The following is a 169903-nucleotide window of genomic DNA, read 5'->3' as shown; positions in this document are numbered from 1 at the left end:
CCCCGCTCAAAACATGCGAGGGAAGGTTGGAACATGGGTCAATTCTCAATGGAAATATCAGGCCACACCGGGTCAGTTCTCAGTGGCAATCAACACCGAGGCGTCACTTTTTGAGGAAATGGCATGGCATTACCACCCAGAATCCTTGATCTCCGCTCACTTTCTGTTCTCAAGAACTTACCGAACGTAGCACAAAAGCACTCAACAGAACTGAGGGTGTTCGGAGGAGCCGTAGCCCGGATTTGGATGTTGGAAACATGTCGAACTGAGCGCCAACTGTCAGGTTTTTCTTATGATCTGTTTGATATCACTCCGTTTAACAGCGATGTAGATATTTGGCATCTTGCTGACAAGGATAGATCCTTCGAGATTAAGAAAAACATTCTCGAGTCTGTGCCATTTGCGCCTTGGTGTCGCTGGGCTCTGCAATCAAAAGAAGAGGGTTTGACAACGCAACAAAACCGCGCGACTTCAACTCAAGTCCCACTTCGAATGTTGTATCTTTCAACTAGCCAAAGAACTACAATTTCGGACGAGGCGTATCGTGATATTTCGGACAGAAAGGTCACGTTTGAGCGCAATCCCGAATTTCGGAAGGGCGCACTTGCAAAGAGCATTAAAGATGTTGAGTTTTTTGGCCTACTACTTGCCCTAAACGTGCTCGTGGACATGAAGGAGATACTTGGGACCTCCGAGTTGCGAAATAAGTCAGAAGCATTGAGTTGGCTCAAGGAAGAACGAACCCGAGCAGATATTCGCTTGGCCGCGCAGCACCCAATCCTGAAGCTGCGCTTTTGGTCAATGCTATCAAGTCTGCTAGCTAAAGGTGCTCCTGAAACTGAGGAGTTCGTTGACTTAATTCTAAGTCAAGTTCGTGCGGTCGACCCGGATCACCCATTTTTGATTCAGAATGATGTCGGATCACGTCACTCTACGTGCCTCTCATCTAAGCCTATAGATTACTGGAAGTTTCGGGTGCCGGAGCTATCGCCAGCAGTCAGGGTTGGGCAAGACGCACAGATTGTGGCTAACAGAATCCTCAAAAAGTTTCCTGTGTTCCGAGAGTCGAAGTTTGACCCAGCATTTCGAGTGGTTGGCGCTGTTGAGCGACTAAGAATCGATACGGTTAAGTCGACCAACGAAAACACGGGCCTGGAATTGGACCCTGCGTATGCCAGTTGGAGCCTCGATGAGTTTATTCAAATCTCTTGGGACCCAGGGCCGCAATTTCAAGATGACCTAGATCCAAGAAGCCTCACTGCAGCGATTTTTCCGTATGATCAGGAACTATCAGAAACGGTCGGGCAAACTGCGGCGGTGGGAGGGAGTTTTACAAACGGGCGCAGATGGATCCGGTTCGATACGGACCATCTTCTCCAAAGATTTAAGAGCTCCGGAGAACTCTTCATCGATATCGTAATTCTCCAATCCTTGAAAGCGGCAGTGTAGCAATGGCCTATGGAATGGAAGAGGTTCAAAGGCACCCTCACTCACGTCAAGCTGTAGTCGTTTTGCATGGCATTCGACAAACACGCGATGACATTCGCGACCCTTTTGCGCTAGAGATCGCTCGCCTTTCTCCAGATACGAACGTCTTTGTGTTTGGGTATGATCACACTCAGCACTTGCACAATAATGGGCTGGACTTGGCAAACGTCTTGAATCAGGGCTCGGCCAACTTTGACCCCAGTGCTTTTGATGAAATCAACCTCGTTGGTTACAGCATGGGTGGCTTGATAGCGCGGCTTGCGGCCTCCGACCGCTTCAATGCAAAGCTTAGGACCGTGATTACCATAGCCACTCCCAACAAAGGAGCTTTGGGCTTCGCGCACGTAGGAGCGCAAGGATACGCAATTCTCAAAACATTCCACGTGATATCACCGCTGTCACCAAGATCTGCAGGCATTCGGGACCTGACGATTGCCTCAGAGATCATGTACAACCGTCGGAAATACATCAGAAGTCAACTTCAGCAGAACAGCATGGCCGACAATCCGGTTGAAAATATCCGTTACGCCAGCGTGCCTGCACTGTTTTATCATCGAAACAGAGATCCCGGTCAACTTGGTCCATCAGCAGTTCTTACTATCTTACAGCAGACGTTCAGGCTGGCGAATCTGGTCGGAAAAGCGATGGACAATATGAACAAGCCTCACGATGGTATTGTGACTGAGGACTCTTGTGATGTAACCCGCGAGGATGCTGACTCAATTTCAGAGCTTCAGCTTGCTCCGAACGCCTCAAATGGATGTCCGGCGAGAATGCATGTTTTCCACGAAGACCATCTTGAGCAAGATCATTCTTCCATTGTGCAGCAGCAAGGATTTCAATACACCGCAAAGCTAGTGAAGACCCTGCTAGAAACGCAAAATTGGTCTGATCTCTCTGGCGCCAATTATGCTCTAGCAGAAGGAATTACACCCAAATTTCCTCATTAATATCTGCCCACTCCCGCCATTCACTCTGACCGCAGCCAACGATCGCTTCTTGCCCTGCATGAACCTCCGCACGCTGCGCAACGAACGGAAGCTTTAAGGATCGGGCCAAGAGCCACTGACCGACCGAAATGGGCGCGCTAAGCTGTCGTTCCCAGATGCCGCGCCTGGAAAATTCCGGGCGCATATATGCGGTTGGGGGTGCGTTCAGGATGCTTTGCCCCGCACGCTTTAGGCTTCCGCCTCTTCACGCAAGCCGGGGGCAGGAGCCGAACTTTGATTCAAGTTCAAACATGACAGAATCCCCATCTTCATCGTGATCTGATCCGACAAAGCCACAAGTATCTGATTTAATTTGACTTTCAAATAAAATTTGAATTTTCCGAGAAATCGCTTGACTCGGGGGTGCACGAGAAATGGCGATTTCGTGCATTCTTATGCTTCATTGGCAGAAGATCAAGTTGGCTGGGGTGGCTGGATTCGAACCAGCGCATGCCGATACCAAAAACCGGTGCCTTACCGCTTGGCTACACCCCAGCATGTCCGCACTGTCGAAGACCGGCGGAACGACAAGCCTCTTAGCAAAGCTCCGACCGGGCGACAACGCCTAAATCGGACTGGCCTTCGATATTCTTTTCGAGCCGCTCAGGCGGGTTCGGCTGGCCGCGACCTTGCAATTTTCCTGATCGATGTCAGATAGGAACGGCTGAAGGCGCCGTCTTCGCTGCCCGCGGATTTCGCGGCCAGGAGGCATTCTCCAGCCACGAGGAAATGCCAAAAGGCAAATTGGCAGGCTTTTCCGCGTTTCGAAAAAATGCGGTCCCGCTCAAGAGAGGTGAACATGCGCGAGCCCGAATTTGAAGATGGGACAGATCCCGCCTATGGCCGCACGGTCCGAATTGCGGACGGCGTTTTCCGGCTGACGGCGAAAAACCCCTCGCCCTTCACCTTCCATGGCACGAACGGCTATCTGATCGGCCAAACCTCGCTGACCATCATCGACCCCGGTCCCGATATCGAAGGCCATTTCGATATCTGGATAAAGGCAATTGCGGGACGCAAGATCGACCGCATCGCACTCACCCACACACATCTCGACCATACGCCGATGGCCCATCGGCTGAGGGCAGCAACCGGTGCGCCCATCCTCGCTTTCTCACCCCACCGCGCCGCACGACCGCTTCACGAAGGCGAGGAGAACGCTTTTTCGGAAAGCTCCGACACGGCGTTGGTGCCGGATATTACCGTTGCCGATGGCGAACGCTTTGAAGCCGACGGCTTCGTGCTTCAGGCCGTCCACACGCCGGGCCATACCGCCAATCATCTCTCCTTCGCGCTGGAAGGCACGCCGTACCTTTTTTCCGGAGACCATGTGATGGGCTGGTCGACCACCATCGTCGCGCCGCCGGACGGCGCGATGGGCGACTATATGGCCTCGCTCGAAAAGCTGCTTGCCAGGCCGGAGAGTATCTATCTGCCGGGGCATGGCGGCCCGGTCAACGCGGCACACGGCTTTATCCGCGGCATCCGCTCGCACCGGCTGATGCGCGAAAGGGCGATCCTGGAGCGTCTTGCGGCCGGCGACGAGACGATTGCCGAAATGGTGAGGGTGATCTACCGCACCACAAATCCCGCCCTGCATGGTGCAGCCGCACTCTCCGTGCTCGCGCATCTCGAGGCGCTGGTCGAGCGCGGCAGCGTTTCGACGGAAGGACCGCCGCTGCTTGCCGGCCGCTACCGGCTTGCTTCCTAGCGCATCGTGCTTTCCGAAAATCGAATCCGATTTTCGGGCCGATGCGTTAAGCCTTGCCCGTTTCCTCCGCCTGCCGGATGGTTGCCTGGGCGGCGGCAAGCCGCGCCGTCGGCACGCGGAAGGGCGAACAGGATACATAGTCGAGCGCCAGCCCCTCGCAGAAGCGGATCGACACCGGGTCGCCCCCATGCTCGCCGCAAATGCCGACCTGAAGGTTTGGCTTGGTCTGCCGGCCGCGCTCGGTGGCAAGCCGCATCAATTCGCCCACGCCGTCGAAATCGAGCGAAATGAACGGATCGCGCTCGATGATGCCCTTCTTCTGGTAGGTGCCGAGAAAGCCCGGCGCATCGTCGCGCGAAAGGCCGAAGGTCGTCTGCGTCAGGTCATTGGTGCCGAGCGAGAAGAAGGCGGCCGTCTCCGCGATCTCGTGCGCTCTCAAGGCTGCGCGCGGCAACTCCACCATGGTGCCGACCAGATAGGAGATCTCCATGCCGCTTTCTTCCATGACGGCATGGGCAACCGCATCGATCCGCCCCTTCACATATTCGAGCTCGGCGCGCAGGGAAACAAGCGGCACCATGATCTCCGGCACCACAGGCTCCCCGGTCGCGCGAGCGGCGGCAATCGCGGCCTCGAAGATCGCGCGGGCCTGCATCTCGGCAATCTCCGGATAGGAAATCGCCAACCGGCAGCCGCGATGGCCGAGCATGGGGTTGAACTCATAAAGCGCATCGAGCCGGTGGCGGAGCGCATCGGTTTCCATGCCCAGCGCCTCGGCGACATCCTCCACCTCGCCGGCCGTCTTGGGCAGGAACTCGTGCAATGGCGGGTCGAGCAGGCGGATCGTCACCGGCAGGCCGTGCATGATGGCGAAAAGCTCCTCGAAATCGGCCCGCTGCATGGGCAGAAGCTGGTCGAGCGCCTGCCGCCTGCCCTCTTCCGTCTCAGCCAGGATCATCCGCCGCATCATGCGGATGCGGCCGCCCTCGAAGAACATGTGCTCCGTGCGGCAAAGCCCGATGCCCTCCGCGCCGAATTCGCGCGCGGCACGGGCATCGCCTGGCGTATCGGCATTGGTCCTCACCTTCATGCGCCGCACATCATCGGCCCATTCCATCAACCGCTGGAAATCGCCGGACAGGGCCGGTTTCTGCGTCGGCGCGGCGCCCTTCATCACCCGACCCGTGGCGCCGTCGATCGTCACCGTGTCGCCCGGATGCAGCATCGTCCCGTTCAGGCCGTGGAGGATGTTGGCGAAGCGGTCGACACGCATATTGCCCGCGCCCGTCACGCAGGGCACGCCCATGCCGCGCGCCACCACCGCCGCATGGCTGGTCATGCCGCCGCGCGTCGTCAGAACGCCGATCGCCGCCGTCATGCCGTGGATATCCTCCGGGCTCGTCTCGGTGCGCACGAGAATGACCTTGCGCCCCTCCGCATGGGCGGAGATCGCCTCCTCTGCGGTAAAAACGATCTCGCCGGTGACGGCGCCGGGCGAGGCCGGCAGGCCGGAACCGATCTGGGTGCCCTTGTAGCCCGGCTTGATGGTCGGATGCAGCATCTGGTCGAGCGTTGCCGGGTCGACGCGAATGATCGCCTCCTCCCGGGTGATCAGCCCCTCGTCGGCCATGTCCATGGCGATCTTCATCGCAGCACCGGCGGCCCGCTTGCCGGAACGCGTCTGCAGCATGTAGAGCCTGCCACGTTCGATGGTGAATTCCATGTCCTGCATGTCGCCATAGTGCCGCTCGAGGCGGGCGGAAACGGTATCGAGTTCCCTGAAAGCATCGGGCATCAGCTTTTCCAGAGAGGGTTTCTCGCCGCCGGAGGCAATCCGTCCCGGTTCCGTCACGCTTTGAGGCGTGCGAATGCCGGCGACGACATCCTCGCCTTGAGCATTGACCAGGAACTCGCCGTAAAGCGCCTTTTCGCCGGTCGAGGGATTGCGGGTGAAAGCGACGCCCGTTGCCGAATCATTGCCGAGATTGCCGAACACCATGGCCTGGATATTGACCGCCGTGCCCCATTCGAACGGGATGTTGTGCAGCGCGCGATAGGTCGTTGCCCTGGCGCTGGTCCAGCTGGAAAAAACCGCCGAGATCGCGCCCCAGAGCTGCTCATAGGGATCCTGCGGAAAGGCCTCGCCAAGTTCCTCTTCCAGCAGTTCCTTGTAGCTTGCGACAATGTCCTCAAGCTGGCCGGCCGTCAGCTGGGTTTCATAGGCGTGACCCAATTCCGAAAGCCGCTCCTCCAGCAGTTCCTCGAAGAATTCCTGATCGAGCCCGAGCGCGACATCGGAATACATCTGGATGAAGCGACGATAGCTGTCCCAGGCAAAGCGCGCATCGCCCGTGTCTTCGGCCAGAAGCTGCACCGTCTCGTCATTGAGCCCGAGATTGAGAACCGTATCCATCATGCCGGGCATGGAAACCCGCGAACCCGAGCGCACGGACAACAGCAGCGGATGCTTGCTGCGACCGAAGAGCTTGCCGGTTGCCTGTTCGACCTTCTTCAGGCCCTCGGCCACCTCGTCCTTCAGGCCGTCCGGAAAGGTCTTGCCATGTTCGTAAAAATAGAGACAGACATCGGAGACGACTGTCAGGCCGGGCGGCACGGGGAGCCCCATGCGCGCCATCTCGGCAAGGCTTGCGCCCTTGCCGCCCAGTCGATCCCGGTCAATCTCGTGTTCTTCCGCCTCGTTGAAACCGAAACCGTAAACCCAGTTCGCCATTCGTCCGCCCGGTTGCCGGGCGCGATGCCCGTCTTCACTGTTCTTTCGCCGGACGTTAGAGCATCGCAACCGAAATGAGAATTGGACAAAAGAGAAAAATCCCGAAGGCGGACGCCGGCCTGCCGGCCGTCAGGCTTCCTCGACCAGTCTCTCGGCCGTCCTCAGGTCGACGGAAACCAGTTGCGAGACCCCCTGTTCGGCCATTGTCACCCCGAACAACCGGTCCATGCGGGCCATGGTGATCGGGTTGTGGGTGATCACGACGAAGCGGGTCTCGGTGGTCGCGGCCATTTCGTCGAGCAGATTGCAGTAGCGCTCGACATTGTGGTCGTCGAGCGGCGCATCGACCTCGTCTAGCACGCAGATCGGCGCGGGATTGGTGAGGAACACGGCAAAGATCAGCGCCATCGCCGTCAGCGCCTGCTCGCCACCCGAGAGAAGGGTCATCGTCTGCGGCTTCTTGCCCGGCGGACGGGCGAGGATTTCAAGCCCTGCCTCCAGCGGATCATCCGATTCGATCAGCTGCAGTTCCGCCATTCCGCCGCCGAAGAGGTGGACGAAGAGGCGCTGGAACTGGTCATTGACCTCGTCAAAGGCGGCAAGCAGGCGCTCGCGACCCTCGCGATTGAGGTTCTGGATGGCGCCGCGCAGCTTGCGGATGGCATCGAGAATATCGTCGCGCTCGCGCACCAGTTCTTCCAGCTTGCCGGAAAGCTCCGCCTGCTCCTCCTCGGCGCGCAGATTGACCGCGCCAAGCCGTTCGCGCTCGACCTTGAGCCGCTCCAGGGCGCGTTCCACGGCGATCGGGTCCGGCAGGTCGGCATCGGGCGCCAGGCCCGTCAGGCGAAAGGCTTCGTGGGGGGCGACTTCAAGCACCTCCCGGATGCGCGCTTCCGATGCCTCGCGTCGTTCACGCGCCGAGACCAGACGCTCTTCGGCGCGGCCGCGCTTTTCGCGGGCCTCGGCTAGATCGGCGATCGCCTTGGCGGCATGGCGGTCAGCCTCGCGCTGGGCTTCCTCGGCTTCGGCGAGGCGATCTGCGGCTGATTTTCGCGCCTCTTCGGCCGCCTCGAGCTCGCGGATCAACTGACGGCGCTTGTCTTCGAGTTCTTCCGGCGCTTCTTCCAGTTCCTCCAGTTCGTCGCGGGCCTCGTCCTCGCGTGCCCTCAGCGTCGCGATCTGGGCCTCCGCGCCCTTTGCCCGGTTTTGCCAGCTTGCCCGCTCCTGACCAATGGCAACGATACGGCGCTTGCGGGCGTCGTTCTCGCGCATCAGGCCGTCATGGCGGGCGCGCGCTTCGGCAAGCTCGCCGCGCAGCCGGGCGACTTCCGCCCCCTGTGCGGCAAGACGTTGCTCCAGAGCTGAAAAATCAGGCGCTTCGGCAAGCTGCGCCTCCGCCTCTTCCGCGCGCGCTGCAACATCCTCAAGCTGGGCGGCAAGCTGGCTGCGGGTCTCGGCCACCACATCGCGGCGGCGCACCAGTTCGCCCGATGCCCGCTCGGCTTCGGCGAGCGCGGACCGCGCATCTGCCACCATGCGTCCGGCAAGACGGAGCTTCTCGCGCGCGCCGGCAAGATGGGCCTCGGCTGAGCGCACGGTCTCACCGGCCTGCTGCTGGCGCTGCTCGGCGTCTTCAAGCCGGACCTCCGCCTCACGGCGCTCGTCCTCAAGCGCTGCGAGCCGGTTCTTCTGGGAAAGGCGGAGCGCCGCAGCGCTCGGCGCGTCCGCACCCTTCACATGCCCGTCCCAGCGGAACACGGCGCCGGCGCGGGTGACCAGTTCCTGTCCCGGCGAGAGCGCTGCCATCATCGCCTCGCCCTCGCCCTCTTCCACCAGGCCGACCTGCCGGAGACGCCGCATGATTTCAGCCGGCGCCTGGACCAGTTCGCTGATCGGCCGGCAGCCGGAAGGGAGCGGCGGATCGCCGGCGCCATCGCCATTGCCATGCCAATGAGCCGGAGCCTCGGCCTCCAGAGGCGTTTCCAGGTCATCGCCGAGCACCGCGCCAAGCGCCGTCTCATAGCCTTGCTCGATGCTCAAAAGGTCGGCAAGCGGGGTGAAGTCGCCGGCGGCAGCGCTTGCGGAGAGCATTTGCGCAATCGTGCGGGCCTCGGTCTCGATTTCGGAGAGTTTCGCCTTTGCCGCCTCCACGGGCTGGCGGGTCAGCGCCTCGTTGCGGCGCGCTTCGGCAAGGGCTTCCTCCGCCGCTTCCTCGCCGCCATAGGCCTCCTCTTCGGCAATCTCCGCAGCCTCCAGCGCCTCGCGCTTTTCCGATGGGTCCGGCAGGGCCGCAATCCGGGCAGAGATGCCGTCGAGCTCGCTGTCGGCCTCGCTCACCTGTTTTTCCAGCCGCGCCCGCCTGCCGGCAAGGTCGGCGATCGCGCGCTCGAGTTGGGCGCGCGTCGCCGCAGCCTCGGCCCGCTCGGCCGTCAGCGCGGCAAAGACGCTTTCGCTGTCAGCAAGGCTTGCCGCCGCCTCGTCCATGGTCTCGCGCGCCGCCGCAACGTCCTCGCCGGAAAAGTCGAGCAGTTCGGTCAACTCGGCTTCTTCGGCGGCGAGACGTTCCAGGATCGCGCTGTTGTCTTCGATCATCGCCTCTTCGCGGCGGATATCTTCGGCGAGCTGCAGCAGGCGGCGGGAAAGCTCGTCGCGGCGACGCATCATCCGCGCGGCATCGTCATCAAGCTGGCGACGGGCGATCTGCAGGCGCTGCAACGTCGCCGCCGCCTTGACCTCGGCATCGCGCAATTCCGGCGTCTTCAGGCCCGCCACGGCCTGGGTCTTGGCCGCTTCCATCTGCTGGTTGGCGCGCTCGGCGACGACGGAGGTCAACTGGTTGAGCGCGCTCGTCGCCTCGGCCTCAGTATTTTTCGCCTCCACCCAGCGCAGATGCAGAAGAATGGCGTCGTGAGCGCGGATATCGGCGGAGAGCGACTTGTAGCGCGTCGCCTGCCGCGTCTGCCGTTTCAGGCTCTCGATCTGGCTTGAAAGCTGCGCGGTGACATCCTCCAGCCGTTCCAGATTGGTCTCGGCGGCGCGCAGCCTGAGTTCAGCCTCGTGGCGGCGCGAATAGAGCCCGGAAATCCCGGCTGCCTCTTCCAGCAATTGCCGGCGGGCCTGGGGCTTTGCCTGGATCAACTCGCCGATCCGCCCCTGCCCGACCATGGAGGGCGAACGCGCGCCGGTGGAAGCATCGGCGAAGAGGAGTTGCACGTCCTTGGCGCGCGCCTCCTTGCCGTTGATGCGGTAGAGCGACCCCTGCTCGCGAGTGATGCGCCGTGAGACCTGGATCTCGTCGCTGTCATTGAAGGCTGCGGGCGCGGTCCGGTCGGCATTGTCGATATGCAGGCCGACTTCCGCCGAGTTGCGGGCCGGACGGCTGCCAGAGCCGGAAAAGATCACGTCGTCCATGCCCGAGGCGCGCATGTTCTTGTAGGAATTTTCGCCCATTACCCAGCGCAGGGCCTCGACAAGGTTGGACTTGCCGCAGCCATTCGGCCCGACCACGCCCGTCAGCCCCGGCGCAATGACGAAATCGCTCGCCTCGACAAAGGACTTGAAACCGACAAGACGCAGGCGCTCGAATTTCATGCGGACCAACCATTGCGGACGGTCCGCCGGCCATGAACACGCGGAGCGCCGCGCATCGGCATAGCCGACCCGCCAACCACTTGCCGATCTCCCCCCTTGAGGGGGAGATGCCCGGCAGGGCAGAGGGGGGTAAAGCAAGAGCCGCAGTCGCCGATCGCCTGGGGAGAGTGCACCCCCCTCTGTCGCTTTCGCGACATCTCCCCCTCAAGGGGGGAGATTGATTGCGTTCTGCAGCAAGCCCGGGGCTCTGAACGCAACCGTCCAGACACAAAAAAGCGCGCGCCTTCGCAGGCGCGCGCCAATAACTCAGCGAACGGTATTTCAGAGCATGCTGTCGATAAGGGCCGACATAGTGTCAACCGACATGTCCCCCGAATATTTCTTGCCGTTGATCAGGAAGGTCGGCGTCGCGTTGATGCCGAATTCTTCCGCCCCGCGCTCTCTTACAGAATTTATCTCATCGAGCAGCTTCTGGTCCGTCAAGCAGGCCTGGAAGCTTTCCTGTGTAAAACCGGCCAGTTTCGCCATTTGCAGCATCGCAGCGCTGCCATCCTCGGCGGTGGCCCAGGTTCTCAGCTGAGAGAACATCATGTCCATGAAGGGCACGTATTTGTCGTTGGGGGCGCATCGGGCCAGCATGAAGGCGGCCATGGCGCGCGGATCGAAGGGAAATTCGCGGAAGATGTAATAGACCTTGCCGGTGTCGATGTAGTTTTCCTTGATCGCCGGGAAGGTGTTTTCCTGGTAGTTGGCGCAGTGCGGGCAGGTCATCGACAGATATTCGATGATCTTGACCGGCGCGTCCTCCTCGCCCAGAGCGATTTCCGGAAGCGGTCCGGGTTCCAGCGCCTTCTCCATGTCGACATTGCCCTGGGATTCAGGCAGTTTGGCGCTCTGCGCGAATGCGGAAGGAGCAAAGGACAGCCCCGCCGCCGCGCTGCCGGCAGCAACGCCGCGCAACAGGGTGCGCTTGGTGATCTCGAATTCAGCCATTTTGGTTACTCTCGTCTGGTTTCCCGTTTCATCTTCACTAGCGACCGGCGACAGGTTGTACAAGCCGGCAGCGCCTCCTTCAAACAGATGTGACCGTCGCGTGTAGCATCAAGCCCGCCCGCGATCTCTTGTCCGTTCCTTTCTGCGTTTCTCGCTCATCACGCCCGCGCCAAGCCGCATGATTGCGGCCTTAAGCTTTTCCGACTCGATGCCCTGAAGGCGCGCCTCGAGGTCTTTTTCCTCGGCGGGAGAGAGCTCCGGCGGCCTTCGGCGCCGCCCGCCCGGCGGCTGCACCGGCTTTTGCACCACCTTGATGCGGTCGATCGCCGAAAAGCCGAAAAAGCCGTTGACCCGGTGAATGAGCTCGCCCTGGGCATGGGTCAGAAACAGAACGCGCGCGCCCTCGCAGGCAACCGTCAGGCAACCGGGCCTGAAACCGCCATCCTCGCTCTCGGAGGCGCGCTGCGGCCAGGTGATCTTTTCCGGCCGCGAGAATTCGGCATAGGCCTCGCCGGCAATCTCCTCCCAGGCGCTTAAGAGAGCGGTGGAAATCCCGGCGCGGCGCGCAAGGATCGGATCGATGAGGCTGTTGGCCACATCGGCAATCTGGCTGGCGTTTCTCGGACGGGACGGGCGCATGGTTTCCAGACCTTCGCAAGACCGGCCGCTTCATGCGGCGGAAGGTGCACCGACCATAGAGAATTTGTCCGGCCATGAACAGGGAGCATCAAAAAGCCGCGGGCTATTTTTGCCCCGGAACTTGCCCGGCATCGACCTTCCGCGATAAGCCGTGAGAAGACCGCATGCATGTTGATGTCAGGACCCATGGATCATTTCGCCCGCAAGCTTCTTGCCTGGTACGACCGCCACCACCGGGATCTTCCCTGGCGCGTCGGCCCCGCCGACAAGGCTGCAGGCGTCGTCCCGGATCCCTACCATGTCTGGCTTTCCGAGATCATGCTGCAGCAGACAACGGTGCAGGCGGTGAAGCCCTATTTTGACAAGTTCCTTGCCCGCTGGCCGCGCGTGGACGACCTTGCCGCAGCCGATACGGACGCCGTCATGGCCGCATGGGCGGGACTTGGCTATTACGCCCGCGCCCGCAATCTGAAGAAATGCGCCGAAGTGCTGGCAGGCGATCATGGCGGGCGCTTCCCCGATACGTTCGACGGCCTGAAGGCGTTGCCCGGCATTGGCGATTATACGGCGGCGGCCATCGCGGCCATCGCCTTTGACCGGCCGGAAGCCGTGGTCGACGGCAATGTGGAACGTGTGGTGACGCGGCTTTTCGCCATCGAGACGCCCCTGCCCTCGGCCAAACCGGAAATCCGCGTCCGCACGAAGGAGATGACGCCGCAAGAACGTCCCGGCGATTTCGCCCAGGCGATGATGGATCTCGGCGCGACGCTCTGCACGCCGAAGCGGCCGGCCTGCGTGCTCTGTCCGCTGAACGCCGACTGCACTGCGCTTGCCGATGACGACCCGCAGCGTTTTCCCTTGAAGATGCCGAAGGCGGCGCGGCCCGTACGCCGCGGCGCGGCCTTCGTCGCCGAGACGGCCGATCGCAAGATCCTGCTTAGAACCCGCACGGAGAAGGGCCTCCTTGGCGGCATGGCGGAAGTGCCGACAACCGGCTGGACCGCCAGGGCCGACGGCGAGACCGGAACGGATGCCGCCCCCTTTGCCGCCGACTGGACGGCAAAGGGCGAGGTCGTCCACGTCTTTACCCATTTCGAACTCAGGCTTGCCGTCTTTCACGCCGAACGTGCAGAAGGCCCGGTATCGGGAGGACGCTGGACGAAAATCGCAGCCCTTGGTGAAGAAGCACTGCCCAGTGTAATGAAAAAGGCAATCACGCAGGCTATACCCGATGCATTCAAGGCCAGCAGGGAGAGACCATGACCACTGAAATCCGCCATATCGTTTACGACATCGGCCATGTGCTGGTGCATTACGACCCGCTCGTGCCGTTTTCGCGCATCATCCCGGACGCCGAAAAGCGCGCCCGCTTCTTTGCCGAGGTCTGCACCGATGCGTGGAACCACGAGCAGGATCGCGGCCGCCCCTGGCCCGAAGCCGAGGCCGAGGCAATTTCACGCCACCCGGAAGAAGCCGAGAATATCCGCGCCTTCCGCGCCCATTGGGACGAAATGATTCCTTACGCTTACGAGGATTCCGTCGCGCTCTACCAGGCGCTGATCGCGGCAGGCCATGACGTGACGCTTCTGACCAATTTCGCGCCCGATACGTTCCGCATCTGCCGCACGCGCTATCCCTTTCTGGAAGAAGGACGTGGCATCACGGTTTCCGGCGAAGTCGGCATGGTCAAGCCCGACCGCGACATCTTCGACCGCCATGTCGAGACGTTCGGCCTTGCGCCGGAAGCCACGCTGTTCATCGATGACAAGGCCGTCAATGTGGAAGGGGCGAAGGCCGCCGGCTGGCAGGCGGTGCGCTTTACCGGCGCGGACGCCCTGAAGGCCGATCTCGCCAGTTTCGGCATTACCGTCTGAAGCCGCCGAAAACGCAACCGGGCCCGGCGGATGCCAGGCCCGGAAATTTGCCGCGTGTCGTTCGGAGGTCGCCAACCGCTACGCCGCTGCAGGGAACACTTCAACCCATAAACGAAATTGGTAAACAATCTCTATATATGGTTGACAAAGTCCTAATGTAGGATTTCGCGAATTCAGGTGCTGGCCATGGCGGCGCGGATACGCCCGCGCAGCCGGTCGATCGGGTAGCGCTCTCCGCCTTCCTCATAATGCCAGAACGTCCAGCCATTGCAGGCTTCGGCCCCCTGGATCCGCGCGCCGAGCCTATGGATCGAGCCGCTGTCGGCACCGCTTGCCAGCGTGCCGTCGGCCCGCACATGGGCGGCAAGGTCGCCCTTGGGCGAGGTCAGCCTGTCTCCGGCCGACAGTAGCCCGCTTTCGATCAGCGAGAGAAAAGCCACGCGCGGCAGTGATTTCTTGCTCGGCGTCGGCGCCAGCATATCATCCGGGAGCGGTTCGACTTCCGCGATGCGCGCGCTCGCCGCGTCGATATAATCCTGCTCGCGTTCGACGCCGACGAAATGGCGGCCAAGGCGCTTGGCAACCGCCGCCGTGGTGCCGGAGCCGAGGAAGGGATCGAGCACGACATCGCCGGGTTTGGTCGAAGACAGGATGATGCGCGACAGAAGCGCCTCGGGCTTTTGCGTCGGATGCACCTTCTTGCCGTCCTCGCCCTTCAGCCGCTCGCCGCCGGAGCAGATCGGAAACAGCCAGTCGGAGCGCATCTGCACATCGTCATTGGCCGCCTTCATGGCGTCGTAGTTGAAGGTGTAGCCGCGCGCATCGGCATCCGGACTCGCCCAGATCATCGTCTCGTGCGCGTTCTGGAACCGCCTGCCCTTGAAGTTCGGCATCGGATTGGTCTTGCGCCAGACGATGTCGTTGAGGATCCAGAATCCGAGATCCTGCATCTTCGCGCCGACGCGGAAAATATTGTGATAGGAGCCGATGACCCAGATCGTGCCGCTTGGTTTCAGCACGCGGCGGCAGGCGAGCAACCAGGCCGTGGTGAAGGCGTCATAGGCCTCGAAGGAGGCGAACCGGTCCCATTCATCATCGACGGCATCGACCTTCGACTGATCCGGCCGGTGGAGAACGCCGCCAAGCTGGAGATTATAGGGCGGATCGGCGAAGATCGCGTCGACCGAATGGTCCGGAAGCGCTTCGAGTGCCGCAACGCAATCGCCCTTGATGATGGTGTCAATCCATTCGGCGCGCTGAGGCGACGCCGCCTTCGTCTTAAGGGCAGAGACCGGAACCATGTGTTACTCGCTTTAACAGGTACTCAACTACTGGTGACTGACAGGATTCTCGCCTGTTTTGGTTACCAAAGCGTTGAGGAAGACTGACAAAGCGAACTTGGCGGAGATCTTCAGCCCCGGCTGAACGCGCCGGCGCGGGCATACCACTCCTCTGCCTCGCCCGGGTCGTAGGGCACGCAGAGCCCGTGTTCATACATGAAAGCGAGTTCGCCAAGCGCGTTCCGGTCGTTCTGATCGGCGGCGGCCTTCAGCCAGCGCACGGCCTCGTCGCAATCCTTCGTCACGCCCCTGCCGCTTCGATAGAACATGCCTGTCATGAATTGGGCTTCCCCGAGGCCCGCTTTCGCTGCTCTCTCGTACCAGCGAAATGCCTTTCTGAGGTCCCTGTCCGTACCCATCCCCTTTTCGTAGAGATAGCCGAAGTTGAGCTGGGCGATCGCCAGGTCCTTGTAGGCGGCGCGCTCGAGCCATTGGAAAGCCTTGTCGTCGTTCTGCTCGACATGGATGCCGTTCATGAAATAGATGCCGACATTGAATTCCGCCGGCGCCATGCCCTGTTGCGCGGCAAGGTGAAACTGGCTGAAGGCCTCCCCGTCATCCTGCTCGACGCCCCAGCCCTGCTGGTAGAGGACGCCGAGATTGTACTGGGCATCCTTTTGCCCGCGCGCGGCAGCGCGCTGGAGATAGCGGGCCGCCATCTCATAGTCGATCGGAACGCCATCTCCGCGCATGTAGAGCGAGCCGAGGTTTGCCTGGGCTTCCAGGAAATTGTTGTCGGCTGATTTTCTGAACCAGACGGCAGCCTCCGCCGGATTGCGTTCTCGTCCGACGCCGGTCAGATACTGGACGCCGAGATTGTTCTGCGCCGCGCTATTGCCCATGAAGGCTGAGAACATCAGCTTGAAATCGCTGTACCAGCCGCGCGAAATGGCACGGCGCGCCTTTTTGTCCAGGTCGACGGCGAAGCCGGTATCGCTGATCGCGGCATCGCCGTCTTCGCTCGCGCGAGACCCGCCGTCACAGGCGGCGACCATCATGGCCAGCATCAAAGCCAGAACCGGCAACAAAGCTCTCTTCAACACATCCCCTCGGCCGCAAGGCCGCCCCGGTAGCCTACACAATCACGCGATCAGGCTAAATGCCGCACGTCAGAGATGCAACAAGGAGAGCCGGGCAAAGTGTCGCGCGCGGGCACTTCAATCGGCCGCCTCGTTCTCCCAATAGGCATTGGCAACGCCCGGCCATTTGACCATGCCGGCGACGAGCGTGTCGATTTCGGCGTGAATGACGGCGGTGCGCACAAGGGTGGCGCCGATCTCGACCAGTCCATCCTCGCGCTCCTCGATCTCGATATCGCGCACCGGATAATGGGCACGGTCGAGTTCCTCGAAGAGCCGGCGGCGCACGGCGGAGATCCTGTCCTCGCTGGTGACGACCCGCACGACGAACATGGCCTCGCCGGCGTTCGGGTTGAGCGGCAGGCGGTTGATGCGGTCGGCGACCGGGTGAAGCAGGGTGTTGGCGGCAAGCACCACGATGGTGACGAGCACCGCCTCGGCCAGCATGTCGGAGCCCGCGCAGGCGCCGGCGGCGGCCGAACACCAGAGCGTGGCGGCCGTGTTGAGGCCGCGCACATTATGACCTTCCTTCATGATCACGCCGGCACCGAGAAAGCCGATGCCGGAAACCACATAGGAAATGACGCGAACCGCCTCCACGTCGCCAGCCACCCGCTGGCCGAGATCGACAAAGGCGGCCGCTCCGATGGCGACCAGCGCATTGGTGCGCACGCCGGCGCTGCGCTGGCGATACTGCCGTTCCGCGCCGATCGCCGTGCCGCAGATGAAGCCGACGATCAGGCTGAGCGCGCTGTCGAGGATTGGAAAGAGCTGGAACGTATTGAGAAAATTCATGCCATGCCATTCTTGCTGCTGTCTTCTGCCCGCTGCACGCGCGGATTACCGGCCTTTCGCACTCTCCCGGCTCAGCCAGAGCAGCACAAGGCCCAGGACCGGCAGCAGAATATCGCTCCACAACATGACACCGGCATTACCCGGCGCGAAATTGTGTTCCTTGACGATCCCGATCACATGGCCGACCGCTGCCCCCAGCAGGAAGCAGGCCGGTCCGATGACGCCGGCAATCCGCAGACCGCGATTGCCGCCAAAGGCGAGGAAGCCGATAACCGCGAAACCAAGGCTCGCATAGCCCACTTCCGCCTGGAACGGACTGTCCGCCCAACCGATGAAGGACGCGGCCATCTTCCCGAAAAAGACATGCATGACGAAATTGTAGAAGAAGGAAACGCCGATCGAGAAAAACAGGAACCAGGCGAAGACCGCCTCGACAAGGTCGTCCCGACCGCGCGGTCTTCTCTTTCGCCCGTAACCGATCGCGGCCGCGATCAGCCCGATGACAAAGAAGGTCAGAGTGAAATTGGAAAGCACAAACCCGATCAGCGCAGCCATAGGCCCCTCCCCGCTTGATTTCAAAACGGGCAGGCGCGACCGCATCCGCGCCAGCCGATCCGGCTCCCGTAAACGTTATCTTACTTTGAATTGACGAGCCGGTAAACGGCGTGACGCCAGTGGTGGAATCGCCTCCGGGCCGGTCGCAAACAGTCCGTGAGGCGTCCTCCACAGCAGACCGGCTCCGGGTCAGGCTACCCCGGCAAGCGCTACAGCATCTGCGCCCGCCGCATAGCGCAGCCGGTCCGAGGTATCGTTGACTGCCTGCCAGACGGTTTCGGCCACATCGCTTTCCTTCGTCGTCAGCGTTTGCTGTCCGTAGGCCGCGAAAACCTGTCCGGCAAAGCCGGCATAGGCTTCGGGGACCAGGTCCATGACAGAGATATCGGTGTTCGCGGCAAAGCGCGTGGTCGGCCCGAGACCCGGCTCCACCAGTCTGACCCTCAGGCCGACAGCCGCAAGCTCATGGGCAAGCGAGCCCGAAAAGCCCTCGATCGCCTGCTTGCTCGCCGTATAGGGCGCGACGAGCGGCATCGGCGCAAGCGTTGCCGATGAGGTCACATTGACGATCACGCCCGCTCCGCGCTCGCGCATCTGCGGAATGACCGCCTGGGTCATGGCCATGACGCCAAACGTATTGGTCTCGAATATCCTGCGGACATGGGCCATCGGCGTCGCCTCGAAGGCACCGGCGGACCCGACACCGGCGTTATTGACCAGGACGTCAAGCGGGCCGGCAGCCTCGACAGCGGCTGCAATGCTTGCCGGATCGGTCACGTCGAGCGGCAGGACGCGCAGACGATCCGAGCGGGGAAAGAGGTCATGATCGGGCTTGCGCATCGTGGCGACAACGTTCCAGCCCTGGGCGTGAAAGAAACGGGCGGTCTCGAGACCGTAGCCCGACGACGTGCCGGTAATCAGAACGGTTTTCATTTCTGTCTCCTGTGTTTTGTGTTGACAGGAGCGTTGTACCGTTCAAAATCAGGACTATCTTCAATCAATAGTCCTATTTTAATTTGTTATAGTCCAAAATGGCAGACCCGCTTGTTCAGATCATCCGACTTCTCCGTCCCCGCGCAGTGTTCTCCAAGGGCATCAGCGGTGCGGGCGCCTGGGCTGTCCGCTATTCGGCCTTCGGGCAGCCGGGCTTCTGCGCGGTGACGGAAGGTCGCTGTCGGCTGGCGGTTGACGGCGAAGAGCCGGTTACCCTTGAGGAAGGCGATTTCGTTCTGCTGCCGGCCACGCCCGCCTTTTCCATGTCGGGCTTCGAGCCGGCCACGCCGGTCCGCATTGATCCGAAAGCCGCGCCGACGCCCGATCGGGAGGTCCGTTTCGGCCGGCAGGACGGGCCGGTCGATGTCAGGCAGTTCGGCGGCTGGTTCACCTTCGGCTCTCCCGACGCCGAACTTCTCGTCTCGCTCCTGCCCGGCATGATCCATATCCGCGGCGTCGGGCGGCTAAGCGCGATCGTGCGGCTTGTCGGCGAAGAGGCGGCCCGCGAGGATATCGGCCGCGATCTCATTCTTGAGCGCTATGTCGAAATACTGCTGATCGAGGCGCTGCGGGCGGCGCCTGTGACCAGGGACCGGCCTGGCCTGTTGCGCGGCCTTGCCGACCAGCGGATCGCGGCCGCGCTTCGCGCCATGCATGCCGATTTCGAGCGGAACTGGACCGTGCCGGCGCTTGCCCGCGCGGCCGGGCTGTCGCGCTCCGCCTTTTTCGACCGCTTTGCAAGATTGGTCGGCATGCGGCCGATGGAATATCTTCTGTCCTGGCGCATGGCCGTGGCCAAGGATCTGCTGCGCGGCGAAGACCTGTCGCTTGACGAGGTCGCCGGCAGGGTCGGCTATAGCTCCGCCAGCACATTCAGCACCGCCTTCAGCCGTCATGTGGGCCTGCCGCCCGGTCGCTATATGCGCGGAAAACCGGAGTTGGCGGGCTCCTATCAATAGCCGCCTAGCTCCAGAAATCCGGAACTGTCTCGGAGAGCCTTGGCCCGAGGCGCAGCGGAGCGACCTTCTCCGCAAGCCCTGTTGTATCGGAAATCTCGACGCCGACGCCGCAGATGGTTGCCGGGCCGGTTGCTGCCTCGAAGCGGGACTTGTTCATCTTGGAGACGAAGCGGGAGAGCGGTTCTTCCTTGTCCATGCCGAGCGAGGAATCATAGTCGCCGCACATGCCAGCATCCGACATATAGGCCGTTCCGCCGTTCAGGATCTGGCAGTCGGCGGTCGGCACATGGGTGTGAGTGCCGACGACAAGGCTGGCGCGGCCGTCGACGAAATGGCCGAAGGCCTGCTTCTCGCTGGTGGCTTCCGCGTGGAAATCGAAGACGATGGCATCCACCTGGTCCTTCAACTGGCAGGCTTCCAGAATGTCCTCGCCCGCCTTGAAGGGATCGTCGAGTTCGGGATGCATGAACACGCGACCCATGATGTTGGCGACCAGCACGCGTGCGCCGTTTCGGGCATAGTGAATGCTCGATCCCCTGCCCGGCGTGCCGGCCGGATAGTTGGCAGGCCGCAGGAACTGCTCATGCCGGTCGGCGAAGATGATCGCGTCCTTCTGGTCCCACACATGATTGCCGGTGGTCACCACATCGGCGCCGGCATTGATGGTTTCCTGAAAGATGGTCTCGGTGATGCCGAAACCGCCGGCGGCATTCTCGCCGTTGACGATGACGAAATCGAGCTTCAGATCGCTGATCAGGCCCGGCAGGCGATCCCATACCGCCTTGCGGCCCGTCTTGCCGACCATGTCCCCGAGAAAAAGCAAACGCATGAAAAATCCAATCTGTCCCTGACGGCGCATGCCGGAACCCTCCAGGCGCCGGCCTTCGTGAACACAGGCTCTAACGCCCTGCCGCCGTCATGCAAATGGTTTTTGTCGAAAACAGGTTGGAAAGCCTGCTTCAGTCCCCGTTTTCGGTCCGCCCGAAACCGCTTTCGGTGATGATCGCGTCGAGCGGGACGTCGTGAGGTTCGGCTGGAACGGACGGCACTTCCTGCAGGTCGAAGGCGATGCCGACGAGAAACGGCTTTCTGCCGCGCGCGGCAAGGCGCGCGATCGCCCGGTCGTAATGGCCCGCGCCATAGCCGATGCGGTTGCCGGCCTCGTCAAAGACCGAAAGCGGCATGAGCAGGATATCGGGATCGACTTCGCCAGCGTCCTCGCCTGGCGCGCGCGTGCCGAAGCCGCCGGCGACGAGCTCCTCGCCCGACCGGAAGGCGCGGAAGACGATGGTCTCGCGGTCGATCACGGCGGGCAGCGCGAGCTCAGCCCCCGCCTTTTCCAGCAGGGCCATCAGCAGGCCGACATCGGCCTCCGAGCGGATGGGGTGATAGCCGGCGACACATTTTCCGGGAATTTCGGCGGCAAGCGCCTCGGCGCCGTGCGTGGCGATCGCCAGGCTTTTCGCACGGCGCTCATCGCCCGTCAGCGCATCCCGGCGTCTGAGGCTGCGGTTGCGCATGTCCGGCTTGCTGTCTGGCACGTCGTTCACACGCATGTCCTGCCCGCGTCATAAAGAAGTGGCCGGTCCACGGCGACCGATGGAATCGGTTGGATCCTGGGCGCCTACAGAAGTAGGTGGGCGCCATATAACCAAGCCCACGAGCGAGGTCAGGGACAGCTCCCTTAGGATCGAGTAAGGCCCCGGGGATTCGTTGATTCCTGTCGAGAAGCGCAGACCGTAATTCCTATATAAGGCTCTGGCCTTCCGCCTGCCAGAGGGAAAACAAGTCGCGGATATGATTTTTCCCTGGTCGCCCGAAGCGCCTTCGGATCTGCGGAAAACCAGCTATTTGTCGGCGCCCGAAACCTTCCTGGAAAGCGTCGAAAGCCGCCCGGCGAGGTTTTCCAGGACGGCCGCCACCTCATCGTCATGGGCGGCCCGAGCGCTGTCGGCATCACCCGCCTTGGCGCGAAGATCGTTGAGCTCGGCGGCATTGGCATCGACGAGCGTCTGCAGGTCGTGCAGTTCGTCCATGATCATGATGCCCGCCATCACCGTCAGCCGCAGGTCGCCGATCTCGCCGAACTGGCCGCGCAGATTGCCGATATAGGAATCGAAACGGGCGGCAAGGTCGACCAGGTGGTCCTCCTGCCCAGCCTCGCAGGCCATCCTATAGGCCTTGCCATCAATATTGACGGTGACTTGCGCCATCTCTTCCTCTTGTCTGGCCTATCTCTCGTGGTCGAGAACCGAGCGGATCGTCTCCATGGCCGTGACCAGCCTGCGGGAAACCTCGCGGTTGACTTCTTCCAGCCGGTTCGCCCGAAACTGCGCCTGGTCCAGCTCGCGCGCAAGGCCCGCGCGGTCCTCGTGCACGATCCGCACCTCGTTTTCGAGGTCTTCCCGGTTCTGAAGCTTGTCCGTGCGGGCATCGACGGCGTCTTCCAGGCCGGAAAGCGCCTTTTCCAGCGCTTCAAGCGCGTTTTGCAGCCGACCCGTTTCCGCCACCATTGCCTTTCCTCTAAAAAAGAGAGACGCGCATAGCATGAACCACTCTGACGACCGCCACCCTAGGGTGAAAATCCGGCCTTTCGAATCGCCAAGATGCCCGAAATTTCATCGTGATCTTAGGGAGAGTTAACAGCCGAGGTCAACTGAGGCCCATGATTGTCAAGTGGAAACTTGATGCAACGCCGACCACCCGCGCGACCCGGCACGCTTGAGGGCAAAGATGACGGATTTGTGAGCGCGTGACACGCCGACGAATTGTCATAAAGCAATGAAAAGCGGAGAAACTTCGCGTATCAATCGATTTAGAAGCACGATAACCGCTTAAATGAGGCAGGTCATGCACCATATTGCAGCGAGGCTGGTTAAGCTGTGGCAGGCCAATTTGAAATGGTGTAGTGTCCTCGCGTTTTCGGACCCGAAGTCCAGCGGGGCGCTTTCGGATTTGCCGCCTTGATTGGTTCGGGTAACACTGTAATTTAACCGGCAGCACTGCCGACCGGCCGGATGGCCGGACTCCCAACGTAATCCTTCAGAATCAAGAAAAGCGAAGAACACATGACTTCTCTTGAAAAACATAACCGGATGGCCAACGCGATCCGTTTCCTCTCCATGGACGCCGTGCAGAAGGCCAATTCGGGACATCCCGGCTTGCCGATGGGCGCGGCCGATGTCGCGACGGTGCTGTTCACCAAGTTCATGCGGTTCGATCCCAAGAACCCGAACTGGCCGAACCGCGACCGCTTCGTGCTGTCTGCGGGCCATGGCTCCATGCTGCTCTATTCGCTGCTCTATCTCCTCGGCTACGAGGACATGACGCTCGAAGACCTGAAGAACTTCCGCCAGCTCGGTTCCAAGACCGCCGGCCACCCGGAATACGGCCATGCTTCCGGCATCGAGACGACCACCGGTCCGCTCGGCCAGGGCATTGCCAATGCCGTCGGCATGGCAATCGCGGAACGCAAGCTTGCCGACGAGTTCGGCGAAGGGCTGATGGACCACTACACCTATGCGCTGTGTGGTGACGGCTGCCTGATGGAAGGCATCAGCCAGGAAGCGATCACGCTTGCCGGCCACCTGAAGCTTTCCAAGCTGATCCTCTTCTGGGACAACAACTCGATCACCATCGACGGCGCCGTGTCGCTCGCCGATTCGACCGACCAGCATGCCCGCTTCCGCGCGGCCAACTGGCACACGATCGACATTGACGGCCACAATCCGGACGAGGTTGCCGCGGCAATCGAGGAAGCGCAGAAGTCCGACAAGCCGACCATGATCGCCTGCAAGACGACCATCGGTTACGGCGCGCCGAAAAAGGCCGGCACCAACAAGGCCCACGGCTCCCCGCTCGGCGACGAGGAAATCGCCGAAACGCGCAAGGCGCTCGGCTGGGAATACGCTCCCTTCGAACTGCCGGAAGACATTCTCGATGCATGGCGCGTCGCCGGCCTGCGCTCGACCAAGTCGCGCGTGGAATGGGAACAGCGTCTCGACGGCACCAAGGCCGAGATCAAGGCCGAGTTCAACCGCCGCTTTGCCGGTGAACTGCCTGGTTCCTTCGACCGCACGGTGCAGAAGTACAAGCAGAAGCTAGCCGACGAGAAGCCGACGCTTGCCTCGCGCAAGTCTTCGCAGAATGCGCTTGAAGTCATCAACGGCGCGATCCCGGAAACGCTCGGCGGCTCTGCCGACCTGACCGGCTCGAACAACACCAACACCAGCCAGACGCCGTCGATCACGCCTGACGACTTCTCCGGTCGCTTCATCCACTGGGGCATCCGCGAACACGCCATGGCAGCAGCCATGAACGGCATCGCGCTGCATGGCGGTCTGATCCCCTACTCCGGCGGTTTCCTGATCTTCTCGGACTATTGCCGTACCTCGGTGCGCCTCGCCGCGCTGATGGGCATCCGCGTCATCCATGTCTGGACGCATGATTCGATCGGCGTCGGCGAAGACGGCCCGACGCATGAGCCGGTCGAACAGATGGCGTCGCTCAGGGCAATCCCGAACCTCCTGATGTTCCGCCCGGCGGACGCCATGGAAACGGCCGAATGCTGGCAACTCGCGCTGGAAAGCCAGCACGCGCCGTCCGGCATCGCGCTCACCCGCCAGAACCTGCCGGCCGTTCGCCTCGACTATTCGGAAAAGAACCTCTGCGCCACGGGCGCCTATGATCTGATCCCGGCCAATGAGGCCGAAGTGACGATCTTCGCCTCCGGTTCGGAAGTCGGTCTCGCCGTCGAAGCCCAGAAGGTTCTTGACGGCAAGGGCATTGCCACCCGCGTCGTTTCCGTGCCCTGCATGGAACTGTTCTTCGAACAGCCGGAAGACTACCAGAAGGCCATCATCGGCAATTCGCCGATCAAGGTCGGAGTCGAAGCCGCGATCCGCATGGGCTGGGACGCCTTCATCGGCACCGACGGCATCTTCATCGGCATGGACGGCTACGGCGCATCCGGCAAGGGCTCCGACCTGTTCAAGCACTTCGGCATCACCGCCGAGGCGATTGTCGAGGCGGTCGAAAAGAAGCGCGCATAAGCGACTTCAAAGGATTGAATTGCACAGCCCGGCCCAAACCGGGCTGTGCCTTGCCGAAAATGACGTCATCCTGCCTGTTTAAGGCTGATTTTCCGGCAAAAAACGCTTATATCGGGGCAGCCGGCTTGCCGGCGCGCGATGGCCGTTTTCGTTCCGGCGGTCTCATGAGAGAACGCCCGCCCCTCGGGGCGCGCCATCCGGCGGCTTTGAGCTTTGTAAAATATATCTACTCGCGAATAGGGAGTCCCTACCATGACAGTTAAAGTTGCCATCAACGGCTTCGGCCGCATCGGCCGCAACGTTCTGCGCGCCATCGTCGAATCGGGCCGCAAGGACATCGAAGTCGTCGCCATCAACGATCTGGGCCCGGTTGAAACCAACGCCCACCTGCTGAAATACGATTCGGTTCACGGCCGCTTCCCGCATGACGTTACCGTCGACGGCGACACGATCGACGCCGGTCTCGGCCCGATGCGCGTCACCGCGATCCGCGACCCGAAGGAACTGCCCTGGAGCGACGTCGACATCGCGCTCGAATGCACCGGCATTTTCACCGCCAAGGAAAAGGCCGAGATGCTGCTGGCATCCGGCGCCAAACGCGTCCTGGTTTCCGCTCCCTCCAAGGGCGCCGACAAGACCATCGTCTACGGCGTGAACCACAACACGCTGACCAAGGACGACCTGATCGTCTCCAACGGCTCGTGCACCACCAACTGCCTGGCGCCGGTCGCCTATGTGCTTAACAAGGCCTTCGGCATCGAGCGCGGCTACATGACCACGATCCACTCCTACACGGGTGACCAGCCGACGCTCGACACCATGCACAAGGACCTCTACCGCGCCCGCGCGGCAGCGCTCTCCATGATCCCGACCTCCACCGGCGCCGCCAAGGCTGTCGGCCTCGTCCTGCCGGAACTCGCCGGCAAGCTCGACGGTTCGGCCATCCGCGTGCCGACCCCGAATGTCTCGGTCGTCGACCTGAAGTTCGTGCCGGCCAAGGACGTTACCGCCGAAGAGGTCAATGCCGCGATCAAGGAAGCCGCCGAAGGCGAACTGAAGGGCATCCTCGAATACAACGACGAGCCGCTCGTCTCGCGCGACTTCAACCACGACCCGGCCTCCTCGATCTTCGCTGCCCAGCAGACCAAGGTTCTGGAAGGCAAGCTCGTGCGCGTGCTCTCCTGGTACGACAATGAATGGGGCTTCTCCAACCGCATGGCCGACAACGCCGTCGTCATGGGCAAGCTTCTCTAGAGCGTTTCCGCCCGTTCGCGAAATGCTCCGGAGACCGACAATACGCGCCGAGGGAAAGTTAGCCTCGGCGCCTCAAGCCGGCCCGGACAACAAAAAGGCCCGCCGATCCGTTCGGCGGGCCTTTTTTATGTCGACGGCTTCCCCCGCCGTTTTCCGAGAACAGCCTCGGGCCGTTGCAAGAATGTGGCCGAAACGCCGAGACCCGGCAGGCTTGTTTCGCTCAGGCGGCAGCTTTTGCGAGGCTCTCGCGCAGCTTGCCGAACATCGCCACAGATTTCAGCCGCGCCTCCACCGAATGAACCGGCACGGAGATGATGACCTCGTCGGCCTTGGTGTCGGCGATGAAGCCTTGCATCTTCGCCTTCGCCTTTTCCGGCCCGCCGACGACGGCGAACTGGAAGGTGTGCTCGATCGAGAATTTCTCCATTTCGGTCCAGAGACCATCCATGCTTTTCACCGGACGCGGGGTCTTGCCGCGGGCGTTGCGGCGCAGCGCCACGAAGCTCTGGAGCGCGGAGGTGAAGTGGTAGTCGGCCTCTTCATCCGTGTCGGCCATCGCCCCCATCACGCCGACGATCACGTATGGTTTGTCGAGCTGGGCCGAGGGCTTGAAGTTGGAGCGGTAGATATGGAGCGCGTCGAACAGCATGTCGGGCGCGAAATGCGAGGCGAAGGCGTAAGGCAGGCCAAGGGCCGCCGCCAGATGCGCACTGTAGGTCGAGGAGCCAAGAATATAGAGTGGCACCTTGGCGCCAGCCCCCGGATTGGCGATCAGCCGCTGGCCTTCTTGCGGGTCGTCCATCAGCTGTTGCAGCTCGACAATGTCATTGGGAAATGTCTGGGCGCCGGCCTCCAGATTGCGTCGCAGCGCGCGGGCGGTGTTCATGTCCGTGCCCGGCGCGCGGCCAAGCCCGAGATCGATTCGGCCGGGATAGAGCGCTTCCAGCGTGCCGAACTGTTCGGCGATGACCAGCGGCGAATGATTGGGCAGCATGATGCCGCCGGAGCCGACGCGCAGCGTTTCGGTTGCCCGCGCAGCTTCCGAAATGACCAGAGAGGTCGCAGCACTTGCAATGCCGGTCATGCCGTGGTGCTCGGCGAGCCAGAAACGGGTGAAGCCGGAAGCCTCGGCCTGCCGGGCCATTTGCCGCGTGGCATCGAGCGCTTCCGAAACCGTGCCGCCTTCAACGACGGGGCAGAGGTCGAGTATGGAAAATGCAGTCATCGGACAATCCTGTTCCGGAGAATGAGCGTTGTTCCACACTTAGGAATTAATCATCTGATTTGCAAAGGGCGGCTGACGGAACGGTTCTGCAATGGAAAAAACGGGAAGGGCGTTTGCAGAAAGGTCAGGCATTCTGGCACGCGGCCTTCGGTTTGTTGACAAACCTATCCATCCTACCGACGTCATCCTCGGCCTTGTGCCGAGGATCTAACCACTTCACCGCATGAGCGGAGCATCTGCTTGGCAACTGGCTCACTTCACCCCTGTTTTCATTCGAAACGCTTGTCGCAGCGACGCGTGTTTAGATGCTCGGGACAGGCCCGAGCATGACGAATGAGGGAATGGTAGCCTTTGCCAAGAAAAAAAAGGCCGGGCGCATTTGCACCCGGCCTTCCTTGTCTGCTTGCCTTTTGTGCGCGTCTTCAGACGCCGGAGCGGCCGTCCATGCCGATATAGGCGATGCGCAGCATGTTGGTGGCGCCGGGGGTGCCGAGCGGCACGCCGGCGGAGATGATGATCCGGTCGCCGGGCTTGCCGATGCCTTCGTCAACCACGATGCGGCAGGCGCCGTCGACCATGGTGTCGAGATCGGTCGGCTCGTCGGCGACGACGCAGTGCAGGCCCCAGACAACCGACAGGCGGCGCGCGGTCTTGACCACCGGCGACAGCGCGATGATCGGCACGTTCGGCCGCTCGCGCGCGGCGCGCAGGCCGGTCGTGCCCGACGCCGTGTAGCAGACCATGGCCGTCAGCTTCAGCGTCTCGGCAATCTCGCGCGAGGCGAGCGAAATGGCATCGGCGCCGGTCGCTTCCGGCTGCGGACGCTGGGCGTAGAGGATCTGCGGGTAAAGCTGCTCGCGCTCGATGGTGCGGGCGACGGAGGCCATGGTGGACACGGCTTCGACCGGATACTGGCCGGCAGCCGACTCAGCCGACAGCATGACGGCATCAGCGCCTTCGAAGACGGCGGTTGCGACGTCGGAAACTTCGGCACGGGTCGGGACCGGTGACTCGATCATCGATTCCAGCATCTGCGTTGCAACGACAACCGGCTTGCCGGCGGAGCGGCAAAGACGGATGAGCTTCTTCTGCAGGCCGGGGACGGTTTCAAGCGGCATTTCCACGCCGAGGTCGCCACGCGCCACCATCAGCGCGTCGCTCATCTCGATGATTTCCTCGATCCGCTCGATAGCCTGCGGCTTTTCGATCTTCGACATCAGGCCGACCTGGCCACGGGCGATCTTGCGCACCTCGGCAAGGTCGTCGGGGCGCTGGACGAAGGAAAGCGCAACCCAGTCGGCGTCGCCGGTTTCCAGAACGGCGTCGAGGTCGGCGCGGTCCTTGTCGGTCAGGGCGCCGACGCCCAGAAGCGTATCGGGAAGGGATACGCCCTTGCGGTCGGAGATCGTTGTGCCGGCGATGACCGTGCACTCGATGCTCTTGCCGTCACATTTTTCGGCGCGAAGCTGCAGCTTGCCGTCATCGATCAGCAGGCGATGACCGGGCTGAACCGATTGCAGGATTTCCGGATGCGGCAGGAAAACGCGCTTTTCGTTGCCGGGCTCATCCTTATCGTCGAGCGTGAAAGTCTGGCCGATCTCGAGTTCGACCTTGCCGTCAAGAAACTTGCCGACGCGAAGTTTGGGACCCTGGAGGTCGCAGAGAATGCCGATAGGACGGCCGATGCGGGCCTCGACATTGCGAATGCGCTTGATCAGCGTGCGCATCAGGTCATGGCTGGCATGGCTCATATTGATGCGGAAGAGGTCTGCTCCGGCTTCGTGGAGTTTCTGGATCTGCTCTTCTTCAGACGAGGCGGGGCCAAGCGTGGCGAGGATTTTGACTTTTCTGTTACGTCTCATCAGTTTTGACTTTCTTGGGTGCTGGGCTTGGCGGAAAGCTGAACGGTCCAGCTCTCCTCCCGCCCTGTGTCATATTCGCTAAATCCCATCTGCTGATAACCGCGCGTGAAACAGTCCTGGACTCCGGTAATCTCGAATTCCTCTTCGGCAACACACATATTGGTATAGCCGGTCCACCGTCCGCTTCCGGACGCGTCCTCGGCGTAGAGATAGTAATAGCGCGATTGCAAGGGGCCGGGCACGACGGTTGCGCAGGTAGTGGCCGGGAGTTGCCACCAACCTTCGGAAACCCATCCTTCTTCCCCGCGATAGCCCACTGCAACGCCCACAAGATTGGCAGTATCGTTGCAGACCCTGAATTCGGCATGGGCCTGGTCGCTCGGCCAGAGCGTCGCCAGGAAAAGTCCGCCGAAAAAGAGGCCAAGGAGGGGCAGGTGCCGCTTCATGCTCTTGGGTGCATGGAGCGCGGCGCCGAAGTTGAAATGATTCGGTTTCAGTCGCATGTGCCAGATCTCGTTTTGCGTCACCGTGCGGAAGGCGCATTCAATCGATTTGCAGCCCTTATCATAAAGCCCCGCCGCAGGCGAGGCAAATGGCGCGGTTGCGGCTTGCCGAATATGCCGACTCTATGCCATCACCCGCATTATTGTTAATTCTGCAGCGGATATCCATGCCGAAGATCAACGCTTATGAGAGAATAGAGGGAAAATATGACACGGGTTTAGTGCTTCTGGCTGATCATGCCATGGCATCCGTGCCCTGCGATTATGGCGATCTCGGCCTCGAGCCCAGCGTTTTCAGCCGCCACGTGGCCTATGACATCGGCGTGGAGGCGCTGACGCGAGCGCTTTCGGCGCGGCTTTCGGCCCCGGCGGTCCTGTCGACCTTTTCGCGACTTCTGATCGATCCCAATCGCGGCGAGGACGATCCGACGCTGATCATGAAGATTTCCGACGGGGCAATCATTCCCGCCAATCACCCGCTGAGCCGGCAAGAGCGGGAAAAGCGGCTTGCCCTCTACCACCGCCCCTATCATGAAGCCGTCGACCGGGAAATCGGTAATGCCGAAAAGGCTTGCGGCCGACCGCCGCTGGTCATTTCCCTCCACTCCTTCACCCCGTTCTGGAAGGCGACCGCGCGCCCCTGGCATGCCGGCATCCTGTGGGATGGCGATCCGCGCGCCGTCCGGCCTCTTCTGGCCGCGCTCGGCGCAATTGACGGTATCGTCGTCGGCGACAACGAGCCCTATGACGGCGCCCTGAAGGGCGATACGATGAACCGGCACTGCATGGCGAAGGGCATCGCCCACGCGCTGGTCGAAATCCGTCAGGACCTGATCGCCGACAATCAAGGAATTCAATTGTGGACCGACCGCCTCGTTCCCATCCTCGACGCCCTCGCGAAAGACGAGACGCTGCATGCACGGCGCCATTTTCCCTCGCGCACGCGATAACCAGCAAAGGGAGGCCTCAATGACCCGGCTGAACGAAGAACAGCAACGCGATCTCGAGGCGGCGACCTTTCGCCGGCTCGTTTCCCACCTCAAAGAACGTTCCGACGTGCAGAACATCGACCTGATGAACCTGGCCGGCTTCTGCCGCAATTGCCTGTCCAACTGGTACCAGGAGGCAGCGGAGAACAAGGATATCGCGCTTTCGAAGGAAGAGGCGCGCGAAATCATTTACGGCATGCCCTATGAAGAGTGGAAGGCGCTTCACCAGCGAGAGGCGAGCGCGGAACAGAAGGCGGCGTTCGAAAACAACAGACCGCGGGAATGAGCGGCCGGTGCGAAGAACGAACTTGACCTGACCCGCCGTTTTCGGCAGGCAGGAGCCCACGCATTTTTCAGCGGTACAAGGAGTTGACCATGGCCGACGACGCACACGGCATTGCGCGCGATCAGCTGCGCTCGATCATCGAACGCATCGAACGTCTCGAAGAAGAAAAGAAGACGATCGCCGACGATATCAAGGATGTTTACGCCGAGGCCAAGGGCACGGGCTTCGACACCAAGGCGCTGCGCAAGATCATCGCACTGCGCAAGAAGGACGAGCAGGAACGCATGGAAGAAGAGGCCGTGCTCGACACCTACATGATCGCGCTCGGCATGATTCGCGCCCCTGAGGACGAATAGTCCGCTGATGAAACGGCGGCCGTACTGCTGACGGCCGCCTTTGCGTCTCAGAACCCGTCGAGCACGAGCTTGAGGCCCGCGAGAAAGGCCATGGCGTACATGAAGGGGTAGAACACCTCCATGCGCATGCGCTTGACCACCATGGCCCCGGCGATGGTGGCGATGACGGCGAAGGGCAGAAGGCTCGCCGATGCCGCAAGGTTCGGCGCGCCAAGCTCGCCGAGCGCATAATAGGGGCCGAGCTTGATCACGTTGACGATGGCGAAAAAGCGGACGCTGGCGCCGGTATAGGATTTCGGATCAAGCTTCAGCGGAAGCGTGTAGATCTGGTAAGGCGGCCCGCCCGAATGCGAGATGAAGCTGGTATAGCCGGCAATGGCGCCCCAGAATGTGGCGGCGACCGGTCTCTGGCCTTTCGCCGGCTTTTCGATCTTCTCGCCCGGCTTCCAGCGGTCGTAGAAATATTTGCCAGCGAAAACGACCGTGGCGATACCAACGAGCATTCGGGTCAACTCGAAAGGAACGGCCGAGAAAGTGTACCAGCCAAGCGCCGTCCCGATGAGCGCGCCGGGCAGCAGGGCTTTCAGGGTGGGCCAGTGGCCATATTGCCGCCATGTCCACAGCGCGACCGCGTCCATGACGATCAGGATCGGCAGCATGATGGCCGCCGCCGTCGCCGGTTCGACGACGAATGTCAGAATCGGAACGCCGAGAAGCGCAAGCGCGCCGCCCATTCCGCCTTTCGTAAGGCCGACAAGAAGAACGGCGGGGATCGCAGCCGCGTAAAAAATCGGATCGGGGAGCATGAAATCAAAGCACCTGTTGAAACTCCGCTCTAACGGATTTATCCGGAAATAGCGAGAGGGGCGAACCGCCTCCGCCGCGCGGGAAGGGATTAAGGAACATGGATACGGAACAGGATCGTTGCCGGCTGGTGCTGATCGCACCGGAAATCGCCGACATGAAGAAGCAGGAGAAAGCCATCGCCGATGCGCTGCGCGGCGGCGATGTCGCCTCGGTCATTCTCCCGCAATATGGCGAGGCGGTGGAAGCCTTCCAGAAGCGCGCCGAGCTGATCGTGCCGATGATCCAGAATTACGAGGCCGCCGCCATCATCGCCGGCGACACGCGCGTGGCCGGTAGGGCGAAAGCGGACGGCATTCATGTCGAGGGCGGAACCGGGGTCCTTGCCGACGCCATGGACCGTTTTTCCCCGCGCATGATCGTCGGCGGCGGCGGGCCAAAAGACAGGCATCAGGCACTCGAACTCGGCGAGCTTAACCCGGACTACGTCTTCTTCGGCAAGCTGGACGGCGACACTCATGCCCAGACCCATCCGAAGAACCTCGAACTCGGCGAATGGTGGGCCTCCATGGTCGAGATCCCCTGCATCGTCATGGCCGGAAGCGAGCCGGCAAGCGTGATCGAGGCCGCGCTCACCTGGGCGGAATTTGTTGCAGTGGGCAAGGCCGTCTTCGCAGCGCCGGGAGGCCCTGCCGGCATGGTTGCCCAGATCAATGCCGCGCTCGACGAAAAAGCGCCACGGTTTGATTATTGAAGAGGTCATGACCGTCCGTACCGCTCTCGCCGCCATTCTTCTTGCTCTCGCGCTCCCGGGAACTTCGCTTGCGATCTCAGCGCGTGAGTTTGCGACCGATGCAGGGCTGGTCGCCGGGGCAGCCGGCAATCCCCGGCTCGGCGGAACGCTTCTGCCGCCCGGCCTGGAGACAGAGGGCCCGGCGGACGCCTACACGTTCCAATTCGCCCAGTTGACGCCGGCAATGGAAGATGAGACACCCGCACCGCAGCAGCAGCCCTATGACGGTCCGGTGGACGAGGCCTATGGGGCCTATCAGCGCGGAATGTTCGACGCGGCCTACGAGGCCGCGATGGCACGCGCCGGGCGCGGCGATCCGAGGGCCGAAACCCTGATCGCCGAACTCGTCGAGCGCAAGCTGATCGCCCAAGGGCGGGCCGGCGAACCCGGCGCCTGGTACCGGATGGCGGCCGACAGCGAAGCGCCCTTCGCCGTCAACCGCTACGGGATGTATCTGCTCAGCTCGGATGACGAGGCCGAGCGCGAGAGCGGGCGGGAGCTTGTCAGCCAGGCGGCCGAGGCCGGGGATCCCCTCGCCGCCTTCAATCATGCCACGCTCCTCGTGCAGGAAAACCCGGGAGCAGAAGGACTGGAACTTGCCTTGCCGTGGTTTGAGCAGGCCGCCCAGGCGGATGTCGCCGACGCGCAATACGCGCTGTCGCAGATCTACCGGGCGCTCGAAGATCTGCCGGAGGAAAAACGCGATCTCTGGCGCTACTGGCTGCGCCGCGCGGCCAATGGAGAACATGACACCGCGCAGCTCGAGCTTGCTCTGGACCTGATCAACGGGACCGATATGCCGCGCGACATTCCCGAGGGTGTGGAATGGATGCATCGCGCGGCTCTCAACGGCAACCCCGCTGCGGCCAGCAGGCTTGCCTATCTTTTTCTCCACGGGATCGGCACAATCGAAGATCGGCAATCTGCCGCCGTTTTCTACCTGAGCGCGCGCCGAGTCGGTCTTGAAAGCGAGGAGATGGAAAAGCTGTTGCAGTCGCTCTCGCCGGAAAGCCTTGCCTGGGCGACGCTCAGATCGCGTGCGATCGCACGGCGTTACTGACTATTCGACCATCTGGCAATGCATTTTGTTTTTTATGTTATTTTCGGTCGTTAACGTGTACGTTATGGCCAATTGTTGAAACAAATATCGCGTGTCCCGTTCCGATAGCGGGTTCATTGGGGGAATGACTGCTTGCTGCAGCTTAGTTTTGTCGGACAGATGATTGGCAGCCTTGGATTGGGTGCCTTGATCGTAATGGGCTACGGCATGGTTCTGCGCCATTTCCGGGGGAAATGGTATGAAGATTATGCTAGCGCTGTCGTTCTCGCCTGCGGCGCGTTGGCCGCCATGACCAACCCGATCGTCCTCGAAACCGGTTATATATTTGACGCACGCGCCGTGTTCATCGCGCTCGCCGGTCCATTTGCGGGCCCCGGCGGCGCAGTTCTTGTGGCCGCCTGCACGGCCTTGCCGCGGATCATGATCGGCGGTGACGGCATGATGGCCGGTGTTGCGGGGATCATCATCGCGGCTGCCGCCGGGATCATATTCACCTGGATCGTCCCGCAAAAGCGCACGCCGGGAAGCTTTCTGCTGCTCGGCTGCCTCGCGGCGCTGATGGTGCTCTCGCTGTTCTTGCTGGAATTCCACACCGCGCTTGCGCTCATGGAAAGCATCGGCTTCACCCTTACCCTTGTGAACATCCTCGGCATCGTTCTCCTCGGGTCGGCGCTTGAGGCGACCAAACGCAGCGCGGATTATCTGCGCGACGTGGAGTTCAATGCCGAACGCGACCCTCTGACGGGGCTCTATAACCGGCGCGCGCTCGAGCAGTTCGAACACAGTCTCGGCCAGTCGGTCGCGCCCGACAAACGGTTCGGCTGCGTGGTGCTGTTTGACATCGACCGGTTCAAGTCGGTCAATGACCGTTATGGACACGCGCGCGGCGATGAGGTTCTGCAAAGGATCGCCAATACGGTCACCAGCCGGATGCGGCGCTCGGATCTCGTCGTGCGCTATGGCGGAGAAGAGATTGCCGTAGTGCTGCTGTCGACATCGGTCGATGACGCCTTCCGCATTGCCGAGCATATTCGCTCGCTCGTCGAGAAACTGGTCTTTTCCCACCAGCGAGAGAGCTTCTCGGTTACCATCAGCGCTGGCATTGCCGCCTTCACCGTTGGGGAAACGCAGCTTGAGGAGGCGTTCGATTATGCAGACCGGGCCCTCTACCAGGCCAAAAATGCCGGCCGAAACCGCACGGAAATTCTCAACGTGCCTGTCACCCATGAGGTTCCGGTGCGTGCAAATGCCTGACAGGCCTTGAATTCCACACCGTTCTGTGATCATGAACCCGCCAACAGCCTGTTTGCCGGCAACAGGCGGTCCCGCGCCGGCGCAATAACCGAGGATTTCTCGTCATGGCCCGTTCAGCCCTTCTCAATGTCATGGTTCAGGCCGCGCTCAAGGCGGGACGGTCGCTGACCCGCGATTTCGGCGAGGTGCAGAACCTGCAGGTCTCCATCAAGGGGCCTGCCGATTTCGTGTCCCAGGCCGATGTGAAAGCGGAAAAGATCGTCCGGACTGAACTGATGCGCGCGCGCCCCACCTATGGTTTCCTGGGCGAGGAAGGCGGAGAGGAAGCCGGAACCGACGGCCAGCACCGCTGGATCGTGGATCCGCTCGACGGTACCACCAATTTTCTGCACGGCATTCCCCAATTCGCCGTTTCGATCGCGCTCGAGCGCTCCGGCGAAGTGGTCGCCGGGGTGATCTTCAACCCGATCCTCGACGAGCTTTATGTCGCCGAAAAGGGCGGCGGCGCATTCTGCAACGACCGGCGCATCCGTGTTTCGGCGCGGCGCAACCTTGCCGATGCGGTGATCGGTTGCGGCGTTCCCCATCTCGGACGCGGCCAGCATGGCAAGTTCCTTGTCGAGCTTCGCCATGTCATGGGCGAAGTTGCCGGCATCCGCCGTCTGGGCGCCGCCTCGCTTGACCTTGCCTATGTGGCGGCCGGCCGGCTGGACGGCTACTGGGAAGAAAGCCTTTCGGCCTGGGATATGGCCGCGGGCCTCATCCTCGTACGTGAAGCGGGCGGCTTCGTTTCGGATACCAAGGGCGGGCAGCAATGCCTCGAGACCGGCAGCGTCGTTGCGGGCAACGAGATGATCCGGATCGCGCTCTTCGACCAGCTCCAGCGCCGCCTGGAGAAATAGCGCCTGCCGCTTCCGGTGGACCGACCACCGGTTTTGCGTGTATCGCTCTTCAAATCGCCCGCATTTTCGAATAGAGCTTTGATACCGGCCCGAAGGCACGCTTCGGGTCCGTTCGGCCGTGCAGCAAAATTCGGCCGGTGCCAGCGATGAGCGGAGGACAGCACGAAATGTCGGATTTCGAACTCGAACAGGACGATCGGCGCCAGCCCCAGCCTCGCGGCTATGCCCAAAAGATGTCGAGTCCGATGACCTTCGTCTGGACCATGCTCATCTTCCTGATTCTGGTCGGCTTTCTTGTCGCGATCCTCTACCGTCAGGCGCATACCTACTTCATGACCAATCCGGGACTGAACGGCCTGATCCTGGGCGTTCTCCTGATCGGCGTGCTGATGGTGTTCTCGCAGGTGCTGGCGCTGCGCCGGGAGGTGACCTGGCTCAATTCATTCCGCGCTGCGGGAAGCGCCGACCGAGTCGGGCGCGATCCGAAGCTTCTGGCGCCGATGCGCGCGCTGATCGGCAGCCGCCAGACCATGGCGCTTTCGACTTCGTCGCTGCGCTCCATCCTCGATTCCATCGCCACCCGGCTTGACGAACAGCGCGATACGTCTCGCTACCTCGTCGGCCTGCTGGTTTTCCTCGGCCTGCTCGGGACCTTCTGGGGTCTCTTGAACACGATCGGCTCGATCGGCGACATCATCCGCAGCCTCGACCCCAATTCGGGCGACAGCGCCGATGTACTCGACGCTTTGAAGGAAGGGCTGTCCGGACCGCTCTCGGGCATGGGCACGGCTTTCTCCTCCTCGCTGCTCGGTCTTTCCGGATCGCTGGTTCTCGGCTTCCTCGACCTGCAGGCGGGCCGCGCGCAAAACCGTTTCTACATGGAGCTTGAGAACTGGCTGTCGACGATGACCGACGTCACGTCGGACCTTGCGCCTGCGCTCGAGGGCGTTGCCAGCGGCTCCTCCGAACAGTTCGAGATCCTGGCCGAGGAGTTGCGCCGGATCGCGGAAGCGAACGGCGCGGGCGCGAGCTCCGTTCCCGCCATGGCCCAGCTTGCCGAAGGCATTCAGGGCGTCGTGAAGAACATGCGCAATGAACAGCAGATGCTGCGCGACTGGATCGAGGCGCAGCATGAGGAATCCCAGGAGATGCGGCGTACGCTGCAGCGCCTTACCGACAAGCTTGGGGAACGGTAGCCATGGCGCTCGCCCGCAACCGTCGATCCAACCGCAACGTCGACTACTGGCCCGGTTTCGTCGACGCGCTGTCGACTCTGCTTCTGGCGATCATGTTCCTTTTGACCGTGTTCGTGATCGGCCAGTTTATCCTGACGCGCGAAATCTCCGGCAAGGACGAGGTGCTGAACCGGCTGAACAGCCAGATCGCCGAACTGACGCAGCTTCTGGCGCTGGAGAAAAGCAACAATCAGGATGCTAGCGATGCGATCGCCTCACTGCAGGCTTCGCTCGCCTCGGCCCAGGCCGAGCGGTCGCGCTTGCAGTCGCTTCTCGATGAAGGCGCCGGCGTCAGCGATGCCGCCGATGCCCGCATCTCCTCGCTTTCGCAGGATCTCGAGGCCGAACGTCAGTTGACGGCGAAGGCGCAAAGCCAGTTGGCGCTTCTCAACCAGCAGATTTCTGCCCTTCGCGCCCAGCTTGCCGCCGTCGAGGAGGCGCTGGAGATTTCCGAGGCCAAGGACGAGGCCTCGCAGGCGCGCATTGCCGACCTTGGCCGACGCCTGAACACGGCGCTTGCCCAGAAGGTGCAGGAGCTCAACCGCTATCGCTCGGACTTCTTCGGCAGACTGAGACAGATCCTGTCGGACCGCGAAAATATCCGCGTCGTCGGCGACCGTTTCGTGTTCCAGTCGGAGGTTTTGTTTCCCTCCGGCTCCGATGAGCTGAATGATGACGGCCGTGCCGAGCTGTCCAAGCTGGCGACGGCGCTTCTCGAGATTGCGCCAGAAATTCCGGAGGACATCAATTGGGTGCTGCGCGTCGATGGCCATACGGATGACGTACCGATCCGGCCCGGCGGTCAGTTTGCCGATAACTGGGAGCTTTCGACCGCGCGCGCGAATTCGGTGGTTCGCTACCTGATATCGCAGGGCGTGCCGGCGACGCGCCTCGTGGCGGCGGGCTTTGCCGAATACCAGCCCATCGCGCCGGGCGAAACGCCGGAAGCACGCGCCCAGAACCGCCGCATCGAGTTCAAGCTGACCGAGCGCTGAGGGCGCTCGCCCTTCGGCCTCAGCCGCGCCGGGCTTGCCTTCCGGCGCGCTCTTTCCTATTCTGTGCGCTCCGCAAGGGTGGTACGGCGCAAGTCGCCCAACCGCCGCGCTCCTTGTGAGCGCTGTTCTTCCTGACAAGCGGACGAGGGTTCCTCCAGGAAGCATCCCAAGACGAACAGATGCTTGTTCAGGAGTGAGAAATGACCTTCGTCCTGCCCGCACGGGCTGCGCGCTGGCGGCCCGACAGTCGCCTTGTCGCGATCTTTCTGATGATCGGCGGCGTTGCCGCCTTCACCTTTGTCGACACGTTGACAAAGATACTGACGAGCCGGCACGAGCCGGTCATGCTGGTGTTCGTGCAATCGGGCCTGGCGGCGGCGATGGTGCTGCCGATCGCGGCATCGAAAGGCAGGGCGGGCTTCACCATCAAATCGCCGCGCCTGCTGCTGATCCGCTCGGCTCTCGGCGTTCTGGTCAGCTTCCTGATCTTCACCTCGCTTTCGCTGCTGCCTTTTACCGTCGCCTCGTCGCTGTTCCAGCTCGAGACCTTTTTCGTCATCCCGCTGGCGATCGTGCTGTTGAAGGAAAAGGCGGACTGGCGTCGCTGGCTCGCTGTAGCGCTCGGCCTTTCCGGCGCCTTCCTGATCCTGCGGCCCGGAAGCGAAGCGTTTCAGCTTGCCGGCCTTGTGGCGATCGGAGCGGCGATTGCGCTTGCGGCGAAGAACATCGTCCTCAAGATGCTGGCGATGAACGAGGCCTTCCTGCCGGCGCTTTTCTGGATGTATGCGCTGATGGCGGCGATCGCGGCCATCCCGGCGCTGTTTTTCTGGTCGCCGATCGGGCTCGGCGATCTGGGTCTGCTGCTCCTGTCGGCAACGCTGGTCAATGCCAGCAATTATTGCATGCTGAGGGCCTTTTCCATGGCTGATGCGGTGGTGCTGACGCCCGCCCTGCACATGGCGTTGCCGCTCGCGGTGATGATGGGGCTGGTCGTCTTCGGCGAATGGCCGCAGCCGATCGTCTGGGCCGGCATCGCGCTGATCTTCGCCGCCACCTTCATGCCAACCGGGCGCAAGCCCCAGGGATGAGGCAGCTCAGGCACCCTCATCCGTGTTGAACTGCAGCCGCGCCAGACGGGCATAAAGCCCGTTTCTGGCGACCAGTTCCTCATGCGTGCCCTCCTCGACGATCCGGCCCTCATCCATCACCAGAATGCGGTCGGCGGAAAGCACGGTCGCGAGCCGATGGGCGATCACCAGTGTGGTGCGGCCCTTCATCAGCCCGCCGAGCGCCTGCTGCACCAGCGTCTCGCTTTCCGCGTCAAGCGCGGAGGTCGCCTCGTCCAGCAATAGCACCGGCGCGTCGCGCAGCACGGCGCGGGCAATGGCGATGCGCTGGCGCTGGCCGCCGGACAGGGTGATGCCGCGTTCGCCTGCCATGGTGTCGTAGCCGTCCTCAAGCCTTTCGATGAAACCGTCGGCCTGGGCAGCAATGGCGGCGGCACGGACCTCTTCGCGCGTCGCTTCCGGTTTGCCGAGCGCGATATTGTCGTGAATGCTGGCGGCGAAGATCGCGACATCCTGCGGCACGAGCGCATAACGCACGCGAACGGCCTCAGGATCGGCTTGGCGCAGATCAACGCCATCAAGCCTGATTGCACCCTTGTCGGGGTCGTAAAACCGGAGCAGAAGCGAAAAGAGCGTGCTTTTGCCCGCGCCCGATGGGCCAACCACCGCAACCGTCTCGCCGGCGGCAACGGTCAGCGAAAGCCCGTTCAGCGCGCCGGCCTTGGCGCCACCGGTCGGGTAACGGAACGAGACGTCGTCCACGTCAAGCGCCCCGCGCGAGGGCAGGGGCAAGGCAACGGGATTGGCCGGCGCCTTGATGGCGGAAGGTTCCATGAGAAGCTCGCTCAGGCGCTCGGCCGCGCCGGCGGCCAGCGACAGTTCGCCCCAGACTTCCGAAAGCTGGCCGAGCGCGCCGGCGGCGAGCACGGAGTAAAGCAGGAACTGGCCTAGCGTTCCGCCGCTCATCGAACCCGACAGCACGGACTGCGCGCCGAACCAGAGAATCGCCGTGATCGAGCAGAACACCATGGAGATCGCCACAGCCGTCAGTCCGGCGCGCGCCTTCAACGCCGCGCGCACGGCGGAGAAGGCATTCTCCACGCCGCGGCCATAGCGTTCGGCGGCCATGGCTTCCGCAGTGAAGGCCTGAAGCGTGCGGGTCGCGCCGATCGCCTCGCTGGAATAGGCGGTGGCATCGGCAAGCTGGTCCTGGGCGGCGCGCGAGCGGGTGCGCACATTGCGTCCTGCGGCGATCAGCGGCAGGACCACCAGCGGGATCGCCACGATCACCAGCACGGAGAGGCGCGGCGAGGTGTAGATCATCATCGCCAGCGCGCCGAGCCCCATGATCAGGTTGCGCAGCGCGATCGAGGCGCTCGCGCCGAAGGCGGACTTGATCTGCACCGTGTCGGCCGTCAGCCGGGAGACGATCTCGCCCGACTGGTTGATGTCGAAGAAGGCGGGAGACAGCCGGATGACATGGGCGAAGACATCGCGTCTCAGATCGGTGACGACGCGCTCGCCGAGGATCATCACGAAGAAATAGCGAAGCGCGCTGGAAACGCCGAGCGCCAGCGCCATCAGGCCGAGCACCAGGAAATAATTGTTGATGAGCTGTGCGTCATCGGCCGAAAAGCCATGGTCGATCACCCGGCGCACGGCAACGGGCAGGGCAAGGGTAACGAGCGATGCCGTGAAGAGGAACACCAGCGCGCCGGCAACGAGGCCGCGATAGGCGGCAATATAGGGCAGGATCGCTGCCAGCGGGCGAAGCTCCTTGGCCCTGCCGCCGCTCGTCTTGGCATTACTGCTCACGGGAATTTCCTTCACTCTTGGCACGACCCGATATTGCGTCAGGCGGCTCTTGTTATTCGGCCCACGTTCCTGTATAGCGACCGCAACCTCATCGACAGCCGTGGGCTTTATTAAGGTCGCACGGCTTTGTTTATTCAATAGGCCCGGCGGGCGCAATGGCAGCCGGCCTGGTAACGAACTTGCAGGAACGAGAGTTATGAAGGCTGATATTCATCCCGACTATCACATGATCAAGGTCGTCATGACGGACGGCACGGAATACGAGACCCGCTCCACCTGGGGCAAGGAAGGCGATGTCCTGAACCTCGACATCGACCCGACCTCGCACCCGGCATGGACCGGTGGTTCGCAGCAGCTGCTCGATCGCGGCGGCCGCGTCTCCAAGTTCAACAAGCGCTTCGGCGGCCTCGGCATCTGATCTTTTGGTCAGTGCGAACCTTTCGAAAACCCGGCCCTTGTGCCGGGTTTTGTTTTTCCGTTGACCTGATGAATGCCCCTTGCCGAGGAACCCTTCATGACGGGATATGCAGGGATAATACTCGAAACCCACCCGGGGTGAGGCCAGTTGATGGCGGGGTCTCCAGACGCGTAAAAGCCGCCAAGCTTCTCCCGGCGGCCTTTCTTCGATCTCTTTTTCGAAAACTCAGGCCGAAAGCTTGGCCATGACCTCATCATCGACCTCGAAATTCGAATAGACGTTCTGCACGTCATCATCGTCTTCCAGGTTCTCGATCAGGCGCATCAGCGATGTTGCGCGCTCCTCGTCCACCGGGATGGTGTTCTGCGGCTTCCAGATGGCCTTAACGCTGTCGGCTTCGCCAAGCGTTTCCTGAAGCGCGGAAGAGACCTCGTTGATGTCCTCGAAGGCGCAGTAGATCGTGTGACCGTCCTCGTCGGACACGACGTCCTCCGCGCCGGCCTCGATCGCGGCTTCCATGATGGCGTCCGCGTCGCCGGCTTCGCTCTTGTAGACGATCTCGCCGACGTGATCGAAGGAGAAGGCGACCGAGCCGGTTTCGCCGAGCGCGCCGCCGGCCTTGGTGAAGATCGAGCGGACATTGGAGGCCGTGCGGTTGCGGTTATCCGAAAGCGCCTCGACGATGACAGCGACGCCGCCCGGACCATAGCCCTCATAGCGCACTTCGTCATAATTTTCCGCGTCGCCGCCGGCAGCCTTCTTGACCGCGCGTTCGATATTGTCCTTGGGCATGGACTGCGCCTTGGCGTTCTGGATCGCCAGACGCAAACGCGGGTTCATGTCCGGGTCCGGCGTGCCCATCTTGGCGGCGACGGTAATCTCGCGCGCCAGCTTGGAGAACATTTTCGAACGCACCGCATCCTGCCGGCCCTTGCGATGCATGATGTTTTTGAACTGTGAATGGCCCGCCATGAGCTCCGCCCTGTCTTTATCTTTTAAACGATAGAATGGGCGCCTTATAAGGGCGCAGGGCTTCTGGTTCAAGCCCAGGCGCGCTTGCGGGACAAAGAGAGGCGCGGTTGGGCAGAACCTACCACACGCCGTCCAGAAGGATGATCTTCGGCGGGCTCGACAACGTCCTGAGCGAGACCGTCAGCGAACGGCTGTCGGAGTAGACCACCTCGAAGCCATCGCCCATCATCTCGGCGAAACTCCTGACGCGCGGGCCGGTGCGGTGCATGGGCAGAACGATCGAGGAATAAAGCCGCTCGATGACGTTGCGCATGCTCTCGGCCCCCAGCGTCAACCCGCCGTCCACGGGCACCATGACCACATCAAGCCGGCCGATTTCCATGATATGGCTGTCGGTCAGTTCATGATGCAAATGGCCAAGGTGCCCGATGCACAGGCCCGCCACCTCGAAGATGAAGATGGAATTGCCGTCTTCCTCGAAACTGCCCCAGGCGCGGATATCGGTGGTGACATTGCGAATATAGGTATCGCCGACGACAAGGTCGTGGTCGGCCGCCTCGCCAGGCACGTCGCCCCAGCCGTGGAGCACCATGCCGATGCCGGGATCGGGGCTCAGCGTGAAATGGCTCTCATGCGCCTTGTTCATCGTCGCCACGTCCGGCGGCCCGCCTGGCAACAGAAAACCTGAATAGTCGGTCGCGATCCGCACACCTTGCGGCGTCTCGATCAGATATGTGGAATGGCCGATGAAGGTGATCGTCACCTCCGGCGCCTCATAGGCAACAGGCATGAAGCTTGCGAATTTCACATCCGGCAGGCGTTCGGCAATCGCCTGGCACTGGCTGACCGGCGGGCGCGATTGCGCGGCCGCGCTCGCTGCCGCGAGCATCAGGACTGCAGGAACGAGCATCGCAAGTTGACGAAGCATTGCCATTCCCCCTTGTTTTGAGGATGGCGACAGTGTGCGGGAGAACCAGAGAAAGGTCCACGTAAGCCCCGCGCAATGGTGTTCACACATTCGTGAAAGCCTCTGCGGCAGGGCGGTCGGCACAAAGGGCCGGCGCGTCTTGCTTTATCGCAAGCCCTCCCCCATCTCGATTGCCGAGGGCAAGACAATCGGAGATCGAGAAAACATGCGTGACAAGGTGCTGGCTTTGACGACGTCCCGTAACTGGGAAGCCTTTATTCTGACGGTCATCATCATCAACGCGATCACGCTGGGTTTCGAGACCTCCGATACGGTGATGCAGAGCTTCGCCGGGCCGGTGCTGCGCTTTTTCGACCGCCTCGTGCTGATTATCTTCGTCGTTGAAATCGCTCTGCGCCTTTATGCCCAGCGCCTGCGTTTCTTCCGCGATCCGTGGAGCCTGTTCGATTTCACCATCGTGGTCATCAGCCTCCTGCCCGCAAGCGGTCCCCTCCAGGTGCTGCGCGCGCTCAGGATCCTGCGTGCGCTGCGGCTACTGTCGATGATCCCGTCACTGAGGCGCGTGATCGGCGGGCTCGTGGCCGCCCTTCCCGGCATGGGCTCGATCATCGTGCTGATGGCGCTGGTCTTCTACATCTTCGCCGTGATCGCCACCAAGCTTTACGGCGAGGCCTTCCCCGAATGGTTCGGATCGCTCGGCGCCACGATCTATTCGCTGTTCCAGATCATGACGCTGGAAAGCTGGTCGATGGGCATCGTCCGCCCGGTCATGGACGTCTATCCCAATGCCTGGCTGTTCTTCGTGCCCTTCATCCTTTCGACCGCATTCACCGTGCTCAACCTCTTCATCGGCATCATCGTCTCGGCCATGCAGAAGGAGCACGAGCAGGAACTGCTCGAGGAAAACCGCCAGGCGCGGGAGCCGGAAATGCAGATGATCCTGTCGGAGCTGAAGGCATTGCGACAGGAGGTGGCGGCGCTGAGACAGACGCCGAAGACAAGGCAAAGCTGAACTGCCCGCATGGAACGCGCACCGCGAAACTCGATAGGTGGCTCAGTTTAACAAGGTCTTCCCCACTCTCCGCCGTCATGCTCGGGCCTGTCCCGAGCATCCAAGCACGCCTCTACTCGACAAGCGTCTCCGAAAAAACGTTTCAAATACAATCCAATGCGAAACGCCAACACCGCGCTGGCGGAACCGTGGTTAGATCCTCGCGTCAAGCCCGAGGATGACGTCCGCTAAAGAGGATAGGCTTGTCAGAACCTGCGCCGGCCTGACGGCCAGCGCTAGACCGTCGCGATGCCTAAATTCTTGCCGGTGAGCTTGGAAAGCTGCTGCATGCGGCCCTCGACGCGTTCGCCGATGAAATCGGCATATTGGACCGGCACCACCAGTTCGAGGTCGACGTCACTGTCCTTGCCGGGCAGGAAGTCGAGCGCGCCGACAATCCCCGGCATCGAGGCCGAGAACAGGTAGGCGACGCGCAACAGGCCGCCGAGCAGCTTGGCGCGTTCGATCAGTTCCGGCGTGGCGATGGAACCAAGACCATTGGTATGGTCGTCGTCGCGCAGGCCCTCGAAGCGGTAGTAGTTCGCAAGCGCGATGAAGGCGCGGCCGGGATGGGTGATGCCCGTCAGCGAGGAATGCGCGATCACGTTCAGCGATTGCGGTCCGCGAAAATCGGGATGGGCGCGCCAGCTGATATCGGCCAGAAGACAGGCGGCCTGCCGGTAGCGCGCCTCCTCAGGCGTTTCCTCCACGCCGAAGCGGCGCAGCATCAGACCGGTCCAGGCGGCAATCTCGGTTGCGTGCTTGGGCGAACGGGCGCGCAACAGCGCCAACTGCCGGGCCGCGACCAGAAGCGGGTCCTGCTGCTGGTCGTCAACGCTCAGCTGTGAATAGAGCAGGCCCTCGCGTACCCCTTGCGCGGAAAAACAGATCGATTTCGGCTCCATGATGCTCAGCACCTCGCGCATGGCGATGGCGCCGAAGGGCAAGAGCATGCGGCGGTTCTTGGAGACGGCCTGCCAGGCCGGGTCCTTCTGTTCCTCGTCCTCGCCGATCCGGTCGAGGAAGCTCATCATTTCCTCATAGCCGATCTCGTAGCCCTGCATCATGGTCAGCGGATAGCCGGTCATCTCCATGTGCAGGCGGGCGATGTTACGCCAGGTGCCGCCAACGGCGTAAAAGGTGCGGCCGCGTCCCTTTTCGAGGAAGCCCACCTTCTTCACCTGCTTCTTGGCAAAATTGCGCGCCTTGGTCAGCGAACCTTCGGAGAGTTCGGACAGACGGATGCCGCCGAGCGGCAGGGTGATGCCGTCGCCATAGGTCTTGTCCTTGATGTCGATGAGTTCGAGCGAACCGCCGCCAAGGTCGCCGGCAATGCCATCGGGCTGATAGAAGCCGCTGATGATGCCGTAGGCAGAATAAAGCGCCTCTTCGCGCCCCGTCAGCACGCGGATTTCCTGGCCGAGGATTTCTTCCGCGGCGGCGATGAAGGCCGGGCCGTTCTCGGCCTCGCGGGCCGCCGCCGTCGCCAGCACATGCATGGTGACGGAGCGGGCCTGAACGGCAAGGGCCTTGAAACGCTTGAGCGCGCGGAGCGCGCGCTCGACCCCTTCCTCGTTCATCTTGCCGGTTGCGGCGATGCCGCGCCCGAGGCCGCAGAGAACCTTCTCGTTGAAGAGCACCGTCGGCGCACGCGACAGGCCCTCATAGATGACGATGCGAACCGAGTTTGACCCGATATCGACCACGGAGACAGGGTTGATGCCCGGAAGGCGCCCCTGTGCTTCTGATTCGACCATAAATTACCGGCTTATTTATTGTGGCCGGACAACAGCCCGGCGATGAGCTTCGGCGCACTCGACTTCAGGGCTTCACCACGGCCGGAAAGGCTCGGATTGGTCATGAAGTACTCCTGCGCGTTGAACGGTTCCTCGCCCTCGCGCGGTTCCACACGGCGCGAGGTTCCGTCGGGCAGTATCTCGTAGCTCTGCTGGTTGTCAATGATATTGCCCAGCATGATCTGCGAAAGCACCTGCTCATGCACAGTCGGATTGGTCAGCGGCACGATGGTTTCCACGCGGCGGTCGAGATTGCGCGGCATCAGATCGGCCGAACCGACATAGACATGGGCGTTCTCCGACGGCAGGCCGTGGCCATTGCCGAAGCAGTAGATGCGGGAATGCTCGAGGAAGCGGCCGACGATCGACTTGACCCGGATATTCTCCGACAATCCCGGCACCTGCGGACGCAGGCAGCAGATGCCGCGCACCACGAGATCGATCTGCACACCCTCGCCGCTGGCGCGGTAGAGTGCATCGATGATCTTCGGGTCGACCAGCGAGTTCATCTTCATCCAGATTGCGCCCGGCAGACCGTTCCTGACGTGCTCGATCTCCTCCTCGATATGCTGGAGGATGCGCGGGCGCATGGTCTTCGGTGAAACGGCGAGCTTCATGTTCTGCTCGAGCTCGCCATAGCCGGTGATGAAGTTGAAGACCTCCGCCACGTCATGGGCAATCTTCGGATTACAGGTGAAGTAGGACAGGTCGGTATAGATCTTGGCGGTGATCGGGTGGTAGTTGCCGGTGCCCATATGGCAATAGGTTCTGAGATTGCCATCCTCGCGGCGCACCACCATGGAAAGCTTCGCGTGGGTCTTCAGCTCGATGAAGCCGAAGACGACCTGGACGCCGGCGCGCTCAAGGTCGCGCGCCCAGCGGATATTGGCCTCCTCGTCGAAGCGCGCCTTCAGCTCCACAAGTGCGGTCACCGACTTGCCGGCCTCGGCCGCATCGATCAGCGCGCGCACGATCGGGCTGTCGTTCGAGGTGCGGTAAAGCGTCTGCTTGATGGCGAGAACGTTCGGGTCGCGCGCCGCCTGGATCAGGAACTGGACGACGACATCGAAGGATTCGTAAGGGTGGTGAACGACGAAATCCTTCTCGCGGATGGCGGCGAAACTGTCGCCGACATGTTCGCGCACGCGCTCGGGGAAGCGCGGGTTGAAGGACTTGAACAGAAGGTCGGGACGCGGCGCCTTGGTTATCTCCGACAGCGTGTTGAGCGCCAGAAGACCCGGCAGAACGGCAACGCGATCTTCCGGAACGCCGAGCTCATGGATGACGAAATGGCGCAGCGATGCGGGCATTTCCGAGTCGGTCTCGATGCGGATCACCGAACCGCGACGGCGTTGCTTCAGCGCCGTCTCGAAATAGCGCACGAGGTCTTCCGCCTCTTCCTCGAGCTCGATATCGCTGTCGCGGATGACGCGGAAGGTGCCGTGACCCTGCACTTCGTAACCGGGATAAAGCCGGTGAATGAACATGCCGATCACATCTTCCAGCGTGATGTAGCGGATCGCGCCGTCAATATCCGGCATGCGCACGAAACGGTTCATCGACGGCGGCAGGCGCAAAAGCGCGTTCATCGGCTCGCGCCCGTGGCGGCTGACAAGCTGCAGACCCATGGAAAAGCCGAGATTGGGGATGAAGGGGAAGGGATGGGCCGGATCGATGGACAAGGGCGTCAGGACCGGGAAGATGCCCTGCTCGAATTCATTGGTCAGCCAGGCGCGATCCTCGTCCGTCAGCACGGTCGGCCTGATGATCATGACGCCTTCATTGACCATATATTGCTGCAGCACGGCAAGGGCCGCCTGCTGCTCCATCTGCAGGTTGTCGATTTCGCGCAGGATATCGGAAAGCTGCTCGGCCGGCGTCTTGCCGTCGGCAGAGAGCATGGTCACGCCCTGCCGCACCTGACCCTCGAGGCCCGCGACACGCACCATGAAGAATTCGTCGAGATTGGCCGCCGAAATCGACAGGAAGCGTACGCGCTCCAGCAGCGGATGGGCCGGATTGAGCGTTTCCTCCAGAACCCTTCGGTTGAACTGAAGCCAGGAAAACTCACGGTTGATGAACCGCTCCGGGCTCCGGCTCAGGTCCTCGGCACCGTTGAGATCGCTTGCACCATCCATATGCGACGACAGATTTTCCATGATTTCAGCTCTTCCCTCTCATAGGCCTGGACACGATTTGCGGCGCACCGCATCGGCGAGCCCGCTCTTCCTGCCGGACTATCCGAATTTGGCAACGAAACTGTGACAGGCGGCCAGAGTTGCGCAGTTTACAGGCGCTTGCAAGCACGCGCTCGTGTTTTTCGCGGGTGCAATGACGAGCCGTTTACACTGTTGCATTTTCGCGCCGAGCAAGAACCTCGGCGGCCAGTGCGCGCGTAATCCGCCGCCCGCGCGAAAGCGCGAGCCGGTCGATCTCATCGACGATCTGGCAGGCGCTGTCCAGCGAGCGCTCCATGCGCGAGACAAGGTAGGACACGACGCGATGATCCACCTCTAGTTGCCGGTCGGCGAACAGCTTGAAGATGACCTGCTCGAGAAGCTGATCGTCCGGCGCGCCGATTTCGACCACCGTCGCCGCCTGCAGCCGCGAGCGCAGATCGGCAAGCGTAACGGGCCAGAGGCCGGGCAGGTCACGCGCGGTGATCAGCAGGCTGCCGCCGTTCTGGCGCACCGTGTTGATCAGGTGGAAGAGCGCGGTCTCATCGAGTCCCGCGCGGTCGGCGTCCTCGAACAGGAAGGCGCCCTGACGATAGGGCACGGGCCGGCCGTTGCGCAGATTGTCGGTCACGTCCCGCGCCTGGCTCACGCCTTTCCAGATGGCCGCGAGGTGGCTCTTTCCGGAGCCCGGCGGGCCGACCAGCACGACCACCGGCGCGCGCCAGTCCGGCCAGCGATCGACGAGATCGACGGCGGGCGCGATCGAGGCGGAGACGAGAAGGTGCTCCCGGTCCGCGACGGGGTCATGGCCAAGGGCAAGCGGCAGCTGCACGGTTTCGGTCTTCCTGGCCACGGCTCAGCTTTCTTCTTCCTTCACCGGCGTCGGTTCGTCGCTATGGTGCTCGATCCCGTCCCAGTAGAGATCGCTCGTGAGATAGCGGTCGATGGCAAAGCGCACCAGAACGCCGACGGCGGCGGCAACCGGCACGGCGACGAGCAGGCCGACGAAGCCGAACAGCACGCTGAAGGCAAACAGGGCAAACATCAGCCAGACCGGATGAAGCCGCACGCTGCCGCCGACAAGCTTCGGCTGCAGGACATTGCCTTCGAGAAACTGGCCGAACAGATAGATACCGAAGACCAGCGCGATCATCCAGAAATCGGGCCAGAACTGAAACATCGCCACGCCCATGGACAGGACGAGGCCGGAGGTGGAACCAAGATAAGGGATGAAGCTGACGAAACCGGCAAACAGCCCGATCAACGCGCCGAAATTCAGTCCCGCCAGGCTGAGCGCCACGGCGTAATAGACGCCGAGGATCAGGCAGAGCGAGCCCTGCCCGCGCACGAAACCGGAGATCACAGCGTTGATCTCGCGCGCCAGATAGCGCACGTCGTCAACCTGGCCGCGCGGGATCCACTGGTCGACCTTGGCGATCATCCGGTCCCAGTCGAGCAGCAGGTAGAAGGCGATCACCGGCGCCAGCACCACGAAGGAGACGACGTTGACCACCGCCATCGACGAGCTCCAGATGCTGCCGAACAGCGTGCCGGCGATGGAGGCGCCGCTTGAGAGCATCTTCCCGACATTCTCGCTGAGATCGGTCAGCTGGCCATTCGCCCAGTCCACCAGCTTGCTCAACTGCGTCGTCTGCACATAGTGCTCCAGCGCCGCAATATATTTCGGGAACTGCTGGACCACATCGGAGGCCTGCACGACGAGTAGCGGGATGATGAGCAGAAGAACGGCGATCACGACGATCAGGAAGGTCAGCATAATCGTGGTTGTCGCCCACAGCCGGTTGAAACCAAGCTTTTCAAGTCGGTCGGCGATCGGATCGAGGAAATAGGCAAGCGCCATGCCGGCCACGAACGGCAGCAGAATGCTGCGGAACACATAAAGAAAGAGCGCCACGAAGGCTGCGAACAACAGCCAGAAAATCACTTGTCTTCTGAGGCCTGCGCCGCTGATGCGTCTCGTCATTCACCACACTCCGTCGCAGGCAATGCTCGCTTCCTGAGAAAGCGAACGCCGGTCCTGTTGATCAAACCTCGTCCGGCCGCCCCCTGTCTCGGACAATTCGGGGATAACCGGCGCGCTTTGTTTGTTGGGCATTGCGCCCGCAGCGTCAAGGCCGAAGAATAGGGGGAAACAATCCCCTCCCCGATATCCACTGACGCAAATCGCCCGGAGAAGCTTGCTTTCGGGCTTCAACAACTGGCTTTATTGTCGATATCCCAAAGGGCGCCCGGCCTTGCCGCTTGCATCGGGCAACGACCCGTGCAATGCCCTCGTTTCGAATTGGCATGAGGACTGGCCCCATGAGCGACCCCCGTAAGACGAGCGAAACCCGCAAGAACGGACTGACCTATTCCGATGCCGGCGTCGATATCGATGCAGGCAATCTTCTGGTCGAGAAGATCAAACCTGCCGTTAAATCGACGCGCCGGCCCGGAGCCGACAGCGAGATCGGCGGCTTCGGCGGGTTGTTCGACCTGAAGGCCGCCGGTTTTTCCGATCCGGTCCTGGTTGCCGCCAATGACGGCGTCGGCACCAAGCTGAAGATCGCCATCGAGGCGGGCAAGCATGATACGGTCGGCATCGATCTGGTCGCCATGTGCGTCAACGATCTGGTGGTCCAGGGCGCGGAGCCACTGTTCTTCCTCGATTACTTTGCCACCGGCGCGCTCGACCCGGAAGAGGGCGCGACCATCGTCGAGGGGATCGCCGAGGGCTGCCGCCAGGCCGGCTGCGCGCTGATCGGCGGCGAGACGGCGGAAATGCCGGGCATGTATGCCAAGGGCGACTATGACCTCGCGGGTTTCGCCGTGGGCGCGGCCGAACGCGGCGCGCTTCTGCCGGCGGCAAATCTGGAGGAGGGCGATGTGATCTTCGGCCTTGCCTCCTCCGGCGTGCATTCCAACGGTTTTTCGCTGGTTCGCCGCGTTGCCGAGATGAACGGGCTCGGCTGGCAGGCTCCCGCCCCCTTCGCCCCGGGCAAGACGCTCGGCGAGGCTCTGCTTGAGCCGACCCGCATCTATGTGAAGCCGCTTCTTGCCGCCATCCGCGAGACTGGTGCGGTGAAGGCGCTGGCCCATATCACCGGCGGCGGCTTCCCGGAAAATATACCGCGCGTCCTGCCGAAGACCTTGTCGGCCGAGATCGACCTCGAGGCGATTACCGTGCCGTCCGTCTTCTCCTGGCTGGCGCGCGCCGGCGGCGTCGCGCCTGCGGAAATGATGCGCACCTTCAACTGCGGCGTCGGCATGATCGGCGTGTGCAAGCCGGAAGACCTTGACGCAGTGCTCGAAGTTCTGGCGCGCGAGGGCGAGACGGCCTTCGCGCTCGGCCGCATCATTGCCCGCGGCGAAGACATGGCCGGCACGGTCTACAAGGGCATGATCAACCTATGACGAAGAAGCGCGTCGCCGTTTTCATCTCCGGAAGCGGCTCGAACATGGTGCGGCTCGCCGAGGCGGCGCAAGCGGATGACTATCCGGCCGAAATCGTCGCCGTGATCTCCGACAAGCCCGATGCGAAAGGGCTGGACAAGGCCCGCGCGCTCGGCATTCCGGCCTATGCGCTTGCCCGCAAGGATTATGACGGCAAGGCCGCGCATGAGCGGGCCATGCTGGATCTGCTCGCAGACATAGAGCCGGATTTCATCTGCCTTGCCGGTTTCATGCGGTTGCTCTCCGCCGATTTCATTCGCGCCTATGAAGGGCGGATCATCAATATCCACCCCTCGCTGCTGCCGCTTTTTCCGGGCCTCAATACCCACCAGCGCGCCATCGACGCCGGCATGCGGCTTGCAGGCTGCACGGTTCATTTCGTCACCGAAGGCATGGATGAGGGTCCGATCATCGGACAGGCCGCCGTGCCGATTCTGCCCGGCGATGATGCGGAAAGCCTCGCCGCGCGCATCCTGACTGTCGAGCACCGGCTCTATCCGACCGCGCTCAGCCGATTGGCGGCAGGAGATGTGCTGATGGAAGCCGGCGAAGCCGTGTTTTCCGGTGATGCCGGTTTTGGCCGAGACCAGACGATCGTTGCGGGCTAGCAGGCCCTCTCATAGCCCCTGAATGAACGGATTGGTGCGCCGCTCCTCGCCGATGCGCCCGCCCGGCCCGTGGCCGCAGATGAAGCCGACATCGTCACCGAGCGGCAGAAGCTTGGTGCGGATCGAATTCAGCAATGTCTGGTGATCGCCGCCCGGCAGGTCGGTGCGGCCGATCGAACCGTGAAACAGCACATCGCCGACATGGGCGAATTTCTGGCGGCGGTTGAAGAAGATCACATGGCCCGGCGAATGGCCGGGCGTATGGAACACCTCGAATTCATGCTCGCCGAAGCTTAGCGTCTCGCCCTCCGTAAGGAACCGGTCGGGATAGGCGTTGCGGACCATGCCGGTCATGCCGAAGCGCTCCGCGCTCTGTTCGATCGTCTCTAGGATCGGCTTGTCGTCTTCGTGCGGGCCGATGATTTCGAGCCCGAGCTGCTCCTTCATCTCCATCGCGCCGCCAGCGTGGTCGAGATGGCCGTGCGTCAGCCAGATCGCCTGCAGCTTGATGCCGTTTTCCTCGATCGTCTGGATGATGACTTCGGCGTCCCCGCCCGGATCGACCAGGACACCTTCCCGACTTTCCAGGTCGAACATCACGGTGCAGTTCTGCTGCAAGGGTGTGACGGGAATGATCCCGGCCTGAAGCTGTGCCATGGTGTGAAAATGTCTCCCGTTTTTCCGATCCGCCGCTGCGGCTTCCATTTCGTGGTGAACCGCACTAAACCTAATGCAACACCTATGTCAGACTTGATTTGATTGCAAAACCCCCAAGCCTGACGGGACATGCGAAACGGCGAAAGGATGCAAGGCTTTCGTGCCCAAGAGTGAAGCGATGAGAAGCGACAATCTGGCCGATCCGGTCCGCGATGACGGTCAGGCGGAATTCGAGATCGTCGAGCTGCTGTTTTTTGCCTACCGCGATTTCATTTCCGATCCGGATGCAATCCTGCAAGACATCGGCTTTGGCCGCGCCCACCACCGCGTGGTCCATTTCGTCGGCAGCCGCCCCGGCATGAGCGTCGCCGACTTGCTCGATACGCTGGGCATTACCAAGCAGAGCCTCGCTCGGGTGCTCAAGCAACTGATCGACGCGGGCTATGTGCGCCAGACCACCGGACCCGAAGATCGCCGCCAGCGTCGCCTGTTTCTTTCGCAAAAGGGAGAGGACCTGCGCCAGCAGCTTCTTGCCCCACAGTTGGAACGCATTGCGAAGGCTTTCAGCGGCCTCGGGGAGAGCGAGCGGGCGGCCGTGAAAGACTTCCTGTCGCGGATGTGCAATGACGACCCGACCGCGTTTTGCGGCGCCCTGCTCTCAGCCAATGACGGAAAAGAGCCATGACCAGGGAAATCGCAGACGACGCGCCTCACCTTCTGATCGTCGACGACGACACCCGCATCCGTACGCTTCTGAAGCGCTATCTCGGCGAACAGGGCTACCGGGTCTCGACCGCCGGCGACGCTGGCGAAGCGCGCCGCAAGCTCGAGGGCCTCGATTTCGACCTTCTTGTTCTGGACGTGATGATGCCCGGCGAAGACGGCGTGTCGCTGACCCGAGATCTGAGCCAGCTTCGGCCGATCCCGGTCCTGCTTCTGACCGCCAAGGCCGAGGCCGACGCCCGGATCGAAGGGTTGGAGGCCGGCGCGGACGACTATCTCGCCAAGCCGTTCGAGCCGCGCGAACTTCTGCTCAGAATCAGCAACATCCTGCGCCGGTCCCAGGGGCCGAAGACGCCGGCGATCGAGCAGATCATGTTCGGTCCCTACACGTTTTCGCTTGCCCGCCGCGAGTTGAAGATGGGCGCAACGCCGATCCGCCTCACCGAGCGGGAACAGGACATCATGTCGATGCTGGCGGAAAAGGCGGGCGAGACCGTTGCGCGCTACGACCTCGTCAGTTCCGATGCCGAGATCAACGAACGAACGATCGACGTGCAGATCAACCGGCTGAGGCGCAAGATCGAGAGCGATCCGGCCAATCCGCGCTACCTGCAGACGGTGCGCGGCATCGGCTATCGGCTGAACCGGGACTAGCTGGCCTTGAGACACCTCGGACAAAGTCTGACGGATATTTGCGAGACTGTCGCCGACGGTCTGCGCAGGGCCTTTCGCACCGTTGTCAGGCTTCCCGGTCTGCGTCACCTTTACTACGCCTACAAGACGGTGGCCCGATGGACGCATCACCGGCTGCCGCGCGGCCTGTTCGCCCGCTCGCTGTTGATCATCATCATTCCGATGCTGCTGCTGCAGGCCGTCGTCGCCACGGTCTTCATGGAGCGTCACTGGCAGATGGTCACCCATCGCCTCGCCGATGCGGTGACCGGCGATATCGCCGCCATCATCGACCTTATCGAAACGACCGATACCGATTATCAGGACGAGATCATCTCGATTGCAGCCCGCGATATGGGCCTCCGGGTTGCGATCGAGCCTGGCGGCAAGCTGCCCCCGCCCCTGCCCAAGCCTTTCTTCGGGCTTCTGGACCAGGTCTTGGCCGAGCTGATTTCGGCCAAGATCGGCCGCCCCTTCTGGATCGATACGCTTGGCGACTCGCGCTTCGTCGAGATCCGCATCAAGCTCGATGATGGCATTTTGCGGATCTTCGCCCGCCGCTCGATGACCTATGCGTCGAACACGCATATCTTCATCCTGTGGATGGTCGGCACTTCGCTGGTGCTGATCGGCATTGCCACGCTTTTCCTGCGCGGGCAGATCCGCCCGATCCTCAGACTGACACAGGCAGCCGAGGATTTCGGCAAGGGCAACCGCTCGTCGCGCCCCTTCACCCCGCGCGGGGCGATCGAAATCCGCCGCGCCGGTCTCGCCTTCATCCTGATGCGCGAACGCATCGAGCGCCAGATCGAGCAGCGCACCACCATGCTGAATGGCGTCAGCCACGATCTGCGCACCATTCTGACGCGGTTCAAGCTGCAACTCGCCCTGATCGGCGACAGTCCCGAGGTCGAAGCGCTCAATCAGGATATCGAAGAGATGCAGAAGATGCTGGAGGGCTATATCGATTTTGCCCGCGGCGACGCCGAGGAGATCACCGGAACGGCAAGCCTTTCGGCACTGTTCAGGCGCCAGCAGGAGGATTTCGAGCTTTCCGGCAAATCACTGCATTATGTCATCGTCGGCGATGATGCGGTGACGGTGCGGCCCAATGCCTTCGCACGGCTCGTCGCCAACCTGGCTTCAAACGCCAAGCGCCACGCAAACCGGCTCGAAATCACCGCCGAGCACGGCGATAAATGGCTGACGATCTCCTTTGACGATGACGGGCCGGGCATTGCTCCGGACATGCGCGAGGAAGTGTTCAAGCCGTTCCTGAGGCTCGACAATGCCCGCAACCTCGATTCTTCCGGTACAGGTCTTGGCCTTGCCATTGCCCGCGACATCGCGCGCGGACATGGCGGCAATGTGGTGTTGTCGGAAAGCCCGCTTGGCGGGCTCAGGGCAACCATCCACATTCCATGCTGACTTGTTCAGTGAAGCTTCGCGCCGTTTTCGACCGGCTTGTCGATTGACGCAAGAATGACATCGCCATTTTCGTCGGCCATGCCGAGCGTCAGCACTTCCGAGCGGAAGGGGCCGATCTGGCGCGGCGGGAAGTTGACAACCGCCATCACCTGCCGACCGACAAGGGTTTCGGGGGTATAATGCACGGTGATCTGAGCAGAGGACTTTTTCACGCCGATATCAGGGCCGAAATCGATCTTCAGCTTGTAGGCCGGCTTGCGGGCCTGCGGAAAGGTCTCCGCCTCGATGATGGTGCCGGCGCGGATGTCGACCTTCAGGAAATCGTCAAAGGTGATCTCGTCCGTCATTCAGCCCGCCAGTTCGCGCGATCGTTTGCAGGCGGCCTCAAGCGCCCGGTCGAAGACCGGCTGAAGACCGTCCTCGGCCATCAGGTGCTCAAGCGCTGCCGCCGTCGTGCCGCCGGGCGACGTGACATTCTTGCGCAGCGTTCCGGCATCATCCTTCGAGCCGTCCATCAGCGCGCCCGCGCCGATCACCGTGCCGCGCGCAAGCCGCATGGCAAGATCCTCGTCAAGCCCGAGCTTGCGACCGGCTTCCGCCATGCATTCCACCAGATAGAAGGCATAGGCCGGCCCGCTGCCGGAGATCGCGGTGACGGCGTCGATGTCGGCTTCCTTCTCGACCCATTCGACCTGGCCGACAGCCGAAAGAAGCATATCCGCCTCTTCGCGCGCCGGTTCGCTGACAAGGCCGTTGGCGAAGGCGCCGATGACGCCGCGGCCAACCATGGAAGGCGTGTTGGGAATCGTGCGGATCATCGCCAGCTTGCCGAGCCGCTCCTCGAAATAGGAAAGCGTCTTTCCGGCGGCGACGGAGATGACCAGCGTGTCCTCGTCAATCACCGGCGCCAGCGTGTCGAGCACGGCATACATGACCTGCGGCTTGACGGCGAGAACCAGTATTTTGGCCTTGATATTGTCCGGGGGCGCCACATGATGGCGGATACCGCTGCGGTCCAGAAGGCTCTTGATGCTGTTGGAAGGGTTTGGATCGATCACGGTGATCGCCTCGCGGCGAACCCCGCCTGCGACCCAGCCCGAAAGCATCGCGCCGCCCATATTGCCGGCTCCCACGAGAACCAGCCCCTCGATTTCGCTGAGGTCTGCCATATCAGGCCTCTCCAACCGTTTCGAACAACACTGCCTTCATCGCGTCTTCCGCCGACATGCCGGACCAGACGACGAACTGAAAGGCCTGAAAATAGTTCTCGCACGCATCGAGCCCGTTGGAAAGCGTGCCCTCGACCTGCTGATTAGTCGGCTCTGCGCCGCCTGCCAGAAGCAGCGAGTGACGGAAAACCACTACATTCTCGTGAGGCCAAAAGTCGAAATGCCCCATCAGGACCTGGGAATTGACGCGCGACAGCAGGCGCACAAGCTCGGTCGTCCGGTGGTCAGGCACGCGCAGGTCGAAGGCACAGGCAAGGTGCAGCGCCTCGTGCTGGCTCATCCACGAGAAGGAGACGTGATAGTCAGCCCAACGGCCGCCGACCGTCATCGCGATCTCGTCCTCGCCGGAACGCTCGAAACTCCAGTCATTCGTGGAAGCCACGAACTCGATCATGTCGACCGGATTGTTCAGACGTTCAATTTCCAAAAGACCAAGACCCATAAACCACCTTTTCCGTTCACCCGTCGCCGGCTCCGGCCAATCGCCTGACCAGCCTCCCCGCGACGCACGTGCCGGGCTCCATTTCGAATCATCTATTAAAATCAGTGTATAACGCGCATTCTCCAACACCAGCCCCCCGCAAGCTGCTTTCCCGTCATCTGTCATTTTCGCGTTAGCAAAATGATTCAGGGCCAAGACCTAAATGATTCAGTGAATTGCCTTTTTTAACCATGTCCACAGGCAGGATTTTTTTTGGGGGAAGTCTTGGAAAGACTGCCGGCACAACGGTTCCGGACCCTTTTGCGCCGGGCCCGGGTGACAGCGCGGCCTCGATCAACAAAAAAGCAGGCCTCGATGAGACCTGCTCTTGATGTTTCTCTGGGGGGCCGGCGATGCGGACGGGTGGGTTATTCCCCGGCCTTCTCGCCCAGCTTCGCCTCAAGCGCGTCGATGCGGGCGCGCAACTCGTCGTTTTCATCGCGAGCCTTGATCGCCATGTCGCGCACGGCATCGAATTCCTCGCGCTGAACGACGTCCATGCTGTTCAGCCAGCGCTCGACCTGCGCTTTCACGGCCGTTTCGAGGTCCTTGCCGGCGCTTTGAACCGAGCCCGCGGCATCGGTCATCAGCTTGGCGAGATCATCGAGGATACGCGTGGTGCCGGATGTCATGTCGGTTTCTCCTTGGAAATGCCGGGACGCACTTTTCTGGGTGCCTGCCCTTCAGGTAATGGGCCCGCCTTGAAGGCGCAAGCCCGCTCGTAACGAATGTGCATGCACCCGAACCCGCGGCAGCTTGACCGGACCGCATTATGCCGCCATCTTCCCGCCGACCATAGAGGAATTCACGCCTTGCTTCCAGACAATATCAAGCTTGCCGCCATACCCTTTCCCGCCATCGATCCGGTCGCGGTCAAACTGGGTCCCTTGCAAGTCCACTGGTACGGGCTCGCCTATGTCGCGGGTATTCTACTCGGCTGGCTCTATGCCCGTTGGCTGTTGAGGAGGGAAGCGCTCTGGCCGGGCGGCAAGCAGCCGATGACGCTGACGCGGCTCGACGACTTCATCACCTGGTCGGTGCTCGGCATCATCATCGGCGGCAGGCTCGGCTATGCCCTGTTCTATGCTCCCGGATTTTTCCTTTCCCATCCGCTGACGATCGTCAAGGTCTGGGACGGCGGCATGTCGTTCCATGGCGGACTGATCGGGATGATCACGGTGATGATCCTCTTCTCCCGCAAGCACGGCATCAGGACCTGGTCGCTGCTCGACCTGATCGCCACGGTCACGCCGGTGGGCCTGTTCTTCGGGCGGATCGCCAATTTCATCAATGCCGAACTCTGGGGAAGGGCAAGCGACGTGCCCTGGGCCGTGGTCTTTCCCGGCGCCGGCCCGCTTCCGCGCCATCCGAGCCAGCTCTATGAGGCCGGGCTGGAAGGCCTTGTGACGCTTGTCATCCTGCTTGTCGCGACCCAGGTCTTCCGCACGCTGAAACGCCCGGGCCTGACGGCCAGCCTTTTCATCTGCTTTTACGCCTTGTCGCGCATCTTTGTCGAATTCTTCCGCGAGCCGGATCCGCAGCTCGGCTATCTCTTCGGCGGCTGGCTGACCATGGGCATGGTGCTGTCGACGCCGATGCTGCTCATCGGGCTCTGGGGCATCTGGTATTCCGGCCGCATGGCAAGGCGCAACGGCACGGAAAGGCCGTCGTGACCACCCCGCTTGGCGAAAAGATCCGGGCGATGATCGAGACCGGCGGACCAATGCCGGTCAGCACCTATTTCAACCTGTGCCTGGCCGATCCCGAACATGGTTACTACATCACCCGCGACCCGCTGGGCCGCGCCGGCGACTTCACCACGGCGCCGGAAATTTCCCAGCTTTTCGGCGAGCTCATCGGCATCTTCCTGGTGCAGGCCTGGCAACGCCACGGCGCGCCGGAGAAAACGGTGCTGATCGAGGGCGGACCGGGGCGCGGAACAATGATGGCGGACATCCTGAATGTCGTCTCCAAGGTTGCGCCGGACTTCTATTCGGGGCTTTCCGTCGTCCTCATGGAGACGAGCCCTGCCCTGCGCGCCCATCAGGCCGAGACGCTCGAGCGGCACCGCGACAAGACCGGCTGGGTCGACGACCTTGCCGAGGCGCCGGAAGGCTTCACCCTGTTCGTCGCCAATGAGCTTTTCGATGCCATCGCCACGCGCCAGTTCGTCAAGGCGAAATCAGGTCTGTTCGAGCGCGTGGCCACGCTCGACGATGACGGCGCGCTTTGCTTCGGCATCTCCCCGGCGAAGCTCGATCCGGGCTCGCTTCCCGCAGGCTGGCAGGCCCAACCCGATGGTGCTATCTTCGAGACCGCGCCGGCGCGCGAAGCGCTGATGGCGCGGCTCGCCGATCGGTTGAAGGTAACCGGCGGCAGCGCGCTGATCATCGATTACGGCCACCTCGAAAGCGGTTTCGGCGACACGCTGCAGGCAATCCGCAACCACGCCTTCGACCCGCCGCTTGCCCATCCGGGCGAGGCGGACCTGACGAGCCATGTGGATTTCGCCGCCCTTGCCGCAGTCGCCCTTCAGGAAGGGCTTCATGTCCACAAGATGATGATGCAGGGCGCGTTTCTGGCCGGGCTCGGGCTCGGGCCGCGCGCCTCCGCCCTCGGCCGTGGCAAGGATCTCGCCACCCAGCAGCAGATCGTCGCAGCCGCCCGCCGGCTCGCTGGCGAAGGGGAGAGCGAAATGGGCAACCTTTTCAAGGTATTGTGCGTTTCTCACCAGGCCTTGCCGCTCATTCCCTTTGACGGCGAGGATTGACAAATACGCTTCGCGCGCACCACCATCCGCCAAAACGCGAGACAGGATAACCCCATGCCCCAGCCCGGCCAGAGAGCCGAGATCGACGCCGCCCTTGCCCCGGTCCAAAGCCCGCTGCTTTCCGCGCGGCTTGCCGGAACGGGATTGCGTCACGGTTTCTTCGCGCGCCGGGGCGGCGTATCCTCCGGCATTTACGAGAGCCTCAATTGCGGTGCAGGCTCCGACGACCGGGCCGAAGACGTTGCGGAAAACCGCGCGCGCGTCTCCGGCTGGTTCGGCCAAGACGCCACCCGTCTCGTCAATCTCCATCAGTGCCATTCGGCCGAGGCGATTGCCGTGGAGGCTCCGTTTTCCGGCGAACGGCCGCGCGCCGACGCGCTGGTGACGAGAACGCCGGGCCTCGTCCTCGGCGTGCTGACCGCCGATTGCGGCCCGGTTCTGTTTGCAGACCCCGCGACCGGCGTCATCGCTGCCGCCCATGCGGGCTGGCGCGGCGCGCTCGGCGGCGTTCTCGAGGCAACCCTTGCGGTGATGATGAAGCTTGGCGCACGCCGCGAGACGATCAGCGCATGCCTTGGTCCGTGCATCGGAAGGCGCGCCTATGAAGTCGGACCGGAATTCGTCGCCCGCTTCACCGAGGAAGACAAAGCTTTTTCCCGCTTCTTTTCGCCTTCCGGAAAGGAAGGCCACGCCCTGTTCGATCTCGCCGGCTTCATTGGCCTCCGGCTTGACCGTGCCGGTATCGCGCACGACATCATGGGCCAATGCACCTATGAGAAAGAGCAGGACTTCTTTTCCTATCGCCGATCAACGCATCGCGGCGAGCCGGATTACGGCCGCCAGATCTCGGCGATCTCGATAGCGGCTTCATGAGCCCGAAACGTCAATCGCGTGCCCAGCACGCCCGGGGAGACAGATATGGCGCTGATCTTTGACAACGAGGAATATGCCGACAGGCTGACACGGCTGAAGAGCGCGATGGCCGCCAAGAAGCTCGATGCCGTTCTTCTGTTCGCGCAGGAGAGCATGTACTGGCTGACGGGGTACGACACGTTCGGTTTCGTCTTCTTCCAGTGCCTGGCGGTGACGGCCGACGGCAAGATGACGCTACTGACCCGCTCGGCCGATGTTCGCCAGGCGCGCCAGACATCCAATATCTCCGACATCCGCATCTGGGTCGATCGCGGCCAGACGGATCCGAGCCGCGACCTGAAGGAGATGCTGGCCGATCTCGATCTGCTCGGCTGCCGCATCGGCGTCGAATACGATACCCACGGCATGACCGGGCGCTCCGCCCATTTGCTTGACCAGCAACTGTCAAGCTTCTGCCAGCTTGAAGATGCCTCCTACCTCGTCTCCAATCTGCGGCTGATCAAGAGCCCGGCCGAGATCACCTTCATCGAGAAGGCCGCAACGCTGTGCGACGATGCCTTTGACGCGGCCCTGCCGCTGGTCAAGCCCGGCGCCGACGAAGCCGAAATCCTTGCCGCCATGCAGGGCGCGGTGCTTGCCGGCGGCGGCGACTATCCGGCCAACAATTTCGTCATCGGCTCGGGCGAGAGCGCCCTCCTCTGCCGCGCCAAATCGGGCCGGCGCAAGCTCTCGGAGAACGACCAGCTGACGCTCGAATGGGCGGGCGTATCGGGACAGTATCACGTCGCGGCAATGCGCACGCTGGTGATCGGCGAGCCAAGCGACCGCCACCACGCGCTGTTCGGCGCGGCAAAAGCGACGCTCGAGGCAATCGAGCAATTGCTGAGGCCGGGCCACAGTTTCGGCGATGTCTTCGACAAGCACGCGGAGATCATGGATGCCCGCGGCCTGTCGCGCCATCGGCTGAATGCCTGCGGTTATTCGCTGGGCGCGCGGTTCGCGCCGTCCTGGATGGAGCACCAGATGTTCCATGCCGGAAACCCCAACCCGATCCTGCCGTCCATGTCGCTGTTCGTGCACATCATCATCATGGATTCAGACAGCGGAACGGCAATGACGCTCGGCCGGACCTACCTGACCGGCGAGGGCGACCCCAGGCCGCTTTCCAGACTCAGCCTCGACCTTTACACAAAATAAAGCATGATCGCCGCGAGCGTTTGACAAGACCGCGCCCTCTCCCGAAAATCACAAGCATTTTCAACGGAAAGGGCGTGGTCAGATGATGCGGATGGCAAGCATTTTCATTGCTGCGGGCTTGCTTGCCGCCTGTTCCGCCAGCGACGTGATGACGGTTTCGTCAACGCCGCCCGCTCCTGTCAACGCGCCAGCCTATCAGACCACGCAGGCCCCGCCGCCGGTCGCCGCCGCGCCGCAGGGAAACGTCGCCCGCCAGAACCTCGCCGCCCCGGCAGCGCCATCCTACGGCGGCCAGACGACAGCGTCCGCCGCCGCCACCACGCTTGACGCCACGCCCGGACGAGGCCGCGCGCCCTCCACCTTCGGCCAGCAGGCAGAACAGCTTGGCCAGACGCCGACGGCCGCCGCTCAACCCCCAACCACGGCAACTCCCCGACAGGCCGCAGCACCGCCGGCAAAGACAGCCGCCGCGCAGCCGTCAGCCGCGCAACAGCTCCCGGCGCAACAGGCCGCAACCACTCAGCAGATCGCCGCAGCACCGCCTGCAAACCAGCCGCAGGCAGCCGCCGCCTACCAGTCGGTGCGCTTCCTGCCGATCATCGGCGCGCCGTCCGACAAGCTCGAGCCGCTCTCAGCACGGCTCGGCGACAGCGTACGCGCGGCCGGTCTCACCATCGTGCCGATGGGGCAGACGACAGCCGATCTCGCCCTCAAGGGCTATTTTTCCGTCGTGGACGATGATGGGCGCGTCTCCGTCGTCTATGTCTGGGACGTGATCGGGGAGGATGGCCTGCGCCTCCACCGCATCCAGGGCAGCGAACCCTCCCCCGACAGCGATTTTTCCGGCAGCGACCCGTGGGATGGCGTGTCGCCCGAGATGATGGCGAGCGTCGGCCAGAAGACGGTCGGCTCGCTGCTTGCCTGGCTCGACAGCCAGGGTTGAGACGCTCCCCTTCCCGGTTCCCGGCGGAGGACAAAACGGGAAAGTCGGTTGAAACCGTCACAAGAGCGTAACAACCGCCTTGCAATCACCGGCAAGCCGGTTAAAAAGCGGGCAGGAAGACGCAACGGGCGGTATGACATGAAGGTTTTCGCGGGCAATTCCAATCGACAGCTTGCCGAAGCGATCTGCAACTATCTCAATGTTCCGATGGGCAAAGCGAGCGTCAGACGGTTCGCCGATCAGGAAATCTTCGTGGAAATCCAGGAAAATGTGCGCGGCGAGGACGTTTTCGTCGTCCAGTCGACGTCTTTTCCGACCAATGACCACCTGATGGAACTGCTGATCATGATCGATGCGTTCCGGCGCTCCTCGGCGCGGCGCATCACGGCGGTCCTTCCCTATTTCGGCTATGCCAGGCAAGACCGCAAGCCCGGCCCGCGCACCCCGATCTCGGCCAAGCTCGTCGCCAACCTGATCACCCAGGCCGGCGCCAACCGCGTGATGACGCTTGATCTTCATGCCGGCCAGATCCAGGGCTTCTTCGATATCCCGACAGACAATCTCTACGCTCTGCCGATCCTTGCCCGCGACATCAAGGCGCGGCGCAACCTCGAAAACGTCATGGTGGTTTCGCCCGATGTCGGCGGCGTGGTGCGCGCCCGCGCGCTCGCCAAGCGGCTCGACTGTCTTCTCGCCATCGTCGACAAGCGGCGCGAGCGTCCGGGCGAATCCGAGGTGATGAACATCATCGGCGAGGTCGAGGGCAAGGAATGCATCCTGATCGACGATATCGTCGATTCCGGCGGCACCCTCTGTAACGCCGCCGAAGCGCTGTTGAACAACGGCGCGCTCTCGGTGACCGCCTACATCACCCACGGCGTTCTCTCCGGCTCCGCTGCCCAGCGCATCAGCTCTTCGAAGCTTGAGGAACTGGTGATTACCGACTCGATCCAGCCGCGCGGGGAAATGGTAGCCGCCAGCAATATCCGCGTGATCTCCACGGCGGCGCTGATCGGCGAGGCAATCAACAGAACGAGCCACGAATCCTCCGTCTCGAGCCTGTTTGACTGAGATTTCGGTCGATCGCGAAGCCGGGTTCCGCCTCCCCGGTGGGCTGTCCACTGCGTTTGCGCCAGCCAGCGAAGAGCGCTAGATGAAGACGTGCCCGAAGACCAAAATGCCGATGAAGACTGCCAAGGACATGAAGCCCTGGCCCCAACGCACGGCCCTGCAGCTCAACACTTTAATATCCAGGGCCACGTCATTGGCCGCTCCGCTGTCGCGAGCCGCCTGCGCAAGGCTCGCGAGCAAGGTTTGCGCCGCGCCGAGAGCCATATTGTTGTTGATGCAGAAAATCGCATAGGCGCCGGCAACCGCCGCCACGCGCGCCGTGCTAAAACCGTCGCCGCTGCTGTAGGAAATCACATAGCCCGCCACGGCCAGGCTCACGGCCGAGAAATACGCCCACAGCTTGTCGGCGGCATTGTTCTGCGCCTGAAAGGCATCCAGCGCATCTTTGACACTGAGTGTCATGAAACTTCCCTCGCCCCTTCCTCCAGACGGCGTTTTCGCCGAGAAGCATGAACCGGGACGCGTTGCGCCGCCCGATGAGCCCGCACCGCCGCCTTCGGCTAATGCGCAGCCATTTCGCTGTCCGGTTCGCCGAAGACGCCATCGTCATTGACAATATCCTCGATCTCGTCGCGCGGTTTGGGCTTGCCGAAATAATAGCCCTGGGCCCGCGGACAGCCTTCCCGTCTCAGGAATTCGAGTTGCTCCTCGGTTTCCACGCCTTCGGCCAGCACACGCAATCCAAGGCTCTTGCCGATGATCACGGTCGAACGGACAATCGCCGCCGACAGCGTATCCTGCGGCAGTCCGGAGACGAAGGACCGGTCGATCTTGATCTTGTTGAAGGGAAACTGCTGCAAGGTTGCAAGCGACGAATAGCCTGTTCCGAAATCATCCATGGCGATCTTGACGCCGAGCGCCTTCAGCCGCGTGAAGGTTTCGTGTGCCCTGTGGACGTTTTCGACAATACCGCTTTCGGTAAACTCAAGTTCCAGACGATCGGCGGGGAGCCCGGTCTGCCTGAGAATATCCGCCACCTTTTCGGGAAAATGCAGATCGGCGAGCTGCTGGGCGGCAACGTTGACGCCGACCTGATAGGGCTGCTTCCAGCCGACCGCATCCGCGCAGGCCTCGCGCAGCACCCATTCGCCGAGCGTTGAAATGAAACCGGTCTTTTCGGCAAGCGGGATGAAATCATCCGGTGGGATGAGCCCGTGATCCCTGTGGAACCACCGCAGCAGGACTTCAAAGCCGAAGATCGTCCGGTCTTCGGTCAGATGCTGCTGCTGATAGAAAAGGCGGAACTCCCCATCTTCCAGCGCGCGCCGCATGTCCAGCGCCAGCGCATTCATCTGCCGCTCGCCGTGGTCCAGCTCGTTGTCATAGAAGGCAAGTTCACCGGCCTTGCCGCGCTTGGCGCGCAGCAGGGCGGCATCGACCCGGGCCACCAGTTCATCAGCTATGCGCCCATCCGCCGGCGAAAGCGCACAACCGGCATGCACGACGATTTCTATTCCGTTCCCGTTCCAGTCGATCGGACGGGAAATTTCATGCATCACCCGACGACAGACCTTCAGGACGTCCTGACGATACCTGTAGCCACGCAGGAGCACGGCGAACTCGTCATTGCCGGCGCGCGCGATGAAGGCATCGCCGGGCAAGACGCCGATCAGGCTCTGGGCGATCGTTCCCAGAATATGATCTCCTGCGGCGTTCCCGTGCACGACGTTGATTTCCTTGAAACCCTTGATGTCGAGAAAACCAACGGCGAAGGGTAACTCGCCCCGTGTCTCGTCGAGGGTCCTCTGCAGTTCCTCGATCAGCGCCCGCCGGTTCGGCAGCCCGGTAAGCGCGTCATGCGCGCTGGCGCGGTGAAGCTGGGAAGAGACGATTTCCCTGTTCTTCGCGTCCAGCATCAAAAGTCCGAGGCCAAGCACCATCACCATGCCCGCAGCCTGGGCGGCAAAGAAAGTCATCGTCTGTGGCTGCAGGCCCGTTCCCGGCATCTGGATCGTGCCGTCGGGAACCACCGTGAGACCAGCAAGGCTGACCATGTGAACGGCAAAGATGGCGAGCACGACCAGAGCCGATGCAAGCGCCTTGTTGAAACGTCGGTGTATCCGGTTGGCAGCCGAACTGGAGGCCAGACCGACAACTGCGCCGAGAATGAGCGACGCAGCAACATAGTCCGAAGACCAGACGAACTGAGCCGGCACATTGTAACCGGCCATGCCGATGAAATGCATCAGCCCGATGCCGAGACCGAAGACCAGACCGCCGGCTTCCACAAGGAGCGTCTTGCCGCCGCTGCAGACAATGAGCATGCCAAACGTGGTGGCGGCGATCGCCGCGCCGAGCGAGAGGAAGGTCATGAACGGGTCGAAGGAATGCGGCAGACTGAGGTTGTAGCCCAGCATCGCGATGAAATGCGTGCACCAGATGGTCATGCCGCCGACAATGCCGGCCAGTATCAGCCACAGCCAGGAATGTACCAGTGGCAGGAGCCGGACGCGCCCGACAAGGCTGACTGCCAGATAACATCCCACGAAGGCGACGAACAGCGCTGCCGCAATCGACCGGTGCGTGTGGTCCACCGTAAGGCATGAAATGAGCGCGTCCAAACAGTCCCTCCGGGCCACGAAGCCCTGATAAAAAAGCTCTATTGCGAATATTAGTAGCGCGTTGGATCAGGCCGGAACAGTAAAAAACGCCGGTCGTAACACGCCTGTGACGTCAAAGCGGACCACTGCGCGCTCCGCTCTTGCCTTTTGCAGGCGCCTCCTATATAGCCACCCCGTTCGCGCAGACACCCTTGGAGGCAGCGCGAATGAGGGCTTGTCCCTCCGTTTTGGCGGCAGAATGGCTGCCGACATAACGCTCCATATAACCTGAAAGGAAATGCCATGAGCGACAAAAGCTCTCTGCTCACGGCCGAAGCGCGCGAACGGGTCGGTAAGGGGTCCTCCCGCGAACTGCGCCGCAACGGTCTGGTGCCTGCCGTCATCTACGGCGACAAGAAAGCCCCGGTTTCGATCGCGGTCTCCCGCAAGGAAGTGACCAAGCGCATCTTCGACGGCGGCTTCATGACCACGACCTTCACGATCGAGGTTGGCAAGGATAAGTACATGGTCCTGCCGAAGGACTACCAGCTCGATCCGGTCCGCGACTTCGTCATGCATGTCGACTTCCTGCGGGTCTCCGAGAAGAGCATCGTCACGGTTGCCGTTCCGGTCCACTTCATCAATGAAGAAACCTGCCCCGGCATCAAGAAGGGTGGCGTGCTCAACATCGTCCGCCACGAAGTCGAGTTCCACTGCCCGGCAAACGCCATTCCCGACAGCATCACGGTTGACCTTGCACCCGTCAATGTCGGCGAATCGATCCACATATCGGCAGTGAACCTTCCGGCGAACGTGACTCCGGTCATCACCGACCGCGACTTCACCATCGCCACGATCGCCGCTCCGGCGGGCCTGAAGTCCGAGCAGGACGAGGCCGAGGAAGCGGAAGTCGCAGAGGACGAAGGCGAAGCTTCGGAAGAATAAGACGCTGCGGCGTAAAGGCAGCATGCATCAAGCCGCGGGAGAGCCCGCGGCTTTTTCGTTTTCTTTCCGGCGCGATCTGTGATTGCATTTCCACTCCCACGGCGCCGCCGGCCGTTCGCATCTCCCTCCGTTCAAGCCGCTCCGTTAGGGGTTTCTTATTGCAGGCCGGATAAAAAGCATGCATGTTATTCGGAAGCCAAAACTTACGTTTTGCCGGCCTTCGCCGGATCATCCACAATATCGGTATTGAGCGTGGAGAAGGGACCACGTACGAGCACATGATCAGTCTGCGATCCCACAAAGACGTTCTGATCGCCCTGGCAGGCGCCTGCGTCACAAGCCTGGCTCTGCTGATCGTCTCCCTTTATTCGCTCTGGAACATCGAAACTGACCGTCTTCAGCTCTCCCGCAACATAGCCCAACTCGCCGAGATCAGCGCGCCGGCGCTGGCGATCTCGCTGACCGCCGCCGATTACACGGCAATCGAGACGATCGCCGCCGCGATCAAGAGCTCGCCGGAAATAGAAAAGCTGGAAATCCGCGACCGGACGGGTGCGCTCGAACTGGCACTGGCAGACGAGAACATTGACGGCAGCCTCGCCTCCCTGACACGTCCGCTTCTTGCCGATCCGGCAAGCGGCGACGAACAGATCGGGCTCATCCGGCTTTATTTTTCCAACCGGACGGCGGCAGGCGTCGGTTTCTGGCTGATGAGCATTGCCGCGCTGGTGGCCACGATCTTTCTTTTCTGGGTGACCTGGCGCCTTGCCCGCACGTTCGGGCCACGCCCTGCGCCAAAATCCGTTCAGCCGAGAGAGACGGCCGGAATGCCGGGCGACGACAGCGGACTGCTGCCGAAAGGTATTTTCTCCATTTCGCAAAAGGAAACCGCCCCACCGTTCGGACACCTGTTCGAGAGCGAAACCCACATGGCCAGCCTGATCTCCGACGAGGGTCGGCTGGTGGCGGCCAGTGCGGCATGGCTCGCGCGAGGCGGTTATCGGCGCGAGGCGGTCAGCGGCGCTGACATCGCTGACTTCATCGTCGACCCGGACCGCGACATGATTACAAAACGCCTCGCTGACATGCGCACCGAACGCCGGCCGCAGAAGGGGACGTTGAGGTTCCGGCACGCCGATGGAACGGCTTCGGACGTCTGGTTTGCGGCTACCGCCGTGTCGACGCCGGAGGGCGAGACCTTCACGCTCGCCGTGACCCAGGACATCTCGGAGTTGACGGGTTTGTCGGGCAAGCCGGTGACGGCCGAATTTTCCGATTATCTCACGGGCCTTGCCAACCGGGTCGGCTTCGAGAAGATGCTTGCCAGCCTTGTTTCAGATGCTGCGCCGGAAAGCAGCCTCGCCTGTCTGGTCATCGACCTCGACCGCTTCAAATCCATCAATGATCACCACGGCTATAGCGCAGGAGAGGAACTGCTGCGCGCGTTTGTCAAACGCTCCAACCAAGCCTTGCAGAAGGCGGCGCTTTCGGCCCGGCTCGGAGGCGATGAATTCGCCATCGCCGTTGTCGGACCGGATGCGGCAATAACGGCCCGGTCGATCGCGGACGCGGTTCACGCAACGACCGCCGAACCGTTCCTGGTTGGTCCGGCCGCCATTACCGTCACCGCCAGCATCGGGATCGCGCATTTTCCCGAGGACGCAGCCGATGCCGACGACCTCATCCGGTTCGCAGCCATTGCCGCGACATCGCGCAAGGCAGAAGGCGGCAACGGCATCCGGGTCTTCGAGCCGCAGATGCTTGCAAGCCGCAAGAAGCGGACGGAGACGGAGGCCGACATTCTGCGCGGGGTTGAGGAAAATCTCTTCGAACCCAGCTTCCAGCCAATAACCTGTCTCGCGAGCGGCCAGATCATCGGTTTCGAGGCCCTGATGCGCCTTAATCATCCGGAAAAGGGCCTGATCCCCCCCGGCGAATTCATCGCCGTAGCGGAAGAAACCAAGTGGATCGATCATGCCGGCCGGCAGTTGTTTTCCAAGGCGCTGTCGGGTCTTTGCGCGCTCAGCAGGAAACGCGGAGACGACCGCCTTCATATCACCGTCAATCTATCTCCGGTTCAGCTTACGCCTGACAAGGTCGCTTTCATGGAGCGGGAGCTTGCGGCCTACGGCATCGATGCCAGCCGGCTCACGGTCGAGATCACCGAGGCGGTTTTCATGGAGGATAATGACCGCATCTCCGAAAGCCTGCGCAGGCTGAAGGAGATGGGATGCAGGATCGCGCTCGATGATTTCGGCACGGGTTACTCCTCTCTTGCCTATCTAACCCGTTTTCACGTCGACACGATCAAGATCGACCAGACCTTCACCAAGGGGCTGACGCACAGCGACCCCGCCCTCGCCGCCCGCAGCAGGCGGTTGATCGAAGGCATTGTTGCGATCGCCCGGAAAATGGACTGCACGATGGTCGCAGAAGGGGTGGAAGATGAGGAGCAGTCTCTTCAGGTGCTCACCATCGGGGTCCAGTACGGTCAGGGCTACCTGTTTGCGCCGCCGCTTCCCCTTCACGAGGCTCTGAAGCGCGTCTAGACGACCGACGATACGGCACAACGGCACTTTCCGACGCTCTGCCGCGTCTCATGCGGATATTGACATGCGCGCGCAAACGCGGTGGAACAGAGCCGCTATTCACAAGGGACGGCAATTCATGTTCATCATCGCGGGTCTCGGCAATCCCGGCGGCCAATATGCCGGCAACCGGCACAATATCGGCTTCATGGCCGTGGAAGCGATCGCCGAGGAGAACGGGTTTTCGCCATGGTCGGCCAAATTCAAGGGCCTGATTTCCGAGGGCAGCATTGCCGGCGAAAAAATACTCCTGATCAAGCCGCAGACCTTCATGAACCTGTCCGGCGAAAGCGTCGGCGAGGCGCTGCGCTTCTACAAGCTTTCGCTTGAGGATCTCCTGGTCATCTATGACGAGCTCGACCTGATCCCCGGCAAGGCACGGATGAAGACAGGCGGCGGCTCCGGCGGGCATAACGGCATCAAATCGATCGACGCTCATTGCGGCAAGGACTACCGGCGCCTGCGCCTCGGCATAGGCCATCCCGGCGACAAGGCCCGCGTCCACGGCCACGTTCTCGGCAATTTCGCAAGGTCCGATAGCGAATGGCTGGAGCCGCTACTGGAGGGCATTGCCAAAAACACCGACCTTCTCGTGCGCGGTGAAGACTCGCAATTCATGAACAGAATAGCGCTTGTCGGCAATACAACCTCGGCAAAACCCGCTCCGAAGCCCGCAGCCAAGCCCAAAGCTCAATCCCATATCCACAAGGCGCGTCAGCGCGGCCAGCAAAAAATGCCCGAGAGCGGCCCGATGGCCGATATGCTGAAGAAGATGTTCGGCGGAAAAAAGGACTGAGAGCCGGCTTCTCAGTCCTCCGGCTCGGTGACGAACATCAGAGGGAAGCCTGCCTGCTTGGCGAGATCGATGGCTTCCTTGGCCTTGGTCTCGGCAATATCGCGACTGTAGACCGCGACCACGCACTTGCCCTTCTGATGGGCGGTCATCATGACGTTGTAGCCCTGTTCCTCACTCATGCGGAAAACAGCCTTCAGGATCACCAGCACGAATTCGCGCGGGGTAAAGTCGTCATTGACGAGAATGACCTTGTAAAGACGCGGCTTGGCGACCTTCAGCCTGGTCGTCGTCTTGCGTTTGGTATCGGAGCCCGTGTCGCTCATGGCTGACCCGTCCATTCCTTGTCATCGTTCGAAATGAGGAATAAGCGGCCGGCGCGCGCGCACTGTTCATGTCAGAAACTGACAAACCGCAATTGCCCTATTTTGCGCTTTAAGGCCCGATTTCGCAAGGGCCGCCCCGCAGAAAAGCCGCTCATTGGTGATGAGGCCTTGACCTTGGGCGCCTACATCGCCCATAGCCTCGGGCCAGGAAACGAATTTAAAAGCAGGATATCCCCATGGGCTTCAAATGCGGAATTGTCGGCCTGCCCAATGTAGGCAAGTCGACCCTTTTCAACGCGCTGACCAAGACCGCCGCAGCTCAGGCCGCCAACTATCCCTTCTGCACGATCGAGCCCAATACCGGCGAGGTTGCCGTCCCCGATCCGCGAATGGCAGCCCTTGCAAAGATCGCCGGCTCGAAGGAAATCATTCCGACCCGCATCTCCTTCGTGGATATTGCAGGCCTGGTACGCGGCGCCTCCAAGGGCGAAGGTCTCGGCAACCAGTTCCTCGCCAATATCCGCGAGGTCGATGCCGTTGTTCATGTTCTGCGCTGTTTCGAGGATGACGACATCACCCATGTCGAAGGCCGGATCGATCCGGTTGCCGACGCCGATACGATCGAAACCGAACTGATGCTTGCCGACCTTGAAAGCCTGGAACGCCGGGTCGACCAGATCCGCAAGCGCGCGACCGGCAAGGACAAGGAAGCGCTCGCCGTGCTTCCGGTGATGGAAGCATCGCTGAAGCTTCTGCAGGATGGCAAGCCGGTACGCTCGCTCTTGAACGAGCTGGACGCCGAGGACGTCAAAATCCTGAAAGGCCTGAACCTCCTGACGTCGAAGCCGGTGCTGTACGTCTGCAATGTCGCCGAAGGCGATGCGGCGAAAGGCAATGCGCAGACGGTAAAAGTAGCCGCCATGGCCGCTGAACAGTCTGCCGGGACCGTTATCATTTCGGCTGCCATCGAGGCCGAAGTTGCCCAGCTCGACGCCGAGGAAGCGGAGATGTTCCTCTCCGAGATGGGCCTGGAGGAAGCTGGCCTCGACCGCCTGATCCGCGCCGGCTACGAGCTTCTGGACCTGATTACCTATTTCACCGTCGGTCCCAAGGAAACCCGCGCCTGGACCATCCGTCGCGGCACCAAGGCGCCGGCCGCCGCCGGCGTGATCCACACCGATTTCGAACGCGGCTTCATCCGCGCCTTCACGATCGCCTATGACGACTTCATCGCCTTCAAGGGCGAGACCGGCGCCAAGGAAGCCGGCAAGGCCCGCGACGAAGGCAAGGAGTATGTGGTTCAGGACGGCGACGTCATCCACTTCCGGTTCAATACGTAAGCCAGAGCGACATGAAATGCATATTAAAGGCCGGTCCGGATACGACCGGCCTTTCCTTTTGGCTTGAAGGTGATCCCTTCCTGCCCCACCTTCTCAGCAACGAAATTCCTTACCTGCAACAACAACCGGGCGAACAGATGAGCATCTACGACTTCTCAGCCAAGAGCATTGACGGCCGGACCGTCGCGCTTTCCGAATACAAGGGCCATGTGCTCCTGATCGTCAACACGGCAAGCGAATGCGGCTTCACGCCGCAATATGAAGGGCTGGAAATGCTGCAGAAGAAATACAGCGAGCAGGCCTTTTCCGTGCTTGGCTTTCCCTGCAACCAGTTCGGCGGCCAGGAGCCGGGGGACGAGGACGAGATCGACTATTTCTGCAAGACCCAGTACGGCATCGATTTCCCGATGTTCGCCAAGGTCGACGTCAACGGCGACGATGCCCATCCGCTGTTCAAATATCTGAAGAAGGAGCGGCCGGGCTTTCTCGGCTCCGGGATCATCAAGTGGAATTTCACCAAATTCCTGATCGGCCGAAATGGCGAGCCGATCAAACGCTTTGCCCCGACCATCAACCCTGAGGACCTTCAGGATGACATCAACGACGCGCTGGCCGCCGCCAGGGACTGAATGCCTCCTGCGAAGGCCTCAGTGGCCTTCGTACTGCACCAGCGAGCGAACCTCGACATCCATGGCTTCGAGCTTCTTGCGACCGGGAAGATCCTTCAGATCGATGATGAAGCAGGCCGAGACGATCTCCGCGCCGATCTGGCGGAGGAGCTTGACCGCGCCTTCGGCCGTACCGCCGGTGGCAATGAGATCATCGACGAGAATGACCTTCTCACCCGGTTTGACGGCATCGACATGCATTTCCATCTCATCTTCGCCATACTCAAGCGAATAAGTCATGGAGACGGTCTTGTCGGGCAGCTTGCCCTTCTTGCGGATCGGCACGAAGCCTGCTGAAAGCTGGTGCGCAAGTGCGCCGCCCAGAATGAAACCCCGCGCCTCGATGCCCGCGATCTTGTCGATTTTCATGCCGACATAAGGCTGAACCAGTTCATCAACGGCCCGGCGAAAGGCCCGCGCATCGCCCAGAAGGGTGGTGATGTCACGAAAGATGATACCGGGCTTCGGGTAATCCGGAATCGAGCGAATGGCATTGAGCAATTCAGGATTGGGATTCATCTACTGACGTCCTTTTGTCGGGCTTTGGTCCAGGCAATACGGTCGGGCAGTCCATGAAAAAAGGCGGTCCGCACCGCCTTTCCTTTCTTCACGCTTGAGCACGAAAAATCAATCGTGCTTGCGTGCATAGACCGATTTTTTCGTGAGGAACACGAGAACAGCCATGATCACCAGGAAAACCATGACCACGAGACCGGTCTGCTTGCGATCCTCCAGCTTCGGTTCCGCCGTCCACATCAGGAAGGCGGCAACGTCGCGCGCATACTGGTCCACCGTCTCCGGCGCGCCATCGTCGTAGGAGACGATTCCCTCGGAAAGCGGCGGCGCCATGGCGAGAGAGGCGGCATTGGCGAAATAGGGGTTGTAATGGGTCCCCGCCGGGATCTCGACGCCTTCCGGCGGCTCTTCATAGCCGGTCAGCAGAGCATGGATATAATCCGGCCCGCCTTCCTGATACTGGGTGAATATGTCGAAGATGAAGGTCGGGAAGCCGCGCGTGATGCCGCGCGCCTTGGCCATCAATGACAGATCCGGCGGGGCTGCGCCATTGTTGGACGCCGCGGCCTGTTCTGCATTCTCGAATGGCGCCGGGAAATAGTCCGACGGAATGCCCGGCCGCATATACATGTTGCCGTCATTGTCAGGCCCGGCCTCGATCTCGTATTCGGCGGCAAAGGCCTTCACCTGTTCCTCGGAATAGCCCAGCCCTGAAAGCGTGCGGAAGGCAACCAGATCGAGCGAATGGCAGGCGGAACAGACATCCTTGTAGACCTTCAGGCCGCGCTGGAGCTGGCCGCGGTCATAGGTGCCAAGCGGGCCGGCGAAACTCCAGTCCATCTGTTCGGGATGCTCCAGCGGATAATGCGGCGTGCCGCCCTCTTCCCCCTCTTCCGCAGCCAAGGCGGACGAAAGACAGAAGGGTGAAAGGAGTGCCGAAAACAGAACGGTGGCGATAAGCTTTTTCATGGTTTTTCCCCTCTCGCCACGCATCACGTATTGCTCTCGGCCGGCTTCTTGCGCGCGGCCTCCTTCTCGAGCACCGCCTCGGTAATCGAGTTCGGTACCCGGGTCGGGTTCTCGATCAGGCCGAGCACCGGCATCAGCACCAGGAAAAACCCGAAATAGAAGAGCGTTCCAAGCTGAGACATGACCACGAACACGCCCTCGGCGGGTTGCGAGCCGAGCCAGCCGAGCATGATCGCATTGGCAACGAACAGCCAGAAGAACAGCTTGAACCACGGACGATAGGCAGCCGAGCGGACCTTTGACGTATCGAGCCAGGGCAGGAAGAACAGGATGATGATCGAACCGAACATTACCAGAACGCCACCGAGTTTGGAATCGATCGGGCCGATATCGAAGGTGATCGCCCTCAGCATCGCGTAGAAGGGCAGGTAATACCACTCCGGCACGATGTGGGACGGCGTCTTCATCGAGTCGGCCGGGATGTAGTTGTCCGGATGGCCGAGATAGTTCGGCATGTAGAAGATGAACCAGACATAGGCGATCAGGAAGATCGTCACGCCGAAGGCGTCCTTCAGCGTAGCATAGGGCGTGAACGGCACCGTATCGCTCTTCTGCTTGACCTCGACGCCCGTCGGGTTGGTCTGGCCGGTCACATGCAGCGCCCAGATATGCAGAACCACGACGCCGGCAATCATGAAGGGCAGCAGATAATGCAGTGCGAAGAAGCGCTGCAGCGTCGGCTCGCCGACGGCAAATCCGCCAAGCAGAAGCTGCTGGACCCAGTCGCCGATCAGTGGAAAGGCGGTGAAGAAGCCGGTGATCACGGTCGCGCCCCAGAACGACATCTGGCCCCAGGGCAGGACATAGCCCATGAAGCCGGTCGCCATCATGAGCAGATAGATCACCACGCCGAGCATCCAGAGAATTTCGCGCGGCGCCTTGTAGGAGCCATAATAAAGCCCGCGGGCGATATGCAGATAAACGGCGATGAAGAAGAACGACGCACCGTTTGCATGCATGTAGCGCAGCATCCAACCGTAATTCACATCGCGCATGATCTTCTCGACCGACAGGAAGGCGGCGGAAGTCGACGATGTGTAGTGCATCGCCAGCACGATGCCGGTCACGATCTGCACCAGCAGCATGACCGAAAGCATGGCGCCGAACGTGTAGGCGTAATTCAGATTGCGCGGAACGGGATAGGAAACGAAGCTGTCATACAGCATGCGGGGCAGCGGCAGTCGCGCATCCACCCATTTCGACACGCCATTCTTCGGCACATAGCTCGAGTGTCCACTCATGATTCAGTCTCTCCCCCTCAACCGATCCTGATCACAGTGTCGGACGTAAATGCGTATAGCGGAATGGCAAGGTTCTGCGGCGCGGGGCCCTTGCGGATGCGGCCAGCCGTGTCGTAGTGCGAGCCATGACAGGGACAGAACCATCCGCCGAAATCGCCGGCCTGGCCGAGCGGAATGCAGCCGAGATGGGTGCATGACCCGATCATCACGATCCAGTTTTCCTTGGCTTCGCCGGCGGAACGGTCGACATCGGTCGCCGGAGAACCCGCAGGCAGGTTCTCGTTGCGCGCTTCCGGGTCCTTGAGATCGGAAAGCGGCACCTCCTTTGCCTCTTCGATCTCGCGCTCCGTGCGATTGCGGATGAAAACCGGCTTGCCGCGCCACTTCACCGTCAGCGACATTCCGGGCTCGAGGCTGGAAACGTCCACTTCGACGGTCGAAAGGGCCAGCGTCGACGCATCCGGCCGCATCTGGTCGATGAACGGCCAGGCGACGGCTGCCGCCCCCACCGCAGCGGCCACGCCGGTTGTCAGATACAGAAAATCGCGCCGGGTCGGTTCGCCGGAATGATCCGTCGAAACAGTCTCGTCTTGCACCGCTATCCCTCCATCAGCTGATGCCGTTGCCTGCGGTGACGTCCCTCCTTCGCACAAAAAGCGAAAGCGCCATGGCAACGTTCATATGATCGCCAAGTTTTATGCATGATTATTTAGGATGTCCAGTGTTTGACCAATTTCAATCACAGGCAATGGTTATCGTCTGTGAACCGAGCGGAAACGGCCGACCCGCCGCCATGCCGCGCTGCAACCGGAAAACCGGCAAACGCCTATTCCCCGTCGTCGAGTTCGGGCAGGAAACCGCCGGACTGCCGGGCCCAGAGAGAAGCGTAAAGCCCGCCCTTCTCGATCAGTGCATCATGGGTGCCTTCCTCGACGATCCGGCCCTTGTCCATGACGATCAGCCGGTCAAGCGCCGCGATCGTCGACAGGCGGTGGGCGATGGCGAGCACGGTCTTGCCCTCCATCAGTTTCATCAGATTGGCCTGGATCGCGGCCTCGACCTCCGAATCGAGCGCCGAGGTCGCCTCGTCGAGAACGAGGATCGGCGCGTCCTTCAGCATCACCCGCGAAATGGCAATACGCTGGCGCTGGCCGCCGGAAAGCTTCACCCCGCGCTCGCCGACATAGGCATCAAGCCCCTTGCGCCCGCGCAGATCGGCCAGATCGCCGATGAAACCGTCAGCCTCCGCCCGCTCGACCGCCTCCCACAACATGTCGTCGCCGGCATTTTCATTGCCGAAACGGATATTGTCGCGGATCGGGCGATGCAGCAGGCCGGTATCCTGGGTCACCATGCCGATCCCCGCCCGCAGGCTTTCCTGCGTCACATCGGCAACATTCTGGCCGTCGATCAGGATACGGCCGCTGTCGACATCATAGAAACGCAGCAGCAGGTTGACGAGCGTCGACTTTCCAGCCCCGGAGCGCCCGACAATACCGACCTTCTCGCCGGCGCGCACGTCAAGCGAAAAGTCGCGGATCACGCCCTTGCCGCCGTCATAGCCGAAGCTGACATTGTCGAAGCGGATTGCCGGATTGCGCAGAACGAGCGGCACGGCGTCCGGCTTGTCGACCAGCCCGATTGGCTGCGAGATCAGTTCGGCGGAATTCTGGATAGTGCCGATCGCACGCATGATGCCGTTCAGCTGCATCATCAGCCGGCCGAGCAGCATGGAAAGGCGAAGCGACAGGCCGAGCGTGAAGGCGACATCGCCCGAGGTGATATCGCTGGAAAACCAGAGATGCACCGAGAGCGCCGCAATCGCCGTGATCATCACGCCCGACAACAGGCTGAGCGAGGCCCTGACCCCGGTGATCAGCCGGGTAAAGGCCTGAACGCGAGCGATCAGCCGCTCGAAGCCGCCGCGCATATAGCCGTCATTGCCCTCGTCGCTGCCGAAGAGCTTGAGGGTCAGGATGTTCGAGAAAGAATCGACCATCCGCCCGGACATCATCGAATTGGCTTCAGCCAGCTCGCGGGCGTTTTCGCGGATGCGCGGCACGAAGAAGCGCGCCAGAATGGCGAAGATCGCGATCCAGAGCGCGATCAGCGCCGCCAGCCGCCAGTCGAGGGCAGCCACCAGCGCCATGGTCGAGATCGCGTAGATCGCCATGAACCAGACGACCTGCAGCAGCGACGACATCAGGTCGCCGATCGATTGGCCAGCCGCCGTCACCTTGGTGACGATCCGTCCGGCGAAATCGTTCTGGAAGAAATCGAGCGATTGCCGCGCCACATAGCGGTAGGACTGCCAGCGCACCAGATTGTTGAAGCCGGGAACGATCGTTTGTTCCTCGATCAGCATCTGCAGCGTGGTCAGCCCGACGCGGACGACCACCATGGCAAAGGCCATGCCGATCAGCACCCAGCCGTATTCGGCCATCAGCCCCGACCAGCCCGCCTCACGCGGCGTTCCATCGAGAATGTCGATCAGCACGCCCATGAACCAGAAGGAGGCCGATTCCATGATCGCCACGCCCCCGCCGACGACAAGCATGGCGAAGAAGGGCCACTTCGCCTGACGCAGGAAATACCAGAGAAACGGGACAAGCTTCTCCGGCGGCCGCTCAGGCGTATGGTCGGCCAGCGGATCGATCCACCGCTCGAACAGGTCTGCAATGCGCTGAAATATCATGGCGAAAAGAGATACAGGGATTCGGCAGGCGCGCCAATTATCGTTTGATCAAAAGAGAGTGGACAGCCGGGTCGCCTTTCCACCCCGCAGGGACTGTTTCAACAGCAACAAAGGCTTCCCGCATGGCCCTGGACCCCGGCTCAAGGCCGGGGTGACGGGAGAGGGTGTTAGAGGAACAGGGGCGTTATCCGTTTACTCACCGACCAACCGTATCCGTCATCCCGGCCTTGAGCCGGGATCCAGGGCCAAATGGAAAGCGCTTGCCTATTTGGGCTCTTCATCAGAACCTCATCGCATGAAAGGCTATGTCTACATCCTCGCCTCGAAACCGAACGGTACGCTTTACACCGGCGTAACCAGCGATCTCGCGCGCCGCCTCTATGAGCATCAGCATGGCCTGACGCCCGGCTACACCCAGCGCTACGGTGTCAAAACGTTGGTCTGGTTCGAGGAGCATGACCTCGTGACCGATGCAATCAACCGCGAGAAAACAATCAAGAAGTGGCCACGGGCATGGAAGCTGCATCTGATCGAAACGAGCAATCCCCAATGGCGTGACATTTCCCACCACCTGTTGTGATCACGGCGAGGTTTCCCCGCGTGGCCCTGGATCCCGGCTCAAGGCCGGGATGACGGGAGAGGAGAGGCTGAGATAAAAGAGAGCGTGCCTGTCTGGTTGCTTTCTCTCCCGATCCTCCGTCACCCCGGCCTTGAGCCGGGGTCCAGGGCCACATGGAAAGCGCTGGCGTCATCCAGCATCGCCCTGCGGTCTCGGGCAAGTGAAAGCGTCACAAAACCTGCCCCATAACCGAAACGGGCCCACCATCTCTGGCAGGCCCGTCCTTTGTCACTCCGCAGCCTCTCCGGCCACCGTGTCGTCTTCGGCGAGGAAGCCGCCGGACTGGCGTTTCCAGAGGTCGGCATAGATGCCGCCGGCCTCGACGAGTGCCTGATGCGTGCCGGTCTCTATGATCTCGCCCTTGTCGAGAACGACGAGCCGGTCCATTTCCGTCAGCGTCGACAGCCGGTGGGCGATCGCGATCACGGTCTTGCCCTCCATCAGCCCGAACAGGCTTTCCTGGATGGCCGCCTCGACCTCGGAATCAAGCGCCGAGGTCGCCTCGTCCAGCACCAGGATCGGCGCGTCCTTCAGGAAAACGCGGGCGATCGCAATACGCTGGCGCTGGCCGCCGGAAAGCTTCACCCCGCGCTCGCCGACATGGGCGTCAAGGCCGGTGCGGCCCTGCATGTCGGAAAGCCCTTCGACAAAGTCCCAGGCGTTCGCGCGCTTGGCGGCGGCAATCACCTCCTCGTCGCTGGCGCCCGGGCGGCTGTAGGCGATATTGTCCCGGATGGAGCGGTGCAGCAGGGAGGTATCCTGCGTCACCACGCCGATCATGGAACGCAGGCTGTCCTGCGATACCTTCGAGACATCCTGGCCATCGATGGTGATCTTCCCGCCCTCCAGATCGAAGAAGCGCAGCAGGAGGTTCATCATCGTCGTCTTGCCGGCGCCGGAGCGTCCGACAAGGCCGACCTTCTCGCCCGGCTTGATGGTGAGCGACAGGCCGGAGATCACGCCGCCTTCCTTGCCGTAGTGGAAGGAGATGTCGTCATAGACGATCTCGCCCTTGTTGACGGCGAGCGGCTTTGCACCGTCGGCATCAACCAGTTCGTGCTTCTTCGCCATCATCGACATGCCGTCATAGACCGTGCCGATGTTTTCGAAGAGGCCTGTGACCTCCCACATGATCCACTGCGACATGCCGCCGATACGCATGACAAGGCCGAGCGTCAGCGCGATGGCGCCGACGGTGATGCTGCTCTCGAGCCAGAAACGGATCGCCAGAGCGCTGACTGCAAAGAGCGCCACCGCATTGTTTATGTAGACCAGCGCCTGGAACTGCGTCACGCGCCGCATCTGGCGATAGACGGTGTCCAGGAAGCCATCCATGCCTTCTCGCGCGAAAAGCTCCTCCCGGCCGGCATGCGAGAACAGCTTGACGGTGGCGATATTGGTGTAGCTGTCGACCACCCGGCCCGTCATCAGCGAGCGCGCATCGGCTTGATCGGCCGAGATCTTGCGCAGACGCGGAATGAAGTACCAGAGCAGGACGGCATAGACGACGATCCAGACCAAGAGTGGAATGACGAGACGCCTGTCGGCAGCAGCCACGATGAAGATCATCGAAACGAAATAGGTGATGACGTAGACGAACATGTCGAGCGCCTTCATCACCGTTTCGCGGATCGCCAGCGAGGTCTGCATGACCTTCTGCGAGACCCGACCCGCAAACTCGTTGGCAAAAAAGTTCATCGAATGGCGCAGCACATAACGATGCATCTGCCAGCGGCTGATCATCGGCAGATTGCCCAGGAGCACCTGATGGATCAGCAGCGAGGAGAAGATCGTCAGCCCAGGCAGCAACACCAGGACCAGCGCGCCCATGAAGGCGAGCCGCCAGCCTTCATCCGCAAGGAAGGTCTCGCGGTCGGCCGTCGACAGCCAGTCGACGATATCGCCGAGGAAGCGGAACAGGTAAACCTCTCCGAAGGCAACCAGCGCGGCAATGAAAGCCATCAGTGCCAGATAGGGGGCGGCAGGCTTCGAATAGTGCCACAGAAACGGGATCAGGCCAGAGGGCGGCGCGGTGGGCTCTGCCTCGGGATAGGGATTGAGACGGGTTTCAAACCAGCGAAACATGATCGGACTCCAATGCCTCCCGGACGCTCCTGCAGAAAAGAGCACGATATGTCCGCGCGAACGGACCCGGGAATGGAACAGCGGCCGTTTTCACACGGACGCGTTAATTCGAATGATTAAATAGGAAAGAGGAAGGTCGTGTGAAAGGTCACACGGTGCGGCGCGGTGGAACGCGGAGCACTACAAAGCCAGTGATGTTCATCATGCCATGCTCCTTTCGCCGGTTAGAGAAACGCCGCCCTTATAGCGCCTTCCCCTGAAGCTGGCTACAGACGGCACCGTTGAAAACGGCATTTGCGAGAGGATTGTTGCCGCTCGGCAACGCTTTTGGCGCGCTTTCGTGGCGCGGCCGGCCTTGTGCGCGGCCCAATGTGTCGTGATAGATGGACCGGACGGGAATCGTATGGAAGGATCGCGGTGTTCGCCAAAGCCCAGTGGCTCCACAATCTCGCGCTGTTAAAACCCACGCCCTACCGGCCGTGGCGGCATTCGATCCGCCTTTCGCTGGGCACGGGCCTGCCTCTTCTTGCCGGGGCGATGACCGGCCATCAGGGACCGATGCTCTATGTGGCACTCGGCGGGTTTCTCGCGGCCGTCACGGTGCGGCTCGACCCTTACCGCGAGCGGTTCCGGCAATTGGGCATTTCCGCACTGATCGGCGCGACGGGGTGCCTGATCGGCCCTGAGGTCGGCGGCCACGGTCTCGTCACGATCGCTCTCCTGATGTTGATCGGCCTCATCTCGGGCCTCATCAGCGGCTATGGCGCGGCCTTTTCCACCGGCGCGCTCAACATGCTTGTGCTGGCGGTGGTCAATGCCCATGCGCCATCGGCAGTGCCGTCATGGCTGGTGTTTGTCTGCTTTCTCTCCGGCGCCGCATTCGTTGCCCTGATGCTGGGCATCGGGGCGTGGTTCGAGCGCGACCGGCCCGAGCGGCGCATGCTGGCCGATATTGTCGGCATGCTTGCAGAGCTTGCCCGCGCCTCGCAAGCCGTCGGCAAGGCTTCGACGCCGGAAAACCGCATGCGCATGATTGCCGCGCGGCGGGCGCTAGCTGACGCCACCAAGACCGCCTATGCGACACTGATCGAAAAGCGCAGCCACGGGCGCGCCCGCACCCGCTACGTGCTGAGAACGGCCGCAGTTCTCTCGCTGGTCAACCAGCTTTCCATGGCAATCATCACAGCCCGTGGCGATGACCGGCTTCTCAAGACGGCGCGAAAGCTTGAGGCCATGGCGCAGGCCTACATGACCCGCGCCAAGCAATCGCCGCAAGCAGTCGCAACCGACGAGGAAACCGGCGAAGCGATGCGGATCGCAGACCGCCTCGCCGCCGCCATGTGGCCTTCCTCTGCAGGACCGGAGCAGATGGAAGACCCACAGGCGAGCGGCGCGAGCGATGCGGTGTTTTCAGCAGGTCCTGGAACGCGCCTCGCCCGCCGGCTTGTTCTTGGCCGCGAGGTCGTGGTCTCCGCCTTCCGGCTCTCGCTCTGCATGGGGCTGGCGGTCGGCGTCGGCCGCCTGATCCCCGGCGACCACTCCTACTGGCTTCCGATGACGGTCGCGATCGTGCTCAAGCCCGATTTCGGCTCGGTTTTTCTGCGCGCCATCCATCGCAGCCTCGGCACGCTTGTCGGCGTGGGCATCGCCCTTGCCGTATCGGCGCTGGTCCCGCGCGGGGTCGCCTTCGTTCCGGTCATCATGGTTCTTTGCGCCATCATTCCCTTCGCCGGCCTGCGCAGTTACGCGGTGATGGTGACCTTCCTCACGCCCGTGATCCTGCTGATGATCGACATGGTGGCGCCGGGACCTGCGGCAAGCTACGACATCCAGAGGCTGGCCGACACGCTGGCCGGTTCGGCGATTGCGCTTGTGTTCGGCTATCTGATCTGGCCGCGTTCTCAGGAGGAGAGCCTCGGCAAGGCCTTTGCCGCCGCCATGAACAAGGTCGGGGCCTATCTTGCCGCCGCAACCGCGCCGAGACCCGATGACGACGCATCGCTTGCGAAGATGCGGCAGACGCTGACCAATTGCGAGTTTTCGGCCTCGCGGGCGCTTTCCGACCTTCGCACCGTGCTCGGCCGTCTGGTTGCCGAACCGCCGCCCGCCGGCCGCGAGGCCGCCGCCTGGTTTCCAGCGGTCGCCGGCGCGGAACGACTGTCCGACGCCATTACCGTTTATGCTGAAGGACGCAGGCTCGGCGATGCCCCGCCAGACGCGGAACGCGCCAGCCGTGCAGCGACAGCGCTCGCGTCGATGGCGGACGGCACACGGGCGGAGAAGGAATTCGGCGGGCGAGAAAAGGACGACCGGTTCGGCGACGTCGAGGCCGAGATCGCCTGGCTTCGGACGTATCTCAGACGTCGGCCGGGCCGCAAGCCGGTTCAAGCCGGTTCGCTCGAACCGTCCTTCAGATAGGACTGCGGAGGCACACCGAAATTGCGCCTGAAGGCGGCAACGAAGGCGCTGGCGCTGCGATAGCCGAGCAGGCTGGCGATCTCGACGCTGCTCTTGCCGTGACTGAGGTGATTGACGGCCTCCATCAGACGCAGGCGATTGCGCCATTCGGAAAAGCTGAGGCCCGTCTCCCGCCTGAACAGGCGTTCAAGCGTGCGGGTTCCGGCGCCGGCAAAGCGCGCAAGCTCCTCCAGATTGGCGTGATCATCAGGCCGCTCCAGCAGGCGACCGGTCACCCGCACAAGGCGCGGATCGCTGCCGGCAGGCAGACTGAGCGGCGCCGTCGGCAGAAAAGCGAGTTCATCGATGATGACGCCGGACAGCCGCGAAAGCCGGTCCCTGTTTCCCGAGAGGCCGAGTGCGCGAAACCTGAGGAGAAGCTGGCGCATCAGCGGCGTCATGTAGAGCACCTCGCAATGCCTGCCGCGAAGGTCCGTCACCGAAGGGTCGATATAGATGAAACAGGTCGAAACATCGGTTTCCATGACCACGGCATGGAAGACTTCGCCGGGGATCCAGACCGCATGGCTGGTTGGCGCCAGCCAGTGAGCGCCGCATGAATGCACCCTGAGAATGCCCTCTTCCGCCCATACGAGCTGGCCGCGCGGGTGGGCATGGGCGGTGCGACCAACCTCGCCGGCCCGCCAGCGCTGCGCCCGCACCGTCACCGGCCGGGCGGCATCAATGATCCAGCCCGGCCCGTCTTCCGGCATGACGGATGGCGTAAGTTCGATATCGTTTGGCATCATATAGCTGTTCCGTAATGGTCTTCCTACGCTTAATATGACGTCTGCCAGTTTCCAACACCGCTGATTGAACTCCATGCTGAAATACAAGAAGATCATCGTCGCCGGCCTTGCCGCATTCGCGCTCGTGCTCGCCTTCTATCCGCAATCGCTGATGACAACCGACCAGGCCCGCACGCTCGGGCTCGTTCTGGTGACGCTCAGCCTGTGGGCGACGGCACTGGTGCCGGCCTATCTCGCCAGCCTGATCTTCATCGCCCTGGCTTTGCTTTTCAAGCTGGCGCCGCCCGACGTGGTATTTTCCGGCTTCCATTCCTCGGCAATGTGGCTGGTGTTCTCCGGCTTTCTGATCGCCGCCGGCGTGCGCAAGGCAGGGCTCAGCGAACGCATCGGCTCTGCCCTCACCGCAAGGCTCTCGCACAGTTTCCCGCTGCTGATTTTCGGCATCTTCGCCGTCGCCATCGTTCTCGCCTTCGTCATGCCCTCCTCGCTCGGCCGGTTCTTTCTGCTCTGGCCGATCGTGCTCGCACTTTCAGACAAGCTCGGTTTCGCCAAGGGCACCAACGGGAGAGCGGCAGTGGCGCTCGCTACGGTGTTTGCCTGCCATCTGCCGGGCTTTACGCTTCTGCCCTCGAATGTTCCGAACCTCATTCTCGCCGGCGCGGCGCAGACGATCTACGGCGTGGACCTGACCTATGCCCAGTACATGGCGCTGCATTTCCCGATCCTGGGCCTGATCAAGAGCGTGATCATCTTCACCCTGATTGTACGCCTCTTTCCCGACACGCCGCAGCCGGCGGCAGCCGATGACGGCGAAGTCGGACGCGCCCAGCCGCTCGGCTGGCGGCAATGGTATGTGATCGCCGTGCTTGCCATCACGCTCGCCTTCTGGGTGACTGACACCTTCCACGGCATCAATCCGGCCTGGATCGGCATCTGCGCCTCGATCGGCCTGCTGATGCCCGGCATCGGGCCCGTAGCGCCGGAGGATTTCGACAAACACGTCAATTTCGGCGTCTTCCTGTTCATCGCCGGTTTTCTTGCTGTCGGCGCCGTGGTCAACGCGACCGGGCTCGGCATCGTCATCGCCCAGGGCATGGAATATGTCCTGCCGCTCAGCCCCGGGCGGGATTTCATCAACTTCCTCTCGCTGTCGCTGATGGGTTTCGTCGTCGGCATCATCTCGATTTTGCCGGGAGTGCCAGCCGTGCTGACGCCGATGGCATCCGAGCTTTCGGCATTGACCGGCCTTTCTCTGACGGCCGTGCTGATGACGCAGGTGATCGGGTTTTCAACCATTCTGTTTCCCTATCAGTCCGCGCCGCTGATGGTCGGCATGCAGGTGACCGAACAGCCGGTGGGCAACATGATGAAAATCCTGTTCCCGCTGACGCTGATCACCGCCTTCATACTCCTGCCGCTCGATTTCTTCTGGTGGAAACTGCTTGGCTTCATCTGAAGCCGGTAAAACTTGAGCGACGGCCCGCCAGAGCGTAAAGAGCGCCCATGACCATGCGCATCGCCCTTTACCAGCCGGATATTGCCGGCAATACAGGCACGATCCTGCGGCTCGCCGCCTGCCTCGGACTTGCCGTCGACATCATCGAACCGACAGGCTTCCCGCTCTCCGACAGGAACCTGAAACGGGCGGGAATGGACTATCTCGCCAAGGCGGTCATGACCCGCCATATCGACTGGGAGGCTTTCGAGGCCTGGCGCCTGGAAACCGGAAAGCGCTTGGTTCTTGCCTCCACCAAGGCAAGCCTCGCCTATACCGAATTCCCGTTCGAAGCCGGCGATATCCTGCTTTTTGGCCGAGAAAGCGCGGGCGTTCCCGATCTCGTCCACGAAAGCGTCGACCACCGCGTCCGCATTCCGATGGTTGAAGGCGAGCGCTCAATCAATCTGGCAGTTTCCGTTGGCATGATGGCAGGCGAAGCGCTCAGGCAGACGGGCGGCTTCGACAGGTTATCGTGACGAAACTCAGTCTGCGGAGGAAAGCCTGCGCATGGTGAACTCGATCCGGTCGCCGCTCAGCACGCGCCAGCTTTCGACCTCGGTCCAGTAGGCGGCTTTCGGATAGCTTTCGAACCACTCCCGCGCCTTGGCGCGCGCGTCCTCGCGCGACAGGCAATAGCGCTCGCGTACGAAACCGCCGTCGCCCTGCTGCTGGCGGTGCTGTCTGATCCGCTTCTTGAGCCCGTCCATGGACGGCGGCTTTGGAAGATTGGCCATCCCGCTATCCTTCATCTTTCAAAGAAGATAAGGTTTTCACATCGCATTTGCGAGTCAAATCAAAAGCCCGGCAAACCGGGCGCATGCATTTCAAGCGGAGCGCATCACATGGAACGGCCGAAACTGCCTGTTGGTCTGCCGGAGGATATCGAGGCCAGGAAAAGCACGGCACGGGCCTGGTTCGAGAGCCTGCGCGACACGATCTGTTCCGGCTTCGAGACGCTGGAAAAGGAGCTGACAGGGCCGTTGAGCGACCTTGAGCCCGGCCAGTTCGAGGCCAAGGACTGGACCCGCGAAAACGGCGAGGGCGGCGGCCGCATGTCGGTCATGCACGGCCGCGTGTTCGAGAAGGTCGGCGTTCATACCTCGACCGTCGAGGGCGAATTTTCCGAGGAAATGGCAAAGAACATGCCGGGCGCGGAGGAGAGCGGGCGCTACTGGGCAAGCGGCATTTCGCTGATCGCGCATCCCGTCAACCCGAACGTTCCGGCCGTGCACATGAACACGCGGATGATCGTCACCGGAAGCTGGTGGTTCGGCGGCGGCGCCGACCTCACCCCGGTGCTTGGCCGAAGACGCCGCCAGGAAGACCCGGACACGATCCTCTTTCACCGCGCCATGGAGATTGCCTGCAACCGGCACCAGGCCATCGTCGACTACAACAGGATGAAGAAATGGTGCGATGACTATTTCTATCTGCCCCACCGCAAGGAACCGCGCGGGGTGGGCGGCATCTTCTTCGACTGGCAGCATTCACCCGACGACAAGGGCGGCATGGATGCCGATTTCAGGTTTGTTCAGGATGTCGGCCGCGCCTTCAACCTCATCTATCCGCGGCTGGTGCGCTCCAATTTCAATCATGAGTGGTCGTCCGCGGACCGCGATGAGCAGTTGATCCGCCGCGGACGCTATGTGGAGTTCAATCTGCTCTATGACAGAGGCACGGTTTTCGGGCTGAAAACCGGCGGCAACATCGAGGCGATCCTGTCCTCTTTGCCGCCTGTCACAAGATGGCCTTAATCTAAATCGTTATAGTTAATTTTTATTCAAATAACGGCCTTGTTTGCATGGCAGAAAGGGGTTCTACTAACCAGGTCGGAAGTAGACTTACCCCTGAAACCAGTCCGAGAGGAGCGGGCAAATGGCAGACAAAGTCAAGACCACCGAATCCAAGGCTGCACGGAAAGATTACAAGCCCGGACCCGAAAAGGTCGCAGGCACCGATGACAGCAAATACGCCGCCGAGATGGCATACCAGCACGGTCGTCCGTGCGAATCCTCCGCGGTGTTCGAAACCTGGGCCCGGCACTGAGGTTCAAGACCGGGCCCGTCCTCATGGCGAGGCTCTGTCGACCGGCTGCGGACAGCATTTCCGCGTCGGTCGGTCCGGTTTCTCCGATCACGACCGCCCGGCGCGTCCTGCCGCCGGGCCGGCAATCGGTCTCTGGCGATCGAGCCAGTTGAAAAAAGCCGTCTCCCGCGCCGGTTCAATGCGAACAATTCACCGCTGCCGGCGTTTGACCTGAAGACGGAAAACAAAGGAGGAAAACATGAAACGTTTTGATTGCGGAACGCTCGTGCCCGGTTGCCCCTGGCACACCAGCGCAGAAGACGAAGCCGAAGTTGTCCGCCGCTCCGTCGAGCATCTGCGCACGACACATGGCGAGACCACGATCCGCGAAAGCATGATCGACAACATCAAGGCGCGGATCAAGGACGAGGAAAAGGCCTGAGGGCTCAGCCCTGACCTTTCATCAACGCATCAAGCCGGGCGGCCAGCGCTGCCCGGTCCAGTTCGAAATCGCTTTCCACCCATTGCCTTTCCAGGCTAGCCAGAATTTGCCCCACCTCGGGGCCCGCCGGAACGCCGGCCTTGACGATATCGCCGCCGGAAACCGGCATCTCCGGTTTTTCCCAGCTCTCGGCAAGTTCGACCAGGCGCACGTAACCCGCCGCCTCGGCAATTGCTTCGGCATCGCCGCCTGCCGCTCTGGCCCGCGCACCCGAAAGCGAGAGCTTCAGCCGCATCAGCAGGCCCTGCTTTCCGTGCGTATAGAGTAGCCGGCGGAGTTGCGCCGCCAAAGTCGAGGCCGTGATGACGGGCGCTGCGGCAAAGGAGAGCATCAGGTCACGTTCTGCATTGGAAAATTTCAGCCGCCCCGCCATCTCCTTCAGCCGCACGTCATAAGGCGGAACGATCGCGGCAAGCCTCAGAAGCGGATCCGGCGTCCAGCCGAAATGCGTCTCCGCGTCGATCAGCCCCGGGATGGCGTCGATCCCCCACTTCTCGGTTTCCGGCAAGGTGATTGTCAGAACGCCCGTCTGGCGCATCCACAGCAGCGCGCGCGAGGGATCATCGGCGGCGAGCAGCTTCTTCGTTTCCGTCCACACCCGTTCGGCCGAAAGCGTCTTCAGCCCGTCGCGATGGCGCACGCTTGCCTTCAGCCCGGCCGCATCGGGCCTGCCTCCGCCATAGAAGGCAAAGAAACGGAAGAAACGCAGGATCCGGAGATAGTCCTCGGTGATTCGGGTCTCCGCCTCTCCGATGAAACGGACGGTGCGGGTTTCGATATCGGCAAGGCCGCCCACGAGGTCGATCACGCGACCGTCCCTGTCGGCATAAAGCGCGTTGATCGTCAGGTCGCGGCGTTCAGCATCCTCGGCCCAGTCGGTTCCGAAGCGCACCGTGGCGTGCCGTCCGAAGGTTTCGACATCAGCGCGCAGCGTCGTCACCTCGAACGGCTTGCCCGCGCACACCACTGTCACCGTGCCATGTTCAATACCGGTCGGCACCGGCTTCATCCCGGCCTTTTTCGCCCGCGCGGTCACGTCCTGCGGCACAAGCGTTGTTGCCATGTCGATATCGCCGACCGGAATGCCCATCAGCGCGTTGCGCACCGCCCCGCCGACGATCCGCGTTTCGCCGCCATCGCCGTTGAGCGCGTCAAGAACCTTCTGAAGCCGGTGTTCCTGAAACCATGGATCGTCGCTGACCGTCTTCACGCATAGAGCCTTTCATAAATTGTCCTGACGATGCCGGCGGTAATGCCCCAGATCCGGTATTCGCCGTAATTGATTTCGTAGTAACGCCGCGTCATGCCGCCGAGCAGGCCGCTGCGATGCTCGTGATGGGCGGGATCCATGATGAAACCGAGCGGCACCTCGAAGATATGGTCCACCTCGTCCGGGTTGGCCGTGAGCGAAAAGCCCGGCCGCACGACCGACAGGATCGGCGTGATCCTGAAACCGGTTCCGGCGAGATAGTCCGGCAGACGCGCGACCGGCTGGACGAAATGGCGGTCAAGGCCGATCTCCTCCTCGCATTCGCGCAGCGCCGCATCTTCCGGCGAGCGGTCTTCCGGATCGATCGAGCCTCCGGGGAAGGCGATCTGGCCGGAATGTTTTCTGAGCTTCGTGGTCCGGCGGGTGAAGATCACCCGCGCCTCGTCGCCATAATCGACAACCGGAACCAGAACGGCAGCCGAGCGCATGTCGAGATCTTCGTAATAGGCGGAGAGATCCGGGTTGAGCGCGTGGTCGCCATGATCGCGCCAGGCATGTTCCAGCGGCTTGCCGCGCTGTCTGAGGGCGCGCTGTCGGAAGCTCGCCGCGGCGAAATTGTGGGCGGATGCGTTCACAGGGCCTTCTCCAGCTTCGCCATATCCATCACCGGAAAAACCTCTCCCGCGGAGCGAACCGCAAACATCGCCGTGCCGTCGATCTCGACCTCCTCGCCAAGCGCCACAAGGTCATAGGTGAGCGCGCGCGAAAACAGAGCCTCAAGCCGCCCTCTGACCCGGACATAGGGCTTCAGTTCCGCATTTTCGCCGGACACTTCGAAGCGCAACCGGTGCCCGGCGCCGATCTCCACGACATCGCCCATATTGGTGCGCACCGAGAGGAGCTGCTCTTCTCCCTTGCCCGAGACCGTCATCGCGACGGCGACGAAAGGGGCATCCTCGACGCGGATGCGAACCTTCTCGACGGGCGTCACCAGATAGGTCTCGCCATTATCGTCCTTGCGCAAGACCGTCGAGAACAGATGCACGAGCGCCGCCCGGCCGATCGGCGTCCCCTGATAGAACCAGGTGCCATCGCGGCGGATTTCCATGTCGAGGTCGCCGCAAAACGGCGGATCCCATTTTTCCACCGGCGCGGGCGCGCGCTTGCCGGAGCCCTCAAGCTGACGCGCGATCGCCGACGCCAGCCCCGAGGCGTCTCCTGTCGATGGTCCTGTCCCGTCCGTCATCTTTCCGTCCCAGTTTCGGGTCGAATATTGTTCGCTCTCGAAATAGTCATTCCAAACCGGCTTGTCAGCCGCCAACAGGTGATTATCCTTTTCGAATGACGAACCGGCAACCGCCCGGAAACCCCGAACTGGCCCAAGGCCGCGGAGACATGTGCATGGATGCGACTGACACGAACACGGCTGAAGCAATCGTGGCAGAGGCCGAAAGGGCGCTTGACGACATCCAGAAGGTGAAGGCCGAAGTCTCCAAGGTCATCTATGGTCAGGAAAATGTCGTGGAAAGCGTGCTCCTGGCCGTTCTTTCCGGCGGGCATGCGCTGCTGGTCGGCGTGCCGGGGCTTGCCAAGACCAAGCTGGTCACCACGCTCGGCACCGTTCTCGGCCTTGCCGGCAACCGCATCCAGTTCACGCCGGACCTGATGCCGTCGGATATTCTCGGCTCCGAAGTGCTGGAGGAAAGCGAAACCGGACGCCGCTCCTTCCGCTTCATCAAGGGCCCCGTCTTTGCGCAATTGCTGATGGCCGACGAGATCAACCGCGCCTCGCCGCGCACCCAGTCGGCGCTTTTGCAGTCCATGCAGGAATATTCCGTCACCATTGCCGGCCAGCATTACGACTTGCCGCGCCCCTTCCATGTGCTCGCCACGCAGAACCCGCTGGAGCAGGAAGGCACCTATCCCCTGCCAGAAGCCCAGCTCGACCGTTTCCTGCTGCAGGTCAATGTCGGCTATCCCGACATCGCCTCGGAACGGCGCATTCTGCTCGAGACCACGGGTGCCGTGGAGGAAACCGCAAGCCCCGTCATTACCGGCGCGCGGCTGATGGAAATCCAGTCGCTGATCCGCAAGATGCCGGTCAGCGAAAGCGTGCTCGAAGCCATCCTTGAACTGGTCCGCGCCGCCCGCCCCGGCGAAGGCTTTGAGGAGACCGACCGCAATGTGGCTTGGGGGCCGGGCCCCCGCGCCGGACAGGCGCTGATGCTGACGGCGCGCGCCCGCGCGCTCTATCAGGGCCGGCTCGCGCCCTCGGTGGACGATGTGAAGGCACTGGCCGCGCCGGTGCTCCAGCACCGCATGGCGCTGACATTTGCCGCCCGTGCCGAAGGCATCACCGTCACCGACGTCATTGCCACCATCGCAAAGCGCGACTTCAACTGACAGGCAGCCGCCCTTGGCCCCGATCGGACAAACGACACCGCCGACCGCCCGCAATTCGGCTCTTGCCGAAGGCAAGCGGCGCGCAAGCCTGCTGCCCGACTGCCTGATCGAGGCGCGCCGGATCGCCAATACCGTGATTGCCGGCTGGCATGGCCGCAGGCGGCGGGGACCGGGCGAGAATTTCTGGCAGTTCCGTCCCTATGCGCCGGGCGAATCGCTGATGCGGATCGACTGGCGGCGTTCCGCGCGCGACGACCACACCTATGTGCGGGACATGGAATGGGAGGCGGCGCATACCGTCTGGCTCTTCGCCGACCTCTCGCCGTCAATGCAGTTTCGCTCCGAAGCGGCCCCGGTTTCCAAGGAACACCGCGCGCTCGTGCTGCTGCTGGCAATCGCCGAAACCCTGCTGCGCTCGGGCGAGCGTGTCGGCTATCCCGGACTGATGGAGCCGGTCGCCAGCCGCAACGGCGCCGAGAAACTCGCCCATCACCTGGCCGCGGCCACCGAAATCCCGGCGGTCCTGCCGGATACGCAGATGATGCGCGGCCCGTCCGAACTGATCGTCATCGGCGATTTCCTCGATGATCCGGAAGCGTTGTTTTCAAGGATCGCGCCGCTTTCCGAACGAGGCCTGAAGGCCCACCTTGTGGAAGTGGCAGACCCGGCGGAGGAAAATTTTCCCTATAACGGCCGCACCGCCTTCGCCGATCCGGAAACCGGACGGGAACTGACGCTCGGCCGGGCCGAGAGCCTGCGGGAGGCCTATCTGGAGCAGTATCTCGCCCGCCGTGATCTCATCTCGCAGACGGCGCGGCATTCCGGCTGGAGCTTCTTCACCCACCATACGGACCGGCCTGCCTCCGAAGCGTTGACGGCGCTGCATATGCGCCTTTCCGGCATCAGTGGGGGACAGCGCTGATGGGCGGCTTTGAATTCCTGAGCCCGTTCGTGCTTGCGGCCCTCGTCGTTCTGCCGGCGATCTGGTGGCTCCTCAAGCTGACGCCGCCGCGCCCGCGCCGCGAGGTATTTCCGCCGCTCGCCATCCTCCTTAAGCTGGCAAAGCGCGACGAGACGCCGGCCAAGAGCCCGTGGTGGCTGACGCTGCTGAGGATGGCTCTGGCCACATTCGTCATCCTCGCCATCGCCAACCCGGTGATCAATCCGGACCGCACCACGCTTTCGACCGGCGGTCCGCTGGCGCTCCTGATCGACAATGGCTGGGCAAGCGCCGAGGACTGGGAGGCGCGCACGGCCGCTGCCGACGCACTGATCGAGGCTGCGGGCCGTGCAGACCTGCCCGTAACCCTCGCCTTCACCGCCGACAAGACCGGCGATCCGCGACCGGTCTCGGCAAATGAAGCGCGCCAGAGGCTTGCCGCCGCCGAACCGCAGGCCGCCCGCCCCGACCGGCTGCCTGCAGCCACGGCGCTTGTCGAAGCTCTGGACGGAACGACGCCCGGCACCGTTGCCTTCCTTGCGGACGGATTGTCGGGACCGGAGGACCAGGCCGCTTTCGACATGCTGAACGGCGCCGGCGCGGACGACCTTCTGGTGATGCGCACAAACCGCGCCCTTCCCGCCGCTCTCACCGCAGTCGACAACGGCGCTGCGGCAAGCAGGATCACCGCCGCGCGCGCGCAAGCCGGGTCGCGCGCCGAACTCACTGTGAATGCCTATGACCTTCAGGGACGCGTGATCGCGACCAGTCCGCTGGTCTTCGAAGCCGGGACGAAGGCGGCGACCGCCGAGATCCGCGCACCCTTCGAGGTGCGCAATGATTTTGCCCGCATCGCAATCGACGGCGCGGCCAATGCCGGCGCGGTCCAGCTTCTCGACGACGGGTTCAAGCGCCGCCGCGTGGCACTTGTCTCGGGAAGCCCGGCAAATGAAGCACAGCCGCTGCTGTCGGCCGCCTATTACCTGCGCCAGGCGCTTTCCCCCTATGCCGACCTGATTTCGAGCGACGCCGCCACGCTGCCCGAACAGCTCGACGCGCTGATCGAGCAGAACCCTTCCGTGGTGATCCTGAGCGATGTCGGAACGCTTGGCGAGGACGTCCACGCGCTGCTTCAGCAATGGGTGGAGGGCGGCGGCACGCTGGTTCGCTTTGCCGGACCGCGCCTTGCCTCATCCGAGGGTGAAGACACGCTTCTGCCGGTGCGGCTGCGCTCGGGCGCGCGCGCCTTTGGCGGGGCGATGAGCTGGAGCGAGCCGCAAAATCTCGCACCCTTCCCGCAGGAAAGTCCGTTCTACGGCCTGCCCGTGCCGGACGACATTAACGTGTCCCGCCAAGTTCTGGCCGAACCGGCGCCGGACCTGTCCGACCACACCTGGGCAAGCCTCCAGGACGGCACGCCGCTGGTGACCGAAAGCGTCTCCGGCGAAGGGCGACTGGTGCTGTTCCATACGTCGGCCGATCCCAACTGGTCGAACCTGCCGATCTCCGGCTATTTCGTCGAAATGCTGCGGCGGATCGTCAATATCTCACGGGCAAGCCAGGCCGTTGACGCTGACGGCGGAGCGGCGCCCCTGCTCGCCCCCTACCGCCTGCTCGTCGCTAACGGCACGCTTTCCACCGATGTGAGCGGCGCAAACCCGCTTGCCGATGCCGGCGGACCGCTGATCGCCACGCGGGAAAACCCGCCCGGTCTTTATGGATCGTCCGATGGCTTCACCGCCGTCAACCTCTTCGGACCGCAGGGTACGCTGTCTCCGCTCGACGTCTCGGCGCTCGAGGGGAGCCGTCTGCAGCCGATCGGCGAGACGCGCGCGTTCTCCCTCAAGCCTTGGCTGCTGGCGGCGGCCATGTTGCTCCTGATCGCCGACGGCTTCATCATGCTGGCGATGAACGGCGCATTCTCGAACCTCAAGGCGCGTCGCGCTGCCCTGCCCGTTATCCTCGCGGCATGTCTTGCCGCAGCCCTGCCCTTTGCGCCCGGCCTTGCCGGCACGGCGCGCGCGCAGATGAGCGATGCGGAAATCACCGATCTGCTCTACGAGACCCATCTTGCCTATGTGGTCACCGGTGAGGCCGATGTCGACCGCATCTCGGGGCGCGGGCTGAAGGGGCTTTCCGACTATATTTCATACCGCACCGCGCTGGAGCCGGGCGATCCGGTCGGCGTCGATCCGGCGGAAGACGAACTGGCCTTCTATCCCCTGATCTACTGGCCGATCTCGGCCTCCGCGCCGATGCCGTCACAGGAGGCGATCGCCGGCATCGAGGCCTATATGCGCAATGGCGGCACGGTGCTGTTTGATACGCGCGATCAGTATTCGCCGCTCGGCCAGGAAGCCGTCAGCGCCAATACGGCGCGGCTCAGGGCGATCCTCGACAATATCGACGTGCCGCCCCTGGAGCCCGTGCCCGAGGGCCATGTGCTGACCCGCTCCTTCTATCTGCTTTCAGATTTTCCCGGCCGCTATGACGGTTCGCCGCTCTGGGTCGAGGCGCGTTCGGGGGCGAGCGCCGACATGGTTACGAGCGGCGGCGACGGCGTCTCGCCGATCATCATCACCGGCAATGATTTCGCCGGCGCCTGGGCCACCAATCCCGACATGACGCCAATGCTGCCGACCGTGCCGGAAAGCCCGCTTCAGCGCCAGTTCGCCTATCGCACCGGCGTCAACATCGTGATGTACATGCTGACCGGCAATTACAAGGCCGACCAGGTCCATGTTCCGGCGCTTCTGGAAAGGCTGGGACAGTAATGGACCTGACTTTCACCCCTCTCCTGCCGCTGACGGCGCTCTATGCCGCCCTTGCCGCCATCCTCGTGCTGATGGCGCTCGGCTACCTGACCCGCATGCGCGGCACGACGCTGCGCGCGGCGGCCGGGCTTCTTCTGCTTGCAGCGATCGCCAACCCGACCATTAGCCGCGAGGAGCGCTCACCGCTTTCGACCATCGTGCCGATCGTCGTCGACCGCTCCCAGAGCCAGCTTTCGGAAGACCGCGCCGGCCAGACCGATGCCGCGCTCGAACGGCTTCAGGCCCGGCTTGCCGAGGACCCGACGCTCGAGCCCCGCATCGTCGAGGTCGCGACCGCGAATGAAAACGGCCGCGCCGAGACGCTGGCGTTCCAGGCCCTTGCCGATGCCGTGCGCGACGTGCCCCCGAGCCGGATGGGCGCCGCCTTCTTCATCACCGACGGCCAGATCCACGACATTCCGGAGGATGCATCCGCCCTTCCCGCCGACATTCCCGTCAATGCGCTGGTGACCGGCACGGCGGAAGAATATGACCGGCGGATCGAGATCAACGAGGCACCGCGTTTCGGCCTTGTCGGCGAAAGCCTGCCGGTGGAATTCACAGTGGTCAATGACGGTCCGGTGAGCGAGGCCGAGGGCGGCGCGGGTCCGGCGATGGTGACGGCGCGGCTCAACGGCGCCATCGCCGCGCAGATGCTTGTCGCGCCCGACATTTCAACCCGCTATGTCTTCGACCTCGACAATGGCGGCGAGAACATTCTCGAACTCTCCGTCGATCCGATACCCGGCGAACTGACGCAAGTGAACAACCGCGCGGTCCAGATCGTCGAGGGCATTCGCGAGAACCTGCGCGTGCTGCTCGTTTCCGGATCGCCGCATTCGGGTGAGCGGACATGGCGGAACCTGTTGAAATCCGATCCGTCCGTCGATCTCGTCCACTTCACCATCCTGCGTCCGCCGGAAAAGCAGGACGGCACGCCGATCAACGAACTATCGCTGATCGCTTTCCCGACGCGGGAATTGTTCATCGACAAGATCGACGATTTCGACCTGATCATCTTCGACCGCTACCAGAACCGCGGCGTCCTGCCGCTGCTCTATTATGACAATATCGCGCAATATGTTCTGAATGGCGGCGCGCTGCTGGTGGCCGCAGGCCCTGAGATCGCCGGTCCGGAATCGATCGCCGTGACGCCGCTGTCCGCCGTGCTGCCGGCAATCCCGACCGGCGAATTGTCAGAGGGCGGGTTCTATCCGGATATCTCGCCGACGGGGGAGATGCACCCCGTGACCCGCGATCTGCCGGGCGGGGCCGAGGATCCGCCGGCCTGGGGCCGCTGGTTCCGCTCCATACCGGTCGGCGATGCGCGCGGCGAGACAGTGATGACGGCAGACGGCGCGCCGCTTCTGGTGCTCTCGCGCGAAGGCCAGGGCCGGGTTGCCGAATTCCTCTCCGACCAGGGCTGGCTGTGGGCGCGCGGCTTCGAAGGCGGCGGACCTTACGTGCCGCTTTACCGGCGCATCGCCCACTGGCTGATGCAGGAACCGGCGCTTGAAGAAGAGGCGCTGACGGCGACGACCGACGGCGAACGGCTGGAGATCACCCGCCAGACCATGGGCGACGCCCCGCGGGAAGCGACCGTCAGCACGCCATCCGGGCGTTCGTTGACTGTTCCGCTGGAAGAGGTTGAGCCCGGCCTTTTCCGCGGCTCGGCGCCGGTGAACGAAATGGGCCTGTTTTCGATCGAGAACGGCGACCTCACCCGGCTCGTCAATATCGGCGATCCCGATGCGCCGGAGTTCAAGGCGATGATCTCGACCACGGAGAGCCTTGCGCCGCTCGCAAACGAAAGCCACGGGCTGGTGCAGCGGATCGCCGACGGCACGCCGCCGGTCAGGGTGACGTCCGGGCCGCTCAGGGCCGGCAATGACAGTTTCATGCCGATCGTAGCCACCTCGGACACGCGGCTTGAAAGCATCCGCTCGCTGCCGCTGTTCAACGGACTTCTCGGTCTTGCCGCGTTGCTGGCGCTGATTTCGGCCACCTGGTGGCGCGAGGGGCGAACCAAACCTTGATGACGATTAGAGCGGTTCCGCCTTTCCTGGAAACGCGCAACCGCTCTATCTATTTGTTTTGACGCATTTTCGCGGACCTCAGATGTTTCCATCTGACTGCGAAATGCTCTAGGCTCTAAACCGCATCATGCCCACAAGCCGTTCCTCGACGCCGTCCACCAGTGGATCGGCAAGGATGCGCTTCGGATCGACCGGGCCCGGCAAAAGCAGGGTCGGCGGCACGATGGGGCGAAAGCCGAGCGGTCCGTAATAGGGCGCGTCACCGATCAGGATCACCACTTCGGAGCCCGCCTTTGCCGCAGCCTCAACGGCGATGCGCACCAGATTGCGGCCGATGCCCCGGTTCTTGTGGGAGGGGCGGACGGCAAGCGGGCCGAGCATGTGGCCGGCAGCCTTGCCGGCCCAGACCGGCGTCAACCGCACCGAGGCAATCACTGCGCTCCCATCCAGGCAGACGAAGGACAGCGCGCGATCATGCGGGCCCTGCTCGCGGATACGGCTTGCCGTGCGCGCGAAACGCCCGGGGCCGAAAGCCTCGTCGTTGATCTCTTCGATGGCGTTGTCGTGGGAAACCTCTTCGGGGAGGTAGCACAGTTCGATTGTCATGATTTTATGAGCCTGTCCGGAATACGCAAATGAAAGCCGCCGGAGAGGTTCTCCGGTTTTCGATCTTCAATCAGCGTCGTCGCAGGATCCGCATGACAAATTCCAGTTTCTGGGTCGTTCGCCACTAGCAGGAAAACGAGGCCCCGTCCAGCGTGTGGACCGCAAAAGCGAAATTTCCGTTGACCCGTAACACAGTGTCAAACGTTTCGGCACTGGCAAAGTTTCGGCCCGACCGTATGTAAGGGGCCAAGAGAGGAATGAAAGGAGCATCCCATGGGCATGCTGGAAGACGGCGTCTGGAAGGACGTCTGGTACGACACGAAGAAATCCAAGGGCCATTTCAAGCGCGAAAGCTCGCAATTCAGGAACTGGATCACCGCCGACGGCTCTGCCGGCCCGAATGGCGAAGGTGGGTTTGAAGCCGAAAAAGGCCGATACCACCTTTACATCGCCTATGCCTGCCCCTGGGCGCACCGCACCCTGATCTTCCGCAAGCTCAAGGGTCTTGAGGATTTCATCGATGTTTCGGTCGTCGATCCGCTGATGCTGGAAAACGGCTGGGAATTCAGGAACCGGGACGGCGGCACCGATGATCCGATTAACGGCGCGGACTACCTCTGGCAGGTCTACACAAAGGCTGATCCGAACTATACCGGCCGCGTGACGGTCCCGGTTGTCTGGGACAAGAAGCGCGAGACCATCGTTTCCAACGAGTCCGCCGAAATCATCCGGATGTTCAATTCGGCCTTCGACCACCTGACCGGTAACGACCTCGATTTCTACCCGGAAAAACTGCGCGGCGAGATTGATGACATCAACGCGATCGTCTACGACACGGTCAATAACGGCGTCTACAAATCAGGCTTCGCCACCACGCAGGAGGCCTATTCGGAGCATGTGCACAAGCTTTTCGAGACGCTGGAAATGCTGGAAAGACGGCTCGGCGAGAACCGCTATCTCGTCGGCGATGCGCTGACGGAAGCCGACTGGCGGCTATTCACCACGCTGGTGCGTTTCGACCCGGTCTATGTCGGCCACTTCAAGTGCAACCTGAAGCGCATCGCCGACTATCCGAACCTGTCGGGCTATCTACGGGAACTCTACCAGATGGAGGGCATCGCCGAGACGGTCAATTTCGACCACATCAAGCGCCACTATTACGGCTCGCACAAGAACATCAACCCGACGGGCATCGTGCCGGAAGGCCCGATCCTCGACCTCGACGCGCCGCACGGACGCGACAGGGGCTAGGCTTCCGTCTCTTCGGCTACCCTGAGCCGCTGCGCTCCGCCAGCCAGCGGCGGGTCTCCTCGTAAAGGTCCGGACCGAGGCCTTCGACGACCTCGGGCGCGAGGTCGGCGAGGCTGGTTTCGGCGAGCGAGGCCCGCCACGCCCGGTCGGCGCGCAGCATGACCTTCGCCACAGGGCACATGTCCTTGGGGCAATAGCCTTGCGGCAGGCACGGATTGCTGGCGCGGATATCGCGGCAGCGAAACAAAGGCGCCTTGCCTTCGACGGCTTCGACGATATCAAGAAATGAGATGTCCTCGGGGGCGGCGGCGAGCCTGTACCCGCCGCCGGGGCCAAGCGTGCTTTCCACAAGCCCGGCCTGAGAGAGCGCTTGCAACGCTTTCGACAGATATTCCTTCGGAATGCCGTGGAACGTCGCAAGCACCTTGGTGGGCAAATAGCGTCCTGGCGGAAGTCCGGCCAGCACGGCCGCCGCGTGAAGGACCCATTCGACCTGATTTCTAAGCTGCATCCGCTTCCAAGCCGGCCCTGTCGAGGCCGTAAATCCTGTCCAGCGAGCCGGGACGGCTCTGGTAGGCAATCGCCAGTCTGTTCCACCCATTAATCGAGACGATCACATAGGTCAATTCGGCGACCTCCTGGGCACTGAAATGCGGTGCAAGCGCCTCGCGCGCGGCAACGGCCTTGTGGTTGTCGATTGCGCCGGTGAGGGCCTCCGCATAGGAGAGCGCGGCCTTTTCCCTGTCGGTAAACAGCGGCGATTCGGCGAACACGGCGACATGATAGAGGCGCAGTTCCCTTTCTCCGTCGATCTTGGCTTCCTTGTGGTGCATATCCAGGCAGAAGGCGCAGCCATTGATCTGCGACACGCGGATATCGACGAGATGCCTCAGCCGGGCGTCAAGGTTGTTTGCCCCAAGCTTTGCCGAGAAAGCGAAATAGGCCTCGGCCAGAGCGGGCGTGAATTTTGCATAGGGCGCTGTTGTCATGATGTGTCCTCTTTCCAATTAAGGATATATTTTATCCTTGAGGATATTCAATATCCTTAATTGGAAAGGAGTCAAGATCGTCCTCTATGGAGGCTGTTTGTGGCGGAGGTTGCTTGCGGCACGCGCCCTGCCCGTTTATGAGTTTCCAATGTTCAAGCTCGCTCATATTTCAGACATCCACCTCGGGCCTCTGCCGCAGCTTTCGCCGCGCGAGCTGGTTTCCAAGCGCATCACCGGTTTCTTGAACTGGCACCGCAACCGCCGCAAACATCTGGGCAAGAACACGCTGGAAAACCTGCTTCTGGCGATTGCCGACGAAGCGCCGAACCACCTTGCGATCACCGGCGACCTCGTCAATCTGGCGACGACCAAGGAGATCGAGAACGCCGCCGAGTGGCTGAAGAGCGTCGGCCCGGCAAAGGACGTCTCGCTGGTACCCGGCAATCATGATGCCTATGTCGGCGGGGCCTACGCCAAGGTTTCCAAGGCCTGGCACGACTACATGCAGGGCGATGCGGAGCGTCCGCTCTCCGAGACCTCGGATGCGCTGACATTTCCCTATCTGCGCCGGCGTGGCCCTGTGGCGATCATCGGCTGCTCGTCGGCCATCGCCTCGCCGCCCTTCATGGCGATCGGTACATTCGGAAAGAAGCAGGCGAGAGCCACGGCCGAGCTATTGCGCCAGGCCGGCGAGGATGGGTTGTTCCGCATCGTGATGATCCATCATCCGCCGGTGCGCGACGCCGCCGCCAGCCACAAGCGGCTGCTCGGAATAAGGCGCTTCCGCGCTGCGCTCTCGACAGGCGGGTGCGAACTCGTGCTGCACGGCCATACCCATCTCAACACCGTCAATTTCATCGAGACGCCGCATGGCAAGACGCCCGTCATCGGCATTGCGGCAGCCGGACAGGGAACCGGCGGCAAGAAGCCGCCGTCAGCCTTCAATCTGATCACGGTCAGGGGCAAGCAGGGCAAGTGGGAAATGCATTGCCAGCGGCATGCGCTGGATGCCGCAAGCGGGTTGATCGAACCCGAAAGCGACTTCGCCTACTCCTACGCGGCGGATTCGGCGGAATAGGCATCGATCAGCCCGTTAATGCTGAGCGACAGCGCTGTCCCGACCTTCGCGCATTCACCGCCGCCGAAGCCTTTCCAGCCCATGGCATTCTTCACCGCATCCGGACAGATTCGAAAATACATCGACTGCCCCATGATGGTGAAGGTCAGCACCTTGGTTTCCTCGGCATCCGGATCACGGCCGGCGGCTCGTCCCAGAAGCTGCCGCATGTGGCGATGAAGCGGTTCGGTGATCTGGGCGTAGAGGAGATCAAAAGCCTCGCTGCGCTGCGTGATATAGCGCATCACGAATGCCGAGATATCCTCGGCGTCGGTTCTGCCGGTGATCGGCATCACCAGGAGGCGCGCAATCCCCACCAGCTCCGTCCGCGCATCCTCCGCGGTCACGTCATCCGACACCGGTTCGAGAACTGCGGACCCGAGCGTTTCCTCGATCGCCTCGACCGCATGATGCGCGCATGCGATCAGGAGGCCCGGCTTGCCGCCGAAGTGATAAGCGATGCTGCCGATATTGGCGCCGGACCGTTCGGCGATCTTGCGCGTGGAAACGGCGTTGTAGCCATATTCGGCGAAAAGCCGCAAAGCCGTAGAGATGATTGACTGGCGGGTAGCCGCCGCTCCCTGGAGAGTATCAGCCATGACTTGTTGAATTTGCCCTCGGTTGGGCGGCGCTCCGCCCGGTTATCATTCTTGATTGTAACGCTATTGTTCACTTGATTGATCCAAACCGCAAGGACCCATATCACATCGGCGGCCACATTTCTGCCACAGTTTTTCCCCAGCGAAACCCGAATGAAGTCTGACGATCATAAACGGGAAGCAAGTCGCTTACACGTTGGTTCGACAAAGTGAACACAACCCCTTGTTTCCAAACCTTACAAGGGGCAATATCCCGCGCGGACTTCGCGTTCTGCGACGCAAAGGGCCGAATCCGGCCGCCGCATTCTTATTTTCAAGGAAACGATGGACATCGCCGTCAGAACGAACAAATCCGCTAATGTCAGCGGCCAAAGGCGCAAGAGACGCTGGCTGCCGGCTCTGGCCTGCTGCGGGTTTCTCGGGATCGGCGTCGCGGTCGGGGCAATCCTGTCGCGCGATACATCGAGCGCGACCGATACTGTCGATCTGAGCCTGGAACAGTCGACCGACTGGATTGATGATGTCTGCGCCAATTTTCGCATCTTCGGCCGGAAATATCAGCCGATAACGGATATCGGCCCCGAGGATCCGGTTGCCGTTTCCGATCTGGTGCAGCGAACGACCGGTCTCGATATAGGCGTCCCGACCTTTGATGAGGGCGCGCGCATCTTCGAGGGCGCCCGCATCGTTGCCATCGAGCGCACGCCGGGCGTCGAGCTCTTCTATCGCAACAATGCCGGCGACCTGCTATCGGTCTTCATCCTTGCGCGCCCGGCGACGCTCGAGAACCAGATCACCGATGTCCAGGAAACGATCCGCGACAATCTCACCGTCGCCTGGTGGCAGGGCGAACGTGCGCTGATCGCCATCGTCGGCCCGTCCTCGGACACCGACATGCCGGCTCTGGCCCAATCGGCCTATCTCAAACTCTGAAAAGCACTCGGCATTTCTTCTTGGAACGGCGATGCCTGCCGGCATCGCCGCCAGTTTGTCGACAAAGTATTCTTCACCCCAGCCGTCATGCCGGCCTTGAGCCGGCACCCAGGGCCAAGCAGTGAAGACCATCGCGCCTAAGAGACTGTGTCAAAAGGTGCTTTTGCGGCCCTGGACCCCGGCTCAAGGCCGGGGTGACGGAAAATGTGGAGCAGCTACTTACATCTGCAACAAGCCTCTCCAGCAGCCTACCGGCGACGCCAGCAGGCGACGCCATGATGCGTTCACGCGCGCTCGGCGAGGATCTGGTTTGCGGCAGAAACAATCGCCTCCAGCGAGGCCGCGACGATATTGGTGTTGATGCCGGCGCCGAACATACGGCCGCCGTCATATTTCACCTCGACATAGGCGATCGCCTTCGCGTCCGAACCATGGTGGAGCGAATGCTCGGAATAGTCCTCAACCGACAGGTTGATGCCGAGATAGGCCGACAGCGCATTGATGAAGCCATCAACCGGGCCATTGCCCTTTGCGTCGATCCGCTTTTTCTCGCCATTGTCGGTGATCTCGGCCGTCACCACGCGCACGCCCTTTTCCGCGCCCTGCGGATAGGTGTGGTGATCGACGAACTTGATGCGGCCTTCCGGCTGGTCGACATAGTGCTCCATGAACACGTCATAGATGCGCTTCGACGGCAGTTCGCGGCCTTCTTCGTCGGTGATCTTCTGGATCAGTTCACGGAAGGCCACCTGCAGGCCGCGCGGCAGGTTGATGCCGTAGTCGCTCTGCATGATATAGGCGATGCCGCCCTTGCCCGACTGGGAATTGATGCGAATGATCGCCTCATAGGTCCGGCCCACGTCCTGCGGGTCGATCGGCAGATAGGGCACTTCCCAGACCGGCTTGTTTGCCACGCGGATCGCCTTCATGCCCTTGTTGATCGCATCCTGATGCGAGCCGGAAAAAGCCGTATAGACCAGTTCGCCGACATAGGGGTGGCGTTCCGGGATCGTCATCTGGTTCGAGTATTCGTAGACGTCCTTGATCCGTTCGATCTCGGAACAATCGAGTTCCGGGTCGACGCCTTGCGTGAACATGTTCAGCGCCATGGTGACGATATCGACATTGCCGGTGCGCTCGCCATTGCCGAACAGCGTGCCCTCGACGCGGTCCGCGCCGGCGAGCAGGCCCATTTCGGCGGAGGCAATGCCCGTGCCGCGGTCATTATGCGGATGGACCGAGATCAGCAGGTTTTCGCGATTGTCGAGATTGCGGCACATCCATTCGATCTGGTCGGCATAGATGTTGGGCATCGACATTTCGACGGTCGACGGCAGGTTGATGATCAGCTTGTTGTCCGGCGTCGGCTTCACCTCGGCGATCACCGCATTGCAGACCTCCAACGCCACTTCCAGCTCCGTGCCGGTAAAGCTTTCCGGCGAATATTCGAAGCGATAGCCGCCGCCGGCCTTTGCCGCCATGTCGGTGATCATCTTGGCGGCGTCGACGGCGATCTGCTTGATGCCGGCGACATCCTTGCCGAACACCACGCGCCGCTGCAATTCACTTGTCGAATTGTAGAAATGCACGATCGGCCGGTGTGCGCCTTCCAGTGCCTCGAAGGTGCGGGTGATCAGTTCCGGGCGGCACTGCACCAGCACCTGCAGCGAGACGTCCTCGCCGACATTGCCGTTTTCCACGCACCAGCGGGCGAAGTCGAAGTCCGTCTGCGAGGCTGAGGGGAAGCCGATCTCGATTTCCTTGAAGCCCATGTCCAGCAACAGTTGGAACATGCGCGCCTTGCGGTCGTGTCCCATGGGATCGACCAGTGCCTGGTTGCCGTCGCGCAGATCGACGGAGCACCAGATCGGAGCCTTTTCGATGCGCTTGCCCGGCCAAGTGCGGTCGGAAAGATCGATCTGCGGATAGGGCTGGTACTTGGTGGCGGCCAGCGGCATGCCCTTGGCATTGGTGGAGTGTTTCGCGTCCATTGTGGTCCTCATATCCGGCCCGCCTTCTGCCGCCTTTGAGGCGCAGTCAGGCTTTGGCCATTCTCGCTGTCATAAACTGTTCGGGAATGAAGGAGCGCTTGGTGCCAAGCGGCTTTCCGGCCGCCGGGCGCTCCTCAAAGGACCCGGCAACCGCTGTTAAGGCCGAGAAGAAGGAGCGAGTTTGGCGCGCGCATGACGGCGGCGGCGGCGCTTGCGCCACCCGAAAACCTGCCCTGCCGATATGCGTCCAACGTAATCATGCCGATTTCCATAGCGGCAACAGCCGCCGATTGCAATTCAAAAAAACGCGTCAGCCCCCGGCATGCCTTTTCTGCGCCAGACGTTTGATGCCGGTGATGGCGAGCCCCGCCGCCAGCCCCCAGAAAGCGCCGGAAATGCCGAAAAAGCCGACGCCGGAGGCAGCAACCAGGAAGGTGATCGCGGCTGCCTCGCGCGCGTCCGGCTCCTTGAAGGCGGCAAGCGCGGCGGCGGCGAAGGCGCCGATCAGGGCAAGGCCCGCAACCGCCTCGATCAGGATCGGCGGGGCAAGCGAAACCAGCGCAACGACCAGCCCGCTCATCAGTCCGAAGACCACATAGCCGATGCCGGCGACGATCGCGGCCCAGTAGCGTCGTTTCGGATTGGCATGGGCATCCGGCCCCGCGCACATGGCCGCCGTGATCGCGGCGAGATTGACGCCGTGCCCGCCGAAGGGTGCAGCAAAAAGCGAAAACAGGCCGGTCAGCGAGAACATCCGTCCGGCCGAGGGGCGGTATTCATTGATGGCGAGGATGGCGACGCCGGGAATGTTCTGCGAGGCCATGGTGACGATGAACAGCGGAAGCGCCACGGAGATTGTCGCCTGCAGGCTGAAGGCGGGCGTGACCCAGACCGGCCACGGCGCCGCCTCGCGCCAGACTTTGGCCCAGCTGCCGGCAGGAAGATCGACGCCGAAAACCAGGACCAGCACGAAGGCGCCAAGGGCGGCCGGCACGGCAAGAAGCCGGTTGAAGGCGCCGGCGACGACGAAAGCGATGATGATCGGCAGGCCCAGCAGCGGATCGAACTTCACCGCCTCGACCGGCGCAAAGCAGAGCGCCAGCAGGACGCCGGCCAGCATGGCATTGGCGAGCGGCGCGGGAATGGCGGAAATCGCCCGGCCAACCGGCTTCAGCAGACCAGCGGCGATGATCAGGAGGTTGGCGACGATGAAGGCGCCGACCGCCTCGGCAAAACCGCCCGGAAGCGTTCCGGCTGTGGCAAGAAGCGCCGCCCCCGGCGTCGACCAGGCGATGGAAACCGGCATGCGCGTGACGGCCGAGATGACGATGCCGGCAATGCCCATGACGATCGACAGCGCCATGAGCCCGGAGGCCGATTGCGCCGGGCTTGCGCCGATGCCCTCGAGCCCCTGCAGCACGACGGAAAACGAACTGGCGAAGCCGACAAAGGCGACCAGCAGCCCCATGAACAGGCTCTGCGCCGAAAAATCCTTGAGCATGTCCCCTCCGACCTGCGGCATTCAATTGAAAAACTGCAAGCACGAAAAAGCCGGGCGAAGCAAGCCCTTCGCCCGGCCTAGCGGTTCGCAATCAAGTGCCGGAGATCAGATCTCGTCCTGCGAGGTCACGATCCGCGATACGAGGCCGTATTCGATCGCCTCCTGAGCGGAGAGCCAGTAGTCGCGGTCGATATCCTTGGCGATCTTTTCCGAGGGCTGGCCGGTGGCGTCGGAGAAGATCTTGATCAGGCGCTCGTTCATCTTGATGATTTCACGCGCCTGGATCTCGATATCGGATGCCGGACCGCGGGTGCCGCCGGAGGGCTGATGCAGCAGGAAGCGCGTGTTGGGCAGGCAGATGCGCTGCTCGGCAGGCGCTGCCGCATAGATCAGGGCGCCGGCGGAGGCAACCCAGCCCGAACCGATCATGATGACCTTCGGCTTGATGAACTTGATCATGTCGTGGATCGAATCGCCCGATTCCACATGCCCGCCCGGCGAGTTCACGAAGACGCGGATGTCCTCGTCGGAGACAGCGGCCATGGCAACGAGCTGCGAGCAGACGCGTTGGGCGAGTTCCTGCGTGATCGGGCCGTAGATGAAGATCGACCGCGACTTGAACAGATTGGCTTCGGCTTCCTTGCCCAGGGGCAGTTCGGTCTTCTTGTCGTCTTCTTCGTCGCTCATTCGGCATCTCCAGGAGTAAATGTTCTGCTACCCGACTTAATGCGAATGTCGCGGCAATACAATGTCTCCTCCCTTGCGGTCGCCCCGCAAATCCTTCGACCGCCTTGAAAGACCGCCGGGCTGTCACCACGTCAGATCGGTCAATTCGATATCCGGGCCCTGTGCCCGGCGCATTTCTCTTTGGTTTTCTCTAGGGCAGCCTGACCTCGGCAGCCGGAAGATCATCAATCATTTCAAATGAAAAGGCAGGACCATGCGTTACAACCGACTTGGGAATTCAGGCCTGAAAGTGTCCGAGCTCTGTCTCGGAACCATGACCTTCGGCGGCAAGGGCTTCTGGACCGCGATCGGCGAGCTCGATCAGGGCGCTTCAGAGGAACTGGTCAAGGTCGCGATCGATTCGGGCATCAATTTCATCGACACCGCCAATGTCTATTCGGAAGGCCTGTCGGAGGAGATCACCGGACAGGCGCTCAAGAATCTCGGCATACCGCGCGACGAGGTGGTGATCGCCACCAAGGTGTTCGGCGGCATGGGCGAAGGGCCGAACAGCCGCGGCTCGTCGCGCTACCACATCATGGAACAGGTGAAGGGCAGCCTTTCCCGGCTTCAGACCGATCATATCGACCTCTACCAGCTTCACGGCTTCGACAATACGACGCCGATCGAGGAAACGCTGGAGGCGCTCGACACGCTCGTGCGCCACGGCCATGTGCGCTATGTCGGCGTCTCCAACTGGGCGGCCTGGCAGATCGCCAAGGCGCTTGGCATTTCGGAACGTAAAGGCCTCGCCTCCTTCCAGTCGCTGCAGGCCTATTACACCATTGCCGGCCGGGATCTCGAACGCGAGATCGTGCCGATGCTGAAATCAGAGGGGGTCGGGTTGATGGTCTGGTCGCCGCTCGCCGGCGGGTTCCTCTCGGGCAAATATGACCGCAACAACCAGTCTGACGGCGAAGGCCGCCGCGTCAATTTCGATTTTCCGCCGGTCGACAAGGAACGCGGCTTCGCGACAATCGACGTGATGCGCGAGATTGCAAAGGCCAAGGGCGTTTCGGTCGCGCAGATCGCGCTCTCCTGGCTGCTCTACCAGCCCGCCGTCACCAGCGTCATCGTCGGTGCCAAGCGGACGGACCAGCTGAAGGACAATATCGAGGCAACCGACGTGGAACTGACCGCGGAAGAGATGGAACGGCTTGACGCCGTTTCGGCGCTGCCGCGCGAATATCCCGGCTGGATGCTGGAACGCCAGTCCGGCGGCGAAACGGTGTCACCGCCGCGCGTACCGAAATAAGCTTAGCCGAATAAAAACAGGAAAGCTGGCCGGCCTCAACCGGTCAGCTTCCTTCGCGAGAAAAGCAGACGACATTTCCATGCGAGAGTGAGACAGGCAGCCTGCGACAAGAGCGGTTCCGCCTTTCTTGGATACGCGCAACCGCTCTATCTGTTTGTTTTGACGCATTTTCGTGGACGTCAGATGTTCCCATCTGACTGCGAAATGCTCTAACGGGTCCCCTGCAGCAACTGGACGATCTCGGGCGTCATCCTGCCGCGCTCCATATCTTTATAGTCTTGATATGACAGGGTTCCATTGGCCAGCCCATTGACCATCCGACGGCAGACAACGCCCGGCAGATTCGCTTCCGTTGTATTGAAAAATGCCACAACCTCTTTCCGGATCGAGGCCGGAATCGGCTTGTTCGCCAGCTTCCTTGCACAATCGGTGGTCAGTTCATTGCGCAGCGCCTTGCTCCCCTGCAAGGCCGTGGAAATCACCTCATACTCCTGCTTGGAAGGTCCTGTCGTGCAGCCTGCAACCAGCGCCAGGCCGGCCATCAAAATCACCAAACGTTTCATCATTGCCCCCAAAAAAATGAAACTATGCATTCAAGACAGGAATCCAGAACATGGATGCCCTTCAAACAGGGGTAGCCAGACCGGCGAAAGATCGCAACCCAAAAAAGTAAAATCCAGAACAAGCATCCATTGAGGGCACTTAGTCGATCCGGACCCGCACCCCATGCGGTTTCACCCCTTCGGGCTCGACATGGATGGCGAGCGATGAGCCGGGAATCGCCTTCTTGATCGCGCCTTCCAGCCGGTCGCAGATATCGTGGGCCTCGCCGACAGTCATGTCTTCGCTGACCACGAGGTGAAAATCGATGAAGGCTGCAGAGCCCGCGCGGCGGGTCTTCAGGTCGTGGACGTCGGATGACCCGTCGGCATTGTCGTAGATCGCCTTGCGGATCGCGTCCTCCTCGTCGCCCGTCAGCGCCGCATCCATCAGGCCGCCGACGGATTCGGCGATCAGCTGCCACCCGGCATAGAGGATGTGCGCGGCAACGGCGAGCGCGATCAGCGGATCGAAGATCGGATAGCCGGTCGCCAGCGCAATGCCGAGACCAATGACGACGCCGACCGAGGTGACGACGTCGGTGCGGATATGCTTGCCGTCGGCCACAAGCGCCGGCGAGCGCATCGACCGCCCGGCCGAAATCAGCACATAGGCCCAGACACCGTTGATCAGGCTTGCGAAAATGTTGACGCCAAGGCCAAGGCCGACATCGGTCGGCATGGACGGGTCGAAGAGTTCGCCGATGGCTTCCTTGAAGATCAGGAGCGAGGCAACGACAATCGCCACGCCCTCGATGACGGCGGAGATATATTCCGCCTTGTGATGGCCGAATTGATGATCGTGGTCAGCGGGCTTGGCGGCGTAGACGATCGCGACGAAGGCAGCGATTGCGGCCACCACATTGACGATCGATTCGAGCGCGTCGGACAGCAGCGCCACGGAACCGGTCAGATGCCAGGCGAGAAGCTTGATCCCGAGCACGAGAAGAGAGAGCGGTATCGTCCAGAATGCCAGCGTCCGCGTCCGGCTTGCGCCGCCGCCTTTTACCTGCCCACCAGTCATCGGAAATTCCCGTCTTGCTCAACGACAGGCCGGATCAGCCGTCCGGCGCTGTCGATCTGCTACCCCCTCAACGCGACAATGGCAAGACAGACTTCAGCCTGCCGCCTTTTTGTCTCCCAAAGCCTCGCCGGAGCGGTCGACCAGCTTGCCCACCACATTCTCGATGATCCGCATGCCGGCATCGCCCCCGAGCGTCATGATCGATTCGGGATGGAACTGCACGGCGGCAACCGGTTCATGCGCATGCTCGATGCCCATGACGATGCCGTCATCGGTCTCCGCCGAGATGGCGAATTCGCTCGGCAATTGCACCGCATCGGCGAAGATCGAGTGATAGCGGCCGACGGTGATCTCCTTCGGCAACCCGTCAAACAGACGTCCCGGTTCGAGGATACGGATACGTGACGGCTTGCCATGCATGGGCACGGCAAGTTGCCTGAGCGTGCCGCCATAGGCTTCCGCCAGCGCCTGCAGGCCGAGGCAGACGCCGAAGATCGGCAGGTTGCGACTGCGCGCCTTCTTGATCGTCCCCTTGCAGTCGAAGTCCTTCGGCATGCCCGGTCCTGGAGACAGGACGACGAGGTCCGGCGCGATCCGGTCGAAGGTCTCGTCCGCCACCGGCGAGCGCACGGTCGCCACTTCCGCGCCCGTCTGGCGGAAGTAATTGGCGAGTGTGTGAACGAAGCTGTCCTCGTGGTCGACGAGCAGGATCTTCAGTCCCGCGCCGATCTTCGACACCGGCCGCGTGGCGGGCGCAAGTTTCTCCGCATCCGCCTCGCGGATCGCGGCAAGCATGGCTGAAGCCTTCAATTCGGTCTCCGCTTCTTCCTCATGGGGATCGGAATCGTAAAGCAGGGTGGCGCCGGCGCGCACTTCCGCCGTGCCGTTCTTGACCCGGATCGTGCGCAGCGTCAGACCGGTATTCATGTCGCCGTTGAAACCGACCATGCCGATGGCGCCGCCATACCAGGCGCGCGGGCTCTTCTCGTGGTTTTCGATGAAGCGCATGGCCCAGAGTTTCGGCGCGCCGGTCACCGTCACCGCCCAGGCATGGCTGAGGAAGGCGTCGAAGGCGTCCATGTCGGGGCGCAGACGGCCCTCGATATGGTCCACCGTATGAATGAGGCGCGAATACATCTCGATCTGGCGGCGGCCGATGACCTTGACCGAGCCCGGCTCGCAAACCCGGCTCTTGTCGTTGCGGTCGACATCGGAACACATGGTCAGTTCGGACTCGTCCTTCTGCGAGTTCAGCAGTTTCAGGATCTGCTGGCTGTCCGCAATCGGGTCCTCGCCGCGCTTGATCGTGCCGGAAATCGGGCACGTCTCGATCCGACGGCCGGTGACGCGCACGAACATTTCCGGCGATGCGCCGATCAGATATTCCTGGTTGCCGAGATTGATGAAGAAGGAATAGGGCGACGGGTTGGTCGCCTTCAGCCGCTTGGAGATTGCCGAGGGCTTGCTGGCGCAGCGCTCCATGAATTGCTGGCCGGGCACGACCTCGAACAGGTCGCCGCGCACGAAGCTTTCCTTCGCCTTGGTGACGAGTTCGGCATATTCGCCCTTGTGGTGGTCGCTGCGGGGCGGCAGGCTGTTGGAGGGGCGGAACGGATCGGACGCGATGTCCTCGCCCTTGCCCTCCGTCGTAATCCCGTCCTTCTCAAAGTCGTAACGATCGATCCAGGCCTTGGCGGCATGGTTGTCGACCATCAGCACCTCGTCGGGCAGGAACAGCACCATGTCGCGCTGGTCGGCCGGGCGCTCCAGCTTCAGCTTCACGGCGTCAAACTGGAACGCGAGATCGTAGCCGAAGGCGCCGTAGAGCCCGAGGCTCGCATCCTCATCGGAATGGAAGAGATCGACGATGGCGCGCAGCACGGTGAAGACGGTCGGCGCCTTGGAGCGCTCTTCCTCGGTGAACTGACGGTCGGGTTCCGCGACCTGAAGATCGATCCGGCGGGAGGCGCGGCCGGTGATCATCACCGGTTCCAGAGCCTCCACGACCGGGAGGATGAGCGCAAGCAGCGCTTCGCCGCGTCCGTTGAAGGCCTCGATCCACATGGTGCGGCCATTGCAGGAAATGGCGGCCGGCGGATCGATGACGGCCGTGTCCCAGCGCGTGTAGCGGCCCGGATATTCGTAGTTGGACGAAAAGACCGCGCCGCGGCGCTCGTCCAGCCGGTCGATATAGCTCGATACGGAATCGCCATAGGGCACGAAACGGCGGGTGCGCGTGATCGTCACGCCGCCCTTCGTCTCGTAGCTTTCCCCGCCATCCGGCCGTTCATGAAGGCTCATTGTCCCTGCTCCACCTTTTGTGTCGCGAAACGGCGTCCCGCGCGTTTCGCAATTTCATTCGTTGAACCCCGCAAAGGCGGCGACAATACGAAAAAAGCCGCCTCGGTTTGAGGGCGGCTTTGTCAGATCATCCGGACATGCGTGATCGTGGCCGCCTTTAGCGAGCCCACCACCAGTTTGCAATGTTCATCGTCGTGATCATCATGAGCTTTTTCTACCCCAGCTTGGCCGGACTGGCAAGCGGCAAGAAAAACGGCGCTCAAAGCCTTCCGCCAAACGCTTTCATACGTCCATGGATGAAAAGCGCTTTTCACCGGGAGACGCTTGCCCTCGCCCGCGCGCGGACATAATTCGGGACAAGAAACGCATAGAAAAACAAGCATCAAGGGAGGCAGACATGCCGCAGCCCGCGCAAAGCAAGCACTGGTGGAAAGAGGCCGTCGCCTACCAGATCTATCCGCGTTCCTTCGCCGATTCCAATGGCGACGGCATCGGCGACATTCCCGGTATCATCGAAAAGCTCGATCATGTGGCCGCACTTGGCATCGACGTCATCTGGCTGTCGCCGCATTTCGACAGCCCGAACGCCGACAATGGCTATGACATCCGCGACTACCGCAAGGTGATGGCCGAGTTCGGCACCATGGCCGATTTCGACCGCCTGCTTGCCGAAATCAAGAAGCGCGGCATGCGGCTGGTCATCGACCTCGTGGTCAACCATTCGAGCGATGAGCATGAATGGTTTGTCGAAAGCCGGTCCTCGCGCGACAGCGCCAAGCGCGACTATTACATCTGGCGCGACGGTTCGAAGGGCGTTCCCAACAATTTTGTCTCCTATTTCGGCGGCTCGGCCTGGGAGAAGGACGATGCCACCGGCGACTATTATCTGCATTATTTTGCGAAGAAACAGCCGGACCTCAACTGGGACAACGAGAAGGTCCGCGCGGAAGTCTACGACCTGATGCGCTTCTGGCTCGACAAGGGCGTCTCGGGTTTCCGCATGGACGTGATCCCGTTCATCTCGAAGAATTTCGCCTTCCCGGACCTGACCGAGGAAGAGATGAAGGATCCCGGCCGCGTCTACGCCTCGGGGCCGCGCCTGCATGAATATCTGCAGGAGATGAACCGCGAAGTGCTGTCCCATTATGACTGCATGACGGTGGGCGAGGCTGCCGGCGTTTCCGACGCGCAAACACCGCTCTTCGTCGATGAGGCCCGCAACGAGCTCAACATGATCTTCAACTTCGCCGTGGTCATGCTCGATCGCGACGGCTGGCGCTGGAAGCCGCGCAAGCTCACCGACATGAAGGCCACCTTCGACCGGCTCGACAAGGCTGTCGGCATGACCGGCTGGAACACCGTCTTCCTCGGCAATCACGACCAGCCGCGCACCGTCAGCCATTTTGGCGATCCTTCGCCGGAATATCGCGCGATCTCGGCCAAGGCGCTGGCGACGATGATGCTGACCATGCGCGGCACGCCCTTCATCTATCAGGGCGAGGAGATCGGCATGGTGAACTACCCCTTCACAGATCTCGACCAGTTCGACGATATCGAGGTGCGTGGTCTGAGACAGGACCATGTGGAGACCGGGAAGGTCAGCGCCGCGGAGCTTCTGGAGAACCTCAACAAGGTGAGCCGCGACCACGCCCGCACGCCGATGCAGTGGGATGCGTCAAAGAACGCCGGCTTTACAACGGCGGAAAAACCCTGGCTTGCGGTCAATCCGAATTATCCGGAGATCAACGCTGCGGCGGCGCAGGCGGACCAGGGCTCGGTCTATCATCACTATCGCAAGTTGATCGCGCTGCGCCACGACACCCCTGCCCTCATCTACGGCACGTACGAGGATCTGGCGCCCGACCACGAGATGGTGTTCGCCTTCGAGCGGAAGCTTGATGACGAACGGCTGATCGTTACGATAAACTTTTCCCGCGTTCCTGTGATGTGGAAACATGACGGGTTGGAAGGCTCGAACGTGCTGATCAGCAATGATGACCGGCGCGAAGAAACACTGCCAAGCGAAGAACTGACGCTTCTTCCATGGGAGGCGCTGGTTCTCAAAGTGCCGGCGTAGGTGGCGGCAGGTCAAAGCAAAAACGGCGCCCGCAAGGCGCCGTTTTCGCTCGAAGTCTGAACCGTCGGTCAGGCAAGCCGGCCGTGGCAGTGCTTGAACTTGCGGCCCGAACCGCAGGGGCACGGATCGTTGCGACCGACATTGCGGTATTCTTCCGGCAGTTCGCCGGCAGGCATTGCCGCTTCACCGGCCCCAACCTGTTCGCCAGCCATTTCGTCTTCTCCCGTATCCGGGTCAAGGTGGCTGGCGCGCAGCTGTGCGGGGTCGACTTCGGGCTGCGGCTGGGGCGGCTGCTGTTCACGCACCAGCTGGACGCGCGAAAGCTGCGAGACCGCAAGCTCGCGCATATTGCCGAGCAGGGCCTGGAACAGTTCAAAGGCTTCGGCCTTGTATTCCTGCAGCGGATCGCGCTGGGCGTAGCCACGGAAGCCAATGACCGAGCGCAGATGATCGAGATTGACGATATGCTCGCGCCAGAGATGGTCGAGCGACTGCATCGTCACCTGACGCTGGACATATTTCATCACGTCCGGACCAAACTGCTCGGCCTGCTTGGCGCGCACTTCCTCGGCCTGATCGGCAGCGGCATTGATGCGCTCGAGAATTTCCGGCTCGGCAATCCCGTCTTCGGCGGCCCATTCCTCGATCGGAAGGTCGAGGCTCAGAATGCGCAGGCAGTCTTCCTTCAGGCCCGCGACATCCCACTGTTCGGCATAGGCGCGCTCGGGAATGCGGCGGTGAACGGCGTTCTCGATCACTTCGTGACGCATGTCCTCGACGATCTCCGAAATGTCTTCGGAATCCATCAGTTCCTTGCGCTGGTCGAAGACGACCTTGCGCTGGTCGTTGAGCACGTCGTCATATTTCAGCAAGTTCTTGCGGATGTCGAAGTTGCGGGCTTCGACCTTCTTCTGCGCGCGCTCGAGCGCCTTGTTGATCCAGGGATGGACGATCGCCTCGCCTTCCTTCAGGCCGAGCTTCTGCAGCATGCTTTCCATGCGGTCGGAGCCGAAGATGCGCATCAGGTCGTCCTGAAGCGAGAGGTAGAACTTCGAGCGTCCCGGGTCGCCCTGACGGCCGGAACGGCCGCGCAACTGGTTGTCGATGCGCCGGCTCTCATGGCGCTCGGTGGCGATCACGTAAAGACCGCCGGCGGCCAGCGCCTCCTGCTTGAGGCGGGCGACATCCTCGCGGATCGCCTGTTCCTTGGCCTCGCGCTCGGGTCCCGGCGGGGTGAACTTGCGTTCGACCTCGACGCGCTCGCCCTGCTCGTTGGTCACGATATCCGTGCCCGGCTCCAGATAGCCGAGTTCGGCCTGGATGCGCATTTCCAGATTGCCGCCAAGCTGGATATCGGTACCGCGACCGGCCATGTTGGTGGCGATCGTCAGAGCGCCGGGCACGCCGGCCTGGGCGATGATGAAGGCTTCGTTTTCGTGGTAGCGGGCGTTCAGGATCTCGAACTCGGTAATGCCGTCGCGCTTCAGCGCCGCGGCCAGCATCTCGGACTTTTCAATCGAGGTCGTGCCGACGAGAACGGGCTGGCCCTTTTCCTTGGCCGCCTTGATCTCCTCGACGATCGCCTGGTATTTTTCCTGGACGGTGAGATAGACCTCGTCGTCCTCATCCAGACGCACGATCGGCAGGTTGGTCGGCACTTCGACGACGTCGAGACCGTAGATATTGCCGAATTCTTCCGCTTCGGTTGCCGCCGTGCCGGTCATGCCGGCGAGCTTGTCGTACATGCGGAAATAGTTCTGGAAGGTGATCGAGGCGAGCGTCTGGTTTTCCGGCTGGATCTTGACGCCTTCCTTGGCTTCGAGCGCCTGATGCTGGCCTTCCGAATAGCGACGGCCCGGCATCATGCGGCCGGTGAACTCGTCGATGATCACGACCTCGCCGTCGCGCACGATGTAGTCCTTGTCGCGGGAGAACATCTTGTGCGCCTTCAGCGCGTTGTTGAGATGATGGACGATCGCGACATTCTCGACGTCGTAAAGCGACTCGCCCTTCATCAGACCCGATTCGGTCAGCATCTTTTCCAGCTTCTCCATGCCGTCTTCGGAGAAGTTGGCCGAGCGCTGCTTTTCGTCGATCTCGTAATCGCCCTCTTCCAGCATCGGAATGATCTTGTCGATGGTGACGTAAAGATCGGAACGGTCGTCGAGCGGGCCGGAAATGATCAGCGGCGTGCGCGCCTCGTCAACCAGGATCGAGTCGACCTCGTCCACAATCGCGTAATTGTGGCCGCGCTGGACCATCTCGGCGCGCTGCATCTTCATGTTGTCGCGCAGATAGTCGAAGCCCAGCTCGTTGTTCGTCGCATAGGTGATATCGGCGCTGTAGGCCGCGCGGCGCTGCTGGTCATCGAGACCGTGATGGATGACGCCGGTGGTGAGCCCGAGGTAGCCATAAAGCCGGCCCATGTTCTCGCTGTCGCGGCGGGCGAGATAGTCGTTGACGGTGACGACGTGGACGCCCTTGCCGGCAAGCGCGTTGAGATAGACGGGAAGCGTGGCGACCAGCGTCTTGCCTTCGCCGGTCTTCATCTCGGCGATCGCGTTTTCATGCAGGATCATGCCGCCAATCAGCTGGACATCGAAAGGTCTGAGACCGAGCACCCGCTTGGAGGCTTCCCGGGCAACGGCGAAAGCTTCAACAAGAAGATCGTCCAGGCTCTTGCCTTCGGCGAGCTGCTTTTTGAATTCCTCGGTCTTTGCCTTCAGGTCGTCATCCGAAAGCGCCGCCATCTGCTCTTCGAGCGCATTGATTGCAGCCACGCGGGGTCTGTAGGAGCGAATACGGCGTTCATTGGCCGAACCGAACAATTTGCGGGCTACGCCACCGAGTGAGACCATTTCAATAGCTCTTTCTGAAAGTTGTCATATCTATCCTGTACGTGGCGCCGTACAAACGCATTCCTGACAAGCGGGGTCCATATCACCGTCCGGAGCTTCACTGGACGCGGGCTTGGCAGACAGATAAGAGGGGGGTCGGGGGATGTCAACGTCAAAGGCCGCGCCACAATCGCCACATTCCTGTGTTGCCGGTCTTCTCGCGGACCGCTGCACATTAAATCGCGGTAAGGATGCAACGCATTCCGGCCGCGCACGTTGACGCGTGGCAAGGTTTCTACCACATGCGACGGGCCCGACCGGCTCAAAAGGGCGAAACAGGAGGTTTCGCCGCACAACAGAAAAAGGTGAACTCATGCAGAAAAGACATTTGGCAGCCGCTGCACTCCTGGCAACAACTGTCAGCTTCGCGGTCCCGTCCTTCGCCCAGGACAGCGCTTCGACAGCGGATGACACGGTTGTCGCCACCGTTGACGGCGCCCCGATCACCCAGTCGGAACTGCAGACCACGCTCGACCAGTTCAAGGGCCAGTTCGGCCAGATGCCCGAGGAGCAGCTTCGCGCGGTCGCCCTTTCGAGCCTGATCGACATGAAGGTCATCACCGATGCCGCGGAGAAGGAAGGTCTCGACAAGACCGAGGCCTTCAAGACGCGTATGGACCAGATGCGCCAGGAAGAGCTCTACAACACCTTCTTCGACGAGAAGATCAACGCCCAGATCACGCCGGAAATGCTGAAGGCGCGCTATGACGAGGAAATCGCCAATGCGCCGAAGCAGGAAGAGGTTCACGCCCGCCACATCCTGGTCGACACCGAGGATGAGGCCAAGGAAATCATCAAGGAACTCGACAACGGCGCCGATTTCGCCGAACTCGCCAAGGAACATTCAACCGGCCCGTCGGCTGAAAACGGCGGCGATCTCGGCTACTTCTCCAAGGGCCAGATGGTTCCGGAATTCGAAGAGGTCGCCTTCTCGCTCGAGCCCGGCGAATATACCGAGACCCCGGTCCAGACCCAGTTCGGCTACCATGTGATCGAGGTCGAGGACATGCGCGAAAAGGCGCCGATCCCGTTTGAACAGGTCGAGCCGCAGCTTCGCCAGCTCGTTGCCAGCGAGAAATACAACGAAGTGGTCTCCAAGCTGAAGACCGAAGACAAGATCGTCATTGAAGATAAGGACTTGCAACAGGCCTACGAGGCCGTCAATAAAATGCAGTGATCCAAACCACCGGCCCGCGATTTTCCCGCGGGCCGGACTTTCGAGAGGCCTGCCATGACGACCGCCATATCTCCGCTCGCGCCGAAATCCTATCCGCCGATGCCGCCGATCGACGGCCTGCGCATCGCGACCGCAGCCGCCGGCATCAAGTACAAGGGGCGGACGGACGTCATGATGATGATCTTTGACGATCAGGCAAGCGTCGCCGGCCTCTTCACCAAATCGAAATGCCCTTCCGCTCCCGTTGATTTCTGCCGCGCCAATCTTGCCGGCGGCAAGGCCCGCGTGCTGGTCGTCAATTCCGGCAATGCCAACGCCTTTACCGGCAAGAAGGGCGCGGAAGCCACGGCGCTGACCGCGCGCACCGCCGCCGAAGCCGCCGATTGCGCCGAAAGCGACGTGTTCCTGGCCTCGACCGGCGTCATCGGCGAACCGCTCGATGCCTCCAAATTCGCAGGCGTTCTCTCAACCATGGCCGGCGAGGCAAAGCCCGACCTGTGGCTTGAGGCGGCAAAGGCGATCATGACCACGGATACCTATCCGAAGGTCGCGACCAGGGGCGCAGAGATCGACGGCGTTTCGGTGACGCTGAACGGCATAGCCAAGGGCGCCGGCATGATCGCGCCCGACATGGCCACCATGCTTTCCTTCATCGCCACCGATGCGGCGATCTCGGCCGAAGCCCTCCAGCAACTCCTTTCCGAGGGCGTGGGCGCGAGCTTCAATGCCGTCACCGTCGACAGCGACACCTCCACCTCCGATACCGTTCTCGCCTTCGCAACCGGCAGGGCGCCCGGCCAGGATATGGTCACCGACGGCTCCGACCCGCGCCTTGACGATTTCCGCGCCGCGCTTCATGCGCTGATGCAGGACCTGGCGCTGCAGATCGTCCGCGACGGTGAAGGCGCGCGCAAGATGGTGACGGTGCGGGTGACGGGCGCGGAAAGCAATCGCGCCGCCGATGTCATCGCCCGCTCGATCGCCAATTCGCCGCTGGTCAAGACCGCCGTTGCCGGCGAGGACGCCAATTGGGGCCGCGTGGTCATGGCCGTCGGCAAGGCCGGCGAGAAGGCCGACCGCGACCGCCTTGCCATCTGGTTCGGCGATATCCGCGTTGCCGTCAACGGCGAGCGCGATCCGGACTATTCCGAGGAATTCGCCTCCGCCGTCATGCGCGAGGACGAGATCACCATTCGCGCCGATATCGGCCTCGGCGAGGGTCAGGCGACGATCTACACCTGCGACCTGACCAAGGAATATGTCGCCATCAACGGCGATTATCGCAGCTAAAACCGCTCAGCCGCTTGCGGCGGGCCGCGTTGCCTTCGCGCAACACCGGCCGCCTCAAGCGCGCGTGCTGTGTTTACAGTCCGGTCTGAAGCGCACTAGATGAGCAAAAACAATAACGTCGCGACAGGATCGGAACAAAGGTGAGTGCGGATCTTCCTCTTGTGCGTCGGCTGGAAGCCATGGGTCTGCGAGCGTGGCCGGCAAAGAACGTGCATTATGACGGCGCCTGGCAGCTTCGGCTGACAGCGGGTCACCCGTCCAAACGTCTCAACAGCCTGTCGGTGCTCGACCAGTCGGATATTTCCGATATCGAGATCAGGTTCGAGAAGGCGCGTCGCCATTACGAGGCCTTCGGACGGCCGCTTCTGGTGCGCGAAACGCCGCTGACGCCGCCGGCGCTCGTCGAATTCCTGACAGCCGAGGCGGCACAGTCTTTTGACACGAGCATCGTGATGACGCTCGATCTCTCCCGCTTCGAACCGGAGGATGGCGTCGAGCATCTGCCCAGCCAGGATGTCGGCCGCTTCGTCGGCGCGGCGCTGAAGGTCAATCCGGTCGCGGAACTGACGCGGGCCGGCCTTGCCGAAGTCGTCACCGCGATCAAGCCCGCCCACGGTTTCTTCATCCGGGAAGATGAAGGCGGCGAACCCTTTGCGGCCGGCCTCTGCGTCCATGATTTCGACATGGCCGGCATCGAGGCCTTCGCCGTGGCGCACGAAGCGCGACGCAAGGGACATGGCCGCGAGCTGGCAACCGGCATGCTGCGCTGGCTCAAGGGCCGCGGCGCGCGCACCGCCTGGCTGCAGGTGACCGAGACCAACACGCCGGCCCTCTCCCTCTACCGGGGCCTCGGCTTTCATGAGGCCTACAGATATCGCTACTGGCGCGAAAAGGCGGAAGAATGAGCGAGATGAAACTGCTGCTGGTGGCAGCCTGCGCGCTGATCGACGCGGACGGACGCATCCTTCTGGCGCAACGGCCGGAGGGCAAGGCGCTTGCCGGGCTCTGGGAGTTTCCCGGCGGAAAGGTGGAGAGCGGCGAGACGCCGGAAGCCTGCCTGATCCGCGAGATGGAAGAGGAATTGGGCATCACCACCAAGCCCGACTGCCTCGCGCCGCTGACCTTTGCCAGCCACACCTACGAGCATTTCCATCTGCTGATGCCGCTCTTCATCTGCCGGCGCTACCAGGGCATTCCTGCGGGCCAGGAAGGCCAGGCGATCAAATGGGTGCGCGCCCGCGACCTTCGTGATTACCCGATGCCGCCCGCCGACGAACCACTGATCCCGATCCTGCAGGATCTGCTGTAATCCGTCCCCTTCTGTCGGTTAGAGCGCCGTGCGTCCATTCGGACGCACAAAGGACGCTCTAACCTATTGAATCTACGCATCGTGCTTTCCGAAAATCGATTCCGATTTTCGGACCGATGCGCTAGCGCTTGAGCTTGAACTCCTCGGTGTTGAGCGCGTCGGCAAGGCGCGCCTTCGCCGAGCCGGGCTTCAGCGGTTTCTGCTGGCTTTCATGCGGCGCCCAGCCGGAAACATAGATGATCGAGAAGGTAGCGCGGATGCGCCCATCCGGATCGCTGTAGCGCTCGGCGTAGAGTTCTGCCGCACGCAGGAAGAAGGCCCGGCTGACAGGTTTTCTCGACCGGTCGGACAGCGGGTTGGCCATGCCCATGGCCCTGAGATCCGCCATCAGGTCGAACAGCGTATCGTAGCGGACCGTGTAGTTTTCCTGATCCACGACGGGCAGCGCGAAGCCGGCGCGCTGCAGAAGACCGCCGACATCGCGCACATCGGCAAAGGGAATGACGCGCGGGCTGACCCCGCCGTAGATTTCGGCCTCCGCCGCAAGCAGGCAGTCGCGCAGTTCGGCAAGCGTTCCCGATCCCGCAATGGCCGCCAGGAACAGCCCGTCGGGTTTCAGCGCCCTTCGCGCCTGGATGAAATAGCCGGGCGTGTCATTGGTCAGATGGGCGGCAAGCGGGGAAAGCACCAGATTGAGCGACTGCTCCTCGAGCCCCGGCCATTCGAGCGGCGCGACGGCGACCGCCTCGCCCGCTGCGGCAAAGGCCGCATCGCTCTCCACCCGTCGCATCGTGCCGATCTTGCCCGTTTCAAGCGCCGCCTTCGCCACGACGCCCGTCACTCCGTGAAGCTCGGCGGCGACATCGAAGGTTCGCTCCACGACGGCCAGCCGGTCGGCGATCTCTTCGGCAACGATATTGAGCAGGAAATCCGCGCCGGGTTTGGCCGCGCGCCAGGCCTTCAGCCGGTTTTTCTCCACCCGTTCCGTTTCGAAAACCTGTTCCATGACATGCGGCCTTTCCTACTGACGCCTGCCCGCCAATTAGGGAGTCGCAAAGCATCCGTCAACGCGCTACCTTCATGGCCATGGACGAGATCGAACCCTTGCGAGGCGAGACGACAGGGCAACGTTCCGCGACTTTGGCCCGCGGCGCGTTGTCGGCGTTCGGCAATCTCCTCTTTCCGCCGGTCTGTGCGGGCTGCGGCAGGACCACCGGCACCCATCGCGCGCTCTGCGTCGAATGCTGGAGCGATATCCGCTTCATCGAACGGCCCTATTGCGCGGTTCTCGGAACGCCGTTTTCCCACGACCTCGGGCCGGATATCCTGAGCGCGGCGGCAATCGCCAATCCGCCGGATTTCGACCGGCTGCGCTCCGCCGCCTATTACACAGGCACCGTGCGCAATCTCGTCCACGCGCTCAAATATCGCGACAACACGCATCTTGCGGTGATGATGGCCGAATGGATGCGGCGCGCCGATGACGGCATGATCGCGCGCGCCGACGGCATCATCGCCGTGCCGCTGCATGCGACCCGGCTGATGTCGCGCCGTTTCAACCAGTCGGCGGAACTGGCCCGCAACCTGGCGCGGCTTTCCGGAAAGCCATTTTTGCCAGGCCTTTTGCGGCGCACGCGACGCACCAGCCGGCAGGTGGGGCTTACCCGCACGGCGCGTGAGGACAATGTGCGCGGCGCCTTCGCGCTTGCGCCCGACAGCGAGGATATGGTCTTCGGAAAGTCGATCCTCGTCATCGATGATGTCTATACGACGGGCGCCACCGTTTCGGCCGTCGCGCGGGTGCTGAGGCGCAAGGGCGCAGCCGAGATCAATGTTTTGACCTTTGCACGGGTCCTTGATGAAACTATATGAGGGCGAGACACCTGCAACGAAAGGACCTCAGTTCATCATGGCGAATGTCGAGATCTACACACGGGAATTCTGCGGTTTCTGCGCTCGCGCGAAAAAGCTCCTCGCCGACAAGGGCGTCGACTTCACCGAATACAACGCCACCGAGACCCCGGATGTCAGGGCGAAGATGATCGAGCGCTCCAATGGCGGTTCGACCTTCCCGCAGATCTTCATCGATGACCGCCATATCGGCGGCTGCGACGATCTTCTCGCCCTGGACCGCGCGGGCCAGCTCGATCCGCTTCTTGCCCGCTGAGGAACCTCACATGACCCGCTTTACCGCCGCCGCCCTGCAGATGCGTTCGGGCATCAACCCCGAGAAGAACGCCGAGACCCTGTCGCGTCTGGTCGCAGAGGCTGTCGCAAAGGGTGCTGATTATATCCAGACCCCGGAAATGACCGGCGCGGTGCAGAAGAACCGCAAGGCGCTGATGGCGGTGCTGAAGGGCGAGGAGGACGATATCATCGTCCGCACGGCGTCATCGCTTGCCGAAAGGCACGGTGTCCACCTGCATATCGGCTCGACGGCGATTGCCGTTGGCGACGACATGGTTGCAAACCGCGCCCTGCTATTTGCGCCCGACGGCACTGTCGCCGCGCGCTACGACAAGATCCACATGTTCGACGTCGATCTCGACAATGGCGAAAGCTGGCGCGAAAGCGCGATCTACCGGCCCGGAGAGACCGCTCTTCTGGCGAACCTGCCCTTTGCGCGCCTCGGCATGGCGATCTGCTACGATGTCCGCTTTCCCGACCTCTTTCGCACCTATGCGCTTGCCGGCGCCGAGGTGCTGACGGCGCCTGCCGCCTTCACCAAGCAGACCGGCGAGGCCCACTGGCATGTGCTGCAGCGCGCCCGCGCGATCGAGAACGGCGCCTTCATGATCTCCGCCGCCCAGGCGGGCGTTCACGAGGACGGTCGCGAGACTTTCGGCCACTCGATCATCATCGACCCCTGGGGCCGTGTTCTGGCCGAGGCCGGCGATGTCGGCGAGGCGGTGATCACCGCCGAGATCGACACCGACCAGGTGGCTGAAGCGCGCGGCAAGGTGCCGAACCTGAAGAATATCCGTCCCTTTTCGCTTGAAGAGCGACAGGCGACGCAAGCCGGCGCCGAAAAGGCCTGAGTGAAAGACCGACCCCCGTGATCCATTATTCCCTCTCCTGCGACAACGGCCACGCCTTTGAAGGCTGGTTTTCCGGCAGCGATGATTTCGACCGTCAGGTTGAAAGCGGTTTTCTCACCTGCCCGGTGTGCAATTCGGCCAAGATCACCAAGGGGTTGATGGCACCGCAGGTCTCGACCGCGCGCAGCAAGGATGAGCGCAAGGCCGCCCTTGTCGACAAGGCGCAGCGCGAGGCTGTCGAGAAACTGCGGCAGGCCGTGGCCGAGATCCGCGCCAGTTCCGAGGATGTCGGCGAGCGCTTTCCCGAGGAAGCACGCAAGATCCACTACGGCGAGGCGAAGGAACGCGGCATCATCGGCGCGGCAAAGCCCGACGAGGTGCGCGATCTTCTGGAAGAGGGCATCGAGATCATGCCGCTGCCGGACCTGCCCGAAGACAAGAACTGAGGGACGACCGGAGCGAATGTCGAAGGTGGTTGGTGGAGCCGAGCGGGATCGAACCGCCGACCTCTGCAGTGCGATTGCAGCGCTCTCCCAGCTGAGCTACGGCCCCTTTCACCGAAATCGCTGATACTCCAATCCGGTCTTGCGGGCAAGCGGCAAGCGACCGAAAAACACTGCCGGATTGGTCCCGGGGCCGACGACCGATTGCCGCAGGCATCACGGCCGGCTGCCCGACCGTCAGAGAGAAGACAAGCTGGTTTCCGCCAGACCGCAGTTGCGGCATGGTTGCGCCCTGCGCTTTCCCCGACCCTCCTCTGCCCAATTCAACCGCCGTGAGTAAATCACCGTCGCGCCTCCCGGATATTAGCATAACAATATGTTTTCATTTTATTTTCTGGTCTCTTCTTTTGAAGTCGGAAGACTGCCCGCAGGCGGTTCCGCCCCTCTTGATTGCGCGAAAAAGTTGCCGTTCGACAACACTTCAGCGCTATCGAAACGGAATCGGGCCAGAACATGACAAGAATCTGACGGCGGCAATTGTGTTTCAAACAGGTAAACGTATAGTCGTCGATGCAATCGCCAATAATCGATTGAACACAATAACAACCGAGTGCGTCATGGCGTCCCTGCGTTCGTGTGATGATTATCAAGGGCTCTGGAGAGTACTGACCATGAAGACCAAATTTTTTCTCATCGGCTCCGCCTCGCTGCTTGCGGCTGCATCAGGCGCCAAGGCAGCCGACCCGGTCGTGATGATCGAGCCGGTCACGGCCAATTACGTCGAAGTCTGTGACGCCTTCGGCAGCGGCTATTTCTATATTCCGGGCACAGAGACCTGCCTTGATATCAGCGGCTATGTCCGGTTCGAGACGAAATTCGGCGGCATCCAGACCGGTTCGGCGGCTGACGGCGACTGGTATCCCTACGTCAAGACCAATCTGGAGATCACCGCCAAGTCCGATACCGAACTCGGCACGCTGACGTCGAAATTCGTGCCCGAGCTCTATTTCTATTCCAACGGCACGGGGGACGACTTCGCCATCGACGAGGCCTATATCGACATCGGCGATGCGCTTGCGCTGCGCGCCGGTTATATCAAGGGCTACTGGAACGAAGACCTCTGGGGCGAACTCGACAATATCGACAATGTGAGCCGCTACAACGCGATCCGCATTGCCTATAACGGCGCCGACCATTTTCAGGCCGCCCTCGAGCTTGACGCGATGACACCGGGCAATGTCGGTCTCGGCAACACCAACGTTCCCAAGCTCGGCCTTTCCGCCCGCCTCGGCTACATCGTCTCCGACAGCAATTATTTCAAGTTCGACGCCGCCTGGGACACCTATAACGAGACCTATGCGCTGCGCCCCTGGGCCGGCTTCGGCATCGGTCCCGGCACGTTCGAAATCGCCGGCCTCTATGAAAGCGGCTTCATCGCCTATGGTCCCGACTTTACCGCGGCCAACTGGAACGACAGCCCGATCGCCGGCACCTATCTGAAATATGCGGTGGCCGCCAACTACTATTTCAACGTCACCGAGAACTTCATCCTGTCGCCGCAGACGCAGTATAACGTCGCCAGCAACGACAAGGTGTTCTGGGAGGCGGGCGCCACCGCCGACTGGGAGATCGTCGACGATTTCCATCTGCGGACGAATATCAACTACGCCTTCCTCGACGACAGCTGGAACCAGCAGAACTGGTTCGGCTGGGTTCGTCTCGAGCGCGATTTCTGATCCCTTCGTCGCGGAAAACGCATTTTACCCTTGCTGATTTCGTCATTCCCGGCATTCTGCCGGGAATGCTTTTTTAGAGCGCCCTGCGTCCGAATGGAGGCACAAAGGACGCTCTAATGTTTTGAATCTGCGCATCGTGCTTTCCGAAAATCGATTCCGATTTGCGGGCCGATGCGCCAGCCTGCCGCCTGCGTGAAAGCTTCCGGCGTGGAACGATCGCTTCCGGCAGGGCCCACCGCGGTGAGCGCCTCGTGCCGAGTGCCGCCAATGAATGTCGTTCGGCCTGCCGGATTGACGCGAAGCGCGGCCCGCCTTGCCCGGCCGCAGGCAATGTGAAGCGAGACCGCCATGCCCCCTGCCCCCGATACCAAGCAACCCCGCGCCCTCTATGTGTTGTTCATGACCGAATTCTGGGAACGGTTCGGCTATTACTCCATGGTCTCGATCTTCACGCTCTACCTCGTGAACGTGCTGAAGATGGACGACGCGCGGGCCTTCCTCATCTTCGGCGCCTATACCTCCTTCGCCTATCTGACCACGGTCGCCGGCGGCGTTGCGGCCGACCGGGTGCTCGGCTTCGGGCGGGCCATCATCACCGGGGCGATCATTGTCGGCTTCGGTTATCTGACACTCGGTTTCGGCGGCGAGAAGCTGATGTTCCTGGCGCTCGCCCTGATGGCCGTCGGCAACGGGCTGTTCAAGCCGAACATCTCCGCTCTGCTCGGCCATTTCTATGCCGATGACGATCCGCGCCGCGCGCCGGGATTCACCATTTTCTACATGGGCATCAATATCGGCGCCTTCGCCGGCGCGCTTCTTGCCGGCATTATCGCAACCCAGTTCGGCTACACGCTCGCCTTCGCGCTGGCGGGCTTGGGCAAGATGCTGTCGCTTGCCACCTATGTCATCGGACGGCGCGTCCTTGAACAGCGCGATCGGCCGCCGGAGATCGAAGGCAGCGCCCGCTGGAATGCCATTGTCGGGCTCGCGATCCTGTTGGCGATCGGACTTTCGACCATCCTTCTGTCGCGGCCTGAATGGGCCGGCTGGTTCGTGTTCGGCGTCGGCGTTGTACTGGTGATCTCCTATTTCGCCATCATGGCCAAGGAGGATCCCGAAAGCCGCCGGCGCATGCTGATCCTGCTGATCCTGATCCTGTTTTCGATCCCGTTCTGGGCGATCTACCAGCAGCAGGGTATTTCGGTCACGCTGTTTACCGATCGCGACGTCAACCGCAATGTGTTTGGCTGGATCGTGCCGGCAAGCGAGGGCACGGCGTTTTCGGCGCTTGTTCTGATCATCCTCTCGCCCTTCGTGGCGCGGCTCTGGATCCTTCTCGCGCGCAAGGGCTATGCCGTCAGTGACCTCGTGAAATATGCGCTCGGTCCGATCTTTCTCGGCCTGTCCTTCTGGGTCTTGTCCGCGGGCATCGTGGAGACCGGGGATACGGTCAAGGCGAGCCTGATGTGGATCGTGCTGTTCTATATCGTCTTCGAGATCGGCGAGATTTGCCTGTCACCGCTCGGCCTGGCTCTGACGACCAAGCTCGCCCCGCGCAGGCTCGGCGGCTATGCCATGGGCGTGTGGTTCTACGCGACCGCAGCCGCCAATTTCGTCGCCGGCATCATTGGAGACTACGCCGCCGTACCCAAGGGCGCGTCACCCTCGGCGGAAGCGTCGATCTATGAGCACGGCTTCTTCGTCTATGGCCTGCTGGCAATCGCCGCCGGCATCCTGCTTCTCATCCTGGCCCCGTTCCTGAAGCGGATGATGCATAATCGCGACGAGGAAGAACAAGCCAGCGGATGACGGCTGCGCGCCGATATCGCTGCATCCTTCGAGCCAGGCCCTGATCCTGTGAAGACCGGATCAGTTCCCGGTAGTCGCCCTCTATTTCAGCGACGGAAGCCACAGGCTGATCTGCGGAACGAGCAGCAGCACCAGAAGGCCGGCTATGATCGTGGCGATGAACGGCATGATCCGGCGCGATACCTGCTCGATGGATTGCCCGGAAATGCCGCAGGCTACGAAAAGGTTGACGCCAAGCGGCGGCGTCAGAAAACCGATTTCGCTGGTCACCACGAGCAGAATGCCAAAATGTATCGGATCGATGCCGAGCTGCTTGATCAAGGGCAAAAGGATGGGCGTCAGGATGATGACGGTTGAAAGCGTCTCCATGAAAGTGCCGAGCACGATCAGGATCGCGGCGATCAACAGAAGCATCACAACGGGGCTGTCCGTGATATCAAGCAGCGATGCCGCGATCTTCTGCGGAATGAGGTTGAGGGTCAGGAACTCGCCGAAAAACACCGCCGTGCCCATGATGACGATGAGGCCGCCGCAAACGATGCTCGCTTCGCTGAGCGCATCCCACAGGTTTTTAAAACCAAGCGAACGCTTGGACAGGATACCGACGCCAAGGGCGTAGACAACGGCAATCACCGAAGCCTCCACAGGGGTGAAAATGCCGCCATAAATGCCGCCCAGAACAACGAATGGTGTCGCGAGAGAGAACTTGGCTCGCCAGAGAGAGGCCAAGAACTGGCGGCGATCAAAAGGGGTCGGCGTGCCGCGATAGCCGTTTCGGCGCGCGAGAATGTAGGTGGTGAAGATCAGCAGCGACCCCATCAGTATGCCGGGAAGAAGGCCCGCCAGGAAAAGATCGCCGATGGAAACCGAGGCAAGCACGCCGTAAACGATCATCGGATTTGACGGCGGCAGCAGAATGCCCAGCGTCCCGCCGGAAGATGTCACCGCAGCGGCGAAATCCTTGGGATATCCGTCGTCGCGCATCGCCGGAATGAGCAGCGTGCCGATCGCCGCGACCGTGCCCGGCCCCGAACCCGAAATCGCCGCGAAGAACATGCAGGACAAGATGGTGACCATTGCCAGCCCGCCATAGGCCTGCCCCACCACCGCGCGCATCACGTCGATGATGTCGCGCGTGATACCGGCTCTGGCCATGATCGCGCCGGCAAGCACGAAATTCGGGATGGCGAGCAATGCAAACTTGTCGACACCGTCAAACAGGCTGTGCGCCATTGAGGAAAGCGGGATCGGCGAAGTCAGCAATTCGTAGAGCGATGGGATGCCCAGAGTGACAAAAACCGGAACGCCGACGATCAGACCGCCGAGGAACAGAAGGGCGAAGATCATGGTTCGGAGCTCCGGGATTTGGTTTCAATGGCGAGTTCCTGCTCGCCGGCAATCACGGAGGTCCCGGCGCGGAAGGCCTTCCATTGGCGCTCGATGATGCGAAGGATCATCAGTGCGTGGGAAACAGGAATGACGGCATAGATCCACGCCATGGGCAGAAACAGCGCCGTCGAATAGCTCGGATATTTCAACATCCGGCTGATCAGCATCACGCCTGCAGCGATGACGAAGGCATTGAAGACGATCCAGATCAGATCGGCGATGAGAAGCGCGTAGCGGGGGCCGCCCGGAAACCAGCGGATGAAAAGGGTGATGCGAATATGCGTTCCCCGCTGGGCCGCCAGGCTTGCCGAGATATAGACGAACCATATGAAAACAAAGCGCGAGACCTCCTCACTCCAGGTCAGGCCCATGTGCAAGGCATAGCGAAAGAAAACCTGCAGCGCGAGAATGGCGACCAGCGCCACGAGCGAGACGTTGCAGATCACGAGTTCAAGCCTGCCGAAGGCGGCCGTTATCTTCCTGATCATCAAGCTTACCTCGGATCTGCGAGCAGCGTGAGGCGCCGCCCGCAGAACCTTCCCTGCTAGTCGATTTTACCGGTGTCGCGATAGTTCACGGTCGTGTCGACCCAGTCCTCGCCGCCGCCAACCAGAGCGAAAAGCTGCGGCCAGGCGCCCTGCGCACGCTCAGCCCACACTTCCGGGTCCTCCAGCTCGCAGAAGGTTACGCCATAATCCTCGACCAGGGCCTTGTGGACGCGCTCTTTGTTGCTCTGCACATATTCTGCATGGGCGATGTCAGTCTCGTCAGCCGCCTGCAGAATAATCGCTCGATCTTCCTCCGAAAGGCTCTCGAAGAAGGGCTCGTTGATAACGACAACGGCCGACAGGGGCAGATAGGTCGCCTCGGTGATAAATTTGATATGCTCATGAAAACCGAGATCGAGCACAACGTCGGTCGGGCTATCGAAAGCGTCGATCACGCCCGTGGCCACCGCGCCGAAGGTCTCGCCCCAATCGATGGGGTAGGTCGACACGCCCCAGCTTTCCCACATTGCGGTCATGACGGGGTTTTTCGGCGCGCGAATCTTCAGACCCTGCAGATCTTCGATGTTGGAGATGCAGGCATCCTTGGCCAAAAGCGAGCGAAACGCATTGGTAAATCCGCCAATCACCCGGAGACTGCCGCTTTCCGCAAGGACCCGGCGATTGAGCTCGTCACGATAGGGCCCTGCCCGCAGCAAGCCGTGTTCGCCGGTCAGATCGTCCTGGCTGGCGTTGAGATAGGGCAGATTGAGAACATTGAGCGACGGGGCGAGCTGGGCGACATTGTTGGACGTGATGCCCGCCATCTGCACCGTGCCGAGGGCAACCTTCTGGGCGATCGCCTGTTCCGGGCCCATGACGCCGCCGTCGAGCACTTCGATCTTGATCTCGCCGCCCGACAACTCCGCAACGCGGTCTGCCAGTTCATGCGCATAGACGCCGTATGTGTGTTCCGGCGCACAGCAGTGGGCATAGGTGATGGTAACGCGCGGCGCCGCTTCGGCGGCGACCGCCGTTAGGGCGAGCGCAGCCAGCGAGTAAATCGCAATTCGCAGTTTGTGTATCATTGTTTCCTCCTCCTCATCATATGTTGATTTCAGCCGCCCTCCCAAGCGGCCGTCATTCCTTCTTCCCGACCTTGAAATACGGTTCGGCGAAGCCACGTGCCCCGAGCCCGGAAATGGCGAATAGCGCGCCGGGCGCGCTTTCCCCAATGATTTCCTCCTTGGACATCAGGAAAGTTGCCGAGGTCACGAAAAGGATATCGAGGTCGCTGCCGCCAAAAGAACACATGGTCGGATATCGGGTCGGCAGCGGCACCTTGCGCAGCAACCTGCCCTCCGGGCTGAAGCAGCCGACGGCGCCGCCTTCGAACAACGCGCCCCAGTAATTGCCCTGGGTATCAACCGTGGCCCCGTCAATGCGCCCTTCATATGCCGACGTCTCGACAAACGATCGGCGCTTCGACAAGGCGCCGCTCGCTACATCCAGATCATACTGAAAGGAACGGTCCATCCGACTGTCGGAAAAATACAGCCGGCTCGAATCGGGACTGAAGGCGATGCCGTTGGAAACCGTTATGCCGGTATCGACGCGCGACCAGGTAAGGTCGTGATCAAGACGATAAAGCGAGCCAACAGGCATGGAGCGATCACCGCTCATACTGCCGCACCAATAGCGCCCGGACCGGTCGACCTTGCCATCGTTCAGCCTCGTTCCGGCCATGTCGGCTTCAGGGTCTCCGATCGGTTCGATCTTCGCCTCATCACCGGAAATGTCAACGAAGGCAAAACCATTCTCCAGGCCGGCGATGAACCGATGCTGGCCGGCAAGACCAATGGAACCGACGACAACAGGAAGGGTCCAGACCAGACGGTCCGAACCGTCCTGGCGCAGTTCCACGATCTTACGCTCAAGGCTGTCGATGTAGTAGAGACGCTCGCCCTCGGGATCCCAGAGCGGACACTCGCCAAGGCGCGCAGAATTTGAATCAATCACTGAAACCTGCGGCTCGGCTGGCTGCGCAATGCGCGCGCCATCCCTCGCCCCGGTTGGAATTTCCGCTGACATGGTCCCTCTCTCCCTATTGATCGGAACGCTAGCAGCCGCTAAAAAATATGAAAAACATATTTTATGAGAGAGTAAACTTTAAAAAATGAAGATTTCACTCCGCCAGCTCGAATATGTGGTCGCTGCCTCGCAATTGGGATCGATTGCCGGCGCCGCGGAGGACATGGGGATTTCGACGTCCTCGATTCTCGCAGCAATCGAGAAGTTCGAGCAGGAATTTGCGGTACAGCTTTTCGTTCGGCAGCGATCCAAGGGATTGGTCACCACGGCAATGGGAGCGCGCGCTATCGCCCGCACCATCCGGCTCCTGGATGAAACCCGCAGTTTCGCCGAAGACCTGCAAGGCCGCGACACCGCCCTGACGGGTGATCTTCGCGTTGGCGCCTTTACCTCGATCTCACCCAACATCGCCCCCGGCGTCATCCGTGATCTTTCGATCCGTCATCCCGACATGATTGTCCATCTGACCGAAGGCGATATCCTGTCGATCCAGCGCAGCCTGCGCGACGGGGCAGTCGACATCCTGCTGACCTACGATGCAGGTCTGTCGGACGAACTCGATCAGGAAATGCTTGCGCAAGCTCCGCCTCATGTCGTTCTGTCGCAGAGCCACCCGCTCGCGGATAAGCCACGGATCAGCCTTAAGGATCTCGCCGGGCACCCATTGCTGCTACTGAACCTTCCCCATTCGCGCCGCTACGTGATGTCGCTGTTCGACAGAGAGGGCGTGACGCCCGGCCGAATTCAACGGCTGGAATCGTTCGAGATGGTTCGCAGTGCCGCCGCCGCGGGTCTCGGCGCGGCCATCCTCAATGTCCGCCCGCCCGACGACAATACCTATAGCGGTATGCGCGTTGCCTGCCGGCCGCTCGACTGTGCCTCGAAAAGTCCGGCCATCGTGCTCGTCACGCGCCGGGGCGGGCGCATCAGCCGCAGGGCCGAAGCCTTTGCCGCCGCCTGTCGCCGTTTTTTCGAGACACCGACCGCCAGCGCGCTTTTCCTCAAATAGGATCCACCGCTGTTCTTGCGTCCCACCGCCACGAAGAACCGCTCAAACACCGCGCCGGGAGGGATGCTTTTGCCGGCTGCCGGGCCACAAACCTGCATCGCGATTCTGGACGAGCAAGAGTTCAAGCCAAGTGACCGAAAAGGTCAAAGCCTGCGCAAAAAAGGTCAATCCATAAGAAATGTTACAACAAAAGAAGATTTGGTGGAGCTAAGCGGGATCGAACCGCTGACCTCCTGCATGCCATGCAGGCGCTCTCCCAGCTGAGCTATAGCCCCAATCTCCAGACCGCCGGGGCGGTTCGAAGCGACGCTTTTCGCGTCGGGTGGCGGCTTCTTACTGTCGATTTTCGCTGGATGCAAGCCATAAAAAAACATTGCCTGCAAAAAAGTCTGCGCCGTCTCCCGCAAACGACCGGAAAGCCCTTCAGGCGCCGTCCGCATGGCGCAGGAGGAGCGAAAACAGAAGATTTTTCAACAGGCGCCACGCCTCGAACGCAATGCGAGCCTCCGTTGGCAAACATGAAAAAGCCGCCGGATCATGGATCCGGCGGCTCGCAATGTCGGTTCGTTCCTCAGCCCTCAACCGGAAGGATCAGTTCTCGTCGTCGTCGTCGGAAACGCCGATAATGTCCGACACATCGTCATCGTCGTCATCATCGGTTTCGAGGAAGGTGTCGTCGTCGTCATCGACATCCACATCATCGTCATTGTCATCGTCGCCGTCGACATTGGGAATGTTGTCAGACGGGCTGTCATCGTCGGATGCCGCGATCGTGCCCATTTCGCCGTCGCCGTTTTCGGCGTCGACTTCCGCAACCTCGTTTTCCTCTTCCTCGCTCTCGACGACAGCGATGGAAGCCTCATCCTCAAAATAGCTCAGCGGCCAGGAATTGCCCGAATAGGGCGAAACCACCGGATCCTTGTTGAGGTCGTAGAATTTCTTGCCCGTGTCCGGGCATGTTCTTTTTGTGCCAAGTTCCGCTTTCGCCACGTTCAAACCCTCTCATGTTGCGGTTGAAGGCTGGCTTTCGCCGATCCAAAAGCGCTCATCATTGCGCTTCTTCTTCAGGCGGTCCCCTTATCGTCATGCCGCCCGTCTGTCAAAGATTAAGTTGAAGGAAATCGCCATTGCCGAGAAAGGCCGGCCTGCCGGTCCTTCAGGCCGCAGCAGCGAAAAACAACGCGGGCATTAACCATTCTTAAAAACCTTTCCTTAAGGTCCTCGGCGTAGATCATGCCCCATGTCTATTTCGCGCTTGAAGATTGTCTTTGCAGTGTTCTGCCTGGCCGTTCTGACGGGTTGCTCAACGACCGTCAGCAATGTCGGCAACAGCTGCGCGATTTTCGCCCAGAAGAACGGGATTTTCGAGAACTGGCGCCGGGATGCCGAAAGGGCATCGCGCGATTACGGCGTTCCCGTTTCCGTTCTGATGGCGACGATCTATGTCGAGTCTTCCTTCGACAGCCATGCCCGTCCGCCGCGCAAGAAGATCCTCGGCTTCATTCCCGGCCCGCGCGCCTCCAGCGCGCTCGGCTACTCGCAGGCGCTTGACGGCACCTGGGCCGAATACAAGACCCGCACCGGCCAGCGCGGCGTCTCCCGCACCGATTTCGGCGACGCGATCTATTTCATCGCCTGGTATCACAGCCAGAGCCACATCCGGAACGGCATCGCGCTCAACGATCCCTACAACCTCTACCTCGCCTATCACTCCGGCCATGCCGGGTATGATCGCGGCGTGTGGAAGAGCCGGCCAGTGGCCAAAAGCGCGGCCGCGCGCGCGCAGAAGATGACGCAGATCTATGAGGCGCAGCTGCAGCGCTGCCGATAATCCCCGGTCGTTCGGTCAACCGTCTTTCGGAACCTTCGGCGTGAAACAACCAGGCTGCATGGCCGGATTGTTTCGGAAGATGAGGGTCAGATCTCCGCCCAGCTTGGAATTGGACAGGGGCCTGAGCGGCGCCAGCTTGCGATCGAGCGTGGCGTCGGTCACCAGGCTGAGATAGGCTTCCAGAAACGCGATGGAGAAAGGTTCCTGATCGTTCAGTCCCTGCTTGACGGTCTGCGGCTTGCCGGCGATCAGCGCGACCTCGTTCGGATCGGCAATACCGTCGAGCGCGAAGGTGACGGCATTTTCGATCGCCGCCTGCTCCTCTTTCGAATAGGCGTAGTCATTGTGACAGATCAGCGCGGCGGAGGCGACCAGCGGCGCAAGCGCATGGAGCTGGTAGTGCAGCGCATAGGCGCCGCGACGCATCTCATAAGGAAGGCTGCCGTTCTCATCCTCGGTCGCCAGAATGGTCCTGTGGCTGTCGAGCGCCCAGTTGATATATTCGGGCTCCCGCACGATCAGGGCAACTTCCGTCACGGCATAGGCCGCCCATAACCTGAGATTGCCCATCTTCGCCTTGGGCGGCGCGTCATTGCTCCAGTAATCGGTCAGGAAGTCGGCGTTTTTCCGGAGCCATGCCTCGATCGCTGTCTTTTCTTCCGAAAGATTTTCGGTCTTGTCGCGCACCTGCCGATAGGCGCTGGCGATGCCGCCAACGCGCGAGGCATAGGTCATCCTGGCGTTTTCGGTCTCAAGCGCGCTGAATGCGCCGGCATTGGCCCAGTCCGCGATGCCGGAGATGACGCAGTCCGCTCGCGTCCTGGCAAGCACTGGATTGACAAGCACATCATTGGCAAGCCCATCCAGAAGTCTGATGAACTCGTCGGCATCCTTCAACGCCTGATCCACCTCGGCATTGCCTGCCGCATCGAGTTCGGATCTGTCGCTGCTGCTTTCCTCGTAGCGGCTGCCATAATCGAGGGTGACAGTCGGAGGCGGAAAGGCCGGACAGGCCTCGCCATCGGCATCCGGCGCAGGCGGTTCGGCAGCAGCGCCGAGGATGACCGCAGCACCGGCGAGAAGCAAAGCACGGCTGACTCTGCCAGTGCGCCACCTCTGTCGGCGCGAGGCCCGCCTCCGGAATTCGGCCTGCTTCTGGTCATTTGCGAATTCGGTCAAATCGGTCCCCTCGGTCCTCGCCATGATCCGGTTACCTCTACTGTACGCGCATGATGGAGAGCAAGTTCCCGGCCGTCTCGTCGCCGGCGCTCGCGGCCGCCTGCAGCCACTGCCTGGCCTTTTCCGCCGACGGATCCATGCCGAGACCGAAGGCATAGGATTGCGCCAGCATCAGCATGGCCTCGGGGTCGCCGGCCTGCGCGGCACTGTTGAGCCATTTAGCCGCCTCCTGGACCTCATCGGGCGGCGATCCTTCCTTCAGCAGCAGCTTGGAAAGCTCGCGCATGGCGACCGGTTCGCCGGATGTGGCCGCTCCGCGATAGGCTTCCTTGAGATCAAACTGGGCAATAATATTATCGAAGACGCTCTTCGGTGCGTTCCTGAGCTTGGCAACTGCACTGTAAAGTTCGGCAGGGCCCGCATTTCTCAATTGGTGAAGCAGCAATTCCTCATGCAGCGCCTCATCATAGAAAGGACCATCGCTGCTTGAGAACCAGTCGAGCAGCCGCCATACAGCCGGCTCGTATCCCTGGCGGAAAGCCGCCACGTAGAGATCATAAGCTTCCTTGCGATCCTCAATCGAGCCGAGCGCCAGATAGATATCGGCAAGCTTGACCTGTTGCCAGGCCTGTTCCGGCGACAGCGCAAGCGCTGCGTCAAGCGCATCCAGAGCCTCGTCCGGCCGCCCGGCATCAAGAGCGTAACGCGCCTTGCGCGCAAGCGCGTTGAGATCACACGGCATGACCGTCAGGGCGCGATTGTAGTAGAATGTAGCGGTGTCTTCGTCCGGCGAACGCGCGGCGGCAAACAGCATCGCCTCGAAATCGCCGACCGTCGCGATCTCGGCCAACATCGCATCGGATGGCTGGTATTTCTTCTTGCCCGCATCGCGATAGGCATCGTCGAGCCGCCATAGGCTCGAGCCCTTGACGCTTCCGCCGACCGCCTCGATCAACGCAGTCGCCTTTTCAAGCGTCTCATCATCGACCACCGCGTCGGCAGGCACATCGGCCAGATAGATTTCGGCAAGCGCGGTCTTGGCATAGGGATCGCCACTGTCGGCAAGGGTCTTCAGGGCGTTAAAGATTTCGGTGCGGCTGTCATCGTCGGGCGCCGCCGAATAGGCCGCCTGCAGCACAGATGCCTCACCGCCGGCCCTGCCGGTCATCATCGTCCGCCAATGGGCGACGATGTCCCGAAACAGCGCCGGCTTCAGATCGGAAAGGATGGTCGTCAGCCGCCCCGCCGCCTGGCCGCTGCCGCCGAGCGCTGCGGCCTGCAGGCGTGCCAGGGCATCGGCGATCTCGGGCTTTGAGAGATCTTCGGCATCGATGTGATCGGGCAGTTCGGCCAGGTTGTCGGGATCGAGCGCCTGCCACGCCTCCCAGCGGCGGGCCTCGGGGCCGTCTGGCGCACGGCATAAAAGCGCGTTCCTCAGGTCATCGATGGCGAGCGACTTGCCGTCCTTGGCCACAAGATCCTCAAACAGCGCAATGGCCTTCTGCCGGTCGGCTTCGTTGCCCCTTTGGAGGTAAAGGCGGCCGAGTTGAAGCTTGCCCTCCGGGTCGTCGCGCCTGGCGGCCTCCTGAAACAGGCTCTCGCGCGCACCTTCCTGCGCGAATATCCCGTTTTCCTCCTGCAGCATTGTCCCGAGCCGGGAGAATGGCCAGCCCGGCGCGTCGGGAAAACGTGCGAGCTTGACCAGCCGGTCGCGATATTTCTGCTTGTCTTCCTCGGTTTCGAGGCCCTGCTTCTCCTGCAGCCTGATCGCTGCAATCAGCCCTTCCTGACTTCCATCCTGAGCGAGTTCGTCGTAGATGCGCATCGCCGCCACCGGGTCCGGGGTCAGAAGCCGGCCCTGTTCATAGAGCGAACCCATTGCAAGACGCGCCGGAACGATGCCGGCTTCATAGGCCTGTGTGAGATAGCGCATCAGCAGCGTATCGTCCTGTTCGAGCCCGTCGCCGGAAAGCTGGTAGCGTGCAGCCTTCCATGCTGCCTCCGGATCGCCGAGCTCGGCGGCGAAGCGATACCATTCCTCCGCCAGCGCATGGTCCTGAGCAATGGCCTCACCCGTCTCGAAAGCCCTGGCGATACGGCGGACGCGATCGCAGATCCCGTTGTCGAGATTTCCGAGAAGCGAGGAGAAACCGAGGGTGAAGGCGAGCTTGGGCGGCATGTCCCAGCCGGGTACGCTCTGTCCCTTGGCCGTTCGCTCGGCAAGATCGAGCACCGCGTTTGGATTGCCGTTATAGGCAGCCTGGAGCTTGCGCTGCAGACCGCGCTGTTCGTTTTGCGGCACGGCGCGGCCCTCAAGGTAAAGGTCCCCGAGAAAATTGACGGTTGATGCCGAGGCCGCTGGCCCGATCGCTTCCAGTTCCGCCACGAAGCCCGTTGCGCGCAGATCGGCAAACCGCTCGGCTTCCACATAAAGCGCGATCATGTCCAGAAGATAGGCCGTCCGGTTGTAGTAGGGATCGACCTTGGCGCGCAGATTATAGGCGTTCTTGATGGTATCGAAATATTTCACAGCATCGATATTGCGCAGCCGCGCCAGTTCAGTGTCCAGATCGCGATACTCAATGCCCGGCGGCAGGCGCTCGCCGTCCCAGGACGACCATTGAAGCTTCAGCATGTCATCGGACTTGCGCTGCGCGCAGACCTTGGCCGGCTGGATATCCGGCGGGCGGAAATCGACCACGGGCTTTTCCGCCCGGGCCACCGTCGCGCTTCCGCCAAACAGGACAAGGCTGAGCAGTCCAGCCGTCATCGCGCGGAAGAAACCGGGCCGGACTTTTCGGGAGCGAGCCATCATTTTTCTGCTCCGCTTTCGCCGCAGGTCGCGTTCTCATTGGAGCAATCTCCGGCCGCGTTCGCCGATAGCGTCAGCCAGGGCAGCGGCCCGAAACGGGCCAGATTGCTGCCCGCCGGCACCTCCCATATCAGGAACAGCGGCGGATGGTCCTGGAAGTCCTGCGACTGAAGATAGCCATCAATCGACTGGAAGGGGTAGGAATCGGCGCTTGCGCGATTGCTCACGTCAAGACCAGAGGCCTGTTTCAGAAAGCCGTCGAAATGGCTCTGGCCGCCAGCGGAAAAGCGCGATCCGACAAGGACGGCCGGGGCCGGCGCGTCTGCCCCCAGAACATTGAAAGGCCGATCGGCGGCATAAGCCTCCTCGCCTGCCGTCTCGTACCGTTTCTCGAAAACCGGAGGAAGCGGATCGCTGCAATATGTCTGAAGTGCGGTCCGTAGCTCGGAAGGCCGCGTGACCTGCCCCTCTTCGGTCGTCTTGAAGGTCATCAGGTTCGCCTTGCGATAGGCCGGCAGGGATTTGAGCGTCTGCGCGACCGCCTCGGCGGCAAGGCGCGCGCCCTCGGGTGTCCACAGCGGATCAACCTTCTGGAAAGGCGGCGTAGCCGGATCGGCTTTCTGAAGGGCCGACTTCAGATCGACAGCGACGACATCCGCCGCGTTCAGCCGCGACAGCGCGTGATCGTAAATCTCCGCATTGACGCTTTCGTTATAACCATAGACCCAGGCCGCCTCCGGAACTTCGTCCGGCATCGCCTGGCTCTTGCTCGGAACCGGGACATAGACCAGCACCGTGCCGCGCGCGCGCAGGCGTTTGGCAAGATCGCTGATGCTCTCCACGAGCGCGGGATCGGCAACCTGCTGCATGGCGATATCGTCCATGACGGTGAAGAAGAATCCGTTCGGACCTTCAAGCGCCGGGGGATCGAGATCCTCGAGATTGGCACAGCCATATTGCGACGTCTGCGCAGCCTGATCGGCCATGGCGGTCTGCGGCGGATTGTCGGCGGGAGGCGCTTGTCCGGCCTCCGGTGATGACACCGCCGCTTCCTCCTGCGGTGACGGCTGGGGAGGCTGAGTGGTCTGCGGCCTCGGCGTGACCGTCTCCTCCACCGTCTGAGCGGCGGGCTCCTGCGCCGCCTGCGTATCCTGCTCGGCTGGCGTCTGCACAGGCTGTTGCGGCTGCGGCGCCGGCTGGTCCTGCGTCATCTGAAACGGCTTTACCGGCGTCTGCGAAGTGTCCTGCTGGGCCAGAGCACCGCCGGTCGCAGCCATGACCACAAGCAGAGCCGTCGTCGTCAAACCGGCCTTATCCATCACCGTCCTCCTCTTTGACCATCTCGGGCGCCGGATAGGAGCGCATCAGGTTTTCCGCGGCCGTGCGCACGCTGAGATCGGAGCTTTCGAGCGCGATTGCGAGAAAACGGCGGATCTCGAGAATTTCCGCCGGATCGCGCGGTTCCTTCGAAGCAAGCCAGAGGGCGGCGCGCAAGGCCAGCTCGCTGTCATCCGCCCCGGAGGCTCCTGCTTTCATGAGTTGCTCGGCCATGGCCGGGCGAAAGCCGAATGGCTGGCCCTGCAGGTAGAATTTCGACAGGACGTCGATCGCGTCCTTGTCGCCCTCGCTTGCCTGCAACAGCAGCGCTCTTTCAATATTGTCGAGGCTCGCCTGCGGAATGTCGGTCTTGCCGTCCGTCAGGATGTTCACAAGCGGGCTGATAGCGTAGGTCCGTCCCCTGGCGACGGCAACCGCGTAGTAGAACGCGGCGTCCGCCCTGAGTTCCGCCCGGCCGCTTTCGGTGTAGCGTTCGGCGAGCGCATAGGCGGCAAGCCCGTCTCCGGCATTGGCGAGCACTCTGAGTTCGGCCGTGGTCACCGGCTGGTCGGCGACGAGCTTGTCTCGGATCGCCTTCAGGCCTGGCTGCGTGGCGTAACGACTGTCAACCGGGACGATGGGACGTTCCTGTTCCATGGCATTGCCGGCCCCAGGCGACGGGCGGATCATACCGGCCCTTGCGGCCTCGGGCGCGATCGAGAGGCAGGCAAGCAGAAGCAGGCATGACAGGACGCCGCCTGAACGCGGGGCAAGCTGACGACCGGTATCCGACAGGCGCCACGCCATCTCAATCAAGCTCCTTGAAATGGCAGCCGGTCATGTCGGAAAGGCGGAACATGCCAGTGCTGTCGCCCTGGAAAATCAGCGGTGATCCGCCGCGCGCCGAGGAAATCTCGAAAACGGCGTCCGGCTTTTCGCCATTGGAGCGAGCCCAACCGAGATAGCGCGGGGTCTCGTATTGAAGCGCATCGCCGAAAAGAACCGGAAGTTGGTCGGAGAAATTGTTGCCGCTGAGCCGGATAGTGGCGAAACGCTCTGCCGAAAGACCGACATTATTGGCAACGAAACGGTTTTGCGAAACCTCGACGCTGTCTGCGGGAGAGATACTGTCATTGATCGAAATTCCGGATCCCTGATTGCGCACCAGAAGATTGCCGGCAAGCCTGATCCCGAGGCTCTGCGCGATGGTGATGCCGTCCTGGCGGTTGCGCAACACGGCATTTCCGCGGATGTCGACGCACGACCCGCCGGCAATCGAGATGCCCTCTTCCCGATTTGCCACAAGAACATTGTCGCTGACCGTCAGGTGGCCGATCCCGTCGCGCCCGAAAAAACCGCGTCCGCCGTTTTCGGCAGCTATATTGCCGTCAATATCAAGTCCGGTGCTTCCGATCGCCAGAATGCCGTGCATTCCGCTTGCGACAATCACGTTGTCGCGGATGGTCCCCCCCTTTAGTTGCTCCAGCCGGAGGCCAATGCCGCGCGCATGCTGAATGCGGTTGCGAACGAACTCGAAGTCGTCAATGCCAGTGACCTCCACAGAACGGACATCATCGAACACATTGTCATGCACCACGCCCCTGCTCTTTTGCGTCGCAAACGGGCTCGAGGCGAAGCTGAGGCCGCTCATCAACGGACGTGCGTCAAAGCCCAGACCCGTGAACCTGCTGCCGGTGATCGCGGCGCGGCCGCCGCGGGCAGTCTGGATGAACGGATGAAAATCAGGGAGCCTGGGCTGCGCTGCAGACCCCTTAACGAGCGCATCGGTGATCGCCAGCGAACCGAAATTGAGGATGAACGCGCCACGGTCGGTCGCCATTTCGAGCTCATCACCCGGTTCGATCACGAAGACGCCGTCCTCAAGGATCACCAGCGGCATTTTCAGGAGATATTTTCCGTCGGCGCCGGTCAGCAGATCCGACCAGCCCCTTGATTGAAGCGCGGCTGGCAGTGAGCCCAGCGTCAGCGCGCCGGATTTGACAATCAGCACCTCGCCGCCAGAGGGTGCCGAGGCCTCCATCAGTTCGCGGTGCCCCATACTGCCGGTCTCAAGCGCCACTTTCTGCAGGAGCGGCGCGAGCAGCGCCTTGCCGACAGCGCCCTGCCTTGCGGGATCCTCAGTCTCCATATCTGGCGTGCCCCGCACAGAGGCGGCGCTATCGGATGTGGCCGGACGATGCTCGCCGTGGTTCAGAAGCTGATAGGCCGCATTAAGGGGCGCGTCGACGCCGCCCGATGGATCGGCCTCAAGCGCGGACATCAGCGCCGCGTAATTGCGGTTGATTACCTCGAGACCGTCACGGTCGAAAGCCTGCGCGGCAACGGCAAAAGCCGCCACCAGGAAAAGCGCCGCTGCGACAGCGCGCCCTCGCAGACCCTCCAAGTTTCTCATTTCGCCTCCCCGCCCGAGGCCATGCGCGGACGGTCCGCGACTGCGGCCTTGATTGGCACGACCGAGGTCACGGCATGACGCACCTCGACCAGACGAGCCGCCTCCTCGCCGAGATTGCCCAGCACGCAGACGTTGCCGGCGGCGACCCTGACGGTTTCCCCGGGCCATTTGCGACCGGTCTCGCCGCCGCGCTCGCACTGAACCGCGCCGGCACAAACCGTCAGCACACGATGTTCGTCCTCAAGCGGAACGAGTGTGACAGACGCGCCAGGTTCGATCTCGAGCGAATAGACGCCATAGCCATCGCCGGACGCAACCGGCAGTTCGCGCGCATCCGGCGCATCGCCGTCGCGAACGCCGTTGCTTTCGCCCCTCATCTCCAGCGCTTCGAGCACATGGCGCACATCCTGCGTGCGGTCGAGCGAAGTCACCAGCAGAGCATCCTCGGTATCGACGATCGCGAGATTGTCGACGCCGACGGTCGCGACAACGCGCCCGGACGCGGCGCGGACATAGGAGTTCTTCGTGTCGACGGGCACGATATCACCCGAAAGCACGTTGCCTTCGCCATCCTTGGCGCCGATCTCATAGAGCGAGCGCCAGCTCCCGACATCGCTCCAGGAAATGGCGGTCGGAGCCAGAAGAACCTTGTCGCTGTTTTCAAACACAACGCTTTCCGTCGCGGCACCGTGCGCGCGCCGGAAGGCAACATCGGAAAGCACGATGCGGCCGGCCTCGCGCTCGGCATCGCGAACGGCCTCGCGCACCACCGCGACGGTCTCGGGATCGAGCCTTTGATATTCGGCGATCAGCACATCGGCACGAAACAGGCTGACGCCCGAAGCCCAGTAGGCATGCCCCTCGGCGATCAGCCGTTCGGCAATTGGGCGAGCGGGTTTTTCGATGAAGTGAGACACATCCCGCCCGCCGGGATAAAGCGCGCTGGGGCCGCTGTCGACGATATAGCCATAACCGACTTCCGGATAGGCTGGCGTGATGCCGAAGAGCACGATCCGTCCGTCGAGCGCGGGCTTGCGCATGCTCAGGAGCACGCTGCTGAAATCACCCTCGATCAGATGGTCGGAGGGCAGCACGGCCATCAGCGCACCGGGATCACGCTCATTGATCGCGATTGCGCTGGCAAGCACGGCCGGGCCGGTCCTGCGCGCGGTCTCTTCGATCATGAGTTCGCCGGCGCGGCCGATCTCGGCGAGCTGGGCCCGCACCACGCTCTCATAGCGCATGCCAACGCTGACATAGGGTACATGAAAGCCCTCGCCGCCGTGACGTTCCACCGTGGCCTGAAAGAAGGTCCGCGGACTGTCCGGTCCGATGCGGTGAAACTGCTTGGGCGTGTTGAGACGCGAGAGCGGCCAGAGCCGCATGCCCGCCCCCCCGCACATGACGAGCGGATAGATCTCCCTCATTGTCTGCGCTCCGAACCTGTGTCGGCAAAGGCATTTCCGATCAGCGGCCACTCATTCGCCCGTTGCGAGAGCGATTGCGCCCTGCCGGAAAACGGCAGCATGGAGCGGATCCTGGTCATCAGATTGGCATAGGGCTTGCTGGTGACGGTAAGCGCGACGGTCTTGCCAATGTCGCTCGCGCCTAACGCGCCGCTTTCCGCTGAAAGGCTGACGATGCTGCGCGAGCCGGACCCGCCTTCCTCCGCCTTCACGTCCACGACCGTAAGCGGAAGTTTCTGACCATCCGGCAGGATTGCCTCGGCTTCAGCCCCGAAAAGCAGCATCTTCGAAAGGTCGTCCGGCATCACCGCCTTGACCGTCGGCCCGGCGTCTCCGGTCTTCACATAGGCGATCGGCGTCCCCGGAAGCACGGTCGCGCCCACTGTTCCGTTGGCCGTCAGCATGATGTCGCAATTGCAGGGATTGGAGAAATTCAGCACGCCGCCGCGCGCCGATTGCAGCGAGAACACCACCCCGCCCTCCGGCGCCTGGCCGTCGACATAGGCGATCTGTCCTGCTTCGGGCGCCGTCAGCGGCAGGCCGGCGGGCGTCACGGTCGCAAGACCCGGCACCTTGTGGACGAAGATGTGATAGTGGATCGTCCAGCCCGTCAGCGCGATCAGCGCGAGGGTAAGCACGGTGACCCAGAGCAGGCCGAAAACCTTGCGAAGTCTCTGCCCGGCGGAGGGCGGTTTCGGGGGCTCAAGCTGCTTGGCCTTTTTCTTGTATTCCGGCGGGATGCGCAGCACCTCGTTGATCTGAACGAGATCTCCGGCCAGAAACGCGTTCATCATGTAGCGCAGATGCGGAAGGTGCGGACCCGTCGGATCAAGGAACACGAGCTTGTAGGCGCCGCTGCGGCGGTATTCGAGATCGGCCCGGACCTCGATCGGCAGCACGATCGAATAGCCGTCGAACTGGAAGCTGAAGCGGGCGATCACGTCGCGACCGGCGATATCCGCTCCGCCCCAGCCGCCGACATAGGCGGCGACGAGCGAAATCCCGACGCCTTCAAGCTCCTGCCCATCGATGAAAACCGAAAATGGCATCCATATCGAAGGATGGTCGCTTTCATGACCATTGTCGGGAAGATCGGGCGGCAAACGGATTTCCTGCGCGTTGCCGGCATCTTCGGTGTGGTTTTCCTCAAGCATTGCCAAGCTCCTAAGCGCCCGAAATATCAACGAGCCAAACCATGCCCAGCACCAGCCATCCTACAGCAAGGGCATGCATATAAAAAGAAAAGCGATCGGACGCCAGAATACCTCTTTTGGCCTCTGTCTTGGTGGCCGCGGTCTGGCGGGTCCATTTCTGCCGGTCGAGCCGGAAAAGCACATAGGTCTTGACCATGGCGCCCACAAGCTGGCCGAAATAAAGCAGAAACGGGTAGGTGATGGGAAAGCGGCTCGCCCGGAAGGTCGAGATCAGCGCGCAGGTCACATAGCGCGACAGCATCACCCAGGAAAGATAGAACAGCAGAACGAAGGGATTGTACACCACAGTCGCAATCAGCATGCCGCAGGGTCCGGCGAGCGATGTCCACATCGACATGCGCTGATCGAGGATCGACCACCAGGTGAAATAGCCGATCCGTCTCGGCGGCAATGACAGCGCGCGGTTGCTGGTGCGCAGCGTATTGCCGAACCAGCGGCGCATCAAGACGATGGCGGAATCGACGAAGCCGTCGCGCGGCTGGGTCTCGACGGACACCGTCTTGACGTCCGGCAGATAGCCCATCTTGTAGCCGCGCTGCAGCAACCAGTGCCAGGTCGACTTGTCGTCGCCGGTCAGAAAGTTGATGCGGCCGAACCGCCAGTGATCGATGAAATCATGCTGGACGCTTTCGATGAAGGTCGGATTGCTGGCGAGATCGCCGCGAAAGGCGGACATGCGCCCGGTCAGCGTCAGGACGCGCTCGCTCAGCCCCATGGAGGACATCATCATCTGCCGCTGGGAAAATCGGAGCGCGAACCAGTCCTTGAACAGCCTTCCGCCCGAGGCCTCGGATACCTCGTCCGTCGTGACGGCGCCCATGGTGGGATCGGTAAAGAAGGGGGCCGCCTGCGCGACCACGTCCGGCGGCACGCGGGTGTCGCCGTCCACGAGGAAGATGACGTCCTGCCAGCCGGGATTGAGCCGCGCGATGGTGCGCATCGACGTGGCCAGCGCATCCCGCTTGCCGGTGCCGGGGATCCGGTCGAACTTCAGGCTGACGAGGCCGGACCTGCTTGCATCGGACAAGGCGAAGATCGCCTTGATCAGCCGGACGTCGCTGGCATCGACGACAGAGGAGACGATTGTCGCGCCCCCTTCCGAACGTGCTGCCGCATCGAAGATCGAACGGTAGACCGGCCCCGTGATCGACGGATCGATCTTGTAGGTGGTTACCAGGAAAAACGCATGCGCCCGCCATTTCTGCTCATTGTACCGCGCCTCGGCGGCCCTGCGGCGACGCGGGAAGACGAGGTGAAGGTAGATCTTTGCCCTGGTGAAGTTGATGAGCGCCCACGAGTAACGCCAGACGCCGAGCGTGCCGATGGTCAGCGCCAGACCGGTGGACTGGCCCACGACTTCGGGTGCCGCGAACAGCCCGATATTCAAACAAACAAGCAGGTACAGAAGATGATACACTGTCTTTCCTACCAGCAGATTCCCTCATAGGCGTCGCCCGAGACCTTGCCCGGTTCCACGCGCGTCAAATCCACCATCGGCTTTTCACCCAAAATGGCGGAAAGCGGCCCGACGGCTTCTTCATAGCGATGGCCAACGACGATGATATCTGACAGCGCTATCAGTTCAGACAGATCGCCGACGAGCTTTTCCTCGAGATTTTCGACCTTGTCATTGCCGCGGCCGGCGCCGGCCATTCTGTCATCAAAGGCCGCTTTTACAAAGGGATCATAGATTTTAACCGCGTATCCGGCATCAACCAGCCGTTTTGCCAGGTCGGCGAGCGGGCTCTCCCTCAGGTCGTCGGTCGCCGGCTTGAAGCTGACCCCGACCATGCCGACTGTCTTGCCATCGAACTTTCTGACCAGAGCCTCGGCGCGGGCGACCTGGTTCTCGTTCGCCGCCATGATGCCGTCGAGAAGCGGCGCGCCGACGCCTCTCTCATCGGCAAGGAAACGCAGGGCCCGCACATCCTTGGGCAGGCAGGAGCCGCCGAAGGAAAATCCCGGACGCAGGAAATAGGGCGACATGCTGATCTTGTCATCCGAGCACAGGATCTTCATCACCTTCTGGCCGTCGACCCCAACGCTCTTGGCGATATTGCCGATCTCGTTGGCGAAGGTGATCTTGGCCGCGCGCCAGCTATTGCTGGTATATTTGATCATTTCCGCCGTCCTCATGTCGACGGCGTGATGCTCCACCGCAAAGGAAGCGTTGAAGTCGGCGAGCATGCCTTGCGTTGCCTCGTCCATCGAACCGTAGACCACCAGGCAGGGCTCGAAATAGTCCTTGATCGCCGAACCTTCCCTGAGAAACTCCGGAAAATAGCCGACGCCGAAGGTCTTGCCGGCGGCAAGGCCGGAGGCGCGTTCGATTTCAGGCACGCAGACCGTCTCCATGGTGCCCGGCACCAGAGTCGAGCGCATGACGATGCTGTGAAAGCCGGGCTTGTCGGCGATGGCCTGACCGATCGCGACGCAGAGCGCTCTGACCTGGGAAAGGCCGATCGCACCGTTCGGCTCGCTCGGCGTCCCCACGCAGACAATCGAGACTTCGCTGGCCGCGACGGCCGCTGCAATGTTCGTCGTCGCCGAAAGACGGCCCTCCTTCTGATTGGAGGAGACCAACTCGGCAAGCCCCTCTTCCACGATCGGGCTCCTGCCCTGATTGATCGCTTCAACCTTAGCCGGGTCGATATCGACGGCAATCACCTCATGGCCCTGTTCGGCCAGACAGGCGGCAGACACGGTTCCCGTATAGCCAATGCCGAACACACTTACTCTTGCCACGTCTACCCCCTTGCGCCCGGGCGCGCGCACCGGACCTTCAAAACCTCTCCGAAGAGAGCGCTATCAAATCTCGCCGGCCGCGGAGCCGGAAACAGTTCTCCGCTTGAAAGGTGCGGGCGCAACTGCCGGTCGCGGCATAGGCTGGCGGTCCATTTGCCGCCAAACATCATGAACATCGCCTGAAATCCTAAACATATCGTATTCAGCGGGTCTTTCGGGGCAACACGACCAGGAGCGTGCGGGAACAACAGCCCCGCGTGCCTAATGGTTATGCCGGGGCGGTCGCGACGCGATGTCGCGAAACGTATCGGCCCCCGAAAGCGTCGCACCTTCGTCGATCTGCGTGACAGAATTGCGATAGATGCGCTGCCATGGTGTCGCATCCGCCGGCACTTCGGGAATGCCTTCCGCCCTTCGGCGCTCAATCTCGGCATCGTCAACCAGCATGTCGCAGCGGCCGGCATTGAAATCGATGCGGATGATATCCCCGCTGCGAAGATAGGCAAGCCCGCCGCCCGCGGCACTTTCCGGCGAGGCGTGGAGGATCGAGGGGCTGTCGGCCGTGCCGGACTGGCGACCGTCGCCGATCGTCGGCAGGCTGGTGATCCCCTTCTGGATGAGGCGGTCCGGCGGCTGCATGTTGACCACTTCCGCCGAACCCGGCCAGCCCAGCGGCCCCGCTCCGCGAATGGCGAGGATGGTATTCTCATCGATATCGAGCGCCGGGTCGTTGATCCGGGCATGATAATCCTCCGACCCGTCGAAAACCTGCACCTTGCCCTCGAAAACGCCTTCCCGCCCGGGAACCGACAGATAGCGCTTGCGGAAATCCTCGGACACGACGCTCATCTTCATGATGGCGAAATCGAACAGGTTTCCCTTCAGCACCAGGAAGCCGGCGCGCTCTTGCAGCGGTTCGGCAAACGGCCTGATCACGGCCCGGTCGCTTGCCTGCCTGCCTTGAAGGTTTTCGGCCATCGTCCTGCCGGTGACTGTCGGACAGCCGCCGTCAAGCCGTCCCGCCTGCAAGAGTTCCCACATGATGGCCGGCACGCCGCCGGCGCGGTGGAAGCGTTCGCCCAAAAATTCGCCTGCCGGCTGGACATTGGCCAGCAGCGGAATGTCGAAGCCATGCTCCTGCCAGTCGGACGGCTTCAACGCGACCCCGGCATGGCGGGCAATGGCGGAAAGATGCGGCTGGGCATTGGTCGAGCCGCCGATTGCCGAGTTCACCCGGATGGCGTTGAGGAAGGCCTCGCGGGTCAGGATATCGAGCGGACGGATGTTCTCGTTGACCAGTTCGACGGCGCGACGCCCGGTGCGATAGCCCATCTGTCCGCGCTCGCGATAGGCGGCGGGAATAGCCGCGCAGCCCGTTAGCGACATGCCCAGCGCCTCGGCCATCGCGTTCATGGTCGAAGCCGTGCCCATGGTGTTGCAATGACCGACCGACGGCGCTGAATCGAGCGCCGCCTCGAGAAATTCATCGCGCGTGATCTCGCCTGCGGCCAGTTTGCGCCGCGAGCGCCAGATCACCGTGCCGGAACCGACCAGCTCGCCCTCGTGCCAGCCGTCGAGCATCGGCCCGCCGGAATAGACGATCGCGGGAATGTTGACGGTGGCGGCCGCCATCAACGCGGATGGCGTGGTCTTGTCGCAGCCCGTCGTCAGCACCACGCCGTCGAAGGGATATCCATAGAACAACTCAACCAGGCCGAGATAGGCGAGATTGCGATCGAGCGCCGCCGTCGGGCGCTTGCAGTTTTCAAAAAGCGGATGTGAGGGGAATTCAATCGGGATGCCGCCGGCATCGCGGATGCCGTCGCGAACGCGCCGGGCAAGGTCAAGATGGTGCCGGTTGCAGGGATTGATGTCGCTGCCGCTCTGGGCAATGCCGATGATCGGCTTGCCTGAGCGCAACTCCTCCGGCGTGGTGCCGTAATTCATGAAGCGCTCCAGATAGAGCGCCGTCATGTCGGCATGTTCCTTGTTGTCGAACCAGTCCTGCGACCTGAGGCGACGTTGCGACATGTGTCTTCTCCCATTCCTACAGGGCCCGCAAACCGGCCAACCGCCGGAAGCCCGGCGGCATATGATCAGAAATCGGCGCACGATGCACGGTCTTTAGAAGACATCATCCCAGCGGAAAAAAGGCGATCGCGCGGAACGATCCCCGCCAGCACCCGTTTAACAGGCATCGAATTCAAACGGAGCAGACATTATGAACGGTATCATCTATCTCGTAGGCCTTGTCGTCGTCGTCATGTTTATCCTGTCCGTCCTGGGCCTGGCATAAGGGTTCCACCATGGCAGAACAGGAACATATTCCCAAAACCGCCGCGCCCGGGCCGGGCGTCTCCTATCTCGAATGGGGCGCGATCTTCGGCGGCGCAGCCGTTGCCGGCGCGCTGGCCACGGTTCTCTCCCAGTTCGGCGCTGGCATCGGCCTTGCCGCAAGCCACGCGCAACCCACGCAGGACGGCCTCAACTGGGCGCTCTTTCTGATCGGCCTCTGGCTCATTCTCGTCGCCTTCGCCAGCGCATCCGCCGGCGGCTATGTCGCCGGGCGCATGCGCTCGCATTTCGGTGACGGGACCGCAGACGAGAGCGAGTTCCGCGACGGCATCCACGGCATCGTCGTCTGGGCGCTGTCGACGCTTGCGCTCGGCGCGGGCGCTGCCCTCATTTCCGCCATTTCCAGCCTTGGCGCGACATCGGCAAGCGGCGAGATGACGGACGAAATGATGCGCATGGCGCAGAATGCATCTGTCGTAACCGCATTTGGTTCGGCAGCCGGCGCCGTACTGGCGGCCGCAGGCTCCTGGTTTGCCGGCGTTGCCGGCGGCAAGCACCGCGATGAGGGACTTTCGATCCACAGTTTCGTGCCGACGGCGCTTCGTCGCAAGGCGTGACGAAATCGCGGCAACGCGAAATTTCAAGCGGGCCTCCTGACGCGGCCCGCTTTTGCCATTCCGACAGCCGGAACAATGCGCGTGTCACCAGACGCGCGCTTTGCGCTATAAGAGGGATGGATGGAGGGGACAGCCGGACATGAAAACGATACTCGCCCTGATCTTCTGCCTTCTCGCCCTTCCGGCGGGGCTGGCGAATTTTGCCTTTGCCCAGACAGCGAATGCCGGCATCGAGACGGATATCGCGGCCTCCTCCGATGCCGCGATCGAGGCGCGTCTCTCAGGCATTTTCGACCAGATCGAGGGACTGGAGAATGTCGATGCGACGGTCCGTTCGGGCGTGGTGACGTTGCGCGGCAAGGTGCAGGAAGCCCGTTTTGCCGCGCGTGCGGGCGAGCTTGCCGAAAGGGTCAACGGCGTCGTTGCCGTCAACAACGAGATTGCCGAGGAAACCTCGGTCGGCGAGCGACTGGTTCCGGTCTTCGAACGCCTCGAGGCGCGTGCCCTGCAGGCCTTGAGCTATGTCCCGCTGATCCTGGTAGCGCTTTTGTGCTGGGCGGTCGTTGCGTTTTTCGGCGCATTCCTGGCGAAGCGTCGGTGGCCCTTTCGCCAGGTCGCGCCGAACACCTTCATCGCCGACCTCCTGCGGCAGGTGGTCAGGATCGCCTTCATGATCATCGGCGGGGTGCTGGCGCTCGATATTCTCGGCGCGACGGCGCTGCTCGGCACGCTTCTCGGCGCCGCCGGCATTGTCGGCCTCGCCGTGGGTTTTGCCGTGCGGGACACGGTCGAAAACTATATTGCCAGCATCCTTCTCTCCGTCCGCCAGCCCTTCCGCCCGCAGGATTTCGTCAGGATCGACAATTACGAGGGTTTCGTCATCAGCCTGACGGCGCGCGCCACCATCCTGATGGAGATCGACGGCAACCATATCCGCATTCCGAACGCCACCGTGTTCAAGAGCGTGATCATCAACTACACCATCAATCCGCAGCGCCGCTTCACCTTCGAGGTCGGCGTCGACGCCAACAGCGATCTCGACCGGGCACTGAGGATCGGGCGTGAGACCGTATCGCGCCAGGACTTCATCCTCGACGAGCCGGCGGCCGACGCCTGGATCCGGGAGCTTGGCGATTCCAATGTGGTGCTCGTCTTCGTCGGCTGGGTCGACCAGGCGGCGACCGATCTTCTGAAGGCACGGTCCGAAGCCATGCGCCTCGTGAAGCGGGCGCTGGAGACCAACGGTTTCTCGCTGCCCGAACCGACCTATCGCCTGCGCCTTGACGACGACATCCAGACCGCGCTTTCGCTCCCCGCAGCGAGCCTTTCAACCGGCGAGAAACGCAAAGCGGCGCCCGTCTCAAGCGAACCCGAAACGGCACAGGACACGACGGTTGATAGCGATCTGCAGAGACGGGTGGCTGAGGAGCGCCATCAGAAGGGACGCGGCGACCTGCTGGATGAAAACGCGCCGAACGAATTCGGCAAGACCTGAACACCGGATCGCCGCCCGCTTATTCTGAACCGCTATACTCTAGGCATCCTCAATGTTGATCTCGCGCCAGATGGCCTCGGCAAAGGAATAGACGGCGAAGAGCACGACGCCGATGCCGAGCGCCGCCAGCAGGAACGCGCCGAAGGGCAGGCCCTGGATATATTCGAGCGCGTCCTTGAGCCCCGGCGTTTCCCCTCCCTCGCCGCTCGAAAGTCCGCGCAGGACCAGCATCACCGCAAGGGTGGCAAAGACGCAGCCGCGCGCTGTAAGGCCCGTGATCGAAATAGGGTGCAACCACTCCATGACCGCGTCCGACGCCTTCAGGTGATCGGCATATTTGCGCTTGTAGGCCTTGACCCAGTGGGCGATCGCCACGCCCAGGAAGATGGCGGCAAGACCAAGCGAAACCGGGCGCGAACCGACGAAGGCGGCCAGCATCTCGGCGGGCGACGAGCCCCCGCCGCCCCCGCCGCCATTGGAAATGCCGACCAGCGAGAGGGCATAAAGGGCGAGCAGGCCATAGGTGACCGCGCTGGAAAACAGGCCGGCGCGAACGGTAAGCCCCTTCGCGTCCGTGCCGTGATCATCCGGATCCATGACCGACTGAAACACGCGCCAGACGCCGTAACTGACAAGGCCGATGATCAGAACCGCGATCAGGACGGAACCGAAAGGCTGCTCCAGAAGGGTCTGCAACGCCCCCTTGGTGTCCTTGCTTTCGGCCGCGCCGATCGCCGCAAGCACCGCGAACAGACCGATGATCGTATAGACCAGACCGCGGGCGAAATAGCCCGTTCGGGCCAGGTGCTTGATCCATCGTGAGCCTTTTGCCATTGAGCGTCCCCTTTGCTTCGCTTCAACAAGGCAACGTCCGGTTTAGGCCATTGTTCCTGCCGGAACAGGGGCGCGCGGCAGCATTTTCGTAAGCCACATACGACCAAAGTGGAACGGGACGACGGATCAAAGGCGGTCGCTTGCCTTGACCGATCCCCTCAAAGCGCTAAAGTTCTTCTAAGCGGTGGTGCAGCCTTTGTGCCTTTTCAAACCGCTACGGGAGGCCGATGGGAGGAGATCCATCGGTTTCAGATTCTTTCGGCGCCATGCGCCGGGAACGCGCGGCGGGCCGCACTGTCGACCTGCTTGTCTCGCCCATCTGGCGGACGAGAACTCACGGGGACTGGCCCTGCTGCAGGGCTTTGGAGGAAAACCGATTGACGGTTTTCCATGGGAAGCTTTTGGAGGACATGATGAAAACACTGAAGACACTGACGGCGGCGCTCCTGCTTTCGGCAAGCGCGGCATCCATGGCGCAGGCCGACACGATCCGCTTCTGGACGACGGAAGAACAGCCGGAGCGGCTCGCCAAGCAGCAGGAAATCGCCGACGCCTTCAAGGAAGAAACCGGCAACGAGGTGCAGGTCATTCCGGTGACCGAGTCCGAACTTGGCACGCGCGCCACCGCCGCCTTTGCCGCCGGCGACCTGCCCGACGTCATCTACCTCACTGTTCAGTATGTTCTGCCCTGGGCCGAAGCCGGCATTCTGGACGCTGAAATCAACGATGAGATCGTCAACGATCTCGGCATCGACACCTTTGCACCCGGCGCGATCGAGATGGCGCAGTTCGAGGGCATGACGGCTGCCGTTCCGGTCGATGGCTGGACGCAGATGATCATCTACCGCAAGGATCTGTTCGACGAGGCAGGCCTTGCCCCGCCGGATTCCTACGAAAACATCGCCGCCGCCATCGAGGCGCTGCACAATCCGCCGGAGATGTACGGTTTCGTCGCCGCGACCAAAATCGACGAGAACTTCATGAGCCAGGTTCTGGAGCACGTGTTCCTAGCCAATGGCGTGACGCCGGTCGACGAAGACGGGTTCAAGCCGCTGGATGAGGCCAAGACGATCGAGGTTCTCGACTTCTACAAGACGCTGGCCGATGCATCACCCGAGGGCGAGCTCTACTGGCAGCAGTCGCGTGCGCTCTATTTCGACGGCAAGGCCGCGATGATCATCTGGTCGCCCTTCATTCTTGACGAGCTTGCCGGCCTGCGCGACAGCGCTCCGCCGACGATCAACGACGACCCGACCTCCACCAAACTGGCGCAGATGACCGATGTGGTCACCACCTTCTCCGGCCCGTCCAATCCGGATGGCGCCGCCTGGGCGGATATCCGCTATCTCGGCGTGACGGCGGATGCGACCAATCTCGATGTCGCCGCCGACTTCATCAAGTTCTCCATGGACGAGGGCTATATGAACACGCTGTCCATGGCGCCGGAAGGTAAGTTCCCGGTCCGTCGCGGCACGGCGGACGAGCCAAGCAAGTTCGTCGACGAATGGGCAACGCTTCCGGTCGGCGTCGACCGCAAGGCCCCGCTTGCCGATCTCTATCCGGAAGAAACCGTGCAGAAGATCGTCACCGGACTTGAGACCGCCAACCGCTGGGGCGTGAAGGAAGGCCAGCTCGCGCTCGCCTCGAAGATGATCAACAGCCAGATCATCAATCAGGTCGTTCGTGAGTATATCGATGGCGAAATCTCCGGCGAGGAAGCCGTCGAAAAGCTGAATTCGGAGCTTTCCGGGATCAACTGATCCCGAAGGCCGGACAAACCGCCGGGCGTTTTGAAAGCGCCCGGCCCGTTCTTTTCCGAAGGCTTTCCCGATGTCCGACATGACCGACAAGGCTGAAACCACGCCGACGCCACCGAGAACCTATGGCCGCATGGCCAAGCGCGAGATGCGCTTTGCCTATTCGATGCTGGCGCCAACCTTCCTGATCGTGCTGGCGATCGTGCTCCTGCCGCTGGTCGCCAATTTCTGGATCTCGTTCAAGCCGGTCACGCTTTCAGACCTGCGGCCGCCGGAACTCAACATCAACGAGCGCCTGCGCGGCGATCTTGAACAGGTTGGCGACACGGCAGAGCTTGAATACCGGTTGCGCAACACCTCGCAAAAAGCCTCGATCTACGAGGCCGGCTTTGTCGATATCATCCCCGACGGCCTCGAAGTCACCGGGCTGGACGAGCGCTGCACGCTTTCGGGCCGCGAACTGACCTGCACGCTCGGTGACCTGCCGGAAAAATTCCGCGATCGCATCCGCCTGCAGGTGATTGCCGATACCGCCTATCTGACCTCGCCGGTCGAACCCCGTGACAGCCCGGCCGAGGCCTTCGGAACATCGGACAATATCCTCACCAATTTCTCGTTCACGTTGGATAACTTCTCGCGCATCTTCTCCTCGCCCGATTTCTGGAAAGTGCTGCGCGTCACCTTCTATTACACGGTGTTCGGCACGGCGAGCGCGCTTGTGCTGGGGCTTTTCGCCGCCCAGCTCCTGAACCAGAGCTTCAAGGGCCGCTCGGTGCTGCGCGGACTCTTCCTGTTTCCCTATGTGGCTCCGGTGATTGCGGTCGCCTTTACCTGGATCATCCTGCTCGACCCATACTCCGGCACGCTGAACGCGCTTCTGGTGCGCTCCGGCATGATCGGCGCGCCAATTGACTTTTTTGGCCAGCGCGATGTCGACATCTCGATCTTCGGGCTGACCTTCCAGTTCCCGGTGGCGCTGACGACGGTGATCGCGTTCGAGGCATGGCGCTATTTTCCGCTGTCCTTCCTGTTCATCCTGGCGCGCATGCAGGCGCTCTCGACCGATGTCTACGAGGCAGCCGAGATCGATGGCGCAACGCCGCTGCAGCAGTTCTGGTACATCTCGCTGCCGCAGCTCGTCGGCATTCTGGCCGTGCTGTTCCTGCTGCGCTTCATCTGGACCTTCAACAAGTTCGACGACATCTTCCTTCTGACCGGCGGTGCGGCCGGCACGCGCACGCTGACCGTCGATGTCTACGAGCAGGCCTTTGCCGTTTCCAATCTCGGCGCGGGCGCGGCGGTCGCCGTCGTCGTCTTCGTCGTGCTCCTGGTCTTCTCGCTGATCTTCTTCAAATTCTCACCGCAGGATGATGGATGATGCGTATCGGAACCGGTTTCATCGCCGCCATTCTTCTGGGCGCTTTCTGGGGCATCGTCTGGATGATCGTGGTCGGCCTCGTCTTCACCCTGTTTTCCGGTCAATCGACGGCGCCGCCGCTGACCATTGCCGCCCTTGCCGGGGCCGTGGGCGCTGCGATCTATGCGCTTTCGCCGGTCAAGACGCGCGACCGGCCGAAGAGCCGGGGGCCTCGCGTGCAGGCGACCATGGTGATCGCCATCTTCGCCATCCTGATGCTTCTGACCTTTGGCGAGCCCTTCGGCCTTTCGCTGGCCTATACGACCGGACCGCAACTGATCGCCCTTGCTGCTTTTCTTGTCGCCTTATGGTGGTCGATCGTGGCCGCGCTTCATGACCAGTCCTCCGGCAATCTGGCGCGCTATCATCTGGAGGTGATCTTCCTGCGCTTCATGAAGGGGCTGGGGCTCACGATCTTCACCATCGTCGTTGCGCTCCCCTTCTATGTCATGGTGATGACAAGCTTCAAAAGCCAGCAATCGCTGATTTCCAATCCGCTCGACCTCTCGATCGATCTCAGCCAGGGCCTGTCAGGCCTGTTCAGTTCCTATATCGAGCTCTTCACCGTCTATTCCTTCGGCACCTTCCTGATGAATTCGGCGATTGTGTCTGTGGCCACCGTCATCATCACGCTCGCCTTCGCCGTGCCCGGCGCCTATGCGGTGGCGCGGCTGAAATTTCCGGGACAGGCCTTTCTGTCGCGTTCGATCCTCTTGATCTACATGGTGCCGGCGATCGTGCTGGTGATCCCGCTCTATTCGGTGTTCTCGCAGGTGGGTTTGAGAAACTCGCTGGTCGGGCTGATGATCGTCTATCCGGCCACCACCATTCCCGTCGCGCTCTACATGCTGCAGGGTTATTTCCGCGGCCTGCCGTCCGAACTGGAGGAAGCCGGCCTGATGGACGGGCTGAAGCGGCCCGGCGTGATCCTCAAGATCACGCTTCCGCTGGCGCTTCCTGCGCTGGCATCGGTCGCGCTCTATGTCTTCATGATCGCCTGGAACGAGTTTCTGTTCGCCTTCATGTTCCTCGATGACGTCAACATGTTCACGCTCTCGCGCGGGGTCGTCTCGCTCAATTCTTCGGAAGTGCCGCGACAGCATCTGATGGCCGGCGCGGTGATCGCGACCGTGCCGGTGCTGTTCATCTTCCTCTGGTTCGAACGCTTCCTGGTGGCGGGGCTGACCGCCGGCAGTGTGAAAGGCTGACCATGCATCAATCGCTGAAACAGCAGGCCATCGACATTCTGCGTATGAACGATCGCGGCGGCTATACCGTACCGACGGCAAGGCTCTACCCCTATCAGTGGGAATGGGATTCCGTCTTTGCCGCCCTCGGCTTTGCCACGTTCGACCGCAACCGCGCCTGGGAAGAGATCGAAACGCTGTTTTCCGGCCAGTGGGATGACGGCATGGTGCCGCATATCATCTTCCACAAGACCGACCCGGACTATTTCCCCGGGCCTGAAATGTGGAAGTCCAACACCGTGCCCCCCTCTTCCGGCCATTCCCAGCCGCCGGTGGCCGCCAGCGCCATGCTGACGATGATGCAGACCGGCACGGAGATGGACAAGGAGCGGGCAAAGGCGCTGTTCCACAAGCTCCACGCCTGGCACCGCTGGTTCCACACCTATCGCGATCCCGACAATACCGGTGTCGTCGGCATTGTTCACCCGTGGGAATCCGGCCGCGACAATTGCCCGGACTGGGATATCGGCATGGACCAGATCGTCGTCCCCGATGACCTCGGCGACCTGCCGCGCCGCGACATCACCCATGTCGACCCGTCCGAACGGCCGACGGCGGAACAGTACAACCGCTATCTCGCCATCGTGAAATTCGGCCATGAGTGCAAGTGGGACCATCTGGAGATCGCCCGCAACGGACCGTTCTTCATGGTCGACCCCTGCGTTCAGTTCGCCCTGATGCGCGGCGACCGGGATCTCGCCGAACTGGCAACGGAATTCGGCGAACCCGGCATCCGCGACGAGGCAGAGGCCTGGCTGAAGCATTCCAAGGCTGGATGCGACAGTTTCTGGAGCGACGACGTCGGCGGCCACGTCGCAAAAGACCTGCGCACCGGCGGGCTCTCGACCGCCTTCACCAACGCGTCCGCCATGGCGCTTTATGCCGATGCCGGCTCGCCCGACCAGCAAAAGCGGCTGACGACGGAGATCTCCGCCATTCTCGACAGCTGTTCTTTCGGCTTCCCGAGCTGGGATCCGCGCGACGCGCAATTTGAAAGCCGTCGATACTGGCGCGGCCCGATCTGGTCCGTTGTCAACTACATGATCGGCATCGGGCTTTCGGAAAAAGGCGAAACCGCCCTTGCCGAACGGCTGCGCAATGATACGCGCCGCGCCGTCGAGACATCCGGCTTCTTTGAATATTTCGATCCACTGACCGGCGAGGGTCTGGGCGGCAAGCTGTTTACCTGGACAGCCGCCATCCATCTCGCCTGGGCAATGGGCGACGACATGTTGCAGGCAGGCTGAGGGAGAGACACATGGGCGCGATCAAGCTCGAGAACGTGGAAAAATGGTTCGGCGACCTGCAGGTCATCAAGGGGATCGACCTCGAGATCGCGGACGGTGAATTCGTCATCTTCGTCGGCCCGTCCGGCTGCGGAAAGTCGACGCTGCTCAGGATGATTTCCGGCCTTGAGGAGACAAGCCGGGGACGCATCCTGCTTGATGGCGATGACGTGACCGACCGTCTGCCGTCGGAGCGCGGGCTTTCCATGGTCTTCCAGTCCTATGCGCTCTATCCGCATATGGATGTCCGCGACAATATGGGCTTTTCGCTGAAGACCGCCGGCAGCCCGAAGAAGGAAATCGAGGAAAAGGTCGGGCGCGCCGCCGAAATCCTGAAGCTCGAGGACTATCTCGATCGCCGCCCCAAGGCGCTTTCCGGCGGCCAGCGTCAGCGCGTCGCCATCGGCCGTGCCATCGTGCGCGAGCCGAAGGGCTTTCTCTTTGACGAGCCGCTATCCAATCTCGATGCGGCGTTGCGCGTCGAGATGCGCTTCGAGATCGCCCGCCTGCACGAAACCCTCGGCACGACGATGATCTATGTGACCCACGACCAGGTGGAGGCGATGACGCTGGCAGACCGGATCGTGGTGCTGAAGGACGGCCGGATCATGCAGATCGGCTCCCCACGCGAGCTCTACGAGAAGCCGGACAATCTCTTTGTTGCCCAGTTCATCGGCTCGCCGAAAATGAACATCCTGCCCTGCACCGGCGCCGACGGCAAATACGAGATTACCGGACACGGCAGAGGCCCGTTGCCGGAAGGCACCGAGGGCGTGCCGGCGACGCTTGGCATCCGGCCGGAACATATCGATATCGTCAAACCCGGCGAGGGACAGATTTCCGGCACGGTGGAGATCGTCGAATATCTCGGCTCCGACACCTTCCTCTATGTCGATTGCGGCGATGCCGGACGGCTGATCGTGCGCGCGGACGAGGTCGAGGACAATATTCGCGGCCAAGACATCGGCCTTTCCTTCCGCGACCGGCACATCCATGTCTTCAACGAGGCCGGCCTTTCGCTTTGAGCCGCACCTTGACGGCGGCCGCCAATCGCGGGAAACCTCCGTCCGTCGAACAGGGAGACCGGACATGGCGGACGCAAACGGCAATTCGTGGGAAGAAAAGGACAGGGCCAATGTCCTTCACGGCTTTACCGATTTTCCCTCGCTGAAGGAAAACGGGCCCGTTATCCTCACCCATGGCGAGGGCATCCACGTCTTCGATGTCCACGGCAAACGCTATCTCGATGCCAATTCCGGGCTGTGGAACAACGTCGCCGGTTTCAATCACAAGGGCATCATTGAAGCGCTTACGGCCCAGGCCGAGCGCTTTCCAGGCTATCATTCGTTCTTCGGCCGTATCGCCGATGTCACGGTCGCGCTTTCCGAGCGGCTGATCGCGCTCTCGCCCTTTGACAGCGGCAAGGTCTACTACACGAATTCCGGTTCGGAAGCGAACGACACCATGGTCAAGATGCTGTGGATGATCAACCGCCGCAAGGGCCAGCCGGAACGGCGCAAGATCATCACCCGCGTCAACGCCTATCACGGCGTGACGATTGCCACCTCATCCATGACGGCCAAGCCCTACAATGGCGAATTCGGCCTGCCGCTGCCGGGCTTTCTCCATGCCGATTGCCCGCATTACTGGCGTTTCGGGCTGGAAGGCGAGACCGAGGAGGCGTTCACCGAGCGCATGGCGCGCAATCTGAAGGACCTGATCGAGCGCGAGGGGCCGGAGACGATCGCCGGCATGTTTGCCGAACCCGTCCAGGGCGCCGGCGGCGTCATTCCCCCGTCAAAGGGCTATTTCGCGGCGATCCGCCCGGTGCTCCGTGAGTATGACATTCCATTGATCGCCGATGAAGTGATCTGCGGATTCGGCCGGCTGGGAGAGATGTGGGGCAGCGACTATTACGACATGCAGCCGGACGCGATCATCACCTCGAAATGCATCACCGCCGGCTATTATCCGATGGGCGCGGTCATTCTGGGCGAACGGCTTGCGGCAGAGATGCAGGCGGCCTCGGAGGCGGCGGAGGAATTCCCCCACGGCTTCACCGCGGCCGGCAGCCCGCTCGGCTCGGCCGTTGCGCTGAAGGCGCTGGACGTGATCGAGAATGACGGGCTGATCGACAATGTCCGGGCGCTGACGCCCTATTTCCTCAAGCGGCTGTCCCGGTTTGGCGACCATCCCCATGCCGGCGAAGTGCGCGGCGTTGGCTTCATGGGCGCGATCGAAATCGTCGCCGACAAGAAGAGGAAGACGCCCTTTGACGGCAAGCTGCGCATTTCCGAGCGCATTGCCAACAAGGCGCTGGAAAAGGGCCTCATCTGCCGTCCGCTCGGCGCCTCCGTCGTGCTCGCCCCGCCCTTCATCATCACACGCGACGAACTCGACACCATGTTCGACCTTCTGGAAGAGACCTTCGCCGCCGTCTTCGCCGAGATCGGGTGACGCCGGCAATCTTCACGCCGTGGCGTTGAGGCGGACCAGTTCGGCATCCACGATCGTGCGCGTCCCCTCGGCAGCAGGCTTGCCGCCGATCTGGGCGGCAATGGAACTGAAGGCGGCGCGCGCCAGCGCCGCCTCGTCCTGACGGATGACGATGACGGTATTGGGCAGAAGCTCGAGGAAGCCGTCATAGTCGAATGTGGCGATGATCATCTCGGGCGGCACGGCCGAGCGGGCCTGTTTCAGGCATTGCAGCGCGCCCTCGAGCACCAGCAGCGACGAACAGACAAGCGCCGAGGGCAGTTCTCCGCCATCCGCCAGAAGCGCCTGCATCATGGCCTCGCCGGCTGCCGCGCTGTCGTCATCCGCCGTCAGCACACGCGCCTTCTCGCCATCACCCGCCGCCTCGCGGAAACCCGCGATACGCTCTGCGATGGCCGGATTATCCGGATGGCCGCAGAAGAAAACCACACGCTCCGCGCCGGACGCCATCACCGCCGCAGTGAGCAGTCTCGCATTCTCCCTGTGGTCGCTGGTGATCGCTTCGACGCTATCGCCCGGATAGTGCCGGTCGACCAGGACCATCGGCGTGCGCCGGCCGCGTTTGCGGGCGCTTGCCGGCGGACGCGGCGCGCAGGGCGCGAGCACCAGTGCATCGACCCCGCGCTCCATGAGGCTCTGCAAGGCGCGGACTTCGAGCGCCGGATCCTCGCCGCTCGATGTCGTGATCAGCACCAGGCCTTCAGCCCGGCAGCAGGCTTCAAGGCTCGCCATGAACCGGGCAAAGAAGGGGTTGGCAATCTCCGGCGCGACAAATCCGACCGTGTGGCTGCGCCTTGTCTTCAGGTTGCGCGCGGTCTGGTTGATCGTATAGCCGTGCTCGGCGACATAATCCTGGATGATCTTCTGGGTGCGCGCACTGATCCGGTATTCGGAGGCGCGGCCGCTCAGGACCATGGTGATCGTGGTCCTCGAGTAGCCCGTCTCCTCCGCGATCTCGGATATGGTTTTCGCCATTGCCTCTCTTTCGTCCTGTGTGCCCGCGCCGTCTGCGGGCACCATAACGTCGCCGCTGCGCTAGCGCACGGGAAAACGCGGACTTACGCCGGCAAGCCCTGAAGCCAAACGACGGAGACGCTATGCGCGCATCGCGGCCCGGATCTTGCGATCAGCCTCCTGCAGCAGCGCGAAGGCCGCGAATTTGGCCTCGTGCAATGCTGCGACCGGGCCGCCCGCCGGTGCGATGATCTCCTTGATGGAGGACATCTGCCGCGCGCCCTGCTCCAGATCGGCATGGTGGCCGGAAGCGACCGCGCCGATGATGGCGCCGCCGAGCAGAACCGGTTCGGCCGTATCGGGCAGCGCGACCTTCAAGCCCGTCGCGTCCGCCAGGATACGGCGCAACAGTCCGCTCTGGGCCGCGCCGCCGCTGACCACGATGGTCTCGAGCGGCAGTCCCTTGGCCTTTTCCGCCTCGATGATCTGCAGCGTACCGTAGCAAAGCCCGCAAAGGCCCGCGACGTAGAGCGCCACCAGACCGTCTTCTCCCGTCTCAAGTTTCAGACCGCTGATGACGCCGGTTGCCTGCGGATCGGCATAGGGCGCGCGATTGCCGAGGAACTCCGCTACCACCTGGATATCGCGCCCGAGAAAGGCTGCCTGTTCCGCTGAACCCGCTTTTTCGACCGCGCGCTTTTCCAGATAGACGGGAAGCGGAAGGCCCGCCGCAGCCGCCTTCTCGCGCATGGCGGGATAGGCGGGGTGGAGCGTGACCAGATGGTCAAGTGCGGCGCCATAGGCAGACTGACCGCCTTCCAGAAGCCAGAAGCCCGGCACCATGGCACCGAAATAGGGACCCCAGACGCCGTCGACGAAATTTGCATCCTTCGCCAGCGTCATGGCGCAAGCCGAGGTGCCCATGATCAGCGCCATCTGGGTTTCCGGCGGCAGGTTCTCGCCGTCAGGCCCTTCGCAGGCAAAGGTGCCGACGCCGCCACAATGGGCATCGATCAGCGACGCGCCGACCGGGGTGCCCGCAGCAAGGCCAAGTTCGCTCGCCGCTTCCTCCGACAGTCCCTTGCCCAGGGGCGTGGCGATATCGACCACATTCGAGCCGATCCGGGCGAAATCATCGTCGGCGAGCTCCTCAAGGCCGATCGCCTTGAAATAACCGGCATCCCACCGGCTTTCATGGGCGAGGTAGGTCCATTTGCAGGTAACCGTGCAGACCGAACGCTCCGTCGCGCCAGTCGCGCGCCAGGAGAGAAAGTCGGCAAGATCGAAGAAATGGCCGGCGGCGGCAAAGGTCTCGGGCCGGTTTTCCTTCAGCCAGAGCAGTTTCGGCGTTTCCATTTCCGGTGAGATACGGCCGCCGACATAGCGCAGCACATCATGGCCGCCGGCATTGATGCGATCCGCCTGCTCGATGGCGCGGTGATCCATCCAGACGATGATGTTGCGCTCGGGATCTTCCGACGGACCGACGGGGAGCGGCCTGCCCTCGCCGTCCAGGACGACGAGCGAACAGGTCGCGTCGAATCCGATTCCCTTGACGCTGTCGGGCGCGATGCCGGCTTCGGCAAGTGCCGTCTTCGTCGAAAAGCAGATGGCATTCCAGATATCGTCCGACGATTGTTCGACGATATCGCCCGCCTCCCGCCACAAGGCGAGGTCTTTCTTGCCGACGCCGAGAAGACGACCGTTCTCGTCGAAGACGCCCGCACGGGCGCTGCCGGTTCCGACGTCGATACCGATGAAATGATTGCTCATGCTTCTCTCCCTGCCCCGTCACGCAAGCGGAGCATCTCCGTTTTCTTGTCCGGCCGCAACGGCCGCCTCCGCCCAGCACCGACCAAGCCAGCTTGTTCTCCCTGGCGACGCATGCTGTTACGAGTTAGCTTTCCCTTGCTACATCTTTCTCACCGCAAGCTCAAGCCGCAACAATGGCCGTCGCGGCAAATTGGAGGAGTTCAGAAAAGGAAAAAGGCGCCGGTTGCCCCGACGCCTTGAACCAAAACGAGTGACAGGCCAGCCTCACGCTGCGGAAGATGCGACCTTCTTGTCCTCATCAATGCTGAGCAGCTTGAAAATATCAGTGCGGCGGCGCACCAGATCATCGATCGTGTAGCCGGCAAGGACAGAGAAGAAGGCATTCAGCGCCTCCCTGAGCGCCCCGTTGAAGCCGCAGCTATCTACCAGCGGGCAATCCGTTTCATTGCCGTCCTCGAAGCATTCGGCCATGGAGAAATTCTCCTCCGTGACGCTAACCACATCGAAAAGCGTGATCTCGGAGGCCGGGCGGCCGAGGCGGACGCCACCATTGCGGCCGCGTACCGTTTCCATGATGCCCGCCTTGTGCAGGGGCTGGATGATCTTGAACAGGAATAGCTCAGACACGCCATAAGCCTTGGCGATCTCGGGCACACGGCTCAGCTTGCCGTCGTTGGCGGCGCAATACATGAGCATACGTACCGCGTAATTCGTCTGCTTGGTCAGGCGCATACCGATTTCCTCTTTAGAATCTTTCCATCTTTATAACGCGTTTCTCACTTTGGAACAATTCCAAAAGAAGAAATTTTCACTCAAGTCTAAAGGCCCGATCGGTTGACACCTCGTCCTGGATACCTGATTACATAAATCGACTTAAAAGATCACATGGAGGATTCAATGACAAGGCTCAAGGCGCTTGCCGGTTCTTTCCTGGCTGCAGCGATCATCGGCACGGCCGCTCCGGCCCTGGCCGAGGACGTCAACATCTATTCCTACCGCCAGCCCGAACTGATCGCTCCCCTTCTCGAGGCCTTCGAGGCCGAAACCGGCATCAACACGAACGTGCTGTTTCTGGATACCGGCCTTGTCGAGCGGGTGAAAGCCGAGGGTGCCAATTCTCCCGTGGACGTGATCCTCACCGTCGATATCGGCCGCCTGACCGAGGCAAAGGAAGCCGAGGTGACGCAGCCGGTCGAGAGCGAGATCATCAATGCCGATATTCCAGAACAATTTCGCGACCCTGACGGCAACTGGTTCGCGCTGACCAAGCGCGGCCGCGTGGTCTATGCTTCGAAGGACCGTATCGGCCAGGTACCGATCACCTATGAAGAACTGTCGGATCCCAAATGGAAGGGCGCGATCTGCATCCGCGACGGCCAGCATCCCTACAATATTGCACTGATCGCCTCCATGATCGCCCATCACGGCGCCGCATACACCGAGGAATGGCTCGAGGGCCTCAAGGCCAACCTCGCTCGCCGCCCGAACGGCAACGATCGCAGCCAGGCCAAGGCGATCATGTCGGGCGAATGCGACATCGCGCTCGGCAACACCTACTATGTCGGCCTGATGATGACCAATGACAAGGAACCCGAGCAGAAGGAATGGGCAGCCGCGATCGACATCCTGTTTCCCAATGCCGAGGACCGGGGCACCCATGTCAACGTCTCGGGCATGGCGATGGCAAAGCACGCGCCGCATCCGGAAAACGCGCTGAAGCTGATGGAATTCCTGGCTTCGCCCGAGGCCCAGGAAATCTATGCCGAGCAGGTTTTCGAATATCCGGTCATGCCGGGTGCCGAAGCTTCGGAAATCGTCCAGTCTTTCGGCGAGATTCATCCTGACGACCTGTCGCTGACTGAGATCGCAGACCACCGCCGAGAGGCCTCCGAACTCGTCGACAAGACCGGCTTCAACGACGGCCCCTGAAGCACAACGCAGTCAGGCGACGACCACCTGGCGCTTGAGAAAAGACGTGAAGACAAAAGAGAGTGGATCCGCTTTTCCGTGCAAGGCTGATCTACTCGAGGGTGACTGACAGCCGGGCCGAGCGAGCCGGCCTTTGCGAAAGATCACCGCATGGAGAAGCGGAACCGTGTCCGGGCACGGCGTTGTTCTCCTGGACTTATCGCCTCACACGGCCGTCGGGATAAGCCTTCAGCACCGCCGCCAATTCGTCAGCGGGAACGGGCATTGCATTGAAATAGCCCTGCACGGCATCCGCGCCATGCGCGCAGATCCAGTCGAGCTGAGCCTTGTCCTCGATCCCCTCGGCGACCGTCTTGAGGCCCAGAGCCCGGCACAGTTTGATGGTCGAGGCGACGATCTCGTCGCTCTGCGGATCTGTGCCAACCCCGGAGATGAAGCTGCGATCGATCTTGATCCGGTCGAAGGGCAGTTCGCGAAGCTGGCGCAGGCTGGAATATCCCGTACCGAAATCATCGAGCGACACGCGGATCCCTTCTGATTTAAGCCGCATGATGTTCTGCCGCGTGGCATCGAGATCGACCACTAGTGCGTCCTTGGTCACTTCCAGTTCGAGCCGGCCCGGCGGAAAGTCGTTCTCTCGCAATATCTTAAGAACGCAGCCGGCAAAACCGGGATCGCACAATTGATGGGGTGTCACGTTCACGGCGATCGCGGTGGCGGACGGCCACTGACGCGCATCCTTGCAGGCCTGTACCAGAACCGCCTTGAACAAGGCAGGAATGAGGCCCGCCGCTTCCGCATGCGAGATGAAGTCTCCCGCGCTCAGAACCCCCAGTTTGGGATGTTTCCAGCGGGCCAGAACCTCGACCAGAACAACCTCGCCAACCGAACAACTGCTAATCAACTGGTAATATGGAATGATCTGGCCCGATGAGAGCGCTTCGGCCAGATCGAGTTCGAGCATCTGTTCAGCTTCCGAGCCGCCATCCATTTCATCAGAGAAGGAAACGATCCGCCGGCGTCCTTCCTCCTTCGCCCGATACATCGCGGCGTCCGCCTTTTTCAGCAGCGTGTCGCGGCTTGTCCCATCCTTCGGATAGGAAGCGACGCCGATACTCACGGAAGGGGAAATTTCGCGGCCGAGCAGCATTACAGGTCGGGAAACATCAGTCAGCAGCCGTGAAGCGAGACGTTCCGCCGTATCTTCGCCGCCAGTGTCCTGCATCAGCACCGCGAACTCGTCGCCACCCAGCCGGCCAAGAAAGTCGTCGGGCCGAACCGCTTTTTTCAGACGGTCGGATACCACCTGGAGCAACCTGTCGCCGGCCTCGTGGCCAAGGCTGTCATTGATCTGCTTGAACCGGTCGAAATCAATGAACAGAAGCGAGAAACGATCCGACTTGCGGCGTGCCCGCGTCAGCCTCCGCTCGCATTCCTCCTCGAAATAACGCCTGTTGGAAATACCAGTCAGCGTATCCTGACGGGCAAGCGCCTGCGCCAGCCGCTCAGCCTCATGCCGACTTGTCACCTCTCTGCGCAATGAGCGGGTGCGCTGGACAAGCAGGAACAGAAGCGCGAAACTTGCCACCATCAACACCGTGAAGAACTCGTCGAGTTCCCAGTCTTCATGGGCGCGTGAAAACGTGTGCAGACGCTCGAACGACTCGAAATACACCAGAAAGACCGTCGCAACCAAGCCGAGCACCAGCACGATCACGATATCGCCCCGCAACGCTTCCTTCAGTTTTTTCAATCGCGCACCCTGACGCCGATCCGATCGGCGTTCTTTATCGTTGTTGTGCTCGGTCGCACGTCTATGCCTATGGCCGACATAACGACCCGGCCGCAAAACCGGACCAAAAGCATAGCCGGAAACGTGAAAAGCCGCAGCAAAAAAAGCTGCGGCTTAATTAAACTCACGGATAATTCAGCGACGGTCAACCAGGGAAGACCGTCTCGTTCAGATGGGTCAGCTCATTCATCATTTGCTCGATGGCGCTCTTGTGCTCACGATGGCTTGCATCGTCGAGTTCCTTGCGCAGTGACTTGATGCGATGCTCGATCGCATCCGACGCCTCGCCGATCGGAACGGCGGTCTCGGCAAGAAGCGTGCAGGAATTACCCTGGATATCGGCAAAGCCATGAAACACCAGAAACTGGAATTCCTTGCCGTCATGGTTCTTGAACTTCACCATGCCGGGACGAACCGTCGTCATGGTCGGCGCATGATCCGGCATCACCGTCATTTCGCCTTCCGCTGCCGGGATGACGACGGCATCCGTTTCGGCAGACGCCAGAAGCTTTTCAGGGGTCACCAGCTCGAAAATCATCGTGTCAGCCATGACGTTCCAATCTCTTGTCTTGCAAAATCACCGAGAACCGGTGGGCGGCGTTTTCGCCGCCCGCCTGAATGATCAGGCCGCTTCGGCGAGCTTCTTGGCCTTGGCAACAGCATCATCGATCGTGCCGAC

General features: G+C 61.9%; 150 protein-coding genes, 3 tRNA genes and 1 other RNA gene (1 of these 154 running past the window's edge). 73 read left to right on the top strand and 81 right to left on the bottom strand.

What is annotated here, in order from left to right:
• Window positions 1-123: 123 nt before the first annotated feature.
• Together GGR30_RS07260 and GGR30_RS07255 are read left to right on the top strand one after the other, a co-directional pair.
• A complete protein-coding gene (locus GGR30_RS07260; RefSeq protein WP_183484038.1) occupies window positions 124-1449 on the top strand; it encodes a hypothetical protein in 1326 nt (441 codons plus the stop codon).
• A 2-nt stretch (window positions 1450-1451) separates the two neighbouring features.
• Window positions 1452-2438 carry an esterase/lipase family protein gene (locus GGR30_RS07255; protein ID WP_183484035.1) on the top strand — a complete coding sequence of 329 codons (987 nt, stop codon included), beginning with the start codon at window positions 1452-1454 and terminating at the stop codon, window positions 2436-2438.
• A 459-nt stretch (window positions 2439-2897) separates the two neighbouring features.
• Here the strand turns inward: GGR30_RS07255 and GGR30_RS07250 are convergent.
• Window positions 2898-2972, bottom strand: a tRNA-Gln gene (locus GGR30_RS07250).
• Between the two features lie 304 nt (window positions 2973-3276).
• Here GGR30_RS07250 and GGR30_RS07245 point away from each other — a divergent pair.
• The gene (locus GGR30_RS07245) at window positions 3277-4188 is read left to right on the top strand and encodes an MBL fold metallo-hydrolase (protein WP_183484033.1); all 912 of its coding nucleotides are present in this window, start codon (window positions 3277-3279) and stop codon (window positions 4186-4188) included.
• A 46-nt stretch (window positions 4189-4234) separates the two neighbouring features.
• Here the strand turns inward: GGR30_RS07245 and ppdK are convergent, their stop codons facing one another.
• The 4 genes from ppdK to GGR30_RS07225 form a co-directional block, all read right to left on the bottom strand.
• A complete protein-coding gene (gene ppdK / locus GGR30_RS07240) occupies window positions 4235-6919 on the bottom strand; it encodes a pyruvate, phosphate dikinase (RefSeq protein ID WP_183484028.1) in 2685 nt (894 codons plus the stop codon).
• A gap of 129 nt (window positions 6920-7048) precedes the next feature.
• The gene (locus tag GGR30_RS07235) at window positions 7049-10510 is read right to left on the bottom strand and encodes a chromosome segregation SMC family protein (protein WP_183484027.1); all 3462 of its coding nucleotides are present in this window, start codon (window positions 10508-10510) and stop codon (window positions 7049-7051) included.
• A 321-nt stretch (window positions 10511-10831) separates the two neighbouring features.
• Window positions 10832-11503, bottom strand: a complete 672-nt coding sequence (locus tag GGR30_RS07230) for a DsbA family protein (protein ID WP_183484023.1) — start codon at window positions 11501-11503, stop codon at window positions 10832-10834.
• Between the two features lie 108 nt (window positions 11504-11611).
• Window positions 11612-12142 carry a DUF721 domain-containing protein gene (locus GGR30_RS07225; protein WP_183484020.1) on the bottom strand — a complete coding sequence of 177 codons (531 nt, stop codon included), beginning with the start codon at window positions 12140-12142 and terminating at the stop codon, window positions 11612-11614.
• A gap of 168 nt (window positions 12143-12310) precedes the next feature.
• Between GGR30_RS07225 and mutY the strand changes: the two genes are divergently transcribed.
• Window positions 12311-13405 carry an A/G-specific adenine glycosylase gene (gene mutY / locus GGR30_RS07220; RefSeq protein WP_246413636.1) on the top strand — a complete coding sequence of 365 codons (1095 nt, stop codon included), beginning with the start codon at window positions 12311-12313 and terminating at the stop codon, window positions 13403-13405.
• The gene (locus tag GGR30_RS07215) at window positions 13402-14016 is read left to right on the top strand and encodes an HAD family hydrolase (RefSeq protein WP_183484017.1); all 615 of its coding nucleotides are present in this window, start codon (window positions 13402-13404) and stop codon (window positions 14014-14016) included. Before mutY ends, GGR30_RS07215 begins: the two co-directional genes overlap by 4 nt.
• A 173-nt stretch (window positions 14017-14189) precedes the next feature.
• Here the strand turns inward: GGR30_RS07215 and GGR30_RS07210 are convergent, their stop codons facing one another.
• The 5 genes from GGR30_RS07210 to GGR30_RS07190 form a co-directional block, all read right to left on the bottom strand.
• The gene (locus GGR30_RS07210; protein ID WP_183484014.1) at window positions 14190-15317 is read right to left on the bottom strand and encodes a site-specific DNA-methyltransferase; all 1128 of its coding nucleotides are present in this window, start codon (window positions 15315-15317) and stop codon (window positions 14190-14192) included.
• Between the two features lie 110 nt (window positions 15318-15427).
• Complete coding sequence (locus GGR30_RS07205; RefSeq protein ID WP_183484012.1) at window positions 15428-16396, bottom strand: tetratricopeptide repeat protein; 969 nt, start codon at window positions 16394-16396, stop codon at window positions 15428-15430.
• A 117-nt stretch (window positions 16397-16513) separates the two neighbouring features.
• Window positions 16514-17230 (bottom strand): MgtC/SapB family protein, encoded by a 717-nt coding sequence (locus tag GGR30_RS07200; RefSeq protein ID WP_183484009.1) that lies wholly within the window; start codon window positions 17228-17230, stop codon window positions 16514-16516.
• 45 nt (window positions 17231-17275) lie between these two features.
• Entirely contained in the window at window positions 17276-17785 is a 510-nt protein-coding gene (locus tag GGR30_RS07195; RefSeq protein WP_183484006.1) for a DUF6790 family protein, read from the bottom strand.
• 189 nt (window positions 17786-17974) lie between these two features.
• Window positions 17975-18718, bottom strand: coding sequence for an SDR family oxidoreductase (locus GGR30_RS07190; RefSeq protein WP_183484004.1), 744 nt, complete (start codon window positions 18716-18718; stop codon window positions 17975-17977).
• 98 nt (window positions 18719-18816) lie between these two features.
• On the opposite strand from GGR30_RS07190, the gene GGR30_RS07185 reads away from it, so the two are divergent.
• Window positions 18817-19737 (top strand): AraC family transcriptional regulator, encoded by a 921-nt coding sequence (locus tag GGR30_RS07185; protein WP_183484001.1) that lies wholly within the window; start codon window positions 18817-18819, stop codon window positions 19735-19737.
• Between the two features lie 4 nt (window positions 19738-19741).
• Here the strand turns inward: GGR30_RS07185 and GGR30_RS07180 are convergent, their stop codons facing one another.
• From GGR30_RS07180 to GGR30_RS07160, 5 genes are all read right to left on the bottom strand, one after another.
• On the bottom strand, window positions 19742-20566 hold the full coding sequence (locus tag GGR30_RS07180) for a TIGR00282 family metallophosphoesterase (RefSeq protein WP_183483998.1): 825 nt from the start codon (window positions 20564-20566) through the stop codon (window positions 19742-19744).
• Between the two features lie 130 nt (window positions 20567-20696).
• Entirely contained in the window at window positions 20697-21257 is a 561-nt protein-coding gene (locus GGR30_RS07175) for a 5-formyltetrahydrofolate cyclo-ligase (RefSeq protein WP_183484112.1), read from the bottom strand.
• A 60-nt stretch (window positions 21258-21317) separates the two neighbouring features.
• Window positions 21318-21479, bottom strand: a non-coding RNA gene (gene ssrS, locus GGR30_RS07170) — 6S RNA.
• 105 nt (window positions 21480-21584) lie between these two features.
• Entirely contained in the window at window positions 21585-21908 is a 324-nt protein-coding gene (locus GGR30_RS23795) for a cell division protein ZapA (protein ID WP_484502659.1), read from the bottom strand.
• Window positions 21909-21968: 60 nt separating this feature from the next.
• The gene (locus tag GGR30_RS07160) at window positions 21969-22250 is read right to left on the bottom strand and encodes a DUF4164 domain-containing protein (protein WP_183483992.1); all 282 of its coding nucleotides are present in this window, start codon (window positions 22248-22250) and stop codon (window positions 21969-21971) included.
• 555 nt (window positions 22251-22805) lie between these two features.
• On the opposite strand from GGR30_RS07160, the gene tkt reads away from it, so the two are divergent.
• Complete coding sequence (gene tkt / locus GGR30_RS07155) at window positions 22806-24788, top strand: transketolase (RefSeq protein WP_183483989.1); 1983 nt, start codon at window positions 22806-22808, stop codon at window positions 24786-24788.
• A 252-nt stretch (window positions 24789-25040) separates the two neighbouring features.
• The gene (gene gap / locus GGR30_RS07150; RefSeq protein ID WP_183483986.1) at window positions 25041-26042 is read left to right on the top strand and encodes a type I glyceraldehyde-3-phosphate dehydrogenase; all 1002 of its coding nucleotides are present in this window, start codon (window positions 25041-25043) and stop codon (window positions 26040-26042) included.
• A gap of 220 nt (window positions 26043-26262) precedes the next feature.
• Here gap and GGR30_RS07145 read toward each other — a convergent pair whose 3' ends face one another.
• From GGR30_RS07145 to GGR30_RS07135, 3 genes are all read right to left on the bottom strand, one after another.
• Window positions 26263-27267: an LLM class flavin-dependent oxidoreductase gene (locus GGR30_RS07145; protein ID WP_183483983.1), complete on the bottom strand. Its 1005-nt coding sequence runs from the start codon at window positions 27265-27267 to the stop codon at window positions 26263-26265.
• A gap of 422 nt (window positions 27268-27689) precedes the next feature.
• Window positions 27690-29129 (bottom strand): pyruvate kinase, encoded by a 1440-nt coding sequence (pyk, locus tag GGR30_RS07140; protein ID WP_183483980.1) that lies wholly within the window; start codon window positions 29127-29129, stop codon window positions 27690-27692.
• Entirely contained in the window at window positions 29129-29632 is a 504-nt protein-coding gene (locus GGR30_RS07135) for a DUF1036 domain-containing protein (RefSeq protein ID WP_183483977.1), read from the bottom strand. The genes pyk and GGR30_RS07135 overlap by 1 nt, the downstream gene beginning before the upstream one ends.
• A 167-nt stretch (window positions 29633-29799) precedes the next feature.
• Between GGR30_RS07135 and GGR30_RS07130 the strand changes: the two genes are divergently transcribed.
• The 3 genes from GGR30_RS07130 (at window position 29800) to GGR30_RS07120 (ending at window position 31263) form a co-directional block, all read left to right on the top strand.
• Entirely contained in the window at window positions 29800-30582 is a 783-nt protein-coding gene (locus GGR30_RS07130) for an N-formylglutamate amidohydrolase (RefSeq protein ID WP_183483974.1), read from the top strand.
• 19 nt (window positions 30583-30601) lie between these two features.
• Window positions 30602-30907, top strand: a complete 306-nt coding sequence (locus GGR30_RS07125; protein ID WP_183483972.1) for a DUF1244 domain-containing protein — start codon at window positions 30602-30604, stop codon at window positions 30905-30907.
• An 89-nt stretch (window positions 30908-30996) separates the two neighbouring features.
• Window positions 30997-31263 (top strand): DUF2312 domain-containing protein, encoded by a 267-nt coding sequence (locus tag GGR30_RS07120; RefSeq protein WP_024706522.1) that lies wholly within the window; start codon window positions 30997-30999, stop codon window positions 31261-31263.
• 47 nt (window positions 31264-31310) lie between these two features.
• On the opposite strand, the gene GGR30_RS07115 is transcribed toward GGR30_RS07120, so the two are convergent.
• Window positions 31311-32069 (bottom strand): sulfite exporter TauE/SafE family protein, encoded by a 759-nt coding sequence (locus GGR30_RS07115; RefSeq protein WP_183483970.1) that lies wholly within the window; start codon window positions 32067-32069, stop codon window positions 31311-31313.
• 98 nt (window positions 32070-32167) lie between these two features.
• Here GGR30_RS07115 and GGR30_RS07110 point away from each other — a divergent pair, with 98 nt between their 5' ends.
• From GGR30_RS07110 to GGR30_RS07080, 7 genes are all read left to right on the top strand, one after another.
• Window positions 32168-32821, top strand: coding sequence for a thiamine phosphate synthase (locus tag GGR30_RS07110; protein ID WP_183483968.1), 654 nt, complete (start codon window positions 32168-32170; stop codon window positions 32819-32821).
• A 7-nt stretch (window positions 32822-32828) separates the two neighbouring features.
• Window positions 32829-33920: a tetratricopeptide repeat protein gene (locus GGR30_RS07105; RefSeq protein WP_183483966.1), complete on the top strand. Its 1092-nt coding sequence runs from the start codon at window positions 32829-32831 to the stop codon at window positions 33918-33920.
• A gap of 132 nt (window positions 33921-34052) precedes the next feature.
• A complete protein-coding gene (locus tag GGR30_RS07100; protein ID WP_183483964.1) occupies window positions 34053-35174 on the top strand; it encodes a GGDEF domain-containing protein in 1122 nt (373 codons plus the stop codon).
• A gap of 104 nt (window positions 35175-35278) precedes the next feature.
• Window positions 35279-36076, top strand: a complete 798-nt coding sequence (locus GGR30_RS07095) for an inositol monophosphatase family protein (protein ID WP_183483962.1) — start codon at window positions 35279-35281, stop codon at window positions 36074-36076.
• Between the two features lie 167 nt (window positions 36077-36243).
• Window positions 36244-37272, top strand: a complete 1029-nt coding sequence (locus GGR30_RS07090) for a flagellar motor protein MotA (protein WP_183483961.1) — start codon at window positions 36244-36246, stop codon at window positions 37270-37272.
• A 2-nt stretch (window positions 37273-37274) separates the two neighbouring features.
• On the top strand, window positions 37275-38306 hold the full coding sequence (locus GGR30_RS07085; RefSeq protein ID WP_183483960.1) for a peptidoglycan -binding protein: 1032 nt from the start codon (window positions 37275-37277) through the stop codon (window positions 38304-38306).
• A 200-nt stretch (window positions 38307-38506) separates the two neighbouring features.
• The gene (locus tag GGR30_RS07080; RefSeq protein WP_183483959.1) at window positions 38507-39394 is read left to right on the top strand and encodes a DMT family transporter; all 888 of its coding nucleotides are present in this window, start codon (window positions 38507-38509) and stop codon (window positions 39392-39394) included.
• 6 nt (window positions 39395-39400) lie between these two features.
• Here the strand turns inward: GGR30_RS07080 and GGR30_RS07075 are convergent, their stop codons facing one another.
• Window positions 39401-41188 carry an ABC transporter transmembrane domain-containing protein gene (locus GGR30_RS07075; protein ID WP_183483958.1) on the bottom strand — a complete coding sequence of 596 codons (1788 nt, stop codon included), beginning with the start codon at window positions 41186-41188 and terminating at the stop codon, window positions 39401-39403.
• A 196-nt stretch (window positions 41189-41384) separates the two neighbouring features.
• Between GGR30_RS07075 and rpmE the strand changes: the two genes are divergently transcribed.
• Window positions 41385-41606, top strand: coding sequence for a 50S ribosomal protein L31 (gene rpmE / locus GGR30_RS07070; RefSeq protein ID WP_018066325.1), 222 nt, complete (start codon window positions 41385-41387; stop codon window positions 41604-41606).
• Window positions 41607-41831: 225 nt separating this feature from the next.
• Here the strand turns inward: rpmE and GGR30_RS07065 are convergent, their stop codons facing one another.
• Together GGR30_RS07065 and GGR30_RS07060 are read right to left on the bottom strand one after the other, a co-directional pair.
• Complete coding sequence (locus GGR30_RS07065; RefSeq protein ID WP_183483957.1) at window positions 41832-42578, bottom strand: YebC/PmpR family DNA-binding transcriptional regulator; 747 nt, start codon at window positions 42576-42578, stop codon at window positions 41832-41834.
• A 118-nt stretch (window positions 42579-42696) separates the two neighbouring features.
• Window positions 42697-43512: an MBL fold metallo-hydrolase gene (locus GGR30_RS07060; protein WP_183483955.1), complete on the bottom strand. Its 816-nt coding sequence runs from the start codon at window positions 43510-43512 to the stop codon at window positions 42697-42699.
• A gap of 199 nt (window positions 43513-43711) precedes the next feature.
• Here GGR30_RS07060 and GGR30_RS07055 point away from each other — a divergent pair, with 199 nt between their 5' ends.
• Window positions 43712-44518: an ion transporter gene (locus GGR30_RS07055; protein WP_183483952.1), complete on the top strand. Its 807-nt coding sequence runs from the start codon at window positions 43712-43714 to the stop codon at window positions 44516-44518.
• Window positions 44519-44793: 275 nt separating this feature from the next.
• Here the strand turns inward: GGR30_RS07055 and ppx are convergent, their stop codons facing one another.
• From ppx to GGR30_RS07035, 4 genes are all read right to left on the bottom strand, one after another.
• Complete coding sequence (ppx, locus tag GGR30_RS07050; protein WP_183483950.1) at window positions 44794-46314, bottom strand: exopolyphosphatase; 1521 nt, start codon at window positions 46312-46314, stop codon at window positions 44794-44796.
• A gap of 11 nt (window positions 46315-46325) precedes the next feature.
• The gene (locus GGR30_RS07045; protein WP_183483948.1) at window positions 46326-48512 is read right to left on the bottom strand and encodes an RNA degradosome polyphosphate kinase; all 2187 of its coding nucleotides are present in this window, start codon (window positions 48510-48512) and stop codon (window positions 46326-46328) included.
• A gap of 184 nt (window positions 48513-48696) precedes the next feature.
• Window positions 48697-49383 carry a DnaA regulatory inactivator HdaA gene (gene hdaA / locus GGR30_RS07040; protein ID WP_183483946.1) on the bottom strand — a complete coding sequence of 229 codons (687 nt, stop codon included), beginning with the start codon at window positions 49381-49383 and terminating at the stop codon, window positions 48697-48699.
• Window positions 49384-49386: 3 nt separating this feature from the next.
• Window positions 49387-50514, bottom strand: coding sequence for an AI-2E family transporter (locus GGR30_RS07035; RefSeq protein WP_183483944.1), 1128 nt, complete (start codon window positions 50512-50514; stop codon window positions 49387-49389).
• A gap of 338 nt (window positions 50515-50852) precedes the next feature.
• Between GGR30_RS07035 and purM the strand changes: the two genes are divergently transcribed.
• The gene (gene purM, locus GGR30_RS07030; RefSeq protein WP_183483941.1) at window positions 50853-51944 is read left to right on the top strand and encodes a phosphoribosylformylglycinamidine cyclo-ligase; all 1092 of its coding nucleotides are present in this window, start codon (window positions 50853-50855) and stop codon (window positions 51942-51944) included.
• Window positions 51941-52591 carry a phosphoribosylglycinamide formyltransferase gene (gene purN, locus GGR30_RS07025; RefSeq protein ID WP_183483939.1) on the top strand — a complete coding sequence of 217 codons (651 nt, stop codon included), beginning with the start codon at window positions 51941-51943 and terminating at the stop codon, window positions 52589-52591. Before purM ends, purN begins: the two co-directional genes overlap by 4 nt.
• A 9-nt stretch (window positions 52592-52600) precedes the next feature.
• Here the strand turns inward: purN and GGR30_RS07020 are convergent, their stop codons facing one another.
• Window positions 52601-53248, bottom strand: coding sequence for an MBL fold metallo-hydrolase (locus tag GGR30_RS07020; RefSeq protein ID WP_183483936.1), 648 nt, complete (start codon window positions 53246-53248; stop codon window positions 52601-52603).
• Window positions 53249-53426: 178 nt separating this feature from the next.
• Between GGR30_RS07020 and GGR30_RS07015 the strand changes: the two genes are divergently transcribed.
• From GGR30_RS07015 to GGR30_RS07005, 3 genes are all read left to right on the top strand, one after another.
• Entirely contained in the window at window positions 53427-53933 is a 507-nt protein-coding gene (locus tag GGR30_RS07015; RefSeq protein ID WP_183483934.1) for a MarR family winged helix-turn-helix transcriptional regulator, read from the top strand.
• The gene (locus GGR30_RS07010; protein ID WP_183483931.1) at window positions 53930-54625 is read left to right on the top strand and encodes a response regulator; all 696 of its coding nucleotides are present in this window, start codon (window positions 53930-53932) and stop codon (window positions 54623-54625) included. Before GGR30_RS07015 ends, GGR30_RS07010 begins: the two co-directional genes overlap by 4 nt.
• A 99-nt stretch (window positions 54626-54724) precedes the next feature.
• Entirely contained in the window at window positions 54725-56071 is a 1347-nt protein-coding gene (locus GGR30_RS07005; RefSeq protein ID WP_183484109.1) for an ATP-binding protein, read from the top strand.
• A 5-nt stretch (window positions 56072-56076) separates the two neighbouring features.
• Here GGR30_RS07005 and GGR30_RS07000 read toward each other — a convergent pair whose 3' ends face one another.
• From GGR30_RS07000 to GGR30_RS06985, 4 genes are all read right to left on the bottom strand, one after another.
• Window positions 56077-56418, bottom strand: coding sequence for a tRNA-binding protein (locus GGR30_RS07000; protein ID WP_183483929.1), 342 nt, complete (start codon window positions 56416-56418; stop codon window positions 56077-56079).
• Complete coding sequence (gene proC, locus GGR30_RS06995; protein ID WP_183483926.1) at window positions 56419-57240, bottom strand: pyrroline-5-carboxylate reductase; 822 nt, start codon at window positions 57238-57240, stop codon at window positions 56419-56421. It abuts the gene before it with no gap.
• Window position 57241: 1 nt separating this feature from the next.
• On the bottom strand, window positions 57242-57742 hold the full coding sequence (locus tag GGR30_RS06990) for a type III secretion system chaperone family protein (protein WP_183483924.1): 501 nt from the start codon (window positions 57740-57742) through the stop codon (window positions 57242-57244).
• Window positions 57743-58149: 407 nt separating this feature from the next.
• A complete protein-coding gene (locus GGR30_RS06985; protein WP_183483922.1) occupies window positions 58150-58413 on the bottom strand; it encodes an accessory factor UbiK family protein in 264 nt (87 codons plus the stop codon).
• A gap of 180 nt (window positions 58414-58593) precedes the next feature.
• On the opposite strand from GGR30_RS06985, the gene lgt reads away from it, so the two are divergent.
• The 6 genes from lgt (at window position 58594) to GGR30_RS06955 (ending at window position 64635) form a co-directional block, all read left to right on the top strand.
• A complete protein-coding gene (gene lgt, locus GGR30_RS06980; RefSeq protein WP_246413634.1) occupies window positions 58594-59454 on the top strand; it encodes a prolipoprotein diacylglyceryl transferase in 861 nt (286 codons plus the stop codon).
• Window positions 59451-60551 (top strand): SAM-dependent methyltransferase, encoded by a 1101-nt coding sequence (locus GGR30_RS06975; protein ID WP_183483917.1) that lies wholly within the window; start codon window positions 59451-59453, stop codon window positions 60549-60551. Before lgt ends, GGR30_RS06975 begins: the two co-directional genes overlap by 4 nt.
• 54 nt (window positions 60552-60605) lie before the next feature.
• Complete coding sequence (gene pgeF / locus GGR30_RS06970) at window positions 60606-61424, top strand: peptidoglycan editing factor PgeF (RefSeq protein WP_183483915.1); 819 nt, start codon at window positions 60606-60608, stop codon at window positions 61422-61424.
• Window positions 61425-61469: 45 nt separating this feature from the next.
• On the top strand, window positions 61470-62621 hold the full coding sequence (locus GGR30_RS06965; protein WP_183483913.1) for a M24 family metallopeptidase: 1152 nt from the start codon (window positions 61470-61472) through the stop codon (window positions 62619-62621).
• 91 nt (window positions 62622-62712) lie between these two features.
• Entirely contained in the window at window positions 62713-63564 is an 852-nt protein-coding gene (locus tag GGR30_RS06960; RefSeq protein WP_183483911.1) for a hypothetical protein, read from the top strand.
• A gap of 138 nt (window positions 63565-63702) precedes the next feature.
• On the top strand, window positions 63703-64635 hold the full coding sequence (locus GGR30_RS06955) for a ribose-phosphate pyrophosphokinase (protein ID WP_183483909.1): 933 nt from the start codon (window positions 63703-63705) through the stop codon (window positions 64633-64635).
• 78 nt (window positions 64636-64713) lie between these two features.
• Here GGR30_RS06955 and GGR30_RS06950 read toward each other — a convergent pair whose 3' ends face one another.
• Both GGR30_RS06950 and GGR30_RS06945 read right to left on the bottom strand, forming a co-directional pair.
• Window positions 64714-65097, bottom strand: a complete 384-nt coding sequence (locus tag GGR30_RS06950) for a hypothetical protein (protein WP_183483907.1) — start codon at window positions 65095-65097, stop codon at window positions 64714-64716.
• A gap of 98 nt (window positions 65098-65195) precedes the next feature.
• Window positions 65196-67256, bottom strand: a complete 2061-nt coding sequence (locus GGR30_RS06945) for a putative bifunctional diguanylate cyclase/phosphodiesterase (protein ID WP_183483904.1) — start codon at window positions 67254-67256, stop codon at window positions 65196-65198.
• 282 nt (window positions 67257-67538) lie between these two features.
• Here GGR30_RS06945 and GGR30_RS06940 point away from each other — a divergent pair, with 282 nt between their 5' ends.
• From GGR30_RS06940 to pth, 3 genes are all read left to right on the top strand, one after another.
• On the top strand, window positions 67539-68180 hold the full coding sequence (locus tag GGR30_RS06940; RefSeq protein WP_183483902.1) for a 50S ribosomal protein L25/general stress protein Ctc: 642 nt from the start codon (window positions 67539-67541) through the stop codon (window positions 68178-68180).
• A gap of 278 nt (window positions 68181-68458) precedes the next feature.
• Window positions 68459-70729: a putative bifunctional diguanylate cyclase/phosphodiesterase gene (locus tag GGR30_RS06935; RefSeq protein WP_183483900.1), complete on the top strand. Its 2271-nt coding sequence runs from the start codon at window positions 68459-68461 to the stop codon at window positions 70727-70729.
• Between the two features lie 118 nt (window positions 70730-70847).
• Window positions 70848-71564 (top strand): aminoacyl-tRNA hydrolase, encoded by a 717-nt coding sequence (pth, locus tag GGR30_RS06930; protein WP_183483898.1) that lies wholly within the window; start codon window positions 70848-70850, stop codon window positions 71562-71564.
• An 11-nt stretch (window positions 71565-71575) separates the two neighbouring features.
• Here the strand turns inward: pth and clpS are convergent, their stop codons facing one another.
• Window positions 71576-71887 carry an ATP-dependent Clp protease adapter ClpS gene (gene clpS, locus GGR30_RS06925; RefSeq protein ID WP_183483896.1) on the bottom strand — a complete coding sequence of 104 codons (312 nt, stop codon included), beginning with the start codon at window positions 71885-71887 and terminating at the stop codon, window positions 71576-71578.
• Between the two features lie 236 nt (window positions 71888-72123).
• Between clpS and ychF the strand changes: the two genes are divergently transcribed.
• On the top strand, window positions 72124-73227 hold the full coding sequence (ychF, locus tag GGR30_RS06920) for a redox-regulated ATPase YchF (RefSeq protein ID WP_183483894.1): 1104 nt from the start codon (window positions 72124-72126) through the stop codon (window positions 73225-73227).
• 137 nt (window positions 73228-73364) lie between these two features.
• Window positions 73365-73856, top strand: coding sequence for a glutathione peroxidase (locus GGR30_RS06915; RefSeq protein ID WP_183483892.1), 492 nt, complete (start codon window positions 73365-73367; stop codon window positions 73854-73856).
• 18 nt (window positions 73857-73874) lie between these two features.
• Here GGR30_RS06915 and GGR30_RS06910 read toward each other — a convergent pair whose 3' ends face one another.
• From GGR30_RS06910 to GGR30_RS06890, 5 genes are all read right to left on the bottom strand, one after another.
• Entirely contained in the window at window positions 73875-74414 is a 540-nt protein-coding gene (locus GGR30_RS06910; RefSeq protein ID WP_183483890.1) for an adenine phosphoribosyltransferase, read from the bottom strand.
• A 108-nt stretch (window positions 74415-74522) separates the two neighbouring features.
• Window positions 74523-75380, bottom strand: a complete 858-nt coding sequence (locus GGR30_RS06905; RefSeq protein ID WP_183483887.1) for a cytochrome c1 — start codon at window positions 75378-75380, stop codon at window positions 74523-74525.
• A 23-nt stretch (window positions 75381-75403) separates the two neighbouring features.
• Window positions 75404-76681 (bottom strand): cytochrome b, encoded by a 1278-nt coding sequence (locus tag GGR30_RS06900; RefSeq protein WP_183483885.1) that lies wholly within the window; start codon window positions 76679-76681, stop codon window positions 75404-75406.
• Window positions 76682-76698: 17 nt separating this feature from the next.
• Window positions 76699-77277 carry a ubiquinol-cytochrome c reductase iron-sulfur subunit gene (gene petA, locus GGR30_RS06895; RefSeq protein ID WP_183483883.1) on the bottom strand — a complete coding sequence of 193 codons (579 nt, stop codon included), beginning with the start codon at window positions 77275-77277 and terminating at the stop codon, window positions 76699-76701.
• Between the two features lie 230 nt (window positions 77278-77507).
• On the bottom strand, window positions 77508-79376 hold the full coding sequence (locus GGR30_RS06890; protein WP_183483881.1) for an ABC transporter ATP-binding protein: 1869 nt from the start codon (window positions 79374-79376) through the stop codon (window positions 77508-77510).
• A gap of 295 nt (window positions 79377-79671) precedes the next feature.
• On the opposite strand from GGR30_RS06890, the gene GGR30_RS06885 reads away from it, so the two are divergent.
• Window positions 79672-79956, top strand: coding sequence for a GIY-YIG nuclease family protein (locus tag GGR30_RS06885; RefSeq protein ID WP_183484106.1), 285 nt, complete (start codon window positions 79672-79674; stop codon window positions 79954-79956).
• A 267-nt stretch (window positions 79957-80223) separates the two neighbouring features.
• Here GGR30_RS06885 and GGR30_RS06880 read toward each other — a convergent pair whose 3' ends face one another.
• Entirely contained in the window at window positions 80224-82080 is a 1857-nt protein-coding gene (locus tag GGR30_RS06880) for an ABC transporter ATP-binding protein (protein ID WP_183483879.1), read from the bottom strand.
• Window positions 82081-82497: 417 nt separating this feature from the next.
• Between GGR30_RS06880 and GGR30_RS06875 the strand changes: the two genes are divergently transcribed.
• A complete protein-coding gene (locus GGR30_RS06875) occupies window positions 82498-84498 on the top strand; it encodes an FUSC family protein (protein WP_183483877.1) in 2001 nt (666 codons plus the stop codon).
• Here the strand turns inward: GGR30_RS06875 and GGR30_RS06870 are convergent.
• On the bottom strand, window positions 84465-85286 hold the full coding sequence (locus tag GGR30_RS06870; RefSeq protein ID WP_210287963.1) for an AraC family transcriptional regulator: 822 nt from the start codon (window positions 85284-85286) through the stop codon (window positions 84465-84467). The two genes, GGR30_RS06875 and GGR30_RS06870, sit on opposite strands and share 34 nt — an antisense overlap.
• 73 nt (window positions 85287-85359) lie before the next feature.
• On the opposite strand from GGR30_RS06870, the gene GGR30_RS06865 reads away from it, so the two are divergent.
• Complete coding sequence (locus GGR30_RS06865; protein WP_183483875.1) at window positions 85360-86742, top strand: SLC13 family permease; 1383 nt, start codon at window positions 85360-85362, stop codon at window positions 86740-86742.
• 47 nt (window positions 86743-86789) lie between these two features.
• Window positions 86790-87260, top strand: a complete 471-nt coding sequence (locus tag GGR30_RS06860; protein ID WP_183483873.1) for a tRNA (cytidine(34)-2'-O)-methyltransferase — start codon at window positions 86790-86792, stop codon at window positions 87258-87260.
• 6 nt (window positions 87261-87266) lie between these two features.
• Here GGR30_RS06860 and GGR30_RS06855 read toward each other — a convergent pair whose 3' ends face one another.
• Window positions 87267-87518, bottom strand: coding sequence for a hypothetical protein (locus GGR30_RS06855; protein ID WP_183483871.1), 252 nt, complete (start codon window positions 87516-87518; stop codon window positions 87267-87269).
• 108 nt (window positions 87519-87626) lie between these two features.
• Between GGR30_RS06855 and hemF the strand changes: the two genes are divergently transcribed.
• The 3 genes from hemF to GGR30_RS06840 all read left to right on the top strand — a co-directional run bounded on the left by hemF (window position 87627) and on the right by GGR30_RS06840 (window position 89251).
• A complete protein-coding gene (gene hemF, locus GGR30_RS06850) occupies window positions 87627-88538 on the top strand; it encodes an oxygen-dependent coproporphyrinogen oxidase (protein ID WP_183483869.1) in 912 nt (303 codons plus the stop codon).
• Between the two features lie 121 nt (window positions 88539-88659).
• Window positions 88660-88830, top strand: a complete 171-nt coding sequence (locus tag GGR30_RS06845) for a hypothetical protein (RefSeq protein WP_183483868.1) — start codon at window positions 88660-88662, stop codon at window positions 88828-88830.
• Window positions 88831-89068: 238 nt separating this feature from the next.
• On the top strand, window positions 89069-89251 hold the full coding sequence (locus GGR30_RS06840) for a DUF1059 domain-containing protein (protein ID WP_138747350.1): 183 nt from the start codon (window positions 89069-89071) through the stop codon (window positions 89249-89251).
• Between the two features lie 4 nt (window positions 89252-89255).
• Here the strand turns inward: GGR30_RS06840 and GGR30_RS06835 are convergent, their stop codons facing one another.
• The 3 genes from GGR30_RS06835 to GGR30_RS06825 are packed head-to-tail and all read right to left on the bottom strand — an operon-like array spanning window position 89256 to window position 91767.
• Entirely contained in the window at window positions 89256-90521 is a 1266-nt protein-coding gene (locus tag GGR30_RS06835; protein WP_183483866.1) for a tRNA nucleotidyltransferase/poly(A) polymerase-related protein, read from the bottom strand.
• Window positions 90518-91156, bottom strand: coding sequence for a CoA pyrophosphatase (locus GGR30_RS06830; RefSeq protein WP_183483864.1), 639 nt, complete (start codon window positions 91154-91156; stop codon window positions 90518-90520). Before GGR30_RS06830 ends, GGR30_RS06835 begins: the two co-directional genes overlap by 4 nt.
• Window positions 91153-91767: a DUF1285 domain-containing protein gene (locus GGR30_RS06825; protein ID WP_183484102.1), complete on the bottom strand. Its 615-nt coding sequence runs from the start codon at window positions 91765-91767 to the stop codon at window positions 91153-91155. Before GGR30_RS06825 ends, GGR30_RS06830 begins: the two co-directional genes overlap by 4 nt.
• Before the next feature lie 155 nt (window positions 91768-91922).
• On the opposite strand from GGR30_RS06825, the gene GGR30_RS06820 reads away from it, so the two are divergent.
• The 4 genes from GGR30_RS06820 to GGR30_RS06805 are packed head-to-tail and all read left to right on the top strand — an operon-like array spanning window position 91923 to window position 98713.
• Window positions 91923-92924, top strand: coding sequence for an AAA family ATPase (locus GGR30_RS06820; RefSeq protein WP_183483862.1), 1002 nt, complete (start codon window positions 91923-91925; stop codon window positions 92922-92924).
• A 13-nt stretch (window positions 92925-92937) separates the two neighbouring features.
• Window positions 92938-93846, top strand: coding sequence for a DUF58 domain-containing protein (locus GGR30_RS06815; RefSeq protein WP_183483860.1), 909 nt, complete (start codon window positions 92938-92940; stop codon window positions 93844-93846).
• On the top strand, window positions 93846-96638 hold the full coding sequence (locus GGR30_RS06810; RefSeq protein WP_183483857.1) for a DUF4159 domain-containing protein: 2793 nt from the start codon (window positions 93846-93848) through the stop codon (window positions 96636-96638). The genes GGR30_RS06815 and GGR30_RS06810 overlap by 1 nt, the downstream gene beginning before the upstream one ends.
• Window positions 96638-98713, top strand: a complete 2076-nt coding sequence (locus GGR30_RS06805; RefSeq protein ID WP_183483855.1) for a hypothetical protein — start codon at window positions 96638-96640, stop codon at window positions 98711-98713. The genes GGR30_RS06810 and GGR30_RS06805 overlap by 1 nt, the downstream gene beginning before the upstream one ends.
• A 108-nt stretch (window positions 98714-98821) precedes the next feature.
• Here the strand turns inward: GGR30_RS06805 and GGR30_RS06800 are convergent, their stop codons facing one another.
• Window positions 98822-99319, bottom strand: a complete 498-nt coding sequence (locus tag GGR30_RS06800; protein ID WP_183483853.1) for a GNAT family N-acetyltransferase — start codon at window positions 99317-99319, stop codon at window positions 98822-98824.
• A 273-nt stretch (window positions 99320-99592) separates the two neighbouring features.
• Here GGR30_RS06800 and GGR30_RS06795 point away from each other — a divergent pair, with 273 nt between their 5' ends.
• Window positions 99593-100570 carry a glutathione S-transferase family protein gene (locus GGR30_RS06795; RefSeq protein WP_183483851.1) on the top strand — a complete coding sequence of 326 codons (978 nt, stop codon included), beginning with the start codon at window positions 99593-99595 and terminating at the stop codon, window positions 100568-100570.
• 16 nt (window positions 100571-100586) lie between these two features.
• Here GGR30_RS06795 and GGR30_RS06790 read toward each other — a convergent pair whose 3' ends face one another.
• Together GGR30_RS06790 and GGR30_RS06785 are read right to left on the bottom strand one after the other, a co-directional pair.
• Window positions 100587-101081, bottom strand: a complete 495-nt coding sequence (locus GGR30_RS06790) for an RrF2 family transcriptional regulator (protein WP_183483849.1) — start codon at window positions 101079-101081, stop codon at window positions 100587-100589.
• On the bottom strand, window positions 101071-101559 hold the full coding sequence (locus tag GGR30_RS06785) for a carboxymuconolactone decarboxylase family protein (RefSeq protein WP_183483847.1): 489 nt from the start codon (window positions 101557-101559) through the stop codon (window positions 101071-101073). The genes GGR30_RS06790 and GGR30_RS06785 overlap by 11 nt, the downstream gene beginning before the upstream one ends.
• Window positions 101560-101707: 148 nt before the next feature.
• On the opposite strand from GGR30_RS06785, the gene GGR30_RS06780 reads away from it, so the two are divergent.
• Window positions 101708-102637 (top strand): metallophosphoesterase family protein, encoded by a 930-nt coding sequence (locus GGR30_RS06780; RefSeq protein ID WP_183483845.1) that lies wholly within the window; start codon window positions 101708-101710, stop codon window positions 102635-102637.
• Here GGR30_RS06780 and GGR30_RS06775 read toward each other — a convergent pair.
• Window positions 102613-103275: a CerR family C-terminal domain-containing protein gene (locus GGR30_RS06775; RefSeq protein WP_183483843.1), complete on the bottom strand. Its 663-nt coding sequence runs from the start codon at window positions 103273-103275 to the stop codon at window positions 102613-102615. The two genes, GGR30_RS06780 and GGR30_RS06775, sit on opposite strands and share 25 nt — an antisense overlap.
• A gap of 324 nt (window positions 103276-103599) precedes the next feature.
• Between GGR30_RS06775 and GGR30_RS06770 the strand changes: the two genes are divergently transcribed.
• Window positions 103600-104208, top strand: coding sequence for a hypothetical protein (locus GGR30_RS06770; protein WP_183483841.1), 609 nt, complete (start codon window positions 103600-103602; stop codon window positions 104206-104208).
• Window positions 104209-104492: 284 nt separating this feature from the next.
• Here the strand turns inward: GGR30_RS06770 and leuA are convergent, their stop codons facing one another.
• From leuA to GGR30_RS06755, 3 genes are all read right to left on the bottom strand, one after another.
• The gene (gene leuA / locus GGR30_RS06765) at window positions 104493-106199 is read right to left on the bottom strand and encodes a 2-isopropylmalate synthase (protein WP_183483839.1); all 1707 of its coding nucleotides are present in this window, start codon (window positions 106197-106199) and stop codon (window positions 104493-104495) included.
• 310 nt (window positions 106200-106509) lie between these two features.
• Window positions 106510-107700, bottom strand: a complete 1191-nt coding sequence (locus GGR30_RS06760) for a benzoate/H(+) symporter BenE family transporter (protein WP_183483837.1) — start codon at window positions 107698-107700, stop codon at window positions 106510-106512.
• A 105-nt stretch (window positions 107701-107805) separates the two neighbouring features.
• Window positions 107806-108387 carry an ATP-dependent Clp protease proteolytic subunit gene (locus GGR30_RS06755; RefSeq protein WP_183483834.1) on the bottom strand — a complete coding sequence of 194 codons (582 nt, stop codon included), beginning with the start codon at window positions 108385-108387 and terminating at the stop codon, window positions 107806-107808.
• A 253-nt stretch (window positions 108388-108640) separates the two neighbouring features.
• Here GGR30_RS06755 and GGR30_RS06750 point away from each other — a divergent pair, with 253 nt between their 5' ends.
• Window positions 108641-109681: an aldo/keto reductase gene (locus GGR30_RS06750; protein WP_183483832.1), complete on the top strand. Its 1041-nt coding sequence runs from the start codon at window positions 108641-108643 to the stop codon at window positions 109679-109681.
• Between the two features lie 209 nt (window positions 109682-109890).
• Here the strand turns inward: GGR30_RS06750 and GGR30_RS06745 are convergent, their stop codons facing one another.
• The 3 genes from GGR30_RS06745 to GGR30_RS06735 all read right to left on the bottom strand — a co-directional run bounded on the left by GGR30_RS06745 (window position 109891) and on the right by GGR30_RS06735 (window position 113605).
• Window positions 109891-110274 (bottom strand): hypothetical protein, encoded by a 384-nt coding sequence (locus tag GGR30_RS06745; RefSeq protein ID WP_183483830.1) that lies wholly within the window; start codon window positions 110272-110274, stop codon window positions 109891-109893.
• 109 nt (window positions 110275-110383) lie between these two features.
• Window positions 110384-111304 (bottom strand): cation diffusion facilitator family transporter, encoded by a 921-nt coding sequence (locus tag GGR30_RS06740; RefSeq protein ID WP_183483828.1) that lies wholly within the window; start codon window positions 111302-111304, stop codon window positions 110384-110386.
• 93 nt (window positions 111305-111397) lie between these two features.
• Window positions 111398-113605 (bottom strand): anthranilate synthase, encoded by a 2208-nt coding sequence (locus GGR30_RS06735; protein WP_183483826.1) that lies wholly within the window; start codon window positions 113603-113605, stop codon window positions 111398-111400.
• Window positions 113606-114002: 397 nt separating this feature from the next.
• Between GGR30_RS06735 and GGR30_RS06730 the strand changes: the two genes are divergently transcribed.
• A complete protein-coding gene (locus GGR30_RS06730; protein ID WP_183483824.1) occupies window positions 114003-115682 on the top strand; it encodes a glycoside hydrolase family 13 protein in 1680 nt (559 codons plus the stop codon).
• 68 nt (window positions 115683-115750) lie between these two features.
• Here the strand turns inward: GGR30_RS06730 and secA are convergent, their stop codons facing one another.
• Window positions 115751-118540 carry a preprotein translocase subunit SecA gene (gene secA / locus GGR30_RS06725; protein ID WP_183483822.1) on the bottom strand — a complete coding sequence of 930 codons (2790 nt, stop codon included), beginning with the start codon at window positions 118538-118540 and terminating at the stop codon, window positions 115751-115753.
• 352 nt (window positions 118541-118892) lie between these two features.
• Between secA and GGR30_RS06720 the strand changes: the two genes are divergently transcribed.
• The 4 genes from GGR30_RS06720 (at window position 118893) to mutT (ending at window position 122355) form a co-directional block, all read left to right on the top strand.
• Complete coding sequence (locus tag GGR30_RS06720) at window positions 118893-119756, top strand: peptidylprolyl isomerase (protein WP_183483820.1); 864 nt, start codon at window positions 118893-118895, stop codon at window positions 119754-119756.
• A gap of 54 nt (window positions 119757-119810) precedes the next feature.
• Complete coding sequence (argJ, locus tag GGR30_RS06715; protein WP_183483818.1) at window positions 119811-121046, top strand: bifunctional glutamate N-acetyltransferase/amino-acid acetyltransferase ArgJ; 1236 nt, start codon at window positions 119811-119813, stop codon at window positions 121044-121046.
• Window positions 121047-121186: 140 nt separating this feature from the next.
• Window positions 121187-121951 (top strand): GNAT family N-acetyltransferase, encoded by a 765-nt coding sequence (locus GGR30_RS06710; protein ID WP_425488341.1) that lies wholly within the window; start codon window positions 121187-121189, stop codon window positions 121949-121951.
• On the top strand, window positions 121948-122355 hold the full coding sequence (mutT, locus tag GGR30_RS06705) for an 8-oxo-dGTP diphosphatase MutT (RefSeq protein WP_183483816.1): 408 nt from the start codon (window positions 121948-121950) through the stop codon (window positions 122353-122355). The genes GGR30_RS06710 and mutT overlap by 4 nt, the downstream gene beginning before the upstream one ends.
• A gap of 121 nt (window positions 122356-122476) precedes the next feature.
• Here the strand turns inward: mutT and GGR30_RS06700 are convergent, their stop codons facing one another.
• Complete coding sequence (locus GGR30_RS06700) at window positions 122477-123361, bottom strand: methyltransferase domain-containing protein (protein ID WP_183483814.1); 885 nt, start codon at window positions 123359-123361, stop codon at window positions 122477-122479.
• 80 nt (window positions 123362-123441) lie between these two features.
• Between GGR30_RS06700 and GGR30_RS06695 the strand changes: the two genes are divergently transcribed.
• From GGR30_RS06695 to GGR30_RS06680, 4 genes are read left to right on the top strand one after another with little or no spacing between them, the layout of a single operon-like run.
• Entirely contained in the window at window positions 123442-124227 is a 786-nt protein-coding gene (locus tag GGR30_RS06695; protein ID WP_183484095.1) for a ComF family protein, read from the top strand.
• 37 nt (window positions 124228-124264) lie between these two features.
• Entirely contained in the window at window positions 124265-124522 is a 258-nt protein-coding gene (grxC, locus tag GGR30_RS06690) for a glutaredoxin 3 (RefSeq protein WP_138747412.1), read from the top strand.
• 10 nt (window positions 124523-124532) lie between these two features.
• Window positions 124533-125393: a carbon-nitrogen hydrolase family protein gene (locus GGR30_RS06685; RefSeq protein WP_183483813.1), complete on the top strand. Its 861-nt coding sequence runs from the start codon at window positions 124533-124535 to the stop codon at window positions 125391-125393.
• 17 nt (window positions 125394-125410) lie between these two features.
• Window positions 125411-125839, top strand: coding sequence for a DUF1178 family protein (locus GGR30_RS06680; protein ID WP_183483810.1), 429 nt, complete (start codon window positions 125411-125413; stop codon window positions 125837-125839).
• 30 nt (window positions 125840-125869) lie between these two features.
• Here GGR30_RS06680 and GGR30_RS06675 read toward each other — a convergent pair.
• A tRNA-Ala gene (locus GGR30_RS06675) sits at window positions 125870-125945 on the bottom strand.
• Between the two features lie 562 nt (window positions 125946-126507).
• Here GGR30_RS06675 and GGR30_RS06670 point away from each other — a divergent pair.
• Window positions 126508-127572, top strand: a complete 1065-nt coding sequence (locus GGR30_RS06670) for a porin (RefSeq protein WP_183483808.1) — start codon at window positions 126508-126510, stop codon at window positions 127570-127572.
• Between the two features lie 348 nt (window positions 127573-127920).
• A complete protein-coding gene (locus GGR30_RS06665; RefSeq protein WP_281378110.1) occupies window positions 127921-129381 on the top strand; it encodes a peptide MFS transporter in 1461 nt (486 codons plus the stop codon).
• 81 nt (window positions 129382-129462) lie between these two features.
• Here the strand turns inward: GGR30_RS06665 and GGR30_RS06660 are convergent, their stop codons facing one another.
• Genes GGR30_RS06660 through GGR30_RS06645 form a run of 4 tightly spaced genes read right to left on the bottom strand, consistent with a single transcriptional unit; the run spans window position 129463 to window position 133274 of the window.
• A complete protein-coding gene (locus GGR30_RS06660) occupies window positions 129463-130728 on the bottom strand; it encodes a TRAP transporter large permease (protein WP_183483804.1) in 1266 nt (421 codons plus the stop codon).
• Window positions 130725-131258, bottom strand: a complete 534-nt coding sequence (locus tag GGR30_RS06655) for a TRAP transporter small permease (protein WP_183483803.1) — start codon at window positions 131256-131258, stop codon at window positions 130725-130727. Before GGR30_RS06655 ends, GGR30_RS06660 begins: the two co-directional genes overlap by 4 nt.
• A gap of 56 nt (window positions 131259-131314) precedes the next feature.
• Entirely contained in the window at window positions 131315-132343 is a 1029-nt protein-coding gene (locus GGR30_RS06650; RefSeq protein ID WP_183483802.1) for a TRAP transporter substrate-binding protein, read from the bottom strand.
• Between the two features lie 52 nt (window positions 132344-132395).
• Window positions 132396-133274, bottom strand: coding sequence for an SMP-30/gluconolactonase/LRE family protein (locus tag GGR30_RS06645; protein ID WP_183483801.1), 879 nt, complete (start codon window positions 133272-133274; stop codon window positions 132396-132398).
• 157 nt (window positions 133275-133431) lie between these two features.
• Between GGR30_RS06645 and GGR30_RS06640 the strand changes: the two genes are divergently transcribed.
• Window positions 133432-134355: a LysR family transcriptional regulator gene (locus GGR30_RS06640; RefSeq protein WP_183483800.1), complete on the top strand. Its 924-nt coding sequence runs from the start codon at window positions 133432-133434 to the stop codon at window positions 134353-134355.
• Window positions 134356-134554: 199 nt separating this feature from the next.
• Here the strand turns inward: GGR30_RS06640 and GGR30_RS06635 are convergent.
• A tRNA-Ala gene (locus GGR30_RS06635) sits at window positions 134555-134630 on the bottom strand.
• A gap of 316 nt (window positions 134631-134946) precedes the next feature.
• Window positions 134947-135345, bottom strand: coding sequence for a TIGR02300 family protein (locus GGR30_RS06630; RefSeq protein WP_183483799.1), 399 nt, complete (start codon window positions 135343-135345; stop codon window positions 134947-134949).
• Window positions 135346-135610: 265 nt separating this feature from the next.
• Between GGR30_RS06630 and GGR30_RS06625 the strand changes: the two genes are divergently transcribed.
• Window positions 135611-136186 (top strand): transglycosylase SLT domain-containing protein, encoded by a 576-nt coding sequence (locus tag GGR30_RS06625; protein ID WP_183484092.1) that lies wholly within the window; start codon window positions 135611-135613, stop codon window positions 136184-136186.
• Between the two features lie 15 nt (window positions 136187-136201).
• Here GGR30_RS06625 and GGR30_RS06620 read toward each other — a convergent pair whose 3' ends face one another.
• The 10 genes from GGR30_RS06620 to GGR30_RS06575 all read right to left on the bottom strand — a co-directional run bounded on the left by GGR30_RS06620 (window position 136202) and on the right by GGR30_RS06575 (window position 151363).
• A complete protein-coding gene (locus GGR30_RS06620; protein ID WP_183483797.1) occupies window positions 136202-137365 on the bottom strand; it encodes an alginate lyase family protein in 1164 nt (387 codons plus the stop codon).
• A 37-nt stretch (window positions 137366-137402) separates the two neighbouring features.
• Window positions 137403-140180, bottom strand: a complete 2778-nt coding sequence (locus GGR30_RS06615) for a tetratricopeptide repeat protein (protein ID WP_183483794.1) — start codon at window positions 140178-140180, stop codon at window positions 137403-137405.
• Window positions 140177-141496, bottom strand: coding sequence for an alginate O-acetyltransferase AlgX-related protein (locus GGR30_RS06610; protein ID WP_183483792.1), 1320 nt, complete (start codon window positions 141494-141496; stop codon window positions 140177-140179). The genes GGR30_RS06615 and GGR30_RS06610 overlap by 4 nt, the downstream gene beginning before the upstream one ends.
• Window positions 141489-142301 (bottom strand): hypothetical protein, encoded by an 813-nt coding sequence (locus GGR30_RS06605; protein ID WP_183483790.1) that lies wholly within the window; start codon window positions 142299-142301, stop codon window positions 141489-141491. Before GGR30_RS06605 ends, GGR30_RS06610 begins: the two co-directional genes overlap by 8 nt.
• 1 nt (window position 142302) lies before the next feature.
• A complete protein-coding gene (locus tag GGR30_RS06600; RefSeq protein WP_183483788.1) occupies window positions 142303-143907 on the bottom strand; it encodes a right-handed parallel beta-helix repeat-containing protein in 1605 nt (534 codons plus the stop codon).
• On the bottom strand, window positions 143904-145334 hold the full coding sequence (locus GGR30_RS06595) for a mannose-1-phosphate guanylyltransferase (protein WP_183483786.1): 1431 nt from the start codon (window positions 145332-145334) through the stop codon (window positions 143904-143906). The genes GGR30_RS06600 and GGR30_RS06595 overlap by 4 nt, the downstream gene beginning before the upstream one ends.
• Window positions 145331-146527, bottom strand: coding sequence for a hypothetical protein (locus tag GGR30_RS06590; protein ID WP_183483783.1), 1197 nt, complete (start codon window positions 146525-146527; stop codon window positions 145331-145333). Before GGR30_RS06590 ends, GGR30_RS06595 begins: the two co-directional genes overlap by 4 nt.
• 10 nt (window positions 146528-146537) lie before the next feature.
• Window positions 146538-148004: a glycosyltransferase gene (locus GGR30_RS06585; RefSeq protein ID WP_183483781.1), complete on the bottom strand. Its 1467-nt coding sequence runs from the start codon at window positions 148002-148004 to the stop codon at window positions 146538-146540.
• A gap of 8 nt (window positions 148005-148012) precedes the next feature.
• Entirely contained in the window at window positions 148013-149332 is a 1320-nt protein-coding gene (locus GGR30_RS06580) for a nucleotide sugar dehydrogenase (RefSeq protein WP_183483779.1), read from the bottom strand.
• 261 nt (window positions 149333-149593) lie between these two features.
• Complete coding sequence (locus GGR30_RS06575) at window positions 149594-151363, bottom strand: IlvD/Edd family dehydratase (protein ID WP_183483777.1); 1770 nt, start codon at window positions 151361-151363, stop codon at window positions 149594-149596.
• A 275-nt stretch (window positions 151364-151638) separates the two neighbouring features.
• Here GGR30_RS06575 and GGR30_RS06570 point away from each other — a divergent pair, with 275 nt between their 5' ends.
• Both GGR30_RS06570 and GGR30_RS06565 read left to right on the top strand, forming a co-directional pair.
• The gene (locus tag GGR30_RS06570; protein ID WP_183483775.1) at window positions 151639-152244 is read left to right on the top strand and encodes a hypothetical protein; all 606 of its coding nucleotides are present in this window, start codon (window positions 151639-151641) and stop codon (window positions 152242-152244) included.
• Window positions 152245-152383: 139 nt separating this feature from the next.
• Window positions 152384-153739 (top strand): mechanosensitive ion channel family protein, encoded by a 1356-nt coding sequence (locus tag GGR30_RS06565; protein ID WP_183483774.1) that lies wholly within the window; start codon window positions 152384-152386, stop codon window positions 153737-153739.
• Window positions 153740-153778: 39 nt separating this feature from the next.
• Here the strand turns inward: GGR30_RS06565 and GGR30_RS06560 are convergent, their stop codons facing one another.
• Complete coding sequence (locus GGR30_RS06560) at window positions 153779-154573, bottom strand: DUF1206 domain-containing protein (protein ID WP_183483773.1); 795 nt, start codon at window positions 154571-154573, stop codon at window positions 153779-153781.
• 413 nt (window positions 154574-154986) lie between these two features.
• Here GGR30_RS06560 and GGR30_RS06555 point away from each other — a divergent pair, with 413 nt between their 5' ends.
• The 6 genes from GGR30_RS06555 to GGR30_RS06530 all read left to right on the top strand — a co-directional run bounded on the left by GGR30_RS06555 (window position 154987) and on the right by GGR30_RS06530 (window position 162737).
• Window positions 154987-156333 (top strand): ABC transporter substrate-binding protein, encoded by a 1347-nt coding sequence (locus GGR30_RS06555; protein WP_183484089.1) that lies wholly within the window; start codon window positions 154987-154989, stop codon window positions 156331-156333.
• Between the two features lie 70 nt (window positions 156334-156403).
• Entirely contained in the window at window positions 156404-157708 is a 1305-nt protein-coding gene (locus tag GGR30_RS06550) for a carbohydrate ABC transporter permease (protein WP_246413628.1), read from the top strand.
• Window positions 157705-158955, top strand: a complete 1251-nt coding sequence (locus GGR30_RS06545) for a carbohydrate ABC transporter permease (protein ID WP_210287961.1) — start codon at window positions 157705-157707, stop codon at window positions 158953-158955. Before GGR30_RS06550 ends, GGR30_RS06545 begins: the two co-directional genes overlap by 4 nt.
• Before the next feature lie 2 nt (window positions 158956-158957).
• Window positions 158958-160241: an MGH1-like glycoside hydrolase domain-containing protein gene (locus GGR30_RS06540; protein WP_246413626.1), complete on the top strand. Its 1284-nt coding sequence runs from the start codon at window positions 158958-158960 to the stop codon at window positions 160239-160241.
• An 11-nt stretch (window positions 160242-160252) separates the two neighbouring features.
• Window positions 160253-161305, top strand: a complete 1053-nt coding sequence (locus tag GGR30_RS06535) for an ABC transporter ATP-binding protein (protein WP_183483772.1) — start codon at window positions 160253-160255, stop codon at window positions 161303-161305.
• Window positions 161306-161369: 64 nt separating this feature from the next.
• Complete coding sequence (locus GGR30_RS06530; protein WP_183483770.1) at window positions 161370-162737, top strand: aminotransferase family protein; 1368 nt, start codon at window positions 161370-161372, stop codon at window positions 162735-162737.
• Between the two features lie 12 nt (window positions 162738-162749).
• Here the strand turns inward: GGR30_RS06530 and GGR30_RS06525 are convergent, their stop codons facing one another.
• From GGR30_RS06525 to rirA, 3 genes are all read right to left on the bottom strand, one after another.
• Window positions 162750-163751 (bottom strand): LacI family DNA-binding transcriptional regulator, encoded by a 1002-nt coding sequence (locus tag GGR30_RS06525; RefSeq protein WP_183483767.1) that lies wholly within the window; start codon window positions 163749-163751, stop codon window positions 162750-162752.
• Between the two features lie 120 nt (window positions 163752-163871).
• Window positions 163872-165503, bottom strand: coding sequence for an FGGY-family carbohydrate kinase (locus GGR30_RS06520; RefSeq protein ID WP_183483765.1), 1632 nt, complete (start codon window positions 165501-165503; stop codon window positions 163872-163874).
• Between the two features lie 264 nt (window positions 165504-165767).
• Window positions 165768-166235, bottom strand: coding sequence for an iron-responsive transcriptional regulator RirA (gene rirA / locus GGR30_RS06515; protein WP_183483763.1), 468 nt, complete (start codon window positions 166233-166235; stop codon window positions 165768-165770).
• Between the two features lie 165 nt (window positions 166236-166400).
• On the opposite strand from rirA, the gene GGR30_RS06510 reads away from it, so the two are divergent.
• A complete protein-coding gene (locus GGR30_RS06510) occupies window positions 166401-167432 on the top strand; it encodes a Fe(3+) ABC transporter substrate-binding protein (RefSeq protein WP_183483761.1) in 1032 nt (343 codons plus the stop codon).
• 196 nt (window positions 167433-167628) lie between these two features.
• On the opposite strand, the gene GGR30_RS06505 is transcribed toward GGR30_RS06510, so the two are convergent.
• From GGR30_RS06505 to atpD, 3 genes are all read right to left on the bottom strand, one after another.
• Window positions 167629-169185 (bottom strand): putative bifunctional diguanylate cyclase/phosphodiesterase, encoded by a 1557-nt coding sequence (locus GGR30_RS06505; RefSeq protein ID WP_183483759.1) that lies wholly within the window; start codon window positions 169183-169185, stop codon window positions 167629-167631.
• Between the two features lie 184 nt (window positions 169186-169369).
• Window positions 169370-169774, bottom strand: a complete 405-nt coding sequence (locus GGR30_RS06500) for a F0F1 ATP synthase subunit epsilon (protein ID WP_183483757.1) — start codon at window positions 169772-169774, stop codon at window positions 169370-169372.
• A gap of 72 nt (window positions 169775-169846) precedes the next feature.
• Window positions 169847-169903, bottom strand: partial view of a F0F1 ATP synthase subunit beta gene (gene atpD, locus GGR30_RS06495; protein ID WP_183483755.1) — the end only. 1380 nt of this gene lie beyond the right edge of the window; only the last 57 of its 1437 coding nucleotides appear in the window; its start codon lies beyond the right edge, outside the window; the stop codon is at window positions 169847-169849.

Source organism: Martelella radicis (genome assembly GCF_014196625.1).
Classification (GTDB): Bacteria; Pseudomonadota; Alphaproteobacteria; order Rhizobiales; family Rhizobiaceae; genus Martelella; species Martelella radicis.
This window is presented reverse-complemented; position numbering and strand designations above follow the sequence as displayed.

Bases quoted from the DNA above. Each gene is read 5' to 3' on its own strand.
- GGR30_RS06870 (WP_210287963.1), bottom strand. From the start codon at position 85,286: ATGATGCCAAACGATATCGAACTTACGCCATCCGTCATGCCGGAAGAC.
- grxC (WP_138747412.1), top strand. From the start codon at position 124,265: ATGGCGAATGTCGAGATCTACACACGGGAATTCTGCGGTTTCTGCGCT.
- GGR30_RS06880 (WP_183483879.1), bottom strand. From the start codon at position 82,080: ATGTTTCGCTGGTTTGAAACCCGTCTCAATCCCTATCCCGAGGCAGAG.
- GGR30_RS07160 (WP_183483992.1), bottom strand. From the start codon at position 22,250: ATGGTGGCGGAAACGGGTCGGCTGCAAAACGCGCTTGAAGCGCTGGAA.
- GGR30_RS06745 (WP_183483830.1), bottom strand. From the start codon at position 110,274: ATGCATAGTTTCATTTTTTTGGGGGCAATGATGAAACGTTTGGTGATT.
- pth (WP_183483898.1), top strand. From the start codon at position 70,848: ATGTTCATCATCGCGGGTCTCGGCAATCCCGGCGGCCAATATGCCGGC.
- GGR30_RS07195 (WP_183484006.1), bottom strand. From the start codon at position 17,785: ATGGCTGCGCTGATCGGGTTTGTGCTTTCCAATTTCACTCTGACCTTC.
- GGR30_RS06755 (WP_183483834.1), bottom strand. From the start codon at position 108,387: ATGAGCGACGAAGAAGACGACAAGAAGACCGAACTGCCCCTGGGCAAG.
- GGR30_RS06960 (WP_183483911.1), top strand. From the start codon at position 62,713: ATGGCAAGCATTTTCATTGCTGCGGGCTTGCTTGCCGCCTGTTCCGCC.
- GGR30_RS06535 (WP_183483772.1), top strand. From the start codon at position 160,253: ATGGGCGCGATCAAGCTCGAGAACGTGGAAAAATGGTTCGGCGACCTG.
- GGR30_RS07175 (WP_183484112.1), bottom strand. From the start codon at position 21,257: ATGCGCAACCGCAGCCTCAGACGCCGGGATGCGCTGACGGGCGATGAG.
- purN (WP_183483939.1), top strand. From the start codon at position 51,941: ATGACGAAGAAGCGCGTCGCCGTTTTCATCTCCGGAAGCGGCTCGAAC.
- GGR30_RS07245 (WP_183484033.1), top strand. From the start codon at position 3,277: ATGCGCGAGCCCGAATTTGAAGATGGGACAGATCCCGCCTATGGCCGC.
- secA (WP_183483822.1), bottom strand. From the start codon at position 118,540: ATGGTCTCACTCGGTGGCGTAGCCCGCAAATTGTTCGGTTCGGCCAAT.
- purM (WP_183483941.1), top strand. From the start codon at position 50,853: ATGAGCGACCCCCGTAAGACGAGCGAAACCCGCAAGAACGGACTGACC.
- GGR30_RS07260 (WP_183484038.1), top strand. From the start codon at position 124: ATGGCATTACCACCCAGAATCCTTGATCTCCGCTCACTTTCTGTTCTC.
- GGR30_RS07000 (WP_183483929.1), bottom strand. From the start codon at position 56,418: ATGACGGACGAGATCACCTTTGACGATTTCCTGAAGGTCGACATCCGC.
- GGR30_RS06885 (WP_183484106.1), top strand. From the start codon at position 79,672: ATGAAAGGCTATGTCTACATCCTCGCCTCGAAACCGAACGGTACGCTT.
- GGR30_RS06890 (WP_183483881.1), bottom strand. From the start codon at position 79,376: ATGATATTTCAGCGCATTGCAGACCTGTTCGAGCGGTGGATCGATCCG.
- GGR30_RS06590 (WP_183483783.1), bottom strand. From the start codon at position 146,527: ATGCTTGAGGAAAACCACACCGAAGATGCCGGCAACGCGCAGGAAATC.
- GGR30_RS06615 (WP_183483794.1), bottom strand. From the start codon at position 140,180: ATGATGGCTCGCTCCCGAAAAGTCCGGCCCGGTTTCTTCCGCGCGATG.
- GGR30_RS06735 (WP_183483826.1), bottom strand. From the start codon at position 113,605: ATGAGCCTTCATGAACGGCCGGATGGCGGGGAAAGCTACGAGACGAAG.
- GGR30_RS07255 (WP_183484035.1), top strand. From the start codon at position 1,452: ATGGCCTATGGAATGGAAGAGGTTCAAAGGCACCCTCACTCACGTCAA.
- GGR30_RS06935 (WP_183483900.1), top strand. From the start codon at position 68,459: ATGATCAGTCTGCGATCCCACAAAGACGTTCTGATCGCCCTGGCAGGC.
- GGR30_RS07090 (WP_183483961.1), top strand. From the start codon at position 36,244: ATGTCGGATTTCGAACTCGAACAGGACGATCGGCGCCAGCCCCAGCCT.
- GGR30_RS06900 (WP_183483885.1), bottom strand. From the start codon at position 76,681: ATGAGTGGACACTCGAGCTATGTGCCGAAGAATGGCGTGTCGAAATGG.
- GGR30_RS07190 (WP_183484004.1), bottom strand. From the start codon at position 18,718: ATGAAAACCGTTCTGATTACCGGCACGTCGTCGGGCTACGGTCTCGAG.
- GGR30_RS07145 (WP_183483983.1), bottom strand. From the start codon at position 27,267: ATGACTGCATTTTCCATACTCGACCTCTGCCCCGTCGTTGAAGGCGGC.
- rirA (WP_183483763.1), bottom strand. From the start codon at position 166,235: ATGCGCCTGACCAAGCAGACGAATTACGCGGTACGTATGCTCATGTAT.
- GGR30_RS06910 (WP_183483890.1), bottom strand. From the start codon at position 74,414: ATGAATCCCAATCCTGAATTGCTCAATGCCATTCGCTCGATTCCGGAT.
- GGR30_RS07185 (WP_183484001.1), top strand. From the start codon at position 18,817: ATGGCAGACCCGCTTGTTCAGATCATCCGACTTCTCCGTCCCCGCGCA.
- GGR30_RS06555 (WP_183484089.1), top strand. From the start codon at position 154,987: ATGAAAACACTGAAGACACTGACGGCGGCGCTCCTGCTTTCGGCAAGC.
- GGR30_RS23795 (WP_484502659.1), bottom strand. From the start codon at position 21,908: ATGGCCTGCGAGGCTGGGCAGGAGGACCACCTGGTCGACCTTGCCGCC.
- GGR30_RS07120 (WP_024706522.1), top strand. From the start codon at position 30,997: ATGGCCGACGACGCACACGGCATTGCGCGCGATCAGCTGCGCTCGATC.
- GGR30_RS06565 (WP_183483774.1), top strand. From the start codon at position 152,384: ATGAAAACGATACTCGCCCTGATCTTCTGCCTTCTCGCCCTTCCGGCG.
- GGR30_RS07015 (WP_183483934.1), top strand. From the start codon at position 53,427: ATGAGAAGCGACAATCTGGCCGATCCGGTCCGCGATGACGGTCAGGCG.
- GGR30_RS06510 (WP_183483761.1), top strand. From the start codon at position 166,401: ATGACAAGGCTCAAGGCGCTTGCCGGTTCTTTCCTGGCTGCAGCGATC.
- mutT (WP_183483816.1), top strand. From the start codon at position 121,948: ATGAGCGAGATGAAACTGCTGCTGGTGGCAGCCTGCGCGCTGATCGAC.
- GGR30_RS06795 (WP_183483851.1), top strand. From the start codon at position 99,593: ATGGGCATGCTGGAAGACGGCGTCTGGAAGGACGTCTGGTACGACACG.
- GGR30_RS06545 (WP_210287961.1), top strand. From the start codon at position 157,705: ATGATGCGTATCGGAACCGGTTTCATCGCCGCCATTCTTCTGGGCGCT.
- rpmE (WP_018066325.1), top strand. From the start codon at position 41,385: ATGAAGGCTGATATTCATCCCGACTATCACATGATCAAGGTCGTCATG.
- GGR30_RS06780 (WP_183483845.1), top strand. From the start codon at position 101,708: ATGTTCAAGCTCGCTCATATTTCAGACATCCACCTCGGGCCTCTGCCG.
- GGR30_RS06905 (WP_183483887.1), bottom strand. From the start codon at position 75,380: ATGAAAAAGCTTATCGCCACCGTTCTGTTTTCGGCACTCCTTTCACCC.
- GGR30_RS06940 (WP_183483902.1), top strand. From the start codon at position 67,539: ATGAGCGACAAAAGCTCTCTGCTCACGGCCGAAGCGCGCGAACGGGTC.
- GGR30_RS06530 (WP_183483770.1), top strand. From the start codon at position 161,370: ATGGCGGACGCAAACGGCAATTCGTGGGAAGAAAAGGACAGGGCCAAT.
- GGR30_RS06775 (WP_183483843.1), bottom strand. From the start codon at position 103,275: ATGGCTGATACTCTCCAGGGAGCGGCGGCTACCCGCCAGTCAATCATC.
- GGR30_RS07105 (WP_183483966.1), top strand. From the start codon at position 32,829: ATGACCGTCCGTACCGCTCTCGCCGCCATTCTTCTTGCTCTCGCGCTC.
- tkt (WP_183483989.1), top strand. From the start codon at position 22,806: ATGACTTCTCTTGAAAAACATAACCGGATGGCCAACGCGATCCGTTTC.
- leuA (WP_183483839.1), bottom strand. From the start codon at position 106,199: ATGGACGCGAAACACTCCACCAATGCCAAGGGCATGCCGCTGGCCGCC.
- GGR30_RS07180 (WP_183483998.1), bottom strand. From the start codon at position 20,566: ATGCGTTTGCTTTTTCTCGGGGACATGGTCGGCAAGACGGGCCGCAAG.
- GGR30_RS06550 (WP_246413628.1), top strand. From the start codon at position 156,404: ATGTCCGACATGACCGACAAGGCTGAAACCACGCCGACGCCACCGAGA.
- GGR30_RS06670 (WP_183483808.1), top strand. From the start codon at position 126,508: ATGAAGACCAAATTTTTTCTCATCGGCTCCGCCTCGCTGCTTGCGGCT.
- hemF (WP_183483869.1), top strand. From the start codon at position 87,627: ATGGAACGGCCGAAACTGCCTGTTGGTCTGCCGGAGGATATCGAGGCC.
- GGR30_RS06760 (WP_183483837.1), bottom strand. From the start codon at position 107,700: ATGCTCAAGGATTTTTCGGCGCAGAGCCTGTTCATGGGGCTGCTGGTC.
- mutY (WP_246413636.1), top strand. From the start codon at position 12,311: ATGTTGATGTCAGGACCCATGGATCATTTCGCCCGCAAGCTTCTTGCC.
- ppdK (WP_183484028.1), bottom strand. From the start codon at position 6,919: ATGGCGAACTGGGTTTACGGTTTCGGTTTCAACGAGGCGGAAGAACAC.
- GGR30_RS07065 (WP_183483957.1), bottom strand. From the start codon at position 42,578: ATGGCGGGCCATTCACAGTTCAAAAACATCATGCATCGCAAGGGCCGG.
- GGR30_RS06660 (WP_183483804.1), bottom strand. From the start codon at position 130,728: ATGATCTTCGCCCTTCTGTTCCTCGGCGGTCTGATCGTCGGCGTTCCG.
- GGR30_RS07235 (WP_183484027.1), bottom strand. From the start codon at position 10,510: ATGAAATTCGAGCGCCTGCGTCTTGTCGGTTTCAAGTCCTTTGTCGAG.
- ppx (WP_183483950.1), bottom strand. From the start codon at position 46,314: ATGGTCGAATCAGAAGCACAGGGGCGCCTTCCGGGCATCAACCCTGTC.
- GGR30_RS06840 (WP_138747350.1), top strand. From the start codon at position 89,069: ATGAAACGTTTTGATTGCGGAACGCTCGTGCCCGGTTGCCCCTGGCAC.
- pgeF (WP_183483915.1), top strand. From the start codon at position 60,606: ATGCCCCAGCCCGGCCAGAGAGCCGAGATCGACGCCGCCCTTGCCCCG.
- GGR30_RS07200 (WP_183484009.1), bottom strand. From the start codon at position 17,230: ATGAATTTTCTCAATACGTTCCAGCTCTTTCCAATCCTCGACAGCGCG.
- GGR30_RS06770 (WP_183483841.1), top strand. From the start codon at position 103,600: ATGGACATCGCCGTCAGAACGAACAAATCCGCTAATGTCAGCGGCCAA.
- GGR30_RS07010 (WP_183483931.1), top strand. From the start codon at position 53,930: ATGACCAGGGAAATCGCAGACGACGCGCCTCACCTTCTGATCGTCGAC.
- clpS (WP_183483896.1), bottom strand. From the start codon at position 71,887: ATGAGCGACACGGGCTCCGATACCAAACGCAAGACGACGACCAGGCTG.
- GGR30_RS06820 (WP_183483862.1), top strand. From the start codon at position 91,923: ATGGATGCGACTGACACGAACACGGCTGAAGCAATCGTGGCAGAGGCC.
- GGR30_RS06790 (WP_183483849.1), bottom strand. From the start codon at position 101,081: ATGCAGCTTAGAAATCAGGTCGAATGGGTCCTTCACGCGGCGGCCGTG.
- GGR30_RS07060 (WP_183483955.1), bottom strand. From the start codon at position 43,512: ATGGCAATGCTTCGTCAACTTGCGATGCTCGTTCCTGCAGTCCTGATG.
- GGR30_RS06560 (WP_183483773.1), bottom strand. From the start codon at position 154,573: ATGGCAAAAGGCTCACGATGGATCAAGCACCTGGCCCGAACGGGCTAT.
- GGR30_RS06605 (WP_183483790.1), bottom strand. From the start codon at position 142,301: ATGGCGTGGCGCCTGTCGGATACCGGTCGTCAGCTTGCCCCGCGTTCA.
- GGR30_RS07095 (WP_183483962.1), top strand. From the start codon at position 35,279: ATGGCCCGTTCAGCCCTTCTCAATGTCATGGTTCAGGCCGCGCTCAAG.
- GGR30_RS06955 (WP_183483909.1), top strand. From the start codon at position 63,703: ATGAAGGTTTTCGCGGGCAATTCCAATCGACAGCTTGCCGAAGCGATC.
- GGR30_RS06915 (WP_183483892.1), top strand. From the start codon at position 73,365: ATGAGCATCTACGACTTCTCAGCCAAGAGCATTGACGGCCGGACCGTC.
- GGR30_RS06845 (WP_183483868.1), top strand. From the start codon at position 88,660: ATGGCAGACAAAGTCAAGACCACCGAATCCAAGGCTGCACGGAAAGAT.
- GGR30_RS06525 (WP_183483767.1), bottom strand. From the start codon at position 163,751: ATGGCGAAAACCATATCCGAGATCGCGGAGGAGACGGGCTACTCGAGG.
- GGR30_RS07020 (WP_183483936.1), bottom strand. From the start codon at position 53,248: ATGGCACAGCTTCAGGCCGGGATCATTCCCGTCACACCCTTGCAGCAG.
- GGR30_RS06965 (WP_183483913.1), top strand. From the start codon at position 61,470: ATGGCGCTGATCTTTGACAACGAGGAATATGCCGACAGGCTGACACGG.
- GGR30_RS07135 (WP_183483977.1), bottom strand. From the start codon at position 29,632: ATGCGACTGAAACCGAATCATTTCAACTTCGGCGCCGCGCTCCATGCA.
- GGR30_RS07125 (WP_183483972.1), top strand. From the start codon at position 30,602: ATGACCCGGCTGAACGAAGAACAGCAACGCGATCTCGAGGCGGCGACC.
- GGR30_RS06575 (WP_183483777.1), bottom strand. From the start codon at position 151,363: ATGTCGCAACGTCGCCTCAGGTCGCAGGACTGGTTCGACAACAAGGAA.
- ychF (WP_183483894.1), top strand. From the start codon at position 72,124: ATGGGCTTCAAATGCGGAATTGTCGGCCTGCCCAATGTAGGCAAGTCG.
- GGR30_RS07055 (WP_183483952.1), top strand. From the start codon at position 43,712: ATGCGTGACAAGGTGCTGGCTTTGACGACGTCCCGTAACTGGGAAGCC.
- GGR30_RS06800 (WP_183483853.1), bottom strand. From the start codon at position 99,319: ATGACAATCGAACTGTGCTACCTCCCCGAAGAGGTTTCCCACGACAAC.
- GGR30_RS07115 (WP_183483970.1), bottom strand. From the start codon at position 32,069: ATGCTCCCCGATCCGATTTTTTACGCGGCTGCGATCCCCGCCGTTCTT.
- GGR30_RS07085 (WP_183483960.1), top strand. From the start codon at position 37,275: ATGGCGCTCGCCCGCAACCGTCGATCCAACCGCAACGTCGACTACTGG.
- GGR30_RS07230 (WP_183484023.1), bottom strand. From the start codon at position 11,503: ATGGCTGAATTCGAGATCACCAAGCGCACCCTGTTGCGCGGCGTTGCT.
- GGR30_RS06860 (WP_183483873.1), top strand. From the start codon at position 86,790: ATGACCATGCGCATCGCCCTTTACCAGCCGGATATTGCCGGCAATACA.
- GGR30_RS06950 (WP_183483907.1), bottom strand. From the start codon at position 65,097: ATGACACTCAGTGTCAAAGATGCGCTGGATGCCTTTCAGGCGCAGAAC.
- GGR30_RS07035 (WP_183483944.1), bottom strand. From the start codon at position 50,514: ATGACGAGACGCATCAGCGGCGCAGGCCTCAGAAGACAAGTGATTTTC.
- GGR30_RS06985 (WP_183483922.1), bottom strand. From the start codon at position 58,413: ATGACATCCGGCACCACGCGTATCCTCGATGATCTCGCCAAGCTGATG.
- pyk (WP_183483980.1), bottom strand. From the start codon at position 29,129: ATGAGACGTAACAGAAAAGTCAAAATCCTCGCCACGCTTGGCCCCGCC.
- GGR30_RS06665 (WP_281378110.1), top strand. From the start codon at position 127,921: ATGCCCCCTGCCCCCGATACCAAGCAACCCCGCGCCCTCTATGTGTTG.
- GGR30_RS06785 (WP_183483847.1), bottom strand. From the start codon at position 101,559: ATGACAACAGCGCCCTATGCAAAATTCACGCCCGCTCTGGCCGAGGCC.
- GGR30_RS06520 (WP_183483765.1), bottom strand. From the start codon at position 165,503: ATGAGCAATCATTTCATCGGTATCGACGTCGGAACCGGCAGCGCCCGT.
- GGR30_RS07130 (WP_183483974.1), top strand. From the start codon at position 29,800: ATGCCGAAGATCAACGCTTATGAGAGAATAGAGGGAAAATATGACACG.
- GGR30_RS07080 (WP_183483959.1), top strand. From the start codon at position 38,507: ATGACCTTCGTCCTGCCCGCACGGGCTGCGCGCTGGCGGCCCGACAGT.
- GGR30_RS06810 (WP_183483857.1), top strand. From the start codon at position 93,846: ATGGGCGGCTTTGAATTCCTGAGCCCGTTCGTGCTTGCGGCCCTCGTC.
- GGR30_RS06865 (WP_183483875.1), top strand. From the start codon at position 85,360: ATGCTGAAATACAAGAAGATCATCGTCGCCGGCCTTGCCGCATTCGCG.
- GGR30_RS07110 (WP_183483968.1), top strand. From the start codon at position 32,168: ATGGATACGGAACAGGATCGTTGCCGGCTGGTGCTGATCGCACCGGAA.
- GGR30_RS06685 (WP_183483813.1), top strand. From the start codon at position 124,533: ATGACCCGCTTTACCGCCGCCGCCCTGCAGATGCGTTCGGGCATCAAC.
- GGR30_RS06640 (WP_183483800.1), top strand. From the start codon at position 133,432: ATGAAGATTTCACTCCGCCAGCTCGAATATGTGGTCGCTGCCTCGCAA.
- argJ (WP_183483818.1), top strand. From the start codon at position 119,811: ATGACGACCGCCATATCTCCGCTCGCGCCGAAATCCTATCCGCCGATG.
- GGR30_RS06990 (WP_183483924.1), bottom strand. From the start codon at position 57,742: ATGGGTCTTGGTCTTTTGGAAATTGAACGTCTGAACAATCCGGTCGAC.
- GGR30_RS06695 (WP_183484095.1), top strand. From the start codon at position 123,442: ATGGACGAGATCGAACCCTTGCGAGGCGAGACGACAGGGCAACGTTCC.
- GGR30_RS06805 (WP_183483855.1), top strand. From the start codon at position 96,638: ATGGACCTGACTTTCACCCCTCTCCTGCCGCTGACGGCGCTCTATGCC.
- GGR30_RS06610 (WP_183483792.1), bottom strand. From the start codon at position 141,496: ATGGATAAGGCCGGTTTGACGACGACGGCTCTGCTTGTGGTCATGGCT.
- GGR30_RS06540 (WP_246413626.1), top strand. From the start codon at position 158,958: ATGCATCAATCGCTGAAACAGCAGGCCATCGACATTCTGCGTATGAAC.
- GGR30_RS07215 (WP_183484017.1), top strand. From the start codon at position 13,402: ATGACCACTGAAATCCGCCATATCGTTTACGACATCGGCCATGTGCTG.
- GGR30_RS06720 (WP_183483820.1), top strand. From the start codon at position 118,893: ATGCAGAAAAGACATTTGGCAGCCGCTGCACTCCTGGCAACAACTGTC.
- proC (WP_183483926.1), bottom strand. From the start codon at position 57,240: ATGGCAGACCTCAGCGAAATCGAGGGGCTGGTTCTCGTGGGAGCCGGC.
- GGR30_RS06570 (WP_183483775.1), top strand. From the start codon at position 151,639: ATGGCAGAACAGGAACATATTCCCAAAACCGCCGCGCCCGGGCCGGGC.
- GGR30_RS06655 (WP_183483803.1), bottom strand. From the start codon at position 131,258: ATGATCAGGAAGATAACGGCCGCCTTCGGCAGGCTTGAACTCGTGATC.
- GGR30_RS06650 (WP_183483802.1), bottom strand. From the start codon at position 132,343: ATGATACACAAACTGCGAATTGCGATTTACTCGCTGGCTGCGCTCGCC.
- GGR30_RS06600 (WP_183483788.1), bottom strand. From the start codon at position 143,907: ATGAGAAACTTGGAGGGTCTGCGAGGGCGCGCTGTCGCAGCGGCGCTT.
- gap (WP_183483986.1), top strand. From the start codon at position 25,041: ATGACAGTTAAAGTTGCCATCAACGGCTTCGGCCGCATCGGCCGCAAC.
- GGR30_RS06595 (WP_183483786.1), bottom strand. From the start codon at position 145,334: ATGAGGGAGATCTATCCGCTCGTCATGTGCGGGGGGGCGGGCATGCGG.
- GGR30_RS06740 (WP_183483828.1), bottom strand. From the start codon at position 111,304: ATGACTGGTGGGCAGGTAAAAGGCGGCGGCGCAAGCCGGACGCGGACG.
- GGR30_RS06855 (WP_183483871.1), bottom strand. From the start codon at position 87,518: ATGGCCAATCTTCCAAAGCCGCCGTCCATGGACGGGCTCAAGAAGCGG.
- GGR30_RS07210 (WP_183484014.1), bottom strand. From the start codon at position 15,317: ATGGTTCCGGTCTCTGCCCTTAAGACGAAGGCGGCGTCGCCTCAGCGC.
- GGR30_RS06825 (WP_183484102.1), bottom strand. From the start codon at position 91,767: ATGACGGACGGGACAGGACCATCGACAGGAGACGCCTCGGGGCTGGCG.
- GGR30_RS06700 (WP_183483814.1), bottom strand. From the start codon at position 123,361: ATGGAACAGGTTTTCGAAACGGAACGGGTGGAGAAAAACCGGCTGAAG.
- GGR30_RS07225 (WP_183484020.1), bottom strand. From the start codon at position 12,142: ATGCGCCCGTCCCGTCCGAGAAACGCCAGCCAGATTGCCGATGTGGCC.
- GGR30_RS06750 (WP_183483832.1), top strand. From the start codon at position 108,641: ATGCGTTACAACCGACTTGGGAATTCAGGCCTGAAAGTGTCCGAGCTC.
- GGR30_RS07045 (WP_183483948.1), bottom strand. From the start codon at position 48,512: ATGGAAAATCTGTCGTCGCATATGGATGGTGCAAGCGATCTCAACGGT.
- GGR30_RS06500 (WP_183483757.1), bottom strand. From the start codon at position 169,774: ATGGCTGACACGATGATTTTCGAGCTGGTGACCCCTGAAAAGCTTCTG.
- GGR30_RS06730 (WP_183483824.1), top strand. From the start codon at position 114,003: ATGCCGCAGCCCGCGCAAAGCAAGCACTGGTGGAAAGAGGCCGTCGCC.